This window comes from Streptomyces sp. NPDC091371, from assembly GCF_040684275.1.
Taxonomy (GTDB): Bacteria; Actinomycetota; Actinomycetes; order Streptomycetales; family Streptomycetaceae; genus Streptomyces.
Map to the genome: position 1 here is coordinate 1 of NZ_JBFBFP010000010.1, position 230,686 is coordinate 230,686.

The 230,686-nt window shown below is 73.0% G+C and carries 179 protein-coding genes and 8 pseudogenes (1 of these 187 cut by a window edge); 93 read left to right on the forward strand and 94 right to left on the reverse strand.

Going from position 1 to position 230,686, the window contains the following annotated elements; all coding sequences use genetic code 11:
* Positions 1-594 precede the first annotated feature (594 nt).
* Positions 595-1,386 (reverse strand): IS21-like element helper ATPase IstB, encoded by a 792-nt coding sequence (gene istB / locus AB0O21_RS13910; protein WP_365170655.1) that lies wholly within the window; start codon positions 1,384-1,386, stop codon positions 595-597.
* Positions 1,386-2,924, reverse strand: coding sequence for an IS21 family transposase (gene istA, locus AB0O21_RS13915; protein ID WP_365170657.1), 1,539 nt, complete (start codon positions 2,922-2,924; stop codon positions 1,386-1,388). The genes istB and istA overlap by 1 nt, the downstream gene beginning before the upstream one ends.
* Before the next feature lie 227 nt (positions 2,925-3,151).
* Between istA and AB0O21_RS13920 the strand changes: the two genes are divergently transcribed.
* On the forward strand, positions 3,152-3,718 hold the full coding sequence (locus tag AB0O21_RS13920) for a hypothetical protein (protein WP_365170659.1): 567 nt from the start codon (positions 3,152-3,154) through the stop codon (positions 3,716-3,718).
* A 1,505-nt stretch (positions 3,719-5,223) separates the two neighbouring features.
* Here AB0O21_RS13920 and AB0O21_RS13925 read toward each other — a convergent pair.
* Positions 5,224-5,685 (reverse strand): annotated as a pseudogene (locus AB0O21_RS13925) (GNAT family protein); the annotation flags it as partial.
* Positions 5,686-5,904: 219 nt separating this feature from the next.
* Here AB0O21_RS13925 and AB0O21_RS13930 point away from each other — a divergent pair.
* The 3 genes and pseudogenes from AB0O21_RS13930 to AB0O21_RS13940 all read left to right on the forward strand — a co-directional run bounded on the left by AB0O21_RS13930 (position 5,905) and on the right by AB0O21_RS13940 (position 13,909).
* Positions 5,905-11,727 (forward strand): hypothetical protein, encoded by a 5,823-nt coding sequence (locus AB0O21_RS13930; RefSeq protein ID WP_365170661.1) that lies wholly within the window; start codon positions 5,905-5,907, stop codon positions 11,725-11,727.
* A 29-nt stretch (positions 11,728-11,756) separates the two neighbouring features.
* The gene (locus AB0O21_RS13935) at positions 11,757-13,313 is read left to right on the forward strand and encodes a hypothetical protein (RefSeq protein WP_365170663.1); all 1,557 of its coding nucleotides are present in this window, start codon (positions 11,757-11,759) and stop codon (positions 13,311-13,313) included.
* Between the two features lie 208 nt (positions 13,314-13,521).
* Positions 13,522-13,909 (forward strand): annotated as a pseudogene (locus tag AB0O21_RS13940) (hypothetical protein).
* Between the two features lie 237 nt (positions 13,910-14,146).
* On the opposite strand, the gene AB0O21_RS13945 reads toward AB0O21_RS13940, so the two are convergent.
* Together AB0O21_RS13945 and AB0O21_RS13950 are read right to left on the reverse strand one after the other, a co-directional pair.
* On the reverse strand, positions 14,147-14,554 hold the full coding sequence (locus AB0O21_RS13945) for a CoA-binding protein (RefSeq protein WP_365170665.1): 408 nt from the start codon (positions 14,552-14,554) through the stop codon (positions 14,147-14,149).
* An 84-nt stretch (positions 14,555-14,638) separates the two neighbouring features.
* On the reverse strand, positions 14,639-14,941 hold the full coding sequence (locus AB0O21_RS13950; RefSeq protein WP_365170667.1) for a hypothetical protein: 303 nt from the start codon (positions 14,939-14,941) through the stop codon (positions 14,639-14,641).
* A 141-nt stretch (positions 14,942-15,082) separates the two neighbouring features.
* Between AB0O21_RS13950 and AB0O21_RS13955 the strand changes: the two genes are divergently transcribed.
* The 4 genes from AB0O21_RS13955 to AB0O21_RS13970 all read left to right on the forward strand — a co-directional run bounded on the left by AB0O21_RS13955 (position 15,083) and on the right by AB0O21_RS13970 (position 21,514).
* Positions 15,083-15,709 (forward strand): YigZ family protein, encoded by a 627-nt coding sequence (locus tag AB0O21_RS13955; protein WP_365170669.1) that lies wholly within the window; start codon positions 15,083-15,085, stop codon positions 15,707-15,709.
* Between the two features lie 105 nt (positions 15,710-15,814).
* Positions 15,815-17,122 carry a hypothetical protein gene (locus AB0O21_RS13960; RefSeq protein ID WP_365170671.1) on the forward strand — a complete coding sequence of 436 codons (1,308 nt, stop codon included), beginning with the start codon at positions 15,815-15,817 and terminating at the stop codon, positions 17,120-17,122.
* A 214-nt stretch (positions 17,123-17,336) separates the two neighbouring features.
* Positions 17,337-18,506, forward strand: a complete 1,170-nt coding sequence (locus AB0O21_RS13965; protein ID WP_365170673.1) for an exonuclease SbcCD subunit D — start codon at positions 17,337-17,339, stop codon at positions 18,504-18,506.
* Positions 18,503-21,514, forward strand: coding sequence for an SMC family ATPase (locus AB0O21_RS13970; RefSeq protein WP_365170674.1), 3,012 nt, complete (start codon positions 18,503-18,505; stop codon positions 21,512-21,514). The genes AB0O21_RS13965 and AB0O21_RS13970 overlap by 4 nt, the downstream gene beginning before the upstream one ends.
* A gap of 3 nt (positions 21,515-21,517) precedes the next feature.
* Here AB0O21_RS13970 and AB0O21_RS13975 read toward each other — a convergent pair whose 3' ends face one another.
* Complete coding sequence (locus tag AB0O21_RS13975) at positions 21,518-21,964, reverse strand: Lrp/AsnC family transcriptional regulator (RefSeq protein ID WP_365170676.1); 447 nt, start codon at positions 21,962-21,964, stop codon at positions 21,518-21,520.
* A 94-nt stretch (positions 21,965-22,058) separates the two neighbouring features.
* On the opposite strand from AB0O21_RS13975, the gene AB0O21_RS13980 reads away from it, so the two are divergent.
* Entirely contained in the window at positions 22,059-22,574 is a 516-nt protein-coding gene (locus AB0O21_RS13980) for a rhodanese-like domain-containing protein (protein WP_365170678.1), read from the forward strand.
* A gap of 99 nt (positions 22,575-22,673) precedes the next feature.
* Here the strand turns inward: AB0O21_RS13980 and AB0O21_RS13985 are convergent, their stop codons facing one another.
* The 4 genes from AB0O21_RS13985 to AB0O21_RS14000 all read right to left on the reverse strand — a co-directional run bounded on the left by AB0O21_RS13985 (position 22,674) and on the right by AB0O21_RS14000 (position 28,703).
* Positions 22,674-24,377, reverse strand: a complete 1,704-nt coding sequence (locus AB0O21_RS13985) for a DUF885 domain-containing protein (protein WP_365170680.1) — start codon at positions 24,375-24,377, stop codon at positions 22,674-22,676.
* Between the two features lie 149 nt (positions 24,378-24,526).
* Positions 24,527-25,972, reverse strand: a complete 1,446-nt coding sequence (locus tag AB0O21_RS13990) for a GNAT family N-acetyltransferase (protein ID WP_365170682.1) — start codon at positions 25,970-25,972, stop codon at positions 24,527-24,529.
* 114 nt (positions 25,973-26,086) lie between these two features.
* A complete protein-coding gene (locus AB0O21_RS13995) occupies positions 26,087-27,646 on the reverse strand; it encodes an alkaline phosphatase D family protein (protein ID WP_365170989.1) in 1,560 nt (519 codons plus the stop codon).
* Positions 27,647-27,851: 205 nt separating this feature from the next.
* Positions 27,852-28,703, reverse strand: a complete 852-nt coding sequence (locus AB0O21_RS14000; RefSeq protein WP_365170684.1) for an alpha/beta fold hydrolase — start codon at positions 28,701-28,703, stop codon at positions 27,852-27,854.
* Positions 28,704-28,989: 286 nt separating this feature from the next.
* Between AB0O21_RS14000 and AB0O21_RS14005 the strand changes: the two genes are divergently transcribed.
* Positions 28,990-29,760, forward strand: a complete 771-nt coding sequence (locus AB0O21_RS14005; protein ID WP_365170686.1) for a GntR family transcriptional regulator — start codon at positions 28,990-28,992, stop codon at positions 29,758-29,760.
* Between the two features lie 169 nt (positions 29,761-29,929).
* Here AB0O21_RS14005 and AB0O21_RS14010 read toward each other — a convergent pair whose 3' ends face one another.
* The 3 genes from AB0O21_RS14010 to AB0O21_RS14020 form a co-directional block, all read right to left on the reverse strand.
* Positions 29,930-31,087, reverse strand: coding sequence for an ROK family transcriptional regulator (locus AB0O21_RS14010; RefSeq protein WP_365170688.1), 1,158 nt, complete (start codon positions 31,085-31,087; stop codon positions 29,930-29,932).
* A 101-nt stretch (positions 31,088-31,188) separates the two neighbouring features.
* Positions 31,189-31,839 (reverse strand): response regulator transcription factor, encoded by a 651-nt coding sequence (locus AB0O21_RS14015; RefSeq protein WP_365170690.1) that lies wholly within the window; start codon positions 31,837-31,839, stop codon positions 31,189-31,191.
* Between the two features lie 4 nt (positions 31,840-31,843).
* Entirely contained in the window at positions 31,844-33,022 is a 1,179-nt protein-coding gene (locus AB0O21_RS14020) for a histidine kinase (RefSeq protein WP_365170692.1), read from the reverse strand.
* A 108-nt stretch (positions 33,023-33,130) separates the two neighbouring features.
* On the opposite strand from AB0O21_RS14020, the gene AB0O21_RS14025 reads away from it, so the two are divergent.
* Genes AB0O21_RS14025 through AB0O21_RS14035 form a run of 3 tightly spaced genes read left to right on the forward strand, consistent with a single transcriptional unit; the run spans position 33,131 to position 35,297 of the window.
* On the forward strand, positions 33,131-34,042 hold the full coding sequence (locus tag AB0O21_RS14025) for an ATP-binding cassette domain-containing protein (RefSeq protein WP_365170694.1): 912 nt from the start codon (positions 33,131-33,133) through the stop codon (positions 34,040-34,042).
* A gap of 27 nt (positions 34,043-34,069) precedes the next feature.
* Positions 34,070-34,819 (forward strand): ABC transporter permease, encoded by a 750-nt coding sequence (locus AB0O21_RS14030; RefSeq protein WP_365170696.1) that lies wholly within the window; start codon positions 34,070-34,072, stop codon positions 34,817-34,819.
* 40 nt (positions 34,820-34,859) lie between these two features.
* Positions 34,860-35,297, forward strand: a complete 438-nt coding sequence (locus tag AB0O21_RS14035; RefSeq protein WP_365170698.1) for a hypothetical protein — start codon at positions 34,860-34,862, stop codon at positions 35,295-35,297.
* Here AB0O21_RS14035 and mug read toward each other — a convergent pair.
* The 5 genes from mug to AB0O21_RS14060 form a co-directional block, all read right to left on the reverse strand.
* Positions 35,294-35,848, reverse strand: coding sequence for a G/U mismatch-specific DNA glycosylase (gene mug, locus AB0O21_RS14040; RefSeq protein ID WP_365170991.1), 555 nt, complete (start codon positions 35,846-35,848; stop codon positions 35,294-35,296). The two genes, AB0O21_RS14035 and mug, sit on opposite strands and share 4 nt — an antisense overlap.
* Positions 35,845-37,278 carry an adenylosuccinate lyase gene (purB, locus tag AB0O21_RS14045; RefSeq protein WP_365170700.1) on the reverse strand — a complete coding sequence of 478 codons (1,434 nt, stop codon included), beginning with the start codon at positions 37,276-37,278 and terminating at the stop codon, positions 35,845-35,847. The genes mug and purB overlap by 4 nt, the downstream gene beginning before the upstream one ends.
* A 70-nt stretch (positions 37,279-37,348) precedes the next feature.
* On the reverse strand, positions 37,349-38,140 hold the full coding sequence (locus AB0O21_RS14050) for an SGNH/GDSL hydrolase family protein (protein ID WP_365170702.1): 792 nt from the start codon (positions 38,138-38,140) through the stop codon (positions 37,349-37,351).
* A gap of 57 nt (positions 38,141-38,197) precedes the next feature.
* Positions 38,198-39,223, reverse strand: a complete 1,026-nt coding sequence (locus tag AB0O21_RS14055) for a hemolysin family protein (protein ID WP_365170704.1) — start codon at positions 39,221-39,223, stop codon at positions 38,198-38,200.
* Positions 39,220-40,560, reverse strand: coding sequence for a hemolysin family protein (locus AB0O21_RS14060; RefSeq protein WP_365170706.1), 1,341 nt, complete (start codon positions 40,558-40,560; stop codon positions 39,220-39,222). The genes AB0O21_RS14055 and AB0O21_RS14060 overlap by 4 nt, the downstream gene beginning before the upstream one ends.
* Positions 40,561-40,818: 258 nt before the next feature.
* On the opposite strand from AB0O21_RS14060, the gene AB0O21_RS14065 reads away from it, so the two are divergent.
* A complete protein-coding gene (locus AB0O21_RS14065) occupies positions 40,819-41,241 on the forward strand; it encodes a GNAT family N-acetyltransferase (protein WP_365170708.1) in 423 nt (140 codons plus the stop codon).
* Positions 41,242-41,278: 37 nt separating this feature from the next.
* Here the strand turns inward: AB0O21_RS14065 and bioD are convergent, their stop codons facing one another.
* The 3 genes from bioD to bioB are packed head-to-tail and all read right to left on the reverse strand — an operon-like array spanning position 41,279 to position 44,565.
* Positions 41,279-41,998, reverse strand: coding sequence for a dethiobiotin synthase (gene bioD, locus AB0O21_RS14070; RefSeq protein WP_365170710.1), 720 nt, complete (start codon positions 41,996-41,998; stop codon positions 41,279-41,281).
* 1 nt (position 41,999) lies between these two features.
* Positions 42,000-43,322, reverse strand: coding sequence for an adenosylmethionine--8-amino-7-oxononanoate transaminase (locus AB0O21_RS14075; RefSeq protein WP_365170712.1), 1,323 nt, complete (start codon positions 43,320-43,322; stop codon positions 42,000-42,002).
* On the reverse strand, positions 43,315-44,565 hold the full coding sequence (gene bioB / locus AB0O21_RS14080; protein ID WP_365170714.1) for a biotin synthase BioB: 1,251 nt from the start codon (positions 44,563-44,565) through the stop codon (positions 43,315-43,317). Before bioB ends, AB0O21_RS14075 begins: the two co-directional genes overlap by 8 nt.
* Before the next feature lie 164 nt (positions 44,566-44,729).
* On the opposite strand from bioB, the gene AB0O21_RS14085 reads away from it, so the two are divergent.
* Complete coding sequence (locus AB0O21_RS14085; RefSeq protein WP_365170993.1) at positions 44,730-45,902, forward strand: 8-amino-7-oxononanoate synthase; 1,173 nt, start codon at positions 44,730-44,732, stop codon at positions 45,900-45,902.
* Positions 45,903-45,908: 6 nt separating this feature from the next.
* Here the strand turns inward: AB0O21_RS14085 and AB0O21_RS14090 are convergent, their stop codons facing one another.
* A complete protein-coding gene (locus tag AB0O21_RS14090) occupies positions 45,909-46,130 on the reverse strand; it encodes a DUF397 domain-containing protein (protein ID WP_329388240.1) in 222 nt (73 codons plus the stop codon).
* A gap of 12 nt (positions 46,131-46,142) precedes the next feature.
* Complete coding sequence (locus AB0O21_RS14095; protein WP_365170716.1) at positions 46,143-47,027, reverse strand: helix-turn-helix transcriptional regulator; 885 nt, start codon at positions 47,025-47,027, stop codon at positions 46,143-46,145.
* Positions 47,028-47,224: 197 nt separating this feature from the next.
* On the opposite strand from AB0O21_RS14095, the gene AB0O21_RS14100 reads away from it, so the two are divergent.
* Positions 47,225-47,680, forward strand: coding sequence for an ATP-binding protein (locus tag AB0O21_RS14100; protein WP_365170718.1), 456 nt, complete (start codon positions 47,225-47,227; stop codon positions 47,678-47,680).
* An 8-nt stretch (positions 47,681-47,688) separates the two neighbouring features.
* Here AB0O21_RS14100 and AB0O21_RS14105 read toward each other — a convergent pair whose 3' ends face one another.
* Positions 47,689-48,084, reverse strand: coding sequence for a VOC family protein (locus tag AB0O21_RS14105; protein WP_365170720.1), 396 nt, complete (start codon positions 48,082-48,084; stop codon positions 47,689-47,691).
* Positions 48,085-48,398: 314 nt separating this feature from the next.
* On the opposite strand from AB0O21_RS14105, the gene AB0O21_RS14110 reads away from it, so the two are divergent.
* The 7 genes from AB0O21_RS14110 to AB0O21_RS14140 all read left to right on the forward strand — a co-directional run bounded on the left by AB0O21_RS14110 (position 48,399) and on the right by AB0O21_RS14140 (position 54,775).
* Positions 48,399-48,701, forward strand: coding sequence for an urease subunit gamma (locus tag AB0O21_RS14110; RefSeq protein ID WP_365170722.1), 303 nt, complete (start codon positions 48,399-48,401; stop codon positions 48,699-48,701).
* Positions 48,702-48,716: 15 nt separating this feature from the next.
* Positions 48,717-49,028: an urease subunit beta gene (locus tag AB0O21_RS14115; protein ID WP_365170724.1), complete on the forward strand. Its 312-nt coding sequence runs from the start codon at positions 48,717-48,719 to the stop codon at positions 49,026-49,028.
* On the forward strand, positions 49,021-50,742 hold the full coding sequence (locus AB0O21_RS14120; protein ID WP_365170726.1) for an urease subunit alpha: 1,722 nt from the start codon (positions 49,021-49,023) through the stop codon (positions 50,740-50,742). The genes AB0O21_RS14115 and AB0O21_RS14120 overlap by 8 nt, the downstream gene beginning before the upstream one ends.
* Positions 50,742-51,416 carry an urease accessory UreF family protein gene (locus AB0O21_RS14125; RefSeq protein ID WP_365170728.1) on the forward strand — a complete coding sequence of 225 codons (675 nt, stop codon included), beginning with the start codon at positions 50,742-50,744 and terminating at the stop codon, positions 51,414-51,416. Before AB0O21_RS14120 ends, AB0O21_RS14125 begins: the two co-directional genes overlap by 1 nt.
* A 21-nt stretch (positions 51,417-51,437) precedes the next feature.
* The gene (gene ureG, locus AB0O21_RS14130) at positions 51,438-52,133 is read left to right on the forward strand and encodes an urease accessory protein UreG (RefSeq protein ID WP_365170730.1); all 696 of its coding nucleotides are present in this window, start codon (positions 51,438-51,440) and stop codon (positions 52,131-52,133) included.
* Positions 52,094-52,915 carry an urease accessory protein UreD gene (locus tag AB0O21_RS14135; RefSeq protein WP_365170732.1) on the forward strand — a complete coding sequence of 274 codons (822 nt, stop codon included), beginning with the start codon at positions 52,094-52,096 and terminating at the stop codon, positions 52,913-52,915. The genes ureG and AB0O21_RS14135 overlap by 40 nt, the downstream gene beginning before the upstream one ends.
* 246 nt (positions 52,916-53,161) lie before the next feature.
* On the forward strand, positions 53,162-54,775 hold the full coding sequence (locus tag AB0O21_RS14140; RefSeq protein ID WP_365170995.1) for an alpha/beta hydrolase: 1,614 nt from the start codon (positions 53,162-53,164) through the stop codon (positions 54,773-54,775).
* A gap of 30 nt (positions 54,776-54,805) precedes the next feature.
* Here AB0O21_RS14140 and AB0O21_RS14145 read toward each other — a convergent pair whose 3' ends face one another.
* From AB0O21_RS14145 to AB0O21_RS14175, 7 genes are all read right to left on the reverse strand, one after another.
* The gene (locus AB0O21_RS14145) at positions 54,806-55,516 is read right to left on the reverse strand and encodes a lysophospholipid acyltransferase family protein (protein ID WP_365170734.1); all 711 of its coding nucleotides are present in this window, start codon (positions 55,514-55,516) and stop codon (positions 54,806-54,808) included.
* A gap of 138 nt (positions 55,517-55,654) precedes the next feature.
* Complete coding sequence (locus AB0O21_RS14150) at positions 55,655-56,557, reverse strand: hypothetical protein (RefSeq protein ID WP_365170736.1); 903 nt, start codon at positions 56,555-56,557, stop codon at positions 55,655-55,657.
* 148 nt (positions 56,558-56,705) lie between these two features.
* Entirely contained in the window at positions 56,706-56,864 is a 159-nt protein-coding gene (locus tag AB0O21_RS14155) for a hypothetical protein (RefSeq protein ID WP_365170738.1), read from the reverse strand.
* A 32-nt stretch (positions 56,865-56,896) separates the two neighbouring features.
* The gene (locus AB0O21_RS14160) at positions 56,897-57,853 is read right to left on the reverse strand and encodes a cytochrome c oxidase assembly protein (RefSeq protein WP_365170740.1); all 957 of its coding nucleotides are present in this window, start codon (positions 57,851-57,853) and stop codon (positions 56,897-56,899) included.
* 108 nt (positions 57,854-57,961) lie between these two features.
* Positions 57,962-58,987, reverse strand: a complete 1,026-nt coding sequence (locus tag AB0O21_RS14165) for a 6-phosphofructokinase (RefSeq protein WP_365170742.1) — start codon at positions 58,985-58,987, stop codon at positions 57,962-57,964.
* Between the two features lie 192 nt (positions 58,988-59,179).
* Complete coding sequence (locus AB0O21_RS14170; RefSeq protein ID WP_365170744.1) at positions 59,180-59,908, reverse strand: glutamine amidotransferase; 729 nt, start codon at positions 59,906-59,908, stop codon at positions 59,180-59,182.
* A gap of 21 nt (positions 59,909-59,929) precedes the next feature.
* Entirely contained in the window at positions 59,930-61,168 is a 1,239-nt protein-coding gene (locus AB0O21_RS14175; RefSeq protein ID WP_365170746.1) for a MurT ligase domain-containing protein, read from the reverse strand.
* A 123-nt stretch (positions 61,169-61,291) separates the two neighbouring features.
* Here AB0O21_RS14175 and def point away from each other — a divergent pair, with 123 nt between their 5' ends.
* Positions 61,292-61,852, forward strand: coding sequence for a peptide deformylase (gene def / locus AB0O21_RS14180; RefSeq protein ID WP_365170748.1), 561 nt, complete (start codon positions 61,292-61,294; stop codon positions 61,850-61,852).
* A 139-nt stretch (positions 61,853-61,991) separates the two neighbouring features.
* Here def and AB0O21_RS14185 read toward each other — a convergent pair whose 3' ends face one another.
* Positions 61,992-62,636, reverse strand: a complete 645-nt coding sequence (locus AB0O21_RS14185) for a TetR family transcriptional regulator (protein WP_365170750.1) — start codon at positions 62,634-62,636, stop codon at positions 61,992-61,994.
* A gap of 197 nt (positions 62,637-62,833) precedes the next feature.
* Between AB0O21_RS14185 and AB0O21_RS14190 the strand changes: the two genes are divergently transcribed.
* Positions 62,834-64,063, forward strand: coding sequence for an acyl-CoA dehydrogenase family protein (locus tag AB0O21_RS14190; RefSeq protein ID WP_365170752.1), 1,230 nt, complete (start codon positions 62,834-62,836; stop codon positions 64,061-64,063).
* Positions 64,064-64,556: 493 nt separating this feature from the next.
* Complete coding sequence (locus AB0O21_RS14195; protein ID WP_365170754.1) at positions 64,557-64,742, forward strand: DUF5999 family protein; 186 nt, start codon at positions 64,557-64,559, stop codon at positions 64,740-64,742.
* Positions 64,743-64,885: 143 nt separating this feature from the next.
* On the opposite strand, the gene AB0O21_RS14200 is transcribed toward AB0O21_RS14195, so the two are convergent.
* A complete protein-coding gene (locus AB0O21_RS14200) occupies positions 64,886-66,982 on the reverse strand; it encodes an NB-ARC domain-containing protein (RefSeq protein WP_365170756.1) in 2,097 nt (698 codons plus the stop codon).
* 63 nt (positions 66,983-67,045) lie between these two features.
* Positions 67,046-67,993, reverse strand: a complete 948-nt coding sequence (locus tag AB0O21_RS14205) for a fibronectin type III domain-containing protein (RefSeq protein WP_365170758.1) — start codon at positions 67,991-67,993, stop codon at positions 67,046-67,048.
* Between the two features lie 670 nt (positions 67,994-68,663).
* Here AB0O21_RS14205 and AB0O21_RS14210 point away from each other — a divergent pair.
* From AB0O21_RS14210 to AB0O21_RS14250, 9 genes and pseudogenes are all read left to right on the forward strand, one after another.
* A pseudogene (locus AB0O21_RS14210) lies at positions 68,664-69,788 on the forward strand (ABC transporter substrate-binding protein); the annotation flags it as partial.
* A 17-nt stretch (positions 69,789-69,805) separates the two neighbouring features.
* Entirely contained in the window at positions 69,806-70,771 is a 966-nt protein-coding gene (locus AB0O21_RS14215; RefSeq protein ID WP_365170997.1) for an ABC transporter permease, read from the forward strand.
* Positions 70,764-71,630: an ABC transporter permease gene (locus tag AB0O21_RS14220; protein ID WP_365170760.1), complete on the forward strand. Its 867-nt coding sequence runs from the start codon at positions 70,764-70,766 to the stop codon at positions 71,628-71,630. Before AB0O21_RS14215 ends, AB0O21_RS14220 begins: the two co-directional genes overlap by 8 nt.
* A 59-nt stretch (positions 71,631-71,689) precedes the next feature.
* On the forward strand, positions 71,690-72,586 hold the full coding sequence (locus AB0O21_RS14225) for an ABC transporter ATP-binding protein (RefSeq protein ID WP_365170999.1): 897 nt from the start codon (positions 71,690-71,692) through the stop codon (positions 72,584-72,586).
* Positions 72,579-73,238 (forward strand): ATP-binding cassette domain-containing protein, encoded by a 660-nt coding sequence (locus AB0O21_RS14230; RefSeq protein WP_365170762.1) that lies wholly within the window; start codon positions 72,579-72,581, stop codon positions 73,236-73,238. Before AB0O21_RS14225 ends, AB0O21_RS14230 begins: the two co-directional genes overlap by 8 nt.
* A gap of 126 nt (positions 73,239-73,364) precedes the next feature.
* Entirely contained in the window at positions 73,365-73,559 is a 195-nt protein-coding gene (locus AB0O21_RS14235) for a hypothetical protein (RefSeq protein WP_365170764.1), read from the forward strand.
* Positions 73,560-73,704: 145 nt separating this feature from the next.
* Positions 73,705-75,273 (forward strand): hypothetical protein, encoded by a 1,569-nt coding sequence (locus AB0O21_RS14240; RefSeq protein WP_365170766.1) that lies wholly within the window; start codon positions 73,705-73,707, stop codon positions 75,271-75,273.
* Positions 75,274-75,411: 138 nt separating this feature from the next.
* The gene (locus AB0O21_RS14245; protein WP_365170768.1) at positions 75,412-76,446 is read left to right on the forward strand and encodes an NADP-dependent oxidoreductase; all 1,035 of its coding nucleotides are present in this window, start codon (positions 75,412-75,414) and stop codon (positions 76,444-76,446) included.
* Between the two features lie 24 nt (positions 76,447-76,470).
* Positions 76,471-76,851 carry a MerR family transcriptional regulator gene (locus AB0O21_RS14250; RefSeq protein ID WP_365170770.1) on the forward strand — a complete coding sequence of 127 codons (381 nt, stop codon included), beginning with the start codon at positions 76,471-76,473 and terminating at the stop codon, positions 76,849-76,851.
* A gap of 22 nt (positions 76,852-76,873) precedes the next feature.
* On the opposite strand, the gene AB0O21_RS14255 is transcribed toward AB0O21_RS14250, so the two are convergent.
* The 5 genes from AB0O21_RS14255 to AB0O21_RS14275 all read right to left on the reverse strand — a co-directional run bounded on the left by AB0O21_RS14255 (position 76,874) and on the right by AB0O21_RS14275 (position 81,770).
* Positions 76,874-77,878, reverse strand: a complete 1,005-nt coding sequence (locus tag AB0O21_RS14255; RefSeq protein WP_365170772.1) for a transporter substrate-binding domain-containing protein — start codon at positions 77,876-77,878, stop codon at positions 76,874-76,876.
* Between the two features lie 169 nt (positions 77,879-78,047).
* On the reverse strand, positions 78,048-79,157 hold the full coding sequence (locus AB0O21_RS14260) for an aryl-sulfate sulfotransferase (RefSeq protein WP_365170774.1): 1,110 nt from the start codon (positions 79,155-79,157) through the stop codon (positions 78,048-78,050).
* Positions 79,158-79,177: 20 nt separating this feature from the next.
* Complete coding sequence (locus AB0O21_RS14265; protein ID WP_365170776.1) at positions 79,178-80,191, reverse strand: NrtA/SsuA/CpmA family ABC transporter substrate-binding protein; 1,014 nt, start codon at positions 80,189-80,191, stop codon at positions 79,178-79,180.
* Between the two features lie 89 nt (positions 80,192-80,280).
* Entirely contained in the window at positions 80,281-80,994 is a 714-nt protein-coding gene (locus AB0O21_RS14270) for an ABC transporter ATP-binding protein (RefSeq protein ID WP_365170778.1), read from the reverse strand.
* A complete protein-coding gene (locus AB0O21_RS14275) occupies positions 80,991-81,770 on the reverse strand; it encodes an ABC transporter permease subunit (protein WP_365170780.1) in 780 nt (259 codons plus the stop codon). The genes AB0O21_RS14270 and AB0O21_RS14275 overlap by 4 nt, the downstream gene beginning before the upstream one ends.
* 139 nt (positions 81,771-81,909) lie before the next feature.
* Between AB0O21_RS14275 and AB0O21_RS14280 the strand changes: the two genes are divergently transcribed.
* Both AB0O21_RS14280 and AB0O21_RS14285 read left to right on the forward strand, forming a co-directional pair.
* Entirely contained in the window at positions 81,910-82,479 is a 570-nt protein-coding gene (locus AB0O21_RS14280; protein ID WP_365170782.1) for an XRE family transcriptional regulator, read from the forward strand.
* A gap of 171 nt (positions 82,480-82,650) precedes the next feature.
* A complete protein-coding gene (locus AB0O21_RS14285; protein WP_365170784.1) occupies positions 82,651-83,421 on the forward strand; it encodes an excalibur calcium-binding domain-containing protein in 771 nt (256 codons plus the stop codon).
* A gap of 54 nt (positions 83,422-83,475) precedes the next feature.
* Here the strand turns inward: AB0O21_RS14285 and AB0O21_RS14290 are convergent, their stop codons facing one another.
* Positions 83,476-87,210, reverse strand: a complete 3,735-nt coding sequence (locus AB0O21_RS14290; protein ID WP_365170786.1) for a helix-turn-helix domain-containing protein — start codon at positions 87,208-87,210, stop codon at positions 83,476-83,478.
* Positions 87,211-87,460: 250 nt separating this feature from the next.
* Positions 87,461-87,823: a hypothetical protein gene (locus AB0O21_RS14295; RefSeq protein ID WP_365170788.1), complete on the reverse strand. Its 363-nt coding sequence runs from the start codon at positions 87,821-87,823 to the stop codon at positions 87,461-87,463.
* Between the two features lie 295 nt (positions 87,824-88,118).
* Here AB0O21_RS14295 and AB0O21_RS14300 point away from each other — a divergent pair, with 295 nt between their 5' ends.
* Both AB0O21_RS14300 and AB0O21_RS14305 read left to right on the forward strand, forming a co-directional pair.
* Positions 88,119-89,450 (forward strand): right-handed parallel beta-helix repeat-containing protein, encoded by a 1,332-nt coding sequence (locus AB0O21_RS14300; RefSeq protein WP_365171001.1) that lies wholly within the window; start codon positions 88,119-88,121, stop codon positions 89,448-89,450.
* A gap of 34 nt (positions 89,451-89,484) precedes the next feature.
* Positions 89,485-90,555 (forward strand): methyltransferase, encoded by a 1,071-nt coding sequence (locus AB0O21_RS14305; protein WP_365170790.1) that lies wholly within the window; start codon positions 89,485-89,487, stop codon positions 90,553-90,555.
* Between the two features lie 60 nt (positions 90,556-90,615).
* Here AB0O21_RS14305 and AB0O21_RS14310 read toward each other — a convergent pair whose 3' ends face one another.
* Together AB0O21_RS14310 and AB0O21_RS14315 are read right to left on the reverse strand one after the other, a co-directional pair.
* Positions 90,616-90,873 carry an acyl carrier protein gene (locus tag AB0O21_RS14310; protein WP_365170792.1) on the reverse strand — a complete coding sequence of 86 codons (258 nt, stop codon included), beginning with the start codon at positions 90,871-90,873 and terminating at the stop codon, positions 90,616-90,618.
* A 13-nt stretch (positions 90,874-90,886) separates the two neighbouring features.
* Positions 90,887-91,987, reverse strand: a complete 1,101-nt coding sequence (locus tag AB0O21_RS14315) for a SchA/CurD-like domain-containing protein (protein WP_365170794.1) — start codon at positions 91,985-91,987, stop codon at positions 90,887-90,889.
* A gap of 149 nt (positions 91,988-92,136) precedes the next feature.
* Here AB0O21_RS14315 and AB0O21_RS14320 point away from each other — a divergent pair, with 149 nt between their 5' ends.
* Both AB0O21_RS14320 and AB0O21_RS14325 read left to right on the forward strand, forming a co-directional pair.
* Positions 92,137-93,801: an FAD-dependent monooxygenase gene (locus tag AB0O21_RS14320; protein ID WP_365170796.1), complete on the forward strand. Its 1,665-nt coding sequence runs from the start codon at positions 92,137-92,139 to the stop codon at positions 93,799-93,801.
* 193 nt (positions 93,802-93,994) lie between these two features.
* Entirely contained in the window at positions 93,995-95,356 is a 1,362-nt protein-coding gene (locus tag AB0O21_RS14325; protein WP_365170798.1) for a hypothetical protein, read from the forward strand.
* A 31-nt stretch (positions 95,357-95,387) separates the two neighbouring features.
* Here AB0O21_RS14325 and AB0O21_RS14330 read toward each other — a convergent pair whose 3' ends face one another.
* Positions 95,388-95,615 (reverse strand): DUF5988 family protein, encoded by a 228-nt coding sequence (locus tag AB0O21_RS14330; protein ID WP_365170800.1) that lies wholly within the window; start codon positions 95,613-95,615, stop codon positions 95,388-95,390.
* 256 nt (positions 95,616-95,871) lie between these two features.
* Between AB0O21_RS14330 and AB0O21_RS14335 the strand changes: the two genes are divergently transcribed.
* The 3 genes from AB0O21_RS14335 to AB0O21_RS14345 are packed head-to-tail and all read left to right on the forward strand — an operon-like array spanning position 95,872 to position 105,769.
* Complete coding sequence (locus AB0O21_RS14335; protein WP_365170802.1) at positions 95,872-97,290, forward strand: acyltransferase domain-containing protein; 1,419 nt, start codon at positions 95,872-95,874, stop codon at positions 97,288-97,290.
* Positions 97,287-103,349, forward strand: coding sequence for a beta-ketoacyl synthase N-terminal-like domain-containing protein (locus tag AB0O21_RS14340; RefSeq protein ID WP_365170804.1), 6,063 nt, complete (start codon positions 97,287-97,289; stop codon positions 103,347-103,349). The genes AB0O21_RS14335 and AB0O21_RS14340 overlap by 4 nt, the downstream gene beginning before the upstream one ends.
* Positions 103,350-103,366: 17 nt before the next feature.
* On the forward strand, positions 103,367-105,769 hold the full coding sequence (locus tag AB0O21_RS14345; RefSeq protein ID WP_365170806.1) for an FAD-dependent oxidoreductase: 2,403 nt from the start codon (positions 103,367-103,369) through the stop codon (positions 105,767-105,769).
* Here AB0O21_RS14345 and AB0O21_RS14350 read toward each other — a convergent pair.
* A complete protein-coding gene (locus tag AB0O21_RS14350; protein WP_365170808.1) occupies positions 105,730-106,392 on the reverse strand; it encodes a TetR/AcrR family transcriptional regulator in 663 nt (220 codons plus the stop codon). The genes AB0O21_RS14345 and AB0O21_RS14350 overlap by 40 nt on opposite strands.
* A 101-nt stretch (positions 106,393-106,493) precedes the next feature.
* Entirely contained in the window at positions 106,494-108,551 is a 2,058-nt protein-coding gene (locus tag AB0O21_RS14355; protein WP_365171003.1) for a discoidin domain-containing protein, read from the reverse strand.
* A gap of 171 nt (positions 108,552-108,722) precedes the next feature.
* On the opposite strand from AB0O21_RS14355, the gene AB0O21_RS14360 reads away from it, so the two are divergent.
* Positions 108,723-109,082, forward strand: a complete 360-nt coding sequence (locus AB0O21_RS14360; RefSeq protein ID WP_365170810.1) for a zinc ribbon domain-containing protein YjdM — start codon at positions 108,723-108,725, stop codon at positions 109,080-109,082.
* A gap of 54 nt (positions 109,083-109,136) precedes the next feature.
* Here AB0O21_RS14360 and AB0O21_RS14365 read toward each other — a convergent pair whose 3' ends face one another.
* Complete coding sequence (locus tag AB0O21_RS14365; protein ID WP_365170812.1) at positions 109,137-110,078, reverse strand: hypothetical protein; 942 nt, start codon at positions 110,076-110,078, stop codon at positions 109,137-109,139.
* 39 nt (positions 110,079-110,117) lie between these two features.
* Entirely contained in the window at positions 110,118-111,008 is an 891-nt protein-coding gene (locus tag AB0O21_RS14370) for an alpha/beta hydrolase (protein WP_365170814.1), read from the reverse strand.
* A 77-nt stretch (positions 111,009-111,085) separates the two neighbouring features.
* Between AB0O21_RS14370 and AB0O21_RS14375 the strand changes: the two genes are divergently transcribed.
* Positions 111,086-111,703, forward strand: a complete 618-nt coding sequence (locus AB0O21_RS14375; protein ID WP_365170816.1) for a sigma-70 family RNA polymerase sigma factor — start codon at positions 111,086-111,088, stop codon at positions 111,701-111,703.
* Positions 111,704-111,709: 6 nt separating this feature from the next.
* Here the strand turns inward: AB0O21_RS14375 and AB0O21_RS14380 are convergent, their stop codons facing one another.
* Positions 111,710-113,044 carry a radical SAM protein gene (locus AB0O21_RS14380; RefSeq protein WP_365170818.1) on the reverse strand — a complete coding sequence of 445 codons (1,335 nt, stop codon included), beginning with the start codon at positions 113,042-113,044 and terminating at the stop codon, positions 111,710-111,712.
* A gap of 121 nt (positions 113,045-113,165) precedes the next feature.
* Between AB0O21_RS14380 and AB0O21_RS14385 the strand changes: the two genes are divergently transcribed.
* Positions 113,166-114,611 carry a glyceraldehyde-3-phosphate dehydrogenase gene (locus AB0O21_RS14385; protein WP_365170820.1) on the forward strand — a complete coding sequence of 482 codons (1,446 nt, stop codon included), beginning with the start codon at positions 113,166-113,168 and terminating at the stop codon, positions 114,609-114,611.
* Between the two features lie 182 nt (positions 114,612-114,793).
* On the opposite strand, the gene AB0O21_RS14390 is transcribed toward AB0O21_RS14385, so the two are convergent.
* The gene (locus AB0O21_RS14390; protein WP_365170822.1) at positions 114,794-115,978 is read right to left on the reverse strand and encodes a cytochrome P450; all 1,185 of its coding nucleotides are present in this window, start codon (positions 115,976-115,978) and stop codon (positions 114,794-114,796) included.
* Positions 115,968-116,675: a tRNA-dependent cyclodipeptide synthase gene (locus AB0O21_RS14395; RefSeq protein ID WP_365170824.1), complete on the reverse strand. Its 708-nt coding sequence runs from the start codon at positions 116,673-116,675 to the stop codon at positions 115,968-115,970. Before AB0O21_RS14395 ends, AB0O21_RS14390 begins: the two co-directional genes overlap by 11 nt.
* 284 nt (positions 116,676-116,959) lie before the next feature.
* Between AB0O21_RS14395 and AB0O21_RS14400 the strand changes: the two genes are divergently transcribed.
* The 5 genes from AB0O21_RS14400 (at position 116,960) to AB0O21_RS14420 (ending at position 128,280) form a co-directional block, all read left to right on the forward strand.
* Entirely contained in the window at positions 116,960-119,662 is a 2,703-nt protein-coding gene (locus tag AB0O21_RS14400) for a SpoIIE family protein phosphatase (protein ID WP_365170826.1), read from the forward strand.
* A 46-nt stretch (positions 119,663-119,708) separates the two neighbouring features.
* Positions 119,709-122,792, forward strand: coding sequence for a BTAD domain-containing putative transcriptional regulator (locus AB0O21_RS14405; protein WP_365170828.1), 3,084 nt, complete (start codon positions 119,709-119,711; stop codon positions 122,790-122,792).
* Between the two features lie 77 nt (positions 122,793-122,869).
* Complete coding sequence (locus tag AB0O21_RS14410) at positions 122,870-123,607, forward strand: ABC transporter ATP-binding protein (protein ID WP_365170830.1); 738 nt, start codon at positions 122,870-122,872, stop codon at positions 123,605-123,607.
* Positions 123,607-126,171, forward strand: a complete 2,565-nt coding sequence (locus AB0O21_RS14415; protein ID WP_365170832.1) for an FtsX-like permease family protein — start codon at positions 123,607-123,609, stop codon at positions 126,169-126,171. The genes AB0O21_RS14410 and AB0O21_RS14415 overlap by 1 nt, the downstream gene beginning before the upstream one ends.
* Before the next feature lie 147 nt (positions 126,172-126,318).
* Positions 126,319-128,280 (forward strand): NAD(P)/FAD-dependent oxidoreductase, encoded by a 1,962-nt coding sequence (locus tag AB0O21_RS14420; protein WP_365170834.1) that lies wholly within the window; start codon positions 126,319-126,321, stop codon positions 128,278-128,280.
* A 9-nt stretch (positions 128,281-128,289) separates the two neighbouring features.
* Here AB0O21_RS14420 and AB0O21_RS14425 read toward each other — a convergent pair whose 3' ends face one another.
* From AB0O21_RS14425 to katG, 3 genes are all read right to left on the reverse strand, one after another.
* Positions 128,290-130,176 (reverse strand): NAD-binding lipoprotein, encoded by a 1,887-nt coding sequence (locus AB0O21_RS14425; RefSeq protein ID WP_365170836.1) that lies wholly within the window; start codon positions 130,174-130,176, stop codon positions 128,290-128,292.
* A gap of 171 nt (positions 130,177-130,347) precedes the next feature.
* A complete protein-coding gene (locus AB0O21_RS14430; protein WP_365170838.1) occupies positions 130,348-131,241 on the reverse strand; it encodes a S1 family peptidase in 894 nt (297 codons plus the stop codon).
* A 188-nt stretch (positions 131,242-131,429) separates the two neighbouring features.
* Positions 131,430-133,643, reverse strand: a complete 2,214-nt coding sequence (gene katG, locus AB0O21_RS14435; RefSeq protein WP_365170840.1) for a catalase/peroxidase HPI — start codon at positions 133,641-133,643, stop codon at positions 131,430-131,432.
* Between the two features lie 251 nt (positions 133,644-133,894).
* On the opposite strand from katG, the gene AB0O21_RS14440 reads away from it, so the two are divergent.
* On the forward strand, positions 133,895-134,326 hold the full coding sequence (locus AB0O21_RS14440) for a Fur family transcriptional regulator (RefSeq protein WP_365170842.1): 432 nt from the start codon (positions 133,895-133,897) through the stop codon (positions 134,324-134,326).
* Here the strand turns inward: AB0O21_RS14440 and AB0O21_RS14445 are convergent.
* The 3 genes from AB0O21_RS14445 to AB0O21_RS14455 are packed head-to-tail and all read right to left on the reverse strand — an operon-like array spanning position 134,323 to position 138,248.
* Complete coding sequence (locus AB0O21_RS14445; RefSeq protein ID WP_365170844.1) at positions 134,323-135,573, reverse strand: VWA-like domain-containing protein; 1,251 nt, start codon at positions 135,571-135,573, stop codon at positions 134,323-134,325. The genes AB0O21_RS14440 and AB0O21_RS14445 overlap by 4 nt on opposite strands.
* Complete coding sequence (locus AB0O21_RS14450; RefSeq protein WP_365170846.1) at positions 135,570-136,817, reverse strand: MoxR family ATPase; 1,248 nt, start codon at positions 136,815-136,817, stop codon at positions 135,570-135,572. Before AB0O21_RS14450 ends, AB0O21_RS14445 begins: the two co-directional genes overlap by 4 nt.
* A gap of 57 nt (positions 136,818-136,874) precedes the next feature.
* Complete coding sequence (locus AB0O21_RS14455; RefSeq protein WP_365170848.1) at positions 136,875-138,248, reverse strand: hypothetical protein; 1,374 nt, start codon at positions 138,246-138,248, stop codon at positions 136,875-136,877.
* A 174-nt stretch (positions 138,249-138,422) separates the two neighbouring features.
* On the opposite strand from AB0O21_RS14455, the gene AB0O21_RS14460 reads away from it, so the two are divergent.
* Positions 138,423-140,588: an FUSC family protein gene (locus AB0O21_RS14460; RefSeq protein ID WP_365170850.1), complete on the forward strand. Its 2,166-nt coding sequence runs from the start codon at positions 138,423-138,425 to the stop codon at positions 140,586-140,588.
* On the opposite strand, the gene AB0O21_RS14465 is transcribed toward AB0O21_RS14460, so the two are convergent.
* On the reverse strand, positions 140,554-143,154 hold the full coding sequence (locus AB0O21_RS14465; protein WP_365170852.1) for a discoidin domain-containing protein: 2,601 nt from the start codon (positions 143,152-143,154) through the stop codon (positions 140,554-140,556). The genes AB0O21_RS14460 and AB0O21_RS14465 overlap by 35 nt on opposite strands.
* Before the next feature lie 184 nt (positions 143,155-143,338).
* Positions 143,339-144,073, reverse strand: coding sequence for a TetR-like C-terminal domain-containing protein (locus AB0O21_RS14470; RefSeq protein ID WP_365170854.1), 735 nt, complete (start codon positions 144,071-144,073; stop codon positions 143,339-143,341).
* A gap of 169 nt (positions 144,074-144,242) precedes the next feature.
* Between AB0O21_RS14470 and AB0O21_RS14475 the strand changes: the two genes are divergently transcribed.
* The 4 genes from AB0O21_RS14475 to AB0O21_RS14490 all read left to right on the forward strand — a co-directional run bounded on the left by AB0O21_RS14475 (position 144,243) and on the right by AB0O21_RS14490 (position 147,266).
* Positions 144,243-144,836 (forward strand): hypothetical protein, encoded by a 594-nt coding sequence (locus tag AB0O21_RS14475; protein ID WP_365170856.1) that lies wholly within the window; start codon positions 144,243-144,245, stop codon positions 144,834-144,836.
* A gap of 133 nt (positions 144,837-144,969) precedes the next feature.
* Positions 144,970-145,431 carry a helix-turn-helix domain-containing protein gene (locus AB0O21_RS14480; protein ID WP_365170858.1) on the forward strand — a complete coding sequence of 154 codons (462 nt, stop codon included), beginning with the start codon at positions 144,970-144,972 and terminating at the stop codon, positions 145,429-145,431.
* A gap of 58 nt (positions 145,432-145,489) precedes the next feature.
* Positions 145,490-146,077 carry a hypothetical protein gene (locus tag AB0O21_RS14485; RefSeq protein WP_365170860.1) on the forward strand — a complete coding sequence of 196 codons (588 nt, stop codon included), beginning with the start codon at positions 145,490-145,492 and terminating at the stop codon, positions 146,075-146,077.
* 196 nt (positions 146,078-146,273) lie between these two features.
* Positions 146,274-147,266: a serine/threonine-protein kinase gene (locus tag AB0O21_RS14490; protein ID WP_365170862.1), complete on the forward strand. Its 993-nt coding sequence runs from the start codon at positions 146,274-146,276 to the stop codon at positions 147,264-147,266.
* Between the two features lie 88 nt (positions 147,267-147,354).
* Here the strand turns inward: AB0O21_RS14490 and AB0O21_RS14495 are convergent, their stop codons facing one another.
* The 5 genes from AB0O21_RS14495 to AB0O21_RS14515 all read right to left on the reverse strand — a co-directional run bounded on the left by AB0O21_RS14495 (position 147,355) and on the right by AB0O21_RS14515 (position 157,634).
* Entirely contained in the window at positions 147,355-147,585 is a 231-nt protein-coding gene (locus AB0O21_RS14495) for a helix-turn-helix transcriptional regulator (protein WP_365170864.1), read from the reverse strand.
* 144 nt (positions 147,586-147,729) lie between these two features.
* Positions 147,730-149,886 (reverse strand): SpoIIE family protein phosphatase, encoded by a 2,157-nt coding sequence (locus AB0O21_RS14500; RefSeq protein ID WP_365170866.1) that lies wholly within the window; start codon positions 149,884-149,886, stop codon positions 147,730-147,732.
* A gap of 115 nt (positions 149,887-150,001) precedes the next feature.
* Positions 150,002-150,661, reverse strand: a complete 660-nt coding sequence (locus AB0O21_RS14505; protein WP_365170868.1) for a 4'-phosphopantetheinyl transferase superfamily protein — start codon at positions 150,659-150,661, stop codon at positions 150,002-150,004.
* 11 nt (positions 150,662-150,672) lie between these two features.
* Positions 150,673-155,367, reverse strand: coding sequence for an aminotransferase class I/II-fold pyridoxal phosphate-dependent enzyme (locus AB0O21_RS14510; protein ID WP_365170870.1), 4,695 nt, complete (start codon positions 155,365-155,367; stop codon positions 150,673-150,675).
* A gap of 65 nt (positions 155,368-155,432) precedes the next feature.
* Positions 155,433-157,634, reverse strand: coding sequence for an MMPL family transporter (locus tag AB0O21_RS14515; RefSeq protein ID WP_365170872.1), 2,202 nt, complete (start codon positions 157,632-157,634; stop codon positions 155,433-155,435).
* A gap of 209 nt (positions 157,635-157,843) precedes the next feature.
* Here AB0O21_RS14515 and recQ point away from each other — a divergent pair, with 209 nt between their 5' ends.
* The gene (gene recQ, locus AB0O21_RS14520) at positions 157,844-159,889 is read left to right on the forward strand and encodes a DNA helicase RecQ (RefSeq protein ID WP_365170874.1); all 2,046 of its coding nucleotides are present in this window, start codon (positions 157,844-157,846) and stop codon (positions 159,887-159,889) included.
* Positions 159,871-160,302 (forward strand): DUF5990 family protein, encoded by a 432-nt coding sequence (locus AB0O21_RS14525; protein WP_365170876.1) that lies wholly within the window; start codon positions 159,871-159,873, stop codon positions 160,300-160,302. The genes recQ and AB0O21_RS14525 overlap by 19 nt, the downstream gene beginning before the upstream one ends.
* 30 nt (positions 160,303-160,332) lie before the next feature.
* Here AB0O21_RS14525 and AB0O21_RS14530 read toward each other — a convergent pair whose 3' ends face one another.
* Complete coding sequence (locus tag AB0O21_RS14530) at positions 160,333-161,424, reverse strand: helix-turn-helix domain-containing protein (RefSeq protein ID WP_365170878.1); 1,092 nt, start codon at positions 161,422-161,424, stop codon at positions 160,333-160,335.
* A gap of 98 nt (positions 161,425-161,522) precedes the next feature.
* On the opposite strand from AB0O21_RS14530, the gene AB0O21_RS14535 reads away from it, so the two are divergent.
* Both AB0O21_RS14535 and AB0O21_RS14540 read left to right on the forward strand, forming a co-directional pair.
* Entirely contained in the window at positions 161,523-162,845 is a 1,323-nt protein-coding gene (locus AB0O21_RS14535; RefSeq protein WP_365170880.1) for an MFS transporter, read from the forward strand.
* On the forward strand, positions 162,832-164,307 hold the full coding sequence (locus AB0O21_RS14540; protein WP_365170882.1) for a CehA/McbA family metallohydrolase: 1,476 nt from the start codon (positions 162,832-162,834) through the stop codon (positions 164,305-164,307). The genes AB0O21_RS14535 and AB0O21_RS14540 overlap by 14 nt, the downstream gene beginning before the upstream one ends.
* A 7-nt stretch (positions 164,308-164,314) precedes the next feature.
* Here the strand turns inward: AB0O21_RS14540 and AB0O21_RS14545 are convergent, their stop codons facing one another.
* Complete coding sequence (locus tag AB0O21_RS14545) at positions 164,315-165,142, reverse strand: dienelactone hydrolase family protein (RefSeq protein ID WP_365170884.1); 828 nt, start codon at positions 165,140-165,142, stop codon at positions 164,315-164,317.
* Positions 165,143-165,246: 104 nt separating this feature from the next.
* Between AB0O21_RS14545 and AB0O21_RS14550 the strand changes: the two genes are divergently transcribed.
* Together AB0O21_RS14550 and AB0O21_RS14555 are read left to right on the forward strand one after the other, a co-directional pair.
* Entirely contained in the window at positions 165,247-166,176 is a 930-nt protein-coding gene (locus AB0O21_RS14550; RefSeq protein WP_365170886.1) for an ABC transporter ATP-binding protein, read from the forward strand.
* A complete protein-coding gene (locus tag AB0O21_RS14555; protein ID WP_365170888.1) occupies positions 166,173-166,994 on the forward strand; it encodes an ABC transporter permease subunit in 822 nt (273 codons plus the stop codon). Before AB0O21_RS14550 ends, AB0O21_RS14555 begins: the two co-directional genes overlap by 4 nt.
* A gap of 11 nt (positions 166,995-167,005) precedes the next feature.
* Here the strand turns inward: AB0O21_RS14555 and AB0O21_RS14560 are convergent, their stop codons facing one another.
* Positions 167,006-168,007, reverse strand: a complete 1,002-nt coding sequence (locus AB0O21_RS14560; RefSeq protein WP_365170890.1) for a nitroreductase family protein — start codon at positions 168,005-168,007, stop codon at positions 167,006-167,008.
* 201 nt (positions 168,008-168,208) lie between these two features.
* On the opposite strand from AB0O21_RS14560, the gene AB0O21_RS14565 reads away from it, so the two are divergent.
* The gene (locus AB0O21_RS14565) at positions 168,209-169,912 is read left to right on the forward strand and encodes a GAF domain-containing protein (protein WP_365170892.1); all 1,704 of its coding nucleotides are present in this window, start codon (positions 168,209-168,211) and stop codon (positions 169,910-169,912) included.
* 94 nt (positions 169,913-170,006) lie between these two features.
* Here AB0O21_RS14565 and AB0O21_RS14570 read toward each other — a convergent pair whose 3' ends face one another.
* Both AB0O21_RS14570 and AB0O21_RS14575 read right to left on the reverse strand, forming a co-directional pair.
* Entirely contained in the window at positions 170,007-170,708 is a 702-nt protein-coding gene (locus tag AB0O21_RS14570) for a response regulator transcription factor (protein WP_365170894.1), read from the reverse strand.
* A 99-nt stretch (positions 170,709-170,807) separates the two neighbouring features.
* Positions 170,808-171,728 (reverse strand): MBL fold metallo-hydrolase, encoded by a 921-nt coding sequence (locus AB0O21_RS14575; protein WP_365170896.1) that lies wholly within the window; start codon positions 171,726-171,728, stop codon positions 170,808-170,810.
* A 101-nt stretch (positions 171,729-171,829) separates the two neighbouring features.
* Here AB0O21_RS14575 and AB0O21_RS14580 point away from each other — a divergent pair, with 101 nt between their 5' ends.
* The 3 genes from AB0O21_RS14580 to AB0O21_RS14590 are packed head-to-tail and all read left to right on the forward strand — an operon-like array spanning position 171,830 to position 175,897.
* Positions 171,830-172,732, forward strand: a complete 903-nt coding sequence (locus AB0O21_RS14580) for a helix-turn-helix domain-containing protein (RefSeq protein WP_365170898.1) — start codon at positions 171,830-171,832, stop codon at positions 172,730-172,732.
* A 57-nt stretch (positions 172,733-172,789) separates the two neighbouring features.
* Complete coding sequence (locus AB0O21_RS14585) at positions 172,790-173,491, forward strand: GNAT family N-acetyltransferase (RefSeq protein WP_365170900.1); 702 nt, start codon at positions 172,790-172,792, stop codon at positions 173,489-173,491.
* 48 nt (positions 173,492-173,539) lie between these two features.
* On the forward strand, positions 173,540-175,897 hold the full coding sequence (locus tag AB0O21_RS14590; protein ID WP_365170902.1) for an Rv1355c family protein: 2,358 nt from the start codon (positions 173,540-173,542) through the stop codon (positions 175,895-175,897).
* Positions 175,898-175,904: 7 nt separating this feature from the next.
* Here AB0O21_RS14590 and AB0O21_RS14595 read toward each other — a convergent pair.
* Positions 175,905-176,276: pseudogene (locus AB0O21_RS14595) on the reverse strand (DUF1269 domain-containing protein); the annotation flags it as partial.
* A 224-nt stretch (positions 176,277-176,500) separates the two neighbouring features.
* Here AB0O21_RS14595 and AB0O21_RS14600 point away from each other — a divergent pair.
* Positions 176,501-176,950 carry a hypothetical protein gene (locus AB0O21_RS14600; RefSeq protein ID WP_365170904.1) on the forward strand — a complete coding sequence of 150 codons (450 nt, stop codon included), beginning with the start codon at positions 176,501-176,503 and terminating at the stop codon, positions 176,948-176,950.
* Here the strand turns inward: AB0O21_RS14600 and AB0O21_RS14605 are convergent.
* Positions 176,947-177,744 (reverse strand): VOC family protein, encoded by a 798-nt coding sequence (locus AB0O21_RS14605; protein ID WP_365170906.1) that lies wholly within the window; start codon positions 177,742-177,744, stop codon positions 176,947-176,949. The two genes, AB0O21_RS14600 and AB0O21_RS14605, sit on opposite strands and share 4 nt — an antisense overlap.
* A gap of 154 nt (positions 177,745-177,898) precedes the next feature.
* Here AB0O21_RS14605 and AB0O21_RS14610 point away from each other — a divergent pair.
* Positions 177,899-179,463, forward strand: a pseudogene (locus AB0O21_RS14610) (SDR family oxidoreductase).
* 120 nt (positions 179,464-179,583) lie between these two features.
* Entirely contained in the window at positions 179,584-180,957 is a 1,374-nt protein-coding gene (locus AB0O21_RS14615) for a deoxyribodipyrimidine photo-lyase (RefSeq protein WP_365170908.1), read from the forward strand.
* 214 nt (positions 180,958-181,171) lie between these two features.
* Here AB0O21_RS14615 and AB0O21_RS14620 read toward each other — a convergent pair.
* A pseudogene (locus tag AB0O21_RS14620) lies at positions 181,172-181,546 on the reverse strand (MerR family transcriptional regulator); the annotation flags it as partial.
* A 91-nt stretch (positions 181,547-181,637) separates the two neighbouring features.
* Here AB0O21_RS14620 and AB0O21_RS14625 point away from each other — a divergent pair.
* Complete coding sequence (locus tag AB0O21_RS14625; protein WP_365170910.1) at positions 181,638-182,435, forward strand: N-formylglutamate amidohydrolase; 798 nt, start codon at positions 181,638-181,640, stop codon at positions 182,433-182,435.
* A gap of 14 nt (positions 182,436-182,449) precedes the next feature.
* Here the strand turns inward: AB0O21_RS14625 and AB0O21_RS14630 are convergent, their stop codons facing one another.
* Complete coding sequence (locus AB0O21_RS14630; protein ID WP_365170912.1) at positions 182,450-183,382, reverse strand: aminoglycoside phosphotransferase family protein; 933 nt, start codon at positions 183,380-183,382, stop codon at positions 182,450-182,452.
* 29 nt (positions 183,383-183,411) lie between these two features.
* Entirely contained in the window at positions 183,412-184,242 is an 831-nt protein-coding gene (locus tag AB0O21_RS14635) for a terpene synthase family protein (RefSeq protein WP_365170914.1), read from the reverse strand.
* Positions 184,243-184,755: 513 nt separating this feature from the next.
* Here AB0O21_RS14635 and AB0O21_RS14640 point away from each other — a divergent pair.
* Positions 184,756-185,118 (forward strand): transglycosylase family protein, encoded by a 363-nt coding sequence (locus AB0O21_RS14640; RefSeq protein ID WP_365170916.1) that lies wholly within the window; start codon positions 184,756-184,758, stop codon positions 185,116-185,118.
* Between the two features lie 16 nt (positions 185,119-185,134).
* On the opposite strand, the gene AB0O21_RS14645 is transcribed toward AB0O21_RS14640, so the two are convergent.
* Genes AB0O21_RS14645 through AB0O21_RS14660 form a run of 4 tightly spaced genes read right to left on the reverse strand, consistent with a single transcriptional unit; the run spans position 185,135 to position 188,806 of the window.
* Positions 185,135-186,325 (reverse strand): ABC transporter permease, encoded by a 1,191-nt coding sequence (locus tag AB0O21_RS14645; RefSeq protein ID WP_365170918.1) that lies wholly within the window; start codon positions 186,323-186,325, stop codon positions 185,135-185,137.
* On the reverse strand, positions 186,322-187,050 hold the full coding sequence (locus AB0O21_RS14650) for an ABC transporter ATP-binding protein (RefSeq protein ID WP_365170920.1): 729 nt from the start codon (positions 187,048-187,050) through the stop codon (positions 186,322-186,324). The genes AB0O21_RS14645 and AB0O21_RS14650 overlap by 4 nt, the downstream gene beginning before the upstream one ends.
* Positions 187,047-188,228 carry a peptidoglycan-binding domain-containing protein gene (locus AB0O21_RS14655; RefSeq protein WP_365170922.1) on the reverse strand — a complete coding sequence of 394 codons (1,182 nt, stop codon included), beginning with the start codon at positions 188,226-188,228 and terminating at the stop codon, positions 187,047-187,049. Before AB0O21_RS14655 ends, AB0O21_RS14650 begins: the two co-directional genes overlap by 4 nt.
* 2 nt (positions 188,229-188,230) lie before the next feature.
* Positions 188,231-188,806 (reverse strand): hypothetical protein, encoded by a 576-nt coding sequence (locus AB0O21_RS14660; protein WP_365170924.1) that lies wholly within the window; start codon positions 188,804-188,806, stop codon positions 188,231-188,233.
* Between the two features lie 169 nt (positions 188,807-188,975).
* Between AB0O21_RS14660 and AB0O21_RS14665 the strand changes: the two genes are divergently transcribed.
* A complete protein-coding gene (locus tag AB0O21_RS14665) occupies positions 188,976-189,632 on the forward strand; it encodes a response regulator transcription factor (protein ID WP_365170926.1) in 657 nt (218 codons plus the stop codon).
* Positions 189,629-190,834, forward strand: coding sequence for a HAMP domain-containing sensor histidine kinase (locus AB0O21_RS14670; protein WP_365170928.1), 1,206 nt, complete (start codon positions 189,629-189,631; stop codon positions 190,832-190,834). Before AB0O21_RS14665 ends, AB0O21_RS14670 begins: the two co-directional genes overlap by 4 nt.
* Before the next feature lie 2 nt (positions 190,835-190,836).
* Here the strand turns inward: AB0O21_RS14670 and AB0O21_RS14675 are convergent, their stop codons facing one another.
* Together AB0O21_RS14675 and AB0O21_RS14680 are read right to left on the reverse strand one after the other, a co-directional pair.
* Entirely contained in the window at positions 190,837-192,003 is a 1,167-nt protein-coding gene (locus tag AB0O21_RS14675) for an agmatine deiminase family protein (protein ID WP_365170930.1), read from the reverse strand.
* 183 nt (positions 192,004-192,186) lie between these two features.
* Positions 192,187-192,786, reverse strand: coding sequence for a TetR/AcrR family transcriptional regulator (locus AB0O21_RS14680; RefSeq protein ID WP_365170932.1), 600 nt, complete (start codon positions 192,784-192,786; stop codon positions 192,187-192,189).
* 109 nt (positions 192,787-192,895) lie between these two features.
* Between AB0O21_RS14680 and AB0O21_RS14685 the strand changes: the two genes are divergently transcribed.
* The 11 genes from AB0O21_RS14685 to AB0O21_RS14735 all read left to right on the forward strand — a co-directional run bounded on the left by AB0O21_RS14685 (position 192,896) and on the right by AB0O21_RS14735 (position 205,784).
* On the forward strand, positions 192,896-194,608 hold the full coding sequence (locus AB0O21_RS14685; RefSeq protein WP_365170934.1) for a serine/threonine-protein kinase: 1,713 nt from the start codon (positions 192,896-192,898) through the stop codon (positions 194,606-194,608).
* A gap of 117 nt (positions 194,609-194,725) precedes the next feature.
* On the forward strand, positions 194,726-195,892 hold the full coding sequence (locus AB0O21_RS14690; protein ID WP_365170936.1) for an agmatine deiminase family protein: 1,167 nt from the start codon (positions 194,726-194,728) through the stop codon (positions 195,890-195,892).
* A 45-nt stretch (positions 195,893-195,937) separates the two neighbouring features.
* Positions 195,938-196,519 (forward strand): helix-turn-helix domain-containing protein, encoded by a 582-nt coding sequence (locus AB0O21_RS14695; protein ID WP_365170937.1) that lies wholly within the window; start codon positions 195,938-195,940, stop codon positions 196,517-196,519.
* Between the two features lie 297 nt (positions 196,520-196,816).
* Positions 196,817-197,536: an urease subunit gamma gene (ureA, locus tag AB0O21_RS14700; protein WP_365170939.1), complete on the forward strand. Its 720-nt coding sequence runs from the start codon at positions 196,817-196,819 to the stop codon at positions 197,534-197,536.
* Positions 197,533-199,308, forward strand: coding sequence for an urease subunit alpha (locus AB0O21_RS14705; RefSeq protein ID WP_365170941.1), 1,776 nt, complete (start codon positions 197,533-197,535; stop codon positions 199,306-199,308). The genes ureA and AB0O21_RS14705 overlap by 4 nt, the downstream gene beginning before the upstream one ends.
* Before the next feature lie 98 nt (positions 199,309-199,406).
* Positions 199,407-200,432: an agmatine deiminase family protein gene (locus AB0O21_RS14710; RefSeq protein ID WP_365170943.1), complete on the forward strand. Its 1,026-nt coding sequence runs from the start codon at positions 199,407-199,409 to the stop codon at positions 200,430-200,432.
* Between the two features lie 95 nt (positions 200,433-200,527).
* Positions 200,528-202,183, forward strand: coding sequence for an ABC transporter substrate-binding protein (locus AB0O21_RS14715; RefSeq protein WP_365170945.1), 1,656 nt, complete (start codon positions 200,528-200,530; stop codon positions 202,181-202,183).
* Complete coding sequence (locus tag AB0O21_RS14720) at positions 202,180-203,139, forward strand: ABC transporter permease (RefSeq protein WP_365170947.1); 960 nt, start codon at positions 202,180-202,182, stop codon at positions 203,137-203,139. Before AB0O21_RS14715 ends, AB0O21_RS14720 begins: the two co-directional genes overlap by 4 nt.
* On the forward strand, positions 203,136-203,990 hold the full coding sequence (locus tag AB0O21_RS14725; protein WP_365170949.1) for an ABC transporter permease: 855 nt from the start codon (positions 203,136-203,138) through the stop codon (positions 203,988-203,990). The genes AB0O21_RS14720 and AB0O21_RS14725 overlap by 4 nt, the downstream gene beginning before the upstream one ends.
* Positions 203,987-204,994, forward strand: coding sequence for an ABC transporter ATP-binding protein (locus AB0O21_RS14730; protein WP_365170951.1), 1,008 nt, complete (start codon positions 203,987-203,989; stop codon positions 204,992-204,994). The genes AB0O21_RS14725 and AB0O21_RS14730 overlap by 4 nt, the downstream gene beginning before the upstream one ends.
* A complete protein-coding gene (locus tag AB0O21_RS14735) occupies positions 204,987-205,784 on the forward strand; it encodes an ABC transporter ATP-binding protein (RefSeq protein WP_365170953.1) in 798 nt (265 codons plus the stop codon). The genes AB0O21_RS14730 and AB0O21_RS14735 overlap by 8 nt, the downstream gene beginning before the upstream one ends.
* Before the next feature lie 30 nt (positions 205,785-205,814).
* Here AB0O21_RS14735 and AB0O21_RS14740 read toward each other — a convergent pair whose 3' ends face one another.
* On the reverse strand, positions 205,815-206,450 hold the full coding sequence (locus tag AB0O21_RS14740) for a TetR/AcrR family transcriptional regulator (RefSeq protein ID WP_365170955.1): 636 nt from the start codon (positions 206,448-206,450) through the stop codon (positions 205,815-205,817).
* A gap of 157 nt (positions 206,451-206,607) precedes the next feature.
* Here AB0O21_RS14740 and AB0O21_RS14745 point away from each other — a divergent pair, with 157 nt between their 5' ends.
* The 3 genes and pseudogenes from AB0O21_RS14745 to AB0O21_RS14755 all read left to right on the forward strand — a co-directional run.
* The gene (locus AB0O21_RS14745) at positions 206,608-207,762 is read left to right on the forward strand and encodes an agmatine deiminase family protein (protein WP_365170957.1); all 1,155 of its coding nucleotides are present in this window, start codon (positions 206,608-206,610) and stop codon (positions 207,760-207,762) included.
* Positions 207,763-207,913: 151 nt separating this feature from the next.
* Entirely contained in the window at positions 207,914-208,438 is a 525-nt protein-coding gene (locus AB0O21_RS14750; RefSeq protein ID WP_365170959.1) for a GNAT family N-acetyltransferase, read from the forward strand.
* A gap of 151 nt (positions 208,439-208,589) precedes the next feature.
* Positions 208,590-209,153: pseudogene (locus tag AB0O21_RS14755) on the forward strand (acyltransferase family protein); the annotation flags it as partial.
* Positions 209,154-209,208: 55 nt separating this feature from the next.
* On the opposite strand, the gene xdhC reads toward AB0O21_RS14755, so the two are convergent.
* The 4 genes and pseudogenes from xdhC to AB0O21_RS14775 form a co-directional block, all read right to left on the reverse strand.
* Positions 209,209-210,075, reverse strand: coding sequence for a xanthine dehydrogenase accessory protein XdhC (gene xdhC / locus AB0O21_RS14760; protein ID WP_365170961.1), 867 nt, complete (start codon positions 210,073-210,075; stop codon positions 209,209-209,211).
* Between the two features lies 1 nt (position 210,076).
* Positions 210,077-212,464, reverse strand: coding sequence for a xanthine dehydrogenase molybdopterin binding subunit (gene xdhB, locus AB0O21_RS14765; RefSeq protein ID WP_365170963.1), 2,388 nt, complete (start codon positions 212,462-212,464; stop codon positions 210,077-210,079).
* Positions 212,461-213,942 (reverse strand): FAD binding domain-containing protein, encoded by a 1,482-nt coding sequence (locus AB0O21_RS14770; RefSeq protein ID WP_365170965.1) that lies wholly within the window; start codon positions 213,940-213,942, stop codon positions 212,461-212,463. The genes xdhB and AB0O21_RS14770 overlap by 4 nt, the downstream gene beginning before the upstream one ends.
* A gap of 531 nt (positions 213,943-214,473) precedes the next feature.
* Positions 214,474-214,689: pseudogene (locus AB0O21_RS14775) on the reverse strand (LuxR C-terminal-related transcriptional regulator); the annotation flags it as partial.
* Positions 214,690-215,397: 708 nt separating this feature from the next.
* Between AB0O21_RS14775 and AB0O21_RS14780 the strand changes: the two are divergent.
* Positions 215,398-215,781, forward strand: coding sequence for an ABC transporter permease (locus AB0O21_RS14780; protein WP_365171005.1), 384 nt, complete (start codon positions 215,398-215,400; stop codon positions 215,779-215,781).
* Between the two features lie 81 nt (positions 215,782-215,862).
* Here the strand turns inward: AB0O21_RS14780 and AB0O21_RS14785 are convergent, their stop codons facing one another.
* Genes AB0O21_RS14785 through AB0O21_RS14795 form a run of 3 tightly spaced genes read right to left on the reverse strand, consistent with a single transcriptional unit; the run spans position 215,863 to position 219,109 of the window.
* On the reverse strand, positions 215,863-216,648 hold the full coding sequence (locus tag AB0O21_RS14785) for an ABC transporter permease (protein ID WP_365170967.1): 786 nt from the start codon (positions 216,646-216,648) through the stop codon (positions 215,863-215,865).
* Positions 216,645-218,168 (reverse strand): ABC transporter permease subunit, encoded by a 1,524-nt coding sequence (locus AB0O21_RS14790; RefSeq protein ID WP_365170969.1) that lies wholly within the window; start codon positions 218,166-218,168, stop codon positions 216,645-216,647. The genes AB0O21_RS14785 and AB0O21_RS14790 overlap by 4 nt, the downstream gene beginning before the upstream one ends.
* A complete protein-coding gene (locus AB0O21_RS14795) occupies positions 218,165-219,109 on the reverse strand; it encodes an ATP-binding cassette domain-containing protein (protein WP_365170971.1) in 945 nt (314 codons plus the stop codon). Before AB0O21_RS14795 ends, AB0O21_RS14790 begins: the two co-directional genes overlap by 4 nt.
* Positions 219,110-219,228: 119 nt before the next feature.
* Between AB0O21_RS14795 and AB0O21_RS14800 the strand changes: the two genes are divergently transcribed.
* Together AB0O21_RS14800 and AB0O21_RS14805 are read left to right on the forward strand one after the other, a co-directional pair.
* Positions 219,229-220,410 carry a HAMP domain-containing sensor histidine kinase gene (locus AB0O21_RS14800; RefSeq protein WP_365170973.1) on the forward strand — a complete coding sequence of 394 codons (1,182 nt, stop codon included), beginning with the start codon at positions 219,229-219,231 and terminating at the stop codon, positions 220,408-220,410.
* Positions 220,407-221,081, forward strand: a complete 675-nt coding sequence (locus AB0O21_RS14805; RefSeq protein WP_365170975.1) for a response regulator transcription factor — start codon at positions 220,407-220,409, stop codon at positions 221,079-221,081. The genes AB0O21_RS14800 and AB0O21_RS14805 overlap by 4 nt, the downstream gene beginning before the upstream one ends.
* Here AB0O21_RS14805 and AB0O21_RS14810 read toward each other — a convergent pair.
* The 5 genes from AB0O21_RS14810 to AB0O21_RS14830 all read right to left on the reverse strand — a co-directional run bounded on the left by AB0O21_RS14810 (position 221,056) and on the right by AB0O21_RS14830 (position 228,707).
* Positions 221,056-222,231: a substrate-binding domain-containing protein gene (locus AB0O21_RS14810; protein WP_365170977.1), complete on the reverse strand. Its 1,176-nt coding sequence runs from the start codon at positions 222,229-222,231 to the stop codon at positions 221,056-221,058. The two genes, AB0O21_RS14805 and AB0O21_RS14810, sit on opposite strands and share 26 nt — an antisense overlap.
* A gap of 11 nt (positions 222,232-222,242) precedes the next feature.
* Positions 222,243-223,244 (reverse strand): ABC transporter permease, encoded by a 1,002-nt coding sequence (locus AB0O21_RS14815; RefSeq protein ID WP_365170978.1) that lies wholly within the window; start codon positions 223,242-223,244, stop codon positions 222,243-222,245.
* Positions 223,241-224,734: a sugar ABC transporter ATP-binding protein gene (locus tag AB0O21_RS14820; RefSeq protein ID WP_365171007.1), complete on the reverse strand. Its 1,494-nt coding sequence runs from the start codon at positions 224,732-224,734 to the stop codon at positions 223,241-223,243. The genes AB0O21_RS14815 and AB0O21_RS14820 overlap by 4 nt, the downstream gene beginning before the upstream one ends.
* A 184-nt stretch (positions 224,735-224,918) precedes the next feature.
* Positions 224,919-227,693, reverse strand: a complete 2,775-nt coding sequence (locus tag AB0O21_RS14825) for a SpoIIE family protein phosphatase (RefSeq protein ID WP_365170979.1) — start codon at positions 227,691-227,693, stop codon at positions 224,919-224,921.
* A gap of 78 nt (positions 227,694-227,771) precedes the next feature.
* Positions 227,772-228,707: a cyclase family protein gene (locus AB0O21_RS14830; protein WP_365170980.1), complete on the reverse strand. Its 936-nt coding sequence runs from the start codon at positions 228,705-228,707 to the stop codon at positions 227,772-227,774.
* Positions 228,708-228,855: 148 nt separating this feature from the next.
* Between AB0O21_RS14830 and AB0O21_RS14835 the strand changes: the two genes are divergently transcribed.
* Complete coding sequence (locus tag AB0O21_RS14835; RefSeq protein ID WP_365170981.1) at positions 228,856-230,016, forward strand: PP2C family protein-serine/threonine phosphatase; 1,161 nt, start codon at positions 228,856-228,858, stop codon at positions 230,014-230,016.
* Positions 230,017-230,281: 265 nt separating this feature from the next.
* Here the strand turns inward: AB0O21_RS14835 and AB0O21_RS14840 are convergent, their stop codons facing one another.
* Positions 230,282-230,686: the 3' portion of a HAMP domain-containing sensor histidine kinase gene (locus tag AB0O21_RS14840; RefSeq protein WP_365170983.1), read on the reverse strand. The gene runs 237 nt beyond the window's last position; the window shows 405 of its 642 coding nt (coding positions 238-642); the start codon falls outside the window, past its right edge — the gene reads right to left on this strand; the stop codon is at positions 230,282-230,284.

Genomic DNA, 230,686 nt, shown 5'->3' on the forward strand with positions numbered 1-230,686 from the left:
TCCTGATGGCGGCTGCGGTGCCGGGAAGCCGCTTTCCCAAGCCTACGCCGGACACGCCTACCCCAACGAATCGCAAGATCCTGTTACGAGCTCTTTGGGCCCCAGGGTGCGAAGGGGAATTGGCTCCGCTGGGTGTACGAAGTTGATCTGGCTCCACCCCCAACACCCGGCGACGTGCACAAATTGCCGTGGGCCGTCCGCCTCGCGACGACAGGGTGTGGTCCGCCGTTCACGGTCATGTCGGGGCCGTGTCGGTCGGATGCACGGTCGTGTCGGGAGGCCGGGTTGGGTTTGTCGCGGAAGGCACGGGACGCTCTCCACCGGACCCCGGACACGAAACGGCCCTGACACAGGGCCCGGGGCTGCTCGCTACTTGCCGGCATAGGCGATGGCGAGAACGGTGAGGGTGCGGGGCGGCAGTGAAAACGGCAGTTCGCGTCATGCCGTGTCGTACAGGACCACGGTGACGTCTCCCACCGACTGTCAACGGCCTCGTAGTGCTCCCCGCGGGCGGCCAGTGATCTGCCCCGCTGGTGGCCTCGTGGGTGTCCCCGGTGGCGGCCAGATAATCTCCCCGCCATCGGTTGGTGTGGGTTAGCTGAAGGGCTTCACTCCCTTTCCGGTGGTGGCCTCGGTGAACCTGAACGAGTCACCCTGCGTGACGGTGACGTGGGCATGGTGGAGTAGGCGGTCGACGGTCGCGGTGGCCAGGGTCTTGGGCATGATCTCGTCGAATCCAGAGGGGTGGAGGTTGCTCGAAACCGCGATCGAGCGCCGTTCGTAGGCGGCATCGACCAGCCGGTAGAAGCCCTCGGCCGCGTCCGGGGAGACGGGCAGCAGGCCGATGTCGTCGACGATGATCAGGTCGGATCGGACGATCTTCGCGAGGGCTCGGGCGATGGAGTCGTCCGCGCGGTGGCGGCGGACGAGGGCGCCGAGGTCCTCGATGGTGAACCAGGCGACGGTCAGGCCGGCCTCGACCGCGGTCTGTCCGAGCGCTTCCGTGAAGTGGCTCTTTCCCGTGCCCGACGGGCCGCAGATACAAAAATTCTCCCGGCGGCCGACCCATTCGAGGCTCTTGAGGGCGTCCTGGGTGGCCCTGGGTATGGAGGACTTGTTCTCGTGCCAGTCCCCGAAGGTCTTGCCGGTGGGGAAGCCGGCCCGCTTGCGTCGGGTGTGGAGGTTGGCTCGGTCGCGTCCGGCCGCCTCCTCGGAGAGAAGGACGCGGACGACCTCGGCCGGGTCCCAGCGTTGGGCTTTGGCAGTGGGAATGATGTCGGTCAACGACCGTCGGATGTGAGGGAGTTTGAGTCGCCGGGTCAGTTCGATGGACTCGGCGAGCGGGTCGCCGCCCGAGCCGGGAACGGTGCGGAGAGGGGTGGCCATCAGAGCTGGTCGCTTTCGTCGTACTCGGAGATGTTCGAGGCGGTCGTGGTGGTGGCGCCGAAGGAGGACCAGGCGGAAGTGCCCGGCTGCAGGGAGTGGTCCTCGCTGCGGCGGATGGGCTCGGCGTGCTCGTGGACGGCCTGGTAGTCGAGGATCGACAACAGGTCCTTCTCGGCGAAGCGGGCGGTAACCGCGGCAGTGCCGAGCGCGCGGTCGACCTCCGCGACCGAGTAGAGCTTTGAGAGGGCGACGGCCTCGGCCATCTTCGCCTTGATGCGGCGGACTCCGGCCGAGCCGGCCTCGATCAGCCAGGATGCGGCGCCGGGTCCGAGCTGGAGGAACGCGGCCTCCTCCGCGGAGGTGGCTCTCGGGATGCGGTCGGCCTCCTTGTCCTCGCGCGGCGGGTAGTGGGTGTCGTCCAGGACCGGAGAGCCGGGCTGGCCGCGGTGGTGGCGGGCGACCTCGCGGGCCGATCCGTTCTCCTCGACGGCGGTGACGATCAGCTCGTCGCCGTGGAAACGGGCCCAGACCCGGGTGTCGATCAGCTCGTGCGGGACCGAGTAGCGGACCGCGTCGACCGAGATCGTCGATTCCCAGGTCACCCTGCGGGTGGTGCCGAACGCTGCGGTGAACGGCCGGCGCGGCAGCGGGTGCATCCGCTGGCGTTCCTCCGCGAGCCGCTCGACGGGCTTGCGCCGCGTCGCCTTGTGAGTTCGGGAGTTGACCTCGTCACAGAAGGTCCGGCAGGCGGCCTCGAGCTCGCCGAACGTCTTGTATTGCTCGCGCAGGTTCACGTCCCTGGGCACCAGGTCGGCCTTGGCGATCTTCACCGTGGACTCGCTGCCGCCCTTGGTTTCCGGGTCGGCCGGCAGACAAGTACGGATGGTCGTGCCGTAGTGCCGGGCGACCTCGACGATCTCCGGGTTGCGGACCGCGATCCCGGCGACGTGGTCGATGGTGACCGTCTTCTCGTTGTCCGTGAGGACGTAGGCGGGCACTCCGCCGATCCTGCGGAATGTGGCGTCCAGGCAGGCGGTGATCGTCGGCAGCGTCTTGTCCCAGATCGGTATCACCACCCGGAAACGGGACCAGGCCACCCACGCGCAGAACAGAGTGGTCTTGCGGCCCTTGATCACCGGACCGTCGCCGAAGTCGTACTGCAGCCAGAGTCCGGGCTCGGTCACCCACGGCCGGTAGACACGGCGCCGACCGGCTCTGAACTGGGCTTTTGCCTCGGCGACCGTGCGGCGGGTGGTGCGTTCCCCGCCGGTGAAGCCCATCGCGGCGAGCCTCTTGTGGACCACGTCCGCACGGATGCGGCCCTGCGACCGGACCACCAGTTCCTCGATCTTCGGCAGATAGTCGTCGATCGCTCTCGCCCGGTGACGGCGCTGGTCAGGATTCTGGCCTGCGGCCCGCATCTTCACATACCGGGCCACCGTGTGGTGGTCGCACCCGGCCAACTCGGCCGCGGCACGGTAACTGCCCGTGAGGTCGTATGCCTCAAGGATCTCCATGATCTCCCTGCTGTTCTTCACCCGCTCCAGCGTCGCCGAGCGGAACTACTCGGGGCGAGCGGGGAGAAATCTGGCCGTACGCGGGGAAACCCGTGGCCATAAATTGCGCGGTAAGTGGCCGCACACGGGGAGCTTACGGAGACCGCCGTCAACCGACACCCACAGCCGGAATGCGCCAGGTCGCAAGGTCTCGGCCAGTTTACGCGAGGGCGTTGTGGTCCTTGCCGTACACGGTGGACGATCACCGGATGGCGATGGCGGAGACGATCCTGGCGACGATCAGCGGCCTCGGCGGTGCTGGCCTCGGAGCCGCCGGCGCCCTCCTGGTGCAACGGGCGAAACACCGCGACGACGCCACTGCAGCAGCGGTCGCGGCGGATCGCGCGGACGACGCGCTCACGCTGGAAATCATCGCCACAGCACGCGTCGCAGCTAGGGCCTGGTTGACCATCTCGCAGCATGTCATCGCGGATCTGCAGAACGGGCGAGCTGTCGATGCCCAGCGCTACGACGACCAGCTGCAGGCGGAATATAAGGAGTTCACCTCGGCTCTGTACCGTCTGGGGGGTCGCCTACCGACGACTCGGCAATCTAGCGGGCCCGTCTCCGGCCCCCTCGCAGACCAGCTATCGGAATCCACGCAGCGCATCCGCGATGCCCTCTACGGCAGCACAGGCACTGCAGTCCTTCACGCGGAACTCGCCGAGCTTCGCTCCCAGGTCAGCACCGCCTACTCCGCAGTAAACACGTTCCTCGTCCGGGGGACCGAAGCTGTTATTGATCGGGAAATAGACTCTGGGCTCGACGGCGAGTAGTAGCGGGGCAGCCGTAATGCTGTGGTCGATCATGGTCTGGGGCCGTAGCGCGATGGAAGCCTTCCGCGCAGGCGTTCGGCTGGCGACTCACTGATCTGGTGTCGTCCCGGTTACGGGGTTGGAGTAGGACCGGGGCAACATCGGATGGCCACCCCCGTGACAGCCGACGGGCGAGTACGGCAACGGTGTCAGCCCGAGGCAGGATCACCGGCATGAGTGTGATGGGGGATCGCCCTGATGGTCGGACTGTACGGGCGATGCTCCACCTGCACGATGAGGGACTGCTCAGGATCGTGCATCCCGAGAAGGGGGAGCCGCCGGACCTCATGGAGCCATTCGGGCCACCCGCCCCCGCCGCCACTAGCTAGAACCACCCGATCGGGGTGGGGCCAAAACGATCTGGAACTGGGGGCGCGAAGCCGCCCGCAAGCGCCCCCTACGCGGCCGGACTGAGGCCAAAAGAACTCGGAATTCTGGTCCCAAAAACAAGTGCTTACAAATACGCGTCCGCATTCGAGCGGGTCACGACTTATCGTGGATCCGGGCTTCGCTTTGGCGTCCTCGCACCCGCATGCAGGTGGCGGCCGAGACGGCAATTGCCCCTGATGAGGGGATCTTCGCCCAGTTGGCCGGCCGCCAATGTAATGATCACCGAGAATCGTGTGACGAGGGCCTTGAGCGTTGGCGAGGCAGGCGATCCGGAAAGAGCCTTGCCCCTGATCAAGCCGCTGCCGCACCGGCAGCACATCGCCTTCGGTGCGAGGTCACGGAGGCCCTATCCAGATTCCGCCAGGTGCTGTGGCAGGAGCGGCGGGCTGGCTGGTCCTGCGTGTTCGTCGGCTTGTGTTGACCCACGCAGTGCTCGCTCTGGCCGCAGCTTTACAGGGGTTCTGCGCGTCGGCAGTGCTGGGGATTACGCTTATGCGCGGGGCGCGGTCTGGTCCCACGATCGGCGACCATGTGGCCCCGCCACGCGTTAACGTAGGGAATTAAGTTCAATCGCCGGGGAGTTGTGGATGCACACGCCCAGATTGTGTGGGGGCCTCGGCTGTGATGGCTACGCCTGCTCGGCAGGCATAACCCCGCGAGTCAGCGTTGGTGGCGGCGGCCTGCAGAAAGCGATTCCTTCGGGCTGGGCGCAGACAATTTCGGCGCAGCGGGCTGGGGGTGCAAGTCCTGCAGCAGGTCAGGAAGTGCTCGGCTTTGCGGTCGTAGCGCCTGTGTAGGCGGCGGGAGCCATTGAGTCAGGAGATGGTGAGCTCGCCCCCCCGCGCGGTGGTGGCCCAGCAAGCTCTCCACGTCTTGATAGGCGCCCTCGGCCTGGGCGTAACGCTGGTTGGTTGGCGAACAGGGCCCAAGGCCCACGCGGATGTCGCCGTTTTGGCCCTCGGCCGTCCATGTCGGCTCCGCCGGCCCGCCCTTGACCGTCGGGCGGCAGCCTAGTCCTTCCAGTCCTGGACGAGGAGCTCGAGCAGTACCTTGTCCAGGGACTCGCCCGGCACTCAGGCCGAGGAGCGCATCACGCCCCCGCGGACGAAGCCTTGTGCTCGGCGGAGCGCAGCATCGCGGTGTTGCCCGACAGCGTCTTGATCTGCAGCCGCTGCAGGCTGCGCACGACGAAATCGTAGTGGCACAGCACCGCGACCACGTCGGTGCCGTAGCCCTTGCTGCGTGAGGACGCAGGAGCCCAGCCCGATGTGTGCAGACCGGTTGTGGCTGTCGATGTCCCGCAGAACCGCGGTGCCGACCAGGGCTCCGCCCTCCAGCTCCACCGCGGAGAACGGGACGTGCCGTTGCTCCTTGTCGTCCACCACGAGCTGCGCGTCCTTCGGGCCGGGCGTGATCGGCCGCCACGGCCAGCCTTCGAGCCGCGAGGAGTTGACCACGTCGTCGTAAAGCTCAGCCTGCAGGATCGGGATGTGGTCCTCGTACCGGGCCCAACGTGATCGCCGCCAGCACCGCACGATCGTCGCACCGCTACCGTCCCCCACCCTGTGGGCGCGTTGGCGGCTCGGGCGCCACATTCTGGAACAACTGTCAGGTTGTCCGAGCTATTTGATATGACTGTCCATCATCGAATCGCCGAGTTCCTGTGCGGCCAAGCGACATGAGCCCTGGACCCCGCGCGAGCGGATGGGTGGGGACCGGGGAGAGGTGCGCCGCAGGCGCAGGGCAAGGGGGTCGACGTGTTCTCGGTTTCGTCGTTCAGGCAATGGCTGCAGGAAAAGCCCGAGCTGGTGCTCATGTTGTTCCGGCACGTCGAGAAGACGCACGGCCCTTCGGCCCTGTACTACCAGGGTGGTCCCGCGACCTCGAAGCTGGGTAAGATCTCTGGTGCCCGCATGTGGGTGACCCGTGCCCCCGAGAAGCTGCTTGTCAACCTCTGCGCGTCCGGCGCTAAGCTGGCGGACTGCCGGTTGTGCGAGCTGGGGTACGAGGAGCAGATATCGGATCCCAATCTCGAGCAGCTCACGCGGATGTTGAGAGATCTGCCGCCGGACCTGGCGCAGCTCATGCTCCACGGACTCTCCATCTTCGTCGATCTGCCAGCGCATCGGCACGCGCACGACCACGCAGAGAAGCTCCAAGAAGCCGCCGCGAGCGGTGCGGTTCCTCTGACGGAAGCCGACTACGAGCGGCTTTCCTGTGCGGTCCGGGCGGTGCGGGAGACCGGCTATACGGCGCGATCGGGCGCCGTTGGAGAGAAGAACGCTCGGCCAGGAGTGCAGGGGAGCGCGGTCGTGGTGAGACTGGATGCCGACGGGATCGGGGAGGAGACGGCCCGGCTGAAGGAGGTCGCGGAGGCTCTGGCCGGTCGGCTGGACGTCTTCGTCTCAGCTGTCCGCGCCGGACAGCTGGCCGGTGACCGGGAGTTGCTGCGCGAAGCCCTGTTGTGGGTTCGGGAGCGTCGGGCTCTGGGCCGTGCCCTCGCGGACGCCAGCGCGCCGGAGGCCTGGGGCGACGACCAGGACTGGGCGGCGGCCCAGTCGCTCGTCGAACGGATACGGGAGAAGGAGCGCCGTCGGCAGGAGATCGACCGGGAGATCGCGGAGACCGCGCAGGCGCTTGACGAGGCCCGCGCCGTGTTCGAGGCGACCTCGAGCGAGATGCTTCGGGGCCACCTCCGCAACCAGATCACGGAGTACGAGCAGCGGCTCCGGGAGTTGAGTGGAGAGGCGCCGGACGAGGGCGCCGCGTCGACCTTCGGCGGGGAGGCCAGCAACGGTGAGCTGGGGGAGGAGACCTCCAAGAGCGACCCGGACCCGGTGCCGGACCGCACCGAGGGCGGCGCGGAAGAAGCTTCTGACGCGGCCGAGCCGGCGATCGTCCTTGTAGAGGATGCCGGATCGATGTCCGCCACGAAAGATGAGAACCTCGCCGTCGACGATCCAACCGGCCCGACAGCTGAACCGGAGACGGAGCTGGAGCAGAGCCGGACGTCCCAGGCGCTCGAGCCGGAGGAGTTTGAAGAGCCGTGGAAGCCCGAGGAGCCCAGGCTCGGCGCGCCATCCGCTGCGGGCGGGTGGCCCGCAGCCTCGTCCTCGGAAGCTCCCGCGGCGAAGGACGCCCTGGTAGTCGACTCGCTCCCCGTACCCGCCCCTCGCCGTTCCACCCACAGCCCGAAGCCGGTGGCGGACGTGTGGACTGGCGCTCCCGCCCCAGTGGCGAACCTGGTCTCGCAGGGTCGGCTCGCCGAGTCCTACTGGCTGACCCGCGCTGCCGCCGCCCCGGCGCACCGCGCGCTCGCGCTCGCGTTCGCGAACGCTGCCTTCCACGCGTCCCCGGCCTGGGCCTCCGATCTGCAGGTGGAGGCCGAGGAGCTGATCGAGGCGGTCGGCGATGACCGTCCCTGGGACGACGACCGCGACGCTCACCTGGTCCTGCTGACCGCGGCCATCCGGAGCGGCCTCTCGGCACGATGGGCGAGCAGTGTCCTGACCGACTACACCTCCCTCTCGGGCCTGTCCGGGCCCTGGGCACGGGTGTTGGACGAACTGGTTCACGCGGTGCGGCAGTCAGCCGAGATCCAGCCCGGCGACCTGGACGCGCCCGCCACGGCGTCAGTTGTCGACCGGCGCGAAGAGATCGGCGATCGGGCTCGGCAGCTCGCGCTCGACCTGCCGCAGCGCACCATAAAGTACCAGCGCGGCACGATCGTGCTGCAGGTCCTCTCTGCGCCCGACGGCACGCTGGGACGCACCCTGGAGACGATCCAGGGCTGGGCCGAAGGGCGCGTCGAGGCCGCGGAACTGGCCAAGGAGATGGAGGAGCACTACAAGCGCTCCGATGCCGCCGACCGGATGATCGACGCCGTCGACCGAGCCAAGCGGACGCCAAAGCAGGCGAAGTCCTCCATCCACTCGGCGGCGCGCGACCAGCTCCGCGGACACATCAAGGGTGTCCAGGACCTGCTCACGGCGGCCCTGCGCATTGCCTCGTCTCCGCGCTCGTCCGGCGTCCGCGACGTCGGCCGGGACCTGATGAAGGCCATCACGGCCGTCCGCCAGGCCGAGCCGCTGCCCGGCGTGGGCGGCGCCCTCCTCGCGCTGCTGCTGCGCTGGCTCGATGGCTCCTACACGCTCGAGTTGTGCGACACGCGGTTCCGGCCGCCCGCCGACGGCCTGCTCCATCTGCCGGGCTTGTCCTGGCGGGTAGACGAGGGCCAAGACGATCCCGACCTCGAGCACCAGGACACGCTCAAGGCGATGCTGGGTCTCCTCGATCCGGTCATCCCCGACGTTGCGCTGCGCCGTCACTGGGATGAGGGCGACCTGCACCTGGCTGCCCGCCTGCTGGAGCGACTCGAGCAGGGGCTGGTCGTCGGCGCTGCCGTGCGAGCCGCACAGCTCTCTGAGTGGCGACAGACGCACACGGACAAGGCCGTCTACTGGCGGCGCAAGTGTGCCGAGGAGCACCAGCGCGCCCAGCTCGCTCTCGCCCAGATGCGGGTGCAGAACCTGCTGAAAGCAGAGGACGAGCACCATTTCACCGTGCGCCTTCTCGACCTGGAGGACGACCACGGCGACCGCCACGGGGCGCGTTTCCGAGCCATTGCCACAATCGCCAGCGACCTCCGTTCGCTGGAGAAGCGGCAGACGGAGCAGCTCTACCGTGAACTCGACGCCGCGCGCCTGACCGAGGCCGAGGATCGGCGTATCCGTGGGCTGCTGGACCGCCGCGAAGTGGTCGCGGCCGAGGAACTCCTGTCCTTCGCCCGTGGGGGCGAAGCGCTGCCCGCCCCCACCGAACCAGTCGGCGAGGAACTAGCTCGCTTCATGGCGGGCGTCGCTCACACCCAGGCCCCGCAGCCCACCCGGCACGGCGTCAGCGCCCGCTGGTGGGCGCAGCACTACGCGGGCAACGACCCGCTGGTACAGAACGCGGTCGCCGGGCTCGACTCGTGGGAGAACCTGATCCGCGAGCGCGACACGCGGAAAATCCGTGGCTCGGCCATGAGCGTCCTGCGCCTGCTGGGTCTCCACGTGACTGAGGCCAATGTCGAGGAGGGGCGGCACGGCGTCACCCGGCTGAGCGTGCGCGCCGACATCACGGAGAGCACACCAGGCTACGTTGCCGCCCTGGGTTCCCAGGCCCACCGCATGTACAAGGTCGTCGTCATCGCCGACGAACTGCGCGGCGAGGGCCCGCTGCGCCACCTCCCGGAGTCGGCCATCGGTGCCAATGTGATCCTCTACTTGCAGCCTCTCGGCATTGAGGGGCGCCGTCGACTCGCGCTCGCCTCCCGCAGCCGCGGCCAGCAGGCCCTGGTTGTCGACCCGGCCGTCGTCGGCTGGGTCGCGGCCTGTGCCCCGCGCTCGTTCCGGGCCGCACAGCGGGTCACCCTGCCGTGGACCGGATACACCCCGTACACCCCGCACGTCGCCGGCCTCGTACCACCGGAGGTCTTCAAGGGCCGGGCCGAGGAGATGCAGGAGGTCCTCAGGCCCGATGGCTCCATCTTCCTCTTCGGTGGCCGCCAGCTCGGTAAGTCCTCCCTGTTGCGGCAGGCGGTCGAGGTGTTCCAGAAGGCCGACCCGGATCGCCACATCGCCGTCTACATCGACCTCCTCAAGGCGGACATCGGACACGCGGAGCCGCCCGACGGCATCTGGCGGGTCCTGCTGGCCGAGCTGAAGCGCCGCGGCGTCATTTCGGGGAGCATCTCGGACCACAGCCCGGCCGATGACATTGCCGACAAGATCCGGCAGTGGATCGAGGCGGAGTCCGGCCGCCGCATCCTGCTGCTCGCCGACGAGGCCGACGCCTTCCTCACCGCGGACGCTCAGGCCGTCTACACGGGTGGCGGCCAGTCGACCTTCCGCACCGTCAAGCAGCTCCAGCGCCTCATGGAGGCCACAAGGCGGACCTTCAAGGTCGTGTTCGCCGGTCTGCACCAGGTGCAGCGCTTCAACCACCTCACCAACGTCGTCACGGCGCACGGCGGGCCCGGTGTCCTCGTCGGACCGCTCAAGCCTCAGGCCGCTGTCGCGCTCGTCGAGGAGCCCTTGGCCGCGGTCGGCCTCACATTCGAGCGCCCCGATCTGGTCTGGCACACACTTGGCGTCACCAACTACCAGGCGAACCTGGTGCAGATCTTCTGTTACCACCTCGTCGCCTACATGCAGCAGCGCGCCATGCCCGCTGGCGGACGCCACGCGCCGATCACCTGGGACGACGTCCAGGCCGTCGCCAACCTGGAGCGGGTCCGCGAACTCATTGCGGAACGCCTGCGCTACACCATCAACCTGGAGGACCGCTACCGCGTCCTCACCCTGCTGATCGCCCTGCGTAGTCTCGAGCACGGCTACGCTCATGCGACCCGGCCCCGGGAGTTGCTGGAGGAGGCGCACCGGATCTGGCCCGAGGGATTCCCCCTCAACAGCGAGCGCCAGTTGACCATTTTCCTCAACGAGATGGTCGGTCTCGGCCTGCTCATCAAGCTCCCTACCGAGGAGCGCGCATACGCGATGCGCAGCCCCAACGTGGTGAACATGCTGGGTACGCGCAACGAGCTCGAGAGCGAGCTGAACGACACCCAGTTCGATCTGCCCTACGACTACAACCCGCGGTCCGCCCGCCGTTCGGTGGGCGTCCTGGGCGGAGTCCAGCGGATGAGCCCGCTCACTGAGGGCCAGTTCGACGAGATGCTCAGCCACTCCAGCCGAACGACCGTCGTGCCGTGTACGCGGGCGCTCGGCGACCATCTCGTCGAACGCGGGCTGCGCCTGTACGGCGACGGCTACGGCCTCGAGGTGGTTACTGTCGGGCCCGACGACGACCTCGTCGACGCGATCACCGGGAACTCGCACCGCAAGCGGGGCTCCAGACTTCTCTTCGTCGACCTGCGCGGCCGGACGGGCGCCCAGGTGAAGGAGGCCGTGCAGTGGCTCGTCGAGCACACAGGCGGCACGGTGATCGATGCCGAGGCGACGTCCGGCGCGCCTCGACGGTACGCGGTCGTTCTCTGCTCTCCGGACGTGGCGGTGGAGGCAGAGACAACGAACGCCGGCCTCGTCTTTCCGCAGCGGTGGACCGTCGACAGCGTGCGCGCCTGGCCGGAGTCGCCGTTCGGGTCGCCGCAGGAACGGCGCGGTCTCATCGACGCCACTGGCGGCTGGCCGGGTCTGGTCGAGCTCGCCATGCACAACGTGCGCTCCGGCATGCGGCAGAGGGAGGTCCTCCAGGGCCTGTGCGAGCAGTTCAGCACCCCCGCCGCCGCCGCCGCTCACCTGCAGGCAGCAGGACTCGCCGACGAGGATGTCTCCCGTCTGACGGCCTGGGCCCAGTTCTACAGCGCCGAGGAGTACCTGGCCGACAAGGCCGTCATGTCTCCTGGGGACCTCGCGGCCGCGTTCTTCGACGAGAGTGACGACGACCACGCCCTCCAGGCCGCCGAGCGCCTCCTCGAGCGCCTTGAGCGCCTCGCCATCCTTGACCCTGCCGAGACCGGCGTCCGGCTCGACGCGGTCAGCTTCCGGGCCCTGAAGGCGATCGGCCCCGCGCAGTGAGCGCCGCGGACGGAGCGACGCGCGGCACCGTGTCCGAGGACACGGGGGCCGATTCCCCGAACACCGGTGCTGGGGGCGCCTCAGTCTCGGCGACGTCCGTCCCGGTCCCGGGAGCCGCCGGGACCGGCCGGGGGATCGAGGACGAGGACCTCGCCCGTCTCCCGGGTCCGCGTCGGCACCTCGACCTGCTGGAAGCGGACCTCCGTTCCGGCCGCAGCTGTGTCTGGTACTTTCCCGACCCCGTCGTCGAGTCCGGTCGCGCCGACTTTTTCGTGCGCGAACTGGCCCACCGCCTCGAGGCGGTGGTCCCGGTGCCCGGACTCGTCTCGCTGGCCGACCGCGATGCCGGACTGGCGTCAACGCCCGCCCGGCGGGCGCTGATCCCCGATCCACGCGGACCTCTCGTCGACACGGACGTGGCCTGGGACACCGGCGTGCCCGACGACCCGTACAGCAATCTGCTCAGTGAGCTCGTCGCCCCGGTCGGTGCCGCTTTGCCCGACGATGTCGCCCCCGCTGTCCCGACCTCGGCCTTGACGCTCGAGGAGCGCCTTGCCAAGGAACTCGGCATCAGCAGTCACCCGGCCGAGGCACTAGCCGACCAGGCCGCAGCTGGCCACGCACCCCCCACAATCGTCGTCCGCTGCTGGAACGAGACTTCTCCCGAAGAGGCCGCACGGCTCCTTCGCGTCGCCCAGGCCACCTTCCACGAAGCCGGCCTGCACGGCCGCGCGCGGCCCCGCTTCCTCTTCGCCGCCCGTGCCGGCGACCTGCCCCGCGCGGTCCTCGGTGACCACGGCCGGTCCTCGGTCCACTGGTGGTGGAAGGTCTGGACCCGTCTGGACACCGAGGTCCTCATGGTCTGGCGATCCCACGCGGGCGCCGAGGACGCGGCCCGCGCCCTCCTCCGGCGCGTCACTAACGCGGTCGTCGCCGAGGTCTGCGGACCCGACATCGACCGCGCCCTCGCCCTCCGCGACGCCTGGGGCGGCGGAGACCTGGACAGTCTGCGCACCGCGCTCGCCAGGCTTTTCTCTGGGGAGGACCCCGCTGAGGGCGAGTCCGCACCGGGCGGGCGCATGTCCACCGCCCACGCCTGGGCCCCCGACGCCGAGATCCACGACGCCTGGGCCCGCGGCTCCGTCGACAGCTGGGACGGGCGCATCCGCCCCACCCAGGCCCGCTGTCTTCTGGACTCCGGCTCCCACGAACTTCGGGTCCTCGTCTGCCACGCGCAGAACCAAGTCCTCCTTCCGCTCGTCGAGGAAGCCCGCACGGCTCTGATCCGCGTCGTGCCCGGACTGCTCCGCACTGAACACTTCACCCTTCGGGACTTCTGCGAGAAGGCCCGCTCGCAGCACCGGGGGAACAGGAACGGCGAAGGGGACGGCGTGCCCGACCTTCACGAACTCGAGATTGGCGGACTTTCTGCTGCCGCGTACATGCTGAATCTGACCACCGCGCAACGTCAGCGCCTGCGCGTGCTGCACACCGCCCGCAACACCCTCTCCCATCGGACTCCGCTTGACCACAACGACCTCCTGGTCCTGACGAAGGTGCTGACCACGGACTGGACCGTCGGCTGAGTCGACCCTGGTTCACGGAGCCGGCACGTCGTGGCCCGATGCCACCTCCGGCGGGCGCCAACCGGAGCGTTGGTGGACGGCGACCTGGCCCGGTACGCCTCGCATACCTCCTCGTCCCGCCGGCCATGGCCTCGGCGGAAAATGCCTCCATGCGGTTCGTCACGGAAATCGGCTCCGTCTAGGGGCAGCGGTGGGGCAGGAAGGCGTGGTGGCTGAACTGCTGTGGCATGACGTCAAGTGCTTCTTCGACCCTGACCTAATGGGGTCGCTGCCGGATGTGTGTTCCTGACACCTTGGTGCAGGACTGGCAGGCGGTCCTTGATCTTGTTATCGCGTCCGGATGGCGGTTCCAGTACGCCGAAGACGGGACGGTGCTGCCGGTTCCGCGGGCGGAGGCTGCATTGTCCCGCCCGGCTGGTGCCGAGTGTCCTGTGCTGCGGGTGTGGCCAGCTGCCGATGTGCTGGCGATCTTCCACTTTTATGCGACGGAGCGATTGACTTTGATGTCCGAGGGTGGCAACGGCAGTCATCCGGTGCTCGGGTTTGATGTCGAGGCCGACCAGGTGGTGCTGCTGGCGGAGCCGCTGGTCATGTGACCGCGGCTTGCCAGGGCTGTGTGCGTCCCGTCGCGGAGCATCGCGAGGAGGACGCCGGCCCGGCGCCGAGCGAGGCAGAGCAGGGAGCGGACGCTTTGTTCCCCGGCCCGGTAGCGGCCGGGGTCGGTGTCCTGGTAGCGCTCGATGCACTGGTGGCGGGATCAGCCCGTCGCTGACGTCGGTAGGAAGGCTCGATGGAACGCCAGGGTGAGTGCTACCGCTCTACCGCCGCGCCTACTAACGTAGGGAATTAAGTTCAATCGCCGGGCAGCGGTCCATGACCATGTCCAGCCCCGCCTCACGGGTACGTGCGAAGGCCGCCTCGTCGATCACGTTCAGCTGGAACCAGACGGCCTCCGCACCGGCGGCGACCGCGGAATCGGCAACCGCCCCGGCCAGGGCGCTGTTCACGAACACGTCCACGACGTCCACCTTGAACGGGATCGCCTCCAGCGAGGCGTACCCGGGCTCCCCGTGCACCGTCTCGGCCTTCGGGTGGACGGGGACCACGCGCTTCCCGAACTGCTTGAGCACGCGCGCCACCCCGTAGGCCGCCCGGTCCTGGTTGTTGGACAGGCCCACCACGGCCCAGGTGTCGCCGAGCTCGGTGAGGATCTTGCGGATGGTTGCCGGATCGCCGTACACGCGTGCCGCCTCCTGCTGGTCTGGATCTTTGCGGGTTCCGACTTCTCAACGGAAAAGACGCATGTCGGATTCCCCGCAGACACCTCAGGGTCCGTGGTTTCCCCAGCGGTTCCAGAGCGTGTGGTGCCAGTCGGTGGCGTCGGGGCCCGGGCGTGTCACTGGCGGCATCGGTCCTGGGCTGGTTTCGATCAGGTGGAGCAGCGTCCAGGCGACGCCGTAGCAGTCGTCGGGGCCGAAGCAGGCAGCCAAGGCATGCGCCTCGTCGGGCGTGACGGGCCTGGAGATGGCTTCGAGTTGTCTGAATCGCCGGTCGACGATCTCTTCGTCGTCGGTATCCCAGTCGGGGAGGGGGCCGTCGGTGATGAACGCCTGGACTTCGGGTCTCATCTGCGAATGGTCGAATGGCGTGGGCAACCTGAGCAAGGGGCGTTGGCGCAGGTCAGGCGACTTCCGTCAAGGTAGCTGAGAGTGGGGTGGGGGGAGGGGAAGGCGGCCGGACCGTAGTTGGCCACGGATTAGGGTGGAGAGGTGAAGGCAGACCAGTACGTGACGGTGGCCCGCGAGGGCGTGCACGAGTCGGAGATCAACCGCTCGCGCTTCCTGTGTGCGCTCGCGCCCGCCGCGACCGAGCAGGAGGCGCAGGACTTCGTCGCGCGGATCCGCAGGGAGCACCCCACCGCCTCGCACAACTGCTTCGCCTACGTGATCGGCGCCGACGCCTCCGTGCAGAAGGCCAGCGACGACGGCGAGCCCGGCGGTACCGCCGGGGTGCCCATGCTGCAGATGCTCACGCGCCGCGACATCCGGTACGCGGTCGCCGTGGTCACCCGCTACTACGGCGGCGTCAAGCTCGGCGCCGGCGGTCTGATCAGGGCCTACGGCGGAGTCGTCGGCGAGGCCCTCGACGCGCTCGGCACCGTCACCCGGCGGCGCTACCGGCTGGCCACCGTCACCGTCGACCACCAGCGGGCCGGGAAGACCCAGAACGACCTGCGCTCCACCGGCCGCACCGTCGTGGACCTGCGCTACGGCGCCGCCGTCGAGATCGAGGTCGCCCTGCCGGAGGCGGACCTGCCCGGTTTCGAGGCCTGGCTCGCCGACAGTACGGCGGGCAGCGCCACCCTCACGCTCGGCGGAGAGACGTACGCGCCCTGAGCGCGCCCGCCACGGGCCGCGATCTTCCGCAGCGGAATCCACAAGGTTCATGCGGTTCTGTCGGACGCCACCCGTAGGCTGTCGTCGGGAAACGAGGGGGAGACGATGACTGACGACCGCACGGCAACCGTTCCGGTGTGGACGCTGGCGACGGGTGACGTCCGGGTGCCCGCAGTGGCCGGGGACGAGCCGATGACGGCCGAGCGCTTGGCCGAACTGCGCAGTGTGCTGGCAGTCCTGGCCGACGAGCCGATCGCCACACTCGAGGTGCATCCCCTGCCCGACAAGCTCGACCGCGGTCGAGGCATCCCGCTCGACCTCGCGAGTCCCTTGGCGCAGCACCTGTCGCAGCTCATCAAGGAATCAGCGCCGAATTCCTCCGTGGCGGCCACGGCGACCGCTGCCGGTGAAGGCCTGTACCGCATGGTGGTCCCGGCGAAGGTCGCCGCCCAGCTCGGTCAGGGCATTGTCCGCCCGATGGCGTCGAAAGCGGCGGCCGGCGGCATCCACGGTTCGCTCGTGAGCTCTACGGGCATCGCCGCCCAGGCGACGTTCGTGCCCATCGGCAAGGCGGCAGCAGCAGGCGCGGCCGGTGGAGCCGGTGCGACAGCCGGCGTCGCGGTCGCCGGCAGCGCGGCGCTCACCGTGGCCGCGCCCCTCGTGCTCATGGCCATAGCGGTGGGGGTGAGCGCGAATGCCGACCACAAGCGCCAGCAGGCCATCGAGCGCATCACGGAACTGCTCGAGGAACTGCACGAACAGAAGCTCGAGGACGAGCGCAACGAACTCGACGGCTGCCGCGATGCCATCGACAAAGCCACAGCCGTTCTGCTCGACCAGGGCAAACCCGGTGTCTCGCTGGGGCTGGACTCGGCAGTGCACGCCATCAGCAAGTCCCTGGCCGCAGCTGACCGCCGCCTGGCCAAGTGGCAGAGCGCACTCGACGAGCTGCCCGACGGCAAGCCGGTCGAGATCGGCAAGCTGAACAAGTCGTTCCCCGGCATCGACGACCACGGCGGCAAGTTCCGCACCCATCTCGCACTCGCTGCCTTGACCATCGCGCTGAAGCGGCGGGTCATCGTCCTGCAGGCCGTCGAGCATGCCCAGCTCGACCGTGGCAACTTGTTCGCGAACTTCACCCGCGCGCTCAAGGCCGACCAGCAGCGCCTCGACACACTGGAGTCGGGCATCGCCGGGGTCCTGCAGCGCCTGTCGGCGTTGGACCTGGCACGCACGTCGGGTTTGGTGCCGCTGATGCACATCGGTGACGTCGATCGCCTCCTGCGCGCGGCAAACGGGCTTCGCAAGCTGGGCGACGGCGTCGTGGCCAACAGCCCCACGACCGACGTGGCGATCGAGATCGCCCGCGACCAGGACGGCTCGGTGATCGTGTTCCCCGCGCTGCCCGCGTAGGCGCAGGCGCGCGCTCGCGGCCGGCGTCCTTCCGCGATGTGAGGAGGATCGCCGGCCCGGGGAAATGACTGCCGATGTCCAGGCTGATCCGACGTGAGTGGTGGATCATGGGGCGACATGCGTTAGCGTGGCATGAGTTGTCGGCTGGCCCCGTGCTGGTTCGTGCTGGATTTTGAGCCGCAGTAGGGGTAAACGTGCAGGTCAGGGCGATTTCATGAGATTCCTGCACACCTCCGACTGGCACCTCGGCCGATCCTTCCACCGTGTGAACCTGCTCGGCGCCCAGGCCGCCTTCGTCGACCACCTCGTCGAGACCGTCCGCGCGCGCGAGGTCGACGCCGTGCTCGTTGCCGGGGACGTCTACGACCGGGCCGTGCCCTCGCTGCCGGCCGTCGAGCTGTACGACCGGGCCCTGCACCGGCTCGCCGAGATCGGCGTGCCCACCGTGATGATCTCCGGGAACCACGACTCCGCCCGCCGCCTCGGCGTCGGGGCCGGACTGATCGGCCGGGCCGGGATCCACCTCAGGACCGACCCGGCCGGCTGCGCCGACCCCGTGGTGCTGGCCGACGTACACGGTGACGTGGCGCTGTACGGGCTGCCGTACCTGGAGCCGGCCCTGGTCAGGGACGAGTTCGCCGCGGAGAAGGTCAGCCACGAGGCCGTGCTGGGCGCGGCCATGGAGCGGATCCGGGCCGACCTGGCCACCCGCCCGCCCGGCACCCGCTCCGTCGTCCTCGCGCACGCCTTCGTCACCGGCGGGCAGGCCAGCGACAGCGAGCGCGACATCAGCGTCGGCGGAGTCGAGGCAGTGCCCGCCTCCGTCTTCGACGGGGTGGACTACGCCGCCCTCGGCCACCTCCACGGCTGCCAGACGATCAACGAACGGGTCCGGTACTCGGGTTCCCCGCTCGCCTATTCCTTTTCCGAGGCTGATCACCGGAAGAGCATGTGGCTGATCGAGCTCGGTGGGGACGGGGAGATCGCCGCCGCCGAGCGGATCGACACGCCCGTGCCCCGGGCCCTCGTGCGGCTGCGGGGGCGGCTGGAGGAGCTGCTGGAGGAGCCCGCGTACGAGGTCCACGCGGACGCCTGGGTCGAGGCGACCCTCACCGACCCGGTCCGGCCCGACGACCCCATGGCCCGGCTCGCCGCCCGCTTCCCGCACACCCTCAGCCTCGCCTTCGACCCCGAGGGCCGCGAGGAGGAGGCCGGCACCTCCTACGCCCAGCGGCTGCGCGGCCGCAGCGACCAGGAGATCGCCGAGGACTTCGTCGCCCACGTACGCGGGGGCGGGCACGCGGACGAGGCCGAGCGGGCCGTGCTGCGGAGCGCCTTCGACGACGTACGGACCGACGACAGCCGCCAGGAGACCCACCGATGAGGCTGCACCGGCTGGCGGTCACCGCCTTCGGGCCCTTCGCCGAGCCCCAGGAGATCGACTTCGACGCCCTGTCCGGCGCCGGGATCTTCCTGCTGCACGGGCCCACCGGCGCGGGCAAGACCTCCGTCCTCGACGCCGTCTGCTACGCGCTCTACGGCTCCGTGCCCGGCGCCCGCCAGGCCCCCGGCACCAGCCTGCGCAGCGACCACGCCGCCGCAGACACCCCGACCGAGGTCACCCTCGAACTCACCGCGGGCGGGCGCCGCCTGGAGATCACCCGGCGCCCGGAGCAGGACCGGCCGAAGAAGCGCGGTACGGGGACGACGAAGGACAAGGCGCAGAGCTGGCTCCGCGAGTACGACGGGGAACAGTGGCGCGCGCTCAGCCGTTCCCACCAGGAGATCGGCGAGGAGGTCGAGCAGCTCCTCGGCATGAGCCGCGAGCAGTTCTGCCAGGTGGTGCTGTTGCCGCAGGGGGAGTTCGCCAAGTTCCTGCGCGCCGACGAGGCCGCGCGCGGCCGGCTGCTCGGGCGGCTCTTCGACACCCGCCGCTTCGCCGCCGTCGAGACCCTGCTCGGCGAGCGCCGCCGGGCCGCCGAGGCCAAGGTCCGGGCCGGCGACGAGAAGGTGCTGCACACCGCCCAGCGGCTCGCCCAGGCCGCCGGGGGCGGCGCCGACCTGCGGGCCTGGCCCATGCCCGGACACCAGCCCGGCGACCCCGGCCTCGCCGAGGCCGTCCGCGCCTGGGCGGCCGTCGCCCGGTGCGCGGCCCGCGAGCGGCGCACCGTCGCCGAGTACGCCCTGGCGGCCGTCGAGGGCCGGCACGCCGCCGCCCGGCGGGCCGCCGAGGACGCCCGGGAGCTCGACCGCCTCCAGCGCCGCCACGCGGAGACCACCCGCCGGGCGGCCCTGCTCGCCGAGGCCGCACCCGAGCGGGCGAGGGTGCGCGGCCTCCTGGACCGGGCCCGCCGCGGCGCCCTGGCCGCCCCCGCGCTGGAACTGCGCGGCGCGGCCTCGGCCGCGCACCTCGCCGCCGCGCACGCGGAGTCGGCCGCCCGGGCCGAACTCCCGCCGGTGTACAGGGAGGCGGGCGCCGAGCAGCTCGCCGGCGTCGAACAGGGGCTGCGCGAGGCGCTCGGCGCGCTGGGGGCGGCCCGCCGGGACGAGCAGCGCAGCGCCGAGATCGGCCGCGAACGGGCCGACCTGGAGCGGGAGTCCCGGGCCGCGGAAGAGGCCCACCTGGAGTCCGCCGAGTGGCTGGAGCACTGGGAGGCGACCCGGGCCGCGCTGCAGGAGCGGGTGGACGCCGCCCAGCAGGCCGCCACGCTCGCCGAGCAGCTCGCGGGCAAGCTGGAACCCGCCCGCATGCACCTGAACGCCGCTTGCCGCCGGGACGAGTTCGCCGCCGAGGCCGAGCGCACCGAGGGCGAACTCCTCACCCTGCGCGAGCAGTCCGCCGCCGCCCGGGAACGCTGGCTCGAGCTCAAGGAGGCCCGGCTGCGCGGCATCGCCGCCGAGCTCGCCGAGGCCCTGGTCGCCGGGGAGGCCTGCGCGGTGTGCGGTTCCGCCGAGCACCCCGCCCCCGCCCGGCCGGCACCCGGCCACGTGGACCGGGCCGCGGAGGACGCCGCCCAGGCCCTCTCCGAGCGGGCCGAACAGGCCCGGGCCGAAGTCGAACGCAGGCTCGCCGCCACCCGGCAGGCCCGCACCGAGGCCGCGGCCGCCGCCGGGGACGCCACCACCGCGGAACTCCTCGCGCTCACCTCAGACCTGAGCGCCCGGCACGCCGCCGCCCACGCCGCGGCCGCCGGCTGGCGCGCCGCCCGCGAGCAGCTGGAGCGCGCGGAGCGGGAGCACGCCGCGCGCAGCGCCGACTGGCAGGGCGCCGAACGCCGGGCCGCGGCCAGGGCTTCGCGCCGCGAGGCGCTGGACCGGGAGCAGGCCGCGCTGGAGGCGGAACTCGCCCAGGTCCGGGACGGGGCGCCCACGGTCGCCGCCCGCCAGCGGACCCTGGAGGACCGGGTCCGGATCGTCTCCGGGGCCGCCGCCGCACTGCGCCGAGCCGAAACCACGGCCGCCCGGCTCAAGGAGGCCGACGACCAGCTCGCCGACGCCGCCTTCAGGGCCGGCTTCGACACCATCGAGGAGGCGGCCGACGCCGTCCTGCCCGAATACGAACGCACCGCGCTCCAACACCGGCTGGACACCTGGCAGGCAGAAGAAGCCATGCTGGCCGACCGCCTCGCCGAGACCGACACCGCCGAGGCCGCGGCCCTGCCCCCGGCCGCACCGGAGGAGGCCGAGGCGCACGCGGCGCGGGCCGCGGCGAAGCTTCGTACGGCAGGATCGGCCTTCGACGCGGCCCGGGTCCGGTGCGAGGAGCTCGACCGGCTCTCCCGGCAGGCGGAGCACGAACTGCGCGCGCTGGGCCCGCTGCGCGAGGCCTACGACCGGGTGGCCCGGCTGGCCGGGCTCACCGCGGGCACCTCCGCCGACAACGAGCGCAAGATGCGGCTGGAGGCCTATGTGCTGGCCGCCCGCCTGGAGCAGGTCGCCGCCGCGGCGACCGTACGGCTGCTGCGCATGTCCGGCGGCCGCTACACCCTGGTGCACTCCGACGCGCGGGCGAGCGGACGGGGGCGTTCCGGGCTCGGGCTGCACGTGGTCGACGCGTGGACCGGCAGCGAGCGCGACACCGCCACGCTGTCCGGCGGCGAGACCTTCTTCGCCTCGCTCGCCCTCGCGCTGGGCCTCGCCGACGTGGTCACCGACGAGGCGGGCGGCATGCGCCTCGACACCCTCTTCATTGACGAGGGCTTCGGCAGCCTCGACGACCAGGCGCTGGACGAGGTGCTGGACGTACTGGACTCGCTGCGCGAGCGGGACCGCAGCGTCGGCATCGTCAGCCACGTCGCCGACCTGCGCACCCGGGTCCAGACCCAGCTGGAGATCGTCAAGCAGCGCGGCGGCTCCGTGGTGCGCCACCGTACGGCGGGGCTCACGGACTGAGGTTCACGGACTGAGCGGCCTGCGGGGGAGCGGGGACGAGTACACGATGCTCGTCGTCACCGAGCCGAGTCCGGCGATGCGGCCCGTGACCTCCTCCAGGTGTCCCATCGAGCGGGCGGCGACCTTGAGTACGAAGCAGTCGTCGCCGGTGACGTGATGGGCTTCCAGGATCTCACTGGTGGTCTCCAGGAGGTCGTGGAACGGCTTGTAGTTGCCGTGCGGATAGCGCAGCCGCACCAGGGCGAGGATCGTCTTGCCGAGCTTCTCCGGGTCGACCACCGCCGTGTAGCCGGTGATGACGCCGGCCTCCTCCAGGCGGCGGACCCGCTCGGTGACGGCGCTGGCGGACATGGACACGGAGCGGGCGAGCTCGGTGAAGCTGGCGCGGCCGTCCCGCTGGAGGGCTTCGAGGATCCGCCAGTCGGTGGCGTCAGGGGAATAGTCGGTCATGTCGTAGGTCTAGCAGTGGAATCCCCGGCGGAACAAGCAGAAGGCCGGGGAAAACCGCTTCCGAGGTTGATCAACAGATCGTAGATTTCTTGCCATGACGACCACGCAGAACGCCTCCACCGCCCCCGCCACCGCCAACCCCGTGCTGCGGGTGCCCCCGGCCTCGCCGGCCGCGGCCGCCGCGTACTTCGCCGCCAGCCTGGCCTTCCACGCGGACGTCTCGGACGTCGCCGCCGCCTTCAAGGCCCACCGCGAGCAGGGCGCCGAGCTGGGCTTCCAGCTGATCGACTCCCGTTCCACGCCGTCCTGGGACCAGGCCCACGTGCCCGGCGCCATCCACCTGCCCACGGCCCTCATCCCCGAGCAGGCCGAGCGGCTCCTGGACAAGAACGTCCCCGTGGTGACGTACTGCTGGGGCCCCGGCTGCAACGGCGGCACCCGCTCGGCCTTGGCCCTGGCCGAACTCGGTTTCCAGGTCAAGGAGATGCTCGGCGGCATCGAGTACTGGATCCGCGAGGGCTTCGAGGTCGAGACCTGGCAGGGCAGCCAGCAGCGGGCCGAGGCCGACCCGCTGACCGCGCCCACCGACTCGGACGACTGCGGCTGCTGACGTGTCCGCCTTACGCGCCGTGCCCGGCCCGGGCGGACGGGCCGCTCACCCCTGGGGGAGATGAGCGGCCCGTCCGTGTTTCCGCCGGCGGTCTCCGCGTCAGAGCTTGGACAGCTCGTCGACCAGGTCGTCCAGCCCCAGCGAACCCTGCGACAGCGCCGCCATGTGCCAGGCCTTCAGGTCGAAGGAGTCGCCGCGCGCGGCCCGCGCGTTGTCGCGGCCCAGCAGCCAGGCGCGCTCGCCCAGCTTGTAGCCGATCGCCTGCCCCGGCATCGACAGGTAGCGGGTCAGCTCGCTCTCGACGAAGTCACCCGGCCGGCCGCTGTGCAGGCCGAAGAACTCCTGCGCCAGGTCCACCGTCCACCGCTCGCCCGGGTGGAACGGCGAGTCCGCCGGAATCTCCAGGCCCAGGTGCATGCCGATGTCCACGATGACCCGCGCCGCGCGCATCATCTGGCAGTCCAGGTAGCCCAGGCGCTGCTCCGCGTCCTTGAGGTAGCCCAGTTCGTCCATCAGGCGCTCCGCGTACAGGGCCCAGCCCTCGGCGTTGGCGCTGACGAGACCGACGCCGGCCTGGTAGCGGGACAGCTGGTCCGCGACGTGTGTCCACTGCGCGAGCTGCAGGTGGTGGCCGGGGACGCCCTCGTGGTACCAGGTGGAGACCAGGTCGTAGACCGGGAAGCGGGTCTGTCCCATCGTGGGCAGCCAGGTGCGGCCCGGACGGGAGAAGTCCTCGGACGGGTTGGTGTAGTACGGGGCCGCGGCGCCGCCCGCCGGGGCGATCTTCGACTCCACCCGCTTGACCCGCTCGGCGAGTTCGAAGTGGGTGCCGTCGAGGTTCTCGATGGCCTCGTCCATGAGGCCCTGGAGCCAGGCCTGGACCTCGTCGACGCCCTCGATGTGGGTGCCGTGCTCGTCCAGGTGCTTCAGCGCCTCCCAGGGACCGGCGCCCGGGAGGATCTTGGCCGCCTCGGCCTTCATCTCGGCGAGCAGGCGGTGGTACTCGGACCAGCCGTACGCGTACGCCTCGTCCAGGTCCAGGTCCGTGCCGTTGTAGTAGCGCGACCAGCGGGCGTAGCGCTCGCGGCCCACGGTGTCCGGCTTGCCCTCGACGGCCGACGCGTACACGTCGCGCATCCAGTCGCGCAGCTCCACGAGGGCGGCGGTCGCGACGGAGGCCGCCTCGGCCAGTTCGGCGCGCAGGGTGTCGGGGCCGCCGGCGGTGAAGTCCTCGAAGAAGGCGGGCTCGTCGCCGTCCTGCCCGGCCCAGGTGGTGAGCTGGCCGATCATCGTGGCGGTGGCGCGGGGGCCGCCGTACAGGCCGCGCTCCAGGCCGAGGGCCAGGCTCTCGCGGTAGCCGGCGAGGGCGGCGGGTACCGTGCGCAGCCGCTCGACGATGGCCGCCCACTCCGCGTCGGTCTCGGAGGGCGTCAGGGTGAAGACCTCGCGGACGGCGTGCGCGGGGCTGTGGATGTTGCTGACCGCGCACAGGTCCTCGTCGGCCTCGTGGACCGCGAGTTCGGCGGTCAGGCGCTCGCGCAGCAGACGGGCGCAGCGGCGCTCGGCGTCGCTGTCGGCGCCGGGCAGCCGCTCGGCGGCCTCCAGGCGGGCGAGGGTGGTGCGGGCGAGCTCGGCGACGGCGGCACGGCCGGCCGGGGAGAAGTCCGGGAGCTTGGCGGAGCACTCGGTGACACCGAGGTAGGTGCCCGTGATCGGGTCGAGTGCGATGAGGTCGTCGACGTACTGGTCGGCCACCTGGCGGGGCAGCCGGGAAGCGCTGCCGTTGTGGAGGGTCTCTGACATGCGGACATCTTCTTACGTCCGAAGGGTGTACGTCATCACCGTTTGGCGCCAGTCTGCTGACTCGGACCGTCGGCGGGACGCCCGCGACCCGCACGCGCTCTTCGACGCGGTGCGGGTCGTGGTCCGTACGGGGCGCGATGCGCTCGCGGTCAGTGGTGGTGGCGCGGGGGCCGGGCCTCGCGCGACGGGAGCTCGCGGGCACCCTCCTGGGTGACGTCGTACGACAGCCGGGAGCTGACGGGGGTCGCGTCCAGCCGGGCCGTGATCACCAGGGTGCCCTCCTCGATCTGGTAGTCGAGGGGGAGGGCCAGCCCGCGCATGGCGGCGACCATCCCGGTGTTGGAGGACTGCGTGACGGCATACACGCTGTCGCAGCCGGCCTCCACGGCCATCGCGACGAGCCGGCGCAGCAGTTCCAGGCCGATGCCGCGGCGCTGCCAGTCGTCCTCGATGAGCAGCGCGACCTCGGTCTCGTCGCCGTCCCACAGGAGGTGGCCGAGGGCCACGAGCTTGCCGGATGCGGTGGTGGCGGCCAGCGTGCGGCCGAACCGGGGGCTGAGCAGGTGGCCGAGGTAGCGGTCGGCGTCGGCGACGGGTCCGTGGTAGCGCAGGGACAGGGTGCGCTCGGAGCAGCGGTCGTGCATGGCGCGGGCCGCCGCGAGGTCGGAGCCGTCGGCGCGGCGGACGGTGATCTCGTTGCCCTCGGGCAGGGTCAGTACGTCCAGGCTGCGCGGGACGCGGGGGCCGAGGCGGGCGTCGAGCTCGACGAGGGCGCGGGCGCGGGCGAACTCGGTCGGCGTGAAGGGCAGGTAGGGCCGTTCCACGGTGATCGCGCCGCCCGCGGGGTCGCGCAGCCGCATGACGGTGGCCTCCAGCACCCCTTCGACCGGGGCGTCGGCGCCCGCGTTGGGGCGGCCGGACAGGGTGGTCGCCGGGATCGAGTGGATGGTGCACCGGCCGAGCAGCTGGCGCAGCGCGAGGGGGACCTCGGCGGCGTCCAGAGCGGTGCGGGTGGCCAGGCCCAGGACCCGGGTCGGTGCGTCGACCAGGTCGTGGGCGTCGGCGCGCTCGATCCAGGTGCTGTGCCCGCCCGCCAGGGAGATGGCGCGGGTGAGGTCGGCGGAGGGCAGCTGCTGCGGGGCGCGGAGCAGGAACTCGTCGACGGTGCCGCCCTCGGGGAGCGGGTGGGTCTGGAGGGTCAGGATGTCGACGCCGTTGCGGGCGAGGGCGGTGCAGAGGGCGGCCAGGGAGCCGGGCTCGTCCCGTACGGTCGTGCGCATCCGCCAGAGGGCGGCGGCCGGCGCGCCCACGGCGGTGGCCGAGCCCGTGCCCGCGGCGGGGGCCGCGGCCGGGATGGTGTCCGGCGGCGGCGCATGGCTGTGGCGCCGTGCCCACCAGGTGTGGAAGGCCGCGGTCACGAGGAGCGCGACGGCCGAGGCCACGAGCAGGATCGGGCCCCGGGGGCCGTGCACGACGAGATTGGCGATGGCGTCGGCGACCGCGACGGCGCAGAACAGGGCGGCGAGTTCGACGACGTCACGGCGCCAGTGGTGGCGGTGGGGACGCTGGGCGGAGGCAAGATCACGGTCAGTCATGCACACCACTGTGGCGCAGGGGTGTTGCGTGATCACGAACGGTCTGTGACCGCCTGGTTAAGCGTCCATCTGGCCGATTTCATCCAGTTTTCCCGTACGCCCTGGTGGCCGCGGCTACTGGCCCACGCGTCCGGGCTGGAGGGTCCGGGTGAACAGGACGCCGCCGCCCTGGCGCCGCAGCCGGACGGTGAGCTCCCCGCTGCCGCCATCGATGTCGACCTCGCCGTAGTACGGGGGGTTCTCCGACGGGGACATGTTGGCGAACGGCGCCGACTGGACGAAGGCCGTCTCCGGGCCGAAGGTGGCGTCGAGCCGCCCGGCCGGGAAGCCGCCCGCGCCGATCGGGCCGGAGACGAACTCCCAGAACGGCGCGAAGTCGGCGAAGGCCGCCCGCTCCGGCGCGTAGTGGTTGGCGGCGGTGTAGTGCACGTCGGCCGTGAGCCAGAGGGTGCCGGTGATGCGCTGGTGCTTGATGTGGCGCAGCAGTTCGGCGATCTGGAGCTCGCGGCCCAGCGGGGCGCCGGGGTCGCCCTGGGCCACCGCCTCGAAGTCGGTGGCCCCGTCGGGGACGACGATGCCCAGCGGCATGTCGGCGGCGATGACCTTCCAGGTGGCACGGGAGCGGGTGAGCTCGCGCTTGAGCCAGGCCAGCTGCTCGGGGCCGAGGATCCCGATCGGGTCCTCGGTCCGCGTGCCGGGGGAGTTGGCGTTCCGGTACGTGCGCATGTCGAGTACGAAGACGTCGAGCAGCGGGCCGTACCGCATCACCCGGTACATCCGGCCCTCGGCCCGGCCGCCGCGCAGGTCGGTGACGGGGAAGTACTCGCCGAAGGCCTGGCGGGCGCGGGCGGCGAGGGTGTCGGCCTCGCGCACCGTGTAGCGCGGATCGTCGATCAGCTGGCCCGGGTACCAGTTGTTGCGCACCTCGTGGTCGTCCCACTGGGCGAGGACGGGGACCTGGGCATTGAAGCCGCGCAGGTTGTGGTCGAGCAGGTTGTAGCGGAAGTTCCCGCGGAACTCGGCGAGGGTCTCGGCGACCTTCGACTTCTCCTCGGTGGTGACGTTGTGCCACGTGGTTCCGTCACGGAGGGGCACGGACGGCTTGATCGGCCCGTCGGCGTAGATCGTGTCCCCGCTGAAGAGGAAGAAGTCGGGGTTGCGCAGGCGCATCTCCTCGAAGACGCGGTAGCCGCCGACGTCGGGGTTGATGCCCCAGCCCTGGCCCGCCAGGTCCCCCGACCACAGGAAGCGCACGTCGTGGCGGCGGGAGACGGGGGTGGTGCGGAAGCTGCCGTGGAGGGGCTCGGAGGTGCGGCGCGGGTCGTCGGGGTCGGCCAGGACCACCCGGTAGTGGATCTGCTGCCCGGGCGGGAGGTCGCGGAGCACGGTCGTCCCGGTGAAGTCGCCGGAGGGACCGAGCAGCGGACCCCGGTGGCGGCGCACGGCGTAGCGGAACGCCTCGCTCGGGGAGGTCTCCACGTACATCCGCGCCGGGCGGTCCGAACGGGTCCAGACGGTGGCCGAGTGGGCGGTGATCTCGCCGGACTGCACACCCCAGAGCGCGTTCGGCCGGCCGGAGCGGGCGAAGGCGGGGGCCGCGAGCGCCGGAGTGGCGAACAGTGCGGAGGACAGGGCGAGGGAACCGCCGATCAGGGACCGTCGGGTGTGCGGCATCGGTGCCATCGGTGCGTCTCCAGGGGCGGGCGGGGGTGGTTCGGACCAGGGTGCCGCCGCACCCCGGCCCGGCCGCGTCGCCCACGCGAACCGGGGATGAACAGCCGCCTGCCGCTCGGCCGTTCGGCCGTTGCGTCTTTCGGCCGTCCGGTGCCCGGTCGCCCGGTCGTTCTGTCCTCCGGTGCCCGGTCGCCCGCCCCCGTGGTCAGGCGGCGGAGAGCTGCCGGGTGCGGGCGGTGTCCAGGATCACTCGGGAGACGAGTGCCGGATCGTCGTTCATCGGGACGTGGCCGCAGCCCGGGAGCCGCACCAGTCGGGCGCCGGGGACGGTGTGCTTCGCCCGTACGCCCTGGCGGCGCAGCAGCAGCCGGTCGCGGGTGCCCCAGGCGATGGTGACCGGCAGGCCGGGCACGTCGTCCGTGAACCGTACGGAGCCACCGGCGGCCAGGGTCGCCTCGAAGCCGGTCGCCTCGCGCAGGGCGAGCGTCTCGGCGACCACGGCCTCGGGCGAACGGCGGGCCGGGCGGGCGTAGATGGTGCCGGTGAGCGCCGCCCGGCCCGCGGCGCCGCGCGCGAGCCGCTCCAGCGCGGGGCGCGGCAGCGCCTTGGCGCCGGCGCGCATCGCGAGGAGGGTGGCGAAGGCGTAGCGGCGTTCGCCCTCGGTCCAGAACCCGGCGGGGGAGAGGGCGGTGACCGAGCGGGCGAGGCCGGTCCGGCCCATTTCGAGCGCGAGCAGTCCGCCGAGGGAGTTGCCCGCGACGTGCGGGCGCTCGACACCGAGGGCCGCGCAGAGCGCCCCGAGCGCCGGGGGCACGGTGGCCAGGTCGTAGGGGACGCCTTCGGGCAGCGGCTCCGAGGCGCCGAAGCCGGGCAGGTCGACGGCGATCACATCGTGGTCGGCGGCCAGGATGTCGGTCACCGGGTGCCAGGCCTGGAGGTGGTGGCCGATCCCGTGGAGCAGGAGGAGCGGTTCGCCCGCGCCCTTGCGCTCGTAGGCGACGGTGGCGGTGCGGGGGCCGAGCGGCGAATCGATCGTGAAGGAGACCGTGGCGGTCATGCTGCTCCTCGTCGGCTGGACGCGTGTGAGACGGGCTGTCAGTAATGCCGTCCCATGATTACCGTCCGGTAGCCCTTGACTACAAGCCTCCGGTGCATTCGAGAACATCCCGTGAACGGCTTGATACATATGCCCGATCTGCCCGGTGCAGGGGTCAGCATTGGTCTTGACCAAGGGGGTGCACCGTCCTATCGTCGCAGGGATAGTGCAGGAACCTTTAATAAACAAAGGCGCGGAACTGCCGCTGGAACACACGGCGAGTGCGGCGATGGCAGGAGGAGTCAGGGTGGGGACCACGCAGCTCGACACGGTGCCGGAGCCGAAGTACTGGCACCTCAAGACCGTCCTCAGCGAAGCGCTCGACCAGGACTTCGCCGTCGGCGAGGTCCTGCCGAACGAGCGTGAGCTCGCCGCCCGTTTCGGCGTCGCCCGCGCGACCCTGCGCCAGGCGCTGGAGCAGCTGGAGCTCGAGGGCCGCCTGCAGCGCCGCCGCGGCGTCGGAACCACCGTCGCCCCGCCGCGCGTCGGTGTCGCCGTCGGCACCGCCGGGCACAGCTGGCCGGGCGAGCACGCGGACGGCTGGGAGCCGGTGGACGCCTCCGAGACCCTGCCTTCGGCCGCGGTGCTGAAGCTGCTGGGCACCGGCGGGGGCTTCGCCGCCGACGCGCCCGTCCACACCGTGCGGCGGACCCGCGTCACCCAGGGCCAGGCCGTCGCCGCCGAACTGCTCTACGTCCCGGCCGCCTCGGTGCCCGGTCTCCCCGAGATCGAGGCCCCCGCCGGACCCGCCCGCGCCCGCGCCGTCCTGCGCGAGCTGCAGCGACTGGTCCTCGACGGCCAGGACCGATCGGTGGAGCTCGGCTCCGCCCGCGCCGACGACGCCAAGGAACTGGACCGCCTGCCCGGCGCGCCCGTACTCCTCGTCACCACGCGCTACTTCACCGCCGCGGGCACCGCCGCGGTCTCGGTGGCCACCTACCGCGCCGACACCTGCCGCCTCACCTTCGGCGACTCGGGCGACGTCGAGATCACGCACGAGCCGCGCGTCGCCTCCTGAGGCCGCGCGGGCCCGAGCTCGACGCCGGGGCGGTTCGGGCGGGCCCGGCCCGCCGGTGAGGGGCGTCCTGGCCTCTGTGTTCTTCGGGTACGGCCCGGGTCCGGCATGCGCCGGGCGCGGGCCGTACCCGTGCGCGTGCTCGCTCCCGGTGTTCGGCCGCGCGGCGCCGTCAGCGGCGGCGGGCCGTGACCGTCTTCTCCACCGCGAAGAGCTCTTCCTCCACGTGGTCCAGCGCGAGGCGCAGGGCGCCGGTGGCCACCGCTGCCTCGCCGAGCAGGGACAGCGCCACCCGCGGAGGGCGCAGGCAGTAGCGCTCCAGTTCCCGGCGCAGGGGATCAAGGACCCCGTCCAGCCCGGCCGCCCAGCCGCCGACCACCACGAGCTCCGGATCCATCGCCAGGACCAGTGCCGCCACGTCGTGCACCAGCCGTTGCAGGAACCGCTCCACGGCGGCCACGGCGCGCTCGTCCCCCCGCTTGGCCATCGCGAAGACCTCGGCGACCGCCGGCTCGTCCAGCGGATGCAGGGGTTCCCCGGTGGTCGACAGCAGCTTCTCGGGCGTGACCTCACGGCCCAGCAGGTGCAGGGCGCCGATCTCGCCGGCCGCCCCGCCGAAGCCCCGGTGCAGTCGGCCGCCGATCAGCGAGCCGGCGCCGGGACTGAGTCCCGCCATGACGAACACGATGTCGTCGGTGTCCCGCGCGGCACCCTTCCAATGCTCGGCGACCGCCGCGGCGTTGGCGTCGTTCTCCACCTGTACCGGGCAGCGGAACGAGCGCTGGAGGCGTTCCCCCAGGGGCAGTCCCGTCCAGCCGGGCAGGGCGGTGCCGAGGCGGACCGTGCCGTCCGCCTCCACGATCCCGGGGCTGCCGACCCCGACCGCGCGCAGGGAGTCCCGGGGAACCCCGGCCCTGCGCAGCAGGTCAGCGACGGCGGAGCGGACCTTCTCCAGCCGGTCGTCGGCCGACGCGGATTCCGCGACGTCCTTCGTGCCCGCGCCGATGACCCGGCCGTCCAGCCCGGCGAGCAGCACGGCGACGCGGTGCGAGCCGATCTCGATGCCCAGCAGGTGCCCCGCCTCGGCCCGGAAGCGGAACCGCCTCGCCGGCCGTCCTTGGCGCCGCGCGCCTTCCTCGGCCTCGGCCTCGACGACCAGTCCGGTCGCCATCAGCCCCTCCACGACCCCTTCGACGGTAGGTCGCGAGAGCCCGGTCACCCGGGTGAGGTCGGTGAGGGTCGGCGCTTCGGCCGCGCGCAGTGCCCGCAGCACCACGGCGGAGTTGATCCGCCTGAGCAGAGAGGGATCTCCGCCGGTCAGCTGCCCCAACGTGTGTCCTCCCAGCTGGTGAGTCTGTCAGCCGGATGGTACTGCGCACCCGGTGTCGCGGCGAGAACCAGCCCCCCATCGGCCGGAACTCATCGCTCCACTCAGGCCGGGGAGACGAACCCCGACTCGTACGCCATGATCACGGCCTGGGTCCGGTCCCGCGCCCCCAGCTTCCCAAGGATCGCGCTGACGTGCGACTTCACCGTCTCCGTGCCGACGATCAGCCGGCCCGCGATCTCCACGTTGGTCAGTCCACGTGCCATCAGCCGCAGGACCGCCTCCTCGCGCTCCGTCAAAGCCGCCCGCTCCAGCACGGCCCGGGCCTGCCGGTTTCCGTACTCCGCGGCCAGGGCGCGGACAGCCGCGGGGAAGAGCAGCGTCTCGCCCTCCGCCACCAGCCGCACGGCGTGCACGATCTCCGACGGCCGGGCCCGCTTCAGCAGGAACCCGTCCGCGCCGGCCCGCAGTGCCTGGTAGACGTACTCGTCGTTCTCGAACGTGGTGACCACGAGGATCTTCGGCGGGGAGTCCACCGTCTTCAGGATCGCCCGGGTCGCCTCGATCCCGTCGAGCAGTGGCATCCGTACGTCCATCGCCACCACGTCGGGCCGCAGCTGCCGCACGAGCGGGACCACGGAGGCCCCGTCGGGCGCCTCACCCACCACCTCGATGTCGGGCTGGGCTTCCAGGACGGCGCGCAGACCCGCGCGCACCAGGGGTTCGTCGTCGACGAGCAGTACGGTGACCGGCATCGGGTCAGCGTATTCGCTCCAGCGGAAGCCGCGCGCGCACCCTCCAGTTGCCCTCGTACGGCCCGGTCTGGGCCTCTCCGCCGAGCAGCGCGGCCCGCTCCCGGATGCCGCGCAGACCGGAGCCGCGGCCCGTCGTCACCGCAGGCTCCGCCGACAGCGGATTGGTGACCTCCAAATCCAGCGTTCCCACGGCCACTTCGATCCGCACCCGGACCGGAACCGGGCCGCTGTGCCGCAGAACGTTGGTCAGCGCCTCCTGAAGGATCCGGTACCCCTCCCGTGTCACAGGGCCCGGCAACTTCTCCAGCGGACCGGACAGTTCGGCTTCCACGGGGGCACCCGAAGCGCGCGCCGACTCCAGCAGCCGGTCGGCATCGGCCAGGGTGGGCCGCTGCGAAGGAGTCTGCGCGGACTCCCGGAGCACCAACAACACCCGCTCCAGGTCCTCCATCGCGGCCCGGCCGGTCTCCTCGATCGCGCACAGCGCGCGCTCGGTGAACTCCGGATCGCCCGCGGCCCGGGCGGCTCCCGCCTGGACGACCGCCACGGTGAGCGCGTGCCCGATCGAGTCGTGCAACTCCCGGGCGATCCGTGCCCGTTCCAGCAGCTGCTCGGTCCGCGCTTCCAGCGCGCTGAGCCGCTCGGCCGCCGAGGGGCCCAGCAGCCTGGCCGCTGTCGCCGTGACCGCCTCGCCGAGCAGGACCACGATGACCAGCAGCAGGACCAGCGGCACCGGCACGAGGAACAAGGCCACCCAGCGCGGCGGGACGAAGGGCAGGATCGTGTCGTCCGCCCCGAGAACGCGCCCCGAGGCGGTGAGGCCGAGTTCCAGAGCCGTCATCGGCAGCCACACCGTCGCCAGCATGGCCGCGCCCGCCAGGACGAGACGTATCTCCAGCCAGGCGACCGTACGCCAGCGGTCCCCCCAACGCGCGGACGGCGCGGTGCTGATGGATCCGTCGTGCCGGCCGCGCTCGTGCGGGGTCAGCAGGAACTGCGCCTGGAGCCCCTCGGCCAGCCGCACCCAGGGGATCAGCCCGAACGGAGCGACGATCACCGCGGGCATCCACGGCCACTTGGGCCCTATGAACATCCAGATGGAGAGGAGCAGGATCGGTACGAGGAGATGGAGCCAGCGCGTGTACGTGACACCGCGAAGCGGCGCACGGAGCAGTTGGTACATGTCCTCATCCTGACAGTCGGTGACGGGCCGCCGTCTCCCCCACGTGGGGGAGACGATCCCCCCACGTGGGGGAGGGCAGGGGGTGGGGCCCCCGGCGAATCTTGAGGCATGAACACGATCGAGATCCGAGAACTCACCAAGGAGTACGGCACCCACCGTGCGGTGGACGGCCTCACCTTCGATGTCCTGCCCGGGCGGGTCACCGGGTTCCTGGGCCCCAACGGCGCCGGCAAGTCCACGACGATGAGGCTGCTGCTGGGCCTGGACCGGGCCACATCGGGCACCGCCACCATCGGCGGTCGGAGCTACCTGGACATCCCGGACCCGCTGCACCGGGTCGGCGCCCTCCTTGACGCGCAGTCGGCGCACGGGGGACGCACCGCCCGGGACCACCTCCGCTTTCTCGCCGCGGCCGGCCGGATGCCGACCCGCCGGGTGGACGAGGTCCTGGAGCAGGCCGGGATGGCCTCCGTGGCCAAGCGGCGGATCAAGACCTTCTCGCTCGGGATGCGTCAGCGCCTCGGCATAGCCGCAGCGCTGCTGGGCGCCCCCGGCGTCCTCCTGCTCGACGAGCCGACCAACGGCCTCGACCCCGAGGGCATCATCTGGATCCGCGAGCTGATGCGCGGACTCGCCGCCGAAGGACGCACCGTCCTGGTCTCCAGCCACCTGATGTCGGAGACCTCGGCACTCGCCGACCACCTGATCGTGCTCGGCAACGGAAAGCTGCTGGCCGATACATCGATGAAGGAATTCATCGACGCCCGCAGCACCCGGAGGGTCCGCCTGCGCACCTCCGACCCGATCCGGCTGCGGGCCGCCCTGGCCCGAGACGGCTTCGAACTCGTGACCGCGGACGACGGGCGATGGACCGTCGAAGGCATACGGGCCGAAGAGCTCGGCGGCATGGCCGCCCGCGAAGGCATCCCCATGCTGGAACTCTCCGACGAGCGCGCCTCGCTGGAGCAGGCCTATCTCGACCTCACGGCCGATCACGCGCAGTTCACCGCAACCCGCTGACGTTCCCGACCCCCAGGAGGCATCACCATGCGCGCCGCTCTGCCCACCGTCCCCGCCCTGCACTCGGAATGGATCAAGATACGGTCCCTGCGCGGCACCTGCGGGGCGCTGATGGCCATATTCGCCGCCACCGCCGGCATCCAGGTGCTGACCGCTGCGGCGATAGGCCGGGCCGAGGCCGGCAGCATGGGCCCGGACCCGCTCTTCGCGGCCTACTACGGACTCCTCTTCGGTCAGATCGCCGCCATGACCTTCGGAGCGGGCGCACTGTCCTGCGAGTTCCAGAACGGCGCGCTGCGCACCTCGCTGGCCGCGGTGCCGAACCGCACCCGGTTCTACCTGTCGAAGATGGCGCTGGTGGGCGGACTGGCCCTGCTGATGGGCCAGGCCACCGCGCTGGTCACCTTCGTCGCGGGACAGGCCTTCATGGGACCCTACGCAATCGAGCTCGGCGACCCGGGCACCTACCGTTCCATCGTCGGCTGCGGGCTCTACCTCGCCCTGATGTCCCTGTTCGCGGCCGGGCTGGCCGCCCTGCTGAAGAGCGGTACGGCCGTGCTGAGCCTGCTCATACCGTTCGTCCTGCTGGTCTCGTTCGTCGTCGGCGAGGCTTCGGGCGGCGTGGCCCGGTTCCTGCCGGACCGTGCCGGACAGATGGTGATGCACTCCCAGGCACAGGACGGCCTCGGTCCCTGGACCGGCCTCGGCGTGATGGCGCTGTGGGCGGGAGCCGCGGTGTTCGCCGGCTGGCTGGCGGTGCGGCGCCGGGACGCGTGACGGCGGGCCAGTTGTCAGTGGGGGTCGGGATACTGACGGTATGACCACGGCAGAGCATCTCGACACGATCGACCGGCTCCGGGCGAAGGAGTTCCCGAGTGAGCCGGTCTGGTCCGGCGGGCAGAGCAGCGGCCCGGGTTACCACTTGGTCCCGGTGGGGCGGACCGCGGACTTCTGGGAGGACGGCGGGGCGGGCCGGAGCGAGGCGGCCGACCAGATCAACGCCGAGTACGGGGCGCTGACCCAGGCCCTGACCGAACGGTGGGGAGAGCCGCAGGTCTTCAGCCTGGTATCGCTGAGGGCGCGTGGGTTCGACGGCGAGGAGATACCGGAGCCCTGGGACGAGCTGAGCAACAGCACCGACCACGTGCACGTGTGGAAGGCCGGAGACCACTGGCTCGTGGCCTACGTGGCGCAGTGGGACGAGGGCGACCCCTACCTGCTGATGGCAGGGGTCACGGTGATCGACCCGCCCTAGGCCCCGGGGGGCTCGGGGGCTTCGGCGGCCGCGCGGAGGCGGGCGTACTCCTGGGCCATGGTCTCGGCGGTCCAATGGGCGTTGAGGCCGCTGGGGTTGGGCAGGGCCCAGATGCGGGTGGAGCCGATGGTCCGGTCCTGGGGGCCGATCTGCGCCCTCCGCTCGCCGAAGGCGGTGCGGTAGGCGGTGACGCCGACCACCGCGAGCCACTGGGGGCGCAGGAGTTCCACCTTGGCCGTGAGGATGCGGCCCCCCTCGCGGAACTCCTCGGCGGTCAGCTCGTCCGCTCGGGCCGTGGCGCGGGCCACGACGTTGGTGATGCCGAGCCGGTAGGTCAGCAGATCTTCCTGCTCCGAGGGGGCCAGCCGGCGCGGGGTGAAGCCCGAGAGGTGCAGGACGGGCCAGAAGCGGTTGCCGGGGCGGGCGAAGTGGTGGCCCGTCGCGGCGGAGAGGAGACCCGGGTTGATTCCGCAGAACAGCACACGCAGACCGCCCGCGACCACGTCCGGGAGGACGCGGTCACGGGCGGCGTCGAGCTCGTCGGGGGTCAGAGGATCGACCCCGGTGCGTACCCGGCGGCCTCCGGGTGCTGCTTGGCGATCGCCTCGATGCGGGAGACCACCGCCGCCACCTGGTCGCCCGCGGCGCCAGTGAAGGACAGCTTGTCGGCCATCAGCGCGTCGAGCTGGGCCCGGTCCAGCGGCATCCGCTCGTCGGCGGCCAGCTTGTCGAGGAGCTCGTTGCGCTCGGCGCCCTGCTCGCGCATCGCGAGGGCCGAGGCCACCGCGTGCTCCTTGATGACCTCGTGTGCGGCCTCGCGGCCGACCCCGGCCCGCACGGCACCCATCAGCACCTTGGTGGTGGCCAGGAAGGGGAGGTAGCGGTCCAGCTCACGGGCGACGACGGCGGGGAAGGCGCCGAACTCGTCGAGAACCGTGAGGAAGGTCTCCAGGAGGCCGTCGAAGGCGAAGAAGGCGTCCGGCAGGGCCACGCGGCGGACCACGGAGCAGGAGACGTCGCCCTCGTTCCACTGGTCGCCGGCCAGCTCGCCGGTCATCGAGGCGTAACCGCGCAGGATGACCATCAGGCCGTTCACACGCTCGCAGGAGCGGGTGTTCATCTTGTGCGGCATCGCCGAGGAGCCGACCTGGCCGGGCTTGAAGCCCTCGGTGACCAGCTCGTGGCCGGCCATCAGGCGGATCGTCTTGGCGATGGAGGAGGGCGCCGCCGCCAGCTGGACCAGGGCGGTGACCACGTCGTAGTCGAGCGAGCGCGGGTAGACCTGGCCGACCGAGGTGAACGCCTGGGCGAAGCCGAGGTGGGTGGCGATCCGCTGCTCCAGGTCGGCCAGCTTGGCGGCGTCGCCGCCGAGCAGGTCGAGCATGTCCTGCGCGGTGCCGACGGGGCCCTTGATGCCGCGCAGCGGGTAGCGGTCGAGGAGGTTCTCCAGGCGGTCGTAGGCGACGAGGAGTTCGTCGGCCGCCGTCGCGAAGCGCTTGCCCAGGGTGGTGGCCTGCGCGGCCACGTTGTGGGAGCGGCCGGCCATGACCAGCTCGGCGTGCTCGCCGGCCAGCTTGCCCAGGCGGGCCAGGACGGCGACGGTGCGGTCGCGGGCCAGCTCCAGGGAGAGCCGGATCTGGAGCTGCTCGACGTTCTCGGTGAGGTCGCGCGAGGTCATGCCCTTGTGGACGTGCTCGTGACCGGCGAGGGCGTTGAACTCCTCGATGCGGGCCTTCACGTCGTGCCGGGTGATCTTCTCGCGCTCGGCGATGGAGGCGAGGTCGACGGTCTCCAGGACGCGTTCGTAGTCGGCGAGGGCCGCGTCGGGGACCTCGATGCCGAGGTCCTTCTGGGCGCGCAGCACGGCGAGCCACAGCCGCCGCTCCAGCGTCACCTTGTACTCGGGGGACCACAGGACGGCGAGCTCCGCGGAGGCGTAGCGGCCGGCCAGGACATTGGGGATGCGGGGCTTGGCTGTCACGTGTAGGGATTCTACTTGGGCCCCGGCTGTGCGTTTACGCAGGTAGGGGCCCACTGCGGATTGTGCCTTGCTACGAGAGCGAGGAGTCCTCGCGGGGCGCGTACGGGAGCAGCTCCGGGCGCTTCGCCGGGCGGCCGTCCCCGGAGGAGCGGCCCGTCAGGCGGCGGCCGATCCAGGGGAGCAGGTGCTGCCCGGCGAAGCTCAGGTCCTGGGCCCGGCGGGCCGCCCAGCCGGGGGGCTCGGCCGCGGGCAGCTCGGCGCGCCAGTCCAGCTCGGCGGGCAGGCCCAGCGTCTGCCAGACGGCCTCGGCGACCCTGCGGTGGCCCTCGGCGGTCAGGTGCAGCCGGTCCACGTCCCACATGCGCGGGTCCCCGAGCGCGGGAGCCCCGTACAGGTCGACCACCAGGGCGCCGTGCCGTGCCGCGAGCTCCTCGATGATGACGAAGAGCTCCTCCATGCGGGGGCGGAAGCGCTCCATCACCGGGCCGTTGCGCCCCGGGGAGCGCATGAGGACGAGGTGCTTGCAGGAGGGAGCGAGCAGGTCCACGGCTGCCTCCAGGTGGTCCCGGACGCGGCCCATGTCCACCTTGGGGCGCAGGGTGTCGTTCAGCCCGCCCACCAGAGCCACCACGTCGGCGCCCATCGCGGCCGCCACCGGCGCCTGGTCCTCGGCGATCTGCCCGATGAGCTTCCCGCGGACCGCGAGGTTCGCGTAGCGGAAGGCCGGCTCGCGCGCCGCCAGGCGGGCGGCCAGCAGGTCGGCCCAGCCCCGGTAGGAGCCGTCGGGGAGCAGGTCGGACATGCCCTCGGTGAAGGAGTCGCCGACCGCGACGAAACTGGTGTAGCGCACATTCATCTCCATGGCGGAGTGATGTTACCGCGCGGTACCCCGGCCCCGCAGGGCCGGGGACCGCAACCGCTAGGCCGATGCCGGCCGGCTGAACAGCTCGCGCAGCACGTCCTCCATCGTCACCAGCCCGGTCATCGCGCCGTCCGGCCCGAGCACCGCGGCCAGGTGCGTACGGCTGCGCCGCATCGCGGTCAGCACGTCGTCCAGCGGGGTCTCCGCCCGGATCTGCGCGATCGGCCGCAGCGCCGTCACCGGGAACGGCTCGTCGCGCGCGTCCGGCTCCGCGTCCAGGGCGTCCTTGACGTGCAGATAGCCGAGGATCCGGCGCTGCGCGTCGATCACCGGGAAGCGGGAGTACCCGGACTGCGCCGACAGCCGCTCCAGCCCGGACGGAGTGATGTCCTCCCGGGCCGGGACCACCCGGTCCGCGGGCAGCACCACGTCGGTGACCGGCCGGCGGCCCAGTTCCAGGGCGTCGTGCAGCCGCTCGCTCGCCCGGTCGTCGATGAGCCCCGCCTCGCTGGAGTCCCTCACGATCCGCGCCAGCTCGTCGTCCGAGAAGGTCGCCGCGACCTCGTCCTTCACCTCCACCCGCAGCAGCCGCAGCAGCGCGTTGGCGAAGGCGTTGATCGCGAAGATCACCGGCCGCAGCGCCCGCGTGAGGGTCACCAGCGGCGGGCCCAGGAGCAGCGCGGTGCGCACCGGCTCGGACAGCGCCACGTTCTTGGGCACCATCTCGCCGAAGAGCATGTGCAGGTACGTCGCCAGGGCCAGCGCCACCACGAAGGAGATCGCGTGCGTCACGCCGTCCGGTACCCCGACCAGGTCGAACAACGGGGTCAGCAGGTGCGCGATGGCCGGCTCCGCCACCACGCCCAGCACCAGGGTGCACAGGGTGATGCCCAGCTGGGCGGCGGCCATCAGCGCCGACACGTGCTCCAGGCCCCACAGGACCGCGCGGGCCCGCCGGTCGCCCTGCTCGACGTACGGCTCGATCTGGCTGCGCCGGACCGAGATCAGCGCGAACTCGGCGCCGACGAAGAAGGCGTTGACGACGAGCGTCGCCAGGCCGATCAGAAGCTGGATCGCGGTCATCGGGCTCCCTCCCCGCCCTTGTGCTCCTCGGAATCGGCCGGCACGTGCAGCAGCACCCGCGCCGCCCGGCGCCCGCTCGCGTCCACCACGTCGAGGCGCCAGCCGCCCATCTCCAGGCTGTCGCCGACCACCGGGATCCGGCCCAGCTCGGTGGCTATCAGGCCGGCCAGGGTCTCGTACGGCCCGTCGGGCACGCGCAGTCCGATCCGCTGGAGCTGGTCCGTGCGGGCGGCGCCGTCGGCGGAGTAGAGCGCCCGCCCGTCGGCATCCGTACCGGCCGGGGCCAGGTCCGGGGTCTCGTGCGGGTCGTGTTCGTCGCGGACCTCGCCGACGACCTCCTCGACGATGTCCTCGAGGGTGGCCACACCGGCCGTGCCGCCGTACTCGTCGATGACCACGGCCATCGTCTGCCTGCCGGAAAGCCGGTCCAGCAGCCGGTCCACGGTCAGCGATTCCGGTACGAGGAGCGGCTCGCGCAGCAGCTGCGAGACCGGCGTGCGGTGGCGCTCCTCGGCGGACAGCGCCAGCACGTCCTTGATGTGGACCGTGCCGACGACGGTGTCGAGGCTGCCCCGGTAGACCGGGAAGCGCGACAGGCCGGTGGCCAGCGTCGCGTTCGCCACGTCCTCGGCGGTGGCCTGCACGTCGAGGGCGGTGACCTGGACGCGCGGGGTCATCACGTTCTCCGCGGTCAGGTCGGCCAGGTTCAGGGTCCGCACGAACAGTTCGGCGGTGTCCTTCTCCAGGGAGCCCGCCTTCGCGGAGTGCCGCGCCAGCGCGACCAGCTCCTGCGGGGTGCGCGCGGAGGCCAGCTCCTCGGCCGGCTCCATGCCGAAGCGGCGGACCGTGTGGTTCGCGGTGGTGTTCAGATGGCTGATGAGGGGCCGGAAGGCCCGGCTGAACACCCGCTGCATCGTCGCCACGCGCTTGGCGATGGCCAGCGGCGAGGAGATCGCCCAGTTCTTCGGCACCAGCTCGCCGACGACCATCAGGACGATGGTCGACAGCACGGTGCCCAGGATCAGGGCGGTGGAGGACGCGGCTCCGGCCGACAGCCCCATGGCCTCGAACGGGCCCTGGAGCAGGGCGGCGATCGACGGCTTGGAGATCATGCCGATGACCAGGCCGGTCACGGTGATGCCGAGCTGGGCGCCGGAGAGCTGGAAGGTCAGGGTCTTGACGGCGGCCAGGGCGCTGTCGGCCCCGCGCTCGCCGCGCTCGACGGCCCGTTCGAGTTCGCTGCGCTCGACGGTGGTCAGCGAGAACTCGGCCGCGACGAAGACTCCGCAGGCAAGGCAGAGCAGCAGTGCCACGACGAGCAGGAGCACCTCGGTCATCGGTCGATCACCTCCGTCCCATGATCGGCCAGGAGGAGGGGTACCGCGCGGTGTCGCGATCGGGAGGGTCGTGGGCTGGGAGGCTCGCCCATGGGCGGACGCTCACACCTTTCATTTTTCGGTCGTTCGGGGAGGTTGCCTGCCCACAGCGTAAAGGAAGGGCAAAGAGAACGGATCATTCTTTCGGCGGATCGGCCCGCGTCTCGGAGGGCGGAAGTCGGTGGCGGGCCGCGGGCCGGGCGTGCTTGGCTCCCGATCATGACCGAGCTGCACATACGGGCCGCCGTGCCGGCCGACGCCGAGAACGTGCTCGCCTTCTGGAAGGAAGCCGCGGAGGGCACGTCCATCACGGACGACGTGGAGGGCGTGACGGGCCTCGTCACGCGCGATCCCGAAGCCCTGATCCTCGCGGAGTCCGACGGGCGCCTCGTCGGCTCCGTGATCGCCGGCTGGGACGGCTGGCGCGCCTCCCTCTACCGGCTGGCCGTGCTGCCGTCGCACCGTCGGCGGGGGATCGCCGGCGCGCTCCTCGAAGCGGCGGAACGGCGTTTCGTCGCCGTCGGCGGACGGCGCGGCGACGCGATGGTCCTCGAAGCGAACGAGCGGGCGCACCGGGTGTGGGCCGCGGCCGGCTACCACCGCGAAGACCACTGGCGCCGCTGGGTGAAGCCGTTCGCCTGAGGCCCGGCCACGGCCGGGCCGCCCCGCGGGGCGCCCGTTACGCCGGCCAGGCCGCCAGGAACGACGCGGCCGACCACGTGCCCGAAAGGGCGGGGGCGAGCCAGCCGGGGGCTGCCGCGCGGAAGTCCTCCGGCGCCAGGCCGCCCGAGCCCCCGGGGACCGCACCCAGGAGCGGGAGGCCCGATGAGGCCGGGAGGTCCGCCAGGTTGCAGCGGGCGGCCAGGTCAGGGTCGGCGGGCCAGCTGCCGACCACCACGCCCAGCCCCGCCAGCCCCCGGGCCCGGAGGGCTTCCGCGGTGAGGGTGGTGGAGTTGAGCGTGCCGAGGCCCGCCGCGGCCACCACCAGGACCGGCGCGTCCAGCAGGCGGGCCGCGTCGGCCAGGGTGTGCCCCGCCTCGTCGAAGCGGACCAGCAGGCCGCCCGCGCCCTCGACGAGGACCAGGTCGTGGGAGAGCGACAGCTGCCGGGCGGCCTCCGCGATCCGCTGCGGGGAGAGCGTGGGCAGTCCCGCGCGGCGGGCTGCCGTATCCGGGGCCAGGGGCTCCGGGTAGCGGGCCAGTTCCACCGCGGTGACGCAGGGGCCGGCCAGCCGGACCGCCTCCGCGGCGTCCCCCGGCTCCTGCGGGCCGACACCGGTCTGCGCGGGCTTGAGCACCGCCACCGAGCGGCCGGCCGCCACCGCGGCGGCCGCGATCGCCGACGTCACCACGGTCTTCCCGACCTCGGTACCGGTGCCGGACACGACCAGTACGGACATCTCAGCCTTCCTCGGCCGCCGCACGCACCGCACGGCAGATACGGGCCACGTCGTCGTCGCCGGTGACGAACGGCGGCATGGTGTAGATCAGGTCGCGGAAGGGGCGCAGCCACACGCCCTCGCGCACGGCCGCCCGGGTGGCGGCCGCCATGTCGATCGCGTGGTCGAGCTGGACCACGCCGATCGCGCCCAGGACGCGTACGTCCTTCACGCCCGGCACCGAGGCGACGCCCGCGAGACCTTCGCGCAGGCCCGCCTCGATCCGCTTGACCTCGGTCGGCCAGTCCTGGCCGAGCAGCAGGTCGATGGAGGCGAGGGCCACGGCCGTCGCGAGCGGGTTGCCCATGAAGGTCGGCCCGTGTGCGAGGACCGGGACCTCGCCCTGGGAGATCCCGTCCGCCACCCGCTCCGTGCACAGGGTCGCGGCGAGCGTGAGGTAGCCGCCGGTCAGCGACTTGCCCAGGCACATCACGTCCGGGGTGATCCCCGCGTGGTCGGCGGCGAACAGCGCCCCCGTCCGGCCGAAGCCCGTCGCGATCTCGTCCAGGATGAGGAGCACGCCGTACTCGTCGCACAGCTCGCGCAGCACCCGCAGATAGCCCGGGTTGTGGAAGCGCATGCCGCCGGCCCCCTGCACCACCGGCTCCACGATCACCGCGGCCAGCTCGTCGGCGTGCGCGGCGATCAGGGTGCGCAAGTGGTCCGCGTACGCCGGGTCCACGGGGGTGTCGAAACCGCCGGGCGGGGCGTCCGCGAAGACCTGCCGCGGCAGGTGACCCTGCCACAGCTCGTGCATGCCGCCCTCGGGGTCGCACACGGCCATCGGCTGCCAGGTGTCCCCGTGGTAGCCGCCGCGCCAGGTCAGCAGCCTGGTCTTGCCCGTCCGGCCCAGCGAACGCCAGTACTGCAGGCACATCTTGACCGCGACTTCCACGGACACCGAGCCCGAGTCGGCGAGGAAGACGTGCTCGAGCCCGGCCGGGGTGATCTCGACGAGCTTCGCGGCGAGCCGGACGGCGGGCTCATGGGTGAGCCCGCCGAACATCACGTGTGACATCCGGCCCAGCTGCGTCGTGGCGGCCTCGTTCAGCACCGGGTGGTTGTAGCCGTGGATCGCCGACCACCAGGAGGACATGCCGTCGACGAGCTCCTCGTGGCCCTGCCCCTGCGAGGGCACGGCGAGCCGCAGCCGGACCCCCGACGCGGAGGCGATGACCAGCGGCTCCTGCCGCCCGGGCATCGGGCCGTACGGGTGCCAGACGTGCTGCCGGTCCAGCGCGAGGAGTTCCGCGCCGGCCGACAGCGGGTCGTGCCGATCAGGCATTGGGGGCGACGTCCGTCCCCGCGCCGCGGCGGCGCACCGCCACCAGGTCCGAGCGCACCTCGCCGGCCTCGGCCTGCGCCGGTACCGGCGTCGCCTCCGCGTGCCCGGCGCAGCCGCCGCACGCCGAGCCGCAGCCGGCCTCGGCGCCGGAGTCCGCGGAGCCCGCCGCCGAACCGCAGACCGAGGCGCCGCCGCCGTGCGAGCCGCAGCCGCCGCCCGTCGCGGCCTTCGCCGCGTCGGAGCGGTGCGCGGGAAGGGTGGTCGTACCGGCGCCCTCCACCTCGAAGCCGGCGTCCGCGATCATGTCGAGGTCCGCCTGGCCCGCCTGGCCCTCACTGGTGAGGTAGTCGCCGAGGAAGATCGAGTTGGCGATGTTCAGCGCCAGCGGCTGCATCGAGCGCAGGTGCACCTCGCGGCCGCCCGCGATCCGGACCTCCACGTCGGGGCAGACGAAGCGGACCATCGCGAGGATCCGCAGGCAGCGCTGCGGGGTGAGGTTCCACTCCTTGGCCAGCGGGGTGCCCTCGAAGGGGATGAGGAAGTTGACCGGCACCGAGTCCGAGTCCAGCTCGCGCAGCGAGTAGACGACGTCGACGAGGTCCTCGTCGCTCTCGCCCATGCCCGCGATCAGGCCGGAGCAGGCCGACAGGCCCGCCGCGTGCGCCTTCTGCACGGTGTCCACGCGGTCCGCGTAGGTGTGCGTCTTGGTGATCGCGCCGTAGGTGGCCTCGGAGGTGTTCAGGTTGTGGTTGTACGCGTCCGCGCCCGCGTCCCGGAGCTTCTCCGCCTGGCCGTCGGCGAGCAGGCCGAGGCACGCGCAGACCTCGACGCCCTCGTTCTGCTCCTTGATCGCCGCGATGGTCTTGCCGACGCGGTCCACGTCCCGGTCCGTCGGACCGCGGCCGCTCGCCACCAGACAGACCCGCTTCGCGCCGCCCGCGACACCCGCGGCGGCCGCCTGGGAAGCCTCCTCGGGCTTCAGCCACGTGTACTTCAGGATCTCGGCCTTCGACCCCAGGCGCTGGGAGCAGTACGAGCAGTCCTCCGGGCACAGGCCGGACTTCAGGTTGACCAGGTAGTTCAGCTTGACCCGACGCCCGAACCACTGGCGGCGCACCTTGCCGGCCGCGGCCACCACGTCGAGCAGTTCGTCGTCGGAAGTCGCCAGCACGGCGAGCGCCTCTTCGCGGGTCGGCAGCTCGCGCCGCAGCCCCTTGTCCACCAGGGTGTTCAGCAGGTCCATGATGCCGATCCTGGCCTACACGACCACTCCCGGCCAAGGAGAGATCGCACAACATGGCCGGATGGGAGTGTGTGTATCACCACACCTGACGCACGAGTAACGGCGGCTAGGGTCGGGCTGGTCTGTGGACTGCCGACAAAACGCGAGGACTGCCGATGCCGCCGATGCCCCAGCACACGCCCGACCCCGTGGACGTCTTCGCCTGGATCGACGCCGCGGAGAGCGCCCGCGCGGAGGCCGGGCTCGTCCGGACACTGCGCCCGCGGCCCGAGACCTCGCCGCTGCTGGACCTCGCGAGCAACGACTACCTCGGGCTGACCAGGCACCCCGAGACCGTCCGCGGCGCCCGGGAGGCGGCCGGTCGCTGGGGCGGCGGCGCCACCGGATCCCGGCTCGTCACGGGCACCACCGAACTCCACGCCGAACTGGAACGGGAGCTCGCCGACTTCTGCGGCTTCGAGGCCGCCCTGGTCCTCTCCTCCGGATACGCGGCCAACCTGGCCGCCGTCACCGCGCTCAGCGACCGGGGCACGCTCGTCGTGTCCGACGCCGGCAACCACGCTTCGATCGTCGACGGCTGCCGCCTCTCGCGGGCCGAGACCGCGGTCATCCCGCATTCCGACCCCGACACCGCGCGCAAGACGCTTGCCGCGCACGAGGGCCGGGCGCTGCTGGTCAGCGACTCGGTGTTCTCCGTGGACGGGGACGCCGCCCCGCTTGCCGACTACGCCGCGGCCGCCCGGGACGAGGGCGCCGCCCTGGTCGTGGACGACGCGCACGGGCTCGGCGTGCTGGGCGAGGGCGGCCGGGGCGCGCTGCACGCCGCCGGGCTCGCGGGCGCGCCCGGGGTGGTCGCCACGCTGACCCTCTCCAAGTCCCTGGGCAGCCAGGGCGGAGCCGTGCTCGGCCCGGCCAAGGTCATCCGGCACCTGGTCAACACCGCGCGCACGTTCATCTTCGACACCGGGCTGGCCCCGGCCGCCGCGGGCGCGGCCCTGGCGAGCCTGCGCCTGCTCCGGCGGGAACCGGAGCGCGCGGACCGCGCCCGCGAGGTGGCCGCCCAGCTGTACGGGCGGCTCACCGCGTCCGGCCTGACCGCGGCCCGGCCGGACGCGGCCGTGGTGTCGGTTCGGGCCCCGTCGGCCTCGGCGGCACTGCAGTGGGCCGCCGACTGCCGCGAGGCAGGTCTGTCCGTGGGGTGCTTCCGGCCGCCGTCGGTGCCGGACGGCATCTCCCGGCTGCGGCTGACCGCTCGGGCGGATCTCACGGGGGACGAGATCGACCGGGCCGTCGGGACGATCCTGCGGACCGCTCCGGCCGGAGCCACGGACCGGTAGGCGGGGTTACGAGGGAACGTCCGCCCGGACCTGTGCGAGGAAGCCGTCCCAGGCCGGCCCGGTGAAGAGCACGGCCGGGCCGTCCGTCCGCTTGGAGTCGCGGACGGCCAGCAGGCCGCCACCGAGGACGGCCGTTTCCACGCAGTTGTTCATTCCGGTACTGCGGCTGCTCCGCCGCCACCGCGCGCTGTTCAGAAGTCCGCTGGTCGATAACGGGGTTGCGGACACGGGGGTGCCTCCTTACGCGTCGTCAGCGAGGGCGCTGATGAGATCCGACGAGTGCCGGGGCGGGAGGGCGTGCGCCTGGATGGTGCGGAACGCGGCGCTGTACGCCTCTAGGTCTTCCTTCCGCTCCAGATAGAGGCTACTCGTCAAATGGTCGAGTACCACCACATCCAGATCGGCGATGTTCGGAAATGAGAAAATGACGAACGGCCCGGTGAGGCCGAGATGACCCCCCACGCTGAACGGCAGTACCTGTAGCCGCACTTGCGGCAGTCGCGCCACCTCCACCAGATGCCGCAGCTGCTCCGCCATCACCCCGGGACCGCCGATCTGCCGGCGCAGCACCGCCTCGTCCAGTACGGCGCTCAGCTCGAGCGGGGGATCGGCCCGCAGTACCGACTGCCGGGCCAGCCGTACGTCGACCAGCGCGTCCACCTTCGGTTCCGGGAGCCCGCCCAGCGCGGCCCGGGTCACCGCCCGCGCGTACCCGGGGGTCTGCAACAGCCCGGGCACCACCGAGAGTTCGACCGTCCGGGCGGACCGGGCACCGGCCTCCAGGCTGATGAAGTCCCGGTACTCCTGCGGCAGCAGCCCCCGGTAGTCGTGCCACCACTGGCGGCCCCGCCCGGTGTCGGCGCCCGGTCCGGGGCCAGCCGCCGACACGGACAGCGCCTCCAGCAGCGCGCGCTGTTCGGGACTGACGATCTCCCCGTAGGCGTCGAGGAGCAGGCGGATGTCCTCGGGCTTCACGCCACTGCGGCCTGTTTCGATGCGGCTGATTTTCGACTGGTGCCATCCCACGATCCGGGCCGCCTCACCACTGGTGAGTCCGGACCGGTCGCGCAGGGCACGCAGTTCCTCGCCGAGCTTGCGCCGACGCACCGCGGGACCGTGCTGCACACCCGCCTCCTTCCACCGGCACAGCTCGCACCAGTCTGCCGTCCAAATACGCTCTTCCGTAGCAGAGTTCACCGCATCGAGCGACAGATATATGCATATCTTGAGGAAACGCCGGATGCGGCCGTGCGTGGGGTGGCACTCTGGCGTCCAGCACAGATCCGGGGCGGCTTGGCCCCGGTGGGAAAGGGACCGTCGCCATGGCAGATCACCAGGAAGCATCCGTCACTCTGCCGAGCGATCCCGCCTCGGTCGCCACCGCCCGCCGCTACGTCGCGGAGGTGCTGGGCGAATGGGGACTTCCCGATGCCGCGGACACCGCGGACAGCGTCCGGCTGATCGTCTCGGAGCTCGCCACCAACGCCGTACAGCACACTTTCGGCCAGTCGCCCACCTTCACCGTCGACGTCCGGCTGGAACGGGAGGAGTGGCTGCGGATCGGGGTGACCGACAGCCACCCGCGGTGGCCCAAGCGCCTTCCGGCCGCCGTCCAGCAGGACAACGGCCGGGGCATGGTCATCATCCGCTGGCTCACCGCGGAGGCGGGCGGCCGGCTCTCGGTCACCCCCACCGAGGACGGCGGCAAGACGGTGTGGATCGCCCTGCCGTGGACCGTCGGAGCCGGTGCGCCCGCGAGGACGGGCACCGGCTGCTGACCTCCGCGTCAGGCCGACGCGGCGCGCTCCGCGGCGCTGCGCTCGATGCACAGCTCGTTGCCCTCCGGGTCCGCGAGGACGACCCAGCCGAGAACTCCGTCCGGCGCGCGCCGGTCGTCGACGACCTTCGCCCCGAGCCCGACGAGGCGCTCGACCGTCTCGTCCCGCGTGCCCGTGGCGGGCTGGATGTCCAGGTGCACCCGGTTCTTGACGGTCTTGGCGTCCGGCACCCGGATGAACAGCAGCCCGGGCACTCCCGGCTGCCCCGGATCCAGCAGGACCTCGTCGTCACCCGCCTCGTCGTCCGGGTGGATGGGGAAGCCCGTCACCGCGGACCAGAACTCGGCGGTCTTGTACGGGTCGTGCGCGTCGAAGGTGATGTGGCGGACGGGATTGACGAACACGTGTCTCCTCCATGGGTCTTCCGGGTGCAGATCTGTATACGGAACGGCCGGCCGCGGGCAACCGGACTGAACCGGTTGCCTCCCGGAAACGTGGGTTAACTCTGCGGAAAAGCGCGGCCCCTAGCGTGGGTTCACGTTCGACCGCCAATGATCACCCATGGTCCGGTAAAGCGGCGGTGGTCGGGACGGAAAGCCTTCCTCTGCGTTGGGCAAGACACGCTTGGCTCGGATACGTGCAGGTCAACAGAGTGTTGACGGCCGCTAGGGTCGCCCGGCATCGAAGTTGACCTTGTCCCGGAAACTTGGTGATACCTGTGCAGTTGACACCGCACGAGCAGGAAAGACTGCTCATCCACGTCGCCGCCGACGTCGCGGCGAAACGGAGGGCGCGTGGAGTCCGCCTCAACCATCCCGAGGCGATCGCGCTGATCACCTCGCACATCCTCGAAGGGGCCCGCGACGGCCGGACCGTGGCCGAGCTGATGGCCTCCGGCCGCACCGTCCTCGATCGCGGGGAGGTCATGGAGGGGATCCCCGAGATGATCCACGACGTCCAGGTCGAGGCGACCTTCCCGGACGGCACCAAACTCGTCACCGTCCACGACCCGATCGTCTGAAGGGGAGTTACCCGCATGATCCCCGGCGAGATCGCCTACGGGGACGGACCGGTGCTCCTCAACGAGGGCCGCCCCGTCACCCGCCTCACCGTGCTGAACGCCGCCGACCGGCCCGTCCAGATCGGCTCCCACTACCACTTCGCCGAGGCCAACCCCGGCCTCGAATTCGACCGGCTCGCCGCCCGGGGGCTGCGCCTCGACATCGCCGCCGGCACGGCCGTGCGCTTCGAGCCCGGCATCCCGGTCGCGGTGGACCTCGTACCGCTGGCCGGACTGCGCACCGTGCCGGGGCTGCGCGGGGAGACCGGAGGGCCGCTCGATGGCTGAGATCTCCCGGCAGGTGTACGCGGACCTCTTCGGGCCGACCGCCGGAGACCGGATCCGGCTGGCCGACACCGACCTCTTCGTCGAGATCGAACAGGACCTGGCCGGCGGCCCCGGACGGGCCGGCGACGAAGCGGTCTTCGGCGGCGGCAAGGTGATCCGCGAGTCCATGGGCCAGGCCCGGACCACCCGGGCCGAGGGCGCTCCCGACACGGTGATCACCGGGGTCGTCGTCCTCGACCACTGGGGGATCGTCAAGGCCGACGTGGGCATCCGCGACGGCCGGATCTGCGGCATCGGCAAGGCCGGCAACCCCGACACCATGGACGGGGTGGACCCGGCCCTGGTCATCGGCCCCGAGACCGAGATCATCGCGGGCAACGGGAAGATCGTCACCGCCGGAGCCATCGACGCCCACGTACACTTCATCTCCCCGACGATCGTGGAGGAGGCCCTCACCTCCGGGATCACCACCCTCGTCGGCGGCGGCACCGGTCCGGCCGAGGGCACCAAGGCCACCACCGTCACCCCCGGACCCTGGCACCTGGCCCGCATGTTCGCGGCCCTCGAGGCCTACCCGGTCAACATCGGCCTCCTCGGCAAGGGCAACACCACCTCCCGCGAGGCCATGCACTCCCAACTGCGCGGCGGCGCCCTCGGATTCAAGATCCACGAGGACTGGGGGTCCACCCCCGCCGCCATCGACGCCTGCCTGGGCGTCTGCGAGGAGACCGGCGTCCAGGTCGCCATCCACACCGACACCCTCAACGAGGCCGGCTTCGTCGCCGACACCCTCGCGGCCATCGCCGGGCGGACCATCCACTCGTACCACACCGAAGGGGCCGGGGGCGGGCACGCACCCGACATCATCACCGTGGTCTCCGAGCCGAACGTCCTGCCCAGCTCCACCAACCCCACCCGGCCGCACACCGTCAACACCGTCGAGGAACACCTCGACATGCTGATGGTCTGCCACCACCTCAACCCGGCCGTACCCGAGGACCTCGCCTTCGCCGAATCCCGGATCCGGCCCTCGACCATCGCTGCCGAGGACGTCCTGCACGACCTCGGGGCCATCTCCATCATCTCCTCCGACTCCCAGGCCATGGGCCGGGTCGGCGAGGTCGTGCTGCGCACCTGGCAGACCGCCCACGTCATGAAGAAGCGGCGCGGCTTCCTCCCCGGCGACGGACCCGCCGACAACCACCGCGCCCGCCGCTACGTCGCCAAGTACACGATCAACCCCGCCGTGGCCCAGGGGCTCGCCCGCGAGATCGGCTCGGTCGAGACCGGCAAACTCGCCGACCTGGTGCTGTGGAACCCCGCCTTCTTCGGGGTCAAACCCGAACTGGTCATCAAGGGCGGCCAGATCGCCTACGCGCAGATGGGCGACGCCAACGCCTCCATCCCCACCCCGCAGCCCATCCTGCCCCGCCCGATGTTCGGCAGCCACGGACGCGCACCCGCCCTGAACTCGCTCAACTTCACCGCGCAGGCAGCCCTCGACGACGGACTGCCCGAACGCCTCGGCCTCGGCAAGCAGTTCACGGCCATCGAGAGCACCCGCAAGGTCGGCAAGGCGGACATGCGCAACAACGACGCCATGCCGAGGGTCGAGGTCGACGCCGACACCTTCACCGTCACCATCGACGGCGAGGCCGTTGAACCGGCACCGGCGGCCGAACTGCCCATGGCACAGAGATACTTCCTCTTCTGATGAGCCTCGCCGCGCTGCTCGTCCTCGCCGACGGCCGCTTCCCCGCCGGGGGACACGCCCACTCCGGCGGGACCGAGGCCGCCTGCAAGGCGGGCCGGATCCACGACGCCGCCACCCTGGAGGACTTCTGCCGGGGCCGGCTGCACACCTCCGGGCTCACCGCCGCCGCCCTCGCCGCGGCCGCCGCCCTCGGGCTCGACCCGGCGGAGCTCGACGCCGCCGCCGACGCCCGCACCCCCGTGCCCGCGCTGCGCACCGCCGCCCGGCGGCTCGGGCGGCAGCTGCTGCGCGCCGCCCGCGCCACCTGGCCCGCGCCCGAACTGGACGCACTGGCCGCCGCCTTCCCGCGCGGAGCCCACCAGCCCGTGGTGCTCGGCGTCACCGCCCGGGCAGCGGGGCTCGGTCCGCTCGACGCCGCGCACGTGGCGGCGTACGAGAGCGTCAGCGGTCCCGCCACCGCGACCGTACGGCTGCTCGGCCTGGACCCCTTCGAGGCGAGCGGGGTCCTGGCCCGGCTCGCCCCCGACCTCGACGCCGTGTCCGCCGAGGCGGCCGGAGCGGCGCTGCTGGCCCGCACCGACGGCCTGGACGCGCTGCCCGCGGCGTCCTCGCCCCTGCTGGACATCTCGGCGCAGGCCCATGCCGACTGGCCGGTACGCCTCTTCGCTTCCTGACCCCCACAAGGAGACACCCCCATGCACCTCGACCACGCCGTGACCTACCCCCACCGGCACACCCACAGCGCCGAACCCCTACGCCCCGACGGCACCCGCCGCGCCCTGCGCATCGGCCTCGGCGGACCCGTCGGCTCCGGCAAGACCGCCACCGTCGCCGCGCTGTGCCGCGCCCTGCGCGGCGAGCTCTCCATGGCCGTCGTCACCAACGACATCTACACCCGCGAGGACGCCGAGTTCCTGCTCCGCGAGGCCGTCCTGCCGCCCGAGCGGATCACCGCCGTCGAGACGGGGGCCTGCCCGCACACCGCCATCCGCGACGACATCTCCGCCAACCTGGAGGCCGTCGAAGAACTGGAAGAGGCCTTCCGCGAGAGCGGCCCGCTCGACCTGATCCTCGTCGAGTCCGGCGGGGACAACCTCACCGCCACCTTCTCCCGCGGCCTGGTCGACGCCCAGATCTTCGTCATCGACGTGGCCGGCGGCGACGACATCCCCCGCAAGGGCGGCCCCGGCGTCACCACCGCCGACCTCCTCGTCGTCAACAAGACCGACCTCGCCCCCCACGTCGGCTCCGACCTCGACCGGATGGCCCGCGACGCCGCCGCACAGCGCGGTGAACTGCCCGTCGCCTTCCAGTCGCTGCGCGGCCCCGAAGGCGTGGCCCCGGTCGCGGCATGGGTACGCGAGCGGATCGCCGCCTGGGCCGTACGGTGACCAGCGCACCCCCCGTCTCCCCGCCCGCGGCGGGCGTGCGGGCCACCGCACGCATCCGCGCCACAGCCGACGGGCGGGGCGGCACCGCCCTGCCGCTGCTGGCCGGGGAAGGGCCGCTCGCCCTGCGCCGCACCCGGGGCGCCGGCGCCGGGGCCGGCGTGATGCTGGTCGGCGCGATGAGCGCACCCCTCGGCGGGGACCACCTCGCTGTCGAGGCCGCCGTCGGGCCCGGGGCGAGCCTCTCGCTGGGCTCGGCGGCGGCCACCCTGGCGCTGCCCGGCCGCGGCGGCGAGCCCGCGCGGTACGACGTGGACCTGACGCTGGAGGACGGGGCGTCAGTGCTCTGGCTGCCGGAGCCGCTGGTCTCCGTACGCGGCAGCGAGCTGCGGGTGCGCACCCGCGTCCGACTGGCCCCCACCGCCCGGCTCGTGCTGCGCGAGGAGCAGGTGCTCGGCCGCTGCGGCGAACCCCCGGGCCTGCTGCGCAGCCGCCTCACCGTCACCCGGGGCGGGCGGCCGCTGCTGGACCAGGAACTCGCCTGCGGGCCGGGCGCGCCCGCCGGCTGGGACGGCCCGGCGGGCCTCGCCGGGCACCGCGCGCTCGGCCAACTCCTCATTGTGGACCCCGACTTCGCCGAGCGGCCGCCCGCGGCCGGGATGCTGGGGGAGTGCGCGGCGGTGACTCCGCTGGCCGGGCCCGCCGTTCTCGTCACGGCCCTCGCCCCGGACGCGCTCGCCCTGCGCGCGCTGCTCGACGCGGCCGGCGCGTCCTACGCCCGGTGACCAGGCGGCGAACACGGGACGAAGCAGACACCGCTCAGCGGTACACACCTCGCCGGTTATCGGGTTGGCAAAGAACTTGATCCCGCTCTGTCGCCAACTCCCGGTAAGGCGCAAGGATCCCCCTGCACACGGGCGGCCGAATCCGGCCGCCCATGCCGTACCTGACGCAGGGGGATCAACCACGTGATACGCAACGCGGCGCTGGGGAGCGCCGCCACACTGATCACCGGGACGCTGGCGGCGAGCATGCTGCTCGCCACGCCGGCCTCGGCGGCCACCACCGGCCGTGACAACGGGGTCCCGGAGGCGCTGGGCGTCCAGCTCGCCGCCGCCCGCGCGGCCCGCGCCGGGATCGACTGGAAGGACTGTCCCGCCGACTGGGGCTTCGCCGCCCCGATCCAGTGCGGCTGGGTCAAGGTCCCGCTCGACTACGCCAAGCCCTTCGGCAAGACCATCGACATCGCGGTCGACCGCGCGGTGAGCACCGGCACCAAGGAAGAGCGCCAGGGCGCGCTCATCTACAACCCCGGCGGCCCCGGCGGTTCGGGCATGCGCTTCCCGCGCCGCTCCACCACCAAGAGCCCGCTGTGGGTCAACACCGCCAAGGCGTACGACTTCGTGGGCTTCGACCCGCGCGGTGTCGGCCACTCGGCGCCGATCTCCTGCATCGACCCGCAGGAGTTCGTGAAGGCCCCCAAGGCCGACCCGGTGCCGGACACCGCGGCCGACAAGAGCGCCCAGCGCAAGCTCGCCGCGGAGTACGCGGACGGCTGCAAGGAGCGCAGCGGCGAGATGCTGCCGCACATGACCACGCCGAACACCGCGCGCGACCTGGACGTCATCCGCGCCGCCCTCGGTGAGAAGAAGCTGAACTTCCTCGGCGTCTCCTACGGCACCTACATCGGCGGGGTCTACGCGACCCTGTTCCCGAACCACGTGCGCCGCATGATCGTCGACAGCGTGGTCAACCCGGCGCAGGACAACATCTGGTACGAGGCCAACCTCGGCCAGGACGTCGCCTTCCAGATGCGCTGGAACGACTGGCAGGACTGGGTCGCCAAGAACGACGCGGTCTTCCACCTCGGCGACACCCGCGCCAAGGTCGAGGCCAAGTGGCAGGAGCTGCGCGCCAAGGCCAAGGCCAACCCGCTCGGCGGGATCGTCGGCCCGGCCGAGCTCATCGGCTTCTTCCAGGGCGCCCCGTACTACGACTCCTCGTGGGTGCCCGTCGCCCAGACGTTCGCCGCCTGGGCCGCCGGTGACGAGCAGGCGCTGATCGACGCCATCGCCCCGGACATGACGGACCTCGCGGGCAACGCGGCGTCGGAGAACGGCAACGCCGTCTACACCGCCGTCGAGTGCGCCGACGCCAAGTGGCCGACCAGCTGGACCAAGTGGGACCGGGACAACACCAAGCTCCACGAGAAGTACCCGTTCCTGACCTGGTCCAACGCGTGGATGAACCTGCCCTGCGCGACCTGGAAGTCCAAGCAGCACAACCCGATCGAGGTCGGCGCGAACGCCAAGCGCGGTCTGCCGCCGGTCCTGATCGTCCAGTCCGAGCGTGACGCCGCCACCCCGTACGAGGGCGCGGTCGAGCTGCACCGCCGGCTCGGCGGCTCGCGGCTGATCACCGAGCAGAACGCCGGCTCGCACGGTGTCACCAGCCTGCTGAACCCCTGCATCAACACGCGGGTCGACGCCTACCTGCTGACCGGCAAGGTCGACGGCCAGGACGTGACGTGCGCCCCGCACGCCACCCCGGTCGCCCCGGCCGCCGCCGCGCGGTCGCTGAACTCCGATGTCGCGGCCGAGTCCTCGGTCTTCCCGGCGCCGGAGGAGCTCCCGGCCGTCCGCTAAGGAGACCGGGAGAGTGACGCGGGAGAAGGCTCAGCGCGCGGAGCGCCGGGCCTTCTTCCGTGCTTCCTCCTCCTCGGCCTTGACCTCGGCCGCGTACCGGTCGACGTACTCCTGGCCGGAGAGTTCGAGGATGGCGTACATGATCTCGTCCGTGACGGCCCGCAGCACGGCCCGCTCGCCCTCCAGCCCCGCGTACCGGGAGAAGTCCAGCGGCCGGCCGAACCGGATCGTCACCCGCCGGATGTTCGGGATCTTCTGGCCGGGCGGCTGGATCTCGAAGGTGCCCACCATCGCGCACGGCACGACCGGCACGCCCGCGCGCAGCGCCATCGCGGCCACGCCCACCTTGCCCTTGTAGAGCCGCCCGTCGTGGGAGCGCGTGCCCTCCGGGTAGATGCCCAGCAGCTCGTCCTTGGCCAGCACCCCCAGCCCCTCGCGCAGCGCGGCCTGCCCGGCGTCCTTGCCGGACCGGTCCACCGGGATCTGCCCGGCGCTGCGGAAGAAGGCCGCGGTCAGCCGTCCCTTGACCCCGGGTCCGGTGAAGTACTCGGCCTTCGCGAGGAAGGTGATCCGCCGCTTGAGGATCGCGGGCATCAGGAAGTGGTCCGAGAACGACAGGTGGTTGCCCGCGACGATCGCGGCGCCCTCCTCGGGGATGTTCTCCAGCCCCTCGATCCGGGGCCGGAACAGCAGCCGCAGCAATGGGCCGAGGATCACGTGCTTGAGCAAGTGGTAGAACACCAGGCCGCTCCCGTCGACATCCCGTTGTCACGCACATCTTACGTACGGTCAGCCCCGGACCGGAGGGGCGGGGACCATACGCCCGAGGGGCGGGGTGCCTTCGCACCCCGCCCCTCGGCATCCGCTCCCGGGGAGCGGTCAGATCTTGTTGTACGTGCCCGTGGCCCAGAGGGCGCCGCCCTTGCCGGGGCCGCCGTCCTTCTTGTAGACGACGAAGTTGCCGTCGTCCTGGAGGAGCGCGTAGGCGTCCGGGTTGCCGTCGGTGCCGGAGTGCCAGCGGACGGTGGACGCCTGGTCGCCCTCGCGGAGGATCAGGTCGCCCTTCGGGTCCATCTCCAGCGTCGCCGAGTACCTGAGCCCGTAGGTGCCGCTGCTCCAGATGGCCTTGCCGTCGCGCTTGCGGTACATGACGAGGTTGCCGTCCTCCTGGAGCACCATCCAGACGGTGGCGGACTCGGCCCACGAGCGCGGCCACCAGGAGCCCTGCGGGCGGTCCGGGAGGGATGCGCAGATTTTGGCGTGCTGCTCCCGAGTGCGGGTGCGCCACGTCGGGTAGTAGCTGCGGCCTTCGACGGAGAACTCGCCGCCGACGAGGTACGCCCCGAGGTAGGGGCTGGCCGCGTCGCCGTACGTGCCGGTGGCCCAGAGGGCGCCGCCCTTGTCGGGGCCGCCGTCCTTCTTGTAGACGACGAAGTTGCCGTCCTCCTGCATGAGGGCGTAGGCGCCCGGGTTGCCGTACGTGCCGCTGCTCCACAGCGGGAGCTTGTAGCCGCCGGAGTTGCCGATGGCGTACAGCACGAGGTTGCCGTCGGCCTGCATGACCAGGACGGTCGGGCTCACCTTGTCCGCCAGGCTCGCGCCCGACTCGATGCGCTGGCCGGGGCGCACGGCGACGGTGTCACCGCCGAACTGGGTCCTGCAGTCGGTCGGATCGCCGGCGATCGCGGTCGGGGCGGCCGAGGCCACGGCCGGGACCAGGGCCGTCATGGCGGAGGCGGCGAGTAGGGATATGAATGTGGTGCGGAGCGCGCGTGTGCGCATGGTCGGATTCCCCCCGAGGAATGTGCGTGATGTGTCGACCGGACCGGTCGTATGAGATCTCTTTCTACACTGCCGGGCGACGGCATGATCAACTGACCTGCTCGACCGGCTGGGTCGCGAGGTCAGGACAAGCCGGGCGAGCCCTCGGTCACGCGCTGCGCGAGGCCGCCATGGCGGCGGTCAGGAGCCCCAGGACCACCCAGCCGAACCATAGCCAGCCGTTGCTGCCGAGAGCCACGGAATATGTGGAGACACCCACCAGGGCGGCGAAGGTCAGGACGGCCATCGCCTTCACGGATCCGGTCATGCCCCATGGTGGCTCCCGAAAGCGCTCCCGCGCTACTGGCCACGCGCGCGGAGCGAGGCGAGATACGAGTTGTACGCCGCCAGCTCCTGGTCTCCGTCCCGGTCGGCGGCCCGGTCGGACCGCTTCGCCGCCCGCTGCTCCGAGTGGTACCACTGGTACATCAGCGCGATCAGCACCAGCACCGAGGGGATCTCGCTGAAGGCCCAGGCGATGCCGCCGCCCCACTGCTGGTCGAGCAGCGGGTCGATGCCGAGAGAGGCCGGCGGGTTCGCGTACGTCTTGATCATCGGCTCGCTCGCCATCATCAGGGCGATGCCGAAGAAGGCGTGGAAGGGCATGCCCGCGAAGAGCTCCAGCATCCGCATCACGTAGCCGGGACGGTGCGGGCCCGGGTCGACGCCCATGATCGGCCAGAAGAAGACGATGCCCACCGCGAGGAAGTGGACCATCATCGCGACGTGCCCGGTCCGGCTCCCCATCAGGAAGTCGAAGATCGGGGTGAAGTACAGGGCGTACAGGCTCGCGATGAACATCGGGATCGTGAACGCCGGGTGCGTGATGATGCGCATGTACCGGCTGTGCAGCAGCATCAGCAGCAGCTCGCGCGGGCCCTTGTGGCCGCGCGCGGCGGGCGGCAGGGCGCGCAGCGCCAGCGTCATCGGCGCCCCGAGCAGCAGCAGGATCGGGGTGATCATGCTGATCACCATGTGCTGGACCATGTGCACGCTGAACATGACCATGCCGTAGTCGTTCAGCTTGGTGCACATCACCTGGACCACGGTCAGCACGCCGATGGTGAAGGCGATGGTCCGGCCCACCGGCCAGGAGTCCCCGCGCCGGCGCAGCCGCAGCACGCCCCACCCGTACAGGGCGAGCCCGAGCAGCGAGCCGAACAGGAAGAAGGAGTCGAAGGAGAACTCCAGCCCGCGTCCGAGAGTGAAGGGCGGCAGGTCCATGTCCATACCCATGCCGTGCCCGCTGTGATCCATCTGTTCACTCCCTTGACCGTGGTGCCCCACCACAGTAGTGCCGCCCCCGGACGCTACTGCGCGCGGGGGCGGCACCAGGGCAAAACGGGCGCCCGAAAGGGCGCCACGTCACAGGACCGTCTGCGCCTCTTCGTAACGCTGGGTCGGAACCGTCTTGAGGGTCGAGGTCGCCTCGGCCAGCGGCACCATCACGATGTCCGTGCCGCGCAGCGCGGTCAGCATGCCGAACTCGCCCCGGTGCGCGGCCTCCACCGCGTGCCAGCCGAAGCGGGTGGCCAGCACCCGGTCGTACGCCGTCGGCGTACCGCCGCGCTGCACGTGGCCGAGGATCACCGGCCGGGCCTCCTTGCCCAGGCGGTTCTCCAGCTCGACGGCGAGCCGGTTGCCGATGCCGGCGAACCGCTCGTGGCCGTACATGTCGGTGCCGCCGTCCTCCAGTTCCATCGAGCCCGGCCGCGGCTTGGCGCCCTCGGCGACCACGACGATCGCGAACCGCTTGCCCGCGGAGAAGCGCTCGCCGACGATCGTCGTGAGCTCCTCGATGTCGAACGGACGCTCAGGGACGACGATCGCGTGCGCGCCGGCGGCCACGCCCGAGTGCAGCGCGATCCACCCGGTGTGGCGGCCCATGACCTCCACGACCATCACGCGCTGGTGCGACTCGGCGGTGGTCTTCAGCCGGTCCAGCGCCTCGGTGGCGACACCGACGGCCGTGTCGAAGCCGAAGGTGACGTCGGTGGACGCGATGTCGTTGTCGATGGTCTTCGGGACGCCCACGATCGGCAGCCCCGCCTGGGAGAGCAGGTTCGCCGCCTTCAGCGTGCCCTCGCCGCCGATCGGGATGATCGCGTCGAGACCCAGGTCCGCGACATGGCCGCGGGCCCGCTCCACGCCGTCGACCAGGTGCGCCGGCTGGACCCGGGAGGAGCCGAGGATGGTGCCGCCGCGGGCCAGGATGCCCGCCACCGAGTCGAGGTCGAGCTTGCGGTAGTCCGCCTCCAGCAGGCCCTTCCAGCCGTCGAGGAAGCCGATCACCTCGTCGCCGTGGTCCACGACGGCGCGGTGCACGACGGAACGGATGACGGCGTTGAGGCCGGGGCAGTCGCCACCGGAAGTGAGCACACCTATGCGCATGGCAGGAGAGACCTTTGCAACGTGGGCCGACGACCGGACCACGTCGTCCGGTTGGAACTACCCGTCACCCTACAAGCGGAAAGCCGGTGGACTGAACCATCCTCCACATCCTGGTCCCGCCGGTCGTACGAACGCACGTCGGCCCGGTTCCCACCAGGGGAAACCGGGCCGAACATCTGGTGCGGGGCGGCTCTACGCGGGCTGCGTCGCCGCGGCGATGCGCTCCGCGCGCAGCGCCTCGTACCACCGGTCGTCTATGGGCGGCAGCGCGTTCACGTCAAGGGCCAGCTTGAGCAGCAGGTCCGCGACCTGCGGGTTGCGGGCCATCACCGGGCCGTGCATGTAGGTGCCGAACACCGTGTCGTTGTACGCGCCTTCGGTGCCGTCGCCGGTGCCGTTGCCGCGGCCCATGGTCACCCGGGCGAACGGCTTCGCCGTCGGGCCGAGGTGGGTGACGCCCTGGTGGTTCTCGAAGCCCGTCAGCTGCGGCAGGCCGAGCCGCGGGTCGATGTCCGCGAGGACGTCGCCGACGCACCGCTCGCCCTCACCGCGCACGGTGACGACGTCCAGCAGGCCCAGCCCCTCCTGGCGCTGGCCCATGTCGTTGACGAACTCCTTGCCGAGGATCTGGTACCCGGCGCAGACGGAGAAGACGATCGCCCCGTTCGAGACGGCCCGCTCCAGGCCGCCGTCGCGCAGCAGGCGCTCCGCGGCCAGCCGCTGCGGCCGGTCCTCGCCGCCGCCGATCAGGTAGATGTCACCCGAGGTGGGGATGGGCTGGTCGCTGCGTACGTCCACGCGCTGCACGTCCAGGCCGCGCTGGCGCGCCCGGCGCTCCACCACGAGGGCGTTGCCCTGGTCTCCGTACGTGCTCAGCAGGTCGGGGTAGACCCACACCAGACGCAGGCTGTTGTCGCTCATGCTCTCGAGTCCTTGAGGGTGCTAGTTGCCGACGCGGCGGCGGACGTCCTGGAAGGCGGTGTAGTTCGCGATCAGCTCGATCTGTCCGGGCGGCGCGAGCTGCACGGCCTCGTCGAGGGTCTCGCACACCCGGAAGTCCAGCCCCGCGACCTCCAGGCGCACCGCCAGGTCCAGCTTGCGGTCGCCGATCACGAAGATCGGGTGGCCGGCCAGGCGCGGGTAGTGCACGTCCCACAGCCAGGAGGTGTCGGTGCCGTCGGCGCCGCGCGCGTTCACCGAGAGGATCACCGGCGTGGGCGGGGGATCGATCAGGGAAAACGTTTCGAGCCAGCCCGCCGGGTTCTTCGCGAGCAGCAGCCGCAGCTCACGGCCCTGGAAGTTCACCACGTCGTAGCGGCCGGCGACGGCCTGCACCTGGTACATCCGCTCCAGCGCGACCTGCGGCGGCACGCCGAACACCGCGGCGACGGCGGCCGAGGTGGCGGCGTTCGCCTTGTTGGCGCGGCCCGGCAGCTGGAGGTGGATCGGCCAGGCCGAGCCGTGCGGGTCCAGCACGTGGTCACCCGAGAGCACCCAGCTGGGGGTGGGGCGCCGGAAACCGCACTCGCCGCAGAACCAGTCGTCGCCCGGGCGCTGCATGACGCCACCGCAGGAGGGGCACGACCAGGCGTCGTCCTTCCACTCCTGGCCGGCCGCGACCCACACCACGTTCTGCGACGAGGAGGCGGACCACACGATCAGCGGGTCGTCGCAGTTCGCGACGATGACCGCCTTGGAGCCCTGGAGCCCCTCGCGCCACTTCTCCGCGAGCATGCGGGTCTCCGCGGCGCGGTCCAGCTGGTCGCGGGAGAGGTTCAGCAGGGCGATCACCTTGGGGGTGACGTCCCGGGCCACTCCGGCCAGGTACTTCTCGTCCACCTCGATGACCCCGTACTTGGCGTCCGAGCCGCCGGCGAGGGCCGAGGTGATGCCGGCCGGCATGTTCGCGCCCAGCGCGTTCGAGACGACCGGGCCGCTGGCCCGCAGGGCCTCCGCGATGAGCCGGGTCGTCGTGGTCTTGCCGTTCGTCGCGGAGACGAGGACGACATCGAGATGCTGCGCGAGCGCTCCGAGGAGATCGGGGTCGAGTTTGAGTGCGACCTTGCCGCCGATCACCGATCCGCTTCCGCGTCCCGCGGCCCGCGACACCGCCGCCGCGGCCTTGCCCGCCGTCACGGCCAGCTTGGCCCGCGGCGAAAGCGGCTCCGTGTTGCCTGCCATCGTCCCTTGTCCTCCTTGCGTCGACCGGCCCCAGCCTATCCAGTACCTGCCCGGGCCCGGACCGCGGCGCCCCCGCCCGAGGTCAGATCTCCTCATATATTCGCCCGTCGTACCCTTACGGCCATGCGACAGCGCCCCATCCCCGGTACCTCCGGCCACGTCCGCCCCATGAGCCTCCTCGGTGATCCGGTGCTCCATTCCGCTTGCGCGGAGGTCACCGAGTTCGGCCCCGAACTCGACCGGCTCATCGAGGACATGTTCGCCACGATGTACGCCGCCGAGGGCGTCGGCCTCGCCGCGAACCAGATCGGCGTGGGGCAGCGGGTGTTCGTGTACGACTGCCCGGACGACGAGGACGTCCGGCACGTCGGGCACGTCGTGAACCCGCGGCTGGTCTCGGCGGACGGGGACGAATTCCTCGGGCCCGAGGGGTGCCTGTCCCTGCCGGGGCTGGAGGCGGGCACCGTGCGGTTCGACCGGGCGGTCGTGGAGGGGGTGACCTCGGACGGCGCGGCCGTGCGGATCGAAGGGACGGGGTTCTTCGCGCGGTGCCTGCAGCACGAGTGCGACCACCTTGCCGGTGGGGTGTACGCGGACCGGGTGACGGGGCTCCGCGCCCGTCGCCTGCGGCGGGCGATCCGCAAGACCCCGTGGGGCGCGGCGGCCGCTTCGCCGCGCGGCTGAGTCCCGGGAAACCCGGCTCCGCCGGGCACCGGGCTCCGCCCGGACCCGCTCCTCGAACGCCGGAGGGGCTGGAGCGCGCCAGGCGGAGCCGGAGAGGCGCGGCGGGGTGGAGTTCGCCCGGCGGAGCCGGAGGGGTGGGTCAGAAGCCCGGGCCGTTTTCTCGGTTGCCGGCGGTGGACAGGCGGCCCCAGAGGAGGTCCGTGAGGGCGGCCACCAGCTCCGCGCGCTCGCAGGGGCGTTCGCCCAGCCACCAGTCGCCCGCCGCGTGCATCATGCCGACGATGCCGTGCCCCCAGACCCGCGCCAGGCGCTCCCCGCCGGGGCCGAGGTCGACCCGTTCGCCGATCACCTGCGCCAGCTCCTCGCCGAGCCTGCGCAGCAGCGGCGCCGAGTGCAGGCCCACGTCGAAGCCTCGCTCGGCGCTGTGCGAGTCCTCGGCCGGGTGCATCAGGAAGCGGTACACCTGCGGGCGGGCCTCGATGGCGGCGAGATAGGTGTCGAGGGTGTGCTCCACCCGGCTCCGGCGCTCGGCCGGGGCGTCGAGCGCGGCCCGCAGGGAGTCCAGCAGGGCGTCTGTGTGCCGGACGGCGAGCGCCTGGTAGAGGCCCGCCTTGTCGCCGAAGTGGCGGTAGAGGATGGGCTTGGTGATGCCGGCCTCGGCCGCGATGGCGTTCATGGAGGCCTTGGGGCCGTCCCTGAGTACGACCCGGTCGGCAGCTTCGAGCAGCTCCCGCCGCCGGCGATCGGCCGCTCCGGGCTCGCCGGCCTGCTGAGTGGTCTCCATGACGTGTTTCTCTCCCCGCCCTTGCGATGTGCGTGACGCCCACGCAACGTAACACCCCGCACACCCTGTCGATCCAATCGGCCGTACCTCCTTCGGCCGTGCTTGACAGTGCTTACTCGCCGGTAACAGACTGTGCCGATCGCGCCGGTTACCGCTAGTAACACGCGCTAGGACGAGTACGGACAGCTGGAGGGGACATGGCGGAGTTCACCATGGAGCTCAACGACGACCAGAAGCAGGTGCAGGAATGGATCCACGGCTTCGCCGCCGATGTGATCCGGCCCGCCGCCGCTGAATGGGACGAGCGCGAGGAGACTCCCTGGCCCGTCATCCAGGAGGCCGCCAAGGTCGGCATCTACTCCCTGGACTTCTACGCCCAGCAGTTCTTCGACCCGACGGGCCTCGGCATCCCGATGGCGATGGAGGAGCTCTTCTGGGGCGACGCGGGCATCGCCCTGTCCATCGTGGGCACCGGCCTCGCGGCCATCGGCGTCGTCGCCAACGGTACCGAGGAGCAGATCGGCACCTGGATCCCGCAGATGTACGGCACCCCGGACGACGTGAAGGTCGCCGCCTTCTGCTCCTCCGAGCCGGACGCCGGATCGGACGTGGGGGCCATGCGGACCCGTGCGGTCTACGACCAGGCCAAGGACGAGTGGGTGCTGAACGGCACCAAGACCTGGGCGACCAACGGCGGCATCGCCAACGTCCACATCGTGGTGGCCGTGGTCGACCCGGAGCTGGGGACCAAGGGGCACGCCTCGTTCATCGTGCCGCCGAACACGCCCGGGCTGTCCCAGGGGCAGAAGTTCAAGAAGCACGGGATCCGGGCCTCGCACACCGCCGAGGTGGTGCTGGAGGACGTACGGGTTCCCGGGTTGTGCCTGCTCGGCGGCAAGGAGAAGCTGGACGAGCGGCTCGCGCGGGCGCGCGAGCGGGCGCGCAGCGGGGGCGGGGAGCGGGTCAAGAACGCCGCGATGGCCACCTTCGAGGCCTCCCGGCCGGCGGTCGGCGCGATGGCCGTGGGCACCGCGCGTGCGGCGTACGAGGTCGCCCTGGACTACGCCAAGACCCGCACCCAGTTCGGGCGCCCGATCATCGACAACCAGGGCGTGGCCTTCCAGCTCGCCGACATGCGCACCCAGATCGACGCGGCCCGGCTGATGGTGTGGCGGGCCTCGTGGATGGCGGTCGCGGGCCGGCCGTTCACCTCGGCGGAGGGCTCGATGTCCAAGCTTTTCGCGAGCGAGGTGGCCAAGAAGGTCACCGCGCAGGCGGTCCAGATCCTCGGGGGCAACGGGTTCACCCGGGAGTACCCGGTGGAGCGCATGCACCGGGACAGCGCGATCTACACGATCTTCGAGGGCACGAGCGAGATCCAGCGCCTCGTCATCGCCCGCACCCTCTCCGGCATGCCGATCCGCTAGTCCCTGCCGGTTCCCTGCCGGTTCCCTGCCGGTTCCCTGCGGGGCGGTGTCCGTGAGCGGGGGTGTGCGGTCGGGGCGGTGCCCCGGCGGAGACACCCCGGCACGGCGCCGCGGACCGACCCCTCTGACCCGGTCCCACCGAGGCGATCCGCACGCTGCCGCTCCCCGTGGGAGGTGGGTGTGATCCTGCACACGGGCGTTCGGGTTGTGAAGGTCGTTCCGGTCCGGGTGGGTCGGTGATCGTTCGGGGGAGAAAGGGGCGGCGTGCCGTGCAGTGCCCGGTTTGTCGGCCTCCGCCAGGAACCCGGCGTCCGGTGAACGATCCGGATAACGGGCGTGAGCGCATGGTAATCGGGCATACACAGCTTGAACTGGACCTCGAATATGGGTTCCGCCGGGGGGTGGCGATCAGTAATACTCACCGCCACCGTGGATCGCGGATTCGACCGGGTGACCACCGGCCTTCCCGCCCCACACTGCGAGGAGGTGCGCCATGTGCTCCCACCAGCCCCCCTGCCCGTCCGCCGACAGCGCCGATCACGACGCCGCCCGCACCGTGGCTTCCCATCCCGAACAGGGCTGGAGCCTGCTCTGCAACGGCGTGGTCGTCTTCGACGACACCGGTGAACTGCTCCCCGAAGGCCAGACGGTGGAACCCCGCCGCCCGGCCCTGGTCTGAGCCAGGAGGCAGCATGCGCCAGCAGCTGATCCGCAAGCCCGTCCCCAAGCCCGCTCCCCGAGACCTGGATCTGCGCACACCGTCGGGAAAACCCCTCCCGTACTGACGGGAGCCGAGGAGTTACGCCGCCCACCGGCCGCTGTTCAGCCGGTGGGTGCGGCCGCTCCGCCCAGGAAGGCCGTCTCGTACGCGGCGTCGCCGATCGCCGCCCGGGCCTGCCGCTCGCCCTGGTCCCGCAGGGCCGTCAGCGAGGGCGAGCCCATCTGAGGCCGGCCCACCGTGCGCCACCAGGCGTGCCCGGTGCCCAGCAGCCGCGCCGCCAGCTCGCCGTCGCCCAGCGCCGCCACCGCCGCGGCCAGCAGGTCGAGGCCCAGCGCGATGCCGAAGCGGTCGCCGAGCAGCCGCTTCCCGGACAGCATCGCCCGTACGTGCCGGGCGGCCTCCCCGTGCTCGCCCAGGCCCAGCGCCGCCACCGCCAGGATGTAGTCCGCGTAGGCCCGCAGCCAGCGCTCGCCCAGCGCCGCGCAGGCCTCCCGCAGGGACCGCGCCTCCTCCGCCGCCTCCTCGAACCGCCGCAGGTCGCACAGGGCGTAGCCGGTGGCCAGCTTGCACAGCAGCCAGCCCGGGCCGTCGGTGCGGCCGCCGTGGCCCGCCCGGGCCCGCGGGCCGGCCAGCGCGAGGGCGTGTACGGCATCGCCCGGCATCATGACCGCCACCGCGTGCAGATAGGCCGCGCGCAGTTCCCGCTCGGGGTCCGCCAGCACGGCGGCGCCGCGCGTGCACTCCTTGCCGAGGCCGCGGGCCGTGTCCAGGTCGCCCTGGAGCAGCGCGGTGAGCCCGAGCGCCCACAGGGCCTGGTTGTACGCCGGGCCCGGGTGCGGGGCGGCCGCCAGCGCGCGTTCGAGGAAGCTCCGGCCCTCGTGCACGTGCCCGCAGGAGAACCAGTAGAACCACAGCGCTCCGGCCATCCCGAGGGCCGACTCCGGGTCGGTGCCCAGGAGGTGTTCCATGGCGGTGCGGAGCTGGGCGTGCTCGGCGGTGATCCTGCGGTACCAGTCCACCTGGCCCGGGCCCAGCCAGCCCCGGCCGGCGGCCTCGGACAGTGCCGCGTACCAGTGGGCGTGCCGGTCGGAGACGAGCTGCACCTCGCCGAGCTCGCCCAGCCAGTCGTGCCCGTACTCGCGGATGGTGTCCAGCATCCGGTAGCGGGCCCCCGCGCCCCGCTCCTCGGAGCGCAGCAGCACCGACTTGGCGACCAGGCCCGTCAGCACGCGCTCCACGCGCGAGGCGGCGAGCGGACCGCCCGAGCAGACCGCGCGGGCCGCGGCCACGTCGAAGTCCCCGGAGAACACGGACAGCCGGGCCCACAGCAGCCGTTCCAGCGGCTCGCACAGCTCGTGGCTCCAGCCGATCGTGGTGCGCATCGTCTGGTGCCGGGGCGGTCCGGCGGCGCGGGTGTCCGACAGCAGGTCGAAGCGCTCGCCGAGCCGCTCGGCCATCTGCTCCAGCGTCCACAACCGCATTCGGGCGCCGGCGAGTTCGAGGGCGAGGGGGATGCCGTCGAGGCGTCGGCACACCTCGGCGGCGACCGCCGCGCGGGCGGGGTCCGCGAAGGCGGCCGCCGCCCGCGGGGTCGCGGCCAGGGCGCGGGTGCGGAAGAGGGCGAGGGCGTCGCTGTCGGCCCCCTCGCAGGGCAGCGGGCGGACCTCGACCACCTCCTCGCCCGGGCAGCCGAGCGGCTCGCGCGAGGTGACCACCACCGTCAACCCGGGTGCGGACTGCAGGAGTTCACCCACGAGGTGGCGGCAGTCGGCCACCAGGTGCTCGCAGGTGTCCAGGACGAGCAGGAGCCGCTTGTCGGCCATCCAGGCGCACAACTCCTCGTCCAGGGGTCGCGCGGAGTGGTCGGCCAGGCCGATGGCGTGGGCGATGGTCGTGGTGAGCAGGGCGGGATCGCGCAGCGGCGACAGCTCCACCCACCACACGCCGTCGGGTCTCGGCCCGACGGCTTCGGAGACGGCCCGCAGGGCGAGCCGGGACTTTCCGACACCGCCCACACCGGTGAGGGTGATCAGCCTCCGCTGCTCCAGCAGCCCGCGCAGGAGCGCCAGTTCGCGCTCGCGGCCGATGAAGGCCGGGGGCCCGGGCGGGAGGTTCCCCGTCGTGGGGTCCGGGGCGGGCACGGGATCGCCGCCGGCGGGTGGAGCCTGATTGTCGTTGACCGAGTACTCACCGAACACGGATGTATTGTGCGTGATCTTCTCATCCGACCGGGTCGATTCCGGCCAGATCGTTGCCGAAACTCACCCTGTGAGGGCGATGCTCCGCTCCGCGGAGAAAGCGCCCCAGTTGCCGTCGGGCAGTCGTGCCCGCAGCTTCAGGGCCCAGACCGTGCCCGGGGGCTCGGTCACCGTGAGCCGGTGCTCGGCCCGGCCGCTGGGGACCGCGCCCGCGCCGAACTGGATGACGGTCGTGGCCCGTCCGTTGACGTACAGCTCGTACTCGCTGGTCTCGCGGCCGGTGTCCGGGGCGGTCCAGGTCAAGGTGACGGAGCCCGGGGAGGCGGTCGCGGTGAACTCCGCGGGCGCGGTGCCCGGTCCCCCGCCGGATGCGGGCGGGGTCGTCACGTCGACGGCCGGGCCGTCGGGGGAGGAGTTGTCCGCCCCGTCCCGGGCGCGGACCGTGAAGGTGTAGACGGTGTCGGGCCGGAGGCCGGTGAGGGCGGTGCCGGTGGCGCCGGGCTCCGCGGTGTGGATGCGCACCCCGCCCTGGTAGACGTCGTACGCGGTCACGCCCGTGTCGTCCGTCGCCGCGGTCCAGGACACCCAGGCGGCCCGGGGGCCCGTCGCGCGGGCCGTGGTCGAGGCCGGGGCGGTGGGGGCCTGCCGGTCCTCGGCCTTGGCCGCCGGGGTGGTCACGCGTACGGCCGGGGTCGGCGCGGAGAGGTTCCCGGCGGCGTCCCGGGCCCGGACGGTGAAGGCGTAGCCGGTCTGCGGGGTGAGGCCCGTGACGTCCACCATGGTCTTCTCGGCGGGGAGTTCGCGCACCAGGCCGCCGGCCTCGAAGACCTGGTAGCCGCTGACGCCCTCGCGCTCGGCCGCCGCGTCCCACATGACGTGCACGCTGGTGGCGCTGCCGGCCTGGGCCGTGAGCCCGGCGGGGGCGGGCGGGGGCTCGGTGTCGGGCGCGGTGCAGGCCGTCAGGCCTGCGAGGGCCAGGCACAGGGCGAGCGTCGGGGCGGTGCGTCGCACGGGTGCCGTCCTCCGCTTCCTCGGAAAGGTCTAGACATATATGGCACGCGGATCGCAGGCCGGGCAAGACGTCTGGCGCTACTGGGAGCCATCCGGTGAAGCCCGCGCTCGCCGGGGCCTGCCGGAGGTCCCCGTTGACCGGTGCACGTGCAGGCTGCGTCAAGGTGCTGAGGTTCAGCGACGGAGCGTCCTCCTCGGCCAAGGACGTCGTCTTCATGTACAAGACGATCACCGGCCGAAGACGAACAACGCCTCCAAGGCCGAGGTGGACGCCGTCTGGAACGCAGAGGCGAGGGGCGAGGACGCCTTCGTCTTCACGCTCAAGTACCGTTCCTTTGGACTGTGCGGAAACGAAAGCCCGCTCAGCCGCACGCCCCGAACGGTCTTGGGCGCACTGGTCCCCGGCGTACTCAGCCCCGGGGCGGTGACACGCATCCCGTGCGTGGTCCGATCCCGGGAGGTCGGTTCCCTGCGCGACCTGGCCATGTGGATGCGGCCAAAGGCGACGGGGAGGCCCTGAACCATCACTCCGGTGGAGCAGGGGCCCCGCACGCTGGCACCGCACCCGGCGTCCCAGATCGCACGCTCACGCTACCCCCGCCCAGCCACCGCACTGCAAGTCTCCGGGCCGACCATCACACGATCGAGCTAATTCGACTTCGTCGTGAACCCCTACGCGCCGTTCGCCGAGCGGACCGTGCTGCCCATCGCCCCCGAACACATAGCGGGGCGGCAGGACGTCAACAGCGGCGAGTTCACCACCAAGCCCGTCGGCACCGGCCCGTACTTGCTGACCGGATGGTCCAAGGGGGAGAAGCTCGGCTTCCGCGCCAACCCCGGCTACTGGGGCGGCGAGGCCGCGGTCAAGAAGTTCACCATGGCCGTCATCAAGGACGACGACGTACGCGCCACCCGGCTGCGCGCCGGCGAACTCGACGCGGCGATCCTGCCGCCCAACCTCGCGAAGACCTTTGAGAAGGACCGGACGCGGCGCACCCACGCGGCCAAGACCTTCGACTACCGCAACGTGACGCTGCCGACCCACGACAAGGTCACCGGCGACGTGGCGGTCCGGCAGGCCCTCGACATCGCCGTGGACCGCGAGGCCATGGTCGACCGGCTCCTGGAGGGCGCCGGAAAGCCCGCGTACGGCCCGCTCCCCACCGACAGCCCGTGGTTCACGGCCGGCACCGAGCGCCCCCACGACCTCGAACGGGCCAAGCGGATCCTCGACGACGCGGGCTGGAAGCCGGGAGCGGACGGCATCCGCGTCAAGGACGGCGTCCGGGCCTCCTTCCCGCTCTGGTACACCTCCGGCGACAAGATCCGCCAGGACCACGCCCTCGCCTTCGCCTCCGACGCCAAGAAGGCCGGCATCGAGGTCCGGACCGAGTCGGGCACCTGGGAGGTGATCGAACCCCGGATGAAGACCGAGGCGGTCCTCGCGGGCGGCGGCTTCCCGGCCGACCCCGACTTCGACCAGTACCTGCTGCTGAAGTCCTCCCTCGGCGGCGACGGCTTCAACAACATGGCCTGGTACGACAACGAGACCGTCGACCGGGCGCTCGACGAGGGCCGCCGCAGCGGCGACGCGGCCGCGCGCAAGGCCGCGTACGACACCGTGCAGCGCGAACTCGCCAAGAACCCGGGCTACGTCTTCCTCACCCACATCGACCACCTGTACGTCGTGAACGACAAGTGGGACGGGCTCACCACGCAGGTCGAACCGCACGACCACGGGCTCGGCGCCGGGCCCTGGTGGAACGTCGAGAGCTGGAAGCCGAAGCAGAAGTGAGCCTGCCGCTGCGGCCGATGGCGCGGATGGCGGGTCGGCGGCTCCTGTTCGCCGGGCCCGTCCTGCTCGCCGTCACCTTCGGCGTCTTCGCCATCGCCGCCCTGTCCCCCTTCGACCCGGTCAAGGCCTACGCCGGCACCGCCGGCCTGACCGCCTCGCAGGCCGAACTCGACCAGCTGCGGGCCAACCTCGGCGTGGACCAGGGCCTGATCCCGCGCTGGTGGGACTGGCTCACCTCCGCCCTCACCGGCGACCTCGGCACCTCCTCCGTCATGCGCCGGCCCGTGGCCGAGGTCATCGGGGAGCGGCTCGGCTGGTCGGTGCTGCTCGCGGCCTGCGCCTTCGCCGTGGCCGTACTGACGGGCACCGCGCTCGGCGTGCTCGCCGCGCGCCGCAAGGGCGGCCCGCTGGACCGGTGCGCGACCTCGCTCGCCCACACCCTGGAGGCCGCCCCCGCCTTCTGGCTCGCCCTGCTCGCCGTCTGGTTCTTCTCGGTACGGCTCGGGGTGCTGCCCCCGGGCGGTCTGACGGACGCCGGCAGCGACGTGGTCACCCCCGGACAGGTCGCCTCGCACCTGGTGCTGCCCGCGCTGGTCCTGGGCGTCTCCCAACTCCCCTGGTTCTACCTGTACGTCCGCCAGGGCGTGGCCGACGCGCTGGACGAGGACCCCGTACGCGGGGCCCGCGCCCGCGGGCTGGCCGAGCGGAGGGTACTGCTCGGCCACGCGCTGCGCTCCGGCATGCTGCCGATGCTGACGCTCATCGGCTCCCGGGTGCCGGAGCTGATCACCGGGGCGCTGCTCGTGGAGACCGTGTTCTCCTGGCCGGGCATCGCGGCGGCCACCGTGGAGGCCGCCACCTCGGTGGACTTCCCGCTGCTCGCGGCGCTGACCGTGCCGGCCACGGCGGCGGTGCTGGCCGGGAACCTGCTGTCCGACCTGCTGTACGGGCTGGCGGACCCGAGGGTGGGCTTCGATGGCTGAGGCGGTGTGGCGGCCCGCCGGGAAGGCCGGGCGCTCGACGCGCGCCCTGCGGGTGCGGTCCTCGGCGGTGGTCGCGGCGCTGATCGTGCTCGCGGTGCTGGTGGTTCCGCCGCTGGCGCAGCTGGACCAGCAGGCGGTCGACCTGTCGGCTAGGCTCCGGCCGCCCTCGTGGGCCCACCCCTTCGGAACCGACGACGTCGGGCGCGACCTGCTGCTGCGCTGCGTCTACGGACTGCGGGTCTCGCTGCTGGTCGGCCTGGTGGCCGCGCTCGCCGCGACCCTCGTCGGCACCGCAGTCGGCGCGGCCGCGGGCGCGCTGGGCGGCTGGACGGACCGGGTGGTGATGCGGGTGGTGGACGCGCTGTCCGCCATCCCGCACCTGCTGCTGGGCATCTTCGTCGTGGCCCTGTTCCGGCCGGGCGTCTGGCCCGTGGTGGCCTCCGTGGCCGTGACCCACTGGATGTCGACGGCCCGCATCGTCCGCGCGGAGGTGCTCTCGCTGCGCGGCCGCCCCCACGTCGACGCCGCGATCTCGGGCGGCGCCTCGCGGCTGCGGGTCGCCGCGCGCCACCTGGTGCCCGGGGTCCTCCCGCAGGCGGGCCTCGCCGCGGTGCTGATGGTCCCGCACGCCATGTGGCACGAGTCGGCCCTGTCCTTCCTCGGGCTCGGCCTGCCCTCCCACCAGGCGAGCCTGGGCAACCTCGTGCAGAACGCGCGCGGTTCGCTCCTGGCCGGCGACTGGTGGCCCACCCTCTTCCCCGGCCTGCTGCTGATCCTCCCGACCCTGGCGATCGCCGGGCTCGCGGGCGCCTGGCGCGACCGGATGAGCCCCCGCCGCCGATCGGAGCTGACCCTGTGACCCACCGTCCGCCCTCCGGGCCGGTCCTGCGCGTCGAGGGGCTCTCCGTGCGCTTCCGGATGCGCGGCCGCCGGTACGTGGAAGCGGTCACCGACGCCTCGTTCACGCTCGCGCCCGGCGAATGCCTCGCCCTCGTCGGCGAGAGCGGCTGCGGCAAATCGGTGCTCGCCTCCGCCCTCCTCGGGCTGCTCCCCGGCAACGCCGAGACCGCCGGGTCCGCCCGGCTCGCCGACGGCCTCGACCTGCTTGCCGCGGACGAACGCACCCTCGCCCGGACTGTACGGGGCCGCCGCATCGGGCTCGTCCCGCAGAGCCCGGCGGCACACCTCACCCCGGTCCGCACCATCCGCGCCCAACTGGAGGAAACAGTCCGGGAGCTGGCCGGCCGCGAGGACCACCGCGCCGCGGCGGAGGCGGCCGCCGAGCGGGCCGCCTTCCCCGCCGGCCACCTCGACCGCCACCCGCACGAACTCTCCGGCGGCCTCGCCCAGCGGGCCGCCACCGCACTCGCCCTCGTCGGGGACGCCCCGCTGCTGCTCGCCGACGAACCGACCACCGGCCTGGACCGGGAGCTCGTCCACCGCACCGTCGACGAACTGCGCGCCCACACCCGGGGCGCGGGCGCCGGACCCGGCCGGGCCCTGCTGGTGATCACGCACGACCTCGCGGCGGCCGAGCGGATCGCCGACACCGTCGCCGTCATGTACGCCGGCCGCATCGTCGAACTCGTCCCGGCAAAGGCCTTCTTCGGCGCGCCCGGCCCCCGCCACCCCTACGCCCGCGGGCTCCTCGCCGCCCTGCCCGAACGGGCCTTCACCCCCGTCCCCGGCGCACCGCCCGAACTCGGCGCGCTCCCGCCCGGCTGCGCCTTCGCCGCCCGCTGCGCCTCCGCCGACCGGACCTGCCGCGCCGAACGGCCGGAGCTCACCGAAGGAGTGGCCTGCCACCATGCTTGAGCTCAAGGACATCACCGCCGGCTACGACCGCCGCGCCCCCGTCGTGCGCGGCGCGCACCTCACCCTGCGCCCCGGGCAGTCCCTCGGCCTCCTCGGGCCGAGCGGCTGCGGCAAATCCACCCTGGCCCGGGTCGCCGCCCTGCTGCACCGGCCCGACCGGGGGAGCGTGACCCTCGACGGCCACCCCGTCACCGGCTACCGCCACCGGGCCCCGCGCGCCCTGCGCACCGCGGTCGGCGTCGTCTTCCAGCAGCCCCGGCTCGCCGCGGACCCCCGCCTGCGGCTGCGCGACCTCGTCGCCGAACCGCTCCGCGCGACCGGCCGCCGTACGGAGGCCGAAGCGGCGGTCGCCGCATGGGCGGAGCGGGTCGGCCTCGGCGGGGACCTGCTCGGCCGGCGGCCCCACGAGGTCAGCGACGGCCAGCTGCAACGCGCGTGCCTGGGCCGCGCGTTGGTACTGCGGCCGCGCTGGCTGGTCTGCGACGAGATGACCGCGATGCTGGACGCCTCCACCACGGCGGCCCTGGTCGCGGTGGTCGAGGAGTACCGCGCCGAGAGCGGCGCCGGGCTCCTCGCGGTCGGCCACGATCCGGTGCTGCTGGGCCGCTGGTGCGACCGTACGACCCACTGGAACGAGATCGCCGGGGACTGATCGCCAGGGACCGGCGTCAAGGACCGGCCGGGCGTCACGCACGGTCAACACCCGTTCGGTGGATACGTCGTTCGCCCGAAGGAACCCCTGCCTGCGCCACCATGGCGCCGAGCAAGGAGGTTTTCGATGGTGATTTCCCTCTCAGTGGTCGTCCTGCTCCTCGTCCTCGCGTGGATTTTCCTGCGCAGCGGCGGCCTCAAGTTCTCGCACGCCCTCGTCTGCGTGCTGCTCGGGTTCTACCTGGCGAGCAGCAGTATGGCCGCGACCATCCACAACGGACTGTCGGCCACTGCGAACGTGGTCGGCAGCCTCAAACCGTAGCTCCGGCGAAGTCGATCAAGTATTGCGCCTTCGTGAATCATCCGGCACTTCCATGGACTCCTCAGGCACGGCGATCTAGCGTCTGGCGGCGGCGCGATGTCAGACACATTGTCAGCAAAACTGAAGAGAAATGGAGGAAGTCCGGATGTTCCGAAGAGCGCTGAACTGCGCTGTGGTGCCGCTGGTCGCCGTACTCACGACGATCACGGTCATCACACCGGCGGGGGCCAACGAGATACCCAAGGCCCCCGGCCACCGCCTGGTCAGCCACTACGACGGCGCCCCCGCCACCGCGGCCCCACTGCCCGGGGAAGCACCCCGGCAGCACCCCTTCCTCGCGCCCAACGGCCGCAGCGGCATGCACTCCGACGCGGGCGGCAGCGCCACGTCGCCCTGGTCGGGACCGCTGGGCAAGAACCTCCAGGTCAAGAGCGAGGCCATCGCGGCCCTCGGCGGCGAATGCGCCACCGCCACCTTCGACTCCGGCGGCCGGCTCGTCACGGTGTGCGGCACCTTCTCGGGCTTCAAGGTCAAGCTCCTGGAGCCCCGTACGCTCGCCACGCTCGCGGAATACCAGCTCCCGCAGCGATCTTCGACGGTCGAGGCGATCACCTCGCTCGACTTCTCGAAGATCTTCAAGGACACCTCGGGCGGCGCCTACTTCTACCTGGACGACCAGGACCGGGCCGTGCTGGCGGACTCCCGGCAGCACATCCTGCGCCTCGCCCATTCGCAGAATCCGGACGGCAGCTGGAAGTTCACCGTCGCCGACGACTGGGACCTCACCGGCCAGGTCCCGCACGACTGCGTCAGCTGGACCAACCTGTGGCCCAGCGGGACCTGTGACCCCGTGACCTCGGTGATGCCGGACTGGAACGGCCGCATCTGGTGGGTCACCCGCCAGGGCCGCGTCGGCACCGTGGACCCGGCGACCTCGCGGATCCGCTCGATCCAGCTGACCGGCGAGGAGATCCAGAACTCCTTCTCGGTGGCCGAGGACGGGGTCTCGATCGTCACCGACCACGCCCTCTACAGCTTCCGGGCCGCCGCCGACGGCACCCCCGAGGCGCAGTGGCGCCAGACCTACGACCGCGGTACGGGCACCAAGCCCGGTTCCGTGAACCAGGGTTCGGGGACCACCCCGGACCTCTTCGGCAACGGCTACGTCGCCATCACCGACAACGCCGACGACCGGATGAACGTCCTGGTCTACAAGCGGGGCGTGGACGTCCCCGCGGACCAGCGGCTGGTCTGCAAGGTGCCGGTGTTCGGCTCCGGCGCCTCGACCACCGACAACTCCCTGATCACCTGGGGCAACAGCATCGTCGTCGAGAACAACTACGGCTACGAGAACGTGACGTCGCTTGTGGGCGGCAAGTCGGTCGTCGGCGGCGTCAGCCGCATCGACGTCCGCCCCGACGGCAGCGGCTGCGACACGGTCTGGGAGAGCGCGATCCGCGCTCCCTCCGTCGTCCCCAAGCTCTCCACCGCGAACGGGCTGCTCTACTTCTACGAGAAGGAGCCCAACTTCTGGGGCATCGACGCCTGGTACCTCACCGCGGTGGACTTCCGCACGGGTGAGCGCCGCTGGCGGCAGCTGACCGGCACCGGCCCGCTGTACGACAACAACTGGGCCCCGATCACCCTCGGCCCGGACGGCACGGCGTACGTCGGCGTCTTCAACGGCATCGTCTCGGTCCGCGACGGCGGCTGACCCCCGCTCTTTGCGGCAGGGCCGGCCGACGCGCGATCCGCGCCGGCCGGCCCGCCGCGGTCCGGGGCTTGACCCTGACGCGCGGGTCAGGGGTTAGCGTCCCCGCACCCCGCCCGCCCGAGCCCCAGGAGCCCGCGCATGACGACCACGGCCCCGCCCCGCACCGCTTTCGAGATCCGGCTGGCCTCGGTACCCGAAGGCCTGCCCGAAGCACGGCACTTCACCCTGGCCGCGACCCCGCTCCCCGCCCCGGAACCGGGCCAGGTGCTGGTGCGCAACCGGTACTTCCTCGTCTTCCCGGGCCTGCGGACCCTCATCGGCGGCCGCGCAGAGGGGCTGCCACTGCCGTCACTGGCCGCCGGGGACCCCCTGTTCGGCCCTGCGGTCGGCCACGTGGTCGCCGCACCGGGCGACGGCACCCTCCGGGCCGGCGACCTCGTGGTCCACATGGCCGGCTGGCGCGACTTCGCCCTGCTGCCAGCCGGGCAGGCCACCCCGGTCGGCGACGCACTGCCCACGCCGGTGGCGCACCTGGCCCAGGGGCCGGCCCCGTACGGAGCCCTGACCCGGCTCGCCCGGATCCGCCGGGGCGACGTCGTCCTGGTGACGGGGGCGGCCGGAGCGGTCGGCACGCTCGCCGGGCAGATCGCCCGGCTGCTGGGGGCCGCGAAGGTGATCGGCAGCACCCGCTCCCCGGACAAGGCCGACCGCCTCGTACGCGAACTGGGCTACGACCACGCACTGGTGGACGCCCCCGGCCGGCGGCCGTTCACCGACCAGCTGCGCGACGCCGCCCCCGAGGGCCTCGACGTGGTCCTGGACTCCGTGGGCGGAGCCCAGCTGTCCGCCGCACTGGGAGCCGCCCGCCAGGGCGCCCGCGTGGCCCTGACCGGCGCACTGTCCGGGCAGCTGGCACCCGGCACGGGCGGCGCCGGGGCACCTGCCGGGATCGACACCTTCCGGCTGGTGATCCGCGGCATCTCGCTCGCCGGATACGCGGGCGCGGACCACCCGGACGTGGAGGACGAGTGGCGCGGCCGCTTCGGCGGCTGGCTGCGCTCCGGTGAGATCCGCTTCCCGTACACGGAGATCGAGGGAATGCGGCGGGCCGTGTCCGCGTTGCCGGAACTGATCGCCGGGCGTCATTTCGGCGCGGTCGTCGTGCGGTTGTAGCGGCACTCGGAAGGGAGCGGCGGGTTGCGCATCGGTGACGCGGCAGCGGCGGCGGGGACCACGGCGCGGGCACTGCGCCTGTACGAAGAGCGCGGCCTGCTCCCCCCGCCCGTGCGCAGCCCCTCCGGCCAGCGGGTCTACGGTCCGGCCGAGGTGGCCCTGGTCCGCGTCATCCGCGAACTGCTCGGCCTCGGCCTCACCATCGAGGACCTGCGCACCCGCGCCGACCGGCTGCCGCTGCTCACCCAGGACCCGCCCCCGCGGTGCGGCTCCGAGGGCGGAACGGGGGGATTCGCGCCCGTGGTCGACCGGCGGATCGCCGCCCTCGACGCCGAGATCGCCCGCCTGACCCGCAGGCGGGACGAACTCGCGAAGCTCTCGGCCGGCCGGACCCGAGGTCTGTGAGCCGCGATGTCCCGCGCATTGTTCAGCGCAGGCCCGGCGGATTGACCTCCGAGATCGTGACGGCCTCCTCGGACAGGTTCCAGGCGGCCAGCAGCTTGCGGTACTGGCCGTTGTCGATCAGGTGGTTGATCGCCGCGGCCACCGGCTTGGCCAGCCCGCTGTCCTTCCTGGCGGTCGCCCCGATCAGGCCCTGGAGCGACTCGCCCGCGCCCGAGTAGGAGCCCGCCCTGCGCGTGGGGGCATCGCCGCTCGCCGTCCGGGTCGCGTGGTAGGCGATGACCGGGCTCGGGGCGAAGCTGATGTCGACCTTCTTGCCGCGCAGGGCCAGGTGGGTGCTGCCCGCGTCCGGGTAGTACTTGACGTTGAAGTCCCTGCCCTCGGCCTGGAGCTTCTTCTGCCACTCCAGCAGGATCCGCTCCTGCTGGGTGCCCGAACCGACCGCGACGTTCCGGCCGGCGAGCCTGCGGAAGTCGCCGCCGAAGTTCCAGGCGCTGTCCTTCAGCACCTCGAAGCCCAGCTCGTCCCGCCGGTACGAGGCGAATTCGTACTTCTTCTTGCGTTCCTCGGTGACCGAGACGTTGGTGAAGGCCACGTCCACCCTGCCGCTGTCGATTCCCGCGAACACGTCCTCCTGGGTGGAGTTCCGCACCACGGGCTTGAGCCCGAGGGTTGCGGCCACCAGCCGGCCGAGGTCGGGCTCGGCCCCGGTGAGCGTCTGCCGGTCGCTGCCGACGTACGCCAGCGGCGGGACGCCGTCGGGTAGCGCGCCGACCCCGATCACCAGCTCGCCCCGTTCGCGGACGGCCGCGGGCAGCTGGGCGCGCAGCGACTCGACCACCGGGACGTTCAGCTCGGCCTGCCGGGCCACGTCGTTGGACACTCCGCCGACGGTGACCCGGCCGGAGGCCGGCTCCCCGGCCGCGGCACCGCCGCCGCAGCCGGCGGCCCCGGAGGCGAGGGCCGCGGCGGCGGTCGCGGCGCCCAGGCCGCGGACGAGCCTGGTGCGCAGGGAGGAACGGCGTCGCATGGTGCTCCTTACGGGATGACGGGACCGCTGCTTTTGATTTCCGCCGCGTAAGCTAGGCAGCCCGGAGAAGGGCTGTCAACGCCCTCGAATTCGGAATCCCCATGCGCGCGTATTCATTTCATCCGCCGTACACAGAACGCCTCTTGGTGAAACAAAACACGGCGTGAGTTCACAGCCAGGGAATCTCCTCCGCCGCGTACCGGTAGGCGCGGAAGACGGAATTCTGGGCGCCGGCCGAGGACTCCAGGCCCACGCCATCGCCGAAGGACCGGAACTGCGGGACCACGAACTCCCAGACCACCTCCCCGCCCGGGGTCACCTCGAAGAGCCGGCCGAAGGAGCCCTCGGCGATGAAGGTGTTGCCGTTCGGCAGGCGCTGCGCGCTGGACATGTAGGGGCTGTAGAAGTTCTGCGGCGGGTTGTCCTCGTACGACCACACCTGCTCGCCCGTGCGCGGGTCGAGCTCCAGCACCCGCGAGTACGGCACCGAAGTGGTGTCGCGGTAGCTGCCGTTGTCGAAGACCAGGATGTTGCCCCCGGGCAGCTCGTGCGGATGGTGCTGCTGCGCCAGCACGTCGGGGCCGATGCGCCACTGGACGGATCCGTCGGCGCGGTCGACGGACACGGCGGTGGACGCGCTGCGGAAGCCCACCACGATGGAACCGTCCGCGCTCTCGTTGACGGTGTTGGCCATCGGCCAGTGGTTGCGGTCGAAGTGCCGGTCGAGCGGCACCTCTTCGGGGTCGAGGTGCTCGATGGCGGCCCAGCGCCACACGATCTCGCCGTCCCAGGTCAGTTCGTACACCACGTCCCCGTAGATCACCCCGCCCGGGGCCTCGGAGCCGGGGATGCCGCCCCGGATCCGGGCGGCGTCGGCGGGGTCGAGGGGTTCCACGGCGCCGATCAGGAGGTTGCCGTTGCGCAGGACCGTCGCGTCGTGATGGTGGAAGGGGTGGCGGACCTCGCGCACCACGGTGGAGTCCGGGGCCAGTTCCTGGAAGATCCCGCCGTGGTAGACCTCCCAGATGGGGAAGAGGACCGGGCCTGAGGTGTCCTTGGCCGCGTAGAAGAGGTTCCCGTTCGGGAGGAGCTGCGCCTGGCGGCCGGGCGGGTGCGGGGAGTTCCAGGTGTGGGCGGTGCGGCCCTCGATGTCGACGAGGTGGATCTCACCGGCGCTGGTGATCGGCGTGTAGAGGGTGTAGCCGCCGTAACTGCGCGCGGGGTCATGGGCGATGAGGCCGACGCCGCGGCGCCGCAGGGTGTTCTGGTCGATGGTCATGGGGATCTCCTCGAGGATCTTCAGTGAACGGTGACGGCGGACGGGTCGGCGGCCGTCAGGGGTCCGGGGTCCAGGTACCGCAGCAGGGCGGTGCGGTCGGCGGCGCCCGGCAGGCCCTGGGCGGCCTTGGCCCAGGAGGCCTCCTCCACCAACTGGGCCAGAAGTTCGGGGGAGAGGGCGGCGCCGTAGGTGTAGCGGGGCTGGAAGGTGTCGACGTGGCCGGCCTGGAGCGCGCCCTTGGACTGGGCGAGCACGGCCTTGCGTGCGCCCGCGGGGTCGGCGGCGAGCTCGTGCTGGGAGCGCAGCAGGGCGCGGAGCACCGCCGCCGTGCTCTGCTCGTTCGCCGAGGGCCCGGCGACGAGCAGGGTCCTGGCGGTGTACCCGGTGAAGGGGAGTTCGGCGTAGTCGGCGCCCAGGGCGGTGCGGGTGGTTTCGTAGAAGCCGGGGAAGGTGACCCCCGCGTCGATGTCCCCGCGGGCCAGCGCCGCGGGGACCTGGTTCGGTGCCAGGTTGACCACCGTCGCGTCGGCGGATGTCAGTCCCGCCGAGGCGAGCATCCGCGACAGCGCGTACTCGACGTTCGTGCCCTGCGGGACGCCGACCTTGCGGCCCTTCAGCGCGGCGAAGCCGGTGATCCCGCGGTCGGTCCGGGTCAGCAGCCGCCAGTCGGAGAACCGGGACAGGTCGGCGACGATCCGCAGCTCGCGCCCGCCCAGCGCGGCCGTCACGGCGGGCAGGTCGCCGACCACGCCGAGCTGCGCCTGGCCGCCGAGCACGGCGTTCAACGCGTCCCGGCCGGTGGGATGGGTGGTGACGGCCGCGGTGACGCCCTCGGCGGACCACAGGGCGTGCTCCTGGGCGACGTAGACGGGGGCGCCGCCGAGGTGGTCGCTCGCCGCGATGGCGACGGCCGGGCGGCCGTCGCTGCCCTGCGGGGCGGACGGGGTGCCGGCGCAGGCGGTGGCGAGGGTGGAGAGCAGGGCCGCGAGGAGTACGGCGGCGACCGTGCGGGGTCTGAGTCCGGTGAGGTTCATCGTGGAGGTCCTTGTCGTGAGCGGGGAGCGGCGTGGTGCCGGGCCGTGCGGGGTCGGGCGCGTCCGGAAGGGACGGCCCGCGGGAGGGATCAGGTGCCGAGGTGGTGGGCGATCAGTGAGCGGAGTTCCGGGTCGGGCGGACCGGCGGGCACGGGGTGGTCGGCCAGCACCCGGCCGGGAGCGCCGCCGAGGACGATCACCCGCTCCGCGAGGGCCAGGGCCTCGTCGATGTCGTGCGTGACGAACAGGACGGTGGTGCCGGTGCGCCGCCACAGCTCCCGCAGCAGCTCCTGCATCCGGGTCCGGGTCAGTGCGTCCAGCGCGCCGAACGGCTCGTCCATCAGCAGGACTCGCGGTTCGGCCGCCAGGGCGCGGGCCAGCGCCACGCGCTGCCGCATCCCGCCCGACAGCTCGGCCGGGTACTTCTCCGCGCCGTCCGCGAGCCCCACTTCGGCCAGCGCCGCGAGCGCCCGCCGGCGGCGTTCCGCACGGGGCAGGCCCAGCCGCTTGAGGGCGAACTCGACGTTGCCGCGGGCCGTGCGCCAGGGGAAGAGCGCGTAGTGCTGGAAGACCACGCCCCGCTCCGGGCCAGGGCCGCGCACCGGCACGGAGCCGGCCGTCACCCGCCCGCCGGAGGGCCGGACGAACCCCGCGATGGTGTTCAGCACGGTGGACTTGCCGCAGCCGCTGGGCCCCAGCAAGGCCGTGAACGACCCCGCCGGGAACTCCAGGTCGGTGCGCTCCAGCACCGGTGCGGTCCCGTAGCCGACCGACAGCCCCTCCAGGCGCACGCCGAGGCTCATGACTCGCTCCAGTGCGCGAACCGGCGGCCGGCCGTCGCCAGCACGAGGTCGACGGCCACCCCGAGCAGCCCGAGGACGAGCAGGCCCGCGAACATCCGGTCCACCCGCAGGAACTGCCCGTCCACCTGGAGCCGGTACGCCAGTCCGCTGTCCGCGCCGCCCAGTTCGGCCGCGACCAGGGCGAGCAGCGCCACCGACGCCCCGTAGCGCAGTGCCGCGAGCAGGGCGGGCGCGGCGGCGGGCAGCAGCACCTCGGTGAACCGCCGGTGCAGCGGCGCCCCCAGCGACCGGGCCGCCCTCAGGTGGGAGACGGGCACCCGGGACACCCCGTCGTGCACGTACAGCCACACCGCGAGGAGGACGGCGTACGCGATGAGCAGGCGCTTGGCGCTCTCGCCGATGCCGAACCACGCGGTGGCCAGCGGCACCAGGGCGATGGCCGGGATCGGGCGGAGGAAGGAGACCACCGGGGTCACGGCGGCGGACAGCCACGGCAGGCTGCCGGTGGCGAAGCCCAGCGCGCTGCCGACCGCCGCGCCCAGGGCGAAGCCCTGCCCCGCCCGGGCCAGGCTGGCGGCGAGATCGGAGGCCAGGACCCCGCTGGCGGCGCTGTCCGCGAGCGCGGCCAGGGTCTGCGCGGGCGTGGGCAGCAGCCCGGGAGCCACCGCGCCGGACCCGGCGAGCAGGTACCACAGGGCGAGTACGGTGCCGGCCGCGCCCAGGGCCGGGCCGAGCCGGCCGAGGGCCCGGCCGGGCGGTGGGGGAGAGGCGTGCACGGGCGGCTCCTCGGTCGTTTCCTGAGGCGTTGATAAGTGAGGTCAATAATTGACGACGTTTGTGAAGGGGGTGTTGCGGGCGTGCGAAACCTCCCGGGGCCACCCGTCCCGGGATCCGCCATGGGGTACGTTCACCAGCGTGTCTCGCCCCGAACCCACGCCCGAAGCCATCGAGGTCGGACGAGTGATCCGCGGCTGCCGAAAGCAACGCGGCGTCTCCATGGCCGTGCTCGCCACCCGCTCGGGGCTCTCCCAGCCCTTCCTCAGCCAGTTGGAGCGCGGACTCGCCACGCCCAGCCTCAGCTCGATCTACCGGATCGCCGAGGCCCTGGACGTCACCCCGGGCACCTTCCTGCGGCCGCCCGGCCGCCCCGGCGCGGTCAGCCACGAGGCCGACCCGCAGGTGATCCGGGTGAACGAGGCCGCGGGGCAGGTCGCGCAGGTGCTCATCCCCGGCGGGCGCAGCACCGTCATGGAGGCGTACGAGCACCACTTCGAGCCCGGCCAGGGCGAGCGCGGCTGGTTCGAGCACCCCGGCGAGGACTTCCTCTACGTCTTGGCGGGTGAGATCGTCCTGGAGGTCGAGGGGGAGGACCCCCTCACCCTGCGCGCCGGCCAGAGCGCCCACCACCGGGGCGAAGTCCCGCACCGCTGCCGCCTGTCGGGCCCGGAGCCGGCCCGCACCCTCCTCGTGATCGCCAACGTCTAGAGCGAGGGGAAGGGCCCTGTGCACGGTGCCGGGAGGCCAACTCCCGCTCCGCGGCCGGGGGCTGTCTCACATTTCCGAATTCTCCTGGCATATTTTGACTTCTTGTTTAGGCTGAACGCGCCCAACAGCCACCACAGTTGTCGCAGCTGTCACAGCCACGCCAGGAGACCCGTGTACTCGCCGCCCACCCAGTACTCCCCCTACCCCCAGCAGCCCGTCCGGCGCTGGTGGCAGCATCCCGCAGTGGTCATCACCGCCCTCGTGCTCCTGCCTCCGCTCGGCATAGCCCTGGCCTGGATGAGCCCGTGGACCCAGGGCAAGAAGATCGTCGCCACCGTGCTTTCGGGTATCTGGCTCCTGGTGCTGCTGTTCTCCGACGGCGCGAAGAAGGACACGGACGACGGCAAGGGCAAGACGGCGGCCACCGCGTCCGCCAGTCCTTCCACCACCGCGGCCACCGCGACGTCCTCCCCGAGCGCGGCGCCGGGCGCGGACGCGGTGATGCCCGCCGTGACCAACATGCCGTTCAACCAGGCCGAGAAGGCAGTCGAGGCGCTCATCGACGGCGAGCTGACCGCCCGGAGCGCCTACACCGACGTGACGCTGTCGTCGGCCCACGCGAACTGGGTCGTCTGCCTCCAGGACCCGGCCGCAGGCGCGAAGCTCGCCAAGTCCGCCGCCGCTACGGTCCATCTCGTCGCGCCCGGCACGAAGTGCCCGGCCACGGCCGACACGCGCCTCAACACCCCGGAGACGAAGAAGCCGACGCCCACCCCGGACAACGACAGCGCCTCCTCCGGCTCCGGCACGGGAGGCGGCGGCGCCTACTACGCGAACTGCGCCGCCGCGAAGGCCGCCGGTGCGGCGCCGCTGCGCAAGGGGCAGTCGGGCTACCGGTCCGAGCTCGACAAGGACAAGGACGGCATCGCCTGCGACAAGTAGGCCGGACAGGGCCGGTCCGTCGGCCCTCGGTGCGCTGCGGCGGCGGCCAGGCGATCAGTCGCCCCGCCGCAGCGTCCGGTCGATGGCCGACTGGCGTGCCCCGACGTCCAGGTCCCACAGCCGGACCGTGCCGTCGGTGCTGCTGGAGGCCGCCGTGCGGCCGTCCGGGGAGAACACCACGCCCCAGACCGCGTTCGTATGACCCGACAGCGCGGCCACCGGCCGCCGGCCCGGTACGTCCCAGAGGCGCACCGTACGGTCGTTGCCGCTGCTGGCCAGGGTCCGCCCGTCGGGGGAGAACGCGACGCCCCGGGCCGAACCGGTGTGGCCGGCCAGGGCCGCCTCGAAGCGGTGGCGCCGGGCGTCCCACAGCCGTACGGTCCCGTCGTTGCCGCTGCTGGCGAGGGTGTGCCCGTCCGGGCTGAAGGCCACCCCGCGCACCGCGCCCGTATGGCCGGAGAGCGTGGCCGGCGCGCGGCGCCCGGCCACGTCCCACAACCGGACCGTCAGATCGTCGCCCGCGCTCGCCAGGGTCCGCCCGTCCGGGCTGAACGCCACGTCGTTGGCGAAGTCCGTGTGGCCGGTGAGGACCGCCGACTCGCGGCCTCCCGCGACGTCCCACAGCCGGACCGCGCCGTCGGACCCGGCCGAGGCCAGGGTCCGGCCGTCGGGGGAGAAGGCCACCGAGAACACCGTCCCGGACCGGGCCGGGAGCGTGGCCGAGGGGGCCCGCGCCGCGACGTCCCAGAGGCGGATCGTGCCGTCGGAGCCGGCGGAGGCGAGGGTCCGGCCGTCGGGGGAGAAGGCCACCGAGAACACCGTCTCGCCGTGCCCCTCGAAGGCCTTGAGGACCTTGCGGCCCGCCACGTCCCACAACCGCACCGCACGGTCCGCCTCGGCCGTGGCCAGCAGCTTCCCGTCGGGGCTGTAGGCCGCGTGCCAGATCTCCGTGAACGGCCGTGAGGACAGCACCGCACCGCGCAGGTCCCACAGCACCACCGACTGGTCGAACCCGGCGGTCGCCAGCACCGAGCCCGCGGGGTCCACCGCCACCCCGAGCACGTAGTCGGTGTGCCCGGAGAGGGTCGCCGCCAGGCGGCCGCTGCCCACGTCCCACAGCCGGGTCGCGCCGTCGCCGCCCGCGCTGACCACCGTCGTCCCGTCCGGGGTGTACGCCACCCCGTTGACGTCGTCGCTGTTCCCGGTCAGCGTCGCGGTCGTCCGGCGGCCCGCCACGTCCCACAGCCGGACGGTCCGGTCGACGCCGCCGCTGGCGACCGACCGGCCGTCCGGGGCGAATGCCGCGCCCAGCACCTCGTCGGTGTGCCCGGCGAGGACGGCCAGCGGGCGGGCCGCCACCGGATCCCACAGCCGTACGGTCCGGTCCGCGCCGGCCGAGACGAGCGTCCGGCCGTCCGGGGCGTACGCGAGGGCGTTGACCCGCCCCGTGTGCCCGGCCAGCGCGGCCACGGCACGGTGTTCCCCGGCCGGTCGGCCCCCGTCCGCGCCGCCCCCGTCCCGCTCCGCCTCCCACAGCCGGATCGTCCCGTCCGGGCCCGCGACGGCCAGCGTCCGGCCGTCGGGCGCGAAGGCGGCGGCCCGGGCGCCGGCCGTGCTCGCCGGGAGTACGGACTCCGGAGCCCGTCCGGTGACGTCCCACAGCCGGGCCGGCCCGTCCGTGGACGTGGCCGCGAGGGTGCGGCCGTCGGGGCTGAAGGCCACCGCGCGGACCCGGCCCGGCATCCTGAACACCGCGAAGGTCCGGTGCCCGGCCGTCCGCCGCAGCCGCACCGTCCCGTCGGACCCGGCCGATGCCAGCGTGCGGCCGTCGGGCGTGAACGCCACCGCGTTGACGGGCCCGCCGTGCCCGCCCAGCCGGGCGATGAACGGCTGGGACTGCGTGCTCAGCAGGGCGCCCCGGGCCTCGCTCGTCGGCGCGGCCCGGTACGCCTCCCCGGCGAGCCGCATCGAGGCCTCCGGCTGGCCCGCGGCCAGCGCCGCGGACTGCAGGGCGAGCGCCCGCGACCGGGCCACCCGCTCCTGGTCCAGCGCGCCCGCCCGCTGCTGGTACGCCAGCCCTCCCGCGCCCACCGCGAGGACCAGCAGGACGACCAGCGTGGCCAGCATCCGCTGCCGCAGCCGGACCTGACGCCCGGCCTGCCGCTGCCGCGCCTCCTCGGCCGCCTGACTGGCCCGCAGGAAGGCCTCCTCCCGGGGGCCGAGGCGGCTGCGGCCGTCGAGCTCGTCCGCCCAGGCCAGGGCGTTGTCCAGCCGGGTGCCGCGGTGCAGCGCCGACGGATCGCGCCCCTCGCGCTCCCATTCGTCGGCGGCGAGGGCCAGTTGCTGGTGGATCAGCAGCCCGGCCCGGTCGGCCCGGATCCAGCCGCTGAGCCGCGGCCAGGCGTGCAGCAGGGCCTCGTGGGTGATCTCCACCGTGTCGCTGTCCATGGTGATCAGGCGGGCCCGTACGAAACTGTCGAGCGCGGCCGCCGTGCGGTCCGGCCCCGCAGGCCGCGCCGCCACGAGCTCGCTCCGGCCCATCCGGCGCCGCGTCACCCCCGCCCCGTCGGCGCCGTCGACCACGTGGACGAGCCGCACCAGCACCCGGCGCACGGTCCGCTGCTCCGCCGGGTACAGGCGGGCGAAGACGTCCTCGGCCGTCCGCGCGACCGCCCCGCGGATGCCGCCGGTCCGCTCGTAGCCGGCAACGGTCAGCGTGTCCCCCTCCCGCTGCCGCCAGGTGGCCATCAGCGCGTGGGAGACCAGGGGGAGCGCTCCGCAGGGGATCCGGTCCGGCGGATCGCCCTGCAGGCCGGCATCGCGCAGCAGCAGCGGGACCAGGCCCGGTTCGAGGGCGAGCCCGGCCCGCTCCGCCGGACGCGTGATCGATTCCCGCAGCTCCGCCAGGGACATGGGCGGCAGGACGAACAGCCCCTCGGTGAAGACCGGGGCCAGCTCCGGGAGGTCCAGGCAGTTCCCCGAGAAGTCGGCCCGTACGCCGAGCACGACGACGGCCGGGTCGTGCCCGCTCTCCGCCGGACGGGCGGCGGCCAGGGCCCGCAGCACCCGGACGAAGGCGCGCCGGGCGTCCTCGTCGGAGCAGAGGGTGAACAGCTCCTCGAACTGATCGACGACCAGCACCGGACGCGGGGGCGGGGCCGACCCGTCCCGGGGGCCGGCGGGGGAGTCGCCGCACAGCCGCCGCACAGCGTCGAGCAGGACCTCCGGCCGGGCCCGCAACTCCCGTGCGGTGAGGCCGAGATCACTGCCCAGCACCTTCGCCGTGCGGTCCAGCAGCTCCTCCAGCGGCTGCGCCGTGGGAGTGAACCGGACCACCGGCCAGGCGTCGGCGCCCGCCACCGGGAAGCCGCCCGGGCGGCGCAGCGCCGGCACGAGCCCGGCGTTCAGCAGGGACGACTTGCCGGCGCCCGACGGGGCGATCAGCAGCAGGGGACCACTGCCGATCCGTTCGAAGACGCGCTCGACCAGCTCGGCCGTGGCCCGCTCCCGGCCGAAGAACCACCCCGCCTCCCGGGACGTGAAGGCCGGCAGGCCCCGGTACGGACACTCGCCGGTGTCGGCGGGGGGATCGGCCGGCGGCGGTTCGGTCTCCCGCACCATCCTCAGGAGTTCACCCCCCGCCTCCAGCACCTCGTCGCAGCGGCGGGCCACGTCGGGGGTCGCGCGCTTCGAGCCCGTCTCGATCTTGCTCAGGTAGCCCTTGCTGTAGTGCGTCCGCCGCGCCAGATCGGCCAGCGACAGCCCCCGTTGCAGACGCAGACGCCGCAACCGCGTGGGGAAGGGTAGGCCGGCGTCTTCGGTGTGGTCGGATTCGAGCTGGTGATCGGTCTTCCGGCGGCGGTCCGGATCCCCCACAACATCCCCCATGGCAAGGCGCGCCGAGGCAGCGAGACGGCACTGCCCAGGCTACAGCCGGGGTCTGACGGAGAGCCGGTTCTTCGCACCGGTATGACCGGAAAAGGAGCGTCCGGAGCCGCTTCGGGTGCGGGCTCCGGACGCGGTCCCCTCGGGGGCGGTGCTACCGGTTGAGGCGGATCGAGTTGATGGGCGTCAGGTCGGCGTAGACGCCCGTCTTGGCGGCGATGGGGTTGCCGCAGCCCGCGCCGTTGTAGCCGGTGCACAGGTTTGCGGTCGCACCGCCGTACTGGTTGTTGAGGACCCAGTGGTTCCCGTACTGGCCGTTCAGGTTGTGCGCCCCGTAGCTGTAGAACACGTGGGTCGGCTTGACGGCGGGATTCTGGTTCTGCGGGTAGATGCAGACGGCCCCTTCCGGGCATCCGGCCCAGTCGCCGGCGGGCTTGGCCTGAACGGTACTGCTGAGCGCGATCACGGCGACGGTGGCGGTCGCGAGCGCGGCGGCGCCGCGGAACAGCTTGAGCATGATTTCCCCTCGGGTCGTGCGGACCCCTCCAGCGTGTGGCCGCCCTCCTGCCGTGGTCGACGGGTTTCCCGTTGCCCGTCCCGGGCCGCCGCGGGAAACCCCGGCCGACCGGCACGGTTCCGCAGCCGTGGGCAACGGCGCTTGGGCCGCCACTCCGATGGACCTCAAAATGAAGCCGTTTGCCGACGGGATGTATCCATCCGCTCACCCGGTGTGGCGACCGTGAGGAAACGCCCATAGCTTCGGCAACGTGACGAACCGACAACTCAACTGCCTCGCATGCATCACAGTCGTCATGGCCGCAGGTCTCGGCGTCTCCGCGCCACCCGCCGCCGCGGCCGGACACACGGTGCATCCGGGCCAATCGATCCAGGCGGCGGTCGACGCCGCGAAGCCGGGGGACAGCATCACCGTGATGCCCGGCACCTATCGGGAGAACGTACTGATCACCAAGCGGCTGACCCTGCGCGGATGGGGGCGCCAGACGGTGATCATGCCGCCGGAGCCCGCCGTGCCGGCTGCCCCGGCCGCACCCCTCGCGCCTGCCGCCCCGGCCGCACCGCCGGCCGCGGTACCGGCCGCACCCGCCGCACCTCCGGCCGCGGTACCGGCCGCGCCTGCCGCACCTCCGGCCGCGCCTGCCGCACCTCCGGCCGCGCCTGCCGCACCGCCGGCCGCGGTACCGGCCGCACCCGCCGCACCTCCGGCCGCGGTACCGGCCGCGCCTGCCGCACCTCCGGCCGCCGCACCCGCTGCACCTCCGGCCGCCGCCCCCGCCGTGCCGCCGGCCGCCCAACCGGCCGCGCCCGCCGCGGCCCCGCCCGCCCGGGCCGCCGGCCCCGTCTGTTCGCAGGCCGACACCGGCATCTGCGTCATGGGGACGGCGGAGAAGACCGTCGACCGGGTGACCATCCGCTCGCTGACCGTCTCCGGCTTCAAGCGCAACGGCATCTGGGCCTCCCGCACGGACCGGCTCAGCGTCGAGCACGTGGTCTCCGAGAAGAACGGCACCTGGGGCATCGCCCAGGAGCGGTCCACCCACGGGCTGTTCCGGGGCAACACGGCCCGGGACAACGTGGAGTCCGGCATCTTCATCGCCAACACCGTCGACCGGGAGGGCGGCGCCATCGACACCCTGGGAGCCGTCGTCCGCGACAACACCCTGACCGGGAACCGGATCGGAGTGACGGTCAGGCGGGTACGGAACCTCAGCGTCAACGACAACACCCTCAGTGGGAACTGCGGCGGGGTGTTCGTCGTAGGCGACGAGGGCATCCCGGGCGCCGGGGACATGACCATCCGCGGCAACCGGATCCACGAGAACAACAAGTTCTGCAAGGGCAACACCCGCCTCCCCGACATCCAGGGCGCCGGCATCGTCCTCACCGGCGCCGAGGAGACGGTCATCCGTTCGAACTCGATCCGCGACAACATCGGCTCCTCGCCGCTGTCCGGCGGGATCCTGCTGTTCAAGAGCTTCGTGGGAGCCAAGAACAGCGACAACGTCATCAAGGACAACGTGGTCCGCGGCAACATGCCGGCCGACCTCGCCAACACGGGCACCGGAACCGGCAACAAGTTCGTCGGCAACCGCTGCCGGACCTCCGTGCCCGCCGGGATGTGCTGACCCTGTTCCCCGTCACGAGGAGAAGCGAGTCCCCATGACCACGGTGAGTCCGACGCCGACCACGACGCCCGTCCCCGTGGCGGCCCCCGCCTCCGCCCCCCAGCCGGCCATGCGGCTGCGCGAGCTCGTCTTCGGCGCGGCCTGCGCCGCGGCCGTCCGGGCCGCGGCCCGCCTCGGCGTGGCCGACGCGCTCGGGGAACCGCCCGCCACCGCCGAGGAGCTCGCGACGGCCGTCGGGTGCGAGCCGCAGCCGCTCCGCAGGCTGCTGCGCGCGCTGTCCTGCCACGGGATCTTCGCCGAGACCGAGGAGGGCGCGTACGTCCACACGGAGATGTCACGGCTGCTGCGCGAGGACGATCCGCACAGCCTGCGCCACATCTCGCTGTGGTGCACCGAGCCCTGGACCTGGCAGGCCTGGCCGCGCCTCGACGACGCGGTGCGCTCCGGCGGCAGCGTCTTCCAGGACCTGTACGGCAAGGGGTTCTTCGACTACCTGCACCAGGACGCGCACGACTCGGCCCACGTCTTCAACCGGGCCATGACCACCTCCAGCGTGCAGTCCGCGCTGGACGTCGCGGAACTCCTCGACCTCACCGGGGTCTCGGTGGTCGCCGACATCGGCGGCGGCCAGGGCCACGTGCTGGCGAGCCTGCTGGAGAAGCACCCGGCCGTACGCGGAGCCCTGCTCGACCTGCCGGGCGTGGTGGCGAAGGCGGATCCCCGGCTGCGGGAGGGCGGGGCGCTCGCCGGGCGCGCCGACATCGTCCCGGGGGACTGCCGCGAGGCCGTCCCGGTCGCGGCCGACCTGTACATCATCAAGAACATCCTGGAGTGGGACGACGACAGCACCCGCCGGACCCTGCGCAACGTGATGGCGGCCGCCCGGCCCGGGGCCCGGGTGGTCGTCATCGAGAACCTCGTCGACGACACCCCGTCGATGAAGTTCACGACGGCGATGGACCTGCTCCTGCTGCTCAACGTCGGCGGGGCGAAGCACACGGAGCAGAGCCTGCGCACCCGGATGGCGGACGCGGGTCTGCTCGTCGGATCGGTCCGCCCGGTCAACGCGTACCTGCACGCATTCGAGTCCACCGTGCCCGGATGAGCGCCGGAAAACGCCCCGGGACCGGCACGGGGCCGGTCTCGGGGCGTCGGTGCGGGCGGGTCAGGTACCCGTCATCAGGGCGCCGTTGACGAGGTCGAGGAACTCCTGCGGCGACTTGCACCGGTCCGCGTCGGGCGGCAGGGGCCGGCTGTGCCGGTTCTCCAGTTCGCCGACGATGCCCAGCAGGCCCAGGGAGTCCAGGCCCCACTCGTCGAACCCCGAGTCGGGACGGCTCGCCATGTCGCGGGCGTCGACGGTGACGCCGGCGCCCTTCTTCATCAGGGCGGCCAGCTCTTCCATGGTCAGTCGATCGGTCATGACGGACAACTCCTCAGGCTCGGGCCGGCTGGCGCCGGTCGGTGATCAGGCGCATTTCGGAGCGCGCGAGGAAGCGCGCGATCTCCTGGTCGCTGGTGGGGACCCCGTCCTTGGCGCTGTCGAGCAGCCGGGCCAGTACGGCCGCCTTGTGGCCGCCCTCGAAGCCGGCCGCCAGGGCCGGACGGGCGTCGAGCGGGCCGCGCACGTCCAGGAGCCGGATGACGAGGTCGTCGCGCTGGAAGACGGTGCTGGACTCGACGGGGCTCGTCGGATCGTCCACCGCCGCCTCGTCCTGGCGCGCGAGCAGCCGGGCGAGCGCCGTTCCGCAGCCGTCCTTCGCGGGATAGCAGAGGGCGTGCCGCCGGGCGTCGGCGCTCCCGCGCGGGCCGGCCGCCACGTGGTGCACGGCCGGGAGGGCCGCCCGGGTGAAGAACATCCGGGCCGACCCCGGGTCGTCGAGGTCCCGGTCCATCTCCAGGTACGGGTTGATGGCCTCCTCCAGGGCCCTGACCTCGGGCTGCCGGGCCACGTGGCGCAGCGCCGCGAGCAGGTCGCCCTCGACCTCGATCGCCCGGACGACACGGTTGCCGTGCATGAACAGGGAGGTGCGGCGCAGCCGGGTGTTCTCGTCGACCCGGGCCTGCGGGGAGGCGTACGCGGCGAGCAGTTCGGCGACCACGGGCTCGCTGCCCGGTTTGACGGTGAAGGTGAGGGCGTGGCGCACCACGCCGTCCCCGCGCCGGGGCGCGGCGGAGACCGGGGGAGCGGAGTCCTTGCCGGCCTCGCGCATGACGCTGAAGCGCAGCGAGCGGGTGTCCCGTACGCAGCCGTGCAGCGGCTGCACCGACGCGACGTGCTCCTCGCTGTTCACCCAGGCCAGGAAGCGCGTCGCGCTCTCCCACTCACTGGTGATCAGCCACTGCGAGGGGTTCTCGATCGACTGGCAGAGCTCGTCGCTGATGTGCCCGGGGACGGAGGACACCTGCTTGCGCAGATGCTCGTACACCTCCAGGAAGCGGTTCTGAGCGCCGTCGTACAGATCCAGCAGCAGCACGACCCGAAGTCTCGAGCCGTCGAAGGCGGACTGGGATATCCGTTCCGACAAGGTTGTCATCGTTCACACTCCTTCGGGACGTCGGTCGCGGTCGCCACGGCGGCGCCACCCGAACCGATCGTTGTCCCGTAAATCCACCGGCGCGAGAGGGGAGAACCAAGCGGGTGAACGGGCGAGCGAACGGTCTTTGGGCAGGGCATTGGTGAGCCATGAAGGAAAACGTCGACCTCCGCGTCCCCGTCCTCATCGTGGGCGGCTCGCTCGTGGGACTGAGTACGTCGCTGTTCCTCGGCCGGCACGGCATCGGCCACGCGCTCGTCGAGAAGCACGCCGGCACCTCGACCCACCCGCGCGGACGCGGCATCAACGTACGGACCATGGAGCTGTTCCGGGTCGCGGGCGTCGAGGACCGGATCCGGGCGGCGGCGAGCGTCCTGGCGGACAACCACGGCATCCTGCAGGGCGGCTCGCTGACCGGCGACGACCAGGAATGGCTGTTCGAGGAGATCGACCCCGGCGGCGCGCTGGCCCGCTTCAGCCCGGCGGCGTGGTGCCTGTGCAGCCAGAACGACATCGAGCCCGTGCTGATGTCCGTGACTCCCTCGCTCGGCGCCGACCTGCGGTTCTCCACCGAGATGCTCTCCTTCGACCAGGACGCGACGGGGGTGAACGCCGTACTGAAGAGCCTGGACACCGGGGAGCACACCACGGTCCGCGCCGACTACCTCGTCGCCGCGGACGGACCGCGCAGCCCCGTACGGGAACAGCTCGGCATCGGGCAGACCGGTCCCGGCGACCTGTTCCACAACGTCAGCGTCACCTTCCGGTCGCGCGACCTCGCGGACGTGGTCGGCGACCGGCGGTTCATCGTCTGCTACCTGACCGGGCCCGACGCGGACGGGGCCCTGCTGCCCGTGGACAACGCCGAGCGCTGGGTCTTCCACGCGCCGTTCCACCCCGACCGGGGCGAGACCCTGGAGGACTTCACCGACGAGCGCTGCGCCGAGCACATCCGGCGGGCCGTCGGCGCGCCCCGCCTGGACGTGCGGATCACGGGGAAGGCCCAGTGGCACGCCGCCGAACGGGTCGCCGAGCGGTACGCGGCCGGACGGGTCTTCCTCGCCGGGGACTCCGCCCACGAGATGTCCCCCACCGGCGCGTTCGGCTCGAACACCGGGATCCAGGACGCGCACAACCTGGCCTGGAAGCTCGCCGCGGTACTGAAGGGCTCGGCGGGGCCGCGACTGCTGGAGAGCTACGAGACCGAGCGGCTGCCGGTGGCGCGGGCGACGAGCGCCCGCGCCTCGGCCCGCTCGGCGGAGCACAGCCACCCCGGCTACGAGCCCGACCCCGGCACGACCACCCCAGGCGGCGGTGGACGGCAGAGCGGGGTCCTGGCCGTGGCCATGGGCTACCGGTACCACCGGGGCGCGGTCCTGGGCGCCGACCACGACCAGCCCGTGGTACCCGAGCGGATGCGGCCGGCCGGCGATCCGGGCACGCGGGCCCCGCACATGTGGCTGGGCCGCCCCGCCGCAGGGCCGGAGCCGGAGCCGGAGCCGCTGTCCACCGTGGACCTGTACGAGCGGTCCTTCGTGCTGCTCAGCTCCGAGGGCACGCCCTGGCGGGACGCGGCGAGGTCCGTGGCCGGGCAACTGGGCGTGGACCTGGTCGGCTACGCGATCGGCGGCGGTGCCGGGGCCGATCTGTCCCCGCGGGAGGACGCCGACTGGGCGCAGGCGCACGGCACCACGCCGGCCGGGGCCGTCCTCGTACGGCCCGACGGGTTCGTGGCCTGGCGGTGGCCGCAGGCCGTGGAGGACCCGGAGGCCGTCCTCCACGAGGTGCTGACCACGCTGCTGCACCGGTCCTGAGCCTGGTCCGCTCCGGCCAACGGCGCTGCGCGCGGTGCGACTTCGCGCGCTTGTGAACGCGTCTTCCATATCCGGCTATAGCCCATTCCGTAATTGCTTGCGCCTCGTCCCGCCCCCGGGTGAAGCTCAGGGCGAGGGGCACCGGCGGGGGACACCGGACGCTTCCGGTGCCGTGGACCCGAGGGGGATGAACGTGGCAAGCCACCATGTGCCGAACCGACGACTGCGCGGCCTGCTGGAGGAGGCGGGCTGGAGCGGGCAGCAACTCGCCAACGCGGTACGGAAAGCAGGGGCCGAATCCGGGCATCCGCTGAGCTGCGACCGCTCCACGGTGGCCCGTTGGCTGGCCGGCAGCAGACCGCGGGGGCAGGCGGCGGGAGCACTGCTGGAGGCGCTGTCCCGGCGGCTCGGCAGACCGCTCGGCCTGGCCGACGCGGGCCTGTCCCACTCGCCCGCGGACGCCCCCGACCCGCTGCCCGGATCGCCCTGGCACATGGGCGCCGTACGTAAACTCGCCCAGCTCACGCGGGCCGAACTCGACCCCGCCCGGCGGGCCTTGCTCGACGCGGCACTGTTCAGCTCGACCGGGCTGGCCCTGCCGCCGGACGTGGTCCCCGTCGACGGACGTGCCCCCGCGGGCGGCGACGGCCCGCCGGACGACCGGCAGGCGCGCACCAGGATCGAGGCCCTGCGCTCGATGGCGGAGGTCTTCGCCTCCAGCCTGTCCTCGCACGGCGGCGGGCACGCGCGCAGCGCGCTCGTCGCGTACCTCGCCGACGACGTGACGGCCTGGCTCAGTTCCGCCCGCCCCGGTCCGCACCGCTGCGGCCTGCTCGCCGGGGCCGCGCAACTGGCCATCCTGGCCGGCCACATGTGCTCCGACTCCGGGGCGGAGGCCACCGCCCAGCACTACTACCGCATCGCGGTCCACCTCGCGGCCGAGGCGAACGACGCCCTCGCCCTCACGGTGGCGAAGCGGGCGATGAGCACGCAGGCCGGCCAGTTGAGGCACTTCACGGCCTCGCTGCGGCTGGCCGAGGCGGCGGTCGCGGACGCCCGGTCGAGGACGGCGCCGTTCGTGCAGGCGTACGCCCACGCGCAGCACGCGGTGGCCGCGGCGCAGACGGGGGACCGGCACACCGCCCTGGCGGCGCTGCACACCTCCGAGCGGCTGATGGACCAGGACGCGGACCGGGGCCCGTTCACCGGCTACCCGCGCGCCGCGTTCGAGTACCAGAGCGGGCAGGCGCTGGCGGCGCTGGGGGACATCCCCGGGGCGCTCGCGCTGATGTCGTCCTCGCTCCAGCACCGGGATCCGGGCGAGCGCCGGGCCCGCGCGCTGAGCCGGAGCGGCATCGCCGAACTCCGGCTGCGCCAGGGGCACGTGGAGGCCGCGGCGGCGGACTGGGCCGCCTTCCTCGACGACGTTCCCGCCCTGCACTCGGCCAAGGTCGCCGCCCGGGTGTCGGCCATGCGCGGCATGCTGCGGCCGCACCACCGCCAGCGCAGGGTCAGCCAGCTGTTCGACCAGGCCCGCCTGGTGGCCCCCCTCTAGAGGGCCACCGGGCGGCGGGCCGCGGGCCCGGCTATTCGGCGATCTTGGTGCTGTAGCTCCATTCGAAGAGCGCGGCCCGCGCGCCCTCGACCTCCGTGTACCGCCCGGTGAACAGGAAGTGTTCGTGGCGGCCCCAGTGTCGGACGGTCACCTTCTCCGGCACCGCGCCCGCCCGCAGCCGGGTCACCGGCGGGAGTTCCCGCGGGCCGCCGACGAGCAGGGCGGGGATCGTGGTGCCGTCGAGGGGGTCTGTGTGCACGTTTCTCGCCTCCAGTGATGCGGGGTGCGGACCCGCCCCATCGTGGTCCCGCCCGAGGCCGGATCACACGGGCGTCGCGCCCGGCACCCGTCGCGGACGGCGCGACCTCGTGCCCTTGTGAACCCGGATTCACAAGGGCGCAACCGCGCAACGCGTTCCACCCCGACCACCCCCCGGATCCGTACCGGATGGCCCGAACCCGTAGTTGCATGAGGGCAGTTGGGCGAGATCGACTTCGAAGGAATGGGTGGCGGAGATGACCAAGGCAGTCTGGATGTTCCCGGGGCCGAGTTCCCACGTGGCGGGTGCGCTGGGACAGCTCGTGGACCCGGGCTCGCAGCAGATGTCCCTCCTGAAGACCATCGACGCCGTCAGCGAGGAGTACGGCTGGGGCCCCGTCTCCCCCCTCCTGCTCGGCCCGGCCGACGAGAACGAGCCGCAGACCCCCGGCCACCTCTGGCTCGGGTTCTTCGCCACCTCCCTCGTCCTGTCCGAGCTGCTGATCGATGCCGGGGTCCCCGGCGACGTCCTCGTCGGACACAGCGGCGGCGAGGTCACCGCGATGGTCGTGGCGGGCTCCATGACCGTCGAGGACGCGGCCCGCGTGCTGTGCGAGCGCACCCTGGCCGTGGACGGCAGCGGTCTGCCGGCCAGCGCGATGGTGGCCCTGAACGCCCCGGCCCGGCGGGTGGCCCGGCTGATCGAGGCCGTCGGCGACAGCTCGCTCGCCCTCGCCGTGGACAACGGCCCCGATCAGGTCGTCGTCTCGGGCCTGCTCCCCGCCCTCGACAAGCTCGAAGACGCGGCAGCCGCCCTGGAGATCAAGGCCCACCGGCTGAAGATCCCGTCCGGCTACCACAACCCGATCCTGGGCGGCGCGGCCCGGCGGCTCACCGACCGCATCCGCAGCTTCCCCGTGGGAGCGCCGCGCCGCGAGGTCTACTCCCCGCAGCTCCAGCGGGTGATGGCCACCGCCGACGACGCCCGCGACCTGCTGGCGGGCACGCTGGTCCTGCCCGTCCACTACCGCCGGTCGCTGCGGGTCCTCTACGACGACGGGGCCCGGCTGTTCGTCGAGTGCGGGGCCCGCCAGGTGCTGACCGAACTCGTACCGCAGGCCCTGCCCGCCGCCGCCGACGCGGTGGCGCTGCTCACCGGCCGAGCCCAGGCCCGGGCCGTACCACAGCTGATCCGGACCCTCGCCGCGGAGCACGCGGAGGGGTGGCCGGGCGAGTCCCTGCTCACCGTCGAGGCCGCCGGCCCGTCGGCCGAGGTGGCACCCGTCGCGGTGGCCGTGCCCGTGCCCGCGCCCGCCGAGCCCGCCGAGCCCGCGGCTCCCGTGGCACCCGGCGTGCCCGAGCCCGTACGCACGCACGACCCGGCACCCGCACCCGTACCCGCACCCGCTCCCGACGGGCTGCCCGCCGAGGCCGCACTGCGCGACCGCGTACGCCAGGCCTACGCCGAGGCCCTGCGCTTCCCGGCGGAGATGGTCGAGGACGACACCGAGCTCGAAGGCGAGCTGGGCATCTCCTCCCTCCAGCGCACCAACGTGTTCGTGCAGCTCCTCAACACCTTCGACCTGCCGAACCCGGACGAGAGCGTGCAGATCTTCAAGTACCGCACCGTCGCCGAGATGGCCGGTCTGCTGCGCGAGCTGGCGGCCTCCCGATGACCGGTCGCCGGCCGGGCGCGCAGAGCCCCGTCGCGGTGGTCGGCTACGGACTCGCCGTCCCCGGGGTCAACTCCGCCGCCGAGCTGTGGTCCGCCCTCCAGCAGGAGACCTCGCAGATCGGGCTCCCTCAGCGCTTCGACATCGACGCGATCCACCACCCCGGCGGCCAGGACGTCCCGGACCGGATCCGGGGCCGCAAGGGCGGCTTCATCCGCGGGTTCCGCCCGCACGGGCGGATCGCGGCGGAGCAGGAGCAGGGGCGCTGGCAGGAGAGCGACGGAGAGACGCTGTGGCTGCGGCACAGCCTGCTCCAGGCACTGGACACCACGGCGCTGCACGAGGGCGACCGCCCCGGCTTCTACGCGGGGGCCTGGACGGGCGGCTCGCAGGTGCTGGAGGACGGCCTGCTCACCGCCTCCGTCTCCCACGAGCTGTCCCGGCGCCTGGCTGACGACGAACCTTCCCGGACGCGGCACGAGAGCCGGCTGCGCGCCCTGCTCGCCGCCCGCTTCCGCTGCACCCCCGAGGACCTGCGCCACGGGCTGCCGCACGAGATCGTGCGCCGCGCCTTCGAGGGAGTGCTCCCCGAGGACACCGACTGGCTGACCCTCGGCGCGGCCTGCGCCTCTTCCCTCTACGCCGTCGACCTCGGCATCCAGGCCCTGTACGAGGGCACCTGCGACGTGGTGTTCTGCGGCGGGTTCAACGCCGTCAACCGCTCCATGTCGCTGACCGCCGACAAGTTCGGCGGCGGCTCGCCCACCGCGGACGTCCGGGCCTTCGACGCCGACGCGAACGGCACCGTGTTCTCCGACGGAGCGGGCATCCTCGCCCTCAAGCGGCCGGAGAAGGCGCGGGCCGACGGCGACCGGATCCTCGGTTTCCTGAGCCGGCCCGGCCTGTCCGTGGACGGCAAGGGCCGGGCCATCGCCGCCCCCAACCCCACCGGGGTCCGCCTCGCGATCCGGCGCGGCCGGCACGACGCCGGGCTCGACGGGACCGGCGTGGACTGGGTCGTCGCCCACGGCACCGGCACCCGCGCCGGGGACGCCGCCGAGATCGAGGTGCTGTCCGGCGAGGCCGACTCCCGCGAACTGCTCTGCTCCAGCAACAAGCCCCTGGTCGGCCACACCGGATGGGTCTCCGGCACGGTGTCGGTCATCCACGCCCTGCTGGCCATGGAGCACGGCACCATCCCGGCCCAGCAGCGCTTCACCACCCCCGCCCCCGCCCTCGCGGGCACCTCCCTGCGCATCCCGCGCACCGCGCTGCCCTGGCCGCCGCGCGCCGACCGCCCGCGTACGGCCGGGGTGTCCAGCCTGGGCCTCGGCGGGGTGAACGGGCACGTCGTGGTCCACGACCGGCTGCCGGACGGGACATCCGCCGCCCCCGCGCCGGCCCGCGACGCGGACCCCATGGTCCTGGTCGCCTGGAGCGGCCGGGTCCCCGGGGAGAGCACCCCGGAACGGCTCGCGCACTGGCTGCGCACCGGAACCGACGACCCCCGCCCCGCCTTCGGAGCCTCGTACGAGGCACCGCCGATCCCCGTCACCCGGCTCTCCCCGGTGGTCACCGACATCATGGACCGCGGCCAGCTGCTGGCCCTCGACGTGGCCGGCCGCTTCGTCGCCGAGCACGGCGAACTCTGGGACGGGCTACGGGACACCACCGGCGTCATCGGCGCGCAGTCAGGGATCACCCGCACCCTGCACGACACGATGCTGCGGTCCGGCTCCGCCGAGCTCGAGGCCCTCTTCACCGGGGGTGAGGACCGCGCGGCCCTCGACGGCTACCTGGAATCCGTACGGGACCGCCAGGCGATCACCGAGGACAGCTTCGTCGGCAGCACCCCCAGCCTCGCCGTCAACCGCATCGCCAACCGCTGGGACGTCCACGGCCCGACGATGACGATCGACAGCGGGCCGGAGTCGGCGCGCACGGCACTGCGCACCGCCCGCCGCTACCTGGCAGACGGCCGCCTCGACCTCGTGCTGCTGCTCGCCCTGAACGGGAACGCCGAGCAGGAGGCCGTGTGGACCACCGGCCGGCCCGAAGGACGGCTCGCCGAAGGGGCGTTCCTGCTCGCGCTCACCCGGGAGTCCACGGCCCGCGAACGCGGCTGGCCCGTCCTCGCCCGCACGGACGAGGCGCCGGCCCGCGCGCCGCAAGACCAGGGCGCCCTCGACTACTACGGGGCGCAGGGCGCCGTCGACCTGCTGCGCGGCGCCCTCGCCCCCGCACCGGCGCCCGCCCCCCGACCGGAGGCCGAGGAGGCCTCCCCCCAGACCGCCAGCACCCGCCGCTGGGCCACCGCCCTGCGACGCACCGACGCCACCGCACCCGCGAGTCCCCACCCTCAGGGACTCGACCCGGTGGAGCCGGACACCTTCGGCTCGCCCGCCGGTGTGCCGCATCGCGGTGTGGTGCTGGTCGGGTCCGCCCGGCTCGTTGACGAGCTCGCCGGGCGGACCCAAACCAGCGGAGCGCTCCTGATCAGCACCGATCCGGCCACCGATCCCCGGCTGGCCGAGGTGGTCACCGACGTGGACGACGAGGCCGCCCTCGCGCCGTTGCTGGACCGGCTCGCCGGGCAGACCCCCCACCTGCGGGTGCTGGCCCGGATCGAGGACACCGGCCGCGACTGGCGCGAGGAGTCCCCCGAGCTCACCCGGCTGCTGGAACTGACCGCGCTCTGCCTCCAGCGGCTGCACGAGCGGATCGGCGCCGGGCAGGGCAGCGCGGCCGCCGTGCTGCTGGACCCGCTCACCGGCTGCCTGCCGCGACCGGAGACCGCCCTGTTCACCGGGTTCTTCCGGAGCCTCGCCCAGGAACTGCCCCGCAGCCGGGTCTGCGCCCTCGTCACCGACTCCGGCCCCGAGGCGGCGCTCGCCGAGTTCGCCGCGGAGGCCCGTGCCGAGCGGGACCGCACCGTCGTCTACCACCGGGCCGGGCTGCGCTACACCGAGGAGGTCGCCCCGCAGCCGCTCCCCCCGGCGGGGGAGCGCGCCACGGCCGCCGCCCTCGGCGAGCGGCCGGTGATCGTCGCGGCCGGCGGCGGACGCGGGATCACCGCCGTCCTGCTGCGCGAACTGGCCCGGCACACCCGGCCCACCCTCTGGATCCTGGGCCGGACCGACCCCGCCGAGGCACCGCCCGAGATCCAGGGCGCGGCCGAGGCCGACCAGGAGCGGCTGCGCCACCGCTTCCTCCTGGAGGGGCGCCGGGCGGGGGAGCGCCCCGCCGAGCTGGGCCGCCGCTTCGAGCGGTACTGGCGGGCCCGCGAGATCTCCCGCAACCTTCGCGAACTGCGGCTGCTGTGCGGGGTGGACGAGGTCCACTACCTGCCCTGCGACGTGGGCGACCCCTCCCAGGTGGAGGACGCCGTCAAACGGATCCGGACCGAGGGCGGCCGCCCCGTCGACCTGCTGCTGCACACCGCCCGCTTCCAGGAGTCCGCGACCCTGCCCCGCAAGTCCCTGGAGGGCTTCCGCGGCTGCCTGGCCGCGAAGGTCGGGGCCTACCGCAACCTGCGGGCGGCCTTCGCCGGCCAACAGCCCCGCATCTGGGTCAACTTCGGCTCCGCCGTCACCGCCCTCGGACTGCACGGCGAGACCGACTACGCCGCCGCCAACGAGTTCCTCGCTGCCGCGGCCCGGTACGAGAGCCGGGTGCGCGGCGGTACGGAACTCACCCTCGGCTGGGGGCTGTGGGAGGAGAGCGGCTCGGCGGGCGGCCCGCTGGCCCGCGAGCGGCTCGCGGCCAACGGCATCGAGGCCGGCTTCAGCGACGCCGTGGGCACCGCCCACTTCCTCGCCGAGCTCGCGGCGGGCCGCCCCGCCGAGCCCGCGCCCGTCTACGTCAGCGCGGACCAGCTCGAGGAGGCAGCCGTGCCCGCCGCCGTGGCCCCCGCGCAGCGGCCGCTGCTCGGTGAACCCGTACGGAGCTCCGGGCGGCGGACGGAGTGGCAGTGGGCCGTGGACCCCGTCCGGGACCGCTATCTGACGGAGCACCTGCTCGACGGGCGTCCCGCGCTGCCCGGAGCGGCGATGGTCGCGCTGGCCGTCGAGGCGGCGGGCCGGCTGCTCCCCGGGGAAGCGGTGCTCGGACTGTGCGACATCGCCTTCGAGGAGTTCGTATGGGCCGATCCGCGCACCGCCGGGGGCCCCACCAAGTACCGGATCCGGGCGGAGGCCGTGTCGGGATCCGGCGGGGGAGCCGACGGCCGGGTCGAGGTGGAGGTGCTGTCCGACGTCACCGACCGCGCCGGCCGGGTGGTCCGGCCCGACCGCCGCCACGCCCGGATGACCGTGCTCACCGGCACCCCGCGCCCGCGCCCGCTGACCGGGGGCGCGGCGGATCCGGGGCCGGCGCACCACCTCACCGACCCGTACGCCTGGCCGGGCGCCGAGGTCCAGCTCACCGGGGTGTTCCGCAACGTGGTCGACCTGGCCTGGGGCGAACGGGAGGCCCGGGCCCGCTGGCAGGCCGTGCCCGCACCGCTCGACGCGATCAGCCACACGGCGGTCCCCGTCCTGCTGCTCGACGCGATGTTCCGGCTCAGCCTCTTCCCGCTCCACGACGACACCGTCCAGCTGACGGCCCCCGTCCGCATCGCCCGGATCGACCTCTACCAGCCGGGATCCGACGCGGAGCTCGGCGCCCGCCACCCCGCCGGAGTGCTGCTGCACCGGGACTACGCCGAGGACGCGTACACGGCGGCGGGCCCCGGCGGCCGGGTCCTGATCGGCCTGCACGGACTGGAGACCGTCGGCTACGGACGTCCGCTCGCCCCGCCCGCCCCCGTCGGAGGAACCACCACCATGACCGAAGCCCTGCACGCTCCGACCGAGGCGAGCGAGGGGCTGCCGTACTACGAGTGGTCACACGTCGTGATGTTCGGGGACACCAGCGCCGCCGGCATCGTCTACTACGCCGAACTCCTCAACTGGATCGGCCACTGCCGCGAGCAGTGGGCCTTCGAGGCCTTCCCCGAGTACATGGACGGACTCATGACCGGGAAGACCCTGATGCTCACGGACTCGGTCCACCTCGACTACCTCGGGGAGATGTGGGCCAACGACCGGATCACCGTCCGGATGACCATCCCCTGGGTGCGGATGCACTTCATGTACGGGAAGTTCACCATCCACCGGCACACCGCCGACGGCGAACAGCTCGTCGCCACCGGCGAGCAGACCTGGGCCAACGCCACCCCGGGAGGAGCGGGCGAGATCGGCCCCGCCCCCTGGCAGCCCGAGGTCCTGGCGGGCCTGTCGGTCATGGGCACCGACGTCTCCCGCGCCTGGGCGGCGGCGGCCCCGGCTGCCGCCGCCCAGGCCGCCCCACCCGTACCCCGCCCCGCACCGGTACCCGCGTCCGCACCCGTCACCGCCACCGATCCCGCCGGCACCTCCATCCGTACGGCCATCCGCACCGAAAGGCCTCAGCCCATGACCACCGGCCCGACCTCAGCCCATCCCGACCCGGCCGCCACAGCGGCAGAGGCAGCGGCGTTCGCCGGCCGCAAGGTGCTCCAGTGGGTCCGCTGCTTCGACCTGGACCGCGACGACGTCGTCCACCGCGACGACCTCGCGATGGCCGCCGACCGCTGGGCCGCAGCCGCGAAGGTCACCGGCGACTCCGACCTCGCCGTCCAGCTGCGCACCTCCCTCAGGGAGGTCTGGGACAAGGCGGTCTCGCCGCGCGGCGTCCACGACAAGGAGGGTGCCGGCGTCCCCGAGATCCTGGCCCGGATGGCCCCGATGTTCGCCGACCCGGGCGACCCGGGGGTCGCCGCGATCCTGCACCACGGAACGCTCTGCTACCGGGTCTTCGACCGGGACCGCGACGGGCTCGTCAGCGAGGGCGAGTTCGCCTCCGTGATGCGCGCGGTGTTCGCCGTGCCGGAGGAGTTCTCGATCGCGGCCTTCCGGTACGCCGACCGGGACGGGGACCGGCTGATCACTGCGGAGGACTGGGTGCGCCTCTACACGGAGTTCTACACCGGCACCGACCCCGAATCGCCCGCCGCCCACATGCTCGGCCGGGTCCGCCGATGACGAACCGAGGAGATTCCATGAGCAGGCCGACGGTCGCCGTGATCGGCGCGGGCGTATCCGGAATGACGGCGGCGTACCTGCTGCAACGCACCCACGACGTCACGGTCTTCGAGGCCAACGACTACCTCGGCGGCAACGCGAACACCCAGGACGCCGTCCTGTCGGCCGACGTCACGATCCCGGTCGACGTGGCCTTCATGGCCTACGACGAGACCTACCCGAACATCAAGAGGCTGTTCGGCGAGCTGGAGGTCGCCAGCCGCCCGGCGAACATCGCCATCGACGTCGTGTGCACCGGCTGCGGCTTCACCCACATGGGCAGCACCCCCTTCGGCGATGGGGTCGTCGCAGCCCGCCCGGACGGTGTGGACCCCGAGGTCTGGGGCCGGTTCACCGCCGAACTGGAGCGCTTCCCGGCCGACCTGGTCGCCGCCGTGGAGTCGGGCGAGACCACCACGATGAGCGTCGGCGAGTTCCTCGCGAAGAAGGACTACTCCGACTACTTCTTCCAGCACTTCGTCTACCCGCGCGTCGGCCCCTGGTGGCTGAACGGCCCCGGCAGCGTCCACGCGATGTCGCTGGAGTTCCTGCTCAGCACCATGCGCAAGTACGGGCTGCTCAACCCGGACGCCTTCTCCACCTGGCGGGTCGTCGCCGGCGGCAGCCGCGCCTACCTCGACAAGATCGCCGCGCGGCTCACCGCCGTGCACACCTCGAGCCGGGTCCGGGAGGTCCGCCGGACCGCCGACGGGGTCCTGGTCCGCGACGCGGCCGGCCGGACACACGCCTTCGACAAGGCCGTCGTCGCGGTCCACCCGCCCACCGCCCTGGAGATCCTTTACCACGCCACCGCCCGCGAGCGCGAACTCCTCGGGATCTTCCGCTACATGCCGATGGACGCCACCCTGCACACCGACCTCTCCGTCTTCCCGGAGACCGGCGTGCCGCACAGCGGCTTCAGCATGACGGTCTCCTGCACCGACCGGAACGATCCGCGAGATGCGGAGCGTCTAGCTGGCGCTATGATCTGTTCTGACGTCAGAGATATGCAAGCTGGCGCCATCAGAAGTACGACCGCCGGGCAGGCGGTTGCAGGACGTGGAGCCCTAGCCGTTGGGCAGGCTGTGAAGCGTCAACCACCCAGCGGGCCGGACTTTAACTCGACTGGGAGTCTCTCGGATTCAACCGGGGGAGGATGCCAATTCGGCAGCGGCTACCACGAGGTGGCGGCGGCCGCAGCGGCTCGGCGCGACATGCGAGTGACGCATGATCAGTTCCTGGACAGCGTACGAGAGTACGCCGCTCAGGAACTGATCGCCCGGCGGGATCCGGCCGACAAACAGGGGTCCCTGCCCACCCCCGCCCAGCGCGCCTTCCACACCCGGGGCCTCGCCAACTGGTGGCTCCCCGAGGCCTACGGCGGCCGGGGCGTCTCCCTCGCCGACAGCGTGGACGTCGTCTCCGAACTCTCCTACGGGGATGCGGGCTCGGCCTTCACCCTGTTCATCTCGGTCCTCGGCTCCACGATGGTCTCGCTCTACGGCACCGAGGAACTCAAGGAGCGCACCCTCGGCAAGGCCGGGGCCGCCGGCGGCTTCTCGGCCACCCTCGGCAGCGAGCGGGCCGCGGGCAGCGAGCTCACCCACATCACCACCCGCGCCGCCCGCCGGGGCGACCACCTGGTGCTCGACGGGGAGAAGATGTTCGCGACCAACGCGGACTTCGCCGAGTTCCTCGTCGTGGTCGCGGTGTCCGCGGAGAACCCCCTCGAACACCTCGCGGTCGTCGTGCCCCGCGACACCCCCGGGGTCCGCATCGACCGGCGCTGGGAGACGCTCGGCCTCGGCTCGGCCGGCACCTACCAGGTGTCCTTCGAGAACTGCCGCGTCCCGGCCTCCAACGCGCTGCGCGGCCCGGGCCTGCTGCTCCTGGAGGTCGGCCTCAACACCAGCCGTACGCTGATCGCGGCCACCGGCGTCGGCATCGCCCGGCGGATCCGCGACCTGTGCATGGAGTACGCCCGGACCAAGCGGCTGCGCGGCGAGAGGCTGCTCGACTCGCCCGTCTTCGCGGCCAAGCTGGGCCAGATGGAGATGTGGATCGAGGTCATGCGCAACCAGTGCCTGGCAGCGGCGGCCGAGTTCGACGCCCTGGCCGCCCTGCCCGACGGGCCGGACGAGCTGCTCGGCCGGGGCGCCCTGCGCTCCGCGGTGGCCGCGAAGATGTTCTGCGGCCAGACGGGGTGGCGGATCGCCTCCACCGGTTCGGAGATGTTCGGCGGGCTCGGCTACACCGACGACTCGCCGATCGGCGGGCTGCTGCGCGACATGCGCTACATCTCGCTGGTCGAGGGCGGCGACGACGTCCTGCGGGAGCTGCTCTACCGGCGCTGCGTGGTCCCGGCGCGCAGGAGGCTCTGAGCGGGTTCCCCGTCCCCGGGCGTCCCGCCGTCGTGGCTGACGAGGGCGGCCACGTGCTCGGTCATCGTGTCGAGGATCTCGGCCGCGGCCTTGTCGTCGCCGAGCACGAGGAAGTTCAGGGTCAGCCCGTCGGTCATCGCGGCCAGGTAGCGGGCCAGCGCGGGCACCGGGATGCTCAGCTCGAACTCGACGCTGTCCCGGAGCTGTTCGATGAGCTCGGCGTAGGTCTCGGAGTACAGCTCGTACTGCCGCCTCGCCAGATGCTCGAAGCCGGGCTGGCGCAAGGCGTACTGGGTGAGCTCGTAGGTGAGCATGTGCGTGCCGGGATGGGCGGCCACGTGGTCCCAGTACGCCCGGAACCCGGCCCGGACGGTCTCCCGGACGGTGGCCTTCGGCTGGATCGCCTGCCGCACCATGGTGATGTACTCGTCGGTGATCGCCCTCATCACGGATTCGAGCAGGGCCTGCTTGGAGTCGAAGCAGTAGTGGAAGACGCTGAGCGACACGCCGGCCTCCGCGGCGATGGACCGGGTCGTCGTCCGGGCGACGCCGTCGCGGGTCATGGCGCGGATCGCGGCCTCGGTCAGCTGCCGGCGGCGCTCGGCGGACGGCATCCGTGCCATCGGGTCCCTCCGGTTCTGGTGACGGGGCTGGCCGGATCAGGACATCGGTCCTGATCCGGCCGGCCCCGGGGTGTTCCCGTGTTCCCGTGCTCCCGTACGGGTCAGCTGCTGTACACGCCGACCTCGTAGAGGGAGTAGCCCCACTTGGTGCCGCGCTGCACCCCGTGGACGCGTACGTACCGGGCCGAGACCCCGTCGAACAGTGCCGTGTCCAGGCCGCCGTCACCGGTGGTCGTGGACCATGCGGACTGCCAGTTCGAGCCGTCGGACGAGACCTCGATGCGGTAGCCCTTACCGTACGCGCGCTCCCAGTCGAGGGTGACCCGCTTGACGAGGTTCGTGGTCCCGAGATCGATCTGGAGCCACTGGTCGTCGCTCCAGTCGCTCGCCCAGCGGCTGCCCCGGTCGCCGTCCATGGCCCGGCCGGGCGCGTAGCTGACGAACGGGTTCCACTCGGCGGAGCTGGCCGAAGCGGGAGCGCCCGCCGCGAGGTTCACGCCGGCCTTGTGCCGCTCGGAGGCGCCCCAGGTGCCGAGGTAGGACTCGGCGCCCTTGAACAGGTCGTCGACCACGTCCTGGCCGCCGACGATCCGGATGTCCTCGATCCAGTCCGGGACCAGGCCGTAGTGCGAGGCGCCGTCGGTGTTGAGGTCCCAGGTGCGCTGCCCGGTGGTCTGCTTGTCGATGACCGAGCCGCCGTCGGTGCTGCGGAAGGGGTAGCGCACCGGGTTGGGGGTGTCGGCCCCGCGCGGGCCGGGCCAGCCGCCGACGCCGTTCATGTCGGTGCCGTACCCGTATCCGACGTTGTACTTGTCGCGCAGCGCGTCCGTCCGCTTCGCCTCCGCGCTGAAGCCCTCGGCGCCGCCCATGTACTGGCCGATGAACCCGCCGAGCTTGTAGACCCGCTCGGTCCAGTCCATGTCCATCCAGCTGTGCGAGGAGATCACGCCGGGGTAGGACTCGGACTCCAGGATGTCGAAGGCCTGACCGGCGGCCTTGACGCCCATGTGGTCGATCTCCAGCATCATCTTGCGCTTCATCATGCCGCGCACCGCGTACTCGCCGAGCTCGGTCAGCCCGCGGCTGTTGCACTGCGCGTCCGCCGCGTACGAGGGCACGGCCACGCCCGCCGGCAGCTGCTTCTGCGCCTCCGGAGCGGCCGCGAGCCCGATGGGGTTGTCGTGCTGCGGGCCCGCGCACTTCTCGGTCTTCCAGAAGGTGCCGGTCGACAGGAACTGGCCCACGTTGATCGCGGTGCCCAGGGCGCCCTGGTCGAAGCGGACCCCGCACAGCGCGTTGTCGAACTTGTGGCAGAGGAACATGCTGCGCACGCCCAGCTTGTGCAGCTCGTCCAGGCCGCGGTCGATGTCCGCCTGGGAGCACTGGGCGATGTCCAGGATCTGCTTGCAGCCGAAGGGCTCGGAGGTCTCGACGCCCAGGACGACGGCGAGCTTGCCCTGCTTGATCACCTCGCGGGCCTGCGCGGAGTCGGTGACGATGCGGAACCAGCCCTTGCCGGGGCCGCCGTACATCTTGTCGATGTAGGCCTGCATCTCGTACGTCTTCTGCGCCTCCAGGCGGATGGCGGTCATCTCGTCGCAGCCGCGGTCCTTGAAGAAGTAGACCGAGCAGATCACGCCGTTGGTGACGAGGTCGTTGACGAGCACCCGCTGGCCGCCGCGCCAGGCCCGTTCCACCCAGGCGTAGTAGTTCTGCTGGTGGGTGAGCGAGTCGTGGGCGGGCCAGTCCTTGAAGGTGGGCCAGCCGTCGGGGTCGTGCTTGCCGTCGCCGCCCTTGGTGATGAAGTCGAAGATCGCCAGGGTGCCGTCGGGATAGTGCTCGGGGCAGTCCTTGAGGGCGTCGGCGATGCCCTGCTCGGAGAACGGCTTGCCGCAGATGAGCCGGCCGCCGAAGCCCTCGTTGGACATGAGGTGGTCGTGGGCGTCGACGAAGCCGCGGACCCGGCCCTGGGCGTCGGTCCCCTTGAAGGGCTCGCCCGTGACGTTGATCTGGGAGTCGGGCGCGGGCCGGGCGACCGGGTTCCACCAGCCGGCATCGGCGGAGGAGGTGGCCGCGGGCCCCATCACCATGGCCACCACGGTGAGGAGGAGGATCGAGAGGACCGCCAGGGGTTTGCGCCTGCGGCGCGGGAGGGTCATGTGCATGTCATCATCACGTCTTCATTCGGCAGATGGCACGGTGGGGGATCCGATCGAGAATCTCGGCTGCTGACAGCAGAGTCAATAGTCCGGGACGCTTGACCTGATGAATCGTCAGCGGTCGATCGCCCGGTCGGACGGAACGGGGTGGGCCGGAAATATACTGTCCGGATGACTGAGAACCCTTTGCCCCCCTGTCCCGAATGCGCCGGCGAGTACGCCTATGAGATGGGCGCCCTGCTCGTCTGCCCCGAATGCGGCCACGAGTGGCAGCCCGCCCCCGCCGGGGCCGGCGACGCCGCCTCCGAGGAGCGGGTGATCAAGGACTCGGTCGGCAACGTGCTCGCGGACGGCGACACCGTCACGGTCGTCAAGGGCCTCAAGGTGAAGGGCCACCCGACGGGCATCAAGGCGGGCACGAAGGTGCGCAACATCCGCCTCGTCGACGGCGTCGACGGACACGACATCGACTGCAAGATCGAGGGCTTCGGCAACATGCAGCTGAAGTCCAGCGTGGTCAGGAAGGGCTGACCGCCGCCGCGCGGGGCCACGGGGTGTCCCGGGCCCGGCGCGGGAAGGCGCGGATCAGCGCTGCGCGCGGTCCCGCCAGTACGCGTACTGCTGCACCGGGTCACCGCTGAGCCGCCACGGCCACTCGGTGACCGTGCCGTCGATCAGCTGGAACACCTCTCCGGCGTCCCGGATCCGGTTGGCCTGCACGAGGGCGAAGGCCAGCAGGTTCAGATCGGCCTTGGTGGCCGCGTGGTGCAGGAACCCCGGGCTCTTCCAGTTGGCGTACGCGCGGTCCAGGACGGGCGCGGCGGGAGCGCTGGCCCAGTGCCGGCGCGCCATGAGCGTGCTCAGGTCGTCCTCGGCGGCGCCGGTGTGGTGCCGCCGGACGGTCGCAATCAGCTCGATGCCCGCGGTGGGGGCGTTCGCCGGCATCCGGGAGCGGGAGGCGTCGATGAATTCGAGCACCTGCATGTGCGAGCCGCACTCGTCCGGCGAGAGGTAGCCGAGCATCTGCAGGTGCGCCTCGCGGTTCCAGGTGTCGCGGGCCAGGACCTCCTGCCATATCTGGAACACCTCCTGCGAGGGGCGCCGCAGCAGGCGCAGGACCCCCAGCAGAACCACCCACGGAGTGGGGTCGGCGGGCTGGAGGTCGGCTGCGTCGTAACAGGTGTCGACCGTCGCCTGGGCGTCGTCCAGATCCCCCTTGCGGGCGCCCCGGACCAGGTCCGCCCACGCCTGCAGGAGCAGCGCGTCGCCGCTGCCGGGGCGCCGGGCGGGCCACGTCCGTACGAAGTTGGAGTCGGCCGCGCAGTGGGCCAGTACGCGCATCCGGTGCGAACGCCGGTCCCAGTCCGTGCCCGCCTCCGCGAGCAGCTGCTCCACCTGCGCGATCTGGAGGTCCGCGAGCCCCGGGGACGGGCTGCCTTCCAGTGCCTTCAGGACCCGGCCGAGCTGGCTGTCGTCGAGCTCAGGGGCGAGGCGCGGCTTGCGGCGGCGGGTTCCGAAGATCGGCATGCCGGGAGGATAGGAGATCTTCCGGCTTTCAAACCCGTTTCACCGGGGATTGTTATGCGCGGAGGGGATTCGAGACCCTACTGTCTCGTACGGTGAGACGTCGGCGTTCAGGAAGGCCTCGAGGGCGGCCAGGAACCGGTCGGGGTCGTCGATCCAGGGGTAGTGACCCGCGCCCGGCTGCACCACGAGCGCGGCGTCGGGGAACAGCCCGGCGAACTCGACGGCCATCGGGGGCGGGCTGTTCAGGTCGAACTCTCCGGTGAGCAGCAGGACGGAGCGGCCGAAGGCGGCGAGCCCCGCACGCGTGGCCGCCGGGTCGAAGGCGCCCTCGGCCCCGAAGCCGGCCACGGCGTCCGGGTTCTGCGGCTGCGCGGCGGCGTGCTGCTCCCGGGCGGCGGCGTCCCATCGGCCCCAGAAGAAGGGTGCGACGGCCTCCGCGTCGGCGCCCCTGCCCTCGGTGAGCGCGACCAGCGCGGCGAACGCCGCCGGGAACCACGGCTCGCCCTCGCGCAGCAGCGCGCACGCGCGCCGCGTAGCCCCGGTGATCTCCAGTCCGACGGCCCGGCTGCTGGGGCCGATCAGGCCGAGCCTGCCGACGCGCTCCGGGTGCCGGGCCGCGTACTGGGCGGCGATGTTCGTGCCGGCGGAGTGGGCGAGCAGGTCCATCCGGGGGAGCCCCAGGTGGACGCGCAGGGCCTCGACGTCCTCGACGAGCCGGTCGCAGCGGTAGGAGGAGGGGTCGGCGGGGACCGCGGACCGGCCGGTGCCGCGCAGGTCCGGGACGATCAGCCGGCGGTGCGCGGACAGGCCGCCGAGGTCGCCGAGGTAGGCGGAGTCGGCGGGGCCTCCCGGGATGCAGACGACGGGGTCGCCGTCGCCGGTCGTCCGGTAGGAGAGGAGGGTGCCGTCGGGTGCGGAGAAAGTGGGCATGGCCCGGATCCTGCCACTCATAACCCGGTTATACAACCAGGTTATGAGTGAGGGGTGCCGGGGTGTATAAGGGAGCCATGGCAGGCGGAGAAGACATGGGCGGCCGGCACCCCGGGGCGCTGACCGAGGAGCAGGCCGGGCGGATGCTCGCCGAGATGAACGAGGTCATCCGCGCGGGCGAGGAGATGCGCAGGCTGCGCGCCGACATGATCCAGGTGCTGGCCGGTCTGGGCTGGACCCAGGAGAAGATCGCCCGGCTCACCGGCATGAGCCAGCCCGCCGTGTCGAAGCAGGTCGCGAAGCAGAAGGACGGCGACGACCCGGCGCCGCCGATGGGGCTCTCGCTCGACCAGCACGACGCCCCGTGGCTCGAAGGGCGCCTGTGGGCCCTGGCCGAGGGGATCTCCGAGAGCTGCCGGGGAGCCGCCCGCTGCACCCGCTACGTCGAGTCCCTCGCCCGGGGGCGCAAGCGCTTCACGCCGGGGAACGTCGACGAGCTGCGCCGCCTCGTCGAGGAGGACTTGAGGCTGCACGCGGCCGAGCTCCCGGGCGGCTTCCGGGCCGCGTACGACGGGATCAGCCGCGGCCTCGACGTCCCGTCGAAGACCGCGGCCCCGGATCCGGACACCTCGGCCTCGGTGCGCCGCGCCCTCGCCCACCGCATCCAGCGCGACCTGCTCGGGGGCGGCGCGTAGGGCGTGTCAGGCGTCGGCGGCTTCGAGCCCCTCCAGGCTGTCCATGAACGAGCTCACGGAGAACACCGCGCGCCCGGGACCGGCCGGACCGTAGCCGGGCGGGGAGCTCAGGCCGAACTCCTCCAGCGTCGCCCGGTAGGCCTCGAGCAGCCGGATGTGGTACTCCAGCGGGGCGCCCAGCGGATTGGCCTTGCCCAGCGGGGTCGTCGGCTCGGGGCACCAGGTGGTGAAGCGCGGCACGACGCCGTTCGACATGAAGAACCGCAGCCCCTCGGTGGTCGACTCGATGGCCTCGCTCACCTTCGTGAAGCCGAACGGCTCGGCCATCTCGATGCCCGCCACGAAGTTCGGGATCACATTGCGCGGGCCGAACACCTCGGCGGAGTCCAGGATCCTGCGGTGCCATTCGTCGCGGCCGACGTACCGTTCCTTGCCCGGGCAGTGCAGCTGGAACAGCCGGCGGTCCCACACCTCGAAGTTCGGGTGGTAGATCTTGATGCCGTAGTCGTGGAAGCGCTGCACGGCGTCGCGGGGCAGGGCCTGGGCGACGACCTTGCCGGTCCAGCGGCCCGGGAAGCGCTCCTCGATGGCCTTCGCGTAGTGCCCGTAGAAATCGGCCTCGTCGCGGCCGCCGACCTGCGAGGTGATCGAACCGCCGGTGAGCGTGTACGCCCGGGAGGTGCCCGCCGTGTCGTACCGGTCGATGATCTCCAGGGCCTCCAGTACCTCCTCGACCGGCTTCACGCCGGTGTAGGGGCGGCCCGCCGCCTTGTGCTGGCGCCAGTTGTGGTTGATGTCGCAGAACTGGCACTCCTCCTTGGCGCCGAAGTACTGGCACACCCGGAAGACCGTCAGGTAGATCAGGTAGCCCCACTGGATGGTCGGCGCGACCTCCATCACCGACTTGCCGTTCGACAGCTTGTGCCGGTAGTACTCCGGCATCGGGGGCAGGCCGACGTCGGCGATCCGCACACCGTCCAGGTAGAGTCCCAGTGAGCCGTCCTCGCCACCGCGCACGACGTAGGGGGAGTCCGGGTTCACGCGCACGGACACGACCGTGCGGCGCAGCTCGTAGGGGCCGCCGGTGAGGACGATCTCCTCCGGCGGACGGTTGAGCGCGGCGGCACCGAGCTCCGGCAGGGTCCGGTGGTCGAACGAGAAGATGAAGTACGACTTCGGCTTCACGTCGCCGGAAGCCCCGTCGGCCGTTCCGCTCAGGGCGGACTCGTCGAAGGCCATCCCGCCCCGGAGCAGGTCCTCCTTGATCACCGCCTCCCGGGGCACCTGCGGGAAGCGCTCCATCAGGCCTTCCACCAGCGCGGTACGGCTGCGGGTCTCCATGTGCTGCTCCATCCCTGATGCCTGGACGATCACCTCGCAGCGTAGCCCGGTGGGGGTGCGTGAAGTGGCAGGGGATAGGGTGGTTAGCATATGAGCACCGCCTAGCTCGAAAGATAAACCTGTGACTGTCATTGAGGACTCGTTCAGCAGCTGGAAAAACCGCGAAGAGATCGCGGAGTCGATGATCCCGATCATCGGGAAGCTGCACCGGGAGCGGGACGTCACGGTCCTGCTTCACAGCCGCTCGCTGGTGAACAAGTCGGTGGTCAGCATCCTCAAGACCCACCGATTCGCCCGGCAGATCGACGGCGAGGAGCTGTCGGTCACCGAGACGCTGCCGTTCCTGCAGGCTCTGACCACGCTCGATCTCGGCCCTTCGCAGATCGACATCGGCATGCTCGCCGCGACGTACAAGGCCGACGCCCGTGGTCTCTCGGTGGCCGAGTTCACCGCCGAGGCCGTCGTCGGCGCCACCGGCGAGAACAAGCTCGAGCGCTCCACCGGCCGTGACGTCGTCCTCTACGGCTTCGGCCGCATCGGCCGCCTCGTCGCCCGCCTGCTCATCGAGAAGGCCGGCTCCGGCAACGGCCTGCGCCTGCGCGCCATCGTCGTCCGCGGGGGCGGCGAGCAGGACCTCGTGAAGCGCGCCTCGCTGCTGCGCCGCGACTCGATCCACGGCCAGTTCAACGGCACGATCACCGTCGACGAGGCGAACAGCACGATCGTCGCCAACGGCAACTCCATCAAGGTGATCTACGCCAACGACCCGTCCGAGGTCGACTACACGGCGTACGGCATCAAGGACGCCATCCTCATCGACAACACGGGCAAGTGGCGGGACCGCGAGGGCCTCTCCAAGCACCTGCGCCCCGGCATCGACAAGGTCGTCCTGACGGCCCCGGGCAAGGGCGACGTCCCGAACATCGTCCACGGCGTCAACCACGACACCATCAAGCCGGACGAGCAGATCCTGTCCTGCGCCTCCTGCACCACCAACGCGATCGTCCCGCCGCTCAAGGCCATGGACGACGAGTACGGCGTGCTGCGCGGCCACGTGGAGACCGTCCACTCGTTCACGAACGACCAGAACCTGCTGGACAACTACCACAAGGCCGACCGCCGCGGCCGCTCCGCGCCGCTCAACATGGTCATCACCGAGACCGGTGCCGCCTCCGCCGTCGCCAAGGCGCTGCCGGACCTCAAGGCCCCGATCACCGGCAGCTCGATCCGCGTCCCCGTCCCGGACGTCTCGATCGCCATCCTGAGCCTGCGCCTGGGCCGCGAGACCACCCGTGAAGAGGTCCTCGAGTACCTCCGCGACGTCTCGCTGAACTCGCCGCTGAAGCGCCAGATCGACTTCACCACGGCCCCGGACGCGGTCTCCATGGACTTCGTGGGCTCGCGCCACTCGTCCATCGTGGACGCCGGCGCCACCAAGGTCGACGGCGACAACGCGATCCTGTACCTCTGGTACGACAACGAGTTCGGCTACTCCTGCCAGGTCATCCGGGTCGTCCAGCACGTCTCCGGTGTCGAGTACCCGACCTACCCGGTTCCGGGCGTCTGATCTCGTCGCAGCTGAGCGGTAGACCGAAGGCCCCGGCCGGGGAAACCCGGCCGGGGCCTTCGGCGTACGCGCCGGGCCGGCGGTGGTGCGGGCAAAGCGAAGGCCCCGGCCGGGATTCCCCGGCCGGGGCCTTCGTCGTACACGCGCCGTGTCGGCGACGGTGCGGTACTGGTGGTGCGGTACTACCAGAGCACGGACAGGCGCTCCGGGATGCGCTTCATGAAGCGGGTGCGCCAGACGAGCTGGTCCACCGGCACGGCCAGCGCCAGGTTGGGCATCTTCTCCAGGAGGACCTCGATGGCGATCTCGGTGTGCCGCTTGCCGAGGGCCGTGGCCGGGCAGTAGTGGCCGCCGCCGCCGAAGGAGAGGTGCTGGTTGGCGTTCTCCCGGTCGATGTCGAACGTGTGCGGGTCCGGGAACACCGACGGGTCGGTGTTGGCGCCCTCGACCAGGACGAGGCACAGCTCGCCCTTCTTCACCAGGACGTCACCGAGCTGGACGTCCTCCGTGGCCAGCCGGGGCAGGCCGTCGGCGATGGACAGGTTGACGCGCAGCAGCTCGTCGACCGCGGTCGGGATCTTCTCCGGGTTCTCGCGCAGCTGCGCCCACACGTCGGGGTTCTGCAGGAGCGAGAAGATCGCCATGGTCAGGAAGCCCATGGTGGAGATGACGCCGGCACCGAAGAAGGTGACGCCGACGGTGGCCAGCATCTCGTCCGTCAGGTGCGCGTAGTCCGGGTCCTCGCGCAGGGCCGCGAGCTCGGCCATCAGACCGGTCGTGGCCGGGTCGTCGAGGCGCTCGACCATGTACGCCATGTCGCGGTCCCAGTTGAGCTTGGCACCGGTGACAGGGCAGGCGGAGTTCATGAACGCGATGTCGAGGCTGCCGGCCAGCCGCGGGGCGTCCTCGAACGGGATGCCGAGGATGCGGCAGTGCAGGTTCTCGGAGTACGGGTTGGTGAACTGGCCGCGCAGGTCGACCGGCGCACCGTAGGCCAGCATGCTGTCGACGAGCTTGGTGGCCTCGGCCCGCATCCAGTCGTTCAGGCCGGGGGCCTTGGGGTTGATCGCCTTGAGCACGGCCTTGCGCAGGCCGGCGCCGGTGATGTTGCCCATGTTGTTGACGACCTCGGGCGGGATCGTCAGCGCGTACTGACGGGGCACGCCGGGGGCCGAGGTGTCCTTGAGGCTGAACCGCGGATCTTCGAGGACCTGCTTGCACAGTTGATAGGAGGAGACGAGCCAGGCATCGTCCCCGGCTATCGTGCGCACCTTCTTGACCGGCTCGCTGCGGAGCTGCTCCACCTCGGCGGGGAGCCGGTCGCCGCGGGCGTCGAAGGGGAAGTCGAGGACGGTGTCAGTGCTCATCGAAGGATCCTTCGGCGGGGGTGATGATGGCGTGGCCCTGGTTGCGGGAGGCGCGCAGGCCCGAGCCGCGCGAGTACAGCAGTTCCGCCATCGGCAGGAGCTGGTGGTAGCAGTTGAGCGAGGAGGGCACGCCCATGATGGCGGGCGTGTCCAGGAAGAGCGGCGCCTCGGCGCACACGTACTGGAGGCAGACTTCGCGCTGCCGGGTCGTCGCGGTCTCCCCGTTCAGCACCTTGGAGGAGAGGAACGAGTCGACCAGCGCGCTGCAAGTCGCGCGGAAATCGGGGTCGTTGTCCAGCCGGCTGGTCAGGTCCGAGTGGATGGCCTTGTAGGCCGGGATGTCGGTGAGGGCCGACATCGGACGGGCGCGCAGGCGCTGGCCCGTGGGGTCGGCCTCGGCGGCGGCGTTGTTGACCTTGGCGCGGACGCCGCGCAGGTTCTTCACCGTCTTGCGCCGGGCCTCGATCTCGTCGTAGCCGAGGGCTTCGAACATCTCGGCGACGTACAGGTCCGTGTAGATCAGGTCGACCTGATCGAAGTTGCGCATGCCCCACTGGGCGAGGTCATGAATGCGCTGTGCGGAGAAATAGCTGTTGCCGGGCGAGATGCCGATGACGGCGTGGTCGCCCTCCTTGTTGATTACTTCGCAATGCGGGGTGTACGGCCGGACTGTGAAGACTTCGGTCGCTGTCGTCAACAGAGTGTCGGGTCCTTCGCGCCGCTAGTCCCAGGGGGCCCTGTGCCCAAGGTGTGGCGGCGACGTGAAGGAAGGTACCCGACTCAGGTGACGGGTCATATGGCTTCTGGACAGTAACTCCTTTACCCGGAAGCGTGGTTGTATGTTCCTAATTCTATCGGTCGCCCGACAGTCCCGATGGCCCTTGCGTCACTCTCGGTGACTTTCCGGGCGTGTTGTGCGCCTGCCGGGTCAGCGGCTCCCGGAGGTGCTACAACTGGGAGCGTGACCCTTCCTCGCCACCCGTGCCGGGCACCGCGGTGCGGTCACCTCTAGGCAACCGGTTCAGGAGCGTCGCCGGCCAGGTCTTCGTCCTCCAGGTGACGATCGTGGTGTTGCTCGCCGCCGGAGCCCTGCTGGCCCTCCTGCTCCAGTCGCGGCACGACATCGACCGCGAGGCGCGCAACCGGTCGGTGTCCGTCGCCGAGACCTTCGCGCACTCCGTGGGCCTGCGCGAAGTGCTGAAGACGCCCGATCCGTCCGCCGTGCTGCAGCCCCTCGCCGAGGCCACGCGCAAGGCCGCACACGTCGATTTCATCGTCGTGATGGACACCAACGGCATCCGCTACAGCCATCCCCAGCCGGACCGTATCGGGAAACGGTTCGTCGGCACCATCGAGCCCTCGCTCGCCGGGCGCGTCCACACCGAGAGCGTGCAGGGCCCCCTCGGCAAGGAGATCCAGGCGGTGGTGCCCGTCACCGCCCCCGACGGCAAGGTCGTCGCGCTGGTCTCGGCGGGCCTGACCGTGAAGAACGTGACCGGAGTCGTCGACCGCCAGCTCCCGGTGATCCTGCTGGCCATCGCCGGCGGCCTGGCCCTGGCGACCGTCGGAACGGCCCTGATCAGCCGCCGTTTGCGCCGCCAGACCCATGGGCTCGGCACACAGGAAATGACCCGGATGTACGAGCACCACGACGCGGTGCTCCACGCCGTCCGCGAAGGCGTGCTGATCACGGACGGTGACGGCCGGCTGCTGCTCGCGAACGACGAGGCCCGACGATTGCTCGGGTTGCCGCCCGATGCCGAGGGGCGTCCGGTCGCTGAGGTGGCGGGATTGGATCGAAGAATGGCTGACCTGCTGCTATCCGGCAGGGTCGCAACCGATGAAGTACTGGAGAGCGGGGACCGGCTGCTCGTCGTCAACCAGCGGCTCACCCACCCCGGGGGCAAACCGGCGGGCGCCGTGGCGACCATCCGCGACTCGACCGAAATGCGGGTCCTGACCGGCCGCGCGGACGCGGCGCGACGACGTCTCAAACTGCTCTACGACGCCGGCGGCGACATCGGCACCACCCTGGACGTCGTGCGAACCTCCGAGGAACTCGCCGCCGTGGCCGTCCCCCGGTTCGCGGACTTCGTCACCGTCGACCTGGCAGCCCCGGTGCTCGACGGGGACGAGCCCGGCCCGGGTGCCGACATGCGGCGCACCGCCGTCAGCGGCATCCGCGCCGACCATCCGCTCTACCCCCGCGGCCGGCTGATCGACTTCCTGCCGTCCACCCCGCAGGCCCGCGGCTACGGCACCGGCGAGGCGGAGCTCGTACCGGACCTGTCCGACGCGCCGGGCTGGCAGGCCCAGGACCCGCCCCGGACCCGGGCCATCGTCGACTACGGCATCCACTCGCTGATCGCGGCCCCGCTCAAGGCCCGCGGCGTCGTCCTCGGAGTGGTCAACTTCTGGCGCTCGCGCAAGCCCGAGCCCTTCGACGAGGACGACCTCTCGCTCGCCGAGGAACTCGTCGCCCGCGCGGCCGTCAGCATGGACAACGCCCGCCGCTACACCCGCGAACACGCCCTCGCCGTGACCCTCCAGCGCAGCCTGCTGCCCCGGGCCCTGCCCGAGCAGAGCGCCGTGGACGTGGCCCACTTCTACCTGCCCGCGCAGTCCGGGGTGGGCGGGGACTGGTTCGACGTGATCCCGCTGCCCGGCAGCCGGGTCGCCCTGGTCGTCGGCGACGTCGTCGGGCACGGCCTGCACGCTGCCGCCACCATGGGGCGCCTGCGCACGGCCGTGCACAACTTCGCCTCACTCGACCTGCCGCCCGACGAGATCCTCGCCCGCCTGGACGACCTCGTACAGCGCATCGACCACGACGGGGAGATCGGCGACGGCGCCGGCGGCGTCCTGGGCGCCACCTGCCTCTACGCCGTCTACGACCCCGTTTCGCACGGCTGCACCATGGCCCGGGCCGGGCACCTGCCGCCCATGCTCGTCGCCCCCGACGGCACGACGAGCATCGTGGAACTCCCGGCCGGGCCCCCGCTGGGCCTGGGCGGCATGCCGTTCGAGACCGCCGAGCTGGAACTGGCCGAGGGAAGCCAGCTCGTCCTGTACACGGACGGGCTGGTCGAGGAGCGCAACCGGGACATCGGGGAGGGCCTGGAACTGCTGCGCGCCGCCCTCAGCCGGCCCGACCGCAGCCCGGAGGCGAGCTGCCGGGCCGTGCTCGACATGCTGCTGCCGACCCGGCCCACCGACGACGTGGCCCTGCTCATCGCACGGACCCGCACCCTCGGCCCGGACCGGGTCGCACAGTGGGACGTGGCGTTCAAGCCCAGCGCGGTCAGCGCCGTACGGAACGCGGCGGCGAGGAAGCTCGACGACTGGGGGCTGCCGGAGCTCGGCTTCGCCACGGAACTGATCCTCAGCGAGCTGATCACCAACGCGGTGCGGCACGGCCGGGCGCCGGTCCGGGTACGGCTCCTGCACGACCACATCCTGACCTGCGAGGTATGGGACGGCAGCAGCACCGCCCCGCACCTGCGCTACGCCGCCACCACCGACGAGGGAGGGCGCGGCCTGTTCCTGGTGGCGCAGCTCAGCGAGCACTGGGGGACCCGGTACACCCCCGAGGGCAAGGTCATCTGGGCGCAGCTGGCCCTGCCGGGCACCCCCGGCCGCAAGGAGCCGGACCTCTGGGACTTCCTGGACGCGGAACCCCTCTGACGGCGCGCGGGAATCCTGTGGCAGGCCGCCGACCGGTATGGTGATCATGTCGGCAGGCGCGGCCGGCAACGGGGGAGAACAGGTGGGCGAGCAGCTCGACTTCAGAATTCTTGGCCCGCTCACGGTGACCGTGGGTGGGCGCGCGGTGGCCCTGGGGGGTGCCAGGCAGCGTACGGTCCTCGGGCTCCTGCTGTTGAACGCCGGGCGGATCGTGCCGGTGGACACCCTGGTGGACGTGGTGTGGCACGACCGTCCGCCCGCCACCGCCCGGACCCAGGTGGCCATCGTCATCGCGGCCCTGCGCAAATCCCTCAAGAGCGAGGGTCTGGACGAGGAGGTCATCGCCACCGCGCACCCCGGATACGTCCTGCACGCGGACGGGCACGCGCTCGACAGCGTCACCTTCACGGACCTGGTCGCCGAGGCGGAGGCCGCGACCCGCGAGCGCAGACCCGCCGACGCCGCGCGCGCCTACGCCGCGGCGCTCGCCCTGTGGCGCGGCCCCGCCCTGGCCGGGGTCGCCGGGCAGCTCGTCGAGGACGAGGCCGCCCGGTGGGAGGAAGTACGCGTCAACGCCCACGAGGCGATGACCGACGTACGGCTCGAACTCGGCCAGCACCAGCTGCTGTTGCCCGAACTGACCGCCATGGTGCGCGAACACCCGCTGCGCGAACGGGCCCGCTACCACCTCATCCTCGCCCAGTACCGCTCCGGGCGGCGGGCCGAGGCCATGGAGAGCTTCCGCGAGGCGCGGCGCCGGTTCATCGACGAGCTCGGCATGGCGCCCGGGCCCGAACTGGTCGAGCTGCACGAGGCGATCCTGCGCGACGACCCGGTGCTCAGCCCGCCCGGCGGCACCGCCGCCGCCCACGCCGCACCCCGGCCCGGCGGAGCTGCGGCAGCCGGTCCCGTGGAAGCGCCCCCGGCCGCCGTCAAAGCCACCCCGAAGGCCGGGCCCCCGAGGGTGCGCGGCCAGATCGTGCCCTCCGAACTCCCGCCGGACGTACCCGGGTTCGCCGGCCGCGCGGAGGAGCTCGCCGCCCTCGACACCCTGGTCGAGTGCTCGGGCGGCGACCGGCACTCCCCGACCACCGGGCTGATCACCGGCGTCGCCGGAGTCGGCAAGACCGGCCTCGCCGTCCGCTGGGCCCACCGGGTCGCCGAACACTTTCCGGACGGGCGGCTGTTCGCCGACCTCCGCGGCTATGACGAACAGCACGCGCCGACCACGGCCGGCGACATCCTCAGCCGGTTCCTGCGCTCCCTCGGGGTGGAGGGCGACGTCGTCCCCGACGGGCTGGAGGACCGCATCGCGCTGTACCGCAGCGTGGTGGCCGACCGCCGGGTGCTGCTGGTGCTCGACAACGTCCGTACGTTCGCCCAGATCCGGCCGCTGTTGCCCGGCAACGGCGGCTGCACCGTCCTGGTCACCAGCCGGGACCAGCTGGAGCACCTCGTCACCTGGCCGCAGTCGGCCCGGGTCCACCTCGGACTGCTGCCCGAGGACCGGTCCGTCGAACTCATCGGGCGCATCGTCGGCGAGGCCCGGCTGCTGGGCGCGGCCGAGGAGACGACCCGGCTGGCCGAACTCTGCGACAGGCTGCCCCTCGCGCTGCGCATCGCCGCGGCCCGGCTGGCGTCCAAGCCGCACTGGACGGTCCGCCACCTGGTCACCCGGCTCACCGACGAGCGGCGCCGGCTGGACGAGCTGAGCCAGGGCGAGTCCCAGGTGCGGGCGAGCTTCGAGCTGAGCTACCGCTACCTCCCGAAGGACGCCGCCAGGCTCTACCGCTTCCTCGGGCTGCTCGCCGTACCCGACTTCACCGCGTGGGTCGGTGCGGCACTGATGGACAGCGACGTACTGGACGCGGAACGGCTCATGGAGCATCTCGTCGACACGCAGTTCCTCCAGGTCGTCGGGGTCGATGCCATCGGGCAGCTGCGCTACCGCTTCCACGACCTGATGCGGCTGTACGCGGGGGAACGCGTCCGGGAGGAGGAGCCCGAGGTCGACCGTCGGGCTGCCTGCGAGCGTGTCTTCCGCACCTTCCTGACCATCGCGGAGCATGCCCACCGATCCGAGTTCGGCGGAGACTACGGCAAGGTGAACGGCGACACCCCCCGTCGTGAGATCGACCCCGCCTTGCTGGAGGAACTGCTGGCGGACCCGTTGGACTGGCTCGAGGCCGAACGGCTCACGTTGGTCGCCGTCGTGGAGCAGGCGGCCCGGATGGGCATGGACGAACTGGCCTGGGAAGTGGTCGCCTCCATGGAGTCGCTGTTCGGATACCGCAACTACCTGGAGGACTGGCGCAGGTGCAGCGAGTACGCCCTCGACGCGGCGCGCATCGCGGGCAATCTCCGGGGCCAGGCGGTCGCCGAGAACGAACTCGGCGCGGTGGAGCTGCGCTTGCGCAGGCTCACGGAGGCGACCGAACGCTTCGAGCGATCCCTCGCGCTGTACACCGAGGCGGGGGAATCCCACGGGCGGGCACTGGCCGTGAGCTGCCTTGCGATGGTCGACCGGCTCCGAGGAGACTACGACCGGGGAGAGGAGCGTTTGCGGGAGGTCCTCCCGTTGTTCCGGGCCGTGGACGACCGGTCGTCCGTGGCGTTCGCGCTCCAGAGCCTGGCGCAGTGTGCACTCGACCGGGGCCAGCCAGATGTCGCATTGGCGCTGTGCCAGGAAGCCCTAGGCGTATGCGAGAGCATCGGGGGCAGCCGTCGCAGCATGGCACAGGCCAGGCACCGGCTGGCCACCGCCCATCTGGCGCTGGGTCACCTGGAGACGGCGGAGATCGAGTTCCTGCGTGCCATTGAGATCGTCAGGGACCGCTCCGATCTGCTCGGCCTCGCCTACACCCTCCTGGGGCTCGCCGAGACCCGGCTGCTGGCGGGTTCTGTGGAAGCGGCCGAGCGGGCCTTCCTGGAGGGGCTCGACGTCGCCCGCCGCACCCGGAGCCCCATGATCGAGGCGCAGATCCTGTTCTCGCTCGGCCGGGCCCGCCGGGGGAGCGGACGCGAGGAGGAGGGGCGGGAACACCTGACCGCCGCGCTCGCGCTCTTCCGCCGCATCGGCTCCCCGCCCTGGGTGGAGAAGGCGACTGCGGCGCTTAACCGCAGCGCTTAACCGCGCGATAAGCCGCCGATAAGAGCGCTCCATAACGTCAACGCAGACAAGAAACCTGCTGAGTTGTGGAGTCTGCGATGTCATCTGCCCTTGCGCTGCGCCTGGACGAAGTCGTGAAGGAGTACGGCAAGGCCGGGCGCGGTGTGCGCGCCCTGGACGGCGTCTCCGTCGGGATCGACCGGGGCTCGTTCACGGCCGTCATGGGGCCCTCCGGCTCCGGCAAGTCGACCTTCCTGCACTGCGCCGCCGGCCTGGACAAGCCCTCCAGCGGCTCCGCCTACATCGGCGACACCGAGCTGAACGGGATGAACGAGACCCAGCTGACCGAGCTGCGCCGCAAGCGCATCGGCTTCGTCTTCCAGGCCTTCAACCTGATCCCCTCGCTCTCGGTGCGCCAGAACGTGGAGCTCCCGCTGCGGCTGGCGGGCGAACGCCTCGACCCCGCCTGGCTGGAGGAGATCCTCACCCGCGTGGGCCTCGGCGGCCGGGCCACCCACCGCCCCGCCGAGCTGTCGGGCGGCCAGCAGCAGCGCGTGGCGATCGCCCGCGCGCTGATCACCCGCCCCGACGTCATCTTCGGCGACGAGCCCACCGGAGCCCTCGACACCGTGACCGCCAAGGAGATCCTCTCCCTGCTGCGGTCCTGCGTGGACGAGACCGGCCAGACCGTCGTCATGGTCACCCACGACCCGGTCGCCGCCTCCTACGCCGACACCGTCCTCTTCCTCGCCGACGGCAGGATCGCCGACCGGATGCACGCCCCGACCGCCGACCGCGTCGCCGACCGCATGACCCACCTGGGAGCGTGGGCCTGATGCTGCGCTACGCCGTACAGACACTGCGCGCCCGCAAGGGCGGCTTCATCGGCGCCTTCCTCGCCCTCTTCTGTGCCGCCGCCCTGGTCACGGCCTGCGGCATCCTCCTGGAGACCGGCCTGCGGGGCACCATCGGCACCGAGCGCTACGCCGGCGCCCCGGTGATCGTCGGCGGTGACCAGAACGTCCACCAGGTCACCGTCACGGACAAGGGCGACGGGAAGGGCAAGACCAAGGAGAAGGCCAAGCCGCTCGGCGAGCGGGTCTGGCTGCCCGCCGACACCGCGAACACCCTCGGCTCCCTGCCCGGGGTCCGGGCCGCCCTCCCCGAGATCAGCTTCCCGGCCTACGCGGTCACGCCCAAGGGGCAGATCGTCCCGGGCGTCGACGGCAAGCCCTCCTACGGGCACGCGTGGACCTCGGCGCCCCTGACCCCCTTCACCCTGGCCGACGGAGCGGCCCCGGCCGGCCCGGACGAGGTCGTCGTCGACCGCGAACTCGCCCGGCGGACCGGCATCAAGACCGGCGCCCAGCTGACCGTCCAGGCCACCGGAACCCCGCGCACCTACCGGGTCACCGGCATCGCCGCGCCCGCCGGCGGCGACCTCAAGCAGCAGACCTCGCTGTTCTTCTCCGACGGCGAGGCCGAGCGGCTCTCCGGCCGCAGCGGCCAGGTCGCGGCCGTCGGCGTCCTGCCCAAGCCCGGGGTCTCCACCGCCGAGCTCGCCGCGCAGGTGAAGAAGGCCCTCGCCGGCACCACCGCCCAGGTGGTCACGGGGGGCGAGCGCGGCCCCGTGGAATTCCTCGACGCCGCCAAGGCCCGGATCAAGCTGGTCTCCATGGGCGGCGCCATCGGCGGCACCTCGCTGCTCGTCGCCATCCTCGTGGTCGTCGGCACCTTCGCCCTCTCCATCCAGCAGCGCTACCGCGAACTGGCCCTGCTGCGCGCCATCGCGGCGACCCCCCGGCAGATCCGGCAGCTCATCGGGCGCGAGGCGCTGATCGTCGGCTTCTTCGCCGGTGTGCTCGGCTCGATCGCCGGACTGCCCATCGCCTACTGGCTCCACGGCCGGTTCGTCGGCTTCAAGGCGATCCCCGAGACCCTCGAAGTCACCTTCAGCGTCTTCCCGTTCTTCGCCGCGATCGGCGCGGCCCTGCTCGGCGCCTGGGCCGCCGCCCGGATCTCCGCCAGGCGCGCCGCCCGCATCCGGCCCGCCGAGGCCCTCTCCGAGGCGGCCATGGAGCAGCGGACCCTCACCTGGGGCCGGTTCGGCGCCGGGGCCGGGTTCCTGGTCGGCGGGGTCGTGCTGCTCGCCGTCCTCGGCTCGCTGCGCAGCGAGCCCGCCTCCACTCCGGTGACCTTCCTCTCGGTGGTGGTGCTCTCGGTGGCGGTCTCGCTGCTCGGTCCGCTGATCGCCCGGATCGCGGTCGGGGCCCTCGGACTTCCGCTGCGGGCCTCCCGGGTCGCCGGGCACCTGGCCACGGCCAACGCCCGTGCCAACACCAAGCGGGTGGCGGCCGCCGTCACCCCGCTGGCCCTGCTGATCGGGATGGCCTGCACCGTGTTCTTCGTACAGACCACGATGGGCGCGGCCGCCACCGCCCAGGCGCAGGCCGGCAACAAGGCCGACTGGGTCGTCGGTTCGGCCGGCCCCGGCGTGCCCGGCCAGGCGGCCGAACGGCTGCGCAAGGTCCCCGGCGTGACGGCCGTGACCGAGGTCGTACGGACCTCCGTGCGCGTGGGCCTCGAGAAGTACCCGGCACAGGGCGTCTCCACCGAGGGCCTGTCCCGCACCTGGGACCCGGGCGTCACCGGCGGCAGCCTCGACGGCTTCGGCCCGCAGAGCGTCGCGCTCAGCGAGGTCGCCGCCGACAACCTGGGCAAGAAGCCGGGGGACAAGCTGAAACTGACCCTGGGCGACGGCACGGAGACCGAGCTGGACGTCGCCGCGGTCTACGAGCGCGGGCTGGGCTTCGGCGACCTCACCATGGCGCACGCGCTGGTCTCGAAGCACGTGGACAACCCCCTCGCCTCCTCCCTGCTGGTCAAGACCGCCGGGGACGGCGCCGCAGGCCGGGCCGGACTGCAGAAGGCCCTGGGCGGCCTGCCCGGAGTCGGGGTCCTGGACCGCGACCAGGTGGCGGACCTCCAGGCCGAGGTCCAGCAGTCCAACGCGGAGGTCAACTACGTGGCGATGGGCCTGATCATCGCCTTCACCGCGATCGCCGTGGTCAACACCCTGGCCATGTCGGTCTCCGACCGCACCCGCGAGTTCGCCCTGCTCCAGCTCGTCGGCACCACCCGCCGCCAGGTGATGCGCATGCTCCGCATCGAGGCCGCCCAAGTGGTCCTGATCGCCGCGCTGCTCGGCACCGGCATCGCCTTCGCGGTGCTCACCGCCTTCAGCGTCGGCATGACGGGCTCGGCCTCCCCGGCCGTCGACCCGTGGATGTACCTGGGCGTCCTCGGCTTCGCCGCGGCGCTGACCGCGCTCGCCACTCTGGTCCCGGGCCGGCTGGCACTGAGCGGCCGCCCCGCGGACGTCATCGGCTCGCGCCAGTAGTCCTCGTACGGCCGGCCCCCGCCGACGGGGCCGGCCGTACGAAACGCTGTCAGCGCCGGGTTGACCGCGCCGCACATCCGGGTGGTTGTTCCCCGGCTCAGGGGCTTTTGGGCGCCGGGGCATCCGGGCGGCCGCAAGAGTTGGCCCATGATCACGGACCCCCTCCCCACCCCCGAACCCTCTGCCCAGCAGGCCCCGGAGCCCGCTCGCCGGCCCTCCCGCCGCACCGTCATCGCCGGTGCGGCCGCCGTCGCGGGCGCGGCCACCCTGACGGTCGCCGCCGCCTCAGCCGAGACCCCGCAGGCGTCCTCCGGTTCCGCCGCGCCCGACTGGGACACCTGCCTGACCATCGCCCGGGCCATCCTCGTGCGCGACGAGAACGACCAGCCGCTCGTACCGCGTTACGCGGACGTCCTCCTGAAGAACGGCCTGCCCAAGAACCGGGCGGGCGCGGGTCGTCCCGGCAAGAAGGTGCTCATCGTCGGCGCCGGGCCCGCCGGGCTCACCGCCGCCCACCTGCTGCGGCAGGCCGGGCACCAGGTCACGGTCATCGAGGCCAACGCGAACCGGGTGGGCGGCCGCATCAAGACCTTCCGCGGCGGCGGCCACGAGAAGGCCGCGGCGCCCTTCGCGGACCCCAAGCAGTACGCGGAGGCCGGGGCCATGCGCATCCCCGACAGCCACCCGCTGGTCACCGGGCTCATCGACAGCCTCGGCCTCAAGCGCCGGCGCTTCCACCTGGTCGACGTCGACGGCTCCGGCCGCCCCGCCTACCGCACCTGGATCTTCGTCAACGGCATCCGCGTGCGCCGCGCCGACTACGCGCGCAGCCCCCAGGCCCTCAACCGCTCCTTCGGCGTGCCCGCGGCCTACGAATCCCTGCCCGCCGCGCAGATCGTCCGCAATGCCTTCGCCCCGGTACGCAAGGAGATCGAGGGCAAGAAGGACAGGGAACTCGTCGAAGGCTGGGCCCGGGTCGTCCAGCGCTACGGGCACATGTCGATGTACCGCTACCTCACCGAGGAGGCGAAGCTCGACGAACGGACCATCGACCTGATCGGCACCGTCGAGAACCTCACCTCCCGCCTGCACCTCGCCTTCATCCACAGCTTCATCGGGGCCTCGCTGATCAGCCCCGACACCGCCTTCTTCGAACTGCCCGGCGGCACCGCCACCCTGGCCGATGCGCTCTACGACCGGGTCAAGACCATCGTGCGGCTCGACCGCCGCGCCACCCGGATCACGCACGGCGACGGCAAGGTCGGCATCGACACCGTCTCCGAGGGCCGCGACGGCACCGTGCGGCGGGAGACCTTCACCGCCGACACGGCGATCATCACCGTCCCGTTCTCCGGGCTGCGCCACATCCCGGTCGCGCCCGCGCTCTCGTACGGCAAGCGGCGCGCGGTCACCGAGCTGCACTACGACGCCGCCACCAAGGTGCTGCTGGAATTCAGCCGCCGCTGGTGGGAGTTCGACGAAGCCGACTGGCAGCGCGAACTGGAGGCCCTGAAGCCCGGCCTGTACCGGAGCTACCAGACCGGCAGGACCCCGGCGGACGGCGCGCTGCTGGGCGCCCACTCCTCCGTACCCGACGGCCACATCTCCGACGCCCAGCGCGCCCACTACGCCGCCTGCCGCGTCGTCAGCCGCGACCAGCCGGAGGCCGCCGGCGTCATCGGCGGAGGCTCGGCGACGGACAACCCGAACCGCTTCATGTTCCAGCCCTCCTACCCCGTCGAAGGCAGCGCCGGAGGCGTGATCCTCGCCTCGTACAGCTGGTCCGACGACGCGCTGAAGTGGGACTCCCTCGACGACGAGGAGCGCTACCCGCGCGCGCTCGCCGGGGTCCAGGAGGTGTTCGGGCAGCGGATCGAGGTGTTCTACACCGGAGTCGGCCGCACCCAGTCCTGGATGCGCGACCCGTACGCCTACGGCGAGGCGTCCGTACTGCTGCCCGGCCAGCACACCGAGCTGTTCCCGCACGTCCGCAAGGCGGAGGGCAACCTGCACTTCGCGGGCTGCCACACCTCCATCAAGCCCGCGTGGATCGAGGGCGCCCTGGAGTCGGCGGTGCGCGCCGCCCTGGAGGTCCACCAGGCGCGGTAGGCCCCGCCGTCAGTCCGCCGCGAGGACGATCAGCCAGTCGCCCTCGGCGAAGCGGACCCGCTGCCGCTTGTCGGGGTTGATCCGCACGCCGAAGCCGGGACCGGTGGCCGCCAGCGCCCGCAGGCGGTAGCCGACCGCGCATTCGCCGCGGCGGCGCGCGGCCTCGACCGCGGTGGCGAAGCCCACCTCGGAGCCGGCCCGGACGTAGTCCGTGGCCGGCTTCAGGTAGAGCTCGTGCCCCTCCGCGCTGAACAACTCCTCGAAGACGACCGCGAGATGGGGGCTCTCCGAGATCTGCGTCATCAGGAGGCTGATCAGCCGGCCGCTCACGATGAAGTCGGCGCCCTCGCGGGTGGGCGCGAGGAGCCGGTTGGCGTCGTCCGACATCTCGGTGGTGAGGGGGAGCGCGCACCGCGCGTCCTCCCCGATGGCCCGCAGGTGCAGCAGCGTGACCAGCGTCCTGTCGTCCGTCCTCGACTCCGCGTCCGCGGCCGGGTCCGCTCCCGTCTCCTCGCCCATGACGATCACGCTGTCGTAGGACGCCACGTCCAGCTTGTCCAGGACCACCGGATCGGTGATGTCCCCGCCGTGGAAGGCCACTTCGAGCCGCTGCCGGGGCGCGCCGAGGTCGCGGGCGTCGAGCGCGACGACGTCCAGGGTGCTCCCGGGGCTCACGTACTGGTCGAGCTGGTCGACGACGATGGGGGCGCGGCGGTTCCAGCCGAGCAGCAGCAGGCGTTCGGGCAGGGCGGTCCGCGGGCCGGGCGTGACGATGGCCTCTTCGTCGACCCACGAGCTCACGTCCAGCTGGACGGCCGTGTCGTCGTCCTCCGAGATGACGAGGATCCGGTCGCCCGCGCCGATCGGTGTGCCCGGATCCGGATTGAGCACCACGCCGCCGCCGGGGCGAAGCAGGCCGACCGCCGAGGACGTGGCGAAGGACAGCAGGGCCTCGCCGAAGGTCCGGCCCACGAGCGCCCGGGCGGGGGCGGCGTAGAACTCGTCGCCCTCGAAGTCCAGCAGCTCCTGGTACACGAGCGAGAGGCCGGGCTGGCGGGCGGTCTGGACGAGGAGCCGGGCGACGATGTCGTCCACGCACAGGACGTGTCCGCCCGGCCCGGCGGCCAGCCTGGCGGTCACCTGGTTGCGGGTGTCGCGGACCGCGGCGACCACCACCGCCCCGCCGTCCCCGGGGACGGCCGCGTCGAGGGCGAGCAGGGTCTTCACCACGTGGGCGTCGCCGTCGTCCCCGCCGGACGGCAGCACCAGTACCGCCTTCGCGGTGTGCGGACTCACCCGGCAGAGCTCGGTGGGGTCGGTGGTGCTGCCGTTGCGGCAGATGATCCGCGTCGTGCCGCTGTCGGTGACGCGGGCGGAGATCTCGTCCTCCATCTCCACCTTGTCCTTCGGGGCGAGGACGGCGACGGCCGCGCGCCGCTGGTTGGCGTTGGCCGCGACCAGCTCCGAGACCACGGGAAAGACCTGGTCGGACCATCCCAGGACCACGGTGTGTCCCGCCTCCAGCACGGTGGAGTGTCCCCGGCGGAGCAGCATGAGGCGCTTGTTGATGCCCGTGGTGATCAGACTGACCAGGGTCGACACGAAGAGCAGTGCCACCAGCGCGAGGGTGACGGAGGCCAGCACGTGGAGCGGGGAGCCGACCGCGCCCCCGAGCTTGAGGGTCTGGCCGACGCTGACCCACACCGCCGTGAGCCGCCCGGCGAGGGTCTCCGGAGGCGTCGGGCCGGACCAGACGAGCACCGCGCTTGCCGGGACCACCACGGCGAGACAGCTCAGCGCGAGCCAGCCGATGAGCCCGGCGGTTCCCCCCGCCACCAGATGGTCGAACCGGTACCGGAGCCGCAGGCGGAGCGACGTACGGTGGTGCTGCGGCACTGGGGCTCCCGAACATGAGACGCGCCGGTCGGACGGCTTCCCAGCCGCCCTCGGCTCACTCTAGGGAACCGCGCACGGGATTCCGCACTGTGGCCCGCGACCTCACTCCGAGGTATGAAAGATCCACCGGCGGGACCGCCACCGGGTGACGGCCCCGCGCGGCGCGGCGGGTCAGGACAGGGTGACCTTGTACTTGGCGAGGGCCTCCGGGACCGGCTGGTAGAAGGTCGTGCCGCCGACGGAGCAGTTGCCGCTGCCGCCGGAGGTGATGCCGAGGGCCTTCGTGCCGTCGTAGAGCGCACCGCCCGAGTCGCCGGGCTCGGCGCACACGTTGGTCTGGATCATGCCGCGAACCGTTCCGCCGCCGCTGTAGTGGACGGTTGCGTTGAGGCCGGTGACCGTACCGCTCTTGGTGCCCGTGGTGGAACCGCTGCGCTTGACCGCCTCGCCCACGTAGGCGTCGGCGGCGGTGAAGCCGCCGGGGGAGCTGACCGCGGCGTTGTCGTAGCGGACGAGCGCGTAGTCGTTGCCCGGGAAGCTGGAGCCCACGGTGGGCCCGACCAGCGTGCTCTGTGCGGAGTTGGTGTACCAGGTCTTGACGACGTTGCCGCAGTGGCCGGCGGTCAGGAAGTAGCGGGTGCTGCCGCTGACCGCGTTGAAGGCGACCGAACAGCGGTAGCCGCCGCCGTAGATGGCGTCGCCGGGACCGAGCAGGGTGGTGAACGTGCCGGGGGTGCGCTCGACGCGCAGCGCGCCCGCGTTGGCGCCCGCCGCCTTCCTGATCTTCGCGAGGCCGGCCTCGGACACGGTGCTGTCGGCCGTGACCACGACCCGTCCGCTCGCCGCGTCCGTGTACCAGGCGGTGCCGCCGACGTCAGCGCCGAGAACCGCCCGGTCGACCGCGGCGAGTTCGGCCGCGCCGAAGGCCTTGGGGGAGGCCTGGTGGGAGGCTGCCTCGGCGGCGGGCCCGGTGAGCACGGCGGCCGCCAGCAGGCCGGCGGCGGCCGCGATCGCGGTGCGCCGGGCGGTGGGGGTGGTGCGGGACGAGGTGCGCGTGTTCCTCACTGGTCTCCTCCTCGGAGCGTCGGGGCCCGGTGGGTGGTGGGCCCTGTGAGGCCCGCCAGGAATGGCGTGTTCCTGACAAGCGCTTCGGGGAGTATGCGAAAGCCCTTCGTCCCGCACAAGGCCGCGGGGCGAAGGGCTTCGCAGACACGTCCGGGCCGGCCCGTGGGGCCGACCCGGACGAGGGTGGATCAGACCAGGTCGAAGCGGTCGAGCTCCATGACCTTGGTCCACGCCGCGACGAAGTCCTTCACGAACTTCTCCTTGGCGTCGTCGCTCGCGTAGACCTCCGCGAGGGCGCGCAGCTCGGAGTTCGAGCCGAAGACCAGGTCGGCACGGGTGCCCGTCCACTGGACGGCGCCCGAGTCGTCGCGGCCCTCGTACTCGTCCTGCGCCGCGGACGTCGACTTCCAGGTCGTGCCCATGTCGAGCAGGTTGACGAAGAAGTCGTTGGTCAGGGTGCCCGGACGGTCCGTGAAGACGCCGTGCTTCGAACCGGCGTGGTTGGCGCCGAGGACGCGCAGACCGCCGACGAGGACCGTCAGCTCCGGAGCGGAGACGGTCAGCAGGTTCGCCTTGTCGAGCAGCAGGTACTCGGCCGGCAGGCGGTTGCCCTTGCCGGCGTAGTTGCGGAAGCCGTCGGCGGACGGCTCGAGCGCGGCGAAGGACTCGACGTCCGTCTGCTCCTGCGTCGCGTCGACACGGCCCGGGGTGAACGGCACCTCGACCTCGACGCCACCGTCCTGGGCGGCCTTCTCGACGGCCGCGGAGCCCGCGAGCACGATCAGGTCGGCCAGCGAGACCTGCTTGGCGCCGGAGTTGAAGGAGGTCTGGATGCCCTCGAGGGTGCGGAGCACCTGCGCGAGGTCGTCCGGGTTGTTGACCTCCCAGTTGCGCTGCGGCTCCAGGCGGATGCGGGCACCGTTGGCGCCGCCGCGCTTGTCGCTGCCGCGGAAGGACGCGGCCGCGGCCCAGGCCGCGGAGACCAGCTGGGAGACCGTGAGGTCCGAGCCGAGGATCTGCTCCTTGAGGGAGGTGATGTCCGCGGCGTCGATCAGCTCGCCCTCGCGCGCCGGCAGCGGGTCCTGCCACAGCAGGGTCTCGGCGGGGACCTCGGAGCCGAGGTAGCGCACGATCGGGCCCATGTCGCGGTGCGTCAGCTTGTACCAGGCGCGGGCGAAGGCGTCCGCGAACTGGTCCGGGTTCTCGTAGAAGCGGCGCGAGATCTGCTCGTAGACCGGGTCGAAGCGCAGCGACAGGTCGGTGGTGAGCATCGTCGGGAGGTGCTTCTTCGACGCGTCGAAGGCGTCGGGGATGATCGCTTCGGCGTTCTTCGCCACCCACTGGTTCGCGCCGGCCGGGCTCTGCGTGAGCTCGTACTCGTACTCGAACAGGTTCTTGAAGAACTCGTTGCCCCACGCAGTCGGGGTGCTGGTCCAGGTGACCTCGAGACCACTGGTGATCGCGTCGGCGCCCTTGCCGGAGCCGTACGTGCTCGCCCAGCCGAAGCCCTGCGCCTCCAGCGGGGCGCCCTCGGGGTCGGCACCGACGTTGTCCGCCGGGCCCGCGCCGTGGGTCTTGCCGAAGGTGTGGCCACCGGCGATGAGGGCGACCGTCTCCTCGTCGTTCATCGCCATGCGGCGGAACGTCTCGCGGATGTCGCGCGCGGCGGCGATCGGGTCCGGGTTGCCGTTCGGGCCCTCGGGGTTGACGTAGATCAGACCCATCTGGACGGCGCCGAGCGGGCTCTCCAGCTCGCGGTCGCCGGTGTAGCGCTCGTCGCCGAGCCAGGTGGTCTCGGGACCCCAGTACACGTCCTCGTCGGCCTCCCACACGTCGGCGCGGCCGCCGGCGAAGCCGAAGGTCTTGAAGCCCATCGTCTCCAGGGCGACGTTGCCGGTGAGGATCATGAGGTCGGCCCAGGAGATGGACTGGCCGTACTTCTTCTTGACCGGCCACAGCAGGCGGCGGGCCTTGTCCAGGTTGCCGTTGTCCGGCCACGAGTTCAGCGGGGCGAAGCGCTGCTGGCCGGCGCCCGCGCCGCCGCGGCCGTCGCTGATGCGGTACGTGCCGGCGCTGTGCCAGGCCATGCGGACCATGAGCGGGCCGTAGTTGCCGAAGTCGGCCGGCCACCAGTCCTGCGAGGTCGTGAGGACCTCGGCGATGTCCTGCTTCAGGGCCGCGAGGTCGAGGGCGTTGAACGCCGCGGCGTAGTCGAACTCCTCGCCGAGCGGGTTGGACACGGCGGTGTTCTTCGCGAGGATCTTGAGGTTGAGGCTCTCGGGCCACCACTGGCGGTTTCCGCCGCCCTGGGTCGGGTGGGGGGCGCGGCCGTGCGCGACGGGACAGCCACCGGCGGCCTCCGCCTTCGCGTCTACGGCGTTCGCGTCATGGTTCTCAGACATGGGAATCCTTCCGGACCCGGGGGGTCATGGAGCTGAGGAACTGCATGCGGTGGAGCACAGGGGGCGCATCCGTCACGGCTTCGTCTGGGGGCCGTATGGGAGTCCTACAGTCACTTGGCTAACAACGAAACCGATCCTACGATGGACAGAGTCCAAGTCAAGAACCACGCCAAAGCCATATCCCATCGGATCCCGGACGACTCTTGCCGTACCCTTCGGGGATCCCGCCGAGCCTGAAGGGGTGGACCGACATGAGTGACCTGCTGGAACGGCTGCGACAGCGTGGCTGGAGGCTGACGTCCCAGCGGCGTGTCGTCGCGGAGGTCCTCGACGGAGACCACGTGCACCTCACGGCCGACGAGGTGCACGCCCGCGCGGCTCGGCTGCTGCCCGAGATCTCCCGGGCGACCGTCTACAACGCCCTCGGCGAGCTCGTCTCCCTCGGCGAGGTGGTGGAGGTCTCCACCGACGGCCGCGCCAAGCGGTACGACCCCAACGCGCACCGCCCCCACCAGCACCTGATCTGCTCCGGCTGCGGCATCATCCGGGACGTCCACCCGACCGGCGACCCGCTGGCCGGCCTCCCCGACGAGGGGCGCTTCGGCTTCCGGGTCTCCGGGGTCGAGGTCACCTACCGGGGGCTGTGCCCGGGCTGCGCCCAGGGCCCCTCGTCCGGTTCCTAGCCGATCTCGACCACCCGCGCCCAGGCCGGCGGTGTGTCCGGGACGTAGTCGGGGTCCTCCTCGTACGCGCGGGGCATGGAGCGGGGGAACAGGCCCACCACCGTCCGGCACGGGGGCCGCGTGCTCGGCCAGGGGGTCTGGCCGTCGGTCAGGACCACCACGACGTCCGGCGCGGGGCGCGCCCGCAGGGCCCTCGTGAAGCCGGTGCGCAGGTCCGTACCGCCACCGCCCACCAGGGGGATCCCCTCGGCCCCGCACAGCTGGTGCACGGACTGCGTCGTCGCGTCGCAGGACAGGACGGTGATCAGGTCGCGGCGCCCGCCCACCGCGCGGGAGATCGCGGCGACCTCGTGGAGGGCGCTGCCCAGCTCGGCGTCGCTGACCGAGCCCGAGGTGTCGATGACCACGCAGACCCGGGGCGGCCTGCGCCGCAGGCTCGGCAGGATCACGCCCGGCAGGCCCGCCGAGCGCCGGGCCGGCCTGCCGTACGTGTAGTCCTCGCCCGCGCCCGGCCCGGAGGCCGCGGAGCGCAGGGCCGCGCCCAGCAGCTCCCGCCACGGCTGGGGCGGGTGGAACACCTCCTCCGCCCACCGCTGCCAGCCCTTGGGGGCGGTCCCGGGGCGGCCGGTGATGCCCTGGGCCACCCGGAACCGGACCGCGTCCCGCTCCTGCGCGCTCAGGCCGTGCGCGCCGTCCGGTCCGAGGTCCCACTCCCGCTCCAGGCCGTCGGAGCCGCTGCCGCAGTCCAGCCAGGCCAGGTGGTGCGTGTACGGCCCGAGCCGGAACTGGCGCAGGTACTCCTCCATGAGCCGCCCCGTGGGCAGCCGCAGCGAGGAGGGGAGGACGGCGCCCTCGGGCTTGGCCAGCCCGTCGCCGAACACGTCGTCGTTGATCTCGCAGTCCGCCGCGATGTTCATCCGCAGCCGTTCCCCCCGGCCGGACAGCCCGTGCTCCCGCGCGAACCGGTCACTGCGCCCGTGGTGGTCGCGCAGCAGGTGCGACACCTCGTGCACCCACACCCCCGCCAGTTCCTCCACCGGGGTCCGGTCCACGAAGCCCGGCGAGACGTAGCACCGCCAGTGCGGGTCCACGGCCATCGTCGGCACCCGCCGCGACTCCACCGTGTGCAGGGCGAACAGCGCCGTCGCCAGAAAGGGCCGGGCCCGGACCGCGAGCAGCCGGGCCGCGTACAGCTTGTCCAGGTCCAGCCTGCCGAGGTCCCGGGCCCCGGGCGTGCCGCCCGTCATCGGGTGCCCGGCGCGCCGACAGCGGTCCGGGAGGCGACCCGCGCCGCCGCCTCGTCGGCCCGCCGGGACAGCTTGACCGCTCCGGCCAGCCGCTCGATCGACGCCGGTACGACCCAGTCCGCCCGGCGCAGCGAGGCGAGCGTGGTGGCGGGGACGACCAGCAGGTCCGGGGCCCCCGTGTCCAGCGCCCGGACCAGGAGCTCCCAGGCCGCGTCCCAACGGGCCTTCTCCGGACGCGCCCGGACGGCGGCCACCACGCCGTCGAGGACGGCCTGGCGCAGGTCGCCCCGCTCGGGCAGTGCGGCACCGGCCGGGTCCGCGAGCAGCGCCTCGGGGTCGGGGAGGTCCATCCGGTCCAGGCTCGCCAGCAGCTCCAGCCCGGGCCCGTCCCCGACGGTGCCCCGGACCAGGAGCGAGAGCACCTCCCGGGAGGAGCCGGTCGCGGTCGCGAAGGCGATCAGGGACAGGGTCATGTCCCAGCTGCGGGGCGAGGGCCAGGGGCCGCCCCGGCGCGCCTCACCGCCGGGCAGTCGGTGCACGAGCGAGGGCCGGGCGGCCAGCAGCCCGCACACGGCGCGGCGCGCGAAGTCCACGGCCTGCTCCAGCCGGCCCGGGTCGAGGCGCGGCAGCGTCGCCCGGGGCCAGGTCCCGCCCAGGCCGCGTACGACCACCTCGTGGTCGTGGACCCACTGGAGGTGGACGAACCGGTTGGCCAGCGGCGGGCTCAGCTCCCAGCCGTCGGCCGCCGAGGACCGCGGGTTGGCGGCCGCCACGATCCGGACCCCGGGCGGCAACTGCAGGGAGCCGATCCGCCGTTCGAGTACGAGGCGCAGCAGCGCGGCCTGGACGGCCGGCGGCGCGGTGGACAGCTCGTCGAGGAACAGCAGGCCGCGGCCCGCCCGGACGAGTCGCACGGCCCAGTCCGGCGGGGCCATCGGGACGCCGTGCACCGCGGGGTCGTCCCCGATGACGGGGAGCCCGGAGAAGTCCGACGGCTCGTGCACGCTGGCGATGACGGTGGTCAGCGGCAGGTCGAGCGACTCGGCGAGCTGGGTCAGGGCCGCGGTCTTGCCGATCCCCGGCTCGCCCCACAGCAGGACGGGCAGGTCGGCGGCCACGGCCAGGGTCAGGGCCTCCAGCTGGATGTCGGGGCGCGGTTCGGTGGCGGTGTCGCGCAGCAGGGCCAGCAGTTCACCGGCGACGTCGAGCTGCGAGGACGGGGCGAGCGGGGTGTGCACGGGCATGGGAAGTCACCTCTGGGTTCGTGGTGCGGCAGGAAGAAGACGGGCGGCCGGCGTGCGTCAGCGGGCCGTGGTGTGGCGCGGGCGCGAGCGGTGGTCGGGGGGACGGCGCCGGCGCGGGGGGAGCCGCTCGGGTCCTGGTCCGAACAGGCCCGCACGGAAGAGTCCGTACGTGATCCGGCGCCGCGCGGCCGCCTCCAGCGCGTCCTTCAGGGCGCCGGAGCGCAGCACCGCGTCAGGGCCGAGCAGCCCTTCGACGACGGCCAGCGCACCGGCGACGTCCCCGTGGTGGAGGCGTTCGCGGACACCGGGCAGGCAGTCGGGATCGCGGTGCGCGGTGTCGATCGCCTGCAGGCAGGGCAGCGGCGGGCCGCCCAGCGCGACCAGCAGCGCCTCGCGCCCGAGCTCCTCCGGACCGTGGTCCAGCGCGGCCAGCACCCCGTCGACGAGGCCGATCCGATGGCGGGCTCCCCGGCACTCCACCAGGTGCGCCTGCCGGGCCGGGTCCGCGCTCCGGGGCCGGTCGGCCGGGGCGCGTTCCGGCAGCAGGGCCGCGGCGACCAGCGGGTGCAGCCGGTCGGCGCCGATCAGGCCGGCGCGGACCAGCTCCAGGTCGGGCAGCTCCCAGGTCGCGGCGTCCGGCAGGACCGGCAGCGCGGAGACGTCGGCGTCCTGCGGCACCTGAGCGATCCGGGGGACGGGCGGCCCGGGGCCGTCCGCGTCCGCGGCCAGGTCCAGGCGGAGCCGGTCGCGGGCGCCGAGCCGCACGGTGACGGCGCCCCCGGCCCGCCCCTCGGCGTGCAGGACCCGCGCCGCCTCGGCGGCCCAGCGCTCGACGGGGTGGCCGGGGGCGTCCGCGGGCGGCGGGTCTGCGGGAGGCCGGTCGGCGCCGGAGCGGATCCGCAGCTCGCCGGCCCGGCGGGAGTCCCACAGGTGCCGGTGCAGATCGAGGCGGAACCGCCGGTTCGGGCGGCCGTGCGGATGCCGGCGGCCGGGGTCGCCGGTGTGGGACCCGTCCCACAGCGCGAGGCTGATCCGCTGACCGGCGTCCGCCCAGGCGGGCGCCGTCCGGGCCACGAGGTGCACCGGATGGCCGCCGTCCCGCCCGGGGACCTCGTACCGGGCCAGGGTGATCGTCAGCCCCGGGCGCAGCAGCCCGTGCGGAGCGATCCTCGGCATGTGCCAGCGCAGCAGGTCGGGAGCGAGATGGCGGAGGTCGGCCCGGACGCGGGCCGCGAGTTCACGGCCGTGGGCGCGTGCCGCGGACCGCAGGTCGAGATCGACTTCGAAGCCCGCGGCCGCGCAGGCCGCGGCCCAGTCGCCGGCGCGGCGGCGGACCGTCGCGGTCTCGATCATGGAGGGCGGCACGGCGAACTCGCGCACGCGCAGCCACAAGGACAGGTGGGAATCCCCGTTCGCGATATGAGTGAGCATCAGCACTCACCTTGCGTGGACGGGACCCCCATTCGAATAGCCGAGTGAGTGGTCATCGTCGGGAAGGCTATGGCTCCGCCCACCGGTCCGCCACGGGTTTTTCCGACGGAGCGCGCGGCCGGGCCGGGGCGGAGCGCGGGTGCCGGGGCGCGTCGGGTGCCCGATCCTGGTGGCATGGGTACGAGCGGTGCCGCCGCCTACGCGGGCGCGGCCCGGCGGTCCCTTCGGGTCACCCTGGCCGCGGGGGCCGGGTTCTACCTGTTCCTGTACGGCTTCGGGCAGACCGTGGCGGCCACCTACGCCCTGTTCGCCGCCGTGGCGCTGGCCGGGCTGTCGCGCATCCCGGGCACCGGCCGGCAGCGGGCCGCCGTCCTGCTGCGGCTGCTCCCGGTGGCCTGGCTGCTGGTGGTCGTGGGCACCTTCCTGGCCGTACGCACCTGGAGCGCGGTGGCCGGGATGCTGGTCATCGGCTTCGCCCTGGCCTTCGTCGCCGCGGGCGGGCCCCGCCCGGCCGGCGCGGCTCCGGGGCTCCAGCTGCTGTACATCCTGCCCTCCTTCCCTCCGTACGCCCCGGACACCCTGGGGGAGCGGCTCGTCGGCACCACCAGTGGGATCCTGCTGCTCGTGCTCGCGGAAGCCCTCGTCCTGCCCGATCCGCCGACCGTGCCGTACCGGGAGATCGCCGCCCGCGCCGCCGTCACCGCCGAGCGCTGCGCCGGGGAGCTGGCCCGCGCGCCGTACGGGCTGTCCCCGGCGACGGGAGCCGCCGCCCGGGCCGCGGCCGAAGCGCTGCGGCCCTCGAAGGTCCCGGAGGCGGAACGCCCGGCCGGGCCCGGCGTCCGCTCCCGGGGCCTGGCCCACACCGGGCTGGCGGCGCGCACCCTGCTGAACCGGCTGGACCGGCTGCCCGCACCGCCGCCCGGCCAGGCCCCCTCGGAGGCCGGCCTCGACCTGCTGCGCGCCGTCGGCCGGTCCGCGGCGGACACCGCGGCCCTGCTGCGCGGCACACCCGGGCCGGCCGCGGGGGAGGAGCGCCCCGGCCCGGCCCGGGAGCGGGCGCTGCTCGCCGCCCACCCGACCGGGCAGGCCCTCCCGGCCACGCTCCGCCGCCGGGCGGACCTGCTGGAACTGGCCGACGCCGCGCTGGCGCTGTCCACGGCCGCGGGGCTGGCCGTACGGGGGCGGGAGGCCGCGCCCGGACTGCCGCTGGGCCGGTTCTGGTACGCGCGGATGCGGGCGCCGCAGCTGTGGTGGCGGCGGCTGGTCGGGCACGCGGGGAGCCGGTCGGTCTTCTTCCAGAACGCGGTGCGGATCAGCCTGGCGCTGGCGGCCGCCCGGGCCGTCGCCGGCCTGGCCACGCTGCCGCACGGCTTCTGGGCGCTGCTGGCGACGCTCACGCTGACCCGCACCACCCTGGACGCCACCCGCAGCAGCGTCCGGCAGGCGCTGGCCGGGACCCTGATCGGAGCCCTGGCCACGGCCGGGGTGATCGCCCTGGTCGGGACCCACACCACGGTGTACGCCGTCGTCCTGCTCCCGCTGATGCTGTTCACCTTCACGGTGGGGCCGGTGAAGGGCGTCGGCTGGTCGCAGGCGCTGTTCACGCTGGTGGTCGCCCTGGTGTTCTCCCAGCTGGCCCCGGCCACCTGGCGGCTGGCCGAGGTGCGGCTGCTGGACGTGCTGGTCGGGAGCGTGATCGGCGCGGTCTTCGGGCTGCTGGCCTGGCCGCGCGGCGCACGGCAGGAGGTGCGGCGCTCGGGCGCGGTGCTGCTGCGGTCGGCCGCCGAGGCCGTGGTCACCACGGCCGCGGAGATCGCGGCGGGCGGGGTACGGGATCCGGGCGCGCCGCCGCGGCACGGGTCGCTGCGGCATTCGCTCGTCCTGGCGGAGACGGCGTTCGCGCAGCTGCAGAGCGAGCCGGGGCCCGCGGATGGGGAGAAGCCGTCGGTGGACTGGCACGCGGTGCTGCTGACCGGGCACCACACGCTGTGGGGCGCCGACCGGGTGCTGGTGCCGCCGCCCGAGCCGGTGCCCGGCTCCGCGGCGGGAAGGCCGCCCGCGCCCGTGCTCGTACCGCCTCTGGAACCGGCGGCGGCGGCCGCCCTGACGCGGCTCGGGGACCGGGTGGCCGGGCGGATGCTGCTGCTGTCCGCCGTACTGGACCCCATGGAGGAGGCTCGGGAAGCGGGCGACGCGCCGCCGTACGAGGACGGCGGCGCGTCGCGGACCGCGCCCGCGGGGGCGCCGAACGGCTACTACGCCGTGGACGCCTGGCTGGAAGGGCTGCTGGCCGATCTGGAGCGGATCACGGGCGGGGGGCCTCGGCCGGACCGGCGCTGACGGCACCGCCCGCCCCCGGGGCGACCGTCACGAACGTGGCGATGCTCGGCACCCCCTGGGCGTCCAGGGCGAAGAGCATGTAGTTCCCCGGCAGCACCACGCCCGTGTCGGCGGGGACGGAGACCGTGTACGTGCCGGTGCCCGTGGCCGTGGACTGCAGCGGGATCCGGCGCTGGTCGTTGTCCGTGGAGTGCGTCGCGGCGGCGGCCCGCATCAGGACGAAGGACGACACCGCCCCCTGGGTGCTCACCGACAGCGAGGTGCCGGGCGAGAACCGGGAGGGCACACCACCCGTGATGACGGGACGCGGCTTGGGCGAACCGTCCGCGCCCAGCAGGTACGGCGGTGTGAACACGGCCCCGTCGGCGTGGTTGGTCGCGCAGTCACCGCACAGACCCCCGCCGCCGGAGAAGACCCGGCCGTCCGGCAGCAGGTTCGCCACGCTGTGGTAGTTGCGCGGGATGGCCATGGTGGCGAGCGGGGTGAAGGTGCCCGTCGCCGGGTCCCACAGCTCGGGGGCCAGTACGGACGTCGCGTCGCTGAACGGCACCGGGTAGCTCTGGCCGCCGAAGACCGCTACCTTGCCGTCCGGCAGGACGACGCTGTTGCCGAAGGCGCGGGCGTGCTCCATGTCGCCCGTGCGGGAGGCCTCGACCCGGTCGCCCGAGATGTTCACGGTGTAGGCGCGCCGGGTGGCCGGGGAGTCCTGGTAGGCGGGCGAGCCGCCCAGCGTGAGCAGCTTGCCGACGTCGTAGGCCACCGCGTTGCCGGTCATGGCGTCCTGGCTGTCGGCCCGGGGTCCGGCGGCGGTGATGCTTCCCGTGCCGCTCGTCGAGATCCAGTTCATCTGCTTGCTCGGCCCGAGCTGCAGCACCTTGCCGCCCGAAGTGGCGTGCAGCCACATGTGGTTGTCGGCACGGTAGGGACCGGCCGGGTCGGCCGTCAGCGCCGGGGAGGCGGGGACGCCCGGGAGCCCGCGCCAGGTGCCGGTGTCCGGGGACCAGACCTCGCCGGACTTGTCGGTGCCCGCGGTGCCGCTCCAGGAACCGCCGAGGACGAAGGCCTCACCGGTGGAGATCAGCGTCATGGCCTGGTAGCCGCGCGGGATGTTCATGCGGGTGGTGGCTGACCAGGTGTCGGCGGCCGGGTCGTAGATGCTCGCCTTGTCCGCGTTGCTGCCCCCGGTGACCAGCACGCGTCCGTCGGCGAGCATGGCTATGCCCGGGCAGAACATGTCGTGGCCGGTGTTGTCGATCCGGCGCTGGGTGACCTTGCCGGTCTTCAGGTCGAGGATCGCGGTCTGGGTGTAGCCGCTGCTGCCGCCGAAGCGGTCGGTCGCGTACGCCGACCAGGCCAGCAGCTTGTCACCGGGCAGGACCGCGGTGGCGACGGGCACCAGGGGGAAGCCGGTGATCCGGTCCCAGGAGCCGTGGACGGCGGAATTGGCGGGTCCGCTCAGTCGTATCTCGGCGGCGGAGGTCCACGGACCGCGGCCGCCGGCCTCACTGGTCACCGTCAGACGTATGAAGCGCGCGTTCTCGGCCCGGGTGAAGGTGGCGGTCTTGACGGTGTCGTCGTCCCGCCAGGTGCCCGCGGCGACCGGTGCGCCGAAGGAGGCGCCGTCGAGGCTGGTGGCGATGGAGTACGCGCCCGCCCGGCCGTTGGTCCCGTTCCGTCGCGGCTGGTAGACGAGGGCCGAGACGGTCTGCGTGCGGTGCATGTCGATGGTGATGCTGTGCGGGAGCGGGGCGGGGGTGCCGGTCCATTTGCTGTGCCAGATGGTGGCGGCGTCGCCGTCGAGGACGTTGGCCGCGCGGCCGTTCTCGCCTGTGGTCTCCTCGTCGCTCGCCGTGGCCGTCCAGCCGGTCCGGGTCAGGTCGACGGTGGCGGCGGGGGTGCCGGGGTCGCCCAGCAGGTCGAGCTCGGCGGCGGAGGTCCAGGGCCCGCGGCCGCCGGCCTCGGTGAGCGCGGTCAGCCGCACGAAGCGGGCGCCCTGCGGGGCGAAGCCGAGCGTCTTGGTGGTGCCGTCGTCCGCGAGCGTGCCGGTGGCGACGGGGCTCCCCCAGTTCTGTCCGTCCGTACTGACACTGATGGAGTACTCGCCGACCCGCCCGTTGGCCCCGTTGGAGCGGGGGCGGTAGACGAGCGCGGACACCACCGCCGTGCGGTGCATGTCGATGGTGATGCTGTGGGGGAGCGGGGCGGGGGTGCCGGTCCACTTGCTGTGCCAGATGGTGGCGGCGTTGCCGTCGAGGACGTTGGCCGCGCGGCCGTTCTCGCCTGTGGTCTCCTCGTCGCTGGCCGAGGCGGTCCAGCCGGTCCGGTCGAGTACCGGAGCCGTGGGCTCCATGGCGTTCGCCGGGGCGACGGCGTGGTGCGGTGACTGCTTCGCGGGCTGCTGGTCCGAGGACAGGGGCGCCGGGGGCGGTGTGCGGGCGGCCGTGGCCTGGCTCGCGACCCCGAGCCAGGGCGTCATGCCGATGAGGAGCGACCCGAGGCCCGCGGCCACCAGCAGGTGGGACCGGCGTATCAGAGGGGGGCGGGGCGGGCGGCGTCTGAACTGCAATCTGACCTCCGTGAGCGATCGGGTGGGCGCCCTCGAACATAGGTCAGTGAGGTGTGAACTCGCCCGGTAAACAGGCGAGTTGGTGGGAACCGGCCGGTGGGGGGCGCGTTGTCCGGATCGCGTCCGTTCCTCCCCTCCGGCCGGCTCCGCCCGGTGATCCGGACCCGCGCACGGCCGGGCGGGCTCAGGCCCCGCCGGCGCCCTCGCTCGCGGACACCGCGAGGCCGACGCTCTCGGCCGCCACGGCCACGGCGTAGTCGAAGAACGCGGCCTCGTCCCGCACGCTGTCGTGGGTACGGCTGAACACCTGGAAGACGAGCAGCCCGATGAGGTTGCTCCACAGGACGATGCCGCGCTCGATGACGTCCGAGAACGGGGCCTCGGGAGCCCCTCCGAACAGCTCCACGGCCGCCGGCAGCAGCAGCGGCGGGCCGGGCACCGCCCGCCGGGGCGGGGTGAGTTCACCGCTCTCCAGCGCCGACCGCACGATGCCGGCGAGCACCGCGGGCGTGCGGGAGGCGGCCGGCACCGTGTCCTGCGGGGCGTGGTAGCCCGGTACGGGCGAGCCGTATATGAGGGTGAACTCTCCCGGGTTGCCGAAGGACCACCCGCGCAGGGCGCGGGTGACCGCGAGCAGCCGGTCGCCCGCCGGGGCGCCGGCCTCCCGGGCAGCCCCGTCGGCCTGCTCCATCGCGGCACCGGACGCGTCGTAGGCGTCGATGAGCAGTGCGGTCAGCAGGTCGTCCCGGTGGGGGAAGAGGGATTCCACCTCGGAGAGCGCGAGGCCGGCCTCGCGCGCGACGCCCTCCAGGGACAGTCCCGCGGCCCCCACGTCGACCAGCTGTCTGCGCGCGGCGGCCTTGATTGCCGCCGGCGGCGTCGAACTCTCGTCCATCGAACGTGCTGCGGAAAGATCCATGCGGGAACCGTACCAGCGCTTTTAGTGGGTTCCTCGGACCGTGTCAAGTCACGACTTTCCGGAACATGACCCTGTTGTGCCGTTCGCGGCTTACTTGTGGTGCGGGCCTCACCGGAACAGAAACCGGAAACGAAATGAGGCACCGCATACGAATCGCAAGGAGAAAGTCATGAACCGCAAGATTCGCACCAACAACGTCGTCCGTCCCCACCGCAAGGGATTCCGTCTCGCGACGCTGGCCGCCGCGGGCGCCATGCTCACCGGAGGAATCCTCCTCCCCGCCTCCATGGCGACGGCGGCTCCGATGCCGGCCCACGTGGCCGCGGCCTTCCCGGCCGCGGGAGGCGCCGGAGGGGACGGCGGTGCCGGCGGCAACGGCGTCATCGGCGGCGGCGGTGGCTCCGGTGGCGGTGGCGGCGGCAGCGTCCTGGGTACCGGCGGCGCCGGCGGCAACGGCGGCAAGGGCGGCGACGGCCTCCTCCAGGGCGGCGCCGGCGGTGGCGGCGGTGGCGGCGGCGAAGGCTTCATCGGCGGCAAGGGCGGCAACGGCGGCGACGGCGGCTCCGGCCTCTTCGGCGGCAACGCCGGCAACGGCGGCGGTGGCGGCGACGGCATCCTCAAGGGCGGCGACGGCGGCAACGGCGGCAAGGGCGGCTTCGGCGTCTTCCAGGGCGGCAACGGCGGCAAGGGCGGCAAGGGCGGCTTCGGCTTCCTCGGCGGCCTGGGCGGCAACGGCGGCGCCGGCGGCGGAAGCATCTTCTGACCCCCGCGCCTGATCCCCGCAGCTGATCCGACGGGGTGGAGGCCTCCGGGCCTCCACCCCCCTCACCCCCCCCAGCAGTACCCCGTACTCGGCGACACCCGCACTTACGGAAAAAGGCAGAAGGAGAAATCCCATGTTCACGAGTTCCTGGCAGCGTCCGCTCGTCCTGGCGGCGGCCTCACTGGCTCTCGTCACCGGTACGGCGTGCGCCGCGCAAGCGTCGCAGTCCCAGGCCCCCACGGCCGTCAGCTCCTCGCCCTCCCACTGCGTCCTGGGCGGCGCAGGCGGCGAAGGCGGCAAGGGCGGCGAGGGCGGCAGGGGCGGACAGCCCGGCCAGCCGGGCGAGCCCGGCAAGCCCGGCCGCGTGGGCTGCTTCCGGTTCGAGGACCTGCCCGACAAGTCGAAGTCGGAGCTGAACGCGGTGGACAAGGTACGCATCGTGATTGTCCTGATGGCCGACGACACGGACGCCACGAAGGACAAGATCTCCAAGAAGTACGACATCTCGCGCGAGCAGCTCGACGACTGGAAGAAGGACTACCTGGCCGGCGACTGGTGCTCCCTGATGGCGGGCGGCCTCCCCTTCTGCCTCTGATACGACCCCCGATCAGTAATCCACGGACATCCGCAATTCCTCGGCAAGGGAGAAGGTCATGAGCGTGCACAGCTGGAAGTTCCGTCTTGGTCTCGTCGTCTCGACGACTCTGATCGGCGCCGGTGCGATGGTGCCGGCCGCCACGGCGGCCCCCGCGGCCGCCTCGGCGGTCCAGACGGCACCGGCGGCCGCCGTCGAGTACCACGGCCCCTCGTCCGGCGGCGGTGACAACCGCAGCGGCGGGAGCCGGTTCGGCAGCGGTGCGGCGCTCGGCGGAGTCAAGGTGGGCAACGGCAGCGTCCGCGTCGGTGACAAGGTGTGCGCGGGCAACTGCAACGGAACGGTCAACGGCACCAACGGCGGCAACGGCGGGGTCTGCGCCGGACTGTGCAACGGCAGCGCCAACGGCGGCAACGGAACCAACGGCGGGCCCGGCGCCAACGGCACGAACGGCGGCAAGGGCGGGGTCTGCGCCGGAGTGTGCGGCGGCAGCGTCAACGGGGGCAACGGAGGCAACGGCGGGGCCGCGCCTCCCGGCGGCGACGGCGGCAACGGCGGCTGGGGCGGCAGCGGCGGCATCTGCGTCGGCGTCGGCTGCCAGACCAGCGGCCAGGGCGGCCGCGGCGGCGACGGCGGCGAGGGCTGACCCCCGCCGACGCCCGTACGGCCGGTCGGCGACCGGCGAGGAACTGCTCCAGGGAGTCCCGTCCCACCTCCACACCGGGACCCCTGGAGCCCTGTCATGAGGGCACTCGGATGGATCACTCGATAGACTTTCCGATAGGAAAGGGCGGCCTGTCGCGTCCGTCGTCGGGCCGGCCCGGTGAAGGGGGCGGCCCCAGATGGGCACGGCAGCGAACCTGAGCTCGTACACGGGCCGGCCCTCCGGCCTGATCGGCAAGCAGATCGCCGGCTACCTGGTCGAGCGGCTGATCGGCCGCGGCGGCATGGCCGTCGTCTACTGCGCGAAGGACCTGCGGCTGGACCGGAAGGTCGCCCTCAAGCTGATCGCCCCGGAGCGGGCCCGCGACGAGACCTTCCGGCGCCGCTTCACCCACGAGTCACGGGTGGCCGCGAAGATCGACCACCCGCACATCGTGCCCATCTTCGAAGCCGGAGAGACCGACGGCGTCCTGTACATCGCCATGCGGTACGTCTCCGGCCTCGACCTGCGGGGCCTGCTGGACCGCGAGGGCCCGCTCCCCGTCGCGACCGCCCTGCGCATCGCCGCCCAGGTGGCGTCCGCGCTCGACGCGGCCCACGAGCACGACCTGGTCCACCGGGACGTCAAACCCGCCAACATCCTGGTCGCCGCGGGCACCGACAGCGACCACCCCGAGCACGTCTACCTCACGGACTTCGGGCTCACGAAGAAGGCGCTTTCGCTCACCGGGTTCACCACCGCGGGCGAGTTCGTCGGCACGCTCGACTACATGGCGCCGGAACAGATCACCGGCCGTCCCGTGGACGGCCGGTGCGATCTCTACAGCCTCGCCTGCGTGGTCTACGAGTCCCTCGCCGGAGGTCCCCCCTTCGAGCGCGACGAGGACGTGGCCCTGCTGTGGGCGCACCAATACGACCAGCCGCCTCCCGTGACCGAGAGGCGGCCGGACATAGCGCCCGCAGTGGATGAGGTTCTGGGAAGGGCCCTGGCGAAGATTCCCGAGGACCGGTACGGCTCCTGCCTGGAATTCGTGGCGGCGCTGCGCGCCGCCACCGGGATCGGGGCCGGGGCCGGTGTCGCCAAGCGCACCGTCGTGGTGAAGACCGTTCCGCTGCCGGAGCCTCCGGCCTGGGCCCGGCCGGTCTTCCGGGGGCCGGCCGGTCCGCGTTAGGAAGCGTCGTCACAGTGGCTCCGACCCCCCGTTCGGGGGCCGGAGCCACTGTGACGGCACTCCCGTGCCGGGCGCTGCTGGTCGGGCGTCACAGCCCCAGGGAGATGGCGAGCCGGGTCAGTTCCGCCGTGGTGTTGATGCCCAGCTTGGCGCGGATGCGGCGCAGATAGGCGTCGACCGTGTGCTTGGAGAGTCCCATGAGGCGGGCCGTCTGCAGGTAGGTGCATCCGGCGGCGATGTAGCGCAGTGCCTCCTGCTCACGCGGGGCCAGCGAGGGGGCGGGGGCTTCGACGAGCGGCGCGGCGAGTGTGAGGCTCATGGGATTTCCTCCGACGAATCGGCTCGGTCATCACTGCTCACGCCTTCGGAAGCAGGGGACATGTCCCGAATGTCGTCGTATGTCCCTGATAAAGAGCTTGTTCGCGGGAGTTCATGGCGGTGTCCGCCGACTGTCACAGCGGTGTCACAGGGACCCGAAGTCGACCAGGGACTGCTCGGCCCAGATGGTCTTGCCGTTCAGGGTGTGCCGGGTGCCCCAGCGCTGGGCGAGCTGGGCGACCAGCAGCAGGCCCCGCCCTCCCTCGTCGAAGATCCGGGCCCGCCGCATGTGCGGGGCGGTACTGCTCGTGTCGGACACCTCGCAGATCAAGGTGTTGCCGTCGTGGATCAGCCGGAGCTGGACGGGCGGCGCCCCGTACCGGATGGCATTGGTGACCAGCTCGCTGACCAGCAGCTCGGTGACGAAAGAGGCCTCCTCCAGGCCCCAGGCGGTCAACTGGTCGGTGCAGTTGCGACGGGCCTCGGCGACGACGGACGGGTCGGAGGCCAGGTCCCAGGCCACGACCTGGTCGGCGTTCAGGGCCCGGGTCCGGGCCACGAGCAGGGCGACGTCGTCCTCGGGACGGTGGCTCAGCAGCGCCGTCAGCACCCGGTCGCAGACCGTTTCCAGCGTGGACGCGGGGCGTACGAGGGCGGCGAGCATCGTGTCCAGGGCCTCGTCGATGTCGTGGTCGCGGGCTTGCAGCAGGCCGTCGGTGTAGAGGGCGAGGACGCTGCCCTCGGGAAGCTCGACCTCGACGGTCTCGAAGGGCAGTCCGCCCAGACCCAGCGGCGGGCCGGCCGGCACGTCGAGGAGGTACGCGGAGCCCTCCGGAGGGACCACGGCGGGCGGGGGGTGACCGGCCCGGGCGACGGTGCAGCCCCGGGTGACCGGGTCGTAGACCACGTACAGGCACGTGGTGCCGATGCCTCCGGCGGCCTCCCCGCCGCCCTCCTGGTCGGCCTCGTCGGCGGACAGGTGGATGATCAGGTCGTCGAGGTGGGTGAGCAGTTCGTCGGGCGGCAGGTCCACGTCGGCCAGGGTGCGCACCGCGGTGCGCAGCCGGCCCATGGTGGCGGAGGCGCGGATGCCGTGGCCCACGACGTCGCCCACCACCAGGGCCACCCGGGCGCCGGACAGCGGGATCACGTCGAACCAGTCGCCGCCCACGCCCGCCTCGGCGCCGGCGGGCAGGTACCGGGAGGCGATCTCCAGCGCCGCCTGATCGGGCAGCGTGTGCGGGAGCAGGCTGCGCTGCAGGGTCATGGTGGTGGTGTGCTCGCGCGTGAACCGGCGGGCCTTGTGGATACTGACGGCCGCCTTGGCCGTGAGCTCCTCGGCCAGCAGCAGGTCCTCCGGCCGGAACGGCTCCTGGCGCTCGTGCCGGCTGAAGACGGCCAGGCCGAGCGTGACGCCGTCGGCGCGCAGCGGCACCAGCATCAGGGCCCGAGCCCCGTACTCGCCGATCCAGGCGGCCGCGGGGTCCTGGGTCACCCAGCGGGCCACGGCCGGATCGGTGGTCGCGTACACGGCGCCCCGGCCCGAGGCCAGACACTCGACGGCCGGGGAGAGCGGCGGATAGACGGTCGTCGCTCCGACCGTGAGCCGGGCTTCCGGGTTCCCTTCGAGGATCGACCGCACCGCGGTACGGGACAGGGTGAACGGCTTCGTCACGGGGTGCGGGGACGCCTCGTCGCCGCGCGGGGGAGGCTCCACGAGGTCGACGACGGCGAGGTCGGCGAGCCGGGGGACGGCCACGTCGACCAGCTCCTGCGCGGTGCGGGCGCTGTCCAGGGTGGTGCCGATGAGCGCGCCCGCCACGTCCGGCATGAGCAGCTGCTGCCGTTCGCCCCCGGTCGCGGTCCTGTCGTGCGCGGCCAGGCCCACGGCGCGCACCCGGCCGTCCCGGTCCCGCAACGGGGACAGCGAGGCGGACCAGCCGGACTCCGGGCCCGTACCCGCGGGGCGGACGAAGGAGTCCAGGTGCTGCGGCTCACCGGTCTCCAGGGCCCGGCGCATCCTCCGCTCGGTCTCCTCGCTCACGGGATCCGGCGCGATCTCCGGCAGCCGCAGCCCGCGCATCTCGGCCTCGGTGCGCGACAGCGTGCGTTCCATGCCGGCGTTCGCACGCAGCAGCCGCAGGTCGGCGTCGAAGATCGCCAGGTGGCAGGGGGACTGGTCGAAGGCCCATTCCTCCAGCGCTCCGTTCCAGTGCGTGGTGGTAGTGGCCGTGCGTGCCGGTTCGTGGGAGGCGTTCGTCTCCTCCGGCCGCTCACCGGGGGAGGTGGGAAGTTGCTCCATCGCCGCTCATCTCGCCCTCGCTAGTTCCTTGCCGCGCTCCGACGGCAACCCGCATGGCCAGGGGCTCCACTGACAAGCATGATCCGGCCGGGCAAGGAGCACCAACGCAGTGCCGTCACGGGCGCGCGAGGACGAGGGCGAGCAGTGCGTCCCCCGTCCGCCACGCCATCGCGCGGCGCCGTCCGCCGAGCACGGGCGGCCCCAGGCCGAGGATCTCGATGCGGCGCGGCGCGGGCCCGAAGACACCGCTGCGGTCGGCCTTGACCGCCGCTTCCTTCAGCGCCCAGGCACCGGCCAGCGCCTCGGGCCGTTCCGTACCGATGAGGGAGAGCTCGCGGGGCGAGAACACGTGGTCCGTGACCCGGCGTACCAGCGGGGCCGAGGCGGTCTCGCACAGGTCCACTCCGACCGGTTCGGGGGCCAGGGCGGCGGCGACGTGGCGGGCGGTGTGGCTGATGGAGACATGGAGGCCGGGCACCGGGCTGCCGCCGACGAGCAGGTACGGGCTGCCGTCGGCACGCGGCAGCACCTCCACCTCGTACGCCGGCGCGGTGAAGGCCTCCCGGGCCAGGAGCTTGACGAGCAGCCGGCCGGCCAGCCAGTCGGCCCGCCGCCGGTCCGGCAGCGCGCGGGCCACGCGGAGCTCGGCCGGCGAGAGGGGCGGGGCGGTGCGGAGGTCGGAGCGCCGGGCCGCGAGGAGGGCGGCTCCGCCCCACCGGTGGACCTCGCCCGGCGCGATCGGCCGGAAGGCGGTGTGCATGACGGCGGTGTCCATGACGGCGGGGCTCAGGCGGCGGCCGGCGCGGAGGGCGCGGCCGGGGCAGCCGGGGTGGATGGCGCGGCCGGGGCAGCCGGGGTGGATGGGGCGGCCGGGGCCGATGCGGCCGGAGCCGGGTTCGCCTCCAGCTGCCGCAGCTCGCGCACCAGCGCCGTCACCGCCCGGCGGATCTGGAGGGGCGTGTGGTCGCGGGTGATGAAGAAGCGCAGCCGGGCCATCTCCTCCGGGACCGCCGGATAGAGGATCGGATTGACGCTGATGCCCCGCCGGAACAGGGCCTCCGCGAGCCGCAGCGCCTTCAGCGAGTCCCCGACGATGCACGGCACGATCGCCGTGTCACGGCTGTCCCCGATGTCGACGCCGGCCTCGCGCGCGAGGCGGGCGAACAGCTCGGCGTTCTCCGCCAGCCGGGCCACCCGCTCCGGCTCCGCCCGCAGCACGCGCAGGGCGGTCAGGGAGGCGGCCGCGTCGGCCGGCGTCGTGCCCGCGCTGAAGATGAAACCGGGAACGGTGTAGCGCAGGTAATCGATGACGGCCCGGCTCCCGGCCACGTAGCCACCGCAGCTGGCGAGGGCCTTGGACAGGGTTCCCGACCACAGCTCCACGGCCGGGCGGTCGATGCCGAAGTGCTCGCCGACGCCGCGGCCCGTCGCTCCGATGGTGCCGATGCTGTGCGCCTCGTCGATCATCAGCAGGGCGCCGTGCCGGTTCTTGACCTCGAGGAGCGCCGGCAGGTCGGCGACGTCCCCGTCCATGCTGTACACGCCCTCGATGACGATCAGCACCCGCCGGTACTGGTCGCGGACCCGCGTGAGGAGGGAGTCGAGGGCGGCCGCGTCGTTGTGGGGGAACGGCCGCCGGGTCGCGCCGGAGAGCTTGCAGCCCTGCAGGATGCTGTCGTGGGCGAGGGAGTCGTGGACGACCAGGTCCCCCGGTCCGACGAGGTGGCCGATCACCGTGACGTTGGTGGCGTGCCCGTTCGCCAGGGTGAGCGCGGCCTCGCAGCCGAGCAGGCCCGCGACCTCCGCATCGAGTTCCACGTGGAGCGGGCGGCTGCCGGACAGCAGCCGGCTGGCGGACACCGACGTGCCGTAGCGCTCGATCGCCTCCTTGGCCGCCTCGTTCACCCGGGGGTGCGTGGCCAGGCCCAGGTAGTTGTAGCCGGCGAACGAGAGGAGTTCGCGGCCGTCGACGACGGTGGTGTCCGTCATGCCGCCCTGGTGGACGAGGAAGTACGGATTGGAGATCCCGAGCTCGCCGAGCGCGGCGACCCGCAGGCCGTGCTCGGTGACCTCCGGGAAGCACTCGATCCGGGTGTGCTCCTCGGGCAGCGGTACGGGCGGTTCGGCGGCCGGCGCCGGTGCCGGCTGCTCCGCCTCCACCTCGCGCCGGTCCGCGTGCGCGTCCGCCTGCCCTTGCTCGGCGCGCTGACCGGGGACGGCGGCGGGCGCGCCCTCGCAGGCGGCGGCATCGGCCGAGCCGGTCGTCATCAACGCGGAGATCCTCCCGACGGTCGGCCGGTCGGCCACCCTCTCGTCGAACCTCCACTGCGGCCACTCCCGCTTGAGGGAGGTGAACAGGTCGGTCAGCATCAGCGAGTCGAAACCGAGGTCGTCGATCAGCAGCTGGTCCCGGTTCAGGTGGCCCACCGGGAACGCGCTGATCCGTGCCACGTGGGCGAGCACGGTTGCGGTGACCTCGTCGGCGCGACCGAGCAGCGGGAGCTCCTCGTCGGCGGCCGGTGCGGTGGACCGTACGGAGGCCTCCGCGGGCATCGCGCGCAGTACCGGCGCGGGCTCGGGTACGGGCTCGCGCACCGGCTCGGGCGAAGATGACGGCTCCGGCGTCGGCTCCGGCCGGGGCCGCACGGCGGCGGGGGCCTCACGCTGCGCGGTGCGCCCGCCCGTCACCCAGTACGACTGGGTGTCGAGCCGAGCCGCCGGCAGGTCCAGCAGCCGGCGGTCCTCCTCGGGCACCAGGGCCCGGGGGTCGACCGGGACGCCCAGGACCGCGAGCCGGGCGAGGGCCAGGACGAAGCCGCGCCCGCCGTCCGGCTCGGGCCCGGTGGCGGGGACGACGTGGACGTCGCCGTGCCCGGTGAGGGTGCGGTGGACCGAGGTGAGCAGCGAGCTGCCGCCGGCCACCTGGAGGAAGACGCGGGCGCCCTGCTCGTAGGCGGTGCTGACGGCGTCGCCGAAGTGGACCGGCGCGGACGCGTGCCGGGCCCACAGCTCGCGCAGCCGCCCGGGGTCGGCGCACACCTCCGCGTTCACGGACGAGACGAACGGCACCGCGGGGCTGCTGACGGCCCGGCCGGCGAGGTCCGCGCGCACGCTCTCCTCGGCGCAGGCCAGCAGCGGCGAGTGGAAGGCGTTGGACACCTCCAGCACCGCAGTGACGATCCCGGCCTCCGCGCAGGCCCGCCGCATGGCGTCGAGCCCTTGCGGGGTGCCGCTGACCACGACCTGCCGCGGCTGGTTGAAGCAGGCCAGCCACACGTCGTCGATGCCGTCGGTGAGCCGGCGGCAGGTCTCCTTGTCGCTCTGCACGGCGAGCATCCCGCCCCGCAGCCCGCTCTCCGCCTGCCGCAGGGCCGCGCCGCGGTGGACCAGCAGCCGGACGGCGTCCTCGTCGGTGAGCGCTCCGGCGGCGGCGGCCGCGGCGAACTCTCCGACGCTGTGGCCGAGGGCGAGGTCGGGGGTGATCCCGCAGTCCGCGAGCAGCCGGGTCGCGGCCAGCTGGACGGTGCCGAGCAGCGGCTGGCAGACCTCGGTCGCGGTGAGCCGCTGCCGGAGCTCTTCGACGGTGCCGCGGTGGTGCGCGGTGGCCGCCGCCTCGCCGTACAGCATGTCCGCGATGTCGAAGCCGGTGTCCCGGCGGGCCACGGCGCTGAGGACCCCGACGGTCGCCCGGAAGCCGGTGAACCGCTCGTGGAGGTCCTCCATCATGCCCGGCCGCTGACTGCCCTGGCCCGGGAAGAGGAACGCGATCCGGCGCTGCTCGGCCGGCAGGGGCGCGTCGGCGGCGAAGGCGCCGTCGCCGAGGTCGCCCCGGGCGCCGTCGACGAGCTGGCTGCGGGCGCGGCGCAGCCGCTCGGTGAATTCCTCCGTGCCGGTGGCCACGATCGCGAGCCGGGCCGTCAGCGGCCGGCGCGTACCCAGGGTGTGGGCCACCGCGGCGAGCGGAGGGCGGTCGGCGGTGCCGAGTGCGTCGAGCACGTCGAGTACCTCGCCGATGTGCCGGTCCAGCAGTTCCGGGCTGCCCGCGGAGAGCAGTACGAGCTGGGGCGCGGGGCTCCCGGTGCGTACGGCGGGTCCCGGGCCGGCCGGGGCGGGCGGCGCCTGCTCCAGCACCACGTGCACGTTCGTGCCGCCGAAACCGAAGGAGCTGACGGCGGCCCGCCGCGGCGCGAGTCCGCTCGGCCAGGGCCGCGCGGTCTCGGCGATGCGCAGGCCGGCGGCGGAGACGGGCAGGTCGGGATGGGGGGCGGTCGGCGGCTGCGGCACGATCGTGCGGTGGTGCACGACCAGGGCCGTCTTGATCAGACCCGCGACGCCCGCGGCGGCCAGGGAGTGCCCGATGAGGGCCTTGCCGGCGCCCAGGTAGCACAGGGCGGGGTCGTCGTCGGGGTACTCGGTGCGCAGCCGGCGCAGCGCCTCGGTCTCCGCGCGGTCGCCCGCGGCGGTCCCGGTGCCGTGGGCTTCGAGGAAGCCGACGGAGGAGGGGGCGACCCCGGCGTCGTCGTAGGCGCGGAGCATCGCGCGCAGCTGCCCTTCGGCGGTGGGGACCAGCGGCCCGGGAGAGGCGCCGTCGTTGGCCGAGCCGATGCCCTTGATCACCGCGTAGACGCGGTCGCCGTCCGCGAGCGCGTCGGCCAGCGGCCGGACGACGACCACCCCGGCGCCCTCGCCGAGGACGAAGCCGTCGGCCTCCTCGTCGAACGGGCGGCACACACCGCTGGCGGACAGCGCGCGGAGCCGGGAGAACCCGACCAGGCTGTCGGGGGTGAGGTTGAGGTAGACCCCGCCGACGACGGCGATCCGGCAGGTGCCCAGCCGCAGGTGGGCGATCGCCTGGTCGAGGGCGACCAGCGAGCCGGAGCAGGCGGCGTCCACGGCGAAGCTGGGGCCGCCGAGGTCGAACTGCCGGCTGACGGTGCCGGCCGCCATGTTGAGCAGGCTCCCGGGCAGCGTGAAGCTCTGGATGGTGCCGAGCCGTCCCGCCTGCTCCTTGACGGCGGCCCGGCCGTCGTGGTCGTCCGCGGCGAGCGAATCCTCGGCCAGGGTGATGGCCCGGATGGGGGCCGCCATGAGGTCCTTGTAGTCGGACACCGAGATCCCGAAGAAGACCCCGGTGTTCTCCCGGTCGAAGTCGCCGCGGCCCAGCCCCGCGTCGTCGAGGGCCTCGCGGGTGACGTCGAGCATCAGCCGGTGCTGCGGGTCCATGGCCCGGGCGCGGGCGGGAGGCACTCCGTAGTGCAGGGCGTCGAAGCGGTCCACGTCGTCCAGGAAGGCGACCTGGTCGGTATAGGCAGCGTTGGGGGCCGACCGGTTCCCGGGTTCGTGGAAGGTCTCGTGGTTCCAGCGGTCCGAGGGGACGGCGGAGAACTGCCGCTCGCCGCTCATCAGGAGCTTCCAGTAGCCGTGCACGTCGGGGGCTCCGGGGAAGCGGCAGCCGAGTCCGGTGATGGCGATGTCGGTCATGACCTTCTTCTTTCGGTGTGTGGTGCGGGATGTGCGGGACGGGTGCGGGGTGTGCGCCCCGGAGGTCAGCGGCGCGCGGGGGCGCGGGTGCAGAGGGGGGTGCGGACCGGGGCCCGGCGGCGGGCCGGCGGGCACCTCCCGGCGGTGCCCGGGGGAGGACGGGGCGCCGGGCGCGGCGCCTCCCGCCGCAGGGCCCGCGGTGCCCACCAGTTCAGGCCGCCCGCCAGGCGCATCAGCGCCGGTACGAGGACGCCCCGGACGAGCGTGGCGTCGAGGAGCACGCCCAGGGCCGCGCCGATCCCGAAGAACTGCAGGAGGGAGACCCGGGAAGTGCCGAAGGCCACCAGGGTGAAGGCGAGCAGGGCGCCGGCGGTCGTGACGATGCCGCCCGTGCGGGCGATGCCCGAGACGATCGAGGCGGCGTCGTCCCGCCCGGCGTCGTGGGCCTCCTTGATGCGCGCGAGGACGAACACCTCGTAGTCCACGGAGAGCCCGAAGAGGATGCAGAACAGCAGGACCGGCATGGTCGTGCTGAGCGGGCCGGGGGTGAAGCCGAGCAGTCCGCTCAGATGGCCCGTCTGGAAGATCCACACCATGGCCCCGAGGACCGCCGTGAGGCTCAGCGCGTTCAGCGCGATGGCCTTCAGCGGCAGCAGCAGGCTGCGCGTGAAGCCGAACAGCAGCACGAAGGTGGTGAGGGTGATCACGGCGAGCGCCGGCAGGAGCCGGTCGCCCACCGTGGCCTTGGCGTCGACCAGTACCGCGCTCGGACCGCCGACGAGGACCTCGGTGCCCGCCGGGGCGGGAATCCCGCGGACCTGGCGCACGAGCTGCTGGGCGGCCCGCGACTGGGCGTCGACCAGCGGCACCACCGAGAGCCGGACCGGACCCCGGCCGACGGGCCCGGTGACCTGCGCGACCTGCGGGAGCGAGGCCAGCCGCCGGGCGTACGCCTCCCGCGCCGGCCGCGACGCCGGGCCCGTCATGACCACGTCCAGCGCGTCGGCGCCCTTCACGTCGAACTCCGCGCGCACCAGGTCCCCGGTCTGCCGGCCGGCCGCGCTCAGCGGCAGCGCCCGGTCGTCGGGGGTGGCGAAACCGGCGTGCGCGAACGGCCCGGCGAGCAGTACCAGCAGACCGATCACCGGCAGCGCCGCGACCAGCGGGCGGCGTACGACGATCCGCGCCAGCCCCTCCCAGAAGCGCGACCGCGAGCCCGCGTGCACCCGGCGGCGCCACGGCACGGGCCACGCGTTCACCCGCTTCCCGAGCAGCGTGAGCAGGGCCGGCAGGACGGTCACGGCGCTCACCGCCGCGATCGCCACCACGGCGATGCCCGCGTAGGCGAAGGAGCGCAGGAAGTACGGAGGGAACACCAGCAGCGTCGCGAGCGCGGCGGACACCGTCGCCGCGCTGAAGAGGATCGTGTGGCCGGCGGTGCGCACGGTCCGTACGGCGGCGTTGCGCGGCCGGTACCCGGCGGCGAGCTCCTCGCGGAACCGGGAGACGACCAGCAGCCCGTAGTCGATGCCCAGCCCCAGGCCGAGCGCCGTGGTGAGGTTCAGCGCGAACACGGACACGTCGGTGACGGCGCCGAGCACGCTCAGGACCAGCAGGGTCCCGCCGATGGCCAGGACCCCGATCAGCAGGGGCAGGGCGGCGGCCACCACACTGCCGAACACCAGGACCAGCAGGACCAGGGTGCCCGGCAGGACGACGGACTCGGCCCGCTTCAGGTCGGACTCCGAGATCTCCTGGAGCTCGGCGTCGATCAACGCGGACCCTCCCACGGACACGGACAGGACCGTCGTCGGGCCGGCCGGGGCGGTCAGCTCGTCGCGCAGGCGCTCGACCCGGGCTCCGAGCCGCTCCCCCTCCCCGTCCACGTGCGCGAGGAGCATGGCCGCGTGTCCGTCCCGGCTGCGCAGTTCCGCCGCGCCTCCGGCCCAGTACGAGGTCACGGCGCTCACGTGCGGCCGGGCCGCGAGCCGCTTCGCCAGGTCCTCGCCCGCGGCCCGGGCCGCCGGGTCGTCGACGTAGCCGCCGCGGGCCCGCGCGACGAGGACCAGGTTGGGGGAGGCCCCCAGGTGCTCGGCCGCCACCCGGGCGGCGCGGCTGGACTCGGACCGCGGGTCGTCGTACCCCTGCGTCTTCAGCAGGCCGGCCGCTCCCGCGCCGAACGCGAGCGAGAGCACCAGGAAAGCGAGCGCTGCGAGGAGCACGAGCCGGGGGCGGCGGGTCACGAAGACCCCTGCGCGGGGGTACATGATGCCTCCGATCCCAGGCCGATCCCGAGGGCGGTCCGCTGTTCCTGCGCGGTGCAGGACGGTCGGTCTCCACCGTGCCCGGGGGAGGGGTCCGGGCCGTAGCCCCGGCAATTCGTCACTTGACAGGCGCCATGGGGTCGTGTCCGCGCTTGTCCACAGCCCGTGGCGGACGGGACGGGTGTGTCGGCGGGTGCCGCTAGGCTTCTCCAATGGGCCTTATCGACGCGTCCCCCGAGACCTCCGATGCTTTGCGGGTGCTCCACCGCGTCTTCGGTTACGACTCCTTCCGCGGTGAGCAGCAGCAGATCATCGAGCAGGTGGCCGGCGGCGGTGACGCCCTCGTCCTCATGCCGACCGGCGGCGGAAAGTCGCTCTGCTACCAGATCCCGGCGCTCGTGCGAGAAGGCACGGGCATCGTGATCTCGCCGCTCATCGCGCTGATGCAGGACCAGGTGGACGCGCTGACCGCCCTCGGCGTGCGGGCCGGATTCCTCAACTCGACCCAGGACCCGTACGAGCGCCAGGCCGTCGAGCAGCAGTTCCTCGCCGGCGAGCTGGACCTGCTCTACCTGGCGCCGGAGCGGCTGCGCACGGAGGGCACCCAGCGGCTGCTCGACCGGGGCAAGGTGTCGCTCTTCGCGATCGACGAGGCGCACTGCGTCGCCCAGTGGGGCCACGACTTCCGGCCGGACTACCTCGCGCTGTCGATGCTGCACGAGCGCTGGCCCGATGTGCCGAGGATCGCGCTGACCGCGACGGCCACCAGCGCCACCCACGCCGAGATCGCGTCCCGGCTCGGTCTCCAGGACGCCCGGCACTTCGTGGCCAGCTTCGACCGGCCGAACATCCAGTACCGCATCGTGCCGAAGAACAACCCGCAGAAGCAGCTGCTGGAGCTGATCCGGAACGAGCACGACGGGGACGCAGGGGTGGTCTACTGCCTCTCCCGGTCCTCGGTGGAGAAGACCGCGGCCTTCCTGGTGGAGCAGGGCATCGACGCCCTGCCGTACCACGCCGGGATGGACGCGCGGACGCGCGCCGCGAACCAGGCGCGCTTCCTGCGGGAGGACGGGGTCGTGGTCGTCGCCACGATCGCCTTCGGCATGGGCATCGACAAGCCCGACGTGCGCTTCGTCGCCCACCTCGACCTGCCGAAGTCCGTCGAGGGCTACTACCAGGAGACCGGCCGCGCGGGCCGCGACGGCGAGCCGGCCACGGCCTGGCTGGCGTACGGGCTGCAGGACGTGGTCCAGCAGCGCAAGCTCATCGACGGCTCCGAGGGCGACGAGGCGCACCGGCGCTCCATGGCCGCGCACCTCGACGCCATGCTCGCGCTGTGTGAGACGGTCGACTGCCGCCGCGTGGGCCTGCTGGCGTACTTCGGCCAGCCGGGCGAGGCGTGCGGCAACTGCGACACCTGCCTGACGCCGCCCGAGTCCTGGGACGCGACGGTCGCGGCGCAGAAGCTGCTGTCCACGGTGTGGCGGCTGGCCAAGGAACGGCGCCAGAAGTTCGGCGCGGGCCAGGTCATCGACATCCTCCAGGGCAAGAAGACGGCCAAGGTCATCCAGTTCGACCACGACGCGCTCTCCGTGTTCGGGGTCGGGGCGGACCTGAGCACCGCGGAGTGGCGCGGAGTCGTACGCCAGCTGCTCGGCCTGCGGCTGCTGGCGGTGGAGGGCGACTTCGGGACGCTCGTGCTGACCGACGACAGCGGCGAGGTGCTGGGCGGGCGCCGCAAGGTCACGATGCGCAAGGAGACGCCGACGGCGAGCGCCGCTCGGAAGGAGTCCGGGGCGCGCAAGGGGAAGGGCGGCCGCGTACCGGCCGACCTGCCGGCGGCCGCGGTACCGGTCTTCGAGGCCCTGCGCGCCTGGCGGGCCGCGACGGCGCGCGAACAGGGCGTACCGGCGTACGTCGTCTTCCACGACGCGACGCTGCGGGAGATCGCGACGCGGCTGCCGGGAACGGTCGGGGAACTGGGCACGATCGGAGGCGTCGGCGAGGCCAAGCTGGCCAAGTACGCCGAGGGCGTCCTGGACGCCCTGGCACAGTCCGCGTCCGCCTCGGCGTCCGAGTCCGCCTCCGAGCCGCAGCCCCCGGCCCGGGCCGCGGTCCCGGCCCCGGCCTCCGCGCCCCCGGCCGAGTCCGCCCCGCAGGCGGGGGCGGCGGCGGCCCGTTCCGCGGCGCCGTACGACGAGGAGCCGCCGTTCGACCTGGACGAGATGGACCCGCCGTGGGACGACTGGGAGTAGCCCTCGCGCTCCGGGTCGTCGGCCGCGACCTGCCGGGGCGTGACTGCGGCGGGTACCGGGACGTCCACGTCGCCGTGCAGCGCGGGCGGGAGCCCGAAGGGGCCGTGCCCGCGGACGCGGCGGAGGCGGTCTGGGAGTTCACGGTGGAGGCGGTCGCCGCGCCCGACGGCACCCGGGACTTCCGCGGACCCCACGTGCACGGGCGGCGCGGCGAGCGGTTCCTCTACCTGACGTGGGGCGAGCAGCCGCCCGGCGGCGCGTTCACGATGTTCCGGCGGGCCAAGCTGATGCTCGACGACCTCCCCGCGGATGCCGTCGGGCGGGGCAGCGCCGAAGCGGAACTCGGGCTGACGGACTCCTGCGGCATGCCGGTGTGCGCCAGGGTGCGCCCGCCCGCCGTCACCTGGAGCTGACCGCGCCGCGCCGCAAGGGGGAGCCGAGGCTCAGCGCAGTACGGCGGCCAGCAGGTCGGGGCCCAGCGCCGTCAGGTCGGGCAGGTTGAGGGCGTAGCGGACGTAGCGGCCCTGCCGCCGCGCCGTGAGCAGGCCCGAGCGGCGCAGTACCGCGAGGTGGCGGGAGACCTCCGGGGGCGAGAGTTCCCAGGTGTGGGCCAGCTCGCGGGTGGTGTGCGGGCCGCGGGCCAGGGTGCGCAGCAGCCGCAGGCGCACCGGATGGGCGAGCGCCTCCAGCCGTAGCGTGACCGTTTCCAGGGACACCGGCTCCGGCTCCGACGGGCTCGGCTCGGGCACGGGGTACTGCACCACGGGCTGCCACCCGGGCGCGTGGACCGCCACCAGGTGGGGGCGGCCGAAGGCGCTGGGGATGAAGGTGACCCCGGTGCCGCGGGCGGAGGTCGCCTTGTCCTGCAGCTTGTCCACGACGATGCAGTCGCCGTCCGGGGACAGGGTGACCGCCGCGGAGACCGATGCGAGGGCCGCGCCGATGCCCTGGCGCTTCAACAGGTCGTGCTTCAGGCGCAGGTCGGCGGCGAGCCGCGCGGCGATCTCCGACCAGGCGGCGTCGAAGAAGGCCCCGGCGCACTGTTCGAGCGTGTGCCGTACCCGCGCCCGCACCGCGGCCGGGTCCGCGAGCAGCCGTTCCGCGAAGGCCTCTTGGCGCGGGCCGCGGGCCCTGGCCAGGTGCAGGGCCCGCTCGCGCACGCGGGCGTCGGTGAGCGGCGACGGCGAGGCGAGGCGGGCCGGGGCGCCGCCGCACGTGGTGACGAGCGCGGCGGTGACGTACCGGGCGTCGTCGATCCGGTCCACGTCGTCCAACTCCTCGGCCAGGGTGGGCCGGGGCCGGGCCGGGATCAGGAAGTCGGCCTGTGAGGAGCGCCAGAGGAACTCGGCCTCCCGCAACCGCTCGGCCAGCTCCGGCCGCAGCCCGGCCCGGACGTCCGCGGCCCAGCCGGCCCGCTGCGGATGGTGTCCGGGTTCGGCGAGGACGTGCAGCATCGCGGTCAGCTCGGCCAGCGGGGAGGCGGCGAACCGCAGGCGCTCGGACGGCAGTCCGCTGATGTCGATCCTCAACGTCACCCCTCATCATCACCGATCGGGGGGCCGGCGACGGCGTGGATTGACGGTCTCCGTCAACCGGCGGGGCCCGCCCGGCGGCCGGGCCCACCGTGAGGGCCATGGCACACACCGACACCCGCACCGGCACCGACACCCGCACCGGCACCCGCACCCGCACCCGTACGATCCGGCCCCGCGCCCTCGTCCGCGCCTCCGGCGGCCCCCGCTATGCCGTCGCCCTGGCCGTGGACGCGCTCGGCACCGGTCTGCTGCGGCCCTTCCTGCTGCTCTACGGGGTGCTGGTGCTCCGGCTGTCCGCCCCGGTCACGGGCATCGCCATGACGGTCGGCGTCGTCGTGGGCCTGGCGTGCATGCCCGCCGTGGGCAGCTGGCTGGACCGGGGCGCGCGCAGCACGGTCGTGGCGGCATCGATGCTGGTCCGGGTGGCGGGCGTGGCGCTGCTGCTGGCCACTCCGGCGGGGCACGTCTGGCTGTTCGCGGCGTCGGCGCTGTTCCTCGGCATCGGCAACCAGGCGTGGCCGGCCGCCCACGCGGCCCTCGTGGCCACCGTCGCACACGGCCGGGAACGCGACGTCGCCCTGGCGGCGGGCCGCGCCCTGCGCAACGCCGGCCTGGGCGTGGGCGCGCTGCTCGCCACCGTGTGCCTGGCGGGCGGCGCCACCGCCTTGCAGGCGCTTGCGGCCGTCACGGGGCTCGCCTACCTCACCGCGGCGGTCCTGGTGTGGTCGGTGCGGCTCCGCGCCCGGCCGGCCGCTGTCCCGGCCGAGTCCGGCGACGACAAGCCCGCCCCGAGGATGCGCGCGCTGCTGGCCGCCAACGTGGTCTACGTCTTCTGCCTCAACGTCCCCGAGATCGCGCTCCCCCTGGTCCTGGTGACACAGCTGCACGCTTCCCCGGTCTGGTCTGCGGCGATCTTCGTGGCCAACACGGTGCTGGTGGTCACCCTGCAGGTTCCGGTGACCCTCCTGATGTCCCGGTTCTCCCGGCGGACCGTGCTCGCCCTCGGCGGAGTGGTGCTCGCGGCGTCCTACCTCGGCTTCCTCGCGGCCACTTCCCTGGTACCCGGCTGGGGCGCCCCGGCCGTCGCCGCCGTGTCCGTGGTCTGCACCCTCGGCGAGATCATCTACGCCGGCAGTGCGACGGCGCTCGTCACGGCCCTCGCCCCCGCCCGGGTCCTGGGGCGCACCCTCGCCCGCTTCGAACTGTCCTCGGGCTTCGGCCTCGCCGTCTCCCCGGCGGTCATCACCGCTCTCGCCCCCCACGGTCCGGCCGCCCTCTGGGGCGGCCTCGCCGCCGCGACGCTCGTCTCCGCCTCGGCCGTCGCCACCGAGAAGAGCGGCGGCACCGGCGGCGCCCGGGCGCAGCGGCGTTCACGCCGGATTCACCTTGCCCGGCGATGCTCGGCCCATGGCCCTCAGTAGACGAGCACTGCTGGCACAGGCAACCGCGGCCGCCTCCGTCGCCGCCACCCCCTCCGTCGCGGCCGCGGCCGCGGGCACGGAGCCGACCACCACCACGACCCTGCGCGGCACGATCCCGCCCGGCGCCCCGGACTTCGTGTACGTCCCGCTGGACGTTCCCCCGGGCGTACGGGAGTTACGCGTCTCGTACCGCTACGACAAGCCGCCCACCCCGCCCGGCACCCCGGGCAACGCCCTCGACATCGGCCTGTTCGACCAGCGCGGCACCGCGCTCGGCGGCCGCGGCTTCCGCGGCTGGTCCGGCGGCGCCCGGGGCGAGTTCTTCCTCCGCGCCGACGACGCCACCCCCGGCTACCTCCCCGGCCCGCTGGAGCCCGGCCGCTGGCACATCGCGCTCGGCCCCTACACCGTGGCCCCGCAGGGCCTGCCGTACGAGATCACCGCGGTCCTCACCCACGGCGCACCGGCGGCCCCCGCGCCCGTCACCTACCCGCCCGAGCGGATCCCGGGCCGCGGCCGCGCCTGGTACCGCGGGGACTGCCACGTGCACTCCGTGCACTCCGACGGCCGCCGCACCCCGGCCGAGATCGCCGGGCTCGCCCGCGCCGCGGGCCTGGACTTCATCAACACCTCCGAACACAACACCCACAGCTCCCACACCGCCTGGACGGGCGCCGCGGAGCAGGGCCTGCTCGTCCTCACGGGGGAGGAGGTCACCACCCGCACCGGCCACGTCCTGGCCGTCGGCACCGACCCGGGGACGTTCGTCGACTGGCGCTACCGCTCCCGCGACGGCCGCTTCGAACGCTTCGCCCGGGCCGTCCGGCAGGCGGGCGGGCTCGTCGTACCCGCCCACCCGCACGCCACCTGCATCGGCTGCGCCTGGAAGTTCGGCTTCGGCGAGGCCGACGTCGTGGAGGTGTGGAACGGCGCCTGGACCCCCGACGACGAGGTGTCCCTGGCCTCCTGGGACGCCACCCTGCGCGGAGCCCGCAGCGACCGCTGGCTGCCGGCCCTCGCGCACAGCGACTACCACCGCGACCCGGACCGCGTCGGCAGCCCGCAGACCGTCGTCCTCGCCGACGACCTGTCGCGCCCGGCGATCCTGGCGGGCCTGCGCGCGGGCCGCGCCTACGCCGCGGAATCCTCCGCCGTCTCCCTCGACTTCACCGCCGTCACCCCGCGCGGGGCCCACGCGGGCATCGGGGAGCGGCTGCGGGTCGCCGACCCGGCCACGGAGGTCCTCGTGCGGCTGTCGGTGACCGGCGCGGAGGGCTGCGACCTGCGGCTGGTCACGGACCAGGGCCTCGCGTTCACCGCGCCGGGGGCGACCTCCCTGGAGTGGCGTACGACGCCCGCGCGCGCCGCGTACGTCCGCGCGGAGGTCCGCCGCCCGGCCCAGGCGCCGCCGCTGCCGGGTCCGCCCGCGGCGTTCACCAACCCGATCTGGCTCGACTGCTGACGGTACGTCAGCGGGCGTTGTCGAGGAGCCGCGTGCGGAACAGGTCGAGCACCTGGTCCAGCGCCGCCCGGGTAAGTTCGCCCGGGGCGTCGACCAGGTGCTCGGTCAGTACGGAGTGCGGGGGCAGCACACCCTCGGGGTTGGCGGCCCCGTCCTCCAGCTCGACGCCGACGAAGGCGTCGCCGAGCTCGCGCCGCAGGAACGCGAACCGGCCCCCGGGCACGAACCGGTCGCCCTTGAACCGCAGTCCCATCACCTTCAGCCCCTCCCGCTCGCACCGCCCCCGTACGACGGCGAGCTCAGCGGGGCTGATGTCGATCGTCCGTGCACGGCCCGACGAGACGGCCACCGGCAGCGACGGCTGGGACAGCACCGGGGCGAGCAGCCGGGGGTCGGTGGCCATGGCCAGGGCGAAGCCCCCGGTCAGGCACATGCCGACCGCTCCGACGCCCGGGCCGCCGCACCGCTCGTGCTCGTGCGCGGCCAGGGCGCGCAGCCAGGACACGACCCGGGAGCTGCGGCCCGTGGCCAGCAGCGTGAACTCCCGGCTCACGCACACCTTCAGCATCGACGAGGCCGCGTAACCGGCGGCCTTCAACGGGCCGTGCGCCTCGGGACGGGGGTCGCGGCCGGGCTCGCCGAACAGCACGGGGAGCACGACCGTGCAGCCGATCGCCGCGACCCGGTCCGCGAACTCCAGCACCTTCGGCGTGATGCCCGGGATCTCGGCCAACACGATCACGGCGGGGCCGGTGCCGCGCCGCAGGATCCGGCGTTCGGTGCCCTCGTACGTGAACGTGCTCCGCTCGTACCCGGCCAGGTCGTGGTCCGCCATGAGCCTTCTCATCCCCTCCGCACACCGGATCGGGCCGGCAGGTCCTCGCCGGCCCCGGGGGAGTCTCGCACGCGTCCTCCGGTGGGCGGGCGGAGACTGGAGGCATGCGGGTGAACGCGCACGCGATCGAGCTCGGCGGCCTGACCAAGACGTACGGGCCCGTCGTCGGGATCGAGGCGCTGAGCCTGACGGTGGACGAGGGCGAGGTGTTCGGCTTCCTCGGCCCCAACGGGGCGGGCAAGACCACCACGCTGCGCTGCCTGACCGGGCTGCTGCGGCCCACGGCGGGACGGGTCCGGGTGCTCGGCCTCGATCCCGTCGGCGACCACCGCCGGCTCGCCGGGGCGCTCGGGTACCTCCCGGGCGAACTGCGGCTCTACCCGGAACTCACCGGGGCGGAAACCCTCGACCTGCTGTGCTCCCTCCAGGGCGGCCCCGCCCCGCTCCGCGGCGAGCTCTGCGACCGGCTGGGGCTGACCGGCCCGGTCCTGCGGCGCACGGTGGGCGGGTACTCCCGGGGCATGAAACAGAAGCTGGGGCTGGTGCAGGCGCTCCAGCACGATCCCCGGCTGGCCGTCCTGGACGAGCCGACGGAGGGGCTGGACCCGCTCGTGCAGGAGACGTTCTTCGAGCTGATGGAGGAGGCGGCGGCCGGCGGACGGACCGTGCTGCTGTCCAGCCACGTACTCCCCGAAGTGCAGCGGGCCTGCGGGCGGGTGGCGATCGTCCGGGAGGGGCGGCTGGTGACCGTGGAGAGCGTGGCCGCCCTCCGGGAGGCGCGGGCGCGGCGGATCCGCCTGCACTTCGCCGACGGGAAGGGCCCGCGTCCCCTGGGGCGGGCGGAGCAGTGGGCCCCGCGCTGGGACGGGGACCGGGTGGAGCTGCTCGTACCCCCGAGCGAGGTGGTGGGGGCGCTGCGCGGCCTGCTGGCCACGGGGGTCGCCGACGTCACCGTGCAGGAGGCCGGACTGGACGAGGCCTTCCTGGACCTCTACCGGAACGGGCGGCGGGCCGGAGGGGCGGCGGAGCCGTGAGGACCCGGTGGCCGCTGCTCTGGCTGGCGCTGCGCCGGCGCCGGCGGATGCTGATCGCCCTCGTGGTGGGGATGGCCGTCTTCGAGGCGCTCATCGTGGTGGTGGCGAACACCATCGCGCCCGGGCAGCTGTTCTCGGCGGGCGGCAAGGGGCCGCCGTCGGCGTACCGGGCGTTCAGCGGCTCCGGCGGCGAGGTGTCGATCGCCAGCTACCCCGGACTGCTCGGGGCGGGGCTGGTCCACCCGTTCTGGATCGCCATGCAGCTGACCGCCATCGGCTCGCTGGCCGCGGCCGCGGTGGCCGCCGACGTGGAGTCCGGCACGATCGAGCTGGTGATGGTGCGCCCGGTGACCCGCAGCCGGCTGCTGGCCGAGCGGGCGGCTGCCCTGGGGATCGCGGTCCTCGCCCTGAACGCGGCGGCCACGCTGACGGTGGCGGCGGGCGTCTGGCTGTCCCCGGACATCCACCGGGCCGTCCCCCTGAGCGGTGTCCTCGCCGCCGGGGTGATGGGCTGCGGCTTCGCGCTGTGCGTGGCCGGCCCGGCGCTGGCCGTCTCGGCCTGGGGGCGCCGGCGCGCCCAGGTGGTCGGCGTGACCATCGCGATCGGGGCCGTGGGCTTCGCCGTGAACTTCATCGCCCTGGCCTGGTCGCCGGCGGCTCCGCTGAGGTACGTCAGCCCGTTCCACTACTACACGCCGGGCGACGCGCTGGCCGGGGGCCAGGTGCTGTGGCCGCAGTTCGGCGTCCTCGCCGCGGTGGGCGTGCTGGGGCTGGCGTGGGGACACGCACTGCTGCTGCGGCGGGACCTCGCGCCGTAGGAGGGCGGGCGTCAGAGGACTTCGAGCACGTCGGAGACCGGGCGGCGGGGCGTCGCGGTTCCCTGGGGGCCGTAGCCGAGCCGGATGACCATCTGCACGTGGCCCATCCCGGCGAGCGGGTCGCGTGCCGTCCAGCGGAGCTCGGGCCATTCGAGGGGCTGCGAGGTCATGGAGGTGGCCAGGCCGTCGGCGGTGGCCTGGAGCAGGATCCGCTCCAGGGCCTGCCCCGCCCGCAGCCAGTCCCCACGGGTGTCGCCGAGGGTGCCCAGCAGCGCGATGTGCGGCCGGCTTTCGAAGGCCGCCCGGGCCCGGCCCGGCACCGGCCGCGCCCGGCCGAAGTCGCGGACGGTCGCCCCCGGACCGGCCGCCGCCGGGCCGAACGCCGCCGCGGGGATCCCGTCGGAGCGGGGCTCCTCGTCCGGTGCGACCGTACGGAGCCACGCCGCGGTCTCCGCCCGCACCGCGGGGTCCGCGTCCTCCCGCTGCTCGGAGTCGTGGACCAGGCCGAGCAGCGTGTCGGTGTGCCAGGCGTCCGGGACCACCAGCCGGCAGCCCTCGAGGAGGGCGGCGGACCGGAGGGCGTCGAGCAGCGCGGGCGGTATCTCCTCGTCCCGGAACGGGAAGCGGCTGGTGTGCCGGCGCCGCAGGGCGGGATACAGGGCGGCGAGCTCCTCGTCGGTGCCGGGGGCGGCCGCGGGCTCCCGGAGCCGGACCTCCGCGAGGAACCACGGGTCGCGGGCGTCCGGCAGCGCCCGCACGACGGCTTCCCGGCCCGCCCGCGCGGCGGACACCCGCAGGTTGAACAGCGCGGCGCCGCATCCCAGGTGGAGGGCCCGCAGGTCCGGGTCGGCGTGCGGCAGGGCCCGGCGGGGATCCCCGTGGAGCTCGACGACCCCGGAGCCGGCGCGGTGGACGAAGCGCCACGGCTGGGCGTTGTGCATGGACGGCGCGGCCGCGGCGTCCTCGACGAGGCGGGTGACGCACGCGATGTCCGGGAGCGGGATGGTGGTCATGGCGTACGTCTCCTTGCTCGGGCTGCGGCTTCGGCTTCCCCAGTACCGAGCCTCGCGCCACGGAGCCCTGCCCGGCGAGGGCCGAACGGGCCCCGGATGGGGCCGATCGGCCCCCGCCCCGTACGGCGCGCGGCGGGGAGGGGCGACTACCGTGAAGAGCGGGCAGAGCAGACGTCACGCCGCGTGCGGCCGGAGGTGTGCATGGGAGTTCCGCGGCTGCGGCTGGACGAGCTGCTCGACGAGCTCCAGGTCCGCATCGACGAGGTGCGCGGCACCAGGGACCGGCTGAACGGGCTCCTCGAAGCGGTGCTGTCGGTCGGCCGTGAGCTCGACCTCCCCCAGGTCCTGCGGGGCATCGTCGAAGCCGCCGTGGTCCTGGTGGACGCGGAGTACGGCGCCCTGGGCGTGATCGGCGACGACCGGAGGCTCGCCGAGTTCCTGCCCGTCGGCATCAGCGACGAGCTGCGGGCGCGGATCGGGGAGCTGCCGTCCGGGCACGGCATCCTCGGCGAGCTCATCCGCCACCCCGAGCCGCTCCGGCTCTCCGAGCTGGCCGAGCACCCGGCCTCGTACGGCTTCCCGCCCCACCACCCGCCGATGCACTCCTTCCTCGGCGTCCCCGTCCGCGTCCGCGAGGAGGTGTTCGGCAACCTCTACCTCACCGAGAAGCGCGGCGGAGCGGACTTCGACGAGGAGGACGAGGCGGTCCTGTCGACCCTGGCGGTGGCGGCCGGCATCGCCATCGAGAACGCCCGCCTCTTCGAGGAGGTGCGGATCCGGGAACGCTGGCTGGCCGCCAGCTCCGAGTGCACGAGCGCGCTGCTCTCCGGTTCCCCCGAGAGCCAGGTGCTGGAAGGGATGCTGGAACGGGCCGGGGACATCACCGGCGCCGACATCGGCGTCTTCTACCTCGTCGGGCCGGGCGGCGAGCTGCGCGGCTCGCTGGCCCTGGGCGAGGGCGCCGAAGCCCACCGGGGGATCGTGCTGCCCAGCCCCGAGGGCACCCTGGCGGCCGCCGCCCTGGCCGGGGACGGCCTGGTCACCGTCGCGGACGTCGAGAGCGACGACCGGGTCACGGTGCAGCCGGAGCGCTGGCAGGGCTTCGGCCCGGCCGTCGCCGTCACGGTCGGCACCAGGGAGCGGCTGAGCGGCGTCCTGATGCTGGCCCGCCGCCGCGGCCGCGCGGCCTTCACGGGCGCCGGGGTCGCCGCCCTCCCCGCCTTCGCGGGCCAGATCGCCCTGGCCCTGGAGCTCGCCGACCGGCGCCGGGACGCCGAGCAGATGAGCCTGCTGGAGGACCACGACCGGATCGCCCGCGACCTGCACGACCTGGCGATCCAGCGGATCTTCGCCACCGGGATGACGCTGCAGAGCGCCCAGCGCTTCGTCGAGCACCCGCAGGCCGCGGAGCGGCTCGCGCGGGCGATCGACGATCTGGACGCCACCATCAAGATCATCCGCTCGGCGATCTTCGGACTCCGCGAGCACGAGGTGCCCGGGACGGTGCCGAAGCTGCGGCTGCGCGCCGTCCAGGCCGTCGAGGAGGCCGCCGCGGCCCTCGGCTTCGCGCCGGCCCTGCGGATGGAAGGCCTGCTCGACACCGACGTACCGCCGCCGGTCGCGGACGAGGCCCTCGCCGTCATCGGGGAGGCCCTGGCCAACGTCGCCCGCCACGCGGGGGCCGGCCGGGCGGAGGTCTCGCTCGTGGTCGCCGAGGGCGTCCTGACGGTGTCGGTCGGCGACGACGGGGGCGGGATCCCCGCCGGCGGGCGCCGCAGCGGCCTGCGCAACATCGCGGAGCGGGCCCGGAGGCTGGGCGGTGAGCTGGTGCTGTCGGCCGGCGGCCCCGACGGGCGGGGCACCACGCTGGAGTGGCGGATCCCGCTGCCGGTCCGTTCCGGCTGACCCGGGGGTGTCCGGGGGATCATGGCCGGGCCCGATCCCGCCTTGGCCCGCGCGCCCGGGCTGTCCGGCCGTCCGGTACGGCACCGGCCGCGGATCAGCGCCTGCCCCGGGCCCGGTCCTCGTCGTGTTCGTGGACCTGGGCGGCGATGACGGCCGCCTGGACCCGGCGCTCCACACCCAGCTTGCCGAGCAGCCGGGAGACGCGGTTCTTGACGGTCTTCTCGGACAGGTAGAGCCGCTCGGCGATCCGCGCGTTCGTGAGGCCCTCGCCGATCAGGTCGAGCACGGCGCGCTCCCCCTCGGAGAGGGCGGAGAGCCGCCCGTCCTGCGCCGGCTCCGTGGGCTCGGGGGCCCGCAGCGCACGCATGAGGCGGGCGGTCGTCGCCGGGTCCAGCATCGACTGGCCCGAGGCGACCGCCCGTACCGCCGAGACCAGGTCGGAGCCCTTGATCTGCTTGAGGACGTACCCCGCCGCCCCGGCCATGACCGCGTCGAGCAGCGCGTCCTCGTCGTCGAACGAGGTCAGCATCAGGCAGGCCAGCCCCGGCATGCGCGAGCGCAGCTCGCGGCAGACGGTGATCCCGTCGCCGTCGGGCAGCCGTACGTCGAGTACGGCCACGTCCGGGCGCACCGCGGGGCCCCGGGCCAGCGCCTCCGCGGCCGTGGAGGCCTCGCCGACGACCTCGATGTCCGGCTCGGCGTCCAGCAGGTCGCGCAGGCCGCGGCGGACGACCTCGTGGTCGTCCAGGAGGAACACCCTGACGGGGAGCTGCGCTGACGCCGCGCTGCCGGACACGTGGCCCATTGTCCCAGGGAGGCGGGGCGGCCCGGAAGACGCACCTCCGGGCCCGCTCCCGGGAGGCGCACTTCCGGCCCGCTCCCGGATGCCCCGGCGTCAGCCCTCGTCACCCGGCGCGTACGCGGTGAACGGAGCCCAGCCCTTGAGGGCGAAGCCGTCGCCGGCCCGGACCACCTCGGCGGCGCCGTGGCCGCCGAAGTGCGCCGGAACCAGCAGCCCGCCCTGGTCGGCGGCCCAGCCGAGCAGCCGGCGCCGCGCGGCCCGCGCCTGTGCCGCGTCCTCGCAGAAGCAGCTGTTCGCGTCCGGTTCCAGGATCTGCACCGGACTGTGCAGCAGGTCTCCGACGAACACCGCCCGGTCGGTGCCCGAGACGAGCGTGACCACGGAGGACCCGGGCGTGTGGCCGGCGGCCAGGTCCAGCGTCAGGTTCGCGTCGATCCGGTGGCTGTTCCCCTCCCACAGCAGGGTCCGGCCCGCCGCGTGGACGGGGGCCACGCTGTCCTCGAAGGCGTGGGCGTTGCCGTCGCCGAGGACGGAGGCGTGCCCGTTCGCCGGGTTCCAGAAGTCGAAGTCGTCGCGGTGGATCAGGTAGGTGGCGTTGGGGAAGGCGGGCACCCAGTCCTCGCCGTCCAGGCGGGTGTTCCAGCCCACGTGGTCCGAGTGGAGATGGGTGTTGACGACGAGGTCCACGTCCTCGGGCCGTACGCCGGCCCGGGCGAGGTTGCCCAGGAAGTCGGTGTCCTGCTGGTCCCAGGGCATGCCGGGACGCGGCTTGTGGTTGCCGCCGCCGGTGTCGATCAGGATGGTGCGGCCCTCGCTGCGCAACACCCAGGTCTGCAGCGCCGCGTTGGCGACGGGCGGCTCGCCGTCGACGAACTCCGGCCGCAGCCAGGAGGATTGCTCCTCCCAGACGTTCTCGCTGCTCTCGGGGATGAAGCCGTGGGGGGTGAGCCCGAGGGGTCCGTAGTACTCGCGGACCCGGCTCACGGTGACATTGCCCAACTCGATGGTGTCCATGGCCCCACCCTCGGCGGGCCCGCGGCCGGCAGCCACACCCTCCGCTGCCTATCCCCGGCAGGGAGAGGCAACGGGCTTGGGTCCCCCGGATACTGGGGCGCATGGACGGACAGACCTCCCTCGGCGCGTTCCTGCAGGCCCGCCGCTCCCGGCTGCGGCCCGCGGACATCGGCCTCGACACCTACGGCGAACGGCGCCGCGTCCAGGGCCTGCGCCGTGAGGAACTGGCCCTGCTCGCCGGGGTCAGCGCCTCCTACTACGCCCGGCTGGAACAGGGCCACGCGCACAACGCGTCCCCGGAGGTGCTGGACGCGATCGCCGGCGCGCTGAGGCTGGACGAGGTCGAGCGCCGGCACCTGCACGACCTCGCGGGGGCCGCGGTGCGGCGCCGGCCGGCCCGACGTCCGCCGCCGGAGAGGCTGGACCCGGCGACCCGTACGCTGCTGGACTCGATGCCCGACGTGCCGGCCGTCGTCACCGGCCGGCGCACCGACATCCTGGCCTGGAACCCGCTGGGCCACGCCCTGATCGCCGGCCACCTGGACCCGCACGCACCGGACCGGCCCGCCGACCGCCCGAACATGGCCTCGCTGATGTTCCTCGACGCCCACACCCGGGACCTGTACGCCACCTGGGAGGACAAGGCCCGGGCCGTCGTGGCCAGCCTGCGCCACGCGGCGGGCCGCCACCCCGGGGACGCGCTGCTCGCCGCCCTCGTCGGCGAACTCAGCATGCGCAGCCCCGAGTTCGCGTCGATGTGGGCCGACCACCGGGTCCGGCAGTGCACCGTCGCCGAACACCGGATGCGGCATCCGCTGGTCGGCGTGCTGACGGTGACCCAGCAGGGGCTGAGGATCAGCGACGACCAGACCCTGATCGTGGCGACCGCCCCCGACGGCTCGGAGGCGCGCACGGCGCTCCGGCTGCTGGCGCAGGCCACGGCCGGCGCCACCGCGGACGCCGAAGGCGGGGGAGCCGCGGTGGCCGCGGGACCGGGCCGGTAGAGTCGGCTCGCGCCGCGTGCCGCCCTTCGCGCGGCGGACGGGGGAGGGGGCGGGGGCATGCACCTCGAGCTGTTCGGTGTCGACTTGGGCGACCCCTTCTACCAGGAGTTCCTCGCCGAGCAGGAGAAGGCGTACGGCCGGCTCGGCCAGCAGGTGATGGTGCGGTTCGGCAAGGGCGACCCGCGCGTCGGCGCCGATGCGCTCAGCTGCGTGGCGGCCGTCGACGACGACGGCCGGCCGGCGGGCGGAGTGCGCATCCACCACGGCGTCTCTGGGGAGTTGCCCTCCGAGATCCACCTCCGCAGTCCGCAGGTCGCCTCCGCCGTGGCCGCCGCCCGCGCCCGCGGAGAGGCGGTGGCGGAACTCTCCGGCGCATGGGTGGCGCCGCACTGGAAGGGGCGCCACCTCGTCACCGTGCTCGTGGTCGCCGGCGTGGCCGCCGCCGAATCCCTCGGTGCCACGGCGATCCTCGGCAGCTGCTCGGCCCGCCTGACCGGGACGTACGAGCGCTGCGGCTACCGCTGGCGGTGGGAACACCCCCTGGCCGACGCGCCGTTGCCGGGCGTGACCTCGTACTACTCCCTCGACCGCATCGAGGCCTTCCACCACCGGGAAGAGCGGCTGGCCCGGGCACTGCGCGCGCTGGGCCAAGGGCTGCGGACCACGCCCCGGCGCATCCCCGAGCAGCGGCTGCGCGTCTGCGCCGACGAGCTCGGACTGCGGCTGTTCGAGCCCGCGCAGCTCACGCCGGAACCCTGACCCGGTCCGACGCCCCCGTTCCCCGACCACGACAGCCGAAGGTGCACGATGAGTCTGGAAGCGCACATCACCTCCGCCACCCGGACGACGACGGCCGACGACGCGGAGCCGTGGCGTCCGGGGCTGTTCGACGCGGCCGACCCCCGGCAACGGGCGGAGCTGACCGGCATCCTGGACCGCGGTGGGGCGTCGGCGGTGGGGGACACCCTGACCGAACAGCTTGCGGAGCTGCTCACCGCCCGCCGCCCCGCCTGGCGCCCGAGCCCGCAGGAACTGGCCGCGGCGGTGGAAGACCACCTCGACGGGCGGCCGCCCCTGGAGTACGGGACCTGGGCCTGGTACCCGTGGTCGCGGCGGCTCGTCCACGTCCTGCCCGGGCCCGAGTACCGAGAGTTGCGCCAGTCCCGCAACCAGTACAAGATCACGGCGGCGGAACAGGCCGGGCTCACCGGCAGGACCATCGCGGTGGCCGGCCTCTCGGTGGGCGCCGCCAGCGCGTTCACCCTCGCCCAGGAAGGGGTCGGCAGCCGCTTCCGGCTCGCGGACTTCGACCGGCTGTCCCTCTCGAACCTGAACCGCCTGCGGGCCTCGGTCACCGACATCGGACTGCCCAAAGTGGTCATCGCCGCACGGCAGATGTACGAGATGGACCCCTACCTCGACATAGAGGTCTGGCCCGAGGGCCTGACCGAGGACAACGTCGACGGGTTCCTCACCGGCGGCGGCCGCGCCGACCTGTTCATCGAGGAGTGCGACGACCTGTACATCAAGGTCTTCGCGCGCGAACGCGCCCGGGCGCACGGCATCGCGGTGCTCATGGAGACCAACGAGCGCGGCATGCTGGACGTGGAGCGCTTCGACCTCGAACCGGACCGGCCCCTGCTGCACGGCCTGATCGACGGCGTCGCGGCCGCCGACCTCAAGGGGCTTCCGGTCCGCGACAAGGTTCCCCACGTCCTGCGGATCCTCGGCCCGGAGAACCTCTCGGAACGGATGGCCCCCTCGCTGATGGAGATCGGGCACACCCTCTCCTCCTGGCCCCAGCTCGCCTCGGGGGTGGCGCTGGGCGCCGCCGTGGTCACCGACACCGCCCGGCGGGTCCTGCTCGGGCAGTTCACCGCCTCCGGACGCTTCTTCGTGGACCCGGCGGAACTCATACGGGACGGCGCCCAGGCCCCGGTCCGGGCCCAGGCAGCCCCGGAGCCCGCCGTGCCGCCGACCGCCGTGCCGCCGACCGCCGCGAGCCCGGTACGAGCACCCGCCGCGCTGGCCCCCGCCCCGCCGCTCCTGCTGCCCGGCCCCGGTGGGGTCCTCGGCGAGGAGGGCGTCCGCCGCCTCGTCGCGTACGGGATCCAGGCCCCCTCCGGCGGGAACGTCCAGCCCTGGACGTTCGTCGCGCGCGGCCCCGTGCTGCACTGCCGGGTCGACGAGACCCAGCCGGCGACGCTGCTCGACTTCGAGGGCGCCGCCACCCGGCTCGCGATCGGAGCGGCCGTCGAGAACATCGACCTCGCGGCCCGGGCCGCGGGCTGGGCCTGCCACGCGCGCCCCTTCCCCGATCCGGCCGACCCCGCACTCGTCTGCGAGCTGACCTTCTCCGGGGCCCCGCACACACCGCGCCCCGCACTCGTCGACTGGATCGAACGGCGTGCCACCAACCGCCGGGCCGGCCCCGCCCGTCCCCTGGACGCAGTCCACCGGCAGACCCTGACGAGCTGTGCGGCCGACAGCGGCGCACGCCTGCACCTGCTCACCGACCGCGCCGAGTTGGCGGAGGCGGGACGGATCCTGGGCGCCGCCGACCGGCTGCGGATGCTGTCCCGCCGCATGCACGCGGAGATGATGGGCGAGCTGCGCTGGACCCCCGAGGAGGTACGGGCGACCCGGGACGGCATCGACATCGCCACGCTCGAAGCGGACGCCGCCGACCTCGCGGGCATGTCCCTCGCCCGCCACTGGCCCCACCTGGCCTTCGTCCGGCAGATGGGCGGCGGCCGGGCCTTCGAGGAAGGCGCCCGCGACGGCGTCGCGGCCTCCTCGGCGATCGGCTGCCTGACCATCGCCGGGACCGGCCCCGAGGCCTCCTTCGAGGGCGGCAGGGCCCTGCAGCGACTCTGGCTCACCGCGACCTCCCTGGGCCTCGGATTCCAGCCGGTCACCGTACTGCTGTACCTCCTGGCCCGTGTCGAGCGCGGTGACGGCGCCGGACTCGACGCGGCGGAGACGGCCACCCTGCACGCCCTGCGCAAGCGTCTGTCCGCCCTCGTCCCGCAGCGCCCGGAGGAGACCGAACTGCTCCTGTTCCGGCTCTCCTACGCGCCACCGCCCACGGCCCGCGCCCTGCGCCGGGGCGTCGACGCGGTACTCCGCTTCGACACCCCCGACGCGGGGCGGGCGACACCGTGACCGGGGATCAGGCGCACTTGACGCCGACGGAGGCGGCGGCGAGGGTCTCGTCGAGCTTCTGGACCCGGGGCTTCAGCTGGGCCTGGGCGGCGGAGCCCGTGGTGTCGCCCGGCAGGTTCGCGTAGCCGGACTTCAGGTCGCCGACGAGCTGCGCCTGCCCGTTGGGGAACGCGCCGCGGACCCGCTCGATCACGGCGTCGGAGGACAGCAGGAAGAGCGCGGAAGTGCCGGGCTTGACCTCGGACTTCACGCCCTCGATGAACTGGTCGTCGATGCCGACGTCGGTGAGGGAGCCGCCGAGGGCCGCGGCTGCCGCGCCCACCGCGGCGCCGAGCAGCGGCACGAAGAAGAGGAGGCCGAAGAGCATCCCCCAGAAGGTGCCGGAGAGGGCTCCGGCCCCGGTGAGGTTGTTGAGCTGCTGGGTCTTGGGCTTCTTGCGGTCCTCCTATGCGGCGGGACGACGGCCTTCGTCACCCTGAGTCACACCGTGCTCCGGCGGAGTGATTCGCCCGTTCGGCCGTACTCCGCTGTCCGGCCGCCCGCGTCCGCCCCGAGGGTGGAAGGGCGTGGGGCGTCACGCCCCACCGGACGAAGGAGCTTCACGTGGCACAGACTGCCTCCCCGAGCGGCCCCTCGCGGCACACCTCCCAAGGGGGTGACGGAAGGTCGGCGGCCGGAAGCGCCTGGGCGGCCGGCGGCGCGATGTTCGCCGGAGTCGTCCTCCTGGTGGAGGGCGTCATGTCCGTCCTCAAGGGCATCGCCGGTATCGCGGAGAACGACGTGTACGCCCGGCTGGGCGACTACGTCTACAAGCTCGACACCTCGGCCTGGGGCTGGATCCTCCTGCTCCTCGGCATCGTCCTCGCCGTCGTGGGCTGGGGGATCCTCAAGGACGCCCCCTGGGCCCGCGCGACCGGCGTGGTCCTGGCCGGGATCAACATCGTCATCAACTTCATGTGGCTGCCCTACGCCCCGGTCTGGGCCCTCGTCTCGATCGCCCTCTGCGTCTTCGTGATCTGGGCCCTGTGCACCGCGGGCTCGGACACCCCCTAGCCCCCGGCCGGGGTCAGCACCACGAAGTCGGCGTTCGACGGGTCGAGGCAGACGGCCAGCCGGCCGACGCCCTCGGCGTCCTCCGGACCCATCTGCACGCTGCCGCCGTTCTCCCTCACCCTGGCGACGGCGGCGTCACAGTCGGTGACGTTGAACACCGGGTGCCAGTACGGCCGCCCGCTCGCCAGGGCGAGGTGCTCCTCCGGCAGCTCCATGAGACCGCCGTGCATGCGCTCCTCGGGGAGACCGGCGGGGGTGATGAGGGAGTACGTGCCCCCGCCGCCCGGCAGCTCCATCTCACCGAACCGCCAGCCGAAGACGCTGCCGTAGAACTCCTTGGCGGCCGCGGCGTCGCTCGTGTACAGCTCCGTCCAGGACAGTGAGCCCGGCTGGTCCACCAGGTCGACGCCCTTGTTCGTGCCGGGCTGCCAGACGGCGAACTGGCCGCCCAGCGGATCGCTGTACTGCGCCATGCGGCCCCACTCGTCGAGATCCCGCGGTGCCACGCGCACCGACCCGCCGGCGCCCTCGACGGCCCGGGTCGTGGCGTCCGCGTCGGTGACGCTGTAGTAGATCATCCAGGCCGACCGCGCCCCCTCCTCGGTGAGCTTGCCGAGCCCGGCGACGACCTTGCCGTCCTTGCGGAACATCCCGCCTTCCATGTCCTCCCCCTCGCCCATGGACTCGTACTCCCAGCCCAGGACGGCGCCGTAGAAGGCGGCGGCCGCAGGGACGTCGGGAGCGCCGAGGTCGAGCCAGCAGGGGGAGCCGGGGGCGAAGTCAGTGGTGATCATGACGATTGCCTTTCGCGGATCGAGTGCGCCCCTCAGCGTGGCACCGGACACCGGCACCCCGCCCGCCGACCGGCCGGTCGGCACCGGAGTGCATCCGAACGGGCCGGGAAGGCGGAAGAGAGGGGCGGAGGCCGGCGAAGGGGAGTGGCTGCACATGACGACGCGTACACGGACCGCGCCCGGCGGCGAGCGCTGCCTCGTCACCGGACCCGGCGGCTACATCGGGGGCCGGCTCGTGCCCGAGCTGCTCGACGCCGGGTACACCGTCCGCTGCCTGGCCCGCACGCCCGCCCACCTCCACGGCCACCCGTGGGCGGACCGCGTCGACATCGTCCGCGGCGACGTCACCGACGCCGACAGCCTGCGGCCCGCCTGCACGGCGTGCACGTGGCCTACTACCTCGTCCACTCCATGACCGCCGGGCGGGACTTCGAGGAGACGGACCGCCGCGCCGCCCGCACCTTCGCCGCGGAGGCCCGCGCCGCCGGGGTGCGCCGGATCGTGTACCTCGGCGGGCTGACCCCGGCCGGCGTCCCCGACGGGGAGCTCTCCCCGCACCTGCGCTCCCGGGCCGAGGTCGGCAGGATCCTCCTCGCCTCCGGGGTGCCCACGGCCGTGCTGCGGGCGGCCGTCGTGATCGGCTCCGGATCCGCCTCCTTCGAGATGCTCCGCTACCTCACCGAACGCCTCCCCGTCATGGTGACCCCGAGCTGGGTCAGCACCCGCGTCCAGCCCATCGCCGTACGGGACGTCCTGCGCTACCTCGTCGGCGCCGCCCGCATGCCCGACGAGGTCAACCGGGCCTTCGACATCGGGGGGCCGGACGTCCTCACGTACCGGCAGATGATGGAGCGCTACGCCACGGTCGCCCGGCTGCCGCGCAGGTTGATCCTGCCCGTACCCTTGCTCACCCCGGGCCTGTCCAGCCAGTGGATCGGGCTGGTCACACCGGTGCCCGCCGCCCTCGCCCGGCCCCTCGCCGAGTCCCTGCGGTACGAGGTCGTGTGCGCGGAACACGACATCACCGGCCACGTGCCCGACCCGCCGGGGGCGCCCCTGCCCTTCGACCGTGCCCTGGCCCTCGCCCTCCAGCGCGTGCGCGACGCCCAGGTCGTCACCCGCTGGTCCTCGGCCGCGCTGCCCGGAGCACCGAGCGACCCGCTGCCCACCGATCCCGACTGGGCCGGCGGCAGCCTGTACACCGACGAGCGGGAACGGGACGTGGCGGCGGCACCCGAGGCGCTGTGGCGGATCATCGAAGGGATCGGCGGCGAGAACGGCTGGTACTCCTTCCCGCTCGCCTGGGCCCTGCGCGGCTGGTCCGACCGGCTCGTCGGCGGGGCGGGACTGCGCCGCGGGCGCCGCGACGCCGGCCGGCTGCGGGTCGGAGACGCCCTGGACTTCTGGCGCGTCGAGGAGATCGAGCGGGGGAGCATGCTCAGGCTCCGGGCGGAGATGCGCCTCCCCGGCAAGGCCTGGCTGGAGATGTACGCGGAGCAGGACGGGGACGGCCGGTCCCGGTACCGGCAGCGCGCCCTGTTCCATCCCCGGGGGCTCGCCGGACAGCTCTACTGGTGGAGCGTCGCGCCCTTCCATGCCGTCGTGTTCGGCGGCATGGCCCGCAGGGTCGCGCTGACCGCGGAGGGGTCCGCCCACACGGGAGACGGCTCCCGGCCGGGGCCGCGCCGGACCGGGCCGCTGAACCCGCCGCATCCGTGAGCCCCCCCCGCGCGCCGAAGGAGGAGCACAGCGCACGTGCAGCAGCACACCGGGCGCGGGTGCACGCGCGGGCGGCCGCACGCGCCGCCGGCCCGGTGTCCGATCGCCAGGAGTGGTGCCATGAACGTCTCGGTCGTCCTCTTCACCTCGGACCTCCGCCTCCACGACCACCGGCCCCTGCGGGCCGCGCTGGAGTCGGCGCCCCAAGTGGTGCCCCTCTTCGTCCGGGACCCCGCCGTGGACCGGGCCGGCTTCGCCGCACCCAACAGGCTCGCCTTCCTCGCCGACTGCCTGGCCGACCTGGACGCCGGACTGCGCGACCGGGGCGGCCGGCTCGTCGTGCGGCACGGCGACACCGCGGCCGAGGTGTGCGCGGTGGCCCGGGAGGCCGACGCGGACGAGGTCCACACGGCCGCCGGGTGCAGCGGATTCGCGCGCGGGCGGGAGCAGCGGCTGCGCCGAGCCCTGGAGTCCGACGGCCGCCGGCTGTACGTCCACGACGGGGTCGTCACCGTCCTGCCCGCCGGTGAGGTCACGCCGGGCGGGTCGGACCACTTCGCCCTGTTCACCCCGTACTACCGGCGCTGGTCGGCCGAGCCGCCGCGCTCCCCGGTCGCGGCCCCCAGGGCGGTACCGGTGCCCCACGGCGTGCGCTCCGACGAGGTGCCCGCACGGGACGCCGTCGAAGGCGTGTCCGACGGGCTGGCCGTCGGCGGCGAGAGCGAGGGGCGCCGGCGGCTGGGCGCCTGGATGTCCCGCCACGTCGACGCGTACGAGGACCGGCACGACGACCTCGCCGGCGATCTCACCTCCCGCCTCTCCCCCTACCTGCACTTCGGCGCGGTCTCCGCCACCGAGCTGGTGCACCGTGCGCGGACCCGGGGCGGGCCGGGCGCGGAGGCGTTCGTACGGCAGGTGTGCTGGCGGGACTTCCACCACCAGGTGCTGAACGCCCGGCCCCGCAGCGCCACTCGGGACTACCGTCCGCGGCACGACCGGTGGCGTCACGGGCAGCGGGCCGAGGCCGACCTGCGGGCCTGGAAGGAAGGCCGGACCGGATACCCCGTGGTGGACGCCGCCATGCGCCAACTCGCCCACGAGGGCTGGATGCACAACCGGGCGCGGCTGGTGGCCGCCTCCTTCCTGACCAAGACGCTCTACCTCGACTGGCGGACCGGAGCCCGCCACTTCCTCGACCTCCTCGTCGACGGCGACGTCGCCGACAACCAGCTGAACTGGCAGTGGGTCGCGGGCACGGGCACCGACAGCCGGCCCAACCGGGTCCTCAACCCCGTGCTCCAGGCGAAGAAGTACGACCCGGTCGGCGCGTACGTACGCCGCTGGGTTCCCGAACTCGCCGACCTGGAACCCCCGTTGATCCACGAGCCGTGGAAGCTCACCGCGGCGGAACGGGCCTCTCGCGGCTACCCGGACCCGACCGTGGCGCTCGCCGACGGCCTGGCGCGCTTCCGCCGCGCCCGGGGCCTCGACTGACCGTACGAAAACGCTGCGCAAACGATGCGCGTTGAGGAGGGCGCCGCGGCCGCCGGATCCTGAGGAGGCCGGGAGCAGCCGGTTCCCGGCGAGAGGAGCCGTGATGGCCACAGCGTCCCCCGCGCACCGCCTCCGGACGCCGCCGGGCGCGGGCGGGCCGACGGACGAGGAGATCGGCGCCGGACTCGCCCGCGGCGACGAGCCCGTACGAGGCCACCACCTCGTGCAGCAACGCGTCCAGGGCGGGGCCGTCGAGGCGGACCGCCGCCCGGGCCAGTCCCCGGCCGTGGCCGGAGCCGGGGGTGCGGGCGGGCGCCGCGGGTGCTGCGGGAACCGGCGGCGCGGGTTCCTGACCGGCCCCCGCCAGGGCGGCCCGGGCGGCCTCGGCCGGGGGCACGCCGGACGCGGTGAGCCGGCACATCGCCTCCAGCACCGCGACGTCCGCCGGGGCCCAGCGCCGGTGCCGCCCGTCCTCACGGGCTGCCGGGCCGATCCCGTACCGCCGGTCCCACGACCGCAGCGTGGTGGGGGAGACCCCCAGCCTGCGGGCCGCGGCTCCCGTGGTGATGCCGGCTGTCGCGTCGGCCATGTGCCAACGATACGACGCACAAGCGGTGCGAGCCGGTTTCCGGCCGGTAATCGATCGCCCGGCGGCCTGCCCGCGGGGGAGGATATGGCGCATGAATCACCCGCCCGAGTCCTTCCAGGTCCTTCCCGGCGCCGACGCGTCGCCGGTGATCCTGCACGTGCCGCACTCCTCGCGCGTCATACCGGAGTCCGTCCGCCGCGGCATCGTGCTGGACGACGGGGCGCTGGCGCGGGAGCTGGACCACATCACGGACTCCCACACCGCCGACATCGCCGCCGCGGCCGCGGCCGCCGCTCCCGTCACGCCGTGGCGGTTCGTGAACGGGCTGTCCCGGCTCGTCATCGACCCGGAGCGGTTCCCCGACGAGCGCGAGGAGATGCTCGCCGTGGGCATGGGGGCGGTGTACACGCGCACCACCCACCGGGAGCGCCTGCGTCCGGACGGCTTCGACCCGCGGCCGTTGACCGACCGCTACTTCCACCCGTACGCGGAGGCGATGACGCGGGCCGTGGCGGACCGGCTCGCGGCCGTCGGCCGGGCCGTGATCATCGACGTGCACTCCTATCCGACGCGGGCGCTCCCGTACGAACTGCACGGTGACGGGCCCCGGCCGCCGATCTGCCTGGGCACGGACCCCTTCCACACCCCGGCCGGGCTCCTCGGCGCGGCGGAGGAGGCGTTCGCGGGCTTCGGCGGCACGGGGCTCGACACCCCCTTCGCCGGCACGTACGTGCCGCTGGAGTACTACGGCAAGGACGACCGGGTCGGTGCGCTGATGGTCGAGATCCGCCGGGACGTGTACATGTCCGAGCCGGGCGGTCCCGCCGGGCCCGGCCTCGGCGCGCTGGCGGCCGCCCTGGCCGAACTCGTGGGCGGCCTGCGCGCGTAGGGGGCGTCCGGGGTCTATGCCCGTTCGGTGAGCAACTCGGCTAGGTGGCAGACGAATTCGGTCAGCAGGTCCCGTAGCGGTCCGCTGCGGGCGACCCGGAATCCGTGTCGGCGGCCCCAGAACGCGGCCCGCACCGCGTGGAACTGGGCCCAGCGCAGGACGCGTTCACGGTCGAGTTCCGCCGCCTCGGCGAAGACGTCCACGACGCGGTGCACGGCTTTGCGCAGGTCGTCCGCCTGGAGGAGGGTCGGCGCGCGCGTCTTGAGCAGCGTGCCGCCGTCGTAGGCGGGGTCTCCCGCGTACCCCTTGGGGTCGACGGCCAGCCACGGCTCGCGGTCGGCGCGGAGGATGTTCCCGGCGTGCAGGTCGCCGTGGACCAGGGTGTCCGGCTGGGCGCGGCCCAGCTCGCGGACGGTCGCCACGGCCGCGTCCACCGCATGGGGCGACAGCGGGTGCGCCAGTTCCCCGGCGTCCCTGCGCAGCCCCTCCTCCCAGGCGTCGGCCTCGTCCCGCAGCCGCGGCAGCCCGGGCGGCGCGGGGACGGCCAGCCGCCGGCCCAGCCTCCCCGCGACCGCCACCACCTCGTCGCCGTCCGCGACCTCCGCCAGGGTCGAGGTCCGGACCCGTTCCAGCAGCATCGCGAACCGCCCGTCGTCGCGCTCGTACAGCAGGACGGCGCCGCGCCCGCCCCACGCCGCGAACGCGTCCGGTTCGTGCACGTTGCCGGGATGCGGGAACGACACCTTCAGCACCGCCGCCCCCGAAGCCTGCCTCCGCACCGGGACGATCACCCCGACACCCCCGTGCATGACCTCGCCGTCCGGCACGCAGTCCCAGCGCCCCAGCAACTCGTCCACGATCCCCGGCAACGCGGCGAGCCACGCCGTCCCGCGCTCTCCCTCGCGCTCGACGGTGCTCCTCGTGAAGGCCTCCGGAATCACAGTCATCCGGGCACGATACGCGCCGCAGATTCGGTTCAGCTGCCGTTGCCGTAGCGCCCGGTGTCGATCTCCCAGCGGTGGTAGCCGGCGATCCAGGCGGCGAGGCCGTCGACGTACCGGCGGGCGGCCTCACGTCCGGCCGGGGGAAGGCCGAGGTGGTCAGAGATTTCGGGCACCCGGTCGGACAACTCCACGAACCGGTCGACCATCCTCTGGGCCTCGCGCATCACCACGACGGCCGCCTCCTCGGGGGTGCCGCCGCGCTCCTCGCGGACGATCATCACCAGGTTGGCGACATCGCCCCGGGCGAGTTCCTGGGTGTAGGAGTGCACGTCGTTCGTGAACGACGGTATGTCGGCGGCCAGCTGGCGCATCCGGCGGAAGACCGGGTGGTGCAGCACCTCCTGCGGCAACTCGAACCGGTTGAGCCGCTCGACCATGTCGAAGAGGGTCTCCATGGCGGCCGTGCCCCGGCGGAGCGCCAGGTACTCCTCCCGGTCCGGGAGCCGGCCGGAGAGCCGGCCGGCGGCCTCGGCGGGGTGGCAGGCGAAGTACCACTCCCAGTTGTAGGCGGACCGGGCCCGCCACCGGGCGGACATGCCGCGCAGGCTGCGCTCCCAGAGGTCGGCGAAGGCCCGCTCGACGGGGGTACGGGCGCCGGGCGCGGGGCCGTTCCCGTGCAGGAGGGCCGTCAGGCGGCTGCAGACCTCCGCCACTCGCGCCGGGGCCCGGCCGAGGTCCGTGTCGAACCGGTCGTCGAAGAAGAAGTAGAAGCCGAGCAGGTCAACGGCAAGGGCGAGGTCATCGCCGGCACAGTCGGGGCTGGTCAAGGCTGCGAGGCGGGGCACGTCCCACTTGTCGTACACCGTCCGGTCGATGGCTCCGTCAAGCCCTGCGTGACGCAGTAGCCACTCTCGGTGCCACTCTGCGATGTACCCCTGGCTCGGATTGCTGCGTGACGGAAACGGCAGATCGAGCATGGCGACGTCGAACACTGGCCCCCCAGAGATTGATCCCGGGTGATCCAGAAACGCCCCCCGGCGCGACCGAAGAGTACGCGACATGATCACTAACTGTCGGGAATGACAGGCGAGTCGCTCGCGAGCCTTCTTGCCGGGCGCCGGCGAGAACCCCTCCTCCGGCACCGCGAACAAGCTGCGGAGGTTCATCGGAGGGCCGATTCGCCAGTGCGTTCCGCCGTGCGGGGTGCGGGTGCGGGCCGTAGAGCGTCCGTTCGGGTGGCGTCATCCCTTCGCCGACGCCAAGTGCCGCTGGAAGCGCGCCGGTCCGTGCTCTGCTGTGGCATCGGCCGGAAGACGGCCGTCCGCGGGCCCGCCCGCTGTTCGTGGCAGGCCCGCCCCAACAGCGAAGGAGGACTGATGTCGCGCAACCGGAAGGACCGGCGAAGCCGGAGCCCGATCGGCCAACTGCTGGCCCTTGCAGTCTTGTTGGCCGCTGCCTTGTTGGACGTCTCGGGTGCCCACGCCGCCGCGGTCCACTCCAAACCGAAGCCCGACTGGGACGCCATCGCCCGCTGTGAATCCAGCGGGAACTGGCGGGCGAACACCGGCAACGGCCATTACGGCGGGTTGCAGTTCACCCAGTCGAGCTGGAACCTGGCGGGAGGCCGCAGGTACGCACCGCGCGCCGACCTCGCCACGAAGGCGCAGCAGATCGCGACGGCGAGAAGACTCGCCAAGATCCAGGGCATGGGGGCCTGGACCTGCGCACGGCGCCGCTGAGCGCCCCCGCGCCGGGTCACGCCGAGCGCAGCGCGTCGGTGGGGGAGGCCCGGGCGGCCCGCAGCGCCGGATGGATCCCCGCGAGCGCGGCCACCACCACCGACACCGCCGGGCCCGCGAACAGCATGGGGAGCGGAACGGCCACCGGCCAGCCCTGGACCAGCGCGTAGCCGTACACGGTCAGCCCGCCGAGCAGCAGCCCGCCCAGCCCGCCGGTGAAGCCCATCAGCACGGCCTCCAGTAGGAACTGCGCCGCGATCTGGCCGCTCCGGGCGCCCAGCGCGCGGCGCAGCCCGATCTCGCCGCGCCGTTCCATCACTCCGACGACCATGGTGTTGGCGATGCCGACGCCGCCCACCAGCAGCGCCACGCCCGCCAGGGCGAGGACGAGCCCGGTCAGCGTGTCCTCCGTCTCGGCGCGGGCCGCGAGGAGATCGGAGGGCCGACTGACCGCGACCATGGTCGGGTTGCCGGGATTCGCGCCGGCCGCCGCCACGGCCTGGACCTGCGGGACGCGTTCGGCGTACGACCGCAGGTACACGGTCGCGGCGGTACCGTCCGCGCCCAGGTGGGCGACCGCCTGCGGCCAGCCGACCAGCGCCGACGTGCCCAGCTCGGGGGCGAGTTCGTTCGGGGCCAGGATCCCGGCGACCTTGTACCACTGCCCGCCCAGCCACACCCGCTCGCCGGGCCCGGTGACACCGAGGCGCTGCGCGGACTGGTCGCCGAGTACGGTCACCGGCAGGTTCTCGCTCGCGGCGTCCAGCCACTGCCCGCTGCGCAGGGTGGCGCGCAGCACGTCGAGGAGGTTGAGCCGGGCGGCCAGCACGGTGATGCTGCCGGTCTGTTGCCCGGGCACCAGGTCGTTGCGGTACACGTGCGCGGTGGTGGCCCCGGTCGCGGTGGTCTGCTGCACGGGCCCGATGGCGGAGAGCATCTTCTCGGCGGTCACCGGAAGCGGCACCAACTGCTGGTCGGGGCCCTTGCCGGGGGCCACGGTGATCAGGTTGGAGCCGAGCTGGTCCAGGCGTTCCAGCAGGTGTTCCTGGTTCGACTGGGAGATCCCGGTGACCGCGACGACGGCGGCGATGCCCAGCGAGATGCCGAGCGCGGACAGCGCGGAACGCAGTCTGCGGGTACGCGGCCCGATCATGCCGAGGCGCAGCAGGTCCGCCGGACGCAGCCGGGTGCGGCGCGGAACGGTCATCGGACGGCTCCCGCCGGCTGCGGGACGCGTACGTCGAACTCGACGCGCCCGTCGTGGATACCGATCCGCCGGGGGAACGACGCGGCCAGCTCGCGGTCGTGGGTGATCACCACGACCGTGGTGCCGTCGGCGTTCAGGGTGCGCAGCAACTCGACCACGGCGGTGCCCGAGACGCTGTCCAGCGCGCCGGTGGGCTCGTCGGCCAGCAGCAGCGCAGGCCGCCCGATCAGCGCACGCGCGATCGCGACGCGCTGCTTCTCGCCGCCCGACAACTGGTCGGCGCGGTGGCCGAGCCGGTGCCCGAGCCCGACGGAGCGCAGCGCTTCGGCCGCCCGCGCACGCCGCTCGGAGACCGGCGCCCCGCCGTACAGCAGCCCGGTGGCGACGTTCTCGACGGTGGTGAGTCCCGGCATCAGGAAGAACTGCTGGAACACGAACCCGATCCGGTGCGCCCGCAGCGCGGCCAGTTCCGGGTCGGACAGACCGGCCAGGTCGCGGCCCTCGAAACGCAGCCGGCCCGAGGTGGGCCGGTCCAGCGAACCGAGCAGCGCGAGCAGGGTGGACTTGCCGGAACCGGAGGGGCCGACGACGGCGAGGAGCTCGCCGGCCTCGATGGTGAGATCGATGCCGTGCAGGACGCGCAGCGGGGGCGTGCCCGGATACTCCTTGACGATGCCGGACAGCTCCAGGACGGGGGCCGCGTGCGGCGGCGGGGGAGACGTCACTTGGGGATCACCACCCGCGCGCCGGGCCGCACGTCGCCGGTGATCTGCGCCTTGGCGTCGGCGATCAGACCCAGTTGGACCCTGACGAGCCGGGGGGCCGGGCCGTCGGAGCGATCGGAGCCGTCGGCGACGCGTACGCCGTAGCCGCCGCCGTCCAGCGCGAGCAACGCGGTGACCGGGACGACGAGCGCGTTGTCGGCCGTGTCGCCCACCACGCTGACGGTCACCGCGTACAGTCCCGCCCGCTGCGCCTGCTCCTGGCCGTCCAGCGCGATCGTGACGGTGGTCTTGGCGCCCGAACCGTCCCCGGAGCCGCCCGACTTGTCGTCCCCGCCGCCGGCGGAGCCGCGTACCAGGGAGCGGATGCGCCCCTCGACGACGGTTCCGTCGGCCAGCTTGACCCGGGCCCGCCCGTCCGGCTTGAACCGGGAGATCTGGTTCTCGGCGGGCTGCGCGGTGACCACGAGGTCGGTACGGGTGACGGTCACGACCGAGGAGCCGCTCACGGCCGCGCCGATCTGCGCGGAGACCTGCTGCACGCGCGCGGACTCCTGCGGCAGCATGGCGACGCCGCCCAGCGGCACCGTGCCCGATTCCAGCAGCCCCAGCGACCTCTGCCAGCGCTTCACGGCGGCGGCGGTGGCCGGGGTGAACTTCCGGTCGGCGGTCAGGGCGAGGCCCTTCGCGTGGCCCAGCTTGACCAGGTTGCGTTCGAGCTGCTCGACGTCGGGGCCCTCGGACACGTCGGGGCCCAGGTCGCGCCAGAGCGGGCGGTCGCCGGTCATCAGCACCACCGGTTGCCCGTCGACCTCGTAGAGCGTCTCGCCGGCCCTGACGACGGCGCCGACGACGGGCAGCCCCGTGAGGGTGCCCTTGCCCGACGCGACGACCGGGGTGGGGGCGTCGTACGCGAGCGCGCCGGTGAGCTGGATGCTGCTGGACAGCGAGCCCTGCTCCACCGGGACCAGGTCGTACGGGACGGCCGACTGCTTCGCGGTCCCGTGGTCGCGGTCCCACGGACGGGCGACGGCGACCGCCGCCGCCCCGGCCGCCATGGCGACCACCAGCACCGGGACGACGATCCTGCCGTGCTTCCTCCTGCGCCCCCGCCCCCGCCCGGGCCCGTGCTCTTCGCCGGCGGGCGCCTCGGACTCCGCGGACTCCGCGGTGCGGTTCACGGTCACTCGCCTATCCGGTAGCCGGGCAGCGGGAACTGCGGGTCGCAGGCGCGCCCGGCGGCATCCCACTTGCCGGCGTCGAACGCTGCGCGCGGGATGATGACGATCCCCTCCTTGGGATCCGGATCGGGCATGTCGGGGTAGCCGTTCTTGCGCGCGCACGTGACCCACGTGCGGGCCATCTCGACGAACTTGGCCTGGTCGGCGCGCTGGACCTGGTGGATGCCGGGCACCTTCTCGTCGCACAGCCGGGCAGCCGTGTCGTAGCCGGGCGGCAGCCCGCTGTCGGTACTGGCCGCCGGGAAGCCGATGTTGCCGTCCTTGTCCTGCTCGACGCTGGTCTGGCCCTGCTTGTGCATGCAGTCGACCCAGGCCCGGCGCACCGCGTTGTCGTCCTGCGGCTTGCCCTTGCCCTTGCCCTTGCCCGGGCCCGTGCTGCCGGCACCGGCCACCTCGGGTACCGGGTCGCCGGACGAGCAGCCGGCCGAGGCCAGTACCGCCGCCGCGGCACCCGCGGCCAGCACGCCTCGTACGGACCGGGACCGGAACCGGCCGCGCGTCGTGGATGGGCTTCGCATGTCCCACACTCCCTGTGCGTTCCTGATGACCGCCCAAGTTCTACGGGCCGCGTCGTGAGCCACCCGTGATCGCGCGCCTAACCGCCGGCTAACACGCGGGCGGGCAGGCTGGTCCCCGGCGCCGGCGCGGGCGGAACAGCGGCGGCACGGGCGAGTGGAGTGGGACGCGATGCGGGTGTTGATCGTCGAGGACGAGCGGGAACTGGCCGGGATGCTCGCCGACGGGCTGCGGGGCGAGGGCATGGTCTGCGACGTCACCCACGACGGGCTGGAGGCGCTCCGGCGGCTCGGCGACCGCGACTACGACGTCGTGATCCTGGACCGCGACCTGCCCGGGCTGAGCGGTGACGGGGTGTGCCGGGCGCTCGCCACCATGGACCATCCGGCCAGGATCCTGATGCTCACCGCCGCCGACACGCTGTCCGACCTCGTCGAAGGCCTCGGCCAGGGCGCCGACGACTACATGGCCAAGCCGTTCTCCTACCTGGAGCTCGTCGCCCGGCTGCGCGCGCTCGGCCGCCGCTCCTCCGGGAGCCGCTCCCCGGTCGTGCTGAGCCGGCGCGGAATCAGCCTGGACACCGTGCGCCGGGTCGCGGAACGCGGCGGCTGCCCGCTGAACCTGACCCCGAAAGAACTCGGCGTCCTGGAACTGCTGCTGGCCGCGGACGGCGCCCCGGTCGCCACCGACGAACTGCGGGACCGCCTGTGGGACCCGGCGCTCGACCCGGCCACCACCGCGGTCCGGGTCACCGTGCACGCGCTGCGCCGCAAGATCGGCGACCCGCCGCTGATCGTGCACGACCCGGGCTACGGATACCGGCTGTGAGCCACCTGCCGCTGCGCGGCCGGCTCACCCTCGTGACCACCGCCCTCTTCGCGGTGCTCGGCTGCGGGGTACTGGCGCTGAACTGGCTCAGTTCACGGCAGCTCATCCAGGCCAACCGCGACCTCGTCACCCCGGCCGCCGAGCTCGTGGCACCCCCGGCGCCCGTACCGAGCCCCACCGGGCACCCGGGCGACGGGACCGAGGCCGCCCTCACCACGCCGTCCCGGGCCTTCGACCACTTCCAGGACACCATCCTGGACGACCTGCTGATCCGCTCCGTGCTGCTGCTCACCGTCTTCACGGCCCTCGCCGCGCTGCCGGCGTGGTGGGCGAGCCGCCGCTCCCTGCACCGGCTGCACCAAGTGACGGCGGCCGCACGGCGGATCAGCACCGGCAGCAGCCTGGACGAGCGGCTCGCGCTCGACGGTCCGTACGACGAGATCCGCGAGCTGGGCGACACCTTCGACGCCATGCTCGACCGGCTCGACCGCAGCTTCACGGCCCAGCGGCGGTTCACCGCCCACGCCTCGCACGAGCTGCGCACCCCGCTCACCGTGCAGCGCACCGCGTTGGAGATCCCGCTGGCCCAGGGGCGGGTCCCGGACGACCTGCGGCCCGCCGTGCAGCGCGCGCTGGACGCGGGCGCGCGGACCGAGCGCCTGCTCTCGGCCCTGCTGACCCTGGCGCGCGGCGAGACCGCCCCGCTGACCCTCCGTACGACCGACCTGGCGGACGCCGCGCGGGCGGCGACGCACGACCTGGCCGACGAGGCCCGTACGGCCGGCGTCCGGGTCACGCTCGACGCGGCGGCCGCTCCGGTCGAGGGCGATCCCGCGCTGCTGCGGCAGGTCGCGCTGAACCTGCTGGCCAACGCGGTCCGCCACAACCACCGGGGCGGCACGGCCTCGCTCGCGACCGGCGTCGAGGGCGGAGCCGCGTTCCTGGAGGTCGCCAACACCGGCCCCGCCCTGACCCCGGAGGAGGTCCCCGCCCTGTTCGAGCCGTTCCAGCAGGGCCGTGAGCGCGGCAGCGGGTTCGGGCTCGGGCTCGCCGTGGTCCAGGCGATCACCGCCACGCACGGCGGCGAGGCCGTGGCCACGCCCCGCGCGGGCGGCGGGCTCACCGTGCGCGTGGTGCTGCCCGGCCGAACGGCCGGGCCCGGATCGGGATCGAGCACGCAGAGCACGCGGCCCGGCGGGTGACGTCAGGCGGCGGGCTTGCCCGGCTGGTCGTGGGTCGAGCAGTGGATGCCGCCGCCGCCGGAGGCGATCGTGTCGATGGCGACCGGCACGATGTCCCGCTGGGGGAAGTGCTCCTGCAGGATGGCGCGGGCCCGGTCGTCGGCCTTGCGGTCCCCGAACCTGGGGATGAAGACGGCGTCGTTGGCGATGTAGAAGTTGGCGTAGGTCGAGACGAAGTCGTCGCCCTCGCCGGTGATCCGGTTCAGGTCGGGCTGCGGGAGGTCGATGACCTCGAAGCGCCGGCCGCGGGCGTCCGTCGCCTTGGACAGGACGGACTTCGCCTGGTCGGCGGAGCGCGACCAGGAGTCCGCCGGGGTGCTGGGGTGCGCCCGGTCCAGCAGGACCACACCGGGGGCGACGAACCGTACGAGGCTGTCCACGTGGGCGTCGGTGATGTCCTCGCCGCGCACGCCCGCCAGCCACACCACCTTCTCGACGCCCAGGCTCTGCTTGAGCTCCGCCTCGATCGTGTCCCGGTTCTTGCCCCGGTTGCGGTTGTCGTTGACGATCGAGCTCTCGGTGATCAGCAGGGTGCCCTCGCCGTCGGTCTCGAAGGAGCCGCCCTCGGCGACCAGCGGGGCCTGGACCCGCGGGATCCCGTACTTCTGGAGCACGGTGCGCCCGACCTGGCCGTCGTTCTTGTGCTCCTGCTTGTTGCCCCAGCCGTTGAAGTTGAAGTCGACGCCGACGACCTTCCCGCCCTCCTCGACGAAGACCGGAACGGTGTCACGGGCCCACAGGTCGTCGACGGGCAGCGCGATGACCTCGACGTCGTTGCCGCAGGCCCGCTGGGCCGCGTCCACCTGATCGGGCCGGGCCATCATCACGACCGCCTCGTACTTCCCGACGGCCCGGGCGATCCGCGCGATGTCCTCGCGTACGTAGCGCAGGTCCCCCTCCCAGACCGAGTTCAGGGCGGGCCACGCCATGAAGGTGCGGGTGTGGCTCTCCCACTCGGCACCGAGGCGGCGCGCGCCGCCGCTCGCCGTGGCGGGCCGGGCGGACCCGGCTCCGGCGCCGGTCTGGGTTCCGGACCCGGAGGGGCCGCAGGCCGCGGCGCCCGCGACGATGGCGCCGATTCCGGCGAGCGTGCGAAGGACGGTCCGACGGGAGGAGGGCAGGAAGGACACGGGGAACTCCGATCGTGGGCTGGCGGAAGGGCTGCATCCGGCCAGGGCGGGCGCGGGCGTGCGGCGTAGGTCGACAAACCGGGCCCTACGGACAAGCGTGCGCGCTCCGCACCGCGAACGGCCGCTCAGTACGAAGAGTGAGGCGGCCTCGTGTCGTCACTGTGGCACTGACTGGAAATTCAGTCAATTCACGGACGGCGGGCAACCCAGACGGCCCGTTTCCACCCCGATCGCCTCGCGCAGCAGGCCGCGGGCGTGTTCCAGGGGGAGCAGACCGCTGAGCCAGCGCACGCTGAGCCCCTCCAGCAAGGCGGTCAGCCGCTCCGCGGCAGCCGTGACCGCGCCGGGCGGCGCGTCCGGGCACAGCTCGCCGAGGTGGCCCGCGACCTCGGCCACCCAGGCCGCGCCCGCGGCGGCGAGGTCGTCCCGCAGCTCCGGGTCGAAGACCGAGTGCGCCCGCAGCTCGCCCCAGGCCGTACTGTTCTCGCGTACCTCGGGCAGGTCCTGGAACTCCATCAGCAGCGTCTGCTCCAGGAGCTGCCGCGGATCGGACGGCCTGGCCGCGGCCTCGTCGTACCAGGTCGCGGTGTAGCGGTCCGCCCGGTCCCCGATGAACGCCAGGGCGTGCCGCAGGATGCCGGGCCGGTCCTTGAAGTGGTAGTAGACCAGGGCGGTGGACACGCCGGCCTCGGCCGCCAGGTCCGCCACGCGCAGCCCCCGCACGCCCTGGCGTGCGATGACCCGCGCGGCGCCCGTGAGGATGGCTCGTCTGCGGTCGGTCACTGTCTGATCCCTCCTGGCTGTGTGCGTCTCGCATTGTCACACATTGACTGAAACTTTAGTTAGCGGCACGATGCCGCAGGTCACTGCCGCACCGTTGAAAGAGCCACCCATGCCCCACCAGCCCCCCGGCGCAGAGCCCACACCCACGGCACTGTCCGCCGACGACCCGTACGAGATCGGCGGCTACCGCCTCCACGCCCGACTCGGCTCCGGCGGCATGGGGGTGGTCTACCTGGCGTACACGCCCGGGGGCCGCCCGATCGCGCTGAAGGCCGTCCGCAGGGAGTTCGCCGAGGACCCCGAGTTCCGCGAGCGGTTCGCCCAGGAGGTGGCCAGCGCCCGCCGGATCCACGGCCTGTTCACGGCCCAGGTGGTCGACTCCGGGGTCGACGACCGCACGCCGTGGCTGGCCACGGCCTACGTGCCCGGCCCCTCGCTGCACGAGGTGGTGCGCCGGCACGGGCCGCTTCCGGTGCGCACGGTCCTGCTGCTCGTCGCGGGCATCGCCGAGGCGCTCCAGGCCATCCACCGGGCGGGCGTGGTCCACCGCGACCTGAAGCCCGCCAACGTGCTGGTCGCACAGGACGGCCCCCGGGTGATCGACTTCGGCATCGCCCGGGCGGCCGACGCGGCCGCCCTCACCGGCACGGGCCTGCGGATCGGCACGGCGGGCTTCATGGCGCCCGAGCAGGCGCTGGGCCGTCCGGTGACGGCGGCCACCGACGTCTTCGCCCTCGGAACGCTCGCCGCCTACGTGGCGGGCGGGGTCCCGCCCTTCGGGACCGGGCCGGAGTCCGGCGCCCTGTACCGGGTGGTCCACGAGCTCCCCGACCTCGGCAGCGTCCCCCGCGACCTGCACGACCTCATCTCGTGGTGCCTGGCCAAGAGCCCCGAGGACCGTCCCGCGACCGTCGAGCTGATCACGTACGTGCACGCGCACCCCGCGGTGGGCCCGCGGCCGGAGTTCACCGACGGCTGGCTGCCCCGCCCGGTCCGGGACGAGGTCGGGGGCCGGGGCGGTGCCGGGTGGTCCGCCCCGGCGCACCTCCAGGCGACCCGGGCGGCGCCCGCGCACCCGGCCCCGGAACGCGGCGCCCCGGTCGCTCCCGCGCCGCCCGGCGCCGGGTCCCACCTCCTGACGGCCCAGGTCCCGATGCGCACGCAGGCCGCACCGTCGGCCCATGTCCCGCTCGCCGCCCACGCGGCCCCCGCACCCGCCGCCCACGCGGCCCCCGCCCAGGCCCCCGTCCAAGCCCCGGCTCCGGCGCCCGGCCCGGGTCCCGGCCGCCGTGCGCCGAGGCGCGGGCGGCGGCTGCCGGCGATGGCCCTCGCGGCGGCCGTGACGCTGCTGGCCTGCGCCGGAGCCGTGTACTACCTGGACGAACCCGTGGGGGAGGAGCCGGGCCCCCAGGCGAGTCCCAGCACCGCGCCCTCCCCGTCCGCGGCCGCCCCCGGCTACCTCCCCGGTTACGCGAAGGCCCGGCTCACCGCCCCCGACTCCGGCTACGAGTTCGACCTGAAGACGGGGAAGGTGGTGCCCGCGGAATCCGCCACCTGGTACCTGGCGCGCGAGGGCCAGGCGTTCGTGCCGTCCGAGGAGTCGGACGCCTTCGTGGCCGACTCCTCGGAGCTGACGGCCGCCGAGTGCGCGCACGGCATCGAGACCCGGCCGGCCGCCGCCCTGCCGCTCGGCGCGCTCGCGAAGGCGCGGCCGTTCTGCGTGCGCAGCCCGGACCGCGGTGAGATCGCGATCGTGCGGCTCGTCGAAGCGGCCGACGACGGCTCCGTCACGATCGTCGCGGACCAGTACCGCCGGAGCTGACGCACCCGGGCCGGGCCGCCGGACGGTTCCGGTTGCCACTGCCCAGAGACTTGACTGAATTTTCAGTTAGCGCAAAGATGCCGAGTCATCCAGCCCCTCACCCCTCAGGGAGCCCTCATGGACACGCCCCGCGCCACCCGCCGCCGTCTGCTCCAGTTCGGAGCGGCGGCCCTGCCGCTCGCCGCCCTCGGACCGGTCCTCCCCTCGGCCGCGCAGGCGGCCCCCGCCTCCGGTGCGGGCACCGCGGCCCTGCGCATGCCCGAGGAGAGCGAGCCCCACGTCCGCACCTACATGGCCTGGCCCGCCCTCTCCTCGGTGTGGGGCACCAAGCTGGACGCCGTGCGCGGTGACATCGCCGATGTCGCGTACGAGATATCGCGCTTCGAGCCCGTCGTGATGCTGGCCCGCCCCGGCCAGGCCGCCGATGCCCGCTACCGCTGCGGGCGCGGTGCCCGCCACGCCGTCGACGTCATCGAGATCCCCAACGACGACCTCTGGATCCGCGATTTCGGCCCCACCTTCGTCGTCGGCCCCGGAGCGGTCGCGGGCGTGGACACCAACTTCAACGGCTGGGGCAAGACCGGCACGACGTACGCCCAGCCGTTCGCCAACGACGCGGCTGCCGCCGGCATCCTCCTGGGCGAGTACGGCGTGCGCCGGATCCAGGCGGGGTTCGTCGGCGAGGGCGGCTCGCTGGAGACCGACGGCGAGGGCACCCTGCTGGCCACGGTCAGCTCGCTGGTCAACGCCAACCGCAACCCGGGCATGAGCCAGGACCAGGTCGAGCAGGCCCTGAAGCCGGCGCTCGGCATCGACAAGGTCATCTGGGTCCCCGGCCTGGCCGGCCAGGACATCACCGACTGCCACATCGACTGCCTGGCCCGCTTCACCGCCCCGGGCCGGGTCATCCTGGACAAGCCCGGAGCCGGCGCCGACCCCAAGTGGGTCGCCGTCTACGAGGAGACCAGGCGGATCCTGGACACCGCGACCGACGCCCGCGGTCGCCGGCTCGCCGTCACGGAACTCCCCGGCCCCGACCGCAGCCGCATCCGCGGCAAGGGGGCGGAGTTCCTGTCCAGCTACACCAACTACTACACGGTGAACGGCGCGGTCATCGCGCCCCAGTTCGGCGACGGATACGCCGACGGCCTGGCGTACGGCATCCTGCAGGCCGCCTACCCCGGCCGGCAGGTGGTGCAGGTCGGCATCGACAACATCGCCGGCGGCGGTGGCGGCATCCACTGCGCGACCCAGTCGCACCCGGCCGTCCCGCCGGTGGCCTGATGCCCGCGTACGCCTGCTCCCGACGGCCCCGGTAAGGTGCGGGTCATGGCGTCTCGCAGCACTCAGATCCTCGAAGCGGCCGCCCGGGTGATTGCCCGGCGCGGGGTCCGCGGGCTGCGCGTGGAGGAACTCGCCGCCGAGGCCGGCGTCTCCACCGCCCTGATCTACTACCACTTCAAGGACCGCACGGGGGTCCTGCGCCAGACCCTCGAATTCATCAACGACCGCGCCGAGCGCTACACCACCGACCGCGACCCGGACGAACCTCCGCTCACCCCTCGGGAGGAGCTGGAGGAGACCCTGCTGCTGGAGCTCCAGGACACCGCGGAAGTACGGGAGAACAGCTCGGCCTGGGGTGAACTGCGGGCGAGCGCCGTCTTCGACGAGGTGCTGCGCGAGGACCTCGCCCGGGCCACCCTGGTGTGGGTCCAGGAGGTCGCCGCGCTGCTGGGCCAGGTCCAGCCGATGGCGCCCGCCTCGTCGCTCGCGGCCGCGGCCGAACGGCTCACCGCCCTCCTGGAGGGGCTCAGCATGCGCTGGCTCAGCGGGGGCATCAGGATCGGCCATGCGCGGGAGCTCATGCGCGGCGCGGTCGACGCCGAACTGGCGGGACTCCGGCAGAGCTGACGCCCCCCGGCGCCCGTCCGCGAGGCGGGCGCCGCAGGGGAGGCGTGTGCCCTCCAGGTGTCCCAGGATCCCTTTCCCTCATGGCCGGAACCTTTCGCCGTCCCGTCTATTGACTGAATTTTCAGTCAATGCCAGAGTGAGAGCCGCGCCGCCGACGGCTCCACAGAGCCCCGATCCGGACGGCTCTCATTCTCTCCATTCCGCCACCGAGGCCCCCGACGCCGCGCGCCCAGCGCACTCGGCCGGCCCGCGGCCCCGGTGGCCCATCGCACCAGCCTTCCGAAGGAAGGAATGATCATGCCCCTGACGCCCACCGAGCGGGACCGGCTCCTGCTGTTCACCGCCGCCGAACTGGCCCGGGCCCGCCACGCGCGGGGCCTTCGGCTCAACGTCCCGGAGGCGACCGCTGTGATCGCCGACACGGTGTGCGAGGCGGCGCGCGACGGCCTCCGCCTCGCCGACGCCCTCGCGCGCGGCCGCGGCGTCCTCGGCCCGGACGACGTCCTGCCCGGCGTCGTCGACATCGTGACCGAGGTGATGGTCGAGGCGGTGTTCGAGGACGGCACCCGGCTCGCGGCGATCAGCGACCCCTTCGGGGAGCGCCTCCACGACGACACTGCGCCCGGCGCCGTACTTCCGGCCGCCGACACCGTCGAGGCCGTCGTACCGGCTCTGGTCCTCGCCGTGCGCAACACCGCGACCGTCCCGATCAGCGTGACCTCGCACTTCCACTTCTTCGAGGCCAACCCGCGCCTGGACTTCGACCGCGCCGCCGCCTACGGCATGCGCCTGGCCGTCGCCGCGGGGTCGTCCACCCGCTTCGACGCGGGCTCCACCGCCGAGGTGGGCCTCGTCCCCATCGGCGGCGACCGCATCGCCATCGGCTTCGCCGGCCTGGTGGACGGCCCGCTCGACGCCCCCGGAGTCAAGTCGCTCGCGCTGGAGCGTGCGGCGGCGTGCGGCTACCTCGGGGCCGGCGCCCCGGCAGGCGGGCCCGAAGAAGGGACGACGGCATGAGCAGGCAGACACCGCACAGCGACCACAGCGCGCACTGCGCACCGGGCAGCCGGCACATCGACCCGCACGAGTACGCCGCGGTGCACGGCCCGAGGGCCGGGGACCGGGTGCGGCTGGGCGATTCGGGGCTCGTCGTGCGGGTGGAGTCGGACGCGCAGAAGCCCGGTGACGAGTTCCTTGCCGGTTTCGGCAAGACGGCCCGTGACGGCCTCCATTTGAAGGCCGCGGCCGTCCGCGAGACCTGCGACGTCGTGATCAGCAACGTGCTGGTGATCGACGCGGTGCTCGGTATCCGCAAGGTGTCGATCGGCGTCCGCGAGGGCCGGATCCACGCGATCGGCCGGGCCGGCAACCCCGACACCCTCGACGGCGTCGACGTCGTCGTCGGAACCGGCACGACCATGATCTCGGGCGAGGGCCTCATCGCCACCGCGGGCGCCGTCGACACCCACGTCCACCTGCTCTCCCCGCGCATCATGGAAGCCTCCCTCGCGAGCGGCGTGACCACGATCATCGGCCAGGAGATAGGGCCGAGTTGGGGCGTGGGCGTCAACTCGCCGTGGGCGCTGAAGCACGGGTTCAACGCCTTTGACGCCTGGCCCGTCAACATCGGCTTCCTGGCCCGCGGTTCCTCTTCGGACCAGGCCCCCTTGGTCGAGGCCCTCGCCGAGGGCGGCGCCTGCGGGTTCAAGGTGCACGAGGACATGGGCGCCCACACCCGGGCCCTGGACACCGCGCTGCGGGTGGCGGAAGAGCACGACGTTCAGGTCGCGTTGCACAGCGACGGCCTGAACGAGTGCCTCTCCGTCGAGGACACCCTGCGGGTGCTGGAGGGCCGCACGATCCACGCCTTCCACATCGAGGGCTGCGGCGGCGGGCACGTCCCGAACGTGCTCAAGATGGCGGGCGTGCCGAACGTCATCGGCTCCTCCACCAACCCGACCCTGCCCTTCGGCCGGGACGCGGTCGCCGAGCACTACGGCATGATCGTCTCGGTCCACGCGCTGAAGCCCGACCTGCCCGGCGACGCCGCCATGGCCCGCGACCGGATCCGGGCCGGGACCATGGGTGCCGAGGACGTCCTGCACGACCTGGGCGCGATCGCCATCACCTCCTCCGACGCGCAGGGGATGGGCCGGGCCGGCGAGACGGTCCGCCGCACCTTCGCCATGGCGGGGAAGATGAAGGCCGAACTCGGGCCCCTCCTTCCCCATGACGGGGAGACCGGCGATGGCGAGGGCGACGACAACGCCCGCGTCCTGCGCTACATCGCCAAGCTGACGATCAACCCGGCCATCGCCCACGGCCTGGCCCACGAGATCGGCTCGATCGAGGTCGGCAAGCTCGCCGACATCGTGCTCTGGCGCCCCCCGTTCTTCGGCGCCAAGCCCCAGCTGGTCCTCAAGTCCGGCTTCCCGGCCTACGGGGTCACCGGCGACCCCAACGCCGCCACGGACTGCTGCGAACCGCTGGTCCTCGGCCCGCTGTTCGGCGCCCACGGGGCCGCCCCCGCGGACCTGTCGGTGGCGTTCGTCAGCCGCGCCGCGGCCGAGTCGGGCTCCTTCGGGGCCCCGTACGACACCCTGGGCACCCGGCGCCGGCGGGTCGCCGTGCGGGGGACCCGGGGCATCGGCCCGAAGGACATGGTGGGCAACGCCCGCCTCGGGGACGTCCACGTGAACCCCCGCAGCGGCCTCGTCACGCTCGACGGGGAACCCCTGCGCTCCGAACCGGCCCAGCAGGTCTCCCTGAACCGCCTCTATTTCCTCTGAGGGCGCGTCCGCCCGCCTTCCGTTTCACCAGCTTCCGACTCTTGACTGAATTTTCAGTCGAGTGGAAGACTCTGCCGACGAAAGAAATGAGACACCCGATGGCTGAATACCGCATGCCCGCCGAGTGGTCCGAGCACGAGGGCACCCTGATGGCCTGGCCCACCCGCGAAGACCTGTGGGGAAGCGTGCTGGCCGACGTGAAGGAGGAGTACGCCAACGTCGCCCGCGCCATCGCGGCCTTCGAACCCGTGACGATGGTGGCCCCGCCCGGCCACGGCGACGACGCCCGCACCCACTGCGGCGACGGCGTCACCGTCATCGAGCTCCCGCTCGACGACTCCTGGTTCCGCGACTCCGCCCCGCTCTTCGTCCTCGACGCGGACGGCAACCGCGCCGGCGTCGACTTCCGCTTCAACGCCTGGGGCGGCAAGCACCACCCGTTCGACGCCGACGACCGGGTCAGCGCCCTGCTGCTGGACCACGTCGGGGCCGACCGCATCGCCTCCGACATGATCCTCGAAGGCGGCGCGATCACCGTCGACGGCGAAGGCACGCTGATCACCACCGAGCAGTGCCTGCTGCACCCCAACCGCAATCCCGGCCTGACCCGCGACGAGATCGAGGCCGAGCTGAAGGCCCGCCTCGGCGTCACCAAGGTCATCTGGCTCCCGTACGGCGGGCTCCTCGACACCGAGACCGACGGCCACGTCGACGGCGTCTGCGCCTTCGCCGCCCCCGGCACGGTCGTCGTCTCCCTGCCCGACAACCCCAACCACCCCGACTACGCCCGGATGCGCGCCAACCGTGCCGTGCTCGAAGCCTCCACCGACGCCCGGGGCCGCCGCCTGGAGATCGTCGACGTGCCGCAGACGGCCTTCGTCGACTTCGCCGACGGCGAGATCGAGGTGTCCTACCTGAACTACTACCTGGCCAACGGCGGCGTCGTCGTCCCGGTGGCGGGGCTGGCCCAGGACGAGGACGCCCTCGCCGTCATCGCCTCCGCCCACCCCGGCCGCAAGGTCGTCGGCGTACGCGCGCTCGCCATCGCGTTCGGCGGCGGCGGGGTCCACTGCATCACCCAGCAGATCCCCGCCGCACGTACCGGCGCGACCGCCGCCGGCTGACCCGGCACCCGCCGTTCCAGGCGGACCGACCCGGGGCGACCCGGCGGTCCGCCCGCTCCTCCCCCCGAAACCCTCACGGAAAAGAGAGCGCGACGATGACCACCTCCCCACCCCGCACGGGCAGACGCCCCCTCCGCCGTACCGCGGCCCTCACCGGCGCCGTCCTGACCTCCCTCTCCCTGCTCGCGGCCTGCTCCGGGCCGCCCAAGGCCGACGGCGGCCAGGTCACCGAGGTCCACCTCTCCAAGTCCACGCCCCCGGCCCGCGGCGAGATCGACTCCTTCAGCTGGGCCGTCTACGCCGAACCCCCCACCCTCGACTACACGGTGGCGTTCGACTACCCGCAGAACACCATCCTGTCCAACGTGTGCGAGAGCCTGATGCGCTGGACGCCGGGCCTCACCGTCGAGCCCGGCCTCGCCCAGAAGGCGTCCAACCCCGACCCCACCACCTGGGTCTACGACCTGCGCCCCGGCGTGCGCTTCCACGACGGCAAGGAGATGACCGCCGACGACGTGGTCTTCAGCCTCGGCCGGCAGACGGACCCCGACAACGCCGCCGCCTGGGCCCAGGTCTTCCAGAACGTCTCCGCCGTCACCAAGACCGGCCCGCTCCAGGTCACCGTCAAGCTCAACAAGCCCGACTCCCAGTTCCCGCAGTACATGGCGACGGCTGCCGGCGTCGTGGCCTCCAAGGCGGGCGTCGAGGCGGCGGGCGCGGACTACGGCACCACCGGCGGGCTCGCCTGCACCGGCCCCTTCGAACTCGGCACGTGGAACAAGGGCCAGTCGATCGAGCTCACCCGCTTCGACGGGTACTGGGGCAACAAGGCCAAGTCGAAGAAGGCCGTCTTCCGCGTCCTCACCGACCCGTCGGCCCGCACCAACGCCATGCTCAGCGGTGAGGTCGACGGCGGCTACCTGATCCCCACCGAGAGCTACGCCCGCCTGCGCGGCAGCGGCACCGGCACCCTCTACTTCGGCGAGGGCCTGAGCACGGTCAACGTCAACATCACCAACATGCAGGGCCCCCTCGGCGACGTCCGTGTCCGCAAGGCGCTGTCCCTGGCGATCGACCGCACCGGATTCGTCAAGGCCGGCCTCGGGGGCGCGGGCACCGTCACCAACTCCCTGACCACCAGGGCCGCGTGGGCCGCCGCCCCCGAGCACACCATGAAGACGGCCTTCGACGCCCTGCCGCCGACCGGCCAGGACATCGAGAAGGCCAAGGCGCTCGTCAAGGAGGCCGGGGCCACCGGCAAGACCCTGACCATGGCCACCAGTTCCATAGGCCAGGACGTCTCCCTCCTCGCCACCGCGGTCCAGGCGGCCGGCACCCAGATCGGCCTGGACATCCAGCTGAAGACGATCGCCCCGAACGCCTTCACCGCACTGTTCACCGACCCCCAGGCGCGCGAGGGCATCGACATGTTCCCGCTCACCTACTACGACTCGATCACCGACCCGCTCGACCTCCTGCAGAACTTCAAGACCGGCGCCTACATGAACTTCGCCGGCTACAGCGACCCCCAGTACGACAAGCTCGTCGACGAGGCCACCGCCGTCTACCCGGTCGAGCAGCGGATGGACATCGAGGCGAAACTCCAGCACCACGCCTCCGAGCAGCTGCTGTGGATCCCCGTCGCCGAGTGGCCGACCGCGCTGTTCCTCGGCAAGCGGATCACCGGGGCCCCGACCACGATCTCGTACATGTACTACCCGTGGGCCGCCGACGTGGGGGCCGCGCCGTGAGCTTCGTCAGATTCGCCGTACGAAGGGTGGCGGAAATGGCCGCCACCCTCCTCGCCGCTTCGTTCGTGGTCTTCGGCGCCATGTACCTGGCACCGGGCAGCCCGGCGAGCTTCCTGCTCGCCGGCCGCTCGGCCTCCCCGGAGGCCCTCGCCGCGATCAATGCCCAGTACCACCTGGACGACCCCTTCCTCACCCGCTACCTCCGCTGGCTCGGGGACGTGCTCCAGGGCGACTTCGGGCGCTCGATCACCTACCGCACCGACGTCTCGCGCCTGCTGGCGGACCGGCTCCCCGTGACGCTGCTGCTGATCACCATGGCCCTCGTGGTGGTCGTGGCGGTCGGTCTGGTGCTGGGCCGGATCGCCGCCGTCCGGGGCGGGGCCACCGACTCCGCCATCCTGGTCACCACGACCTTCGCCGTCGGCACCCCGTCCTTCGTCGCGGCCGTCATGCTCCAGGGCCTGTTCGCCGTCCAGCTGGGGTGGTTCCCGAGCAGCGGCGCCGGTGACGGCTTCGGGGACATGCTCTGGCACCTCGCGCTCCCCGCGGTCGCCCTCGCGCTCTACCTGGTGGGCCTGCTCGCCCGCGTCACCCGCTCCGCCATGCTCGAAGCCCTCGACAGCGAGCACGTCACCGTCGCCCGCAGCCGCGGCGTCCCCGAACGCCAGGTCATCCGCCGCCACGTCTTCCGCAACTCGCTCGGGACCGTCCTGACCACCGGCGGACTGATCGTCTCCACCCTGCTGGTGTGCACCATCCTGGTCGAGACCGCCTTCAGCATCGGCGGCATTGGCCAGCTCCTCGAACTGTCCACCACCACCAAGGACTTCCCGACCGTCCAGGCGATCTCCCTGATCATCGTCGCCCTCTTCATGATCGTGAACCTGCTCGTGGACCTGGCCCTGCCCCTGGTCGACCCCCGGGTCACCCTCGGAACGAGGGGAGCCGCCGCATGAGCGCCGTCCTCACCCGCCGCCCGGGCCTCTCCCGGATCCGCGTCACCGGTTCCCCGCTCCACCTCGTCTGCCTGGGCTTCGTCGCCCTCGTCGTCCTCGCCGCGCTGCTCGCCTCCTGGGTGGTGCCCCACGACCCCAACGCCGTCGACCTGGGCAACGCCCTCGCCGGACCCTCCGCCGCGCACCCGCTCGGCGTGGACGCCGCCGGCCGCGACACCCTCTCCCGGCTCCTGCTGGGCGCGCGCACCTCGCTGCTCGGCCCGCTGGGCGTCGTCGTCTTCTCCACCGTCGCCGGCATCGCCATCGGCATGGCCGCCGCCTGGCGGGGCGGCTGGATCGACTCCCTCCTGTCCCGCAGCACCGAGCTGGTCTTCGCCTTCCCCGGCATGCTGCTGGCCATCCTGATCATCTCCGTCTACGGCGAGGGCCTGCTCGCCCCCGTCCTCGCACTCGCCGTCGCCTACCTGCCCTACGTCAGCCGCCTCACCCGCTCCCTCGTGCTCGCCGAGCGCACCCGCCCGTACGTGAGCGCCTACCAGGTCCAGGGCCACTCGGCCGTGCAGATCTGCCTGCGCCACGTCCTGCCCAACATCGCCCCCGTCGTCCTCGCCCAGTCCACCATCAACTTCGGCTACGCCCTGATGGACCTCGCCGGGCTGTCGTTCCTCGGACTCGGGGTCCCGGCGCTCACCCCCGACTGGGGCCGCATGGTCTTCGACGGGCAGACCGCCATCCAGCACGGCTACCCGCTGTCCGCGATCCTGCCCTGCGCCTTCATCGTGCTGACCGTGGTCGCCTTCAACGTGGTGGGCGAGCGGTGGGCGGACCGCGTGGCCAGGAGGACCCGATGAACCCGACGCGACCCGCCGGCACCCCCGCCGACACGCTCGACATCCAAGGGCTGAGGGTCACCCTCCCCGGCACCGCCCGTCCCGTCCTCGACGGCGTCGACCTCACCGTCGCCGCCGGCGAGACCGTCGCCCTCGTCGGCGAGTCGGGCTCCGGCAAGAGCATCACCTCCCGCAGCGCACTGGGCCTGCTGCCCCCCGGCGCGGTCGTCGAAGGGACGATCCGGGTCGAGGGCGAGGACCTGCTCGCCATGGACACCGGCCGCCTGCGCGGCGTACGCGCCGGCAAGGTCGCCATGGTCTTCCAGGACCCGCGCGCCGCGGTCAACCCGCTGCGCCGGATCGGCGACTTCCTCACCGAGAGCGTCACCCTCACCGGAACCATGAGCCGTACGGAGGCCACGGCCCGCGCGGTCGAACTCCTCCGGGCCGTCGGCCTGGACGAGGCCGTCCTGCGCAAGTACCCCGGCCAGGTCTCCGGAGGCATGCTCCAGCGGATCGTCATCGCGGCGGCCCTGATGGGGGACCCGGCGCTCCTGCTGGCCGACGAGCCCACCACGGCCCTGGACGTCAGCAGCCAGGCCGAGGTGATCGCCCTCCTGGCCACGCTCCGCGAAGGCTTCGGCACCGGCCTGCTGTTCGTCACCCACGACCTCGACCTCGCCGCCGCCATCAGCGACCGGGTCTACGTCATGTACGCCGGACGGATCGCGGAGACCGGCCGTGCAGAGGTCCTCTTCACCCGCCCCCGGCACCCGTACACGGCGGCCCTGCTCGCCTCCACCCCGCGCATGGAGGGCCCCCGGGGCCGGCTCGCCGCCATCGACGGCCAGCCGCCGGACCTGCGGGAACCGTTGCCGGGCTGCGCCTTCGCGGCCCGCTGCCCGCTCGCCACGGAGGTCTGCGACCTGCGGGCCCCCGTGCCGTCCGCCTCCCCGGACCGGCCGGACCACAGCGCCGCCTGCCACCACAGCGACCTGCTCGAAGGGAGCGCCGTCGATGCCTGAGAACGTACTGGAGGTCAAGGGCCTGCGCCGCACCTTCGGGACCGTCCGGGCGGTGGACGACGTGTCCTTCGCCCTCCCCGAGGGCGGATCGCTGGGCATCGTGGGGGAGTCGGGCTCCGGCAAGACGACCACCGCGCGCATCGTCGTCGGCCTGGAGCACGCCGACGAAGGGGACGTCCTGGTCCGCGGCCGCTCCCGGACCGGGCACACCCGAGGCCGGGCCGCGCGCCTGGCGCGCGCCCGCGAGATCCAGATGGTCTTCCAGGACCCCTACCTCTCGCTCGACCCCCGCATCAGCGTCGAAGCGGCCCTGCGCGAGACGCTGGCCCTGCACTTCCCCGGCCGCGACCACGCGACGCGCGTACGGGAACTGCTCGACCAGGTGGGCCTGGGCACCCGGGCCGCCGACGCCCTGCCGCGCCGGCTCTCCGGCGGACAGCGCCAGCGCGTCGCCATCGCCCGGGCCCTCGCCGTCGAACCGGCCGTCCTGGTCCTGGACGAGGCGGTCGCCGCGCTCGACGTCTCCGTGCAGGCGCAGATCCTCAACCTGCTGGCCGACATCAGGGAGCAGACCGGGATCGGGTACCTCTTCATCACCCACGACCTCGGCGTCGTCCGCTGCGTCACCGACGAGATCGTCGTCATGCGCCACGGGGCCGTCGTCGAACAGGGCGGCACGCAGGAGGTGCTCGCGGCCCCCGGCCATCCGTACACCCGGCTGCTGCTGGACTCCGTGCCCCGTCCGGGCTGGGACCCGGAGGCGATCGCCGCGGCCCGGCGGGCGCTCTAGGGGGGCCCGGCCGCCGCCGGAGGTCCCGGGTCAGGCTCCGGCGGCGAGCGTACGGATCAGGGTGCGCAGCACCTGCTCGGAGTCGACCTCGGTGCCCAGGGACTCCGCGGCGGCCAGGCCGTCCACGGCCGCGGCCACGGCCTCGCCGAGCAGGCGCGGGTCGACGTCACCGCCCCGTTCCCCGGCCAGGACCTGGAACAGCGTGACGAAACAGCCCCGCCAGCGCCGGTACTCCGCCTCCAGGGACTCGCGGACCCGCGCGTCGTTCAGGGCGTGCCAGTGCAACGCGGAGTGGAGGTGGGAGAGTTCGGCGCCCTCGGGCCGGCCGAGCAGCTCCACCGTCCGCTCGGCCCGTTCCGCGAACGACCCGGGGGCGGACACCGCCTCCTCCAGGGGGTGGATCCACTCCGGGCGGATGTCCGCGATGACCGCCAGGACCAGATCGGTCCGGTCCTGGAAGTGGTAGTGGCACATCCCGTGCGAAACCCCGCACAGCGCCGCCACGTTGCGGGTGGTGAAGCGTTCGCTCATCCCGCCCGCGAGCAGGGTCCGCGCGGCGGCGATCAGCCGCGCGCGGGTCTGTTCCCCCTTCGCCGAGACCCGGGTCCGCCCCGTGCGGGCAGGGGGAACGGGCAGGTCCGGGGTGTTCATCGCGGATGCGGCCATGGCGTCACTCTAACCAGCCCGCGCGCTGCCACCTGCGGGTTTCCGTGATCCACCGGAATACCCCCGTCCAAAGTATTGACCGAGCGCTTGGCCAGTTTTAGCTTTCCGGTCAACCCCGCTGCCGTCGCGGGGAGTTGGACCACCAAGGAGACCCCTCATGAACGATCACGCAGCGAACCCGGCCGGCGAGGGCATGGGCAGACGCAGGTTCCTGGCGGCAGCCGGGCTCACCGCCGCGGCCGCCGCCCTCACCGTCGCCGAGGGACGGGCGCGGGCGGTGTCCCGCCCCGCCGCCGCGGCCGCCGGCACCTTCCGGGTGCCGATCGAGGACGTCCGCCACACCCGCACCTGGATGGCCTGGCCGGACAGCACCTCCATCTGGGGCGGCAAACTCAGCGGCGTCCAGGCGGACATCGCGCTCATCGCCCGCACCATCGCCAAGTACGAGCCCGTCTACCTCTGCGCCAACTCCGGCAGCGCCGCCAAGGCCCGCTCCATGTGCGGCTCCACGGTCACCGTCGTCACCACCATCCCCGTCGACGACTGCTGGATGCGCGACACGGGACCCGTCTTCCGCACCGACGGGGCCGGCGGCCTCGACGCGGTCGGCCTGAACTTCAACGGCTGGGGCAACAAGCAGACCCACTCCAAGGACGCCCTCGTCGCCGGCCGGATCGCCGCCTACCTAGGCGTCCCCTTCACCGCCGCCGGGCTGGTCGGCGAGGGCGGAGCAGTCGAGCAGGACGGCGCGGGCACCCTGATGGCCACCCGCAGCAGCCTGGTGAACAGGAACCGCAACCCCAACCTGTCGCAGGCGCAGATCGAGGCCGCGCTGCGCACCGCCTACGGCGCCTCCAAGGTCATCTGGTTCGACGGCGTGGTCGGCCAGGACATCACCGACGACCACGTCGACGCGACCTCCCGCTTCCTGGCCCCCGGGAAGGCCCTCGTCCAGATGCCCCTGGCCACGGACAACGACGTCTACGCGAAGGACGCGCGCCAGCAGTTCCAGGTCCTGTCCGCGTCCACGACCGCGAGCGGCGCCCCCATGGCCGTCGAAAAGCTCCAGGGACCCGACTACTACAAGATCCGCTCCAGCAACCCGGACTTCCTCGCCTCCTACGCCAACTACTACGTGTGCAACGGCGCCGTCATCAGCGGCCAGTTCGGCGACACCCAGGCCGACTCCGCCGCGCGCGCCACGCTGACCCGGCTCTTCCCCGGCCGCGTCATCGAGCGGCTCAACATCGACCGCCTCGGCACGGGCGGCGGCGGCATCCACTGCGTCACCCAGCAGCAGCCGGTTCCGTAACGGGGCCGCCGCACGCCGGGGGCGGTGCCCGACGGGCTGTCGCGCCGGTCGGGCACCGCCCTGCCCTTGACGGGTAGCATCCGGAAGATCTCGGGTGATCGTTCGAGGGGGAGACCACATGAAGCGGCAAGGGATCATCACGATAGGGCTCATGGACGGACCGGCCGCGGTGCGGGCCGAGGAGGCGTTCAAGCTGATCTACGCCGAAGCGTTCGCGGAGCCCCCGTACAACGAGACCGAGGACGACGTCGCCGCCGCCTTCCGCCGCTTCCCCGTACAGGCTCGCAACGGCGCCTTCCGCGCCGTCCTGGCCCGCACCCCGGAGGGCGAGCCGATCGGCATGGCGTACGGCCACAACCTCGGCCCGGACACGGTGTGGTGGGACGAACTGACCGAGCCCGTGCCCGACGACCTGCGGCGCGAGGACGGGCGGCGCACCTTTGCGCTGAGGGAACTCGCCGTGCGCGGACCGTGGCGCGGACAGGGCGTTGCGCGGCGTATGCACGAGACGCTGCTCGACGGCATCGGAGCCGAGCGGGTGCTGCTGAACGTCCACCCGGAGAACAAGGCGGCGTCGGCCGCCTACCGGGCGTGGGGATACCGCAAGGCCGGCGAGGCACGGGCCCGGGGCGCGGGCGCGGACCTCGTCGACGTGATGCTGCTCGACCTGCGCTGACGTTCACGGGGACTCATCCCGAGAGGGCCGCCGCGAAGGCCCCGGCGGTCTGCGGCACCCCGCTGCAGTTCGTCGCCGCCCGGTCCGACGCGGCCGCCGCCGCAAGCTCCGCGACGGGAGCGCGGAGGGCAGCACCGCGACCGGCGCCGCGCTCTGGGAGCCGCCCGACGGCCGCTTCGGCGGCGGCCTGACGGACCTCGCCACTTTCCTGTTCTGCTGGCTCGTCGGTTTCGCGCACCACGACGACGTCCTGCGGAGGATGAAACCGGGCCCCGTCGTCACCGGTTCGCTCGCGGCGCTGGCGTACGGCGCCTGGTACGCGCTCACGCACCGGGCGGAGGGAAGCTACGACCTCGACGACATCCCGCTGGCGCAGGCCTTCTGCTCCGCCGGGTTCGTGATGCTGCTGATGTACGCCAAGGCGCGCTACGAGGTCGACTTCGCGGGCCTCGCGCGCTTCAGGCGACTCGACCGGATCGTGACGCTCTTCAACCGCCGTGCCGTGACGATCTACCTCTGGCACGAGATCGCGCTGATCCTCGCGGTCCCGCTGATCGACCGCCTCTGGGACGTTCCCGGCCTCGCGACCCACCTGCCGCTGGAGAGCCCGTGGCTGCTGTTCGCAACCGGGTGGCTGCTGCTCGCGGTGGCCGTGGTGTCCTGCGGCTGGGTCGAGGACGTGGCCGCGAAGCAGCGGCCACGGCTGGTGCCCTAGCGGCGCGGACGGCGCGTCGTGCCGTGCACGGTGACCGTGCCCGGCCCGCGCCGTCTCACGCGCTGTCGGCCACCGGGGTGAACGGGATGTCGGCAACCGTGTCCGGCACTTCCCAGCGGCGGTCCTCTTCGAAGGCCCGCAGCAGGTCCGCCGCGACGCTCACCGCGATCGTGGCGGGTTCCTTGCCGGCGATCTCGGGGATGCCGATCGGGGTCTTGATCCGGTCGATGGCGGCGGCGTCGAAGCCGCCCTCCGTGGCCAGGCGCTTGCGGAACCGCGTCCACTTGGCGGCCGAGCCGATCAGCCCGATCGAGCCGAGACCGGGGGTGCGCAGGGCGGCGTCGCACAGCGCGGCGTCCTCGGCGTGATCATGCGTCATGATCAGGACGTGGGTGCCGGGCGGCAGCTCCGAGAGCACCGCTTCCGGCAGCAGCAGGGTGCGGTGCACGTGGATCTGCGCCATCGCGTCCGAGAGCACGTCGAGCCGCTCGTCGGCGATCATCTCGGGGCGGGTGTCGATCAGGTGCAGATCGAGGTTGTGGCGGGCCAGGATGCGCGCCAGCTCCAGTCCGACATGGCCGACACCGAAGATCGCCACCGACTGGACCACCGGCAGCGGTTCGAGCAGCACCGTCACGGCGCCGCCACAGCACTGCACACCGTGCCGGCTGGTGACCTTGTCGTTCAGGGCGAACTCCATCAGCTCCGGCTCCGGATGGGCGGTGCTGTTCAACTCACGCGCCCGATCGATGGCAACGGCCTCGATGTTGCCGCCGCCGATCGAACCCCAGGTCTCGGTCTGGCCCACGACGAGCTTGGCACCGGGCTTGCGGGGCGCGTGGCCGCGCACGGCCGCGACGGTCACGAGCGTGCCGGGTTCCCGGCGTGCTCGCAACCGCGCGACCGCGGCGACCCAGGGCATGTCAGGCATTACTCAAGGCGCTTGCGTCGGCGGCGACCGCGTCCTCGAGCTTCACGTCGCTGTTGCGAGCGGCGTCGATCGCCCAGTACACGGCCTCCGGCGTGGCGGGGGCTCCGAGCTCCACGCTGACTCCGGCGGGACCGAACTCAGCGGCGGCCTGCCGAAGCGCCTCGCGGACCGAGAACGCCAGCATCAGCGGAGGCTCACCGACGGCCTTGGAGCCGTAGACGGCGCCTTCCTCGGTGGCGTTCTGCATCAGGTGGACGTTGAACACCTCGGGCATCTCCGAGAAGCTCGGCAGCTTGTAGGTGCTCGCCGCCTGGGTCAGCAGACGACCGCGGTTCGGGCCGTCGCTGGTGTCCCAGCGCATGTCCTCGAGCGTCAGCCAGCCCGCGCCCTGCACGAAGCCCCCCTCGACCTGACCGATGTCGATCATCGGGGAGAGGCTGTCGCCGACGTCGTGGACGATGTCCACGCGACGGATGCGGTACGCACCGGTGAAGCCGTCCACCTCGACCTCGGTCGCCGCGGCGCCGTAGGAGAAGTACTTGAACGGCGAGCCCCGGAACGTCTGCGCGTCCCAGTGCAGACCCTCGGTGCGGTAGAAGCCGGCGGCCGACAGCTGGACGCGCTGGAAGTACGCGGTGCGCACCAGGTCGTCCCAGGCCAGCTCCTTGTCGCTGCCCAGGACGCGTGCGACGCCCTCGACGATGCGCACGTCCGAGCCGTTCGCACCGAGCTGGGAGGCGGCCACCTGCAGCAGTCGCTCGCGCAGCTGCTCACAGGCGTTCTTGATCGCTCCACCGTTGAGGTCCGCGCCGGAGCTGGCCGCGGTGGCGGAGGTGTTGGGCACCTTGTCGGTCCGCGTCGGGGCGAGGCGCACCTTGTGCAGCGGGATGCCCAGCGTGGTCGCGGCCACCTGCATCATCTTGGTGTGCAGGCCCTGGCCCATCTCGGTGCCACCGTGCGTGATCAGGACGGAGCCGTCCTTGTAGATCAGCACCAGCGCGCCGCCCTGGTTGAAGGCGGTGAGGTTGAACGAGATGCCGAACTTGATGCCGGTGATCGCGAGCGCCCGCTTGGTGTTCGGGTGCGCCGCGTTGAAGGCCGCGATCTCGCGCTTGCGGTCGGCGATGCCGCCGTCCTGCTCGACCTGCTCCCAGATGGCGGAGATCCGCTCGGCCTGGGTGACCGGCTGACCGTACGGCGTCGTCTGGCCCTGGCCCGGCTGGTAGAAGTTGCGCTTCCGCAGCTCCATGGGGTCCAGGCCGAGCTGCGGCGCGACCCGGCCGAGGATGTCCTCGATCACGAGCATGCCCTGCGGTCCGCCGAAGCCGCGGAACGCAGTGTTGGAGACCTTGTTGGTCTTGGCGATGCGACCGGCGACACGCGCGTTGGGGATCCAGTACGTGTTGTCGATGTGGCACAGCGCGCGAGCCGTCACCGGCTCGGACAGGTCCAGGCTCCAGCCGCCGTCCGAGGTCAGCGTGGCGTCGAGGGCCTGGATGCGGCCCTCGGCGTCGAAGCCGATCTTCCACGTGGCGTGGAAACCGTGGCGCTTGCCGGACATGGTCAGGTCCTGGGTCCGGTTCAGCCGGACGCGGACCGGGCGACCGGTCAGCTTGGCGCCGAGCGCGGCGATGGCCGCGAACCCGTGCGGCTGCATCTCCTTGCCGCCGAAGCCGCCGCCCATGCGCAGGCACTGCACGGTGACCTCGTGGCTGTTCAGCCCGAGGACGTGCGCGACGATCTCCTGCGTCTCCGAGGGGTGCTGGGAGCTGCTCTGGATGAACAGCTGCCCGCCCTCGTCGATCAGGGCCAGCGCGGCGTGCGTCTCGAGGTAGAAGTGCTCCTGGTCGGAGAACTGGAACTCACCCGTGAAGACGTGCGCGGACTCCTCGAAGCCGGCCTCGATGTCGCCCGTCACCATCAGGGGACGTGCGCCGTGGAAGCTCTCGGCCGCGATGGCTTCCTTGAGCGTCATGATCGAGGGCAGCTCGTCGAGCTCGACCTCGACGGCCGCCGCACCCAGGCGGGCGGCTTCCAGGGTCTCGCCGAGCACCCAGGCCACGGCGTGGCCGTGGTACATGATCTCGTTCGGGAAGAGCGGCTCGTCGTGCTTCATGCCCGCGTCGTTGACGCCGGGCACGTCGTCCACGGTCAGCACGCGGACCACACCGGGCACGGCGAGCGCGGGCTCGGTGCGCAGCGCGGTGACCACCCCGTGGGTCTTCATGACCTGGACCGGGTAGGCGTGCAGCACGTCCTTGGTGCGGTACACCAGGTCGTCCGTGTAGAGCGCGGTGCCCGTGACGTGCAGCGTGGCGCTCTCGTGCGGCAGCGGGATGCCTACGACAGGCTTCTCGGGGATCTCGGACAGATGGCTCATGACGACACCGCCTCGGTGGTCTGGGCGTACAGCTTCAGCAGGCTCTGGCCGAGCATCGCGGAACGGTAGAGGGCGCTGGCGCGGTGGTCGCTCATCGGCGTTCCCTCGCCCCGCAGCTCGCGGGCCGCGGCCTCGACGGTCTCCTTCGTCCACGGCTTGCCTTCGAGGGCGGCTTCCGTGGCGAGGGCGCGGATCGGGGTGGCGGCCACGCCGCCGAGGCCGATGCGGGCCTTGCGGACGACGCCGTCCTCGATCTCGAGCGCGAAGGCGACCGCGACGCTGGAGATGTCGTCGAAGCGCCGCTTGGCGATCTTGTGGAAGGCCGTGACCGGCGCCAGGGGCAGCGGGATCTTCACGGCGCGGATCAGCTCGCCGGGACGGCGCACGCTCTGCCGGTACCCGGTGAAGTAGTCCGCCAGCGGAACCTCGCGCTCACCGTCGGCGTCGGCGAGGATCAGCGAGGCCTCCAGCGCCAGCAGCACCGGCGGGCTGTCACCGATCGGGGAGCCGGTACCCAGGTTGCCACCGAGGGTCGCGCTGTTGCGGATGAGCCGGGAGGCGAACTGCGGGAACAGCTCCGCCAGCAGCGGGACGGCGCCGTCGAGGCGGCGCTCGATCTCGGTGAGCGTCTGCGCGGCACCGATCAGGACGTGGTCGGACTCGACGCGCAGCTCGCGCAGCTCGGGCAGCCGGTCGATGGCGACCGCGAGATCGGCACGGCGGGAGCGGATGTTGACTTCCACGCCCCAGTCGGTGCTGCCGGCGACGACGACGGCCTCGGGCCGGTCGCGCAGCACCTGCACGGCCTCGGCCAGGGTGGCCGGCCGCAGGAACTCGGCACCGTCCTGGGCGTACTCGGTGGCGGCCGGCTCCGGCGGGGCCTGGTCGCGGCGCTGGGCCAGCGGGTCGTCCTCGGCGGGCTCGCCGACGGCGTACGCGGCATCGCGGATCGGGCGGTAACCCGTACAACGACACAGGTTGCCGCTCAGCGAGTGCAGGTCGAAGCCGTTCGGACCGTGCTCGGCGTCGGCGTGGGCGTCGGCGTTGTCCGCCGAGTCCGCGTCACCGTGCGCGCAGCGGTCGGGCCGGTAGTACTCGGAGGCCATGCTGCAGATGAAGCCCGGCGTGCAGTAACCGCACTGGGAGCCGCCGCGGACGGCCATCTCCTCCTGCACGGGGTGCAGCGCGGTGGGCGTGCCGGACTCGTCGGTGGTGGCGAGGCCCTCGGAGGTGATGACCTCCTGGCCGTCGAGTGCCGCGACCGGGACGAGGCAGGCGTTGACCGCCACCCAGTCGGTCGGCTTGTTCACCCCGGGACGGGCCACCAGGACCGAACAGGCACCGCACTCACCCTCGGCGCAGCCCTCCTTGGTACCGGTAAGACCCCGGTCGCGCAGGAAATCCAGCACCGTGGTGTGGGGTGCGGCCGGAGAAATCGGGGTTTCTTCCCCGTTGACCGTGATTCGCGCCGCTACCATGGCACATCCTCATTTCGGCGCGCGGTCGACATGACTATCCTAGTCGCCATTTCAGGAGCTTTCTCTTTCGGTCGCGCAGCTGGATAACCGCGGAGCGCAACAAATCGGCACGCAACGATGTGCCGTAAGCGGTGACAGAGAGGGGAAGATACCGGGGCCACAGACGGGGCACGCCGGGAAAAAAGCGGCTGCTAGCAGCCGTGTGCTACACGACCAGGAGTCCATGCGGTCTGGTGAGAGAGGCGAAGCAGTACGGAGATGGTCGACATCCGGGTTCGCCTCCTTCCAGCAGCTCATGAGTCGGTCTGCTCGAATTTACGTCGCCGTAGGTCCGTAGGTCAAGCCACCTGTCGGTCGATTCCCTGAGGTCCGGGGCTTGCGGGTGGCGCGATTTCGTATGCGTCACCAGCTGTGTCGACACGTGTACCACCGGTTCACTGCCGTACGCCTACCCGGTACCACCAAGTGTCCGGCGGCTTGGCAGGTGCGTGAAGATCACAACAACGTTGTGTGAAGCGCCGGCCCCGAGGACTACCTCGGCCGCAGTCCCTCGCGCCGCGGCGCGGCCGGGGTGACCAGGCCCGTTTCGTAGGCGGCGATCACCGCCTGGGCGCGGTCCCGGAGGCGGAGCTTGGACAGGACGCGGGCGACGTGCGTCTTCACCGTGGCCTCGCTGACGTGGAGGCGGTCGGCCAGTTCGGCGTTGCTGAGGCCGCGTGCCAGCGCTTCGAGGACCTCCAGTTCGCGCTGGCCGCGGCCGTCGCCTTCGGCGCGCTCGCGGTGACCTTCGCGATCGGCCTGGGCAGCACGCTGGCCGCGGTCCAGTCCGACGGGGACCCGGACCGGGGCGGTGACGTGACCGTACGGTCACTGGCCCGGCCCGGCGAGGGCCCGGCGGCCGCGCAGCCCCCGCGGCCCGCCGACCCGGCCGCGGTGGCCACCGCACTCGACGCCCTGCTGGAGACCGGGTCCGCGTACCGGACCGCCAGGACGCAGGTGTCGGTGGCGGGGCTGAAAGGCGGCGCGCCCCTGGTGGCGTACGAAGGCGAAGCCCCCGCGGCCGACCACACCATGGTCTCCGGCCGCTGGTTCGCCGCCCCGGGCGAGGCCGTCGCCGCCACCCGCTTCCTGCGGGCCGCGGGAATCCGCGTGGGCGGCACCGTGGCGCTGTCCGAGCAGGGACGCACCGTCCGGCTGCGCATCGTCGGGGAGGTGTTCGACCTCGGCGACAAGGGCATGGCGCTGCGTACGGACACCGCCTCGGTCGCCGGGCTGGAGCTCCGGTACCTGCCGAGCACCTTCAGCGTGCGGCTCGCCCCCGGCACCGACACCGAGCGCTACGTCGAGGCCCTGAACGCCGCGCTGAAACCCCTCGGCGCGCGGGCGGAGGCCGCCGGACCCGGCAAGTCGAGCGTGATCCGCGCGATGCGGGCCCTGATCGCCATGCTGACGCTGATGCTGGTGGCCGTGGCCTGCCTGGGAGTGCTCAACACCGTGGTCCTGGACACCCGGGAGCGCGTGCGCGACCTCGGCGTGCTCAAGGCGCTGGGGATGACGCCCCGGCAGACGCTGGCCCAGGTCCTCACCTCGGTGGGCGCCATCGGGCTGGCCGCGGGGGCCGTCGGGGTGCCGCTCGGGGTGGCCCTGCACGGCTGGGTGATGCCGGCGATGGGCCGAGCGGTCGGCACGACGATCCCCCCGGCGGACATCGACGTGTACGGCACCGCGCTGCTGGGGGCGCTGGCCCTCGCCGGGCTGCTCATCGCGGTGGCCGGCGCGCTGCTGCCGGCGGGCTGGGCGGCCCGGACCCGGACGGCGCGGGCCCTGCGGGCGGAGTGAGCCGGACCGGGACGCTGCAAGGCGCCCCGTCCGGCCGGACGGGGCGCCTGGAGGAACTGAACCGAACGGAACGGAACGGAACTACGCGTCGCGCAGGCGCAGCAGGAGGCCGCCCGTGAGCAGCGCCGCCGCGGCCCACGCGGCGAGCACGCCGAGCCCGGCCCACGGGCCGATGGGCAGCTTGTCGAGGTGGGTGGTCGCCTGGACGGCGAGACCGGCCGTCATCGGCGCGATCTGCTGCAGGTGGCGCTGCCACTCCGGGTCGCCCACCACGTGCGCGACGATCGGGAAGAGGTAGAGCAGCCCGAGGACGGCGCCGATCGCGGTCGCGGCTTCCCGGACCGCCGTGGCGATGCCGAAGCTGAGCAGCGCGACCAGCGCGAAGTAGAGGACCGTTCCCGCGGCGGCCCGCAGCGTCGGACCGTCCGCCAGGGACAGCGGCAGGTGGCCGTTGGCCTCGGTGAAGCCGCGTCCGGGCAGCAGGTACCGCCCGGCGAGCAGCGAGCCGAGGACGGCCGCGGTCCCGGTCGCCAGCACCGCCCCGGTCAGGACCGCCGCCTTGGCGCCGAAGGCGGCGATCCGGTGCGGCACGGCCGCGAACGTGGTGCGGATCATGCCCGAGCCGTACTCGCCGCTGACCGTCAGCACGGCGGTGATGGCGACCACCGCCTGGCCGAGGGTGACGCCCGTGAGGGAGATCCGGACGGCGTCCCCGCCGCACCCCGCCCCCGGACACCTCGCCGCCTCGGCCGCCGCGGCGCTCAGCGCCACGGTCAGCACGACGGCGAGGAGCAGCAGCCTGCCCGTTCCCCCCGCGGAGCGCAGCTTCGTCCACTCCGCGCGCACGGCGTACAGCGCGTACCTCATGCGTCCCTCCGCCTCAGTCGCACCACGGCCAGGGCGAAGGCCACCGCCGCGTAGCCGCACAGCACCGCGAAGCCCGCCCACGGGGGCAGCGGGTGATAGCCGGTCGAGGGCTCGTAGACGCTGAGGACCTGCGCGTAGCGCGGCAGGGTCTGCTGCACGGCGAAACCGGCGGCCGGGGTCACGCGCAGCAGCCATTCCGAGGCGCCCGCGGGCAGCACGCCGGCGCTGGCCAGGACGTACGGCAGCACGATCGACGCGACGACCAGCGCCACCGCGGTGGCGCTGCGCCGCAGCAGCGCGCCGACGCAGAGCGCGAGGACCGCGGTGACGGCGAACAGCAGGGCGGTGCCGACGACGATGCGCAGCTCGGTGGCCGTCGAGACCGGGAAGACCGAGAAGCCCCGGCCCTCCGCACCCTGTTCACCCAGCGGGATCGCGACGGCGGCCGCGACCAGCCCGACGGCGAAGGCGACCGAGGCCGCCACGGCGGCCTTCGCGACGAGGACCTGCCCCCGCCCGGGGTGTGCGGCCAGGGTCGTACGCATCATGCCGCGCCGGTACTCGGCGGTGACGAAGACCGTGCCGACGGCGATCACCACGATCAGCCCGGCGAACGCGCCGACGAGGAAGTTCTCCAGGGTGTAACCGGGGCCCATCACGGGTCCGCCCACCACCGGCGCGATATCGCCCGCCCCGGTCACGGTGAAGCCCGCACCCGATTGCGTGAAGCCTCCCTTCGTGGTGTTCGTATAACTGCCGGAGGTGCCCGCGCTGCCGCCGACCTGTTCCCCGGCCCACGCCCCGCCGGACCAGTTCCCCTGGAGCTCGGCGGGTCCGAAGGTGCCGGTGACCACGGCGGGGCTGAATCCCGCGCCGACCGAGGTCTTCTCCATGGCCTGGGGAGTGGCCGCGAACAGACCGGCCTGCACGGTGGCCGGCAGTCCCGTCAGGCGGGCCGTGCCCACCAGGCTCCAGCGGGAGCCGTCGGCGGAGGCGTAACCGGTCAGCGTGGAGCCGGCGCGGACCAGCCGCAGCCAGCCGGACGACGGTCCGGAGCCACTGCCGGGGAGTCCGGGAGCGGAGGCGGCGACGTCGCCGGTGAAGTCGTACTGCATCCGCACCCCGTGGGCGCCGGTGGCCATGACCGCGGCGTACGAGGAGCCCTGCGTGAGGGACTCCTTGACGATGATCCCCGCCTTCGCCCAGGGCGGGACGCCGGCGGCCGCCTCGGGGCCGCCCTCCAGCGCGCTGGTCAGCGCACGCACGGGAACGGTGATGCTGCCGTCGCCCGTCAGGGTCCGGTGGACGAAGTAGAAGCTGTCGTTGACGGCCTCGCCGCCAGGGCCCCGCGGGAACGAGGTGTCGGCCCGCTCGCCGGAAGGGCCCGGGGCCGCCGTGCCCAGGAGCCCGACCACCACCGTCGCCAGCGCCGCGGCGGCCATGCCCAGCACCCAGCCGCGCATCGTACGGAACTTGGTCCACTCCGCGTGCAGCAGCCGCAGGAAGCCGGTCGGGTTCATCGGCCCGCCTCCCCGGCCGGAGCGCCGCGGTACTCCACCGCGTCACGGGTGAGTTCCATGTAGGCGTCCTCCAGGGTGGCGCGGTGCGCCGACACCTGGGAGAAGGGCACCGCGCCCCCGCCGAGGGCGGCCACGACCTGCTCGTCGGCCAGCCCCGTGACGGCCAGCGTGTCGTGCCCCGTGAGGTGCACCGTGGCACCGGCCGCCTCCAGCACCTCCACCGCCCCCATCGGCGCGGAGGTACGCACCGTGACCCGGTCGCCGGAGGCCGCCGCCAGCAGCTCCCGCACCCCGGTGTCCGCGATGACCTTCCCGCGTCCGACGACCACCAGATGGTCGGCGGTGTCCTGGAGCTCGCCCATCAGATGCGTGGACACCAGCACGGCCCGGCCCTGCCGGGCCAGCGACGCGAGGAAGCCGCGCATCCAGACGATGCCGTCCGGGTCCAGCCCGTTGAACGGCTCGTCCAGCATGAGCACCGGCGGGTCGCCGAGCAGCGCCGCGGCGATGCCCAGCCGCTGCCGCATCCCCAGGGAGAAGCCGCCGGCCTTGCGCCGCGCGGCCGTGCCCAGGCCCGCCTGCTCGATCACCGAGTCCACCCGCCGCGCCGACAGGCCCTGGGAGTGGGCCAGCCACAGCAGGTGGTCGCGTGCGGTCCGGCTCGGCTGCAGGGCCGAGGCGTCCAGCAGCGCCCCCAGGTGCCGGAGCGGCTCGCGCAGGCTCCGGTACGGTCGTCCGCCGACCAGCGCCCGGCCCGCGTCGGGCGCGTCCAGCCCCAGGATCACCCGCATCGTGGTCGACTTCCCGGCGCCGTTGGGGCCGACGAAGCCGGTCACCTGTCCCGGGCGGACCGTGAAGCTCATGCCGTCCAGTGCCACTTGCGGCCCGAAGCGCTTGCGTAGGCCGACCACCTCGATGGTCGCCTCGATGTCATCCGTCATGGCCCCCACCCTGGGGCGGGAGCCATGACAGGACCCGAACGGGCGCTGTCATGCCGCTGTTAGGTCCCGCCGCTTAGCCTGGGGCCGTATCCGTACCGCCGTAGAGGGAGGACCAGGGGATGAAACGGGTTCTACCTCGCGGGTTCGGCACCGTGCGGGCGCGGTTCACCGCGCTGTACGTCGGCCTCTTCCTGCTCTCGGGCACCGCCCTGCTGGCCATTTCCGCGGGAGTGGCCTCCGGGAGCAGGGTCACCCAGGCCGCGCCCGGCGAGGTCCCGGAACAGCCTGCCACCCCGGCGCAGGCCCAGGACCGCATCGAAGCGCTGGAACGGCAGCTGACGCAGGTGCACGACGCGCAGTCCACGCAGATCCTGCTGGGATCGGCCATCGCGATGGGCGTGATGGCGGTGGTGTCGCTCGCACTGGGGTGGTTCGTCGCGGGGCGGGTGCTGCGCCCCCTGCGGACGATGACCGCGGCCACGCGGAGCATCTCCGCCGACAACCTGCACGAGCGGCTGGCCGTCACCGGCCCCGGCGACGAGGTCAAGGACCTCGCCGACACCATCGACGGACTGCTGGAGCGGCTGGAGGGCTCCTTCGCCGCCCAGCGCCGGTTCGTCGCCAACGCCTCCCACGAACTGCGCACCCCCCTCACCACCATGCGGGCCGCCGTGGACGTGGCCGTGGCCAAGCCCGGCCCCGTCCCCCAGCAGACGCTGGCCCTGGCCGGCCGGATGCGGAGCGAGCTCGACCGCGTCGACCGGCTGCTGGAGGGCTTCCTCGTGCTCGCCCGCACGCAGCACGGAGCTTTCACCGATGCGACGAAGGTCCCGCTGGAGGAGGTCGTGTCCGCGGCCCTCGGCGAGCGGTCCGCCGACATCGGGGCCAAGGAGCTCACCGTGCACCGCACGGACGCGGACGACGGAGCACAGGTGTGGGCGAGCCGGAGCCTGCTGCGCCGCGTGGTCGACAACGTGGTCGACAACGCCATCACGCACAACCAGGCCGGGGGCTGGATCGGCGCCTGCACCCGGGCCGACGCCGAGACGGTGCGACTGACCGTCGAGACCGGCGGGCCGGAACTCGACCCTCGGCAGGTGGCCCAGCTGGCGCAGCCCTTCCGGCGCCTGGGCGCGGACCGCACCGGCAACGGGCACGGTTCCGGGCTCGGCCTCTCCATCGTCGCGGCCATCGCCGAAGCGCACGGCGGCACCCTGGAGCTGGGCGCCCGGCCCGAGGGCGGCCTGCGGGTCACCGTCGTACTGCCCCGGGTGGACGGGAAGGACGGAGCGGCGGAATGAGAGTGCTGGTGGTCGAGGACGCCCGGTCCCTCGCCGACGTACTGGTCGAGGGCCTGCGCGACCAGGGCATGGCGGTGGACGTGGCGTACGACGGGCTGGAGGCGGCGGCGAAGCTCGACGTCAACGCGTACGACGTGGTCGTGCTCGACCGCGACCTGCCGGGGATCCACGGCGACACCCTCTGCCAGATGGTCGTCGCACGCGACGACCGGGTCATGGTGCTGATGCTGACCGCGGCCGCCGCACCCGGAGACCGGGTCGGCGGGCTGGTCCTGGGCGCCGACGACTACCTCGCCAAACCGTTCCACTTCCCCGAACTGGTGCTGCGCATCCGCGCGCTGGCCCGGCGCCGGCCCGCCGCCCCGGCCCGCGTCCTGCGGGCCGGGGGCATCGAACTCGATCCGCTCCGGCGCACGGCCACCCGTGACGGGAAGCAGCTCGACCTCTCGGTCAAGGAGTTCGCCCTGCTCGAAGCCCTGTTGGACGCGAGCCCGGCCTTCCGCAGCGCGGAGGAACTGCTCGAACAGGTCTGGGACGAACACGCCGACCCGTTCACCAACACGGTGGCCGTGACCATCGGCCGCCTCCGCCGCAAACTCGGCGAACCGCCGGCCATCACCACCACCCCCGGTGTGGGCTACCGCGTCATCGAGCACCCATCGGACCGCTGACCGCCCGCTGCTCCCCGCGCCAGATCCGCTGGTACGCCTCCCGGTAGCCGCGCGGGTCCCAGGACGTGGCCCCGGCGCTGTTCTCGGCCGTCACCACATGGACGGGTGCGACGTAGCCGCTGGCGGGCCGGGCGGCGAACGCCCGGTTGAACTCGTCGACGATCTGCCAGCCCTGCTGGGCCAGCGGCTCGGGGACGGTCGCGGCCTGGAACCGCCGGCTGCTGATGCGCTGGAAGGCGGACGGATCGCCGTCGCCCGCGCCGATGTTGAAGGGCGGCCCCGCGCCGGGGCGCCCGGCGGCGCGCAGCGCCGGGGCGGCGTCGGCGAAGTACAGGTCGTTGATCGCGACGGAGTGGGTCCACCGGTCCCCGAAGCGGGACACCAGGGAGGAGACCTGCTGCGGGGTGCGCTGACTCGCGTCCGGGATGGGGATGTTCTCGGTCGCCAGCACCCGCACCCCGGGGCAGTCGGCCAGCCGCCGTTTGATCAGCTCGGCCTTGTGGCGGGCGAACGGGATGGAGTCGTCGGTGAAGACGACCACCCCGGCGTCGCCGGCGGACCGGGCGATGACCCAGTCCGCGCTGATCCCCGCCACCTCCTCCACCTTCGTGGTGATGTTGGTGAAGAGCCGGGGACTCGAGCTCGGCCCGGGGGAGCTGACCGCGTGCCAGCCGATCAGCGGGATGCCCGCGGCCTCGGCCCGTGCCACCTGCTGCGCCGTGAGCCGGGGATCGAAGCCGCCGATGACGATGCCGGAGGGTTTGAGGGTGACGGCCTGGCTGAGCGCCGCCTGGATGCCCGCCGGGGTGCCCCCGCCGTCGATCACCCGGACCTGCCAGCCGATGGCCGCCGCGGCTTCCCGGACGCCCGCGGCGACCCCGGCGACACCGGGGTTGGTCATGGTCTGGGCCACGTAGACGACGGTCTTGTCGGGAACCGCCTCCGGGCCGGCCGTGGGGCCGTTCCAGGTGAGGTCGGAACGCTCGGCCCGCCCGACGGCAGCCTTCGCCTCCGCGAGCACGGCCGGGCAGCGGGCGGCGGTGGGCGGGGCCGCGGCCGGCGACGGGCCGTTGCCGCAGCCCCCGACGAGGGCGGAGACGGCCGCCCACAGGGCCGCGGCCGCGAGGACGCTGTTCCGGTTCTTGTACACACTGCTCCTGACTAGGGGTGCGCTGGGGGCTGGGGGGCGGGCGAGCGCAGCCGCCGCCTGGCCGCATAGCCGGCCAGGCCGACCGCCAGCAGCAGCGTGCATCCGTTGAACAGGGGGGTGGCCCAGAACTGGGCGCCGAGCTGGCCGATCCCGGCGAGCCCGACGGCGAGCACGCTGACGGCCACGAGCGTTCCGATCGCGTTGGCGCGACCGGGCTTGACCGTGGTCGAGCCGAGCAGCGCGCCGACGAAGGCCGGCAGCAGGTAGTCCAGGCCGACACTCGGGTTGCCGATCTGCTGCTGCGCGGCGAGCAGGACCCCGGCGATGCCCACGACCAGGCCCGAACCGGCGAAGGCGTAGACGGAGTACCTGCGGGTGGGGATGCCGATGATGGCGGCGGCGCGGGGGTTGGAGCCGACGACGTAGAAGTACCGGCCGAGCGGCAGCCGCTCCAGCACCACCCAGAGGACGACGACGGCGGCGAGGACGTAGAAGGCGGGCACCGGCAGCCCGAGGAACCGGGCGTCGTAGAGGCTCGTGAAGGCGGCCGGCAGGCCGTCCGGGCCGGGCACGATCCGGCTGCCGTCCGTGAGCCATCCGGTGAGGGCGTACATGATGCTGCCGGTGCCGAGCGTCGCGATGAGGGAGTCGATCCGGGCGAACTCCACGATGACCCCGTTCAGGGCGCCGACCAGCGCCCCGCCGACGATGACGGCGAGGCAGGCGAGCGGCCACGGCGCCGACCCGTCCACGATGAGGTACATCACCAGGACGTGCGCCAGGCCCAGCCCGTAGCCGATGGACAGGTCGAACTTGCCGGTGGCGATGGGGATCGTCACACCGAGGGCGAGGAGGGCGGGGATCGACTGGTTGGAGAGGATCGAGGACACGTTGTCCCGGGTGGGGAAGGTGTCCGGCAGGACGACGGAGAAGACGAGGAAGAGCAGGGCGGTCAGGGCCGGCAGGCCGTAGCTCCCGACGAGGTGATGCCCGCGCGGGGACCAGCGGGTCACCGTGCCGTCGTGCTTCCGGTGATCGCGGGCATGGCCGAGGCGGCGCGGGTGAGTCCGGCCGGCGTCAGGGCGGCGCCCGCGAGCTCGGCCGCCACCGATCCGCGGACGAACACCAGCGCGCGGTGGCAGAGCTCCGCGACCTCCTCGAAGTCGGTGGACAGCAGCAGGACCGCCAGGCCCTCGGCGGCCGCTCCGTCGAGCAGCCGGTGGATCGCCGCCTTGGCGCCGACATCCACGCTCGCCGTCGGCTCCTCGAGGATCAGCAGCTTCGGACGTCCGCGGAGCCACCGGCCGAGGACCACCTTCTGCTGGTTGCCGCCGGACAGCGTGGCGATGGGCACCTCGCCGTCGGCGGGGCGCACGGAGAACCGTGCGATCAGCGCGGCGGCCTCGCTCCGCTCACGGCGGGCACCGAGCGGGCGCCAGGCCGGCCCGCCGGCCGCCCGGGGGTTGGCGAAGAGGTTCTCCCGGACCGTCAGATCGGGGGCGCAGCCCTCCTCCTGGCGGTTGGCGGCCACGAAGCCGACCCCCCGGCCGACGGCCGCGGCCACGGTGCGCGGATGGTACGGCCGCCCGTCGAGCAGTGCCCGCCCGCCGAGCAGCGGCAGGGCCCCGGCGAGGGCGCGCCCCAGGTGCGCGTGGCCCGCGCCGGTCAGCCCCACCATGCCGAGGATTTCCCCGGGAGCCAGGTCCAGGCTGACGGGCCGGGTGCGCCGGGTCGTCACGGCGTCGAGACGCAGCACGGGAGGACGGCCGGGCGCGGGCGCCGGCACGGTGGCGGGGCCCCGCCCGGCCGGCATGCCGCCCGCGATGTCGTGGACCAGACGGGCGGGCCCGTACCCGGCCAGCGGCCCCTGGCTGACCAGGCGGCCGTCGCGCAGGACGGCGAACCTGTCGGCGACCCGGTAGACCTCGTCGATGCGGTGGCTGACGTACAGGATGCCGTGCCCCCGGTCGCGCAGCGCGTGCAGGACGTCGAAGAGCCGGGCGCAGTCGGCGGCGGGGAGCGTGGCGGTCGGCTCGTCGAGGACGAAGAGCTCCGCGCGGCGCGCGAGGGCCCGGGCGATGGCCACCAGCGAACGCTCGGCGGGGGCGAGGTCCGCGATCCGGGCATCGGCGTCCAGGTGTCCGGCGACGATCCCGAGGGCATCGGCGCAGCGCTCGCGGGTGCGCCGCCAGGAGATCAGGCCGTGGCGGCGCGGGTAGCCCGTCCCGAGGGCGATGTTCTCGGCGACCGTCATCCACTCGACCAGGCCGAGGTCCTGGTGGATGAAGGACATCTTCCCGGCGGCGGCGTCGGACCCGAGCGGGTGCCCGGCCACCGTCACCTCGCCCTCGTCGGCGCGCTGGACCCCGGCGAGGACCTTGATGAGCGTGGACTTCCCGGCGCCGTTGGGGCCGAGGAGGGCGAGCACGCTGCCGCCGAGGAGGTCGAGGCTCACCCCGTCCAGCGCGACGGTGCCGCCGAACCGCTTGCCGAGACCGCGCATCCGTACGAGCGGCTCCCCGCCGGAGTGCCGGAGCGGACGGCTCGTCGGGGGATCAGTGGGGTCATGGGCGTCATGGGCGTCATGCACGGACGTCTCCGGGGCCGACCTGGAAGCTCCCTCTCGGGAAGGTGGGACAGCGAGGATGCTACTGGGACTCAAGGGATGTTCTCGGGTGAAATGGAGGTTATGCGGCAGCCAGTGAGCATTCGGCCCAGATGACCTTGCCCTGCGGGGTGTGGCGGGTGCCCCATGCCTGGGTCAGCTGTGCGACGAGGAACAGCCCGCGCCCGCCCTCGTCCGTGTTGGCCGCCCGCCGCAGGTGCGGGGCGGTGCTGGTGCCGTCCGACACCTCGCAGATCAGTGCGCGGTCGTGGATCAGGCGCACCTGGATCGGCTCGGTGCCGTAGCGGATCGCGTTGGTGACCAGCTCGCTCAGCACCAGCTCGGCGGCGAACGCGACGTCGTCCAGCCCCCATTGGGCCAGCCGGCGGGTGGCGGCGGCCCGGATGTCGGAGACCCGAGCGGGATCGGCCGGCAGGTCCCACACGGCGATCCGGTCCGCGGGCAGGGTGTGGGTGCGGGCGACGAGCAGGGCGATGTCGTCCGAGGGGTGCTCGGGCGCCATGACGTCCATGACCGCCTGGCAGGTGTCCTCCGGGGTCCGGTCCGGATGGGCCAGGGCGCGCCGCAGCTCGTCGAGGGCGACGTCGATGTCGCGGTGGCGGTCCTCGACGAGCCCGTCGGTGTAGAGGATCAGCGTGCTCTCTTCGGGGAGCACGATCTCGGCCGTCTCGAAGGGCAGGCCGCCCAGGCCCAGCGGCGGCCCGGCGGGCACGTCGGGGAAGGTCACGGTGCCGTCTGGATGGACCAGGGCCGGCGGGAGGTGTCCGGCCCGGGCCATGGTGCAGTGCCGCGAGGTGGGGTCGTAGATGGCGTAGAGACAGGTGGCGCCGACGATGCCGGTGCTGCCCGTGGCGTCGTCGCCCTCCTCCCGGTCCAGGCGCACCAGGAGGTTGTCGAGATGGGTGAGGAGCTCGTCGGGGGCGAGCTCCAGTTCGGCGAAGTTGCGTGCGGCGGTCCGCAGCCGCCCCATCGTGGCGGCGGCGTGCAGCCCGTGGCCGACGACGTCGCCCACGAGGAGGGCGACACGGGTGCCGGACAGCGGGATGACGTCGAACCAGTCGCCGCCCACTCCGGATTCGGCGGGCAGATAGCGGTGGGCCACCTCGACGGCGCCCTGTTCGGGCAGGCCGCGCGGGAGCAGGCTGCGCTGCAGGGCCAGGGCCAGGGTGTGCTCGCGGGTGTAGCGGCGGGCGTTGTCGATGCACAGGGCGGCGCGGACCGCGAGTTCCTGGGCCAGCCGGCTGTCGTCGTCCCCGAAGGGCGCCGGGTCCTGCGAGCGGTAGAAGCTCGCGATGCCCAGCAGGACGCCGCGGGCGAACAGCGGGACGGCGATGAGGGAGTGCACCCCGTGGTCGAGGACCTGCCGGGAGCGCTCGGGACTCTGGGCGAACCAGCCGGCCGCGGACTTCAGCTCGGGTTCCAGGACCGCCCGCCCGCCGGCCAGGGCGCGCATGTGGGGGGTCCCGGCCTGGAACTCCAGGTGTTGTCCGACCGGGTAGAAGGGGCAGTCGTCGCGGATGCCGTGGACCACCGTGCGGTGCAGGTCGGCCTCGGGATCGGGGGACTCGTCGCCGCGCAGCACGGCCCCGGGGAGGTCGACGGTGACGTAGTCGGCCAGGCCCGGGACGGCCAGTTCGGCGAGTTCCCAGGCGGTGCGGCTCACGTCGAGGGTGGTGCCGATACGGGTGCTGGCCTCGGCCAGCAGCTCCAGGCGGCGCCGCGCCTCTATGGCGTACTTCCCGACCTCCGGCTCGCCGACCAGCACCAGGCCGCGGACGGTTCCGGGGCTGGGCCCGGCAGCGCCGGAGGGCGGCCCGGCGGAAGGCGGACTTGCGGGCGGCGGTCCGGCGCGGGGCCGCCCGGCCCGGGGCGCGACGGAGAGGTGGTGGACCGGCTGCGTGTCGCTGTTGAGCACGGCCTCCACGACCATGCCCGCCACCCCGGAGCGGCTCGTGACCGGGCGGCTCAGCAGAGTGGCTTCCCGGCCGTGGGGGAGGGTGACGTCCACGGCGGCCCTCCGGGACGAGGCGAGGAGCTCGGTCGCCTTCTCCTTGAGGATCGCCTGATCGTGCGGGTCCAGCTTGAGACCGGCCAGTCCGGCCAGTCCGGCCAGTCCGTCCAGCTCGGCCGGCCCGATGTGGAGCCCGTCCCCGGCGGCCCCGCCGGTCCGCGCGCGCCGTTCGGCATCGACGTACGCGCGCAACAGCACGCGCTCGCGCGCCGAGCTCTGCTCCATCAGCCGCCGCTCGATCGCCTCGGCGGCCCGGCGGACCGCGACGGCCAGGGCGGGGCGCTCGAAGGCGTAGGGGTACCCGAAGCAGAGCACGCCCAGGATCATCCCGCTGAGCCGGTCGCGGACGGGGACGGCGCAGCAGGCGCTCCGCTGGGCGCGCTCGGCGAAGTGCTCGGCGCCGTAGACCTGGATGAGGCGCCGCTCGGCCAGCGCGAGGCCGATGCCGTTGGTCCCGGCGACCCGCTCGGCGAAGACGAAGCCGGGGACGCTCTGGATGGGGGGCAGGCTGTACTCCAGCGAGGGCTCGCCGAAACGGCGTTGCAGCACCGTGCCGTTCGCGTCGGCGACCGAGATGTTCATCTGGCTGCCGGAGAATCGGTGCTGCAACTGGTCGAGGACGGGTCCGGCCGCACGCACGAGCCGGCCGTCCGGATCGAAGTCGTCGCTGTAGGGCAGCTCGGTCTGGTCCGGCGACAGTCCCAGCAGCCGGCAGCGCAGCCACGAGTCCAGAATCGGGCTGCGCACTCCGGTCTCGACCGACTCGCCGACCAGGAACCGCTCACGGGAGCGTGCGGGGCCGATCTGGTCGCCCGTGACCCCCATCTGCATCACTTCCCTTGCCGGTGTGGCCTGGCCAGTCCAATCAGCGCGTTTTGAGTATATTCCCGGCAAAACGCCGCTTCACAGGACGGCCACCGGATTGACCGGCGATCCCGTACCGCCGGGGACGTCGAGGGGCGTCACGACGATCATGAACTCGTAGCGGCCCGCTTCGGCGCAAGCGGCGGACAGCGCCTCCAGGTCCAGGTTGTCCAGCAGCGGCACCCCCATGGCCGCGATGGCGAGGGTGTGGACGGGGGAGTGGAGGCCCTCGACCGGGGACGGGCGCACGTCGCTGTCCCCGTCCGCGCCGAGCAGGCTGATCGCACGCCCGGCCAGCAGCGGCATCGCGTCCACGTGGAAGCCCGCGCTCGCCGAGCCGACGTCCCACGGGCCCAGCCGACGGCGGCGCAGGAACCGGCCGGAGCGCAGCAGCACCGCACACCCGTCGTCGATCGCGAGGCCGAGCCCGCGCTCGGCGGCGATGACGTCACGGGCGTGGACCGCCTGCCCGGGCTCCAGCCAGTCGGCCCCGAGGACGGCGGGCAGGTCGAGGAGCACGCCCTTGGTGACGAGCGGGCCGAGCGCCGCCACCGCCCCGAAGCGGGCGCCGCCGGCGCCGATGACCTCGCGTGCCGGGTGTCCCTCGTAGAGCCGTCCCCGGTAGGCGATGTGCGACAGCGCGTCGAGGTGGGTCACGGCCTTGCCGTGGTAGTCCACGCCGAGGAAGTCCTTGTGGGTGGCCGGTTCCGGGGGCTCCACGTCGCCGAGGTCGGACATGTAGTGCAGGGCGGGCCTGGTGTTGTCGGGACCGGGCCGGGTGTTCCAGGGCCGTCCCAGGGGGACGGTCGTACCGTCCCGGACCAGGGCGGCTGCCCGCCGCACATGGTCCGGGGTGACCCGGTTCCAGGCGCCCCGGTCGGCCGGCGTCCAGCGGCCCCAGGTGCGGAGCGCGGCGAAGAGGGCGTCGAACTCCTGACGGGAGACCCGGGGAACCTCCGCGGGGTGGGTGCTCATGGGTGTGCGGCGCTCCAGACTCGCAGGGCGGCGGGACGGGGGGCCCGCCGTTTCCGCATCCCTACCCGGTCGCGGCGGCGGCGTCTTCGCCCGCGGGCGAAGACCCGACGAGTGGCGGCCGTACGCCGGGGCGAGGCAGGCTGTATGCATGAGAGCGCCCTTGCGCTCGCCCCCGGGACCGGGAGCCGGCGGTCACCACCAGGTCCTCTTCGCCCTCGCGGAGGGCCTGCCCTTCGCAATCGCCCTGGCGGTGCTCGTCATCGAGCTCACGCCCGCGCACGTCGTGTACACCGGCCCCCTGCTCGTTGCCACACCCGCACTGGCGGCCGTGACGATGGGTCCCAAGGGGACGCTCGCGGCCGCGGCGGTGGCCCTCGGGGTCAGCGTGGCCACCGCCACCCACAACCAGGCCTGGGGCGGCCAGCAGGTCTACACGAACCTCGTCGCCCTGTTCCTGGTGTCGGTGGCGAGCGTCATCACGAGCCGCGCCGTGCGCACGCGCCGGGAGAACGAGCTCAACCAGATCCGCCGGATCGCCGCGGCCGCCCAGGACGTCCTGCTGCGGCCGGTGCCGGCCCGGTTGGGCCCCGTACGGGCGGCCAGCATGTACCTGGCGGCCGAGGCGGGCGCGCAGATCGGCGGCGATCTGTACGACGCCGTCCAGACCCGGTACGGCGTCCGGATGATCGTCGGGGACGTCCGGGGCAAAGGGCTGCCCGCGGTACGGGCCGCCGCGGTCGTGCTCGGCGCGTTCCGGGAGGCCGTGCACTACGAGGACGACCTGGTGGAGGTCGTGAACCACTGCGGAGCGGCCCTGCGCCGGGACTCCGCGGTCGCGGCCGCGGGCCGGTCCGGCGGTGAGGACGCCGTCCTGGAGGGCTTCGTCACCGTGCTCCTGGCCCAGATCCCGGACGGACCCGACGTCGAGGTGATCAACCGGGGCCATCCGCCGCCGCTGCTCCTGCGGAACGGCACGGTCCGGCCGCTGACGCCCACCACGCCCCTGCCGCCGCTGGGCCTCGAGGAATTCATCAGCGGCCCGCCCGGGCAGCTGGACAGCTACCGGTTCGCGCCGGGGGACCGGCTGTTGCTGCACACCGACGGCGTCATCGAGGCCCGCGACGGCGAGAACACCTTCTTCGACCTGCCCGAGGCCATGGCGGCGATGGGAGACCACACCCGGCTCGCGTTCCTCGAGGGGTTGCGCCGGGGATTGCTCCGCCATACGGAGGGCCGCCTGGCGGACGACGTGGCGGTCATCGTCGTCGACCGGATCGAAGACCCTGTCCCGGGGGCGGCAGGCGCGTGACGCGCGGCGACCCACGAAACGGGCTCCCTGCGTCGGCATTGTCCGGATCAGGTATGGGGGTCGCCCTCGGGTCTCCCGACCGTCGGGCCTCTCAGCCCTACCGTTGACGTCGGCCACGGCGGACGACCTTCTTCCGCCCCAGTCGGCTACTGCGGTCGAGCTCCCTCGCTCGCTTCGTAGGTCTACCAGGAGCATTGCCCGCCAGAGGCGGCCAAAACATCGCATGTCAGTATTTCCGCTGATTTTTTGCGCGGGAGCGGACTCCTCAGTTGCTCCCGGGGTCCCGCGGGAGCGTGGCGGTGACGGTCAGCCCTCCGTCGGGGCGGGGGCGGGCGATGACGTCGCCGCCGTGGGCGCGGGCGACGGAGCGGACGATGGACAGGCCGAGGCCCGCGCCCTTGGCCGTGACCAGGCGCTCGGTGCCCAGGCGGCGGAAGGGTTCGAACAGGGTGGGGATCTCGTAGGGCGGCACCTCGGGTCCGGTGTTGCCCACCTCGATCTCGACCCGGCCGTCGTCGCGGGTGCGGCTGATCACCCGTACCCATCCGTCCGGGCCGGTGTTGTGCCGTACGCCGTTCTCCACGAGGTTCTGCACCAGCCGTTCGAGCAGCAGCGCGTCACCGGTGGTGGGGGCGGGGCCGGGCTCGGCGTGCAGGGCGATCCCCGCCCG

Coding starts and splice junctions, on each gene's coding strand:
- istB (WP_365170655.1), bottom strand. CDS start 1,386: ATGGCCACCCCTCTCCGCACCGTTCCCGGCTCGGGCGGCGACCCGCTC.
- AB0O21_RS13920 (WP_365170659.1), top strand. CDS start 3,152: ATGGCGATGGCGGAGACGATCCTGGCGACGATCAGCGGCCTCGGCGGT.
- AB0O21_RS13950 (WP_365170667.1), bottom strand. CDS start 14,941: ATGAGACCCGAAGTCCAGGCGTTCATCACCGACGGCCCCCTCCCCGAC.
- AB0O21_RS13960 (WP_365170671.1), top strand. CDS start 15,815: ATGACTGACGACCGCACGGCAACCGTTCCGGTGTGGACGCTGGCGACG.
- AB0O21_RS13965 (WP_365170673.1), top strand. CDS start 17,337: ATGAGATTCCTGCACACCTCCGACTGGCACCTCGGCCGATCCTTCCAC.
- AB0O21_RS13970 (WP_365170674.1), top strand. CDS start 18,503: ATGAGGCTGCACCGGCTGGCGGTCACCGCCTTCGGGCCCTTCGCCGAG.
- AB0O21_RS13975 (WP_365170676.1), bottom strand. CDS start 21,964: ATGACCGACTATTCCCCTGACGCCACCGACTGGCGGATCCTCGAAGCC.
- AB0O21_RS13980 (WP_365170678.1), top strand. CDS start 22,059: ATGACGACCACGCAGAACGCCTCCACCGCCCCCGCCACCGCCAACCCC.
- AB0O21_RS13985 (WP_365170680.1), bottom strand. CDS start 24,377: ATGTCAGAGACCCTCCACAACGGCAGCGCTTCCCGGCTGCCCCGCCAG.
- AB0O21_RS13990 (WP_365170682.1), bottom strand. CDS start 25,972: ATGACTGACCGTGATCTTGCCTCCGCCCAGCGTCCCCACCGCCACCAC.
- AB0O21_RS13995 (WP_365170989.1), bottom strand. CDS start 27,646: ATGCCGCACACCCGACGGTCCCTGATCGGCGGTTCCCTCGCCCTGTCC.
- AB0O21_RS14000 (WP_365170684.1), bottom strand. CDS start 28,703: ATGACCGCCACGGTCTCCTTCACGATCGATTCGCCGCTCGGCCCCCGC.
- AB0O21_RS14015 (WP_365170690.1), bottom strand. CDS start 31,839: ATGCCGGTCACCGTACTGCTCGTCGACGACGAACCCCTGGTGCGCGCG.
- AB0O21_RS14020 (WP_365170692.1), bottom strand. CDS start 33,022: ATGTACCAACTGCTCCGTGCGCCGCTTCGCGGTGTCACGTACACGCGC.
- AB0O21_RS14025 (WP_365170694.1), top strand. CDS start 33,131: ATGAACACGATCGAGATCCGAGAACTCACCAAGGAGTACGGCACCCAC.
- AB0O21_RS14030 (WP_365170696.1), top strand. CDS start 34,070: ATGCGCGCCGCTCTGCCCACCGTCCCCGCCCTGCACTCGGAATGGATC.
- AB0O21_RS14035 (WP_365170698.1), top strand. CDS start 34,860: ATGACCACGGCAGAGCATCTCGACACGATCGACCGGCTCCGGGCGAAG.
- AB0O21_RS14050 (WP_365170702.1), bottom strand. CDS start 38,140: ATGGAGATGAATGTGCGCTACACCAGTTTCGTCGCGGTCGGCGACTCC.
- AB0O21_RS14055 (WP_365170704.1), bottom strand. CDS start 39,223: ATGACCGCGATCCAGCTTCTGATCGGCCTGGCGACGCTCGTCGTCAAC.
- AB0O21_RS14060 (WP_365170706.1), bottom strand. CDS start 40,560: ATGACCGAGGTGCTCCTGCTCGTCGTGGCACTGCTGCTCTGCCTTGCC.
- AB0O21_RS14065 (WP_365170708.1), top strand. CDS start 40,819: ATGACCGAGCTGCACATACGGGCCGCCGTGCCGGCCGACGCCGAGAAC.
- bioD (WP_365170710.1), bottom strand. CDS start 41,998: ATGTCCGTACTGGTCGTGTCCGGCACCGGTACCGAGGTCGGGAAGACC.
- AB0O21_RS14075 (WP_365170712.1), bottom strand. CDS start 43,322: ATGCCTGATCGGCACGACCCGCTGTCGGCCGGCGCGGAACTCCTCGCG.
- bioB (WP_365170714.1), bottom strand. CDS start 44,565: ATGGACCTGCTGAACACCCTGGTGGACAAGGGGCTGCGGCGCGAGCTG.
- AB0O21_RS14085 (WP_365170993.1), top strand. CDS start 44,730: ATGCCCCAGCACACGCCCGACCCCGTGGACGTCTTCGCCTGGATCGAC.
- AB0O21_RS14100 (WP_365170718.1), top strand. CDS start 47,225: ATGGCAGATCACCAGGAAGCATCCGTCACTCTGCCGAGCGATCCCGCC.
- AB0O21_RS14115 (WP_365170724.1), top strand. CDS start 48,717: ATGATCCCCGGCGAGATCGCCTACGGGGACGGACCGGTGCTCCTCAAC.
- AB0O21_RS14120 (WP_365170726.1), top strand. CDS start 49,021: ATGGCTGAGATCTCCCGGCAGGTGTACGCGGACCTCTTCGGGCCGACC.
- AB0O21_RS14125 (WP_365170728.1), top strand. CDS start 50,742: ATGAGCCTCGCCGCGCTGCTCGTCCTCGCCGACGGCCGCTTCCCCGCC.
- ureG (WP_365170730.1), top strand. CDS start 51,438: ATGCACCTCGACCACGCCGTGACCTACCCCCACCGGCACACCCACAGC.
- AB0O21_RS14135 (WP_365170732.1), top strand. CDS start 52,094: ATGGGTACGCGAGCGGATCGCCGCCTGGGCCGTACGGTGACCAGCGCA.
- AB0O21_RS14140 (WP_365170995.1), top strand. CDS start 53,162: ATGCTGCTCGCCACGCCGGCCTCGGCGGCCACCACCGGCCGTGACAAC.
- AB0O21_RS14150 (WP_365170736.1), bottom strand. CDS start 56,557: ATGCGCACACGCGCGCTCCGCACCACATTCATATCCCTACTCGCCGCC.
- AB0O21_RS14155 (WP_365170738.1), bottom strand. CDS start 56,864: ATGACCGGATCCGTGAAGGCGATGGCCGTCCTGACCTTCGCCGCCCTG.
- AB0O21_RS14160 (WP_365170740.1), bottom strand. CDS start 57,853: ATGGATCACAGCGGGCACGGCATGGGTATGGACATGGACCTGCCGCCC.
- AB0O21_RS14165 (WP_365170742.1), bottom strand. CDS start 58,987: ATGCGCATAGGTGTGCTCACTTCCGGTGGCGACTGCCCCGGCCTCAAC.
- AB0O21_RS14170 (WP_365170744.1), bottom strand. CDS start 59,908: ATGAGCGACAACAGCCTGCGTCTGGTGTGGGTCTACCCCGACCTGCTG.
- AB0O21_RS14175 (WP_365170746.1), bottom strand. CDS start 61,168: ATGGCAGGCAACACGGAGCCGCTTTCGCCGCGGGCCAAGCTGGCCGTG.
- def (WP_365170748.1), top strand. CDS start 61,292: ATGCGACAGCGCCCCATCCCCGGTACCTCCGGCCACGTCCGCCCCATG.
- AB0O21_RS14185 (WP_365170750.1), bottom strand. CDS start 62,636: ATGGAGACCACTCAGCAGGCCGGCGAGCCCGGAGCGGCCGATCGCCGG.
- AB0O21_RS14190 (WP_365170752.1), top strand. CDS start 62,834: ATGGCGGAGTTCACCATGGAGCTCAACGACGACCAGAAGCAGGTGCAG.
- AB0O21_RS14195 (WP_365170754.1), top strand. CDS start 64,557: ATGTGCTCCCACCAGCCCCCCTGCCCGTCCGCCGACAGCGCCGATCAC.
- AB0O21_RS14215 (WP_365170997.1), top strand. CDS start 69,806: ATGGCGCGGATGGCGGGTCGGCGGCTCCTGTTCGCCGGGCCCGTCCTG.
- AB0O21_RS14220 (WP_365170760.1), top strand. CDS start 70,764: ATGGCTGAGGCGGTGTGGCGGCCCGCCGGGAAGGCCGGGCGCTCGACG.
- AB0O21_RS14225 (WP_365170999.1), top strand. CDS start 71,690: ATGCGCGGCCGCCGGTACGTGGAAGCGGTCACCGACGCCTCGTTCACG.
- AB0O21_RS14230 (WP_365170762.1), top strand. CDS start 72,579: ATGCTTGAGCTCAAGGACATCACCGCCGGCTACGACCGCCGCGCCCCC.
- AB0O21_RS14235 (WP_365170764.1), top strand. CDS start 73,365: ATGGTGATTTCCCTCTCAGTGGTCGTCCTGCTCCTCGTCCTCGCGTGG.
- AB0O21_RS14240 (WP_365170766.1), top strand. CDS start 73,705: ATGTTCCGAAGAGCGCTGAACTGCGCTGTGGTGCCGCTGGTCGCCGTA.
- AB0O21_RS14245 (WP_365170768.1), top strand. CDS start 75,412: ATGACGACCACGGCCCCGCCCCGCACCGCTTTCGAGATCCGGCTGGCC.
- AB0O21_RS14255 (WP_365170772.1), bottom strand. CDS start 77,878: ATGCGACGCCGTTCCTCCCTGCGCACCAGGCTCGTCCGCGGCCTGGGC.
- AB0O21_RS14260 (WP_365170774.1), bottom strand. CDS start 79,157: ATGACCATCGACCAGAACACCCTGCGGCGCCGCGGCGTCGGCCTCATC.
- AB0O21_RS14265 (WP_365170776.1), bottom strand. CDS start 80,191: ATGAACCTCACCGGACTCAGACCCCGCACGGTCGCCGCCGTACTCCTC.
- AB0O21_RS14270 (WP_365170778.1), bottom strand. CDS start 80,994: ATGAGCCTCGGCGTGCGCCTGGAGGGGCTGTCGGTCGGCTACGGGACC.
- AB0O21_RS14295 (WP_365170788.1), bottom strand. CDS start 87,823: ATGCTCAAGCTGTTCCGCGGCGCCGCCGCGCTCGCGACCGCCACCGTC.
- AB0O21_RS14300 (WP_365171001.1), top strand. CDS start 88,119: ATGGCCGCAGGTCTCGGCGTCTCCGCGCCACCCGCCGCCGCGGCCGGA.
- AB0O21_RS14305 (WP_365170790.1), top strand. CDS start 89,485: ATGACCACGGTGAGTCCGACGCCGACCACGACGCCCGTCCCCGTGGCG.
- AB0O21_RS14310 (WP_365170792.1), bottom strand. CDS start 90,873: ATGACCGATCGACTGACCATGGAAGAGCTGGCCGCCCTGATGAAGAAG.
- AB0O21_RS14315 (WP_365170794.1), bottom strand. CDS start 91,987: ATGACAACCTTGTCGGAACGGATATCCCAGTCCGCCTTCGACGGCTCG.
- AB0O21_RS14320 (WP_365170796.1), top strand. CDS start 92,137: ATGAAGGAAAACGTCGACCTCCGCGTCCCCGTCCTCATCGTGGGCGGC.
- AB0O21_RS14335 (WP_365170802.1), top strand. CDS start 95,872: ATGACCAAGGCAGTCTGGATGTTCCCGGGGCCGAGTTCCCACGTGGCG.
- AB0O21_RS14340 (WP_365170804.1), top strand. CDS start 97,287: ATGACCGGTCGCCGGCCGGGCGCGCAGAGCCCCGTCGCGGTGGTCGGC.
- AB0O21_RS14345 (WP_365170806.1), top strand. CDS start 103,367: ATGAGCAGGCCGACGGTCGCCGTGATCGGCGCGGGCGTATCCGGAATG.
- AB0O21_RS14350 (WP_365170808.1), bottom strand. CDS start 106,392: ATGGCACGGATGCCGTCCGCCGAGCGCCGCCGGCAGCTGACCGAGGCC.
- AB0O21_RS14355 (WP_365171003.1), bottom strand. CDS start 108,551: ATGACCCTCCCGCGCCGCAGGCGCAAACCCCTGGCGGTCCTCTCGATC.
- AB0O21_RS14360 (WP_365170810.1), top strand. CDS start 108,723: ATGACTGAGAACCCTTTGCCCCCCTGTCCCGAATGCGCCGGCGAGTAC.
- AB0O21_RS14365 (WP_365170812.1), bottom strand. CDS start 110,078: ATGCCGATCTTCGGAACCCGCCGCCGCAAGCCGCGCCTCGCCCCTGAG.
- AB0O21_RS14370 (WP_365170814.1), bottom strand. CDS start 111,008: ATGCCCACTTTCTCCGCACCCGACGGCACCCTCCTCTCCTACCGGACG.
- AB0O21_RS14375 (WP_365170816.1), top strand. CDS start 111,086: ATGGCAGGCGGAGAAGACATGGGCGGCCGGCACCCCGGGGCGCTGACC.
- AB0O21_RS14380 (WP_365170818.1), bottom strand. CDS start 113,044: ATGGAGACCCGCAGCCGTACCGCGCTGGTGGAAGGCCTGATGGAGCGC.
- AB0O21_RS14390 (WP_365170822.1), bottom strand. CDS start 115,978: ATGAGCACTGACACCGTCCTCGACTTCCCCTTCGACGCCCGCGGCGAC.
- AB0O21_RS14405 (WP_365170828.1), top strand. CDS start 119,709: ATGTCGGCAGGCGCGGCCGGCAACGGGGGAGAACAGGTGGGCGAGCAG.
- AB0O21_RS14410 (WP_365170830.1), top strand. CDS start 122,870: ATGTCATCTGCCCTTGCGCTGCGCCTGGACGAAGTCGTGAAGGAGTAC.
- AB0O21_RS14415 (WP_365170832.1), top strand. CDS start 123,607: ATGCTGCGCTACGCCGTACAGACACTGCGCGCCCGCAAGGGCGGCTTC.
- AB0O21_RS14420 (WP_365170834.1), top strand. CDS start 126,319: ATGATCACGGACCCCCTCCCCACCCCCGAACCCTCTGCCCAGCAGGCC.
- katG (WP_365170840.1), bottom strand. CDS start 133,643: ATGTCTGAGAACCATGACGCGAACGCCGTAGACGCGAAGGCGGAGGCC.
- AB0O21_RS14440 (WP_365170842.1), top strand. CDS start 133,895: ATGAGTGACCTGCTGGAACGGCTGCGACAGCGTGGCTGGAGGCTGACG.
- AB0O21_RS14445 (WP_365170844.1), bottom strand. CDS start 135,573: ATGACGGGCGGCACGCCCGGGGCCCGGGACCTCGGCAGGCTGGACCTG.
- AB0O21_RS14450 (WP_365170846.1), bottom strand. CDS start 136,817: ATGCCCGTGCACACCCCGCTCGCCCCGTCCTCGCAGCTCGACGTCGCC.
- AB0O21_RS14455 (WP_365170848.1), bottom strand. CDS start 138,248: ATGCTCACTCATATCGCGAACGGGGATTCCCACCTGTCCTTGTGGCTG.
- AB0O21_RS14460 (WP_365170850.1), top strand. CDS start 138,423: ATGGGTACGAGCGGTGCCGCCGCCTACGCGGGCGCGGCCCGGCGGTCC.
- AB0O21_RS14470 (WP_365170854.1), bottom strand. CDS start 144,073: ATGGATCTTTCCGCAGCACGTTCGATGGACGAGAGTTCGACGCCGCCG.
- AB0O21_RS14475 (WP_365170856.1), top strand. CDS start 144,243: ATGAACCGCAAGATTCGCACCAACAACGTCGTCCGTCCCCACCGCAAG.
- AB0O21_RS14480 (WP_365170858.1), top strand. CDS start 144,970: ATGTTCACGAGTTCCTGGCAGCGTCCGCTCGTCCTGGCGGCGGCCTCA.
- AB0O21_RS14485 (WP_365170860.1), top strand. CDS start 145,490: ATGAGCGTGCACAGCTGGAAGTTCCGTCTTGGTCTCGTCGTCTCGACG.
- AB0O21_RS14490 (WP_365170862.1), top strand. CDS start 146,274: ATGGGCACGGCAGCGAACCTGAGCTCGTACACGGGCCGGCCCTCCGGC.
- AB0O21_RS14495 (WP_365170864.1), bottom strand. CDS start 147,585: ATGAGCCTCACACTCGCCGCGCCGCTCGTCGAAGCCCCCGCCCCCTCG.
- AB0O21_RS14500 (WP_365170866.1), bottom strand. CDS start 149,886: ATGGAGCAACTTCCCACCTCCCCCGGTGAGCGGCCGGAGGAGACGAAC.
- AB0O21_RS14505 (WP_365170868.1), bottom strand. CDS start 150,661: ATGGACACCGCCGTCATGCACACCGCCTTCCGGCCGATCGCGCCGGGC.
- AB0O21_RS14510 (WP_365170870.1), bottom strand. CDS start 155,367: ATGACCGACATCGCCATCACCGGACTCGGCTGCCGCTTCCCCGGAGCC.
- AB0O21_RS14515 (WP_365170872.1), bottom strand. CDS start 157,634: ATGTACCCCCGCGCAGGGGTCTTCGTGACCCGCCGCCCCCGGCTCGTG.
- recQ (WP_365170874.1), top strand. CDS start 157,844: ATGGGCCTTATCGACGCGTCCCCCGAGACCTCCGATGCTTTGCGGGTG.
- AB0O21_RS14535 (WP_365170880.1), top strand. CDS start 161,523: ATGGCACACACCGACACCCGCACCGGCACCGACACCCGCACCGGCACC.
- AB0O21_RS14540 (WP_365170882.1), top strand. CDS start 162,832: ATGGCCCTCAGTAGACGAGCACTGCTGGCACAGGCAACCGCGGCCGCC.
- AB0O21_RS14545 (WP_365170884.1), bottom strand. CDS start 165,142: ATGGCGGACCACGACCTGGCCGGGTACGAGCGGAGCACGTTCACGTAC.
- AB0O21_RS14550 (WP_365170886.1), top strand. CDS start 165,247: ATGCGGGTGAACGCGCACGCGATCGAGCTCGGCGGCCTGACCAAGACG.
- AB0O21_RS14560 (WP_365170890.1), bottom strand. CDS start 168,007: ATGACCACCATCCCGCTCCCGGACATCGCGTGCGTCACCCGCCTCGTC.
- AB0O21_RS14565 (WP_365170892.1), top strand. CDS start 168,209: ATGGGAGTTCCGCGGCTGCGGCTGGACGAGCTGCTCGACGAGCTCCAG.
- AB0O21_RS14575 (WP_365170896.1), bottom strand. CDS start 171,728: ATGGACACCATCGAGTTGGGCAATGTCACCGTGAGCCGGGTCCGCGAG.
- AB0O21_RS14580 (WP_365170898.1), top strand. CDS start 171,830: ATGGACGGACAGACCTCCCTCGGCGCGTTCCTGCAGGCCCGCCGCTCC.
- AB0O21_RS14585 (WP_365170900.1), top strand. CDS start 172,790: ATGCACCTCGAGCTGTTCGGTGTCGACTTGGGCGACCCCTTCTACCAG.
- AB0O21_RS14590 (WP_365170902.1), top strand. CDS start 173,540: ATGAGTCTGGAAGCGCACATCACCTCCGCCACCCGGACGACGACGGCC.
- AB0O21_RS14605 (WP_365170906.1), bottom strand. CDS start 177,744: ATGATCACCACTGACTTCGCCCCCGGCTCCCCCTGCTGGCTCGACCTC.
- AB0O21_RS14615 (WP_365170908.1), top strand. CDS start 179,584: ATGAACGTCTCGGTCGTCCTCTTCACCTCGGACCTCCGCCTCCACGAC.
- AB0O21_RS14625 (WP_365170910.1), top strand. CDS start 181,638: ATGAATCACCCGCCCGAGTCCTTCCAGGTCCTTCCCGGCGCCGACGCG.
- AB0O21_RS14630 (WP_365170912.1), bottom strand. CDS start 183,382: ATGACTGTGATTCCGGAGGCCTTCACGAGGAGCACCGTCGAGCGCGAG.
- AB0O21_RS14640 (WP_365170916.1), top strand. CDS start 184,756: ATGTCGCGCAACCGGAAGGACCGGCGAAGCCGGAGCCCGATCGGCCAA.
- AB0O21_RS14645 (WP_365170918.1), bottom strand. CDS start 186,325: ATGACCGTTCCGCGCCGCACCCGGCTGCGTCCGGCGGACCTGCTGCGC.
- AB0O21_RS14660 (WP_365170924.1), bottom strand. CDS start 188,806: ATGCGAAGCCCATCCACGACGCGCGGCCGGTTCCGGTCCCGGTCCGTA.
- AB0O21_RS14665 (WP_365170926.1), top strand. CDS start 188,976: ATGCGGGTGTTGATCGTCGAGGACGAGCGGGAACTGGCCGGGATGCTC.
- AB0O21_RS14685 (WP_365170934.1), top strand. CDS start 192,896: ATGCCCCACCAGCCCCCCGGCGCAGAGCCCACACCCACGGCACTGTCC.
- AB0O21_RS14690 (WP_365170936.1), top strand. CDS start 194,726: ATGGACACGCCCCGCGCCACCCGCCGCCGTCTGCTCCAGTTCGGAGCG.
- AB0O21_RS14695 (WP_365170937.1), top strand. CDS start 195,938: ATGGCGTCTCGCAGCACTCAGATCCTCGAAGCGGCCGCCCGGGTGATT.
- ureA (WP_365170939.1), top strand. CDS start 196,817: ATGCCCCTGACGCCCACCGAGCGGGACCGGCTCCTGCTGTTCACCGCC.
- AB0O21_RS14705 (WP_365170941.1), top strand. CDS start 197,533: ATGAGCAGGCAGACACCGCACAGCGACCACAGCGCGCACTGCGCACCG.
- AB0O21_RS14710 (WP_365170943.1), top strand. CDS start 199,407: ATGGCTGAATACCGCATGCCCGCCGAGTGGTCCGAGCACGAGGGCACC.
- AB0O21_RS14715 (WP_365170945.1), top strand. CDS start 200,528: ATGACCACCTCCCCACCCCGCACGGGCAGACGCCCCCTCCGCCGTACC.
- AB0O21_RS14725 (WP_365170949.1), top strand. CDS start 203,136: ATGAGCGCCGTCCTCACCCGCCGCCCGGGCCTCTCCCGGATCCGCGTC.
- AB0O21_RS14730 (WP_365170951.1), top strand. CDS start 203,987: ATGAACCCGACGCGACCCGCCGGCACCCCCGCCGACACGCTCGACATC.
- AB0O21_RS14735 (WP_365170953.1), top strand. CDS start 204,987: ATGCCTGAGAACGTACTGGAGGTCAAGGGCCTGCGCCGCACCTTCGGG.
- AB0O21_RS14740 (WP_365170955.1), bottom strand. CDS start 206,450: ATGGCCGCATCCGCGATGAACACCCCGGACCTGCCCGTTCCCCCTGCC.
- AB0O21_RS14745 (WP_365170957.1), top strand. CDS start 206,608: ATGAACGATCACGCAGCGAACCCGGCCGGCGAGGGCATGGGCAGACGC.
- AB0O21_RS14750 (WP_365170959.1), top strand. CDS start 207,914: ATGGACGGACCGGCCGCGGTGCGGGCCGAGGAGGCGTTCAAGCTGATC.
- xdhC (WP_365170961.1), bottom strand. CDS start 210,075: ATGCCCTGGGTCGCCGCGGTCGCGCGGTTGCGAGCACGCCGGGAACCC.
- xdhB (WP_365170963.1), bottom strand. CDS start 212,464: ATGAGCCATCTGTCCGAGATCCCCGAGAAGCCTGTCGTAGGCATCCCG.
- AB0O21_RS14770 (WP_365170965.1), bottom strand. CDS start 213,942: ATGGTAGCGGCGCGAATCACGGTCAACGGGGAAGAAACCCCGATTTCT.
- AB0O21_RS14780 (WP_365171005.1), top strand. CDS start 215,398: ATGCTGGTGGCCGTGGCCTGCCTGGGAGTGCTCAACACCGTGGTCCTG.
- AB0O21_RS14785 (WP_365170967.1), bottom strand. CDS start 216,648: ATGAGGTACGCGCTGTACGCCGTGCGCGCGGAGTGGACGAAGCTGCGC.
- AB0O21_RS14790 (WP_365170969.1), bottom strand. CDS start 218,168: ATGAACCCGACCGGCTTCCTGCGGCTGCTGCACGCGGAGTGGACCAAG.
- AB0O21_RS14795 (WP_365170971.1), bottom strand. CDS start 219,109: ATGACGGATGACATCGAGGCGACCATCGAGGTGGTCGGCCTACGCAAG.
- AB0O21_RS14800 (WP_365170973.1), top strand. CDS start 219,229: ATGAAACGGGTTCTACCTCGCGGGTTCGGCACCGTGCGGGCGCGGTTC.
- AB0O21_RS14805 (WP_365170975.1), top strand. CDS start 220,407: ATGAGAGTGCTGGTGGTCGAGGACGCCCGGTCCCTCGCCGACGTACTG.
- AB0O21_RS14820 (WP_365171007.1), bottom strand. CDS start 224,734: ATGCGCGGTCTCGGCAAGCGGTTCGGCGGCACCGTCGCGCTGGACGGG.
- AB0O21_RS14825 (WP_365170979.1), bottom strand. CDS start 227,693: ATGGGGGTCACGGGCGACCAGATCGGCCCCGCACGCTCCCGTGAGCGG.
- AB0O21_RS14830 (WP_365170980.1), bottom strand. CDS start 228,707: ATGAGCACCCACCCCGCGGAGGTTCCCCGGGTCTCCCGTCAGGAGTTC.
- AB0O21_RS14835 (WP_365170981.1), top strand. CDS start 228,856: ATGAGAGCGCCCTTGCGCTCGCCCCCGGGACCGGGAGCCGGCGGTCAC.